This is a genomic window from Rahnella bruchi (assembly GCF_003614975.1).
Taxonomy (GTDB): Bacteria; Pseudomonadota; Gammaproteobacteria; order Enterobacterales; family Enterobacteriaceae; genus Rahnella; species Rahnella bruchi.
Genome location: NZ_QZWI01000003.1, coordinates 173,015 through 403,700, shown reverse-complemented (window position 1 = coordinate 403,700; position 230,686 = coordinate 173,015). Strand labels below are relative to the sequence as shown.

At 52.8% G+C, this 230,686-nt stretch carries 213 protein-coding genes, 9 tRNA genes, 4 pseudogenes and 1 riboswitch (2 of these 227 cut by a window edge); of the genes and pseudogenes, 128 read left to right on the top strand and 98 right to left on the bottom strand.

Going from position 1 to position 230,686, the window contains the following annotated elements:
• Together D5398_RS09085 and D5398_RS09080 are read left to right on the top strand one after the other, a co-directional pair.
• Positions 1-452, top strand: partial view of an AEC family transporter gene (locus tag D5398_RS09085; protein ID WP_120507307.1) — the end only. Its footprint begins 505 nt before the window's first position; 452 of the gene's 957 nt are visible here — the last part of the coding sequence; its start codon lies off the left edge, out of view; its stop codon occupies positions 450-452.
• Positions 453-464: 12 nt separating this feature from the next.
• Complete coding sequence (locus tag D5398_RS09080; RefSeq protein ID WP_120507306.1) at positions 465-695, top strand: zinc ribbon domain-containing protein; 231 nt, start codon at positions 465-467, stop codon at positions 693-695.
• Here the strand turns inward: D5398_RS09080 and D5398_RS09075 are convergent.
• The 3 genes from D5398_RS09075 to D5398_RS09065 all read right to left on the bottom strand — a co-directional run bounded on the left by D5398_RS09075 (position 680) and on the right by D5398_RS09065 (position 3,277).
• Positions 680-1,024, bottom strand: coding sequence for a protealysin inhibitor emfourin (locus tag D5398_RS09075; RefSeq protein ID WP_120507305.1), 345 nt, complete (start codon positions 1,022-1,024; stop codon positions 680-682). The two genes, D5398_RS09080 and D5398_RS09075, sit on opposite strands and share 16 nt — an antisense overlap.
• Positions 1,025-2,059 carry a M4 family metallopeptidase gene (locus tag D5398_RS09070; RefSeq protein ID WP_120507304.1) on the bottom strand — a complete coding sequence of 345 codons (1,035 nt, stop codon included), beginning with the start codon at positions 2,057-2,059 and terminating at the stop codon, positions 1,025-1,027.
• A gap of 135 nt (positions 2,060-2,194) precedes the next feature.
• Positions 2,195-3,277: a LacI family DNA-binding transcriptional regulator gene (locus D5398_RS09065; protein WP_120507303.1), complete on the bottom strand. Its 1,083-nt coding sequence runs from the start codon at positions 3,275-3,277 to the stop codon at positions 2,195-2,197.
• A 214-nt stretch (positions 3,278-3,491) separates the two neighbouring features.
• On the opposite strand from D5398_RS09065, the gene D5398_RS09060 reads away from it, so the two are divergent.
• On the top strand, positions 3,492-4,805 hold the full coding sequence (locus tag D5398_RS09060; protein ID WP_120507302.1) for an MFS transporter: 1,314 nt from the start codon (positions 3,492-3,494) through the stop codon (positions 4,803-4,805).
• Positions 4,802-7,165 (top strand): glycoside hydrolase family 31 protein, encoded by a 2,364-nt coding sequence (locus tag D5398_RS09055; protein ID WP_120507301.1) that lies wholly within the window; start codon positions 4,802-4,804, stop codon positions 7,163-7,165. Before D5398_RS09060 ends, D5398_RS09055 begins: the two co-directional genes overlap by 4 nt.
• A 63-nt stretch (positions 7,166-7,228) precedes the next feature.
• Here D5398_RS09055 and xseA read toward each other — a convergent pair whose 3' ends face one another.
• Complete coding sequence (xseA, locus tag D5398_RS09050; RefSeq protein ID WP_120507300.1) at positions 7,229-8,599, bottom strand: exodeoxyribonuclease VII large subunit; 1,371 nt, start codon at positions 8,597-8,599, stop codon at positions 7,229-7,231.
• Positions 8,600-8,767: 168 nt separating this feature from the next.
• On the opposite strand from xseA, the gene guaB reads away from it, so the two are divergent.
• Together guaB and guaA are read left to right on the top strand one after the other, a co-directional pair.
• Positions 8,768-10,234, top strand: coding sequence for an IMP dehydrogenase (guaB, locus tag D5398_RS09045; RefSeq protein ID WP_162940739.1), 1,467 nt, complete (start codon positions 8,768-8,770; stop codon positions 10,232-10,234).
• Positions 10,235-10,337: 103 nt separating this feature from the next.
• Entirely contained in the window at positions 10,338-11,915 is a 1,578-nt protein-coding gene (gene guaA, locus D5398_RS09040; RefSeq protein ID WP_120507298.1) for a glutamine-hydrolyzing GMP synthase, read from the top strand.
• A 156-nt stretch (positions 11,916-12,071) separates the two neighbouring features.
• Here the strand turns inward: guaA and D5398_RS09035 are convergent, their stop codons facing one another.
• A complete protein-coding gene (locus D5398_RS09035) occupies positions 12,072-12,734 on the bottom strand; it encodes a DUF3313 domain-containing protein (RefSeq protein ID WP_120507297.1) in 663 nt (220 codons plus the stop codon).
• A gap of 138 nt (positions 12,735-12,872) precedes the next feature.
• Positions 12,873-13,322 (bottom strand): GNAT family N-acetyltransferase, encoded by a 450-nt coding sequence (locus tag D5398_RS09030; RefSeq protein WP_415838456.1) that lies wholly within the window; start codon positions 13,320-13,322, stop codon positions 12,873-12,875.
• A gap of 161 nt (positions 13,323-13,483) precedes the next feature.
• Positions 13,484-13,583: riboswitch (TPP riboswitch) on the top strand.
• A 34-nt stretch (positions 13,584-13,617) separates the two neighbouring features.
• Between D5398_RS09030 and thiM the strand changes: the two genes are divergently transcribed.
• Positions 13,618-14,427 (top strand): hydroxyethylthiazole kinase, encoded by an 810-nt coding sequence (gene thiM, locus D5398_RS09025; RefSeq protein WP_120507296.1) that lies wholly within the window; start codon positions 13,618-13,620, stop codon positions 14,425-14,427.
• Positions 14,424-15,224, top strand: a complete 801-nt coding sequence (gene thiD / locus D5398_RS09020; protein ID WP_120507295.1) for a bifunctional hydroxymethylpyrimidine kinase/phosphomethylpyrimidine kinase — start codon at positions 14,424-14,426, stop codon at positions 15,222-15,224. The genes thiM and thiD overlap by 4 nt, the downstream gene beginning before the upstream one ends.
• A gap of 6 nt (positions 15,225-15,230) precedes the next feature.
• On the opposite strand, the gene D5398_RS09015 is transcribed toward thiD, so the two are convergent.
• A complete protein-coding gene (locus D5398_RS09015; RefSeq protein WP_120507294.1) occupies positions 15,231-16,079 on the bottom strand; it encodes a hypothetical protein in 849 nt (282 codons plus the stop codon).
• Between the two features lie 241 nt (positions 16,080-16,320).
• Here D5398_RS09015 and D5398_RS09010 point away from each other — a divergent pair, with 241 nt between their 5' ends.
• Together D5398_RS09010 and D5398_RS09005 are read left to right on the top strand one after the other, a co-directional pair.
• The gene (locus D5398_RS09010; protein WP_120507293.1) at positions 16,321-16,923 is read left to right on the top strand and encodes a hypothetical protein; all 603 of its coding nucleotides are present in this window, start codon (positions 16,321-16,323) and stop codon (positions 16,921-16,923) included.
• A 57-nt stretch (positions 16,924-16,980) separates the two neighbouring features.
• Positions 16,981-17,169: a hypothetical protein gene (locus D5398_RS09005; RefSeq protein ID WP_120507292.1), complete on the top strand. Its 189-nt coding sequence runs from the start codon at positions 16,981-16,983 to the stop codon at positions 17,167-17,169.
• A 51-nt stretch (positions 17,170-17,220) separates the two neighbouring features.
• Here the strand turns inward: D5398_RS09005 and D5398_RS09000 are convergent, their stop codons facing one another.
• Together D5398_RS09000 and D5398_RS08995 are read right to left on the bottom strand one after the other, a co-directional pair.
• Positions 17,221-17,907 carry a GntR family transcriptional regulator gene (locus tag D5398_RS09000; protein WP_120507291.1) on the bottom strand — a complete coding sequence of 229 codons (687 nt, stop codon included), beginning with the start codon at positions 17,905-17,907 and terminating at the stop codon, positions 17,221-17,223.
• 80 nt (positions 17,908-17,987) lie between these two features.
• Positions 17,988-18,824 (bottom strand): AraC family transcriptional regulator, encoded by an 837-nt coding sequence (locus D5398_RS08995; protein WP_120507290.1) that lies wholly within the window; start codon positions 18,822-18,824, stop codon positions 17,988-17,990.
• 272 nt (positions 18,825-19,096) lie between these two features.
• On the opposite strand from D5398_RS08995, the gene D5398_RS08990 reads away from it, so the two are divergent.
• Positions 19,097-20,506, top strand: coding sequence for an MFS transporter (locus tag D5398_RS08990; protein ID WP_120507289.1), 1,410 nt, complete (start codon positions 19,097-19,099; stop codon positions 20,504-20,506).
• Between the two features lie 26 nt (positions 20,507-20,532).
• Complete coding sequence (locus tag D5398_RS08985; RefSeq protein WP_120507288.1) at positions 20,533-22,509, top strand: glycoside hydrolase family 127 protein; 1,977 nt, start codon at positions 20,533-20,535, stop codon at positions 22,507-22,509.
• Between the two features lie 193 nt (positions 22,510-22,702).
• Here the strand turns inward: D5398_RS08985 and D5398_RS08980 are convergent, their stop codons facing one another.
• The 11 genes from D5398_RS08980 to mdtD all read right to left on the bottom strand — a co-directional run bounded on the left by D5398_RS08980 (position 22,703) and on the right by mdtD (position 36,277).
• Complete coding sequence (locus D5398_RS08980) at positions 22,703-23,992, bottom strand: MFS transporter (protein WP_120507287.1); 1,290 nt, start codon at positions 23,990-23,992, stop codon at positions 22,703-22,705.
• Between the two features lie 121 nt (positions 23,993-24,113).
• Positions 24,114-25,127 (bottom strand): Zn-dependent oxidoreductase, encoded by a 1,014-nt coding sequence (locus D5398_RS08975; RefSeq protein WP_120507286.1) that lies wholly within the window; start codon positions 25,125-25,127, stop codon positions 24,114-24,116.
• 10 nt (positions 25,128-25,137) lie between these two features.
• Positions 25,138-26,352, bottom strand: a complete 1,215-nt coding sequence (gene manD / locus D5398_RS08970) for a D-mannonate dehydratase ManD (protein ID WP_120507285.1) — start codon at positions 26,350-26,352, stop codon at positions 25,138-25,140.
• A gap of 188 nt (positions 26,353-26,540) precedes the next feature.
• Positions 26,541-27,554, bottom strand: a complete 1,014-nt coding sequence (yiaK, locus tag D5398_RS08965) for a 3-dehydro-L-gulonate 2-dehydrogenase (RefSeq protein WP_120507284.1) — start codon at positions 27,552-27,554, stop codon at positions 26,541-26,543.
• Positions 27,541-29,103 (bottom strand): MFS transporter, encoded by a 1,563-nt coding sequence (locus tag D5398_RS08960; RefSeq protein ID WP_120507283.1) that lies wholly within the window; start codon positions 29,101-29,103, stop codon positions 27,541-27,543. The genes yiaK and D5398_RS08960 overlap by 14 nt, the downstream gene beginning before the upstream one ends.
• 239 nt (positions 29,104-29,342) lie before the next feature.
• Positions 29,343-30,233, bottom strand: coding sequence for a lipid kinase YegS (gene yegS, locus D5398_RS08955; RefSeq protein WP_120507282.1), 891 nt, complete (start codon positions 30,231-30,233; stop codon positions 29,343-29,345).
• A 398-nt stretch (positions 30,234-30,631) separates the two neighbouring features.
• On the bottom strand, positions 30,632-32,017 hold the full coding sequence (trhP, locus tag D5398_RS08950) for a prephenate-dependent tRNA uridine(34) hydroxylase TrhP (RefSeq protein WP_120507281.1): 1,386 nt from the start codon (positions 32,015-32,017) through the stop codon (positions 30,632-30,634).
• Positions 32,018-32,206: 189 nt separating this feature from the next.
• Positions 32,207-32,545 carry a YegP family protein gene (locus D5398_RS08945; protein ID WP_120507450.1) on the bottom strand — a complete coding sequence of 113 codons (339 nt, stop codon included), beginning with the start codon at positions 32,543-32,545 and terminating at the stop codon, positions 32,207-32,209.
• 154 nt (positions 32,546-32,699) lie between these two features.
• Positions 32,700-33,419, bottom strand: a complete 720-nt coding sequence (gene baeR, locus D5398_RS08940; RefSeq protein ID WP_120507280.1) for an envelope stress response regulator BaeR — start codon at positions 33,417-33,419, stop codon at positions 32,700-32,702.
• Positions 33,420-34,805 carry an envelope stress sensor histidine kinase BaeS gene (baeS, locus tag D5398_RS08935; RefSeq protein WP_120507279.1) on the bottom strand — a complete coding sequence of 462 codons (1,386 nt, stop codon included), beginning with the start codon at positions 34,803-34,805 and terminating at the stop codon, positions 33,420-33,422.
• A complete protein-coding gene (gene mdtD / locus D5398_RS08930) occupies positions 34,802-36,277 on the bottom strand; it encodes a multidrug transporter subunit MdtD (RefSeq protein WP_120507278.1) in 1,476 nt (491 codons plus the stop codon). Before mdtD ends, baeS begins: the two co-directional genes overlap by 4 nt.
• A 261-nt stretch (positions 36,278-36,538) precedes the next feature.
• Here mdtD and D5398_RS08925 point away from each other — a divergent pair, with 261 nt between their 5' ends.
• Positions 36,539-37,492, top strand: coding sequence for an aldo/keto reductase (locus tag D5398_RS08925; protein ID WP_120507277.1), 954 nt, complete (start codon positions 36,539-36,541; stop codon positions 37,490-37,492).
• 76 nt (positions 37,493-37,568) lie between these two features.
• Here the strand turns inward: D5398_RS08925 and yegD are convergent, their stop codons facing one another.
• From yegD to tal, 3 genes are all read right to left on the bottom strand, one after another.
• Positions 37,569-38,921, bottom strand: coding sequence for a molecular chaperone (gene yegD, locus D5398_RS08920; protein WP_120507276.1), 1,353 nt, complete (start codon positions 38,919-38,921; stop codon positions 37,569-37,571).
• A 158-nt stretch (positions 38,922-39,079) separates the two neighbouring features.
• Positions 39,080-41,074, bottom strand: coding sequence for a transketolase (gene tkt, locus D5398_RS08915; RefSeq protein ID WP_120507275.1), 1,995 nt, complete (start codon positions 41,072-41,074; stop codon positions 39,080-39,082).
• A gap of 113 nt (positions 41,075-41,187) precedes the next feature.
• Complete coding sequence (gene tal, locus D5398_RS08910) at positions 41,188-42,138, bottom strand: transaldolase (RefSeq protein WP_120507274.1); 951 nt, start codon at positions 42,136-42,138, stop codon at positions 41,188-41,190.
• Between the two features lie 133 nt (positions 42,139-42,271).
• Here tal and D5398_RS08905 point away from each other — a divergent pair, with 133 nt between their 5' ends.
• Together D5398_RS08905 and maeB are read left to right on the top strand one after the other, a co-directional pair.
• Positions 42,272-42,460, top strand: coding sequence for a hypothetical protein (locus tag D5398_RS08905; protein ID WP_120507273.1), 189 nt, complete (start codon positions 42,272-42,274; stop codon positions 42,458-42,460).
• 83 nt (positions 42,461-42,543) lie between these two features.
• Positions 42,544-44,823 (top strand): NADP-dependent oxaloacetate-decarboxylating malate dehydrogenase, encoded by a 2,280-nt coding sequence (gene maeB / locus D5398_RS08900; protein ID WP_120507449.1) that lies wholly within the window; start codon positions 42,544-42,546, stop codon positions 44,821-44,823.
• Positions 44,824-44,882: 59 nt separating this feature from the next.
• On the opposite strand, the gene uriH is transcribed toward maeB, so the two are convergent.
• From uriH to amiA, 4 genes are all read right to left on the bottom strand, one after another.
• A complete protein-coding gene (gene uriH, locus D5398_RS08895) occupies positions 44,883-45,830 on the bottom strand; it encodes a uridine-preferring nucleoside hydrolase UriH (RefSeq protein WP_120507272.1) in 948 nt (315 codons plus the stop codon).
• Between the two features lie 54 nt (positions 45,831-45,884).
• On the bottom strand, positions 45,885-46,334 hold the full coding sequence (locus D5398_RS08890; RefSeq protein WP_120507271.1) for a YaiI/YqxD family protein: 450 nt from the start codon (positions 46,332-46,334) through the stop codon (positions 45,885-45,887).
• Positions 46,334-47,284, bottom strand: coding sequence for an oxygen-dependent coproporphyrinogen oxidase (gene hemF / locus D5398_RS08885; protein WP_120507270.1), 951 nt, complete (start codon positions 47,282-47,284; stop codon positions 46,334-46,336). Before hemF ends, D5398_RS08890 begins: the two co-directional genes overlap by 1 nt.
• Positions 47,285-47,418: 134 nt before the next feature.
• Positions 47,419-48,303 (bottom strand): N-acetylmuramoyl-L-alanine amidase AmiA, encoded by an 885-nt coding sequence (amiA, locus tag D5398_RS08880; RefSeq protein ID WP_120507269.1) that lies wholly within the window; start codon positions 48,301-48,303, stop codon positions 47,419-47,421.
• Positions 48,304-48,579: 276 nt separating this feature from the next.
• Between amiA and D5398_RS08875 the strand changes: the two genes are divergently transcribed.
• Positions 48,580-49,005, top strand: coding sequence for a GNAT family acetyltransferase (locus D5398_RS08875; protein WP_120131684.1), 426 nt, complete (start codon positions 48,580-48,582; stop codon positions 49,003-49,005).
• Positions 49,006-49,076: 71 nt separating this feature from the next.
• On the opposite strand, the gene D5398_RS08870 is transcribed toward D5398_RS08875, so the two are convergent.
• Positions 49,077-49,475, bottom strand: coding sequence for a YgiW/YdeI family stress tolerance OB fold protein (locus D5398_RS08870; RefSeq protein WP_208645930.1), 399 nt, complete (start codon positions 49,473-49,475; stop codon positions 49,077-49,079).
• Between the two features lie 203 nt (positions 49,476-49,678).
• Between D5398_RS08870 and D5398_RS08865 the strand changes: the two genes are divergently transcribed.
• The 11 genes from D5398_RS08865 (at position 49,679) to D5398_RS08815 (ending at position 60,465) form a co-directional block, all read left to right on the top strand.
• Complete coding sequence (locus D5398_RS08865; protein WP_120507267.1) at positions 49,679-50,122, top strand: DUF2919 domain-containing protein; 444 nt, start codon at positions 49,679-49,681, stop codon at positions 50,120-50,122.
• A 144-nt stretch (positions 50,123-50,266) separates the two neighbouring features.
• Positions 50,267-50,896 carry an RpoE-regulated lipoprotein gene (locus tag D5398_RS08860; RefSeq protein WP_120507266.1) on the top strand — a complete coding sequence of 210 codons (630 nt, stop codon included), beginning with the start codon at positions 50,267-50,269 and terminating at the stop codon, positions 50,894-50,896.
• A gap of 105 nt (positions 50,897-51,001) precedes the next feature.
• Positions 51,002-51,901 carry a Dyp-type peroxidase gene (locus D5398_RS08855; protein WP_120507265.1) on the top strand — a complete coding sequence of 300 codons (900 nt, stop codon included), beginning with the start codon at positions 51,002-51,004 and terminating at the stop codon, positions 51,899-51,901.
• A gap of 211 nt (positions 51,902-52,112) precedes the next feature.
• The gene (cysP, locus tag D5398_RS08850; protein WP_120507264.1) at positions 52,113-53,135 is read left to right on the top strand and encodes a thiosulfate ABC transporter substrate-binding protein CysP; all 1,023 of its coding nucleotides are present in this window, start codon (positions 52,113-52,115) and stop codon (positions 53,133-53,135) included.
• Positions 53,135-53,965, top strand: coding sequence for a sulfate/thiosulfate ABC transporter permease CysT (cysT, locus tag D5398_RS08845; protein ID WP_120131678.1), 831 nt, complete (start codon positions 53,135-53,137; stop codon positions 53,963-53,965). The genes cysP and cysT overlap by 1 nt, the downstream gene beginning before the upstream one ends.
• Positions 53,965-54,840 (top strand): sulfate/thiosulfate ABC transporter permease CysW, encoded by an 876-nt coding sequence (gene cysW / locus D5398_RS08840; RefSeq protein WP_120507263.1) that lies wholly within the window; start codon positions 53,965-53,967, stop codon positions 54,838-54,840. The genes cysT and cysW overlap by 1 nt, the downstream gene beginning before the upstream one ends.
• Positions 54,830-55,924: a sulfate/thiosulfate ABC transporter ATP-binding protein CysA gene (gene cysA, locus D5398_RS08835; RefSeq protein WP_120507262.1), complete on the top strand. Its 1,095-nt coding sequence runs from the start codon at positions 54,830-54,832 to the stop codon at positions 55,922-55,924. The genes cysW and cysA overlap by 11 nt, the downstream gene beginning before the upstream one ends.
• 301 nt (positions 55,925-56,225) lie before the next feature.
• The gene (locus D5398_RS08830; RefSeq protein WP_162940738.1) at positions 56,226-57,065 is read left to right on the top strand and encodes a prepilin peptidase; all 840 of its coding nucleotides are present in this window, start codon (positions 56,226-56,228) and stop codon (positions 57,063-57,065) included.
• Between the two features lie 237 nt (positions 57,066-57,302).
• Positions 57,303-58,187 carry a cysteine synthase CysM gene (gene cysM, locus D5398_RS08825; protein ID WP_120507260.1) on the top strand — a complete coding sequence of 295 codons (885 nt, stop codon included), beginning with the start codon at positions 57,303-57,305 and terminating at the stop codon, positions 58,185-58,187.
• Positions 58,188-58,445: 258 nt separating this feature from the next.
• Positions 58,446-59,129 carry a response regulator transcription factor gene (locus tag D5398_RS08820; RefSeq protein ID WP_120507259.1) on the top strand — a complete coding sequence of 228 codons (684 nt, stop codon included), beginning with the start codon at positions 58,446-58,448 and terminating at the stop codon, positions 59,127-59,129.
• Positions 59,110-60,465, top strand: a complete 1,356-nt coding sequence (locus D5398_RS08815) for a HAMP domain-containing sensor histidine kinase (protein WP_120507258.1) — start codon at positions 59,110-59,112, stop codon at positions 60,463-60,465. Before D5398_RS08820 ends, D5398_RS08815 begins: the two co-directional genes overlap by 20 nt.
• Positions 60,466-60,560: 95 nt before the next feature.
• Here the strand turns inward: D5398_RS08815 and crr are convergent, their stop codons facing one another.
• The 5 genes and pseudogenes from crr to cysZ all read right to left on the bottom strand — a co-directional run bounded on the left by crr (position 60,561) and on the right by cysZ (position 65,515).
• Positions 60,561-61,070, bottom strand: coding sequence for a PTS glucose transporter subunit IIA (crr, locus tag D5398_RS08810; RefSeq protein WP_095922976.1), 510 nt, complete (start codon positions 61,068-61,070; stop codon positions 60,561-60,563).
• Positions 61,049-62,846 (bottom strand): annotated as a pseudogene (gene ptsI, locus D5398_RS08805) (phosphoenolpyruvate-protein phosphotransferase PtsI). The gene crr and the pseudogene ptsI overlap by 22 nt, the downstream one beginning before the upstream one ends.
• A gap of 50 nt (positions 62,847-62,896) precedes the next feature.
• On the bottom strand, positions 62,897-63,154 hold the full coding sequence (gene ptsH, locus D5398_RS08800; RefSeq protein WP_013574433.1) for a phosphocarrier protein Hpr: 258 nt from the start codon (positions 63,152-63,154) through the stop codon (positions 62,897-62,899).
• Positions 63,155-63,554: 400 nt separating this feature from the next.
• Complete coding sequence (gene cysK / locus D5398_RS08795) at positions 63,555-64,520, bottom strand: cysteine synthase A (RefSeq protein WP_120507256.1); 966 nt, start codon at positions 64,518-64,520, stop codon at positions 63,555-63,557.
• Positions 64,521-64,729: 209 nt separating this feature from the next.
• The gene (cysZ, locus tag D5398_RS08790) at positions 64,730-65,515 is read right to left on the bottom strand and encodes a sulfate transporter CysZ (protein ID WP_120507255.1); all 786 of its coding nucleotides are present in this window, start codon (positions 65,513-65,515) and stop codon (positions 64,730-64,732) included.
• A gap of 223 nt (positions 65,516-65,738) precedes the next feature.
• Here cysZ and zipA point away from each other — a divergent pair, with 223 nt between their 5' ends.
• The 3 genes from zipA to D5398_RS08775 all read left to right on the top strand — a co-directional run bounded on the left by zipA (position 65,739) and on the right by D5398_RS08775 (position 69,076).
• Entirely contained in the window at positions 65,739-66,737 is a 999-nt protein-coding gene (zipA, locus tag D5398_RS08785; protein WP_120507254.1) for a cell division protein ZipA, read from the top strand.
• 71 nt (positions 66,738-66,808) lie between these two features.
• On the top strand, positions 66,809-68,830 hold the full coding sequence (ligA, locus tag D5398_RS08780) for an NAD-dependent DNA ligase LigA (RefSeq protein ID WP_120507253.1): 2,022 nt from the start codon (positions 66,809-66,811) through the stop codon (positions 68,828-68,830).
• A gap of 3 nt (positions 68,831-68,833) precedes the next feature.
• Complete coding sequence (locus D5398_RS08775; protein ID WP_120507252.1) at positions 68,834-69,076, top strand: DUF3820 family protein; 243 nt, start codon at positions 68,834-68,836, stop codon at positions 69,074-69,076.
• A gap of 67 nt (positions 69,077-69,143) precedes the next feature.
• On the opposite strand, the gene D5398_RS08770 is transcribed toward D5398_RS08775, so the two are convergent.
• Entirely contained in the window at positions 69,144-70,133 is a 990-nt protein-coding gene (locus D5398_RS08770; protein WP_120507251.1) for a bile acid:sodium symporter family protein, read from the bottom strand.
• Positions 70,134-70,230: 97 nt separating this feature from the next.
• On the opposite strand from D5398_RS08770, the gene D5398_RS08765 reads away from it, so the two are divergent.
• Positions 70,231-71,157, top strand: coding sequence for a LysR family transcriptional regulator (locus D5398_RS08765; RefSeq protein WP_120507250.1), 927 nt, complete (start codon positions 70,231-70,233; stop codon positions 71,155-71,157).
• Between the two features lie 33 nt (positions 71,158-71,190).
• Here the strand turns inward: D5398_RS08765 and D5398_RS08760 are convergent, their stop codons facing one another.
• Positions 71,191-71,532: a FlxA-like family protein gene (locus D5398_RS08760; RefSeq protein ID WP_120507249.1), complete on the bottom strand. Its 342-nt coding sequence runs from the start codon at positions 71,530-71,532 to the stop codon at positions 71,191-71,193.
• Positions 71,533-71,628: 96 nt separating this feature from the next.
• Positions 71,629-72,204, bottom strand: a complete 576-nt coding sequence (locus D5398_RS08755) for a nucleotidyltransferase family protein (protein WP_162940747.1) — start codon at positions 72,202-72,204, stop codon at positions 71,629-71,631.
• Between the two features lie 223 nt (positions 72,205-72,427).
• On the opposite strand from D5398_RS08755, the gene eat reads away from it, so the two are divergent.
• Genes eat through eutC form a run of 3 tightly spaced genes read left to right on the top strand, consistent with a single transcriptional unit; the run spans position 72,428 to position 76,062 of the window.
• Positions 72,428-73,837, top strand: coding sequence for an ethanolamine permease (gene eat, locus D5398_RS08750; protein WP_120507247.1), 1,410 nt, complete (start codon positions 72,428-72,430; stop codon positions 73,835-73,837).
• A gap of 21 nt (positions 73,838-73,858) precedes the next feature.
• Positions 73,859-75,241, top strand: a complete 1,383-nt coding sequence (locus D5398_RS08745; protein ID WP_120507246.1) for an ethanolamine ammonia-lyase subunit EutB — start codon at positions 73,859-73,861, stop codon at positions 75,239-75,241.
• Between the two features lie 11 nt (positions 75,242-75,252).
• Positions 75,253-76,062: an ethanolamine ammonia-lyase subunit EutC gene (eutC, locus tag D5398_RS08740; protein WP_120507245.1), complete on the top strand. Its 810-nt coding sequence runs from the start codon at positions 75,253-75,255 to the stop codon at positions 76,060-76,062.
• 65 nt (positions 76,063-76,127) lie between these two features.
• On the opposite strand, the gene D5398_RS08735 is transcribed toward eutC, so the two are convergent.
• The 5 genes from D5398_RS08735 to D5398_RS08715 form a co-directional block, all read right to left on the bottom strand.
• Positions 76,128-76,203 (bottom strand) — tRNA-Lys (locus tag D5398_RS08735).
• A gap of 7 nt (positions 76,204-76,210) precedes the next feature.
• Positions 76,211-76,286 (bottom strand) — tRNA-Val (locus tag D5398_RS08730).
• Between the two features lie 46 nt (positions 76,287-76,332).
• Positions 76,333-76,408 (bottom strand) — tRNA-Val (locus tag D5398_RS08725).
• Between the two features lie 46 nt (positions 76,409-76,454).
• A tRNA-Val gene (locus D5398_RS08720) sits at positions 76,455-76,530 on the bottom strand.
• 46 nt (positions 76,531-76,576) lie between these two features.
• Positions 76,577-76,652: transfer RNA gene (locus D5398_RS08715), tRNA-Val, on the bottom strand.
• A gap of 263 nt (positions 76,653-76,915) precedes the next feature.
• Between D5398_RS08715 and gltX the strand changes: the two genes are divergently transcribed.
• Entirely contained in the window at positions 76,916-78,334 is a 1,419-nt protein-coding gene (gene gltX, locus D5398_RS08710; RefSeq protein WP_120507244.1) for a glutamate--tRNA ligase, read from the top strand.
• Between the two features lie 102 nt (positions 78,335-78,436).
• On the opposite strand, the gene D5398_RS08705 is transcribed toward gltX, so the two are convergent.
• Positions 78,437-79,228, bottom strand: coding sequence for a formate/nitrite transporter family protein (locus D5398_RS08705; protein ID WP_120507243.1), 792 nt, complete (start codon positions 79,226-79,228; stop codon positions 78,437-78,439).
• Between the two features lie 352 nt (positions 79,229-79,580).
• On the opposite strand from D5398_RS08705, the gene D5398_RS08695 reads away from it, so the two are divergent.
• The 3 genes from D5398_RS08695 (at position 79,581) to D5398_RS08685 (ending at position 79,956) form a co-directional block, all read left to right on the top strand.
• Positions 79,581-79,656: transfer RNA gene (locus D5398_RS08695), tRNA-Ala, on the top strand.
• Positions 79,657-79,730: 74 nt separating this feature from the next.
• A tRNA-Ala gene (locus D5398_RS08690) sits at positions 79,731-79,806 on the top strand.
• 74 nt (positions 79,807-79,880) lie between these two features.
• Positions 79,881-79,956: transfer RNA gene (locus D5398_RS08685), tRNA-Ala, on the top strand.
• A 133-nt stretch (positions 79,957-80,089) separates the two neighbouring features.
• Here the strand turns inward: D5398_RS08685 and D5398_RS08680 are convergent.
• Positions 80,090-81,277, bottom strand: a complete 1,188-nt coding sequence (locus D5398_RS08680) for a NupC/NupG family nucleoside CNT transporter (protein ID WP_112290733.1) — start codon at positions 81,275-81,277, stop codon at positions 80,090-80,092.
• Between the two features lie 416 nt (positions 81,278-81,693).
• Between D5398_RS08680 and D5398_RS08670 the strand changes: the two genes are divergently transcribed.
• Entirely contained in the window at positions 81,694-82,923 is a 1,230-nt protein-coding gene (locus D5398_RS08670) for an Nramp family divalent metal transporter (RefSeq protein ID WP_120132222.1), read from the top strand.
• 74 nt (positions 82,924-82,997) lie between these two features.
• Here the strand turns inward: D5398_RS08670 and D5398_RS08665 are convergent, their stop codons facing one another.
• Entirely contained in the window at positions 82,998-83,426 is a 429-nt protein-coding gene (locus D5398_RS08665; protein ID WP_120507241.1) for a DUF2502 domain-containing protein, read from the bottom strand.
• 170 nt (positions 83,427-83,596) lie between these two features.
• A complete protein-coding gene (gene mgrA, locus D5398_RS08660) occupies positions 83,597-84,586 on the bottom strand; it encodes an L-glyceraldehyde 3-phosphate reductase (protein ID WP_120507240.1) in 990 nt (329 codons plus the stop codon).
• 328 nt (positions 84,587-84,914) lie between these two features.
• On the opposite strand from mgrA, the gene D5398_RS08655 reads away from it, so the two are divergent.
• Positions 84,915-86,573: an alpha-keto acid decarboxylase family protein gene (locus D5398_RS08655; protein ID WP_120507239.1), complete on the top strand. Its 1,659-nt coding sequence runs from the start codon at positions 84,915-84,917 to the stop codon at positions 86,571-86,573.
• Here D5398_RS08655 and D5398_RS08650 read toward each other — a convergent pair.
• Positions 86,562-87,449 carry a LysR family transcriptional regulator gene (locus tag D5398_RS08650; RefSeq protein ID WP_120507238.1) on the bottom strand — a complete coding sequence of 296 codons (888 nt, stop codon included), beginning with the start codon at positions 87,447-87,449 and terminating at the stop codon, positions 86,562-86,564. The genes D5398_RS08655 and D5398_RS08650 overlap by 12 nt on opposite strands.
• Positions 87,450-87,591: 142 nt before the next feature.
• On the opposite strand from D5398_RS08650, the gene D5398_RS08645 reads away from it, so the two are divergent.
• A complete protein-coding gene (locus tag D5398_RS08645) occupies positions 87,592-88,065 on the top strand; it encodes a multidrug/biocide efflux PACE transporter (RefSeq protein WP_120507237.1) in 474 nt (157 codons plus the stop codon).
• A gap of 104 nt (positions 88,066-88,169) precedes the next feature.
• Positions 88,170-88,868: an aspartate/glutamate racemase family protein gene (locus tag D5398_RS08640; RefSeq protein WP_120507236.1), complete on the top strand. Its 699-nt coding sequence runs from the start codon at positions 88,170-88,172 to the stop codon at positions 88,866-88,868.
• Here the strand turns inward: D5398_RS08640 and D5398_RS08635 are convergent.
• Entirely contained in the window at positions 88,865-90,127 is a 1,263-nt protein-coding gene (locus D5398_RS08635; RefSeq protein WP_120507235.1) for an ion channel protein, read from the bottom strand. The genes D5398_RS08640 and D5398_RS08635 overlap by 4 nt on opposite strands.
• Before the next feature lie 324 nt (positions 90,128-90,451).
• Here D5398_RS08635 and glk point away from each other — a divergent pair, with 324 nt between their 5' ends.
• Complete coding sequence (gene glk / locus D5398_RS08630; protein ID WP_120507234.1) at positions 90,452-91,417, top strand: glucokinase; 966 nt, start codon at positions 90,452-90,454, stop codon at positions 91,415-91,417.
• A 158-nt stretch (positions 91,418-91,575) separates the two neighbouring features.
• Here glk and D5398_RS25835 read toward each other — a convergent pair.
• The 3 genes and pseudogenes from D5398_RS25835 to D5398_RS08620 form a co-directional block, all read right to left on the bottom strand.
• A pseudogene (locus D5398_RS25835) lies at positions 91,576-91,902 on the bottom strand (LytTR family DNA-binding domain-containing protein); the annotation flags it as partial.
• Between the two features lie 86 nt (positions 91,903-91,988).
• Positions 91,989-92,346 (bottom strand): annotated as a pseudogene (locus tag D5398_RS25830) (response regulator); the annotation flags it as partial.
• Positions 92,347-92,412: 66 nt separating this feature from the next.
• Positions 92,413-94,116 carry a sensor histidine kinase gene (locus D5398_RS08620; RefSeq protein WP_120507232.1) on the bottom strand — a complete coding sequence of 568 codons (1,704 nt, stop codon included), beginning with the start codon at positions 94,114-94,116 and terminating at the stop codon, positions 92,413-92,415.
• 111 nt (positions 94,117-94,227) lie between these two features.
• On the opposite strand from D5398_RS08620, the gene D5398_RS08615 reads away from it, so the two are divergent.
• The 3 genes from D5398_RS08615 to D5398_RS08605 all read left to right on the top strand — a co-directional run bounded on the left by D5398_RS08615 (position 94,228) and on the right by D5398_RS08605 (position 96,849).
• Positions 94,228-94,764, top strand: a complete 537-nt coding sequence (locus D5398_RS08615; RefSeq protein WP_120507231.1) for a GNAT family N-acetyltransferase — start codon at positions 94,228-94,230, stop codon at positions 94,762-94,764.
• Positions 94,765-94,906: 142 nt separating this feature from the next.
• Positions 94,907-96,166 (top strand): alanine transaminase, encoded by a 1,260-nt coding sequence (gene alaC / locus D5398_RS08610; protein WP_120507230.1) that lies wholly within the window; start codon positions 94,907-94,909, stop codon positions 96,164-96,166.
• A gap of 164 nt (positions 96,167-96,330) precedes the next feature.
• Complete coding sequence (locus tag D5398_RS08605) at positions 96,331-96,849, top strand: cytochrome b (protein ID WP_120507229.1); 519 nt, start codon at positions 96,331-96,333, stop codon at positions 96,847-96,849.
• A 45-nt stretch (positions 96,850-96,894) separates the two neighbouring features.
• Here the strand turns inward: D5398_RS08605 and D5398_RS08600 are convergent, their stop codons facing one another.
• Complete coding sequence (locus tag D5398_RS08600) at positions 96,895-98,670, bottom strand: DUF4153 domain-containing protein (protein WP_244216730.1); 1,776 nt, start codon at positions 98,668-98,670, stop codon at positions 96,895-96,897.
• A 217-nt stretch (positions 98,671-98,887) separates the two neighbouring features.
• Between D5398_RS08600 and D5398_RS08595 the strand changes: the two genes are divergently transcribed.
• The gene (locus tag D5398_RS08595) at positions 98,888-99,346 is read left to right on the top strand and encodes a nuclear transport factor 2 family protein (RefSeq protein ID WP_120507448.1); all 459 of its coding nucleotides are present in this window, start codon (positions 98,888-98,890) and stop codon (positions 99,344-99,346) included.
• A gap of 74 nt (positions 99,347-99,420) precedes the next feature.
• On the opposite strand, the gene csgG is transcribed toward D5398_RS08595, so the two are convergent.
• From csgG to csgD, 4 genes are read right to left on the bottom strand one after another with little or no spacing between them, the layout of a single operon-like run.
• Positions 99,421-100,254, bottom strand: coding sequence for a curli production assembly/transport protein CsgG (csgG, locus tag D5398_RS08590; RefSeq protein ID WP_120507227.1), 834 nt, complete (start codon positions 100,252-100,254; stop codon positions 99,421-99,423).
• Between the two features lie 32 nt (positions 100,255-100,286).
• On the bottom strand, positions 100,287-100,679 hold the full coding sequence (gene csgF, locus D5398_RS08585; protein ID WP_112290770.1) for a curli production assembly/transport protein CsgF: 393 nt from the start codon (positions 100,677-100,679) through the stop codon (positions 100,287-100,289).
• 60 nt (positions 100,680-100,739) lie between these two features.
• Positions 100,740-101,159, bottom strand: a complete 420-nt coding sequence (gene csgE, locus D5398_RS08580; protein ID WP_415838455.1) for a curli production assembly/transport protein CsgE — start codon at positions 101,157-101,159, stop codon at positions 100,740-100,742.
• Complete coding sequence (csgD, locus tag D5398_RS08575; protein ID WP_120507226.1) at positions 101,140-101,790, bottom strand: biofilm master transcriptional regulator CsgD; 651 nt, start codon at positions 101,788-101,790, stop codon at positions 101,140-101,142. The genes csgE and csgD overlap by 20 nt, the downstream gene beginning before the upstream one ends.
• A 717-nt stretch (positions 101,791-102,507) precedes the next feature.
• Between csgD and D5398_RS08570 the strand changes: the two genes are divergently transcribed.
• From D5398_RS08570 to csgC, 3 genes are all read left to right on the top strand, one after another.
• Positions 102,508-103,152, top strand: coding sequence for a curlin (locus D5398_RS08570; protein WP_244216729.1), 645 nt, complete (start codon positions 102,508-102,510; stop codon positions 103,150-103,152).
• Between the two features lie 180 nt (positions 103,153-103,332).
• Positions 103,333-103,806, top strand: coding sequence for a curli major subunit CsgA (gene csgA, locus D5398_RS08565; RefSeq protein ID WP_120507225.1), 474 nt, complete (start codon positions 103,333-103,335; stop codon positions 103,804-103,806).
• Positions 103,807-103,894: 88 nt separating this feature from the next.
• Entirely contained in the window at positions 103,895-104,224 is a 330-nt protein-coding gene (gene csgC, locus D5398_RS08560; protein WP_120507224.1) for a curli assembly chaperone CsgC, read from the top strand.
• A 23-nt stretch (positions 104,225-104,247) separates the two neighbouring features.
• Here csgC and D5398_RS08555 read toward each other — a convergent pair whose 3' ends face one another.
• The 13 genes from D5398_RS08555 to hycA all read right to left on the bottom strand — a co-directional run bounded on the left by D5398_RS08555 (position 104,248) and on the right by hycA (position 118,823).
• Entirely contained in the window at positions 104,248-105,273 is a 1,026-nt protein-coding gene (locus D5398_RS08555) for a HoxN/HupN/NixA family nickel/cobalt transporter (protein ID WP_120507223.1), read from the bottom strand.
• On the bottom strand, positions 105,266-107,590 hold the full coding sequence (gene hypF, locus D5398_RS08550; protein ID WP_120507222.1) for a carbamoyltransferase HypF: 2,325 nt from the start codon (positions 107,588-107,590) through the stop codon (positions 105,266-105,268). Before hypF ends, D5398_RS08555 begins: the two co-directional genes overlap by 8 nt.
• A 115-nt stretch (positions 107,591-107,705) precedes the next feature.
• A complete protein-coding gene (fdhF, locus tag D5398_RS08545) occupies positions 107,706-109,877 on the bottom strand; it encodes a formate dehydrogenase subunit alpha (protein ID WP_120507221.1) in 2,172 nt (723 codons plus the stop codon).
• 23 nt (positions 109,878-109,900) lie between these two features.
• Positions 109,901-110,446, bottom strand: coding sequence for an electron transport protein HydN (gene hydN, locus D5398_RS08540; protein WP_120507220.1), 546 nt, complete (start codon positions 110,444-110,446; stop codon positions 109,901-109,903).
• A gap of 167 nt (positions 110,447-110,613) precedes the next feature.
• The gene (gene hycI / locus D5398_RS08535) at positions 110,614-111,096 is read right to left on the bottom strand and encodes a hydrogenase maturation peptidase HycI (RefSeq protein WP_120507219.1); all 483 of its coding nucleotides are present in this window, start codon (positions 111,094-111,096) and stop codon (positions 110,614-110,616) included.
• Positions 111,089-111,568: a formate hydrogenlyase maturation HycH family protein gene (locus D5398_RS08530; RefSeq protein WP_120507218.1), complete on the bottom strand. Its 480-nt coding sequence runs from the start codon at positions 111,566-111,568 to the stop codon at positions 111,089-111,091. The genes hycI and D5398_RS08530 overlap by 8 nt, the downstream gene beginning before the upstream one ends.
• Positions 111,568-112,365 carry an NADH-quinone oxidoreductase subunit B family protein gene (locus D5398_RS08525; RefSeq protein ID WP_120507217.1) on the bottom strand — a complete coding sequence of 266 codons (798 nt, stop codon included), beginning with the start codon at positions 112,363-112,365 and terminating at the stop codon, positions 111,568-111,570. The genes D5398_RS08530 and D5398_RS08525 overlap by 1 nt, the downstream gene beginning before the upstream one ends.
• Positions 112,365-112,919 (bottom strand): formate hydrogenlyase complex iron-sulfur subunit, encoded by a 555-nt coding sequence (locus D5398_RS08520; protein ID WP_120507216.1) that lies wholly within the window; start codon positions 112,917-112,919, stop codon positions 112,365-112,367. Before D5398_RS08520 ends, D5398_RS08525 begins: the two co-directional genes overlap by 1 nt.
• Before the next feature lie 15 nt (positions 112,920-112,934).
• Positions 112,935-114,659: a hydrogenase large subunit gene (locus tag D5398_RS08515; RefSeq protein WP_120507215.1), complete on the bottom strand. Its 1,725-nt coding sequence runs from the start codon at positions 114,657-114,659 to the stop codon at positions 112,935-112,937.
• Between the two features lie 45 nt (positions 114,660-114,704).
• On the bottom strand, positions 114,705-115,658 hold the full coding sequence (locus D5398_RS08510) for a respiratory chain complex I subunit 1 family protein (protein WP_120507214.1): 954 nt from the start codon (positions 115,656-115,658) through the stop codon (positions 114,705-114,707).
• 10 nt (positions 115,659-115,668) lie between these two features.
• Positions 115,669-117,573: a proton-conducting transporter transmembrane domain-containing protein gene (locus tag D5398_RS08505; RefSeq protein WP_120507213.1), complete on the bottom strand. Its 1,905-nt coding sequence runs from the start codon at positions 117,571-117,573 to the stop codon at positions 115,669-115,671.
• Positions 117,573-118,181, bottom strand: a complete 609-nt coding sequence (locus tag D5398_RS08500) for a 4Fe-4S dicluster domain-containing protein (RefSeq protein WP_120507445.1) — start codon at positions 118,179-118,181, stop codon at positions 117,573-117,575. Before D5398_RS08500 ends, D5398_RS08505 begins: the two co-directional genes overlap by 1 nt.
• Before the next feature lie 171 nt (positions 118,182-118,352).
• Positions 118,353-118,823 (bottom strand): formate hydrogenlyase regulator HycA, encoded by a 471-nt coding sequence (hycA, locus tag D5398_RS08495; protein WP_120507212.1) that lies wholly within the window; start codon positions 118,821-118,823, stop codon positions 118,353-118,355.
• Positions 118,824-119,141: 318 nt separating this feature from the next.
• On the opposite strand from hycA, the gene hypA reads away from it, so the two are divergent.
• From hypA to flhA, 6 genes are all read left to right on the top strand, one after another.
• Positions 119,142-119,486, top strand: coding sequence for a hydrogenase maturation nickel metallochaperone HypA (hypA, locus tag D5398_RS08490; protein WP_120507211.1), 345 nt, complete (start codon positions 119,142-119,144; stop codon positions 119,484-119,486).
• Positions 119,487-119,515: 29 nt separating this feature from the next.
• Positions 119,516-120,298: a hydrogenase nickel incorporation protein HypB gene (gene hypB, locus D5398_RS08485; RefSeq protein ID WP_120507210.1), complete on the top strand. Its 783-nt coding sequence runs from the start codon at positions 119,516-119,518 to the stop codon at positions 120,296-120,298.
• The gene (gene hypC, locus D5398_RS08480) at positions 120,289-120,567 is read left to right on the top strand and encodes a HypC/HybG/HupF family hydrogenase formation chaperone (protein WP_120507209.1); all 279 of its coding nucleotides are present in this window, start codon (positions 120,289-120,291) and stop codon (positions 120,565-120,567) included. The genes hypB and hypC overlap by 10 nt, the downstream gene beginning before the upstream one ends.
• Complete coding sequence (gene hypD / locus D5398_RS08475; protein WP_120507208.1) at positions 120,567-121,712, top strand: hydrogenase formation protein HypD; 1,146 nt, start codon at positions 120,567-120,569, stop codon at positions 121,710-121,712. Before hypC ends, hypD begins: the two co-directional genes overlap by 1 nt.
• Before the next feature lie 4 nt (positions 121,713-121,716).
• On the top strand, positions 121,717-122,739 hold the full coding sequence (gene hypE, locus D5398_RS08470; RefSeq protein WP_120507207.1) for a hydrogenase expression/formation protein HypE: 1,023 nt from the start codon (positions 121,717-121,719) through the stop codon (positions 122,737-122,739).
• Positions 122,740-122,841: 102 nt separating this feature from the next.
• Positions 122,842-124,953: a formate hydrogenlyase transcriptional activator FlhA gene (flhA, locus tag D5398_RS08465; protein ID WP_415838454.1), complete on the top strand. Its 2,112-nt coding sequence runs from the start codon at positions 122,842-122,844 to the stop codon at positions 124,951-124,953.
• A gap of 32 nt (positions 124,954-124,985) precedes the next feature.
• Here the strand turns inward: flhA and D5398_RS08460 are convergent, their stop codons facing one another.
• On the bottom strand, positions 124,986-125,375 hold the full coding sequence (locus D5398_RS08460) for a tautomerase family protein (protein ID WP_120507205.1): 390 nt from the start codon (positions 125,373-125,375) through the stop codon (positions 124,986-124,988).
• A gap of 29 nt (positions 125,376-125,404) precedes the next feature.
• On the bottom strand, positions 125,405-125,728 hold the full coding sequence (locus D5398_RS08455; protein ID WP_120507204.1) for a carboxymuconolactone decarboxylase family protein: 324 nt from the start codon (positions 125,726-125,728) through the stop codon (positions 125,405-125,407).
• A gap of 105 nt (positions 125,729-125,833) precedes the next feature.
• Here D5398_RS08455 and D5398_RS08450 point away from each other — a divergent pair, with 105 nt between their 5' ends.
• Positions 125,834-126,715 carry a LysR substrate-binding domain-containing protein gene (locus tag D5398_RS08450; RefSeq protein ID WP_120507203.1) on the top strand — a complete coding sequence of 294 codons (882 nt, stop codon included), beginning with the start codon at positions 125,834-125,836 and terminating at the stop codon, positions 126,713-126,715.
• 10 nt (positions 126,716-126,725) lie between these two features.
• Here D5398_RS08450 and D5398_RS08445 read toward each other — a convergent pair whose 3' ends face one another.
• Both D5398_RS08445 and D5398_RS08440 read right to left on the bottom strand, forming a co-directional pair.
• The gene (locus D5398_RS08445; RefSeq protein WP_120507202.1) at positions 126,726-126,926 is read right to left on the bottom strand and encodes a DNA polymerase III subunit theta; all 201 of its coding nucleotides are present in this window, start codon (positions 126,924-126,926) and stop codon (positions 126,726-126,728) included.
• Positions 126,927-126,969: 43 nt separating this feature from the next.
• The gene (locus D5398_RS08440) at positions 126,970-127,950 is read right to left on the bottom strand and encodes a WaaS/CpsH family glycosyltransferase (protein ID WP_120507201.1); all 981 of its coding nucleotides are present in this window, start codon (positions 127,948-127,950) and stop codon (positions 126,970-126,972) included.
• 150 nt (positions 127,951-128,100) lie between these two features.
• Here D5398_RS08440 and yghX point away from each other — a divergent pair, with 150 nt between their 5' ends.
• Positions 128,101-129,006 carry a YghX family hydrolase gene (gene yghX, locus D5398_RS08435; RefSeq protein WP_120507200.1) on the top strand — a complete coding sequence of 302 codons (906 nt, stop codon included), beginning with the start codon at positions 128,101-128,103 and terminating at the stop codon, positions 129,004-129,006.
• Between the two features lie 66 nt (positions 129,007-129,072).
• On the opposite strand, the gene yghU is transcribed toward yghX, so the two are convergent.
• The 8 genes from yghU to D5398_RS08395 all read right to left on the bottom strand — a co-directional run bounded on the left by yghU (position 129,073) and on the right by D5398_RS08395 (position 137,343).
• On the bottom strand, positions 129,073-129,918 hold the full coding sequence (yghU, locus tag D5398_RS08430; protein ID WP_120507199.1) for a glutathione-dependent disulfide-bond oxidoreductase: 846 nt from the start codon (positions 129,916-129,918) through the stop codon (positions 129,073-129,075).
• Between the two features lie 107 nt (positions 129,919-130,025).
• A complete protein-coding gene (locus tag D5398_RS08425) occupies positions 130,026-130,799 on the bottom strand; it encodes an SDR family NAD(P)-dependent oxidoreductase (protein WP_120507198.1) in 774 nt (257 codons plus the stop codon).
• A gap of 15 nt (positions 130,800-130,814) precedes the next feature.
• Positions 130,815-131,711 (bottom strand): dihydrodipicolinate synthase family protein, encoded by an 897-nt coding sequence (locus D5398_RS08420; protein WP_120507197.1) that lies wholly within the window; start codon positions 131,709-131,711, stop codon positions 130,815-130,817.
• A 2-nt stretch (positions 131,712-131,713) separates the two neighbouring features.
• The gene (gene ilvD / locus D5398_RS08415) at positions 131,714-133,423 is read right to left on the bottom strand and encodes a dihydroxy-acid dehydratase (protein WP_120507196.1); all 1,710 of its coding nucleotides are present in this window, start codon (positions 133,421-133,423) and stop codon (positions 131,714-131,716) included.
• Positions 133,420-134,790, bottom strand: a complete 1,371-nt coding sequence (locus D5398_RS08410; RefSeq protein ID WP_120507195.1) for an MFS transporter — start codon at positions 134,788-134,790, stop codon at positions 133,420-133,422. The genes ilvD and D5398_RS08410 overlap by 4 nt, the downstream gene beginning before the upstream one ends.
• A gap of 156 nt (positions 134,791-134,946) precedes the next feature.
• Positions 134,947-135,597, bottom strand: a complete 651-nt coding sequence (locus D5398_RS08405; protein ID WP_120507194.1) for a 2-dehydro-3-deoxy-6-phosphogalactonate aldolase — start codon at positions 135,595-135,597, stop codon at positions 134,947-134,949.
• Positions 135,594-136,493 carry a 2-dehydro-3-deoxygalactonokinase gene (locus D5398_RS08400; protein WP_120507193.1) on the bottom strand — a complete coding sequence of 300 codons (900 nt, stop codon included), beginning with the start codon at positions 136,491-136,493 and terminating at the stop codon, positions 135,594-135,596. Before D5398_RS08400 ends, D5398_RS08405 begins: the two co-directional genes overlap by 4 nt.
• A gap of 118 nt (positions 136,494-136,611) precedes the next feature.
• Positions 136,612-137,343 (bottom strand): FadR/GntR family transcriptional regulator, encoded by a 732-nt coding sequence (locus D5398_RS08395; RefSeq protein WP_120507192.1) that lies wholly within the window; start codon positions 137,341-137,343, stop codon positions 136,612-136,614.
• A 124-nt stretch (positions 137,344-137,467) separates the two neighbouring features.
• On the opposite strand from D5398_RS08395, the pseudogene D5398_RS08390 reads away from it, so the two are divergent.
• A pseudogene (locus D5398_RS08390) lies at positions 137,468-137,743 on the top strand (SDR family NAD(P)-dependent oxidoreductase); the annotation flags it as partial.
• Positions 137,744-137,756: 13 nt separating this feature from the next.
• On the opposite strand, the gene D5398_RS08385 reads toward D5398_RS08390, so the two are convergent.
• Positions 137,757-138,824 carry a LacI family DNA-binding transcriptional regulator gene (locus D5398_RS08385; protein WP_120507191.1) on the bottom strand — a complete coding sequence of 356 codons (1,068 nt, stop codon included), beginning with the start codon at positions 138,822-138,824 and terminating at the stop codon, positions 137,757-137,759.
• 283 nt (positions 138,825-139,107) lie between these two features.
• Between D5398_RS08385 and D5398_RS08380 the strand changes: the two genes are divergently transcribed.
• Genes D5398_RS08380 through D5398_RS08365 form a run of 4 tightly spaced genes read left to right on the top strand, consistent with a single transcriptional unit; the run spans position 139,108 to position 143,989 of the window.
• A complete protein-coding gene (locus tag D5398_RS08380; protein ID WP_120507190.1) occupies positions 139,108-140,283 on the top strand; it encodes a Gfo/Idh/MocA family protein in 1,176 nt (391 codons plus the stop codon).
• 2 nt (positions 140,284-140,285) lie between these two features.
• Positions 140,286-141,353: a Gfo/Idh/MocA family protein gene (locus tag D5398_RS08375; protein ID WP_120507189.1), complete on the top strand. Its 1,068-nt coding sequence runs from the start codon at positions 140,286-140,288 to the stop codon at positions 141,351-141,353.
• Positions 141,354-141,366: 13 nt separating this feature from the next.
• Positions 141,367-142,389, top strand: coding sequence for a Gfo/Idh/MocA family protein (locus D5398_RS08370; RefSeq protein WP_120507188.1), 1,023 nt, complete (start codon positions 141,367-141,369; stop codon positions 142,387-142,389).
• Positions 142,390-142,429: 40 nt separating this feature from the next.
• Positions 142,430-143,989 (top strand): MFS transporter, encoded by a 1,560-nt coding sequence (locus tag D5398_RS08365; RefSeq protein ID WP_120507187.1) that lies wholly within the window; start codon positions 142,430-142,432, stop codon positions 143,987-143,989.
• 34 nt (positions 143,990-144,023) lie between these two features.
• On the opposite strand, the gene D5398_RS08360 is transcribed toward D5398_RS08365, so the two are convergent.
• On the bottom strand, positions 144,024-144,542 hold the full coding sequence (locus D5398_RS08360) for a GNAT family N-acetyltransferase (RefSeq protein WP_120507186.1): 519 nt from the start codon (positions 144,540-144,542) through the stop codon (positions 144,024-144,026).
• 232 nt (positions 144,543-144,774) lie between these two features.
• Here D5398_RS08360 and nlpA point away from each other — a divergent pair, with 232 nt between their 5' ends.
• Positions 144,775-145,593: a lipoprotein NlpA gene (nlpA, locus tag D5398_RS08355; protein ID WP_120507185.1), complete on the top strand. Its 819-nt coding sequence runs from the start codon at positions 144,775-144,777 to the stop codon at positions 145,591-145,593.
• A 34-nt stretch (positions 145,594-145,627) separates the two neighbouring features.
• Here the strand turns inward: nlpA and D5398_RS08350 are convergent.
• Both D5398_RS08350 and D5398_RS08345 read right to left on the bottom strand, forming a co-directional pair.
• Positions 145,628-145,702: transfer RNA gene (locus tag D5398_RS08350), tRNA-Arg, on the bottom strand.
• 90 nt (positions 145,703-145,792) lie between these two features.
• Entirely contained in the window at positions 145,793-146,710 is a 918-nt protein-coding gene (locus tag D5398_RS08345; protein ID WP_120507184.1) for a formate/nitrite transporter family protein, read from the bottom strand.
• Between the two features lie 248 nt (positions 146,711-146,958).
• On the opposite strand from D5398_RS08345, the gene ccmA reads away from it, so the two are divergent.
• The 10 genes from ccmA (at position 146,959) to mlaA (ending at position 154,993) form a co-directional block, all read left to right on the top strand.
• Entirely contained in the window at positions 146,959-147,600 is a 642-nt protein-coding gene (ccmA, locus tag D5398_RS08340) for a cytochrome c biogenesis heme-transporting ATPase CcmA (RefSeq protein ID WP_120507183.1), read from the top strand.
• Positions 147,601-147,621: 21 nt separating this feature from the next.
• Complete coding sequence (ccmB, locus tag D5398_RS08335; protein ID WP_120507182.1) at positions 147,622-148,281, top strand: heme exporter protein CcmB; 660 nt, start codon at positions 147,622-147,624, stop codon at positions 148,279-148,281.
• Positions 148,282-148,494: 213 nt separating this feature from the next.
• Positions 148,495-149,232, top strand: coding sequence for a heme ABC transporter permease (locus tag D5398_RS08330; protein WP_113877006.1), 738 nt, complete (start codon positions 148,495-148,497; stop codon positions 149,230-149,232).
• Positions 149,229-149,489 (top strand): heme exporter protein CcmD, encoded by a 261-nt coding sequence (gene ccmD / locus D5398_RS08325; protein WP_120507181.1) that lies wholly within the window; start codon positions 149,229-149,231, stop codon positions 149,487-149,489. Before D5398_RS08330 ends, ccmD begins: the two co-directional genes overlap by 4 nt.
• Positions 149,486-149,980, top strand: a complete 495-nt coding sequence (ccmE, locus tag D5398_RS08320; RefSeq protein WP_120507180.1) for a cytochrome c maturation protein CcmE — start codon at positions 149,486-149,488, stop codon at positions 149,978-149,980. The genes ccmD and ccmE overlap by 4 nt, the downstream gene beginning before the upstream one ends.
• A complete protein-coding gene (locus D5398_RS08315) occupies positions 149,977-151,950 on the top strand; it encodes a heme lyase CcmF/NrfE family subunit (RefSeq protein WP_120507179.1) in 1,974 nt (657 codons plus the stop codon). The genes ccmE and D5398_RS08315 overlap by 4 nt, the downstream gene beginning before the upstream one ends.
• Complete coding sequence (locus D5398_RS08310) at positions 151,947-152,498, top strand: DsbE family thiol:disulfide interchange protein (protein WP_095922896.1); 552 nt, start codon at positions 151,947-151,949, stop codon at positions 152,496-152,498. The genes D5398_RS08315 and D5398_RS08310 overlap by 4 nt, the downstream gene beginning before the upstream one ends.
• Positions 152,495-152,980 carry a cytochrome c-type biogenesis protein gene (locus D5398_RS08305; protein WP_120507178.1) on the top strand — a complete coding sequence of 162 codons (486 nt, stop codon included), beginning with the start codon at positions 152,495-152,497 and terminating at the stop codon, positions 152,978-152,980. Before D5398_RS08310 ends, D5398_RS08305 begins: the two co-directional genes overlap by 4 nt.
• Entirely contained in the window at positions 152,977-154,191 is a 1,215-nt protein-coding gene (gene ccmI / locus D5398_RS08300; protein WP_120507177.1) for a c-type cytochrome biogenesis protein CcmI, read from the top strand. The genes D5398_RS08305 and ccmI overlap by 4 nt, the downstream gene beginning before the upstream one ends.
• Positions 154,192-154,225: 34 nt before the next feature.
• On the top strand, positions 154,226-154,993 hold the full coding sequence (mlaA, locus tag D5398_RS08295; RefSeq protein WP_120507176.1) for a phospholipid-binding lipoprotein MlaA: 768 nt from the start codon (positions 154,226-154,228) through the stop codon (positions 154,991-154,993).
• A 97-nt stretch (positions 154,994-155,090) separates the two neighbouring features.
• Here mlaA and fadL read toward each other — a convergent pair whose 3' ends face one another.
• Entirely contained in the window at positions 155,091-156,368 is a 1,278-nt protein-coding gene (fadL, locus tag D5398_RS08290) for a long-chain fatty acid transporter FadL (RefSeq protein WP_120507175.1), read from the bottom strand.
• A 417-nt stretch (positions 156,369-156,785) separates the two neighbouring features.
• Between fadL and D5398_RS08285 the strand changes: the two genes are divergently transcribed.
• The 4 genes from D5398_RS08285 to sixA all read left to right on the top strand — a co-directional run bounded on the left by D5398_RS08285 (position 156,786) and on the right by sixA (position 161,743).
• On the top strand, positions 156,786-157,118 hold the full coding sequence (locus tag D5398_RS08285) for a YfcZ/YiiS family protein (protein ID WP_120507444.1): 333 nt from the start codon (positions 156,786-156,788) through the stop codon (positions 157,116-157,118).
• 208 nt (positions 157,119-157,326) lie between these two features.
• Positions 157,327-158,640: an acetyl-CoA C-acyltransferase FadI gene (fadI, locus tag D5398_RS08280; RefSeq protein ID WP_120507174.1), complete on the top strand. Its 1,314-nt coding sequence runs from the start codon at positions 157,327-157,329 to the stop codon at positions 158,638-158,640.
• Positions 158,637-160,838 carry a fatty acid oxidation complex subunit alpha FadJ gene (fadJ, locus tag D5398_RS08275; RefSeq protein ID WP_120507173.1) on the top strand — a complete coding sequence of 734 codons (2,202 nt, stop codon included), beginning with the start codon at positions 158,637-158,639 and terminating at the stop codon, positions 160,836-160,838. The genes fadI and fadJ overlap by 4 nt, the downstream gene beginning before the upstream one ends.
• A 416-nt stretch (positions 160,839-161,254) precedes the next feature.
• The gene (gene sixA / locus D5398_RS08270) at positions 161,255-161,743 is read left to right on the top strand and encodes a phosphohistidine phosphatase SixA (protein ID WP_120507172.1); all 489 of its coding nucleotides are present in this window, start codon (positions 161,255-161,257) and stop codon (positions 161,741-161,743) included.
• Positions 161,744-161,951: 208 nt separating this feature from the next.
• On the opposite strand, the gene smrB is transcribed toward sixA, so the two are convergent.
• Positions 161,952-162,491, bottom strand: coding sequence for an endonuclease SmrB (smrB, locus tag D5398_RS08265; RefSeq protein WP_120132246.1), 540 nt, complete (start codon positions 162,489-162,491; stop codon positions 161,952-161,954).
• Between the two features lie 203 nt (positions 162,492-162,694).
• Between smrB and prmB the strand changes: the two genes are divergently transcribed.
• From prmB to D5398_RS08235, 6 genes are all read left to right on the top strand, one after another.
• Entirely contained in the window at positions 162,695-163,627 is a 933-nt protein-coding gene (gene prmB / locus D5398_RS08260) for a 50S ribosomal protein L3 N(5)-glutamine methyltransferase (protein WP_120507171.1), read from the top strand.
• A gap of 82 nt (positions 163,628-163,709) precedes the next feature.
• Positions 163,710-164,795 (top strand): chorismate synthase, encoded by a 1,086-nt coding sequence (gene aroC, locus D5398_RS08255; RefSeq protein WP_120507170.1) that lies wholly within the window; start codon positions 163,710-163,712, stop codon positions 164,793-164,795.
• A gap of 7 nt (positions 164,796-164,802) precedes the next feature.
• Entirely contained in the window at positions 164,803-165,654 is an 852-nt protein-coding gene (gene mepA, locus D5398_RS08250) for a penicillin-insensitive murein endopeptidase (protein WP_120507169.1), read from the top strand.
• Positions 165,655-165,699: 45 nt separating this feature from the next.
• Positions 165,700-166,500 carry a sulfite exporter TauE/SafE family protein gene (locus D5398_RS08245; RefSeq protein ID WP_120507168.1) on the top strand — a complete coding sequence of 267 codons (801 nt, stop codon included), beginning with the start codon at positions 165,700-165,702 and terminating at the stop codon, positions 166,498-166,500.
• A 99-nt stretch (positions 166,501-166,599) separates the two neighbouring features.
• A complete protein-coding gene (locus D5398_RS08240; protein ID WP_120507443.1) occupies positions 166,600-167,157 on the top strand; it encodes an elongation factor P hydroxylase in 558 nt (185 codons plus the stop codon).
• A 24-nt stretch (positions 167,158-167,181) separates the two neighbouring features.
• Positions 167,182-167,460 carry a YfcL family protein gene (locus D5398_RS08235; protein ID WP_120507167.1) on the top strand — a complete coding sequence of 93 codons (279 nt, stop codon included), beginning with the start codon at positions 167,182-167,184 and terminating at the stop codon, positions 167,458-167,460.
• A gap of 72 nt (positions 167,461-167,532) precedes the next feature.
• Here the strand turns inward: D5398_RS08235 and mnmC are convergent, their stop codons facing one another.
• Complete coding sequence (gene mnmC / locus D5398_RS08230; protein WP_120507166.1) at positions 167,533-169,575, bottom strand: bifunctional tRNA (5-methylaminomethyl-2-thiouridine)(34)-methyltransferase MnmC2/FAD-dependent 5-carboxymethylaminomethyl-2-thiouridine(34) oxidoreductase MnmC1; 2,043 nt, start codon at positions 169,573-169,575, stop codon at positions 167,533-167,535.
• 169 nt (positions 169,576-169,744) lie between these two features.
• Between mnmC and fabB the strand changes: the two genes are divergently transcribed.
• The 4 genes from fabB (at position 169,745) to D5398_RS08210 (ending at position 174,456) form a co-directional block, all read left to right on the top strand.
• Positions 169,745-170,965: a beta-ketoacyl-ACP synthase I gene (gene fabB / locus D5398_RS08225; protein ID WP_095922883.1), complete on the top strand. Its 1,221-nt coding sequence runs from the start codon at positions 169,745-169,747 to the stop codon at positions 170,963-170,965.
• 145 nt (positions 170,966-171,110) lie between these two features.
• Positions 171,111-171,590, top strand: a complete 480-nt coding sequence (locus tag D5398_RS08220) for a DUF2946 domain-containing protein (protein WP_120507165.1) — start codon at positions 171,111-171,113, stop codon at positions 171,588-171,590.
• Between the two features lie 85 nt (positions 171,591-171,675).
• Positions 171,676-173,154, top strand: a complete 1,479-nt coding sequence (locus tag D5398_RS08215; protein ID WP_120507442.1) for a PepSY-associated TM helix domain-containing protein — start codon at positions 171,676-171,678, stop codon at positions 173,152-173,154.
• A 174-nt stretch (positions 173,155-173,328) separates the two neighbouring features.
• Positions 173,329-174,456 carry an SLC13 family permease gene (locus D5398_RS08210; protein WP_120507164.1) on the top strand — a complete coding sequence of 376 codons (1,128 nt, stop codon included), beginning with the start codon at positions 173,329-173,331 and terminating at the stop codon, positions 174,454-174,456.
• Here the strand turns inward: D5398_RS08210 and pdxR are convergent.
• Positions 174,410-175,927 (bottom strand): MocR-like pyridoxine biosynthesis transcription factor PdxR, encoded by a 1,518-nt coding sequence (pdxR, locus tag D5398_RS08205; RefSeq protein ID WP_120507163.1) that lies wholly within the window; start codon positions 175,925-175,927, stop codon positions 174,410-174,412. The genes D5398_RS08210 and pdxR overlap by 47 nt on opposite strands.
• A gap of 100 nt (positions 175,928-176,027) precedes the next feature.
• Between pdxR and D5398_RS08200 the strand changes: the two genes are divergently transcribed.
• Positions 176,028-176,483, top strand: a complete 456-nt coding sequence (locus D5398_RS08200) for a rhodanese-like domain-containing protein (RefSeq protein ID WP_120507441.1) — start codon at positions 176,028-176,030, stop codon at positions 176,481-176,483.
• A gap of 16 nt (positions 176,484-176,499) precedes the next feature.
• Here the strand turns inward: D5398_RS08200 and flk are convergent, their stop codons facing one another.
• Entirely contained in the window at positions 176,500-177,549 is a 1,050-nt protein-coding gene (flk, locus tag D5398_RS08195) for a flagella biosynthesis regulator Flk (protein ID WP_120507162.1), read from the bottom strand.
• A 273-nt stretch (positions 177,550-177,822) separates the two neighbouring features.
• Positions 177,823-178,713 carry a DMT family transporter gene (locus D5398_RS08190; protein WP_120507161.1) on the bottom strand — a complete coding sequence of 297 codons (891 nt, stop codon included), beginning with the start codon at positions 178,711-178,713 and terminating at the stop codon, positions 177,823-177,825.
• Positions 178,714-178,841: 128 nt separating this feature from the next.
• Between D5398_RS08190 and D5398_RS08185 the strand changes: the two genes are divergently transcribed.
• The 15 genes from D5398_RS08185 (at position 178,842) to hisP (ending at position 193,402) form a co-directional block, all read left to right on the top strand.
• The gene (locus tag D5398_RS08185) at positions 178,842-179,633 is read left to right on the top strand and encodes an AraC family transcriptional regulator (RefSeq protein ID WP_120507160.1); all 792 of its coding nucleotides are present in this window, start codon (positions 178,842-178,844) and stop codon (positions 179,631-179,633) included.
• Positions 179,634-179,733: 100 nt separating this feature from the next.
• A complete protein-coding gene (pdxB, locus tag D5398_RS08180; protein ID WP_120507159.1) occupies positions 179,734-180,861 on the top strand; it encodes a 4-phosphoerythronate dehydrogenase PdxB in 1,128 nt (375 codons plus the stop codon).
• Between the two features lie 114 nt (positions 180,862-180,975).
• Positions 180,976-181,986, top strand: a complete 1,011-nt coding sequence (locus D5398_RS08175; RefSeq protein WP_120507158.1) for an aspartate-semialdehyde dehydrogenase — start codon at positions 180,976-180,978, stop codon at positions 181,984-181,986.
• Positions 181,987-181,988: 2 nt separating this feature from the next.
• Complete coding sequence (gene truA, locus D5398_RS08170) at positions 181,989-182,819, top strand: tRNA pseudouridine(38-40) synthase TruA (protein ID WP_120507157.1); 831 nt, start codon at positions 181,989-181,991, stop codon at positions 182,817-182,819.
• A 58-nt stretch (positions 182,820-182,877) separates the two neighbouring features.
• Positions 182,878-183,546, top strand: coding sequence for a DedA family protein (locus D5398_RS08165; RefSeq protein WP_120507156.1), 669 nt, complete (start codon positions 182,878-182,880; stop codon positions 183,544-183,546).
• Positions 183,547-183,809: 263 nt separating this feature from the next.
• Positions 183,810-184,724, top strand: a complete 915-nt coding sequence (accD, locus tag D5398_RS08160; RefSeq protein ID WP_120507155.1) for an acetyl-CoA carboxylase, carboxyltransferase subunit beta — start codon at positions 183,810-183,812, stop codon at positions 184,722-184,724.
• Between the two features lie 188 nt (positions 184,725-184,912).
• The gene (folC, locus tag D5398_RS08155; protein WP_120507154.1) at positions 184,913-186,199 is read left to right on the top strand and encodes a bifunctional tetrahydrofolate synthase/dihydrofolate synthase; all 1,287 of its coding nucleotides are present in this window, start codon (positions 184,913-184,915) and stop codon (positions 186,197-186,199) included.
• Positions 186,189-186,980: a cell division protein DedD gene (dedD, locus tag D5398_RS08150; protein WP_120507153.1), complete on the top strand. Its 792-nt coding sequence runs from the start codon at positions 186,189-186,191 to the stop codon at positions 186,978-186,980. The genes folC and dedD overlap by 11 nt, the downstream gene beginning before the upstream one ends.
• Positions 186,981-187,245: 265 nt before the next feature.
• Positions 187,246-187,737, top strand: a complete 492-nt coding sequence (cvpA, locus tag D5398_RS08145; RefSeq protein WP_120507152.1) for a colicin V production protein — start codon at positions 187,246-187,248, stop codon at positions 187,735-187,737.
• A gap of 30 nt (positions 187,738-187,767) precedes the next feature.
• Positions 187,768-189,285 (top strand): amidophosphoribosyltransferase, encoded by a 1,518-nt coding sequence (gene purF / locus D5398_RS08140; protein ID WP_112288115.1) that lies wholly within the window; start codon positions 187,768-187,770, stop codon positions 189,283-189,285.
• Between the two features lie 130 nt (positions 189,286-189,415).
• Complete coding sequence (locus D5398_RS08135) at positions 189,416-189,988, top strand: UbiX family flavin prenyltransferase (RefSeq protein WP_120507151.1); 573 nt, start codon at positions 189,416-189,418, stop codon at positions 189,986-189,988.
• 322 nt (positions 189,989-190,310) lie between these two features.
• Positions 190,311-191,093 carry a lysine/arginine/ornithine ABC transporter substrate-binding protein gene (locus D5398_RS08130; RefSeq protein WP_120162080.1) on the top strand — a complete coding sequence of 261 codons (783 nt, stop codon included), beginning with the start codon at positions 190,311-190,313 and terminating at the stop codon, positions 191,091-191,093.
• A gap of 106 nt (positions 191,094-191,199) precedes the next feature.
• The gene (locus D5398_RS08125) at positions 191,200-191,886 is read left to right on the top strand and encodes a histidine ABC transporter permease HisQ (RefSeq protein WP_120507150.1); all 687 of its coding nucleotides are present in this window, start codon (positions 191,200-191,202) and stop codon (positions 191,884-191,886) included.
• Complete coding sequence (locus tag D5398_RS08120; RefSeq protein ID WP_120507149.1) at positions 191,883-192,599, top strand: ABC transporter permease; 717 nt, start codon at positions 191,883-191,885, stop codon at positions 192,597-192,599. The genes D5398_RS08125 and D5398_RS08120 overlap by 4 nt, the downstream gene beginning before the upstream one ends.
• Before the next feature lie 29 nt (positions 192,600-192,628).
• The gene (gene hisP, locus D5398_RS08115; protein WP_120507148.1) at positions 192,629-193,402 is read left to right on the top strand and encodes a histidine ABC transporter ATP-binding protein HisP; all 774 of its coding nucleotides are present in this window, start codon (positions 192,629-192,631) and stop codon (positions 193,400-193,402) included.
• Between the two features lie 69 nt (positions 193,403-193,471).
• Here hisP and pepT read toward each other — a convergent pair whose 3' ends face one another.
• On the bottom strand, positions 193,472-194,704 hold the full coding sequence (gene pepT, locus D5398_RS08110; RefSeq protein ID WP_120507147.1) for a peptidase T: 1,233 nt from the start codon (positions 194,702-194,704) through the stop codon (positions 193,472-193,474).
• Positions 194,705-194,862: 158 nt separating this feature from the next.
• Between pepT and D5398_RS08105 the strand changes: the two genes are divergently transcribed.
• Complete coding sequence (locus tag D5398_RS08105) at positions 194,863-196,458, top strand: ABC transporter substrate-binding protein (protein WP_120507146.1); 1,596 nt, start codon at positions 194,863-194,865, stop codon at positions 196,456-196,458.
• A gap of 79 nt (positions 196,459-196,537) precedes the next feature.
• On the opposite strand, the gene D5398_RS08100 is transcribed toward D5398_RS08105, so the two are convergent.
• Positions 196,538-197,434 (bottom strand): TIGR01777 family oxidoreductase, encoded by an 897-nt coding sequence (locus tag D5398_RS08100; protein WP_120507145.1) that lies wholly within the window; start codon positions 197,432-197,434, stop codon positions 196,538-196,540.
• 151 nt (positions 197,435-197,585) lie between these two features.
• The gene (gene yfcG, locus D5398_RS08095) at positions 197,586-198,212 is read right to left on the bottom strand and encodes a GSH-dependent disulfide bond oxidoreductase (protein ID WP_120507144.1); all 627 of its coding nucleotides are present in this window, start codon (positions 198,210-198,212) and stop codon (positions 197,586-197,588) included.
• A 316-nt stretch (positions 198,213-198,528) separates the two neighbouring features.
• On the opposite strand from yfcG, the gene yfcD reads away from it, so the two are divergent.
• Positions 198,529-199,143 (top strand): NUDIX hydrolase YfcD, encoded by a 615-nt coding sequence (gene yfcD, locus D5398_RS08090; RefSeq protein ID WP_120507143.1) that lies wholly within the window; start codon positions 198,529-198,531, stop codon positions 199,141-199,143.
• A gap of 39 nt (positions 199,144-199,182) precedes the next feature.
• On the opposite strand, the gene D5398_RS08085 is transcribed toward yfcD, so the two are convergent.
• Positions 199,183-200,199: a LacI family DNA-binding transcriptional regulator gene (locus tag D5398_RS08085; RefSeq protein WP_120507142.1), complete on the bottom strand. Its 1,017-nt coding sequence runs from the start codon at positions 200,197-200,199 to the stop codon at positions 199,183-199,185.
• A gap of 352 nt (positions 200,200-200,551) precedes the next feature.
• Here D5398_RS08085 and D5398_RS08080 point away from each other — a divergent pair, with 352 nt between their 5' ends.
• From D5398_RS08080 to D5398_RS08060, 5 genes are all read left to right on the top strand, one after another.
• Positions 200,552-200,995, top strand: coding sequence for a PTS sugar transporter subunit IIA (locus D5398_RS08080; protein ID WP_120507141.1), 444 nt, complete (start codon positions 200,552-200,554; stop codon positions 200,993-200,995).
• A gap of 126 nt (positions 200,996-201,121) precedes the next feature.
• Positions 201,122-201,403 carry a PTS sugar transporter subunit IIB gene (locus D5398_RS08075; RefSeq protein ID WP_120507440.1) on the top strand — a complete coding sequence of 94 codons (282 nt, stop codon included), beginning with the start codon at positions 201,122-201,124 and terminating at the stop codon, positions 201,401-201,403.
• A 49-nt stretch (positions 201,404-201,452) separates the two neighbouring features.
• The gene (locus D5398_RS08070) at positions 201,453-202,829 is read left to right on the top strand and encodes a PTS ascorbate transporter subunit IIC (protein WP_112289907.1); all 1,377 of its coding nucleotides are present in this window, start codon (positions 201,453-201,455) and stop codon (positions 202,827-202,829) included.
• Positions 202,830-202,931: 102 nt separating this feature from the next.
• Positions 202,932-203,765, top strand: a complete 834-nt coding sequence (locus D5398_RS08065; RefSeq protein ID WP_120507140.1) for a transketolase — start codon at positions 202,932-202,934, stop codon at positions 203,763-203,765.
• Positions 203,758-204,711: a transketolase family protein gene (locus D5398_RS08060; protein ID WP_120507139.1), complete on the top strand. Its 954-nt coding sequence runs from the start codon at positions 203,758-203,760 to the stop codon at positions 204,709-204,711. The genes D5398_RS08065 and D5398_RS08060 overlap by 8 nt, the downstream gene beginning before the upstream one ends.
• A 79-nt stretch (positions 204,712-204,790) precedes the next feature.
• Here the strand turns inward: D5398_RS08060 and pta are convergent, their stop codons facing one another.
• The gene (gene pta / locus D5398_RS08055; RefSeq protein ID WP_208645928.1) at positions 204,791-206,935 is read right to left on the bottom strand and encodes a phosphate acetyltransferase; all 2,145 of its coding nucleotides are present in this window, start codon (positions 206,933-206,935) and stop codon (positions 204,791-204,793) included.
• 177 nt (positions 206,936-207,112) lie between these two features.
• Positions 207,113-208,315, bottom strand: a complete 1,203-nt coding sequence (gene ackA / locus D5398_RS08050; protein ID WP_120507137.1) for an acetate kinase — start codon at positions 208,313-208,315, stop codon at positions 207,113-207,115.
• A 519-nt stretch (positions 208,316-208,834) separates the two neighbouring features.
• On the opposite strand from ackA, the gene yfbV reads away from it, so the two are divergent.
• From yfbV to D5398_RS08025, 4 genes are all read left to right on the top strand, one after another.
• Positions 208,835-209,290 carry a terminus macrodomain insulation protein YfbV gene (yfbV, locus tag D5398_RS08040; RefSeq protein WP_120507136.1) on the top strand — a complete coding sequence of 152 codons (456 nt, stop codon included), beginning with the start codon at positions 208,835-208,837 and terminating at the stop codon, positions 209,288-209,290.
• Between the two features lie 195 nt (positions 209,291-209,485).
• Positions 209,486-209,980, top strand: coding sequence for a YfbU family protein (locus D5398_RS08035; RefSeq protein ID WP_013574583.1), 495 nt, complete (start codon positions 209,486-209,488; stop codon positions 209,978-209,980).
• A 27-nt stretch (positions 209,981-210,007) separates the two neighbouring features.
• Positions 210,008-210,661 (top strand): sugar phosphatase, encoded by a 654-nt coding sequence (locus tag D5398_RS08030; RefSeq protein ID WP_120507135.1) that lies wholly within the window; start codon positions 210,008-210,010, stop codon positions 210,659-210,661.
• A gap of 118 nt (positions 210,662-210,779) precedes the next feature.
• A complete protein-coding gene (locus D5398_RS08025) occupies positions 210,780-212,612 on the top strand; it encodes an SLC13 family permease (protein ID WP_120507134.1) in 1,833 nt (610 codons plus the stop codon).
• On the opposite strand, the gene yfbR is transcribed toward D5398_RS08025, so the two are convergent.
• Together yfbR and D5398_RS08015 are read right to left on the bottom strand one after the other, a co-directional pair.
• Positions 212,613-213,212: a 5'-deoxynucleotidase gene (yfbR, locus tag D5398_RS08020; RefSeq protein ID WP_120507133.1), complete on the bottom strand. Its 600-nt coding sequence runs from the start codon at positions 213,210-213,212 to the stop codon at positions 212,613-212,615.
• 110 nt (positions 213,213-213,322) lie between these two features.
• Positions 213,323-214,537, bottom strand: coding sequence for a pyridoxal phosphate-dependent aminotransferase (locus D5398_RS08015; protein ID WP_120507132.1), 1,215 nt, complete (start codon positions 214,535-214,537; stop codon positions 213,323-213,325).
• A gap of 985 nt (positions 214,538-215,522) precedes the next feature.
• On the opposite strand from D5398_RS08015, the gene lrhA reads away from it, so the two are divergent.
• From lrhA to nuoM, 13 genes are all read left to right on the top strand, one after another.
• The gene (gene lrhA, locus D5398_RS08010) at positions 215,523-216,467 is read left to right on the top strand and encodes a transcriptional regulator LrhA (RefSeq protein WP_120507131.1); all 945 of its coding nucleotides are present in this window, start codon (positions 215,523-215,525) and stop codon (positions 216,465-216,467) included.
• A gap of 713 nt (positions 216,468-217,180) precedes the next feature.
• The gene (locus D5398_RS08005) at positions 217,181-217,624 is read left to right on the top strand and encodes an NADH-quinone oxidoreductase subunit A (protein WP_015696460.1); all 444 of its coding nucleotides are present in this window, start codon (positions 217,181-217,183) and stop codon (positions 217,622-217,624) included.
• Between the two features lie 22 nt (positions 217,625-217,646).
• Entirely contained in the window at positions 217,647-218,321 is a 675-nt protein-coding gene (locus D5398_RS08000; protein ID WP_013574590.1) for a NuoB/complex I 20 kDa subunit family protein, read from the top strand.
• Positions 218,322-218,402: 81 nt separating this feature from the next.
• On the top strand, positions 218,403-220,202 hold the full coding sequence (gene nuoC / locus D5398_RS07995; protein ID WP_120507130.1) for an NADH-quinone oxidoreductase subunit C/D: 1,800 nt from the start codon (positions 218,403-218,405) through the stop codon (positions 220,200-220,202).
• Between the two features lie 2 nt (positions 220,203-220,204).
• Entirely contained in the window at positions 220,205-220,741 is a 537-nt protein-coding gene (gene nuoE / locus D5398_RS07990; protein ID WP_244216728.1) for an NADH-quinone oxidoreductase subunit NuoE, read from the top strand.
• Positions 220,738-222,099, top strand: a complete 1,362-nt coding sequence (gene nuoF / locus D5398_RS07985; protein ID WP_120507129.1) for an NADH-quinone oxidoreductase subunit NuoF — start codon at positions 220,738-220,740, stop codon at positions 222,097-222,099. The genes nuoE and nuoF overlap by 4 nt, the downstream gene beginning before the upstream one ends.
• Positions 222,100-222,240: 141 nt before the next feature.
• Complete coding sequence (gene nuoG, locus D5398_RS07980; RefSeq protein WP_120507438.1) at positions 222,241-224,967, top strand: NADH-quinone oxidoreductase subunit NuoG; 2,727 nt, start codon at positions 222,241-222,243, stop codon at positions 224,965-224,967.
• Positions 224,964-225,941 (top strand): NADH-quinone oxidoreductase subunit NuoH, encoded by a 978-nt coding sequence (gene nuoH / locus D5398_RS07975; protein WP_120507128.1) that lies wholly within the window; start codon positions 224,964-224,966, stop codon positions 225,939-225,941. Before nuoG ends, nuoH begins: the two co-directional genes overlap by 4 nt.
• 14 nt (positions 225,942-225,955) lie before the next feature.
• Positions 225,956-226,498, top strand: coding sequence for an NADH-quinone oxidoreductase subunit NuoI (nuoI, locus tag D5398_RS07970; RefSeq protein WP_120507127.1), 543 nt, complete (start codon positions 225,956-225,958; stop codon positions 226,496-226,498).
• Between the two features lie 12 nt (positions 226,499-226,510).
• Positions 226,511-227,071, top strand: coding sequence for an NADH-quinone oxidoreductase subunit J (nuoJ, locus tag D5398_RS07965; protein ID WP_120507126.1), 561 nt, complete (start codon positions 226,511-226,513; stop codon positions 227,069-227,071).
• On the top strand, positions 227,068-227,370 hold the full coding sequence (gene nuoK, locus D5398_RS07960; RefSeq protein WP_004936014.1) for an NADH-quinone oxidoreductase subunit NuoK: 303 nt from the start codon (positions 227,068-227,070) through the stop codon (positions 227,368-227,370). Before nuoJ ends, nuoK begins: the two co-directional genes overlap by 4 nt.
• Positions 227,367-229,214, top strand: coding sequence for an NADH-quinone oxidoreductase subunit L (nuoL, locus tag D5398_RS07955; RefSeq protein WP_120507125.1), 1,848 nt, complete (start codon positions 227,367-227,369; stop codon positions 229,212-229,214). Before nuoK ends, nuoL begins: the two co-directional genes overlap by 4 nt.
• Before the next feature lie 97 nt (positions 229,215-229,311).
• On the top strand, positions 229,312-230,686 hold the 5' portion of the coding sequence (nuoM, locus tag D5398_RS07950; RefSeq protein WP_120507124.1) for an NADH-quinone oxidoreductase subunit M. It continues 155 nt past the right edge of the window; 1,375 of the gene's 1,530 nt are visible here — the first part of the coding sequence; its start codon is at positions 229,312-229,314; its stop codon lies off the right edge, out of view.

Genomic DNA, 230,686 nt, shown 5'->3' with positions numbered 1-230,686 from the left:
ATGGCATTGTGACTAATCCGCTGATCATCGGTCTGGTGCTCGGACTGGCGTTTCAGTACAGCCATTTACCGATGCCGCCGACGATAGCCAGCACCGGTGATTTTATTTCAGGTATGGCGCTGCCACTGGCGATGCTGTGTGCCGGGGCGAGCCTCGACTGGAAAGCGATGTTCCGCAGTTCAAACGTGGCGGCCTGGTCTTCTGCTTCGCGTGTGGTATTTGTGCCTGCTTTGATGACCTTTGGTGCATGGCTGTTTGGCTTTCGCGACGCGGCGCTCGGCGTTATATTTCTCTTTTCCTGTACGCCGACTGCGGCGGGCAGCTACGTCATGACCCGCGCGATGGGCGGTAATGCCACGCTGGCGGCCAACATTATTGCCGTCACGACGCTGGGATCATTTTTCACGACTGCACTGGGTCTGTATTTACTGCGGACGCTGGGCGTCATTTAGAGGGGATTACCAATGGATGCGCTCTGTCCTGTCTGCGGTCAGCCGATGAACTGGGTAAGCGGTCACTTTCACTGTGACACCTGCCATACCGATTATAAGCAAACGGCGTTATGCCCGGATTGTCAGCAACCGTTACAGGCACTGAAAGCCTGCGGCGCGGTAGATTACTTCTGCCAAAACGGGCACGGGATGATTTCTAAAAAACGGGTAACGTTTACGTATTCACCTTATTCGGATGAGTGATCGTCGGGGGGAGCCTGTTTCCATAAATCGACCAGTTCTTCGGGCGTCTCGGTTTCGGGAATAATCACCACCAGACTGGCAGAATGCTCTGCTGACGCGTAGTAAATCTCGAGACGGAAATAACGCTGGTCACCCCGACCGGCGTTTTCTTTTTCCTGAGCAAAGGGCAGCGTTTTGTTGATCAGCTGGCAGATTTCCCGCCGCTTGTCATCACTCATGCCTGAAAGCTCAACCCGTCGCGGTCCGCTGAGTTTGGGGATAAAGGCGACCCCTCCCTCACGGTAGATTTCAATTACCGTATTACTTTCCAGCGAATCTAAAGGTTTCATTTACATCACTCCAACCTGCTCCCAGGCTTCACGCACCGCTTGGGCGACTGTATCGTCAAAGCGTTTGCCCGCGTTTTTGACCGTTAGCTGAGCGAAGGCAACGAAGTCAGCATCTTTCGCCAGGGATTTATCACAGACAGTGTCATACCAGACATAACCCGCACGTTCCCAGGCGTTCCCACCGAGTTTAGTCGCCGCCAGATAAAATGCGCGGTTAGGGATCCCTGAATTGATATGTACGCCGCCGTTATCGTCGCGGGTGTTCACATAACCTTTCATGTCGGCAGGCTGCGGGTCTTTGCCGAGTAACGGATCGTCATAGGCGGTGCCGGGATGGGACATCGAACGCAGGCCAGTGCCGTGAATGCCTTTTGCCAGCAGACCTTCACCAATAATCCAGTCGGCTTTGTCAGCGGTTTGTTTCAGATGAAACTGTTTCACCAGTGAGCCAAACACATCCGAGAGCGATTCATTCAGCGCACCCGACTGCCCGTTATAGTCCAGACCGGCTTCAGATTCAGTGACACCATGGGAAAGCTCGTGTCCCACGACATCAATAGCGATAGTGAAACGGTTGAAAATCTCCCCGTCGCCGTCACCAAAGACCATCTGCTGACCGTTCCAGAATGCATTCTGATAGCCTTTGTCGTAGTGAACGGTGCCGAGCAGAGCCAGCCCTTTGCCGTCGAGCGAGTTACGTTTGTATGCCTGCCAGAAGAAATCATAAGTCACGCCGAGATAATCATAGGCTTCATCAACAGACACATCGCCGTTACTGGCCTGACCTTCTTTACGGACTGACTCTCCCGGCAGTTGCGTAGTGTTTCTGGCGTCATAAATATCACGCTCAACCTGACCGGCTTTGGCGGTCACAATCTTTTGCGGCTTCGCATAAGGTTGTGCCATCAGCGTATTGACATGTACCAGCGTCTGTTTCGCGCACCGGCGCTGGGGTTCTGTTCCGTGTTCAATAATACGGTTAAGCATGTAGGGCGGGATAACACTGTTATAACGCTTCGCTGAACTGTGATTCATCGTGAATCTCCTTATCAAGGCTCACCTGGGGGTGAAAGAAAGGTGTTCTGACCATCGGATACTGAAATGCGGCTAATGATTCGCCATCACCGTCAGTATAGGCCTGCTCGGCGTCGCGTCCGAAAAAGATGAGATTTATCTGTCCGGCTGCAGGTCATACAATTTATGCGGATGCGATGTTACGGCGCGTCCGGAGGCTTTTCTGACCGAATCCCGCACCACCAGTTTGCCTTGCAACAGCTGCGTGGTATGCGGTGCATCAGGGCGAAGCATGCGGCGCTGAAGTAACGCAATCGCCTCTGCGCCCAGCTCATCACGCGGAACAAGGACAGCCGTCAGCGGAACGTCGTGGATCTCCGCCAGATTAAACCCATCGGTGCTGATGATGCTGATATCGCCGGGTACTGACAAACCGCGTTTGGACAAGGCCGACACTATGCCCGAGGCCATAAAATCACCACCGGCCAGAATTGCCGTGGGAACGGGCTGTTCCGGTGACAATGAATCCAGATATTCCAGCAGCGCCTGTTCACTTTCCTGCGCGCCAAATCCGGAAGTATTGATCAAATGTTGCTTGTCACAGAAGGTCTGATGATGGCGCGCAAACGCCTGTTTGATGCCGGTCAGTCGCAGTTCCATCGTGTGGCGGCGCAGACACTGCACGGTCACGATATGCTTATGGCCCTGCGAAAAAAGATAATCGCAGGCAAAATCGCCCATCGTCTGATGATCGGGACTCACGCTGTCATGGTGCATAAAGCGGTCATAGCAGTTAACCAGCACGCAAGGTTTCCCCATCTCAGAGGCAAGCTGGTGAATATGCGGATCGTCAATGCCAACCAGCAGCCCGGCCTCGGTTATCGGATCCGTCATTTTGGCGATAAACAGCGCCGCGTCGGCATTTTCTTCTTCCATCGCACAGTAGCGGACACGAACCTCATGATTTGCGGTGGCTGCCAGAATGCCCTGGATTGCCTTGTAGTAAAAAATATCGCTGCGCACATCAAAGGCACGGGCTGGGGCGAAAATCATGATGTTATTGAGCATCAGCCTGCCGTTGGAAAGCCCGCTGAACACCCCCTGAGCTTTCGCACACTCCAGTACGCAGTCGCGTGCCTTGCTGCTGGTATTATTTTTTCCTGCCAGAACCCGTGAAACTGTGCTGATGGACAGCCCTGTCTGGTCGGCAATCTGCTGGATATTTAACTTTCCTTTCAAACTGTGATCTCCTTCAAAATCATCCCTGCAAAATTTTTCACCTGAGAAGGTCGGGAACACATAAGCTTTTATCCGTCCTGAATTCGCCCCGCAGTTATAGCGTGAAAGCTTTTGCAAAAAATCACGTTTCGCTCACAAATCCGTCTGCCTACTCTGCAGAAGTACCTCATATAACACATCATCTGCGGCCAGGCCGACGGGTGGGAGAACGGACATGACAATTCAGATCAACACCGAAACGACCGCTGTTGCCGGACGTCGAAAAATAAAGGCCTTACGCTGGTGGATGCTGGCTCTGTTCCTGCTTGGGGTGACGGTGAATTACGTCACGCGAAATTCTCTGGGTCTGCTGGCGGCTGAACTGAAAACCAGCCTGAACATGACCACCGAACAATATTCCTACATCGTGGCGGCGTTTCAGGCGGCCTATACAATTTTCCAGCCACTGTGCGGCTGGCTGATTGACGTGATCGGGTTGAAGCTGGGATTTCTGATCTGCGCTTCAATCTGGGCCGTCGTTTGTATGCTACACGCCGGTGCGGGCAGCTGGATCCAGCTGGCGGTGCTGCGTTTCTTCATGGGCAGCGCGGAGGCGGCAGCAACTCCGGCCAATGCCAAAGCGATTTCCGACTGGTTCCCGCGTAAGGAACGTCCGGTCGCCGCAGGTTGGGCAGGCGTCGGTTTCTCGATTGGCGCCATGCTGGCTCCGCCGATTATCCTGGTTGCTCACCTGTCATTTGGCTGGCGAGGTGCCTTCCTGTTCTGCGGCGTGTTGTCGATGCTGTGGGTTCTGCTGTGGTGGAAATTTTACCATTCACCGGAAACGCACCCGAACTTAAGTGAAGACGAACTTGCGCTGATCCGTTCTGATAATGAACCCCAGCAAACCCGTCTGCCCTTTATCAAATCGCTGAAAGTTGTCTGCAAAAACAAAAAATTCTACGGTATCGCCATTCCGGCATTCCTGGCTGAACCTGCATGGGCCGTGTTCAGTTTCTGGGTGCCGCTGTACCTCGCCAACGAACGCGGGATGGATTTAAAACACATCGTGATGTTCGCCTGGTTGCCGTTCCTGGCTGCCGATTTGGGCAGTATTGCCAGCGGCTATCTCACCACGCTGTACCGCAAGGTGTTTGGCTGCACCCGCATTAACTCCATCGTCGCCAGTTCTGTTACCGGCGCATTTATGATGCTGTCTCTGGCGCTGGTTGCCGTGACACAAAGTCCGTACGCCGCCATCGCGCTGATCTCCATTGGCGGATTCGGTCATCAGGTTATTTCCTGCATGCTGAGCGCCGTAGTGGTTGAGACATTCGACAAAAATCAGGTGGCGACGGTGAATGGTATGCGCGGCTCTTCTGCATGGATCGCCAGCTTCCTGTTTTCACTTCTGATCGGCGCTGTTGCCGACAAAATGGGTTTCAACCCGCTATTTATCGCCATGGGATTCTTTGATTTGATCGGCGCAGTCTTTCTGGTTGCCCTGATCGCTGAACGCCGCAATCCGGCAAAAAGGGAGAGTGTATGAAGACGTTAAAACACTGGGAGCTTGCCGGGCAAAATGACGCAGGCGTGGATTTGCGTGTTGACGGTAAACATCTGTTTTCCATGCGTGTGCTGGAACAGGGATTAATCCGCGTATTTATTCAACGTAATGGCGAACTGGCGCTGGACCGTACCTGGAGTATTGCGCCACAAAATGATGTGCCCTGGGAAGGACGAGATCGTCTAAGCAACGAAGGCTTCTCACTGCCAGGCTACCAGCTGGAGCAATGCGAGGACTGCCTGATGCTGACCACCGGCGCACTGCGCGTTACAGTCCATCAGCCCTTGTGGCTCGAGTGGGAATATAAGAATGAGGACGGCGCGTGGCTGCCGCTGGTAAAAGACCGTAAAACCGGCGCGTATATGCTGGGTGTTAAAAATGACGCCTCTGCGCACTATCAGTTGCGCGAGGCCCAGGATGGTGTGTACGGGTTGGGCGAAAAAGCCGGTGATCTCAACCGCAGTGGTCGCCGTTTTGAAATGCGCAATCTGGATGCGATGGGCTATAACGCCGCAAGCACCGATCCGTTGTACAAACATATTCCGTTCACCCTGACGCGGCGTAATGAAGTGAGTTTTGGCGTGTTCTACGACAATCTCAGCAATGTCTGGTTAGATCTTGGCAATGAACTGGATAATTACCATCTGCCTTATCGTCGTTTCAGCGCGGAAGCGGGGGATCTGGATTATTACCTTTTCATCGGGCCAACAACTCTCGACGTTACCAAAAAGCTGGTTCGTCTGACCGGTAAAACCACTTTTGGCCCGAAATGGAGCCTCGGTTACAGCGGCTCGACCATGTATTACACCGATGCGCCGGATGCCCAGCAGCAGTTGATGAAATTCATCACTCTGTGCAAGCAACATGAAATTGCGTGCGATTCCTTCCAGCTTTCATCGGGTTACACATCGATTGGTAATAAGCGTTACGTCTTCAACTGGAACTACGACAAAGTGCCGGAGCCGGAAGTGATGTCAAAGGCGTTTCTCGATGCGGGTATCCGGCTGGCTGCCAATATCAAACCGTGCCTGTTGCAGGATCACCCGCAGTACGGGCAGGTCGCGGAGCAGGGGCTGTTTATTCGTGACAGCGAAAACAATGTGCCGGAGCGCTCTGTTTTCTGGGACGACGAAGGCTCGCATCTCGATTTCACCCATCCTTCCGCCATCCGCTGGTGGCAGAAGGGCGTGACGCAGCAGTTGCTGGAAAAAGGCATCGGATCGACGTGGAACGACAATAACGAATATGAAGTCTGGGACAGCGATGCGCGCTGCTACGGCTTCGGCAAAACCATCGCCATCAAACATATCCGTCCGGTGATGCCGCTGCTGATGATGCGCGCATCCTTTGAAGCACAGCAAAGTTTTGCGCCCGAAACCCGGCCGTATCTGATTTCACGTTCAGGGTGTGCGGGCATGCAGCGTTATGTACAAACATGGAGCGGTGATAACCGCACTAACTGGCAGACGCTACGCTACAACACCCGCATGGGCATCGGCATGAGTTTATCCGGTTTGTATAACGTCGGGCACGATGTCGGCGGATTTTCAGGCGATAAGCCGGATGCAGAACTGTTCGTCCGCTGGGTGCAAAACGGCGTGATGCATCCGCGTTTTACCATCCATTCATGGAATGATGATCACACAGTGAATGAGCCATGGATGTACCCGCAGGTGACGCCGCTTATCCGCGACGCAATCCGTCTGCGCTACCGTCTGCTGCCCTATTTCTACACCTTACTGTGGCAGGCTCATGCCGATGACGAGCCGATGCTGCGCCCGACATTCCTCGATCATGAGCACGACAAAAATACCTTCGCCGAAACCGACGATTTCCTGATGGGCCGCGATTTGCTGGTCGCAAGCGTGGTGGATGAAGGTCAGCGTGAACGTGATGTTTATCTGCCTGATAACGGCATCGGCTGGTGTGATTTCTACACCGGCGAATGGTTTGCTGGCGGTCAGACAATCACACTCAAGGCGCCTCTGGATCGTCTGCCGTTGCTGGTTCGTGCAGGTGCTGCACTGCCGCAATCCTGCCGTCTGGCGCATGTTGATGCCAGCAAAGATATGCTGCGCGAATTGCATGTGTATCCGGCGCCAGGTCAGGCTAAATCGTCAGGCATGTTGTTTGAGGATGACGGCGAAAGCCATCGCTGGGAGCAAAATCATGCACTGTGGCTGAACTGGGATATTTTGAGTGACGATCAGCGAATCAATATCACGCTGACGCAGCGCGGGGATTTCAAACCAGCCTGGAAAACCCTGAGCATCGTGCTGCCGCAAGGCGAAGCGCGTGAGGTGTGGGTGAACGGTGTGAAAAAAACAAACTATAATCTCTAAATTTTTCAATGACCTCCCCCTCGAAGGGGGAGGTAGGGAGAGGGTTTTAAACCCAACTCCGGGCTAAACCGCACGTTTTCGCGTTTTCTTATCCACCACAACCGATTTTACTTCACTTTCAATCCAGCCATCGGCCAGACGTGTTTTCAGCGTATCGCCCGGTGCTGTCTGCGTCGTTTGCTTCAATAATGCCCCTTGCGGTGTCGTCGTCACGCTGTAACCACGGGCGAGGGTCGCCAGCGGGCTGACGCTCTCAAGCTGTGTGCAGGCGGTACCAAAACGCTGACGGCTTTCGGTAAGCTGTGATGACATCGCCTGTTGCAGCCGGTATTGCAACTGCTGAACCCGCTGCTGAGCACGGTGAATACGCGGTTGTGGCTGTTGTTGCGTCAGGCGCTGCTGTAAACGGTCGGTGCGCCGCAACATCTGGCGCAGATGATTTTGCATGGCTTCATCCAGTCGACGGCGCAATTTGAACAGCGCCGTTTGCTGGCGTGCCAGCCGTAAATGCGGATGTTGCTGTTGCAGGCGATGATTCAGACGAGTGAAGCGCTGAGCCAGCTGCGCAAGATAATAATCCATCGCCATCTCGAGGCGCTGCTGCTGAGACTGGATCTGGCGCAGTAGTTCAAGCTGATTGCGGCTGATGAGTTCGGCGGCGGCGGAAGGCGTTGGCGCACGCAAATCCGCAACAAAATCGGCAATGGTGACATCGGTTTCGTGGCCGACGGCGCTGACAACAGGAATGCGGCTGGCGAAAATAGCCCGTGCCACACGTTCATCGTTAAAACTCCATAAATCTTCCAGCGAACCACCACCTCGCCCGACAATCAAAACATCCACTTCTTCGCGGGCATTGGCCAGCTGAATGGCTCGGACAATTTGTGCGGGTGCATCCACGCCCTGAACGGAGGTGGGATAGATAATGACAGGTAACGACGGATCGCGACGTTTTAAGACATTTAAGACGTCATGCAGAGCAGCACCGCTGGCGGAGGTGATCACCCCGACGCATTTAGCCGGCGAAGGTAGCGGTTGTTTAAACTGCGCATCAAACAGACCTTCGGCGGCCAGCTGCTGTTTCAGTAAATCGAATTTTTGCTGCAACAGGCCATCACCGGCTTCCTGCATGCTTTCGGCAATCAGCTGATAATCGCCACGCGGTTCATACAAAGTAATGGTCGCGCGAACCAACACCTGCTGACCGTTTTGCGGACGGAATGTCGTGCGGCGGTTGGTATTACGGAACATCGCGCATTTGACCTGAGCGCGGTCGTCTTTGAGCGTAAAATACCAGTGGCCGGAGGAGGGCTGAGAGAAGTTTGAAATCTCACCGGAGAGCCAGACCTGACCCATTTCGTTTTCCAGCAACTGTCGGACCGTCTGATTCAGGCGGCTTACGGTAAAAATCGGAGGCGAAGAAGGTAGTGACATGTGATCCAGATCAAATTCAAAAACAGAGACTTAATCGGTTGATACTACATGCCCTCAAAAGGTAATCAAGAAGTTTTTGAAATAGTTCTGGTCGGAATGCCTACTCACCTGTATACTCCCGCTGCAATATTTTATCTTTTCCGCATCCACCTTGGTGAGATATTGCCCATGCTACGTATCGCAAAAGAAGCACTAACGTTCGACGACGTTCTCCTTGTTCCAGCCCACTCCACAGTTCTGCCTAACACTGCCGACCTCGGTACTCAACTGACCGCTAAAATCCGTCTGAATATCCCTATGCTGTCCGCAGCCATGGATACCGTGACTGAAGCGAATCTGGCGATTGCTCTAGCGCAGGAAGGCGGCCTCGGATTCATCCACAAGAACATGTCTATTGAACGTCAGGCGGATGAAGTCCGTCGCGTGAAAAAGCATGAAAGCGGCGTTGTTGCTGACCCGAAAACGGTCACGCCTGCGACCACTCTGCGTCAGGTTAAAGAACTCACCGAAATTAACGGTTTTGCCGGTTACCCGGTGGTGACTGAAGGCAACGAACTGGTCGGTATCATTACCGGTCGTGACGTGCGCTTCGTGACCGACCTGGAACAGCCTGTGACTGCGGTCATGACGCCGAAAGAGCGTCTGGTTACTGTCAAAGAAGGCGAATCCCGCGAAGTCGTACTGCAAAAAATGCACGAAAAACGTGTAGAGAAAGCGCTGGTTGTTGACGCGCAATTCCATCTGCTCGGTATGATCACCGTTAAAGACTTCCAGAAAGCCGAACGTAAACCCAACGCCTGTAAAGATGAGCAGGGCAGCCTGCGCGTCGGTGCTGCAGTTGGCGCAGGTGCGGGCAACGAAGAACGTATTGATGCACTGGTTGCTGCTGGTGTTGACGTTCTGCTGATTGACTCCTCACACGGCCACTCCGAAGGCGTTCTGGAACGTATCCGCGCTACCCGCGCTAAATATCCGGATCTGCAAATCATTGGCGGTAACGTCGCGACTGGCGCAGGTGCTCTGGCACTGGCGAAAGCGGGCGTGAGCGCAGTGAAAGTCGGTATCGGTCCTGGTTCGATTTGTACCACCCGTATCGTCACCGGCGTCGGTGTTCCGCAAATCACCGCCGTTTCTGACGCGGTTGAAGCGCTGGAAGGCACCGGTATTCCGGTTATCGCTGACGGCGGTATCCGTTTCTCCGGCGACATCGCAAAAGCTATCGCTGCTGGCGCAAGCTGTGTGATGGTTGGCGGGATGCTGGCGGGTACAGAAGAATCGCCGGGCGAAATCGAGCTGTTCCAGGGCCGTTCGTACAAGTCTTACCGTGGTATGGGTTCTCTTGGCGCGATGTCCAAAGGTTCTTCTGACCGTTATTTCCAGACGGATAACGCCGCTGACAAACTGGTACCGGAAGGTATCGAAGGTCGCGTGGCGTACAAAGGCCGTCTGAAGGAGATCATCCACCAGCAAATGGGTGGCCTGCGCTCCTGTATGGGGCTGACCGGTTGTGCTACCATCGACGACCTGCGCACCAAGGCTGAATTTGTCCGCATCAGCGGTGCAGGGATCCAGGAAAGCCACGTGCATGACGTGACAATTACTAAAGAGTCACCGAACTACCGCATGGGATCCTGACCCTAAAGACAGCGAGCTAAGGCTCGCTGTCTGCTTTTAAGATTGTTAGAAAATTTAACCTGTTGTTTTAACGCTTTTATTGCTTTCTGGAAAACGCCCCCTCATGAGCGAAAATATTCACAAGCACCGTATCCTGATCCTCGATTTCGGCTCCCAGTACACCCAACTTGTTGCGCGACGCGTGCGTGAACTGGGTGTCTATTGCGAACTCTGGGCCTGGGACGTAACCGAAGCCCAAATCCGCGAATTCAATCCGAACGGGATCATCCTGTCCGGCGGCCCGGAAAGTACTACCGAGCATGACAGCCCGCGTGCCCCTGATTATGTCTTCGAAGCCGGTGTTCCGGTTCTTGGCGTTTGCTACGGCATGCAGACCATGGCAATGCAGTTAGGCGGCCATGTTGAAGGTTCACACGAGCGCGAATTTGGTTATGCGCAGGTTGAAGTTCAGACTGAAAGCGCGCTGATCCGTGACATTCAGGACGCCCTGAGCGAGAACAACAAACCGCTGCTCGACGTCTGGATGAGCCACGGCGATAAAGTCACTGCCATCCCGTCCGATTTCGTGACCGTTGCCAGCACCGAGACTTGCCCGTTTGCCATTATGGCCAACGAAGAAAAACGCTTCTACGGTGTGCAGTTCCACCCGGAAGTGACGCATACCCGTCAGGGCCTGCGTATGCTTGAGCGTTTCATCATGGACATCTGCGAGTGCGAAGCCTTGTGGACGCCAGCGAAAATTATCGAAGACGCCGTTGAACGCCTGCGTGTACAGATTGGCGACGATCACGTGATCCTCGGCCTGTCCGGTGGTGTTGACTCCTCTGTTACCGCCATGCTGCTGCACCGTGCCATTGGTGATCGCCTGACTTGCGTATTCGTGGACAACGGCCTGCTGCGTCTGAATGAAGCGGATCAGGTTCTGGAAATGTTCGGTGACCGTTTCGGTCTGAACATCGTTCATGTTGCTGCCGAGGAGCGTTTCCTGTCTGCGCTGGCGGGCGTAGATGAGCCAGAAGCTAAACGTAAAATCATTGGCCGCGTCTTCGTGGAAGTGTTCGACGAAGAAGCCTGCAAGCAGGATGAAGTGAAATGGCTGGCGCAGGGCACCATCTACCCTGACGTGATCGAGTCCGCGGCCTCTGCCACTGGCAAAGCGCACGTGATCAAATCGCACCACAACGTGGGCGGTCTGCCGAAAGAAATGAAACTGGGTCTGGTTGAGCCGCTGAAAGAGTTGTTCAAAGACGAAGTGCGTAAAATCGGTCTGGAACTCGGCCTGCCATACGATATGCTTTACCGTCACCCGTTCCCGGGACCCGGTCTGGGCGTTCGCGTGCTGGGCGAAGTGAAGAAAGAATATTGCGACCTGTTGCGCCGTGCCGATGCAATCTTCATCGAAGAACTGCATAAAGCCGACCTGTACAACAAAGTCAGCCAGGCGTTCACCGTCTTCCTGCCAGTCCGGTCCGTTGGTGTGATGGGTGATGGTCGTAAATATGACTGGGTGGTTTCCCTGCGTGCAGTAGAAACTATCGACTTCATGACCGCGCACTGGGCGCACCTGCCGTACGATTTCCTCGGCCGTTGCTCCAACCGCATCATTAACGAAGTCAACGGCATTTCCCGCGTGGTGTATGACATCTCCGGTAAGCCGCCGGCTACGATCGAGTGGGAATAAGTTTTAGCGAAAGCTAAAGTCTGAACTCATAAAAACGCCAGTGTGATCGTAAGATCCACTGGCGTTTTTTATGTCTGAAATTCTCGCAGAGTGATATTGCAGACTCAGTATAAAAAAGGCAGCCATCCGGCTGCCTCTTGCATTTGATGGGTATATTTATTCGCGCGGGAACAGCCGGGTGTCGTTAGCCATGCTGTCGACGACCACTTTCAGATCATTTGCGGTGACTTTCTGATTGTCGTTTGAAACTTGTTTACCGAAACCTTTACGTACTACTTTGATCACAGGTTTACCTGTGCTGGCGTCGATCAGCTCACCCTCAAAATAGACTTCGGTATCACGCGTACGATGGCCTGTCGCGGTTTCCGTGCCAGCAATGACCAGCGCAACCGGAATGACTTCGTAGAATTGCAGCCCTTCAGCTGAGGTATTCACACCCGTGATAGCACCTCTGAAAATCAGCGTACGCGGACCCGCGTGGTCTGTCAGCTGCATGCGATTTGCCAGAGCGGGTTTCATTATACTGTTGGCATAATCCAGAACCCCCTGAAGGGTATCTTTGCTGATTTGTGGAGTTGGCTGCGGTTCCGGATAGAACTTGATGGGTTCATATTTAATATAAGAGTAATTTGCGCGTTTATATGAAGGGTCTATCCAGCGCAGCACAGGGTTTCCTGAGGCGGTTTTCACTTCCTTAAGGCCTGAATAGTCCCCAAGGAAACCAGAGAATTTATCCGTTTGTGTGACATGGTTGGTACAACCGGCCAAAAATAATACACCGGCGACAGCAGCAACCTGCATCAGTCTTATTTTTTTCATTCGTACCCTCGAAAATTTTAAGGAAGACAAAGTATGTATAGCACTGCTGGGAAATTTAACCTCTTAACAACAAAGAAAAATTGATATGAGTCAGAATCATGAAAATATGCCAATACCTGCTAATAATTCCGTTTCCGGTCATTTTTCGGGTGAATGAAATAAGTAATACTCGCCCTTAGGGCTGTCTCCCCTGGAAAGGATAATCCAACCTTTTGATAAGTAAAATCCGACCGAATTTTTACTCTTCACTAAACATTTCAGAGAACCTCTGCGGGTAAAAGTGGCTTCGGCGGCATGAAGCAACGCTGAGCCTGCACCGCTTCCCTGAAATTGCGGATCGACAAACAGGTTATGCAGAAAATTCTCCTGCGTAAAAATAGAGGCAAATCCCAGCAGATGCCCGTCACGTTCGGCGACCAGTATCTTTTCGCCGATAACCGCACGATCAAAATCTTCGAGCTGAAAATCGTCTTCCAGCCAGGTCCAGGTATGTTTTCGGGAAGCCAGATAAAGCGTGCGTAAAAACGGACGGTCTGCCTCATCGTAAGGGCGGATATTGAGGGTCGATGGCAAAGAATAAGCCTCCATTAAGACGGTAGATGATTGCTATCCGGAGCGCGCAATCCATGACTGATACTGCCAGTGGCATTGATTAAGTTCAATTTGGTTTTGCCGGCAGGGCTGCGGACATGTGTATTCCCGGCTTACCAATTGTTGATTGATCTTCTGCCCATTGCCGCCAATAATGCTTTCTTGACTCGGGGTGCCTGCTGAAAAAGCCTGGCTGAGATTTTACCCGTATTACCTGATCTGGATTATGCCAGCGTAGGGAAGTCAGGTATCTCTCCCGATACCGCCTTCCTGAGTGCCGGTGGGGAGACTTATGAATACCCGACCTATTATCATTCCCGGCGCGTTAGTCGCCACCTCTTTGCAACAACTCCGCCTTTCTGCGCCGCTGGTTCACTGCCTGACCAACGATGTGGTGCAATCCTTTACCGCCAATGTTCTGCTTGCGCTGGGTGCGTCTCCGGCGATGGTGGTTGATCCCGCCGAAGCCGCGCAGTTCAGTGCCATCGCCGATGCGTTACTGGTGAATGTCGGCACGCTGACCCGCCCTCATGCCGATGCGATGCTGGCGGCCATTCACGCGGCTAATCAGGCCGGAAAACCTTGGGTACTGGATCCGGTGGCTGTCGGAGGCCTTAGCTGGCGCACCGAATTTTGCCTTGAACTCATCAAACTCAAACCGGCGGCGATCCGGGGTAACGCGTCCGAAATTCTTGCGCTCAGTGGACTCAGTGCATCCGGTCGTGGCGTGGACAGCGGCGATGATTCCCTCTCAGCATTACCCGCTGCACAACAACTGGCGCATAAAACCGGCGCGATTGTGGCCATCACCGGTGAAACGGATTATGTCACCGAGGGTGAACGCAGTTGGGCAGTAGCGGGCGGACATCAGATGATGACCCGCGTGGTGGGCACCGGATGCGCGCTGTCTGCTGTGGTCGCCGCCTTTGTGGCTTTACCGGGCGACCGGCTGGATAACGTTGCCGCAGCCTGCCGCGTGATGTCCTGCGCCGGAGAACGGGCCTGTGAAGTGGTGAAAGGTCCGGGCAGTTTTGCGCCAGAATTCCTCGATAACTTGTATTTAATCAACGAAGAATGGCTGAACGGGAAGGGGATGCAATGAAACGAGTAAATGCGCTGACAATTGCAGGCACCGACCCGAGCGGCGGAGCAGGGATCCAGGCAGATTTAAAAGCCTTTTCGGCGCTGGGTGCGTACGGAACCAGCGTGATCACCGCGCTGGTGGCGCAAAATACCCGTGGCGTGCAGTCGGTTTATAACATTGAGCCGGATTTTGTTTCGGCGCAGCTGGATTCCGTGCTGAGCGACGTTCGTATCGACAGCGCGAAAATCGGCATGCTGGCAAACAGTCAGATTGTAGAAGTGGTTGCGGAGCGGCTCAGACATTATCAGCCGCCTTTTGTGGTGCTCGATACTGTCATGCTGGCAAAAAGTGGCGACCCGCTGTTACTGCCGGAAGCGGTGGATGCCGTGCGTCGTTTGCTGATCCCGCAGGTATCCATTATTACGCCAAATCTTCCGGAAGCCGCAGCATTGCTGGAATGCGCAGTCGCCACCAATGAAACTGAAATGCGGGAACAGGGAGAAGCCTTGCTGGCGATGGGATGTGGCGCGGTACTGATGAAAGGCGGCCATCTGAGCGATGAGGAGAGTCCGGACTGGCTGTTTATGTCCGGCTCGCGTGAGCGTTTTACTGCGCCACGCGTGGACACCCGCCACACTCATGGCACCGGATGTACGTTATCTGCGGCGCTGGCGGCTTTGCGGCCACGGCATAACAACTGGGCTGATACCGTGCGCGAAGCCAAGGAATATTTGCAGCAGGCGCTGATGCAGGCCGATTCCCTCGAAGTCGGCCACGGCATCGGGCCTGTCCATCATTTTCACCGCTGGTGGTAAAGTCCGTTAAGCTCGGCGCTGGGATTCGCTCAGCGCCTGTTCGGCTTCATGAAATTTCGCCAGAGCCTGTTGCAAATGCTGCGCATCAAACGGATTCAGCGGATAGAATTTCTCTTCTTTACGCGGACGCAGCAAGATGCGGATTTTATTCGCTGAAACCCTTTCAAACAGATAGCTGGCGATATCCTCGTTTTCTTCGTCCTTCCACGACAGCAATAATGCGGCATGCTCTCCTGTGCGTCGGCCAATAAATTGTTCGTGCGACCACAGGCCTTCAAACTCACCGTCTTTTTGAAGTTTTTTACCGCTGAACCACGGTGATTCCGCCAGTGTCCACAGTGCCTGCGGTGAGATTTCCTGATGCAACTGACGCCACAACGGGCGGTTGTTATCCATCTGCCAGCAGGCCAGGCCCAGATAGTCATTCAGCTCGCGCCAGTCGCTTTCCAGCTTTTCCCGTAATTCAGGGTCCTGCACATGAATAAATTGTTGCAGGCCGGTCGCCTGTTCGCCCAGTTTGTTATAAGCAATGACGGTCATAATGCGGGGCCGACGACGGAAGGTCACCCACAATAAAAATTTGGGAATGCGAAAGGTAATCGCCTGGACGGTAAGCTTGTAACGGTTGCCTCGGGATAACACCAGACCATTCGAAGTACCGCGTTTATCCTGATAATTTCTCACCACCACTACGCTGTTCTGACCCATCCAGCCCATGACGTAATGTTCTTTTTCACTTTCAGCCACGTCCAGATCTTGCACGATTTGCGTGATTTTCTCGTTATCGAGTTGGGAGAGAGACAGTGATTGATCGGCGCTGTAATAGCTTTTTTTCAGGGGGGCAGCAGCTGGCATAAAAGTATCCACGGTGTTGATGTGGTTTACAGCTTACACCAAGTTGTCATACAGATTTTAGGGCTAACCCGCAAAATTTGCATGCCGTCGCAAAATGGCAGTTTGGCTGCCCGATTATTCATGCGTGTAATGACGAAATTTTACGAGGCGTATCGACAAAAATAAGGTTGGTTATTGTTATTCCTGGTCTGCTAATTATTATTTCGTTATTATTTTTTATGCGTGAGAATAAAAAGAAGATATGACGTTACATGAAAAGGTCATTGCCGAGACGGTATCAACAATGAATGCGGCTTTTGCTCAGTTAAATGTCCCGCTTATTATAAGATGTATTTGCCGTAGTGATATTATCTGGCAGCAGCGTCGCGCGAGGCGCAATCTATTGCAACCTGAGAAAGACTTGCTTAACTGGCAATGGTTATTTAAGCAATATAGGAAAAACAAACCATGGGAATCGGGTATAGAACAGATGGCTTATGTTTTTTGTCTCAATAATCCTCAGCAGGAGAGGGCCGCGTTCTTGCTGAAGTCATGTAGGCCTGTGACCGGGCCTGTTGAGTTGAACTCGCTGGAGAATTTCTATCGCAAAACAGAAGGACATCCATTAAAAAGAAACATGCTTTATTACAGCCTATGCGTGATGGTTATTTATGCCGATGTTCTTGATGCAAATAAAATACTGGAAAAGGAAAAGATAAAATTTATCATTAAAGATGTTGTCAATGATGATGTTATGAGGTTTTATATTTCATCAGCTCCGCTATTTTCAGTTCCAGGGAAAATGGAATGTGAGTCTAATTACTTTCTGTTACATGAGTACATGACAAGTAAGTTAATTAATTGAAGGGCTTAGTATTTGTGATATTTATTTTATGGTAAGCCTATTTGACAGGAGGATTAAATGGATATGGATAAGCTCAGTCACTTGTCACCACGTCAGATCGAGCTGGTGGAGCTGGTCGTCGGATTTCTAAGGTACTGTGATGAGAAACATAAAAATGATGTGGAAGATGATGAGATTAGCGGTGTGCTGAATGGGCCACCAGAAGCTTTTTACCCTCCATCTAAGCTGCAGAAAAAACAGCGCTAATCTTGAAATGTCCCCGCGTAGGATGAAAGACAGAACGCAGGGAGGATTAAATTACTCCGCATCAAACCAGTCGCTGTTTTGCTCGGCGATTGGCGTGATGGTGGAAATCATTTCCTGTAAATGAATGCGGATAGCTTTCTCTGCGGCGTCGGGGTCGCGGGCTTTAAGTCCGTCAAAGATGGCATAGTGCTGTGCAATTAGGCTTTCCGGAGGAGACACTTTACTCAGCGTTAAAAAGCGCACGCGATCCATCGTCGCTTTAATATGCTCGACCGTTTCCCACGCCAGTTTGCAATCAATGATTTGTGCAATTGTGCGGTGAAATTCATCATCGAGCAGCAGGAATTCCTGCGTCTGCTGACTTTTTGCTGCCAGCCTCTGGCGTTCCAGATTGTGTTCGAGCAGTGCCAGATCTTTATCTGTCGCCACCATTGCTGCACGGCGCACTACGGCGGTTTCGACGGCTTCACGAATGAAACGCCCGTCGGCTACCCGTTTGGAGGAAATCTTCATCACATAGGTACCGCGCTGGGGTAAAACCTGAACCAGCCCGGCTTCGGCCAGTTTGATAAAGGCTTCGCGAACCGGCTGGCGGGACACGTTAAAACGGGTGGAAATTTCTTTTTCCGACAGAAATGCTCCCGGCGCGATGGCACAGGTGACGATGTCCTGACGCAAGGTGCGATAAATCTGCTGATTAACCGGCACATTACTGAGAAATTCAAAGGAGTCTGTCATGGGAAATGTTGTCTTTATAGTCGGGAAGCCATAATAGTAACATGAGTTTTCTCAGGATTTTGAGATTGTTAGCGCAAGAATTACTGGGAGTTGATATGTTCACGACAATACAGTTTTTTGTAGGCAGCGGGCGTGATCCCCAACAGTTTGCGAAATACGCGCCGGAAATACGCCACATCATTAAAGCCGGTCAGGCGCGCCACATCTGCAACGTTTCCGGTATTGGCCAGTAAAAGCTTTTCAGCCACCGTCACCCGTTGCTTATGCAGCGCATCGGTCAGCGTCATCTGAAACGTCAGACGGAACACTCGCCCGAGATAATCTGCGTTGCAATGTAACCGTTCCGCCAGCTCCGTAGCCCCCAGTGGCAAATGAAATTGTGTTGTGATCAACTGTCGGGCTTTATATGCGAGCGCCACGCCGGGACCATCGGGTTCGACGTTTTCCGGCCAGGCGCGGCAGACTTCCTGTAAAAGTAATATTAAAAACAACTCAAGGGAATTTCCGCCGCGATCCTGTTCATATAAAAATAATCTGAACAAAGTCAGAATAGTCTCTCTGTCTTTGACTTTGCAATGCTGTGGAATATCCAGCTGTAAAGAGGGATTATTTGGCTGAGGTTTAATTATTGTAATATCTTTCACAAAATCAAAATGCAGCCAGTAAAATTTTAGGTCAGAATCGAAAGTGGTTACGCCTTTATGTTCACGACCGGGAAATAATAATAAGCTTTCACCTTCATGCAGATCAAAACGCGTATTTTCTTCCTGTAACGACAGGGTGCCACGAACCACGTAAATTAACTCATGCGAACTGAGTCTGCGGGTCGGATGTGTGCCAATTCCTCTCGAAATGAATAAGCCACCATTCTGAACTTTAACCGGATAGTTGACTTCAAAAGCAAGAGGTTCAGACATTTTTCAGGCTCCTGGTGTGCCGTTGTAGTCTGAAAGTAGCACAGGAAATGTCGACCGACACTGGCGTGCCTGGAGGTTTTGATCTGCTTCACAGAATGGAGCTGTAAGTCGGAATTGTCCCGTTTAACTACTTTATCCTCCTCTTGTTGACGTGATGTCCCTGTGCCAGATTGACAGCGTACCTTATTTATTCTTCGGGCTGATGTGAGTAATTAGTCTTATTTATCCTGTTCCTGTTGCTTATTAATAACGATATAAAAGCGAGGAAAAACATGTCAACGGATTCAATTAATACCGACGCGTCGCCGGTAACCGGTGAGGGCGAAATAGCTTCTGCCAACGCCAGACTTTCTGTGAGTGAGAAAATAGGTTACGGACTGGGTGATGCGGGGGGCACGATAATTACCTGTCTGATCACCAGTTTCCTGACATTCTTTTATACCGATGTTTTCGGTCTGACGCCGGCGATTGTCGGCACGCTGTTTATTTCCCTGCGCGTGATTGACGCGATTTCCGATCCGCTGATGGGTATTCTGGCTGACCGCACGCAAAGTCGCTGGGGGCGTTTTCGTCCATGGCAATTGTGGATTGCGTTGCCGATTGGCGCGGTGGGTTTCCTGACGTTCACTGTTCCAGGTCTGAGTGGCGACGCCAAAATCGCCTATGCCTTTTTCACCTATTTTCTGCTGTCTGTGTCTTATACGGCCATCAATGTGCCGTATTGCGCACTCATCAACACCATGACGACCGATCATCGCGAGGTCATTTCCTGCCAGTCCTGGCGCTTTGTGCTCTGTGGTGTGGCGGGATTCCTGGTTTCTGTCGGGCTGCCGTGGCTGGTACAAGTGCTGGGTAAAGGCAATGCCGCCGTCGGGTATCAGCAAGGTGTGGGCTTGCTGTGCGTTATTGCGGTAGTGATGTTTCTGTGGTGCTTCTTCACTGTACGTGAACGCCTGCCGCTGGCGCTGCTCGGACAGTTCAGCGTTAAAGAGCACATCCGCGGGATGTTGAAAAACGATCAGTTGCTGCTGGTATTGCTGATGTCTTTCCTGCTGATCAACGTGTTTAACCTGCGCGGTGGTGGCTACATGTATTTCATCACCTATGTGCTGAAAGGTGGCGCGGGTTACGCTTCGCTGTTCTTCGGTATGGTCACGCTGGCATCGATTCTTGGCGCGGTGATCGTCAACCAGCTGACCAAATTTATCGACAGCGTGCGTTTGTACATGTTCACCAATCTGGTGCTGGCGGTATTTTCTCTGCTGCTGTGGTTTGTCCCTGTGGGTGAACAGCATCAGGCGTTATGGTTGGGCATCATCTTTGTTCACTGCGTGATCCTCGGTTTCACGCTGCCGCTGCACTTCTCCCTGATGGCCTTCGCCGACGATTACGGACACTGGAAAAACGGCATCCGTTCTTCCGGGATGAACTTCGCCTTCAACCTGTTTTTCATCAAATTAGCCTGGGCGTCGAGCGCCGGGATTATCAGCCTGGTCTTCATCCTGGTTTCGTATCAGGCCGGTGCGGAACACCAGACTGCGGCGTCGCTTGGCGGGATCACCTTGCTGGAAACGCTTTTACCTGCGGCGATGCACCTGCTGCTGGCGGGCACACTGACGTTCTGTAAGCTCGATAACACATTGCTGACGCGGATGTCGCATGATCTTGCCGCGAAGGTCTGATAATGATTTTCTATTCAGGAGGTTGTATGTCGTTTTCCCCGGTTGAGTCTTTAGAGGTGCCGCTCGATAAAATCAATATTTCTGATGCGTTCTGGCTGGAATATCAGCGGCTGGTTAAAGACGTCGTTGTGCCTTATCAGTGGAAAGCCCTGAATGATGAGGTCGCAGAGGCAGAACCGAGCCATGCCATTGAGAATTTCCGTATCGCCGCCGGGCAAAGTGAGGGTGAGTTTTACGGTATGGTTTTTCAGGACAGTGATGTGGCGAAGTGGCTGGAAGCTGTCGGATATTTGCTGGCAAAAACGCCGGACCCTGCGTTAGAAGAAACGGCAGATCAGGTGATTGAACTGGTCGGTGCCGTGCAGCAACCCGATGGTTATCTGAACACGTATTTCACGGTGAAAGAACCGGATCAGCGATGGACGAATCTGGCCGAGTGTCACGAGCTTTACTGTGCCGGACATCTGATTGAAGCCGGTGTGGCTTATGCTCAGGCTACCGGGAAAACGCGTTTGCTGGAGATCGTTTGCAGGCTTGCCGATCACATCGCAGATGTTTTCGGGCCGGGCGATAAACAGCTGCACGGCTATCCCGGTCATCCGGAAATCGAACTGGCGCTGATGCGTTTATATGAAGCCACCGGTGAAACCCGTTACCTCGAACTGACCCGATACTTTGTCGGGCAGCGCGGTGCAGAGCCGCATTTTTACGATATTGAGTATGAAAAACGGGGTAAAACATCGCACTGGAATACTTACGGTCCGGCGTGGATGGTCAAAGATAAAGCCTACAGTCAGGCGCATATGCCGGTTGCGCTACAAACGACGGCCATCGGCCATGCAGTGCGCTTCGTTTATCTGTACGCCGGTGTCGCCCATCTGGCGCGGCTGAGTCAGGATCAGGAAAAACGCGAAGTTTGCCAGCGGTTGTGGGAAAACATGACGCAACGGCAGATGTATATCACCGGCTCAATCGGCTCACAAAGCAGCGGTGAAGCGTTTTCTTCAGATTACGATCTGCCAAACGACACGGCGTATACGGAAACCTGCGCCTCAATCGGGCTGATGATGTTTGCCAACCGCATGTTGCAGATGGACTCCGACAGCCGATATGCCGATGTAATGGAGCGCGCGCTCTATAACACGGTGCTGGCCGGGATGGCGCTCGATGGCAAACATTTCTTCTACGTGAATCCGCTGGAAGTACATCCGAAAAGTATTCCGTTCAATCATATTTATGACCATGTAAAACCGGTTCGTCAGCGCTGGTTTGGCTGTGCCTGCTGCCCGCCGAACATCGCGCGGCTGCTGGCTTCGCTGGGGCATTATATCTATACCCAGCGACCTGACGGCGTGGACATCAACCTGTATATCGGCAGCGATGTGCAGGCGATGATCGGCGGAAAACCGTTGCGGCTGAAGCAGTCCGGTGGTTATCCGTGGACGGAACAGGTTCTGATCAAAGTCGATACCGATGCACCGCTGGAAGCCACGCTGGCGCTGCGTTTACCCGACTGGTGCGCCAGTCCGCAGGTGACGCTCAATGGTAAACCGCTGGAATTATCCGCTTTGACGCGCAACGGCTATTTACGTCTGACACAGGACTGGCAGAAAGGTGATCGCATTGAAATGACATTTCCGATGCCGGTGACGCGTGTGAAGGGCAACGCCCTGTTGCGGCACGTGGCAGGGAAAGTGGCGATACAGCGCGGCCCGCTGGTGTATTGCCTTGAACAGGCCGACAACGGCAGTGAATTGCATAATGTGCGGTTGCCCCGGAATGCTCAATTTCGCCTGATTTCAGGCAGCGGATTGTTCGCCGGTAAAACGTTGTTGCAGACGCAAGGCGAGCGCCGGTTATCGGTTCAGGCCGGTCAGCAACCTTTGTACAGTTTTAATCCGCCGCCAGAGGAAACGACACCGCAAACCATGACCTTCGTGCCTTACTTTACCTGGGCGAACAGAGGGGAAGGGGAGATGCGTGTGTGGGTTGATCAAATCTAAACTGGAGAGGATGAATGTAAACCCGGCGTGATAGCCGGGTTTTGTGTTCAGAAACTACTGTTTCCACTTTTGGTATACGCTGCCTCTGCGGCGCGGTAATGACAATTGTGACAGCGTGAAATGCTCCGGTTTCGCTATATCGCGGGTAGCAAAGTGCCGCCCCTGATAAGAGGCGGCCTTTTCAATCAGAACATCAGTTGTGAGACAGCGTTGTGGCTGGCGTGTGTTTTGGTGGTTTAATCACGAAGAACACCAGGATTGCGCCCAGCGCGGCGACGCCGCCAGCCAGAATAAAGGCACTGTCGAAGCGACCGGTATTTTGTACGATGAAACCCGTCACGACCGGACCAATAATGCCCGACACACTGCCGACCAGATGGATAAATCCGCTGGTGCCGCCGACGCGGGATTTATGTACCACGTCCTGAATAATCGCCCAGTAAATAGCCCCGGTGGTGTACAGGAAGAAAATAGACACCGACATCAGAATAACCGCCGGCACTACGCTTGTGACCACACCGGCAAGCGCAACACAAATCGCTGCGGCTAACAGACTGACCACTAATATAATTTTACGCGACAGCAATAAACGACCGGTGATATTGAATATTTTATCGGAAATATATCCGCCCAAAGCCAGTCCGACGAAGCCGACAATCCAGGGAATAACGGTGGTCAGGCTCATTTCTTTAATATTCAGGCCGTGCGCCTGCACCAGATAAGTCGGGAACCAGCTGAGGAAGAAGAATAAAATATAGTTATAACAAAAGAAGGCAAAGGCAGTGACGAGGATAATGGGCTGACGTAAATAATATCCCAGACCATGCGCGGCCTGTGCCAGATCTTCTTCTTCACTGATGTTTTCATTCTTCATCTGGTCAACTAAACGTAATTCTTCCGGTGAAACACGTTTACTTTTCAGCGGATTATCCGCGACAGTAAAGAACCACACCGCCATCCAGATAATCCCGATGGAGGCGATCACCATAAAGGCCGGACGCCAGCCGAAGGAAATCGCCAGATACCCGACAATCGGCCCGGCGACAGCGCCGCCGAGAGGCGAACCGGCGCTGAGTAAGCCCATCGCAGTTGCCGCCTGTTTCTTCGGAAACCATCCGTTGATCATCTTATTTGCCGAGGCGCAAATCGGCCCTTCGGCCATACCGAATAATACCCGCAGAATTAACATGGAATAAAAGCCGGTCGCAATGGCAGTCATGCCGCAAAATACCGACCATAATCCGACGGCTAATCCCATCACCAGCGTCGGACCGAATTTATCCACCGCCAGACCGCCGATAAAGTTAAATATGGCGTAACCAAAGAAGAAACTGCCAAATATCATGCCGAATTGTTCGGGATTAATAGTCAGTTCTTTTTCTATCATCGGGACAGTAATCGACAGCGCAACGCGGTCGAGGTAATTGATCATGTAAACCAGAAACAGCAGGAATACGATAATCCAGCGTAAGTTCTTGAACATAGGTGCTCCACTTGTAGGTGTCGTTTTAATAGTGTTGCGTTTTTTGTAGGTAGAATATGAGGTACTGCTGACGGGAGGATATTTAAAATCCTCCCGTTATTTTTTCAAAAATAGCCAAATATCAGAATGTCAGTAAAACCTTGCAGCAGGAACGCTGATCTTTCTCAAACAATGTCATGGCTGCTTCAACTTCTCTGGCAGGCATCCAGTGTGTTACCAGTTTTTCGGGCGCGATTTTGCCTTGTTCCATCCATTCAATCACCTGCGGAAACCTGTGGCTGTTCAGGCGCGATGAAAACAGTGAAATTTCTTTGCTGGTAATACTTTGTTGCGTCACTGAACTTGGCTCACCGGAAAAGCCCATCATGCCGATTCGCGCTGCCGGGGAGGCCAGCAGAATAGCTTCCTGCAAAATGGCCGGATGGCAGGCAGCATCTACAATCAGCGTGGGGCGCACACCTTCGGCAGCCAGTTCATCAGCTACGCTGCGTTCGCTGTTGTTGATGATCCAGTCTGCACCGCTTGCCTGGGCCATCTGCAATCTCTCATCGATGCGGTCGGCGACAATCACTTTCTTTACGCCGCACACGCCTTTCAGCACCTGGATCACCGTCAGCCCCATCGGGCCTGCACCGTAGATAAGTGCAGTGTCCTGCGGAACGGGTTTCAAAAAGGCGGTGATATTGGCCGCAATAGTAAAGGGCTCGACCATGCTGGCGAGTTTGTCGGGGATTAGGGCCGGAACCACATAGGCGTTTTTCGCCGGTGCGCAGGCGTAATCACTGAAACCGCCATCGCGGTGGACGCCGATCACCTGTAATTGGGCACACACGTTCGGGCGGCCAATAGAGCAGGGATAACAATGCCCGCAGCTGACCACCGGATCGACCACGACGCGTTCGCCGATGCGTGATGCATCGACACCTTCACCGACGCTGTCGATGTGGCCGAAAAATTCATGACCAATCACCCGCGGGTATTTCGCGAAGGGATTGTGACCGTGATAGATATGCACATCGGATCCGCAGATGCCCGCGTAACTGACCCGAACTCGTACCTCGCCAGCGGCAGGTACCGGCAAAGCACGTTGCTCAATGACCAATTTTCCGGGTTTTTGTATAACGACGCTGTTCATTTTTGTTCCCTCACCAGTTCCACAAAGTACCGTCTTCCAGACGGGCTACCGGCAGATAGGCCGGTTCATACGGATATTTCGCAGCCAGCTTTTCGTCGAACTCAATACCCAGCCCCGGCTTCTCGCCCGGATGCATATAGCCGTTGTCGAACGTCCAGTTATGCGAGAAGACTTCCAGCATCTGCTCTGAATATCCCATGTATTCCTGCACGCCAAAGTTTGGTACCCACAGGTCGAAGTGCAGGGCGGCTGCCATGCAGACAGGAGAAAGATCCGAAGGCCCGTGTGAGCCGGTACGCACCTGATAGAGCGAGGCAAAATCGGCAATACGACGCATGCCGGTAATGCCCCCCGCGTGAGTGATCGTGGTGCGGATATAGTCGATCAGCTGTTCTTCGATCAGCTGTTTGCAATCCCAGATGCTGTTGAACACTTCACCGACGGCAATTGGCGTCACGGTGTGCTGGCGGATCAAACGGAAGCTTTCCTGATTCTCAGCCGGTGTCGGATCTTCCATCCAGAACAGACGATATTCTTCGATGCTTTTGCCAAAACGCGCCGCTTCAATTGGCGTCAGGCGGTGGTGCATGTCATGCAGCAGATGTTCGTCAAAACCGAATTTATTACGGACGGCTTCGAAGAGTTTTGGCGTGAAGTCGAGATATTTTTCTGTCGACCACAATTGTTCTTCCGGCCAGTTACCTTTCGTTGCCGGTTCGTAGGCCTGGCCTTTTCCTTTTGCCATACCATAGGTCGTTTTCATGCCCGGCACGCCGCATTGCGCGCGGATAGCCTTGAACCCGAGCTCTTTGTGTTTGGCATAATCGTCGAGCACTTCGTCAATGGAATGGCCGGTGGTGTGGCAGTAAACCATCACGCCGGTGCGGGATGCGCCGCCAAGTAGCTGGTAAAGTGGCATATTGGCGGCTTTAGCTTTGATGTCCCACAGCGCCATATCCACAGCAGAAATGGCCGACATAGTTACCGGTCCACGACGCCAGTAAGCGCCTTTGTAGAAGAACTGCCAGATGTCTTCGATCTGATGCGCGTCGCGGCCAATCAGCTGCGGGCAAACATGATCTTTCAGATAGGAGGCGACGGGTAATTCCCTGCCATTCAGCGTGGCATCCCCGATACCGGTCAGCCCGCTGTCAGTGGTGATTTTCAACGTAACAAAGTTGCGTCCCGGGCAAGTGACAAAGACTTCAGCATTCACGATTTTCATCGGTTACGACCTTCTGCAGTAAAAGTAGGATGCATTTTCTTTGGTTATAAATACGCCATACGCTAACTACCATACAAGTATGTAAATCGTTTTTTGCCGGAGAGGATCACACTTTATGAGGAGGTTGTTGCCGAGATTAAATCGAAAACGCCTGTACGTGACAGGCGTGGTTTAGGCGGGAGAAATATTTATTCCGCCAGCCGCATCACTTCGTCCCATACCGTTTCATCTGCCGGGATCCCAAGTTGCCGGTTCTCCTCGCGGTTGGAAGCAGCGGTTTGCCCGGGATATCGGACGTCGCGGCTATTTTCGGCAGGTTCGGACTGATTCACATGGTCCGCGACGCTGTCCGCCATGCGTTCGGTGAATTCAGCGCCGCCCAGCTGCGTCGGATCAAATACCATAAAAATCTGGCTGGCCCCGGTGCAGCTGCCTTCGCCAATTTTGTCAATCTCATTGGTCGGTGAACCGGCGGATAACAACGCAGCCATGGCGTCGAGCACAATCGCCAGTCCGGAACCTTTCCAGTAGCCGGTGGGTAAAATGCGCATGGAGGCTTCGATCGGGCCCGGTTCGTCCGTGAGATTTCCGTCTTTATCGTAGCCGCCGGGGAAGGGCAGTTTTTCGTTTTTCAGCCGCGTCACCTGTAATTTGCCGTAGGAATACTGCGACATCGCCATGTCCAGCACGATCGGACCTTTGAGCCTTGGCACCGCCATCACAAACGGATTATTGCCGACACGGGTGTTTTTTCCGCCCCAGGCGGGCATGCAGGATTCCGTATTAGTCCAGCAAATCGCCGCCATGCCTTGTTGTGCCGCGTGCCAGCCATAACTGCCGCCGCGCATCCAGTGACTGCTGTTTTTCAGCGCCACAATCCCCACACCGTATTCCTTCGCCATCTCTGTCGCTTTTTCGACGGCAAACAGAGCGTTGGTGATGCCAATTCCACGATTGCCGTTGTAGATGGCGATAGCGCCGAGAGATTTTTCCAGCTCCGGTTTAGCGTGAATATCAATCCAGCCCTTGTGAACATAATCAACAAATCGCGCCACCCGGTTCAGGCCATGTGATGCAATACCGTCACAGCTCGATTCGGTGTGGATCCGCGCACAAGTTCGCGCGTCCTCTTCATCAAGTCCCGCTTTTTGCAGGGCTCGCTGGATGGTCTGTTGCATCAGGCTGAATTCAATTCTTTGCATGGTCGGCTCCGGTTGAAAGTTCTGTGGAATTCAGAGGAAGATTATCTTCGGTCTGACTAAGAATATTGTTATCGCCCCATAATTTTTCATAAGGCCAGCCGGTAAGTTGCTCAGCGATCAAGCGCGTTTCCGGCGTGACGTCATATTTACTGCCACCGGCTTTCAGGCGTTCAATTTCATTCACCAGCAGCGCATGATTATGACGTGTGAGGCGAAATTTCATTGAGCTGTATAAGCCCACCAGCAGGAAAATAACCGAACCCGCGCCAAAGACCAGCGTGATCCCGTAAACGGCTTCGGCGGGTTGCGAACTGCTTTTTGGGGTGAATCCGTAGTGTTGCAATAATAATCCCACACCGAATAATGCAACTGCCTGAACGGCTTTGCGCACGAAAGTCATTACGCCTGCAAAAATACCCTCACGCCGTTTTCCGGTGAGCATTTCATCCACATCAGGAATAAAACTATAAATATTCCAGCAAACGTAACTGGTACCGGAACGCCCCACGCCCATTAAAACAACCGACAGATAAATAAGCGACATATTAAAAGGCAATTGCAGAAGGTGAATGGATAAAAATAACCCGACGCTGGCCAGCATAAATAATTGTGCAATACGATATGACGCGCCATTGCCTAATTTCATGCACAGGAAAATAAACAGCGCAACGCAGACGAACTGTACCAGCGTCATTAATGTCATGGCATTAGAAGCCGTCACAGCATTCTGACCGAGAACAAAAATAATATAATAAGCAAGTACAGCGCCAAGAACGTCGAGCGCGACATAGCCGCCCAGATACATCCCGACATGCTGGCGGAAAGTGCGCACTTTCATGGTTGAAACCAGCGATTTGAACAGGTGCTTCATATCGCGGCGAAAAGATAACTTAGGCGCAGCCACATCCACGGGAATTGGCCGTTCCCAGGTGTAGAAATAAAGCATCAGGATCACTACGGCAAACAGAACACCGAAAATCACGCCCATAATCAGGAACGATGACGAGGAATCTTCACCGAGATAAGCAATTATCCGGCCCGGTAACCAGGCTGCTAATATGGCGGCCCCGGTTGAGAAAAACATTCTGACGCCGGTCAGCTTTGTACGCATTTTAAAGCTGGAGGTCATTTCCGCTGCGAGCGTTTCATACGGTACAATCGCCAGCGTATAGGCGGCATAGAATAAAATATACGTAAACAGGTAGTACCAGAATCCCATACCGCTGACCCACATAATAATGTAAGTCACCATAATTAGCGGAGCGCCAAATAAGAAGAAGAAACCGCGGCGGCCATATTTTTTACCAAGCGGATTGCGGTAAAAATTATCCGTGACATAACCCATCAGCGGATCAAAAAAAGCGTCCAGCAAACGCGCGGTGGCAATAACGGCACCGGCCTCAGCGGGACTTAATCCGGCATAGGTGGTATAGAAAAACATAATCCACAGACCTAATACCGCAAAACACCCTCCGCCGAAGAAATCTCCTCCGCCGTAGGCCAGCATATTTTTCACCGATATCGGTTTTTCTTTATGATGATTAATCATACTACCCCTGCATTCCGTCACGGATTAATAAGAGTCGCCAAAAGAAATGTGTCGTTTGTGCCCGCGGAAATTCATAAATGAATTATTCAGCGACATCGGCAAAGTAAAATTAGGTAATGCGCATCTACCATACAAGTATGTGAATCAGGTTTTAGCGGAGAAGATCACAAAAATAAGGGCGGATTTGCTCTGTACTGTAAGTCAGATCACAGTACAGAGAATGAACAGCAGGGGGAGGATTAGCCCAAAAGTTCGCAGTGAGGAGGCAAACGGCACTGAATGGCAGAAGAAAGAACATCAATTCTGAATTGTTTTCCGGTCAGCGGTTCTCCGTCGAGATTGAACGTCATATCATGCGGCGCGGTGATTTCCAGCCAGGGCAGGCTGGCGGAAACAATGTTTTTGTTCTCTTCATTATTGAGCAAACTGCGCAGGAAAGAGGGCAGCAGCTCCTCTGATGTCAGCAGTCGCAGTTGCAGCAACCCGTCGTTAATCAGTGCATCCGGACAAATTTGTTGCCCGCCACCGGCCTGACGACCATTACCAATTCCGATGACCAGCGCATCGCCCTCCCAGCGAAAATCCGGGCCGGTGATTTCACAGCGGTCAGCTTTCAGTGTATCCAGACGCAAAAGTCCGTGGATAAAATAGGACACACCACCGAGTGCGGCCTTGAGTTTTTCCGGCGTTTCGGTAGTGATACGGGTGCCGAAACCGCCGGTCGCCATGTTGATGAAGAAATGCTGGTTGTTCACATTGGCCAGATCGATATCCACCGCACGGCCTTTCACCGCCAGTTGTAACGCCTGTTCCGGTTGCAGGGGAATATTGCAGGCCGTGGCGAAATCATTCGCGGTGCCCAGCGGTACGATGCCGAGCACGGGCCGCTGCTGGCCCTGGTATTGTGCCAGCGCACCAGCGACTTCATTAATGGTGCCGTCTCCACCACCGGCAATGACGGTTTCACAGCCCAGCCCGATGGCTTCTTCCACATACCGTGCGGCGTCTCCATACTCCCAGGTGACGCGCACATAGAGATTTTCGCCCTCTTTACGTAGCGCGCCGATGGCTATCCGCAGCTCTTCGTTGCCTGCGCCTTTTCCATTTAAAATCAGCATTGCTGTGGTCATGTACGCTCCTTTCATCTATATACACCAACAATAGATGATAGGGGCGGTATTTGGCTATCGGATAATTCAGCTAAAAATTGACTTTGAAGATAAATAATTGCAGTGAGATTAATTAGAAACGATGTTTATTTTTCAGAAACGTATTTTATTAAAACGATAAGACGTCATGTTATTAATGAGAGTAATCGAAGATTTAAGTCGAATCATGCGGGTTTAGTTAAATAAGGGGTTAAAGGAATTGAAAAAGAAAAGCCAGCTCAAGGGAGATTGAGCTGGCCAAGGAGGTGGTTCCTGGTATAGTCCGGTGCATTATTTTGCATTCGAAGTAAATTGCGAATGCATATTAGCCAGCCCGGTCAGAAATAGATGTGATCGAATTCTTGTTTTCGACCAAAAGCTTATTTCGAATGCGGATTACGGGTATCCGTTTCTTCCAGATTACGCAATAAAATGGCGAATTGCAGATTGAGGTCTTCCGGCAGCGCGACATACACCATGTGGCCGTTGCCCGGTGCGACGTCAGTTGGCTGGCCTTTCTTATTGCGCAGCGCTTCCAGTTTGAACTGGACGTTACCTTGCGGCGTCATCATTTCCACACTGTCGCCGACGCTGAATTTGTTCTTCACATCGATTTCGGCCCAGCCATCCATCCGGTTTCCGGTGAATTCGCCGACAAATTGCTGACGGTCGCTGACGGAGAAACCATATTCGTAGTTCTGTTGTGCGTCATGAGTATGGCGACGCAGGAAACCTTCGGTATATCCGCGATGTGCCAGACCTTCAAGTGTGGAAAGCAGCGTCGGGTCGAAAGGCTTACCGGCGACGGCATCATCAATGGCCCGGCGGTACACCTGTGCGGTACGCGCGCAGTAATAGAATGATTTAGTACGGCCTTCGATTTTCAGCGAATGCACGCCCATTTTTGTCAGAGTTTCCACATGCTGAATGGCGCGCAGATCCTTGGAATTCATAATATAAGTGCCGTGTTCATCCTCAAAAGCACTCATGTATTCGCCGGGGCGCAGGGCTTCTTCGAGCATAAACACTTTATCTGTCGGCTGACCGATGCCTAATGTCGGTTCTGCGGCATCTACCTGCTGAACCGGGATCGGTTCGTACTGATGCACGATATTGCCGATGGCGTCTTCTTTGCCTTCCTGCACTTTATATTCCCAGCGACAGGCGTTGGTACAGGTCCCCTGATTCGGGTCACGTTTGTTGATGTAGCCGGAAAGCAGACAGCGGCCGGAATACGCCATGCACAGCGCGCCGTGAACGAAAATTTCAATTTCCATATCCGGCACCTGGGCGCGGATCTCTGCAATTTCTTCCAGTGACAACTCGCGCGATAAAATCACACGAGTCAGCCCCATTTGTTTCCAGAATTTCACCGTCGCCCAATTCACGGCATTAGCCTGCACCGAAAGATGAATATCCATCTGCGGGAACGCTTCTCGTACCATCATGATAAGGCCCGGATCGGACATGATCAGGGCATCTGGCCCCATGTCGATCACCGGCTGAAGATCACGGATGAACGTTTTCAGCTTGGCATTATGCGGCGCGATATTCACCACCACGTAGAATTTCTTACCCAGAACATGGGCTTCGTTGATGCCGATCTCCAGATTCTGGTGGTTAAATTCGTTATTACGTACACGCAGGCTGTAACGTGGCTGACCGGCATAAACGGCATCAGCACCATACGCGAAAGCGTAACGCATGTTTTTCAGGGAGCCGGCAGGGGAAAGCAGTTCCGGAACAAAAGAATCGGGGGTAAACATAGTCAATCTCAGTCTGATCACAAGTCAGGGCCGTCCCGGATGCGGGGCGACGAAAGGTCAGAATTGTAACGTCTGAGTTGATCAAAAGCAGCCATTTCGTGTGGGTATTACTGCGCTATTTAGACTATTCAGGAGCCAGATCAATTTCCTTCTCCGCTCCTGAATAGCTAAAACAGAAATCATTGAGAACTATTGCGTCAGATCGCGGATATCAGTACTTGCGCCGTTTTTCACCACAGACTGAACCCCTTTCTTCGATGCGCTTTCCGTGGTGTACATTTCGCTGACGCCAATCACCTGATGGTTTTTCGCTTTCAGCACAAAGTAAAACTGGCCGTCTTTCGAGGGTTTGATTTCGTATTGTGCTTCATCGGGAGAGTTGGTCTGAACCGATGAAATCCCGTTTTCTGCTGACGCTTTACTGGCATACATTTCACTGGTGAGAATAATCTCTCCGTTCCCGGCCTTCAGGTTAAAGTGAAACTGTCCATTCTTCGCTTTTTTCAGATCATAGTGACCATTAGCCATAAAGGTAATCTCCATCAGAGGGGTTATTTTCCAGAGATAAGTGTAGTTAATGGAAACTGTTTCGCGTGGACAGGGAAGATTTAAGACATGAAATGTGAACTGGCCGACAGACTTTCAGAAACTTTACAAAACTGAAATGCCGGCCAGTGATGCGCTAGGCCAAATGACAGGGTTCCGCTTCCCAGCGGTAGCCCACGCCATAGACGGCGCGGATAAAGGCTTTTTCGCCGTCCAGAGATTCGAGTTTGCGGCGCAGGTTTTTGATATGGCTGTCGATGGTGCGGTCGGTGACGACACGGTAGTCGTCATAGAGATTATTGAGCAGTACTTCGCGGGTAAACACATAGCCTGGTTTCACTGACAGAGTTTTCAGCAGGCGGAATTCTGCCGGTGTCAGCTCCAGTTCATGCCCCTGGAACGTGGCCTGAAAGCGGGCTTCATCAATATGCAGACCGTTATCTTTGGGCGCATTCTCATCCTGACGCACGCAGCGGCGCAAAATAACCTTCACACGGGCCACAACTTCACGCGGACTGTAAGGTTTGCAGATGTAATCATCGGCACCGATTTCCAGCCCGAGCAGGCGATCAATTTCTTCGGTTTTTGCCGTCACCATCATGATCGGCACATCGGAAAACTGGCGGATATCCCGGCAGATGGACAACCCGCTGCTGCCCGGTAGCATCAGATCTAACAAAATCAGCGCCGGTGGCTGGCTTTTAACCTGCGCAATAACGTCATGTCCGTCCGGCAGCCATTGCGTGGCATAGCCCGCCGCTTCGAGATAGTCGATCAACAGCTGAGCAAGTTTAGGCTCGTCTTCCACAATAAGAATTTTTAACGGCGCCGGGCCGGACAATACAGAGTCGTTCATTCAGTTTCTCGGGCCTAATGGAACAGAAAGCGGCAGGACGATCGTAATACGAACGCCACCCGCCGGAGAGTGGCTGGCACTGATCTGCCCGCCATGCGCTTCGACGATATTCTGGCAAATAGCCAGACCTAAACCCGAACCGCCGCTGGCGCGATTGCGCGAGCCTTCGGTACGGTAAAAACGTTCAAAAATACGGCCCAGCTGTTCGTCGCTGATACCCGGTGCGCTGTCCTGGAACATCAGATACAGCGATTTGTCCCGTATTTCGCCCAGAATCTCCAGACCGCCATTCGGGTCAGTATAGCGCAGACTGTTTTCCAGCAGATTGTTGAACAGCTGTGACAGACGCTGCGGATCACCAAACACGACCGCGCTTTCCGGCAGATTGCTGGTCAGGGTTAACTGCTTGGTATGAAAACGATCGCGTGAACCGGCTTCTGCCAGTTGCACCAGATGTACGACGTCGGTGTCCACTTTCCGGTATGCCAGCGCACCGGCATCGGAAAGCGAAAGCTGATGCAAATCGTCCACCAGCTTGGTCAGAATCGAGACTTCAGATTGCAGTGATTCCAGCGAACTGACGCTCATTTTACGCACGCCATCCTGCATGGCTTCCAGCTCGCCGCGCAGAACGGCCAGCGGAGTGCGCAACTCATGTGAAATATCCGCCATAAACGCCCGGCGCATCTGCTCATTTTTCTCCAGCGTCATCGCCAGCTGGTTAAAATCCTGCGCCAGTTTGCCCAGCTCATCTTCACTGTCGACCTTGACCCGGGTGCTGAAATCCCCTGAAGCCAGAAGATGCGTACCGTTCACCAGACGCTTCACCGGCGCGAGCATTTCCCGCGACAACACCCAGGTTACGGCGGCGGCCAGCAGGGCGGTGAAGGCGACAATCATCCAGCTGGTGCGGCTTTGCTGGCGCTCAAAATTGATGTCGGCATCGCGGGTGAGGCGTTCAGCTGGGGTAGAAATCACTGACCCAATCACCACGCCATCGACGGTCATTATGCGGCGCGGTCCTTGTAAATCGGGAGGGACCGGCTGATCGTAGCCTCCGATCCGGCGGTCGTGACTGTCGAGGATCCAGAACTTCGTACGCCAGCCCTGCGGCGGCATTCTCGGGCTGCTGTTTTGCTCAAACGAACGCATTATCTGATAAATCAGCCGGTCATTGGTTTCCAGAAACTCCCAGTTACCGTGTTGTTTGTATTGATCCTGCAACGTGTCAGCCAGTAACTGGACGCGCTGCTCGTTACTCTGGCGGATGTAATCGATAAAGCCCCGCTCGAAGCTCATCCGCACGCCCCAGTTCATGGTGATCAGCACCAGTGCGCAGGTACAAAAAATGGCCATAAACAACTTGGCGGTAATACCAGGTTTCATGATTTTCTCATCGGGTCAGGGGAGCCGGCCGCAGCGCGACGACGGTCGATAATGGCATTTTTCTGCGTATCAGGCGGCACTTTCGAGAATACCCAGGCTGGCAGGGCGATCACCAGGGCCATCGACATATAGCAATACAGGAATGCGGTGTGCATGGTGGCGCTGTCCGGTGTAATGGCCTGCTGATGGGCGAACAAACCAATCAGTAAACCTGCGACACTGACGCCCAGGCTCATCGATAACTGCATGATCATCGACAGTAAACTGTTGCCACTGCTGGCAAGGCGCGGAGGCAAATCTTTCAGCGTCAGCGTATTCATTGAAGAAAAACGCAGTGAGTTCACCATGCCCTGGAAGAACAGCACAATGGGGATCATCCACACGGCGCCATAAATCGCCACCACCGGGAAGATAAGGGTGATCAGTGCCAGCAGCAACGTGGCGCTGACCAGTGCCTTCCGGTAGCCGAGCTGATTAACCAGCCGGACGACCACGCGTTTCATCCCCATACTGCCGAGCACCATCGGGATCATCATCAGTCCGGCGTGGAAAGGCGTAAAGCCCATGCCTAGTTGCAAAAACACCGGTGTCATAAACGGCAACATGCCGCTGCCGATACGCCCTAACAGGCTGCCGATCAGGCCAATCTTAAAGGTCGGAGTATGGAACAGGCGCAGGGAAAACAGGGCTGAAAGATTGCCGCGCGCGTGCATCCAGTAAATTCCCAGTGCGCCGCCACCGACCACCACCAACAGGATAATTTCCAGTACGCTCAGCCTCATACTGCGGCTGCCTTCCAGCGCCAGAGTCAGCGTCGCCATACACACGGCCAGCATCACAAACCCGCTGATATCAAAGCGCCGCGTCTGCATTTTGTAATTGGGCATAATCATTAAGGTGGCGATACACCCGGCCAGACCGACCGGCAGATTAATCAGGAAGATCCAATGCCAGCTGGCGTATTGCACCAGGAAGCCACCCAGTGCGGGACCGAGTAACGGGCCGACCTGACCGGGCAGAGTCACCATCGTCATCGCCGCCATATACTCACTGCGCGGGACGATTTTCAGCACCGTCAGCCGCCCGACAGGCACCATCATCGCACCGCCGATCCCCTGAACTATGCGCGACATGACCAGTTCACGCAGGCTTTCTGATTGCGCGCATAACAAAGAGCCAAGCGTAAACAGCACAATGGCAGAAAAGAATACCCATTTGACGCCGACTTTATCCGCCAGCCAGCCACTGGCGGGCAGCATCACAGCGACTGTCAACACATAGGCGACGACGACAGAATGCATGTGCAGCGGATTTTCGCCAAGACTACGTGCCATCGAAGGCAGCGCGGTATTCACGATCGTGGTGTCGAGAGCCTGCATAAAAAAGCCAAAAGCGACAATCCACAGTTGCCAGCGCACCGAAGGTGGCAGGGGATCAGAGGGCGGTAAGGTATCAGTGTTTTCAGATTTCATGGTTTATCGCATCAGCACAATCATTGTCGCGGCATTTCAGGACGGAGATCGACCTTCAGACCAGGCTACAGTGTAGCCAGAATGTTTCAGCAGAAAATGGAGGAAATAAGGAGAGTCTTTCCCATTTTTTGACAATTCTTCTGACAATAAAGAATAGCTTTCAGCCTGACATTTTATATCAAAATGCTATCGTTGACCTTTGATCACGAATCGTTCGCATGCAAAGTCAGTTAAATCTGACCTTAAGAAAGGGAGAGAATAATGAGCAAAAGAGAACTGGGTCGTTCAGGTATTCAGGTACCGTTGCTGACCTTTGGCGGCAATGTGTTCGGGTGGACGGTCGATCAGGCGGCTTCCTTTAACCTGCTTGATGCCTTACTGGATCATAAGCTGAATTTTATCGACACCGCAGATGTATATTCGAGTTGGGTCGAGGGCAACCAAGGGGGCGAATCTGAAACCATTATCGGCAACTGGCTGAAGAAAACCGGTAAGCGTGACCAGATTATATTGGCGACCAAGGTTGGCAAACCGATGGGCGAAGGCAAATCGGGTTTATCACCACGCTATATTAAAGAAGCGGTAGAAGCCTCGCTGAAACGCCTGAAAACGGATTATATTGATTTATATCAGTCGCATGATGATGACGCCGATACGCCACTGGCCGAAACCATGGCAGCATTCGATGCGTTGATCAAAGAAGGGAAAGTGCGTGCCGTCGGGGCATCCAACTACAGTGCGCCGCGTTTGGCCGAAGCGCTGAAAGTCAGTCAGGAAAACGGGCTGGCGCGTTATGAAACCCTGCAACCGCAGTACAATTTGTACGACCGTAAAGTCTATGAAGAAGCGCTGGAAAAGGTCGTCATGGAAAACGGTTTGGGGGTCATTAACTTCTACGGGCTGGCGGCCGGATTCCTGACCGGGAAATACCGCACCAAAGCTGATGCCGGTAAAAGTAAACGTGGTGAAAGCGTGATTGCGCGTTGCCTGAATGAACGTGGTCTGAAGGTGCTGGCGGGGCTGGATCAGGTGGCTGAGAAGCACGGCGCACAACCGGGGCAAGTAGCACTTGCCTGGCAGATTGCCCGTCCGGGCATCACTTCACCGATTGTCAGCGCGACATCTCTGCAACAGCTGACTGAACTGGCGCAGGCCGCAACACTCAAACTGGATGAGGCGGATATCAGGACATTAAACGACGCCAGCGCCTGGTAAATAGCTAATCTGAACCATAAAAAAACCGCCTTCAATTTAAATCAGGCGGTTTTTGTTTATCTGCATCTTTTAAAGATTAACGGAACAGCGTTTGCGCCCAGCGTGCCAGACCGGCGGTGACCGAGCCGAAATCATTGCCACCGACCAGCGGAATACCCGGTAACTGTGCCTGTAATGCGGCACGCAGCAACGGCGAACGCGCACTGCCACCGGTCAGGTAAATCACGTCAGGTTTAATTTCGCTGCTGGCCAGCGCCAGGCTGACCTGTTCCTGAATGCGTTCCAGCGGCTGAGAAATTGCGTCGCTCAGTTGCTGCTGGCTGATAGTTTCTGCCAGACCGGATTCAATGAAGTCCATCGCAGCCGTAACGCTTTCGCGTTCAGAAAGGGCAATTTTACTTTCTTCAGCGGCGCGCACCAGACGATAGCTCAGACGCTGCTGCTGGACTTTCAGCAGGCGTTTGATGAGATCCGGTTGCGCAGCATCGCGGATCAGATCCCGCAACATACGGCCATTCGCTACGCTGTAGAAATCCAGCTGCGCCGGAACATCGTTAGTCGCTACAGCATTCCAGTAAGGCAGTGCCGGAATTGCGATGCCTTTTTGGGTTTCGCTGCCCATACCAAACTGCGGCGTGAGCTGTTTGAACGCGGTCATGATGTCCAGATCGTTCCCGCCAACGCGGCAGCCGCTGTGACCAAGCAGGCTGTTCTGACGCTCTGCCTTATCACGCCACTGCGGGCCCATCAGCAATACTGAGCAGTCAGTGGTTCCGCCGCCGATATCCACGACCAGCACGGTTTTTTCTTCCGTCAGGGTCGCTTCGAAATCCAGACCTGCGGCGACCGGCTCAAACTGGAACGCGATATCGCGGAAACCGGCGCGTTCAGCGGCACGTTGTAAAATACCCTGCGCCTGAGCATTCGCTTCTTCACCGCCCATGCCCTGGAAGTTAATCGGGCGCCCGATAACGGTCTGTTCAATAGTTTCCTGCAAGACGGATTCAGCCTGACGCTTGATGTGATACATCATGGCGCAGACCAGATCTTCAAACAGAGCAATCTGTTGAGGTTTCAGACCGTTCACACCCAGGAAGGATTTTGGAGAGCGGACAAAGTACACCTCTTCCGGATCTTCCATATAGGTTGAAAGCGCCTGTAAACCAAAATGCACGCTGTTGGCATTAACCGGAATATCTTCTTCGCGGTTAAAACTGATGCTGCGGCGCAGCAGTGCCAGATTTTCATCACTGCCTGCCGGAACCTGTCCGTGACGGCTCAGCCATTCGCTGACCGCTTCACGTGTCGGCGCACAAAGCATGGAGGGTAAATAAGGATCGTTATTTTCTAACGCCAGAAGATGGGCGTTATTATCGCGCATCACTGCAACTGAGCAATTCGCTGTACCGTAGTCAAATCCAATAAACATCATTGTTCCCCATGCCAAAGAAGGGACGGGACTTTACCGGAGAGAGGGCCATTCATCAAGTCAGTGGCGCGGAATTAGAAGGAATTCCCTCTCCTGAGACGAAGAGGGAATAACGTACGCAGAATTATTTCATTTCTTTTACTTTATGAGTGTCTGCTTTACTTCAGTAGCGCCTGCGCTTTCGCGACGACATTATCAACCGTAAAGCCGAATTCTTTGAACAGTTGCTCCGCGGGCGCAGACTCCCCGAAGGTGGTCATGCCGACAATCGCACCGTTCAGTCCAACATATTTGTACCAGTAATCAGCGATACCGGCTTCCACCGCCACGCGTGCGGTCACAGCTTTCGGCAGAACAGATTCGCGGTAAGCCTCGTCCTGTTTGTCGAACACGTCAGTCGAAGGCAGGGAAACTACCCGCACTTTGGTGCCCGCTGCGGCAAGTTTGTCTGCGGCTTCTACTGTAATACCCACTTCAGACCCGGTGGCGATCAGAATCACTTCCGGTGTGCCTGCAGAATCTTTCAGTACATACCCACCGCGCGCCACGTTTGCCAGTTGTTCAGCAGTGCGGGGTTGCTGGGTCAGGTTCTGACGCGAGAAGATAAGCGCGACCGGCCCGTCGTTGCGCTCGATGGCATATTTCCATGCTACAGCAGATTCCACCTGATCAGCCGGACGCCACAAGCTCATGTTTGGCGTCACACGCAGACTGGCCATTTGCTCAACCGGCTGGTGCGTCGGACCATCTTCCCCCAGACCGATAGAATCGTGGGTGTACACGAAGACGTTGCGGATTTTCATCAATGCCGCCAGACGCACAGCGTTACGGGCATATTCGACGAACATCAGGAACGTCGCAGTATACGGCAGGAAACCGCCGTGAAGCGCAAGGCCATTGGAGATAGCCGTCATGCCGAATTCGCGAACGCCGTAGTGGATGTAGTTACCCGCGACGTCATCTATCAGCGATTTTGAGCCAGACCACATGGTCAGGTTGCTTGGTGCGAGATCCGCTGAACCGCCAAGGAACTCAGGCAAAATTTTGCCGAACTCTTCCAGTGTATTTTGCGAGGCTTTACGGCTGGCAATATTGGCAGGTTTGGCCTGCAATCCTTCAATGAATGCCTGTGATTTGGTTTCCCAGTCAGCTGGCAGTTCGCCATTCACGCGGCGGTCAAATTCTGCTGCCAGTTCAGGATAAGCTTTGGCATAAGCAGCAAACTTGTCATTCCAGGCTTTTTCTTTTGCTTTTCCGGCTTCTTTGGCATCCCACGCAGCATAGATATCTTGCGGGATTTCAAAGGCAGGATAGTTCCAGCCCAGCGCCTTGCGGGTCGCTGCGACTTCATCGGCACCCAGTGCAGCGCCATGCGCTTCGTGGCTACCGGCTTTATTCGGTGAACCAAAACCAATCACTGTTTTGCACATCAGCAGGGAAGGGCGGTCGGTGACTTTATGGGATTCTTCTATTGCCGCTTTGATGGCGTCCGAGTTTTGTCCGTCAATTCCGCGGATGACGTGCCAGCCGTAAGCTTCGAAACGTTTGGCGGTGTCATCGGTAAACCAGCCTTCGACGTGACCGTCAATGGAGATACCGTTGTCATCATAAAACGCGGTCAGTTTGCCGAGTTTCAGGGTACCGGCCAGCGAGCAGGCTTCGTGGGAAATCCCTTCCATCATGCAGCCATCACCTAAGAAGACGTAGGTGTGATGGTTCACGATCTCGTGATTGTCGCGGTTAAATTGTGCGCCAAGCGTGCGTTCGGCAATCGCAAAACCCACCGCATTGGCAACACCCTGACCCAGCGGGCCGGTGGTGGTTTCCACGCCAGGCGTATAGCCATATTCAGGGTGTCCCGGCGTTTTGGAATGCAACTGGCGGAAGTTTTCCAGTTCGGTCATCGGCAGGTCATAACCTGTGAGGTGAAGCAGGCTGTATTGCAGCATCGACCCATGGCCGTTGGACATCAGGAAGCGGTCCCGGTCTGCCCATTTCGGGTTAGTCGGGTTGTGATTCATATAATCGCGCCACAGGACTTCGGCGATGTCGGCCATCCCCATTGGGGCGCCGGGGTGTCCGGAATTCGCTTTCTGGACGGCGTCCATGCTCAGTGCACGGATGGCATTCGCTAGTTCTCTACGGGAAGGCATATTTTTCTCCGGATTAATAACTCTTATGAGCCAGGTGACAGAGGTGCGGGGTTACCGCCTCTCTGCAATCTGACTCAGTCAGGATTAAATGTTGAAACTCTTTTGCACCGAAACTAAAGCTCTGCTGAAAGCATATCTTCGAGTTTCTTCTGATCGACGGCGAATGAGCGGATACCTTCAGCCAGTTTATCTACGGCCATGGCGTCCTGATGGTGTTCCCAGAGGAATTCAGCCTGCGTCAGAGGTGCTGGTTTTTTGCCCCCCTTGCTGGAAGGCTGCAATTTACGTTCAACCGGCTCGTTGCTGGCTTTCAGTTCTTCCAGAAGGTTTGGAGAAATTGTCAGGCGGTCGCAGCCTGCCAGCGCGAGAATCTGTTCCACTTTACGGAAACTGGCACCCATGATGACGGTCGCGTAATCGTGGGATTTGTAATAGTCGTAGATATCACGGACAGATTTCACACCCGGATCTTTTTCCACGTCATAAGTCGCGTTCGGCTCTTTGGCTTTGTACCAGTCATAGATGCGGCCGACGAAAGGAGATATCAGATAAACACCGGCTTCTGCACAAGCGCGTGCCTGAGCAAACGAGAACAGCAGGGTCAGGTTGCAGTTAATGCCTTCTTTTTCCAGCTTCTCTGCGGCTTTAATCCCTTCCCACGTTGACGCCAGTTTGATCAAAATGCGGGATTTATCTATCCCCTGATCCTGATAAAGGCCAATCAGTTTACGGGCTTTTTCGATACATAATTCACTGTTGAATGACAGGCGGGCATCGACTTCTGTCGAGATACGGCCCGGCACGCTTTTCAGGATTTCCACCCCGATATTTACGGCCAGTTTATCTGTGGCATTCACCACCTGAGTCTCTTTGCTGCCGCCTTGTTTACGGGCATAGTCCAGCGCGTCTTTAATCAGGTTTTGGTACTGCGGCAGGTCGGCTGCTTTGAGGATCAGCGAAGGATTGGTGGTCGCATCCTGTGGCTCGAAATGACGGATAGATTCAATGTCACCGCTGTCGGCAACGACGGTAGTGATTTTTTTTAGTGCGTCTAACTGGTTCATCTCTTAGCTCCTTAGCGAGAAAAAACGATACAGCAATAAGGTCGACCGACTCTATTTCGTAGGGCTCCTACCCTGCATCATTCTGTTAACAAACTGAATGCGCTTTTTCTGATTACTGCAATGGGTCGCAACAATGGCGGCCTTTGTTGCTGCTCAAATTGGGCGTCTGGCGAGAAAAGCGCAAGGACAAACTTTAAGCTTAGTTGATTTTTACGAGACGTCTTCCATGAATGAAAAGCAAACAATGCAACGGTCATTTTTTGTTCGCCATTCCCCCTTTGTCGTGGCAGGGTTATCTATACTGGTCAGCGGGAAAACCTGATGGTGATGTTTCCCCGTATTCTGTTGTCTGTGCAAAAAACCGGTTATCTCTGCAAAAATAAGAAACAAGAAAAGGACCCTACGATGGACGAACAACTCAAGCAAAGCGCGCTCGATTTCCATGAGTTTCCGGTGCCCGGAAAAATACAAGTCTCGCCCACCAAACCCCTTGCCACACAGCGTGATCTGGCGCTGGCTTATTCTCCCGGCGTTGCTGCCCCTTGCCTGGAAATTGCTAAAGATCCACAGGCTGCTTACAAATACACTGCGCGTGGCAATCTGGTGGCGGTGATTTCCAACGGAACGGCAGTTCTCGGGCTGGGGAATATCGGCGCACTGGCCGGTAAGCCGGTTATGGAAGGGAAGGGCGTACTGTTTAAAAAATTCGCCGGTATTGATGTGTTTGATATCGAAGTTGATGAAAACGATCCGGATAAACTGATCGACGTGATTGCGGCGCTGGAGCCGACATTTGGTGGCATCAACCTTGAGGATATCAAAGCGCCGGAGTGTTTTTACATCGAGAAAAAACTGCGTGAACGCATGAAGATCCCGGTGTTTCATGACGATCAGCACGGCACCGCGATTATCTGTACCGCAGCGGTGCTGAACGGTTTACGCGTGGTCGGTAAAAATATTTCGGATGTGCGACTGGTAGTGTCCGGCGCAGGGGCTTCCGCTATTGCCTGTCTGAATCTGCTGGTCGCGCTCGGACTTAAACGCCACAACATTACGGCCTGTGATTCCCGTGGCGTGATTTATAAGGGCCGCGAAGAGAATATGGCCGAAACCAAAGCGGCCTACGCTATTGACGATAACGGGCAGCGCTCGCTGGGTGATGCCATTCCTGAGGCTGACATTTTCCTCGGCTGTTCCGGTCCCGGTGTTCTGACGCAGGATATGGTAAAAACCATGGCGAAGGATCCGCTGATCCTTGCGCTCGCCAATCCAGAACCGGAAATTTTGCCGCCGCTGGCAAAAGCGGTTCGTCCTGATGCCATCATCTGTACCGGTCGCTCGGATTATCCGAATCAGGTCAATAACGTGCTGTGTTTCCCGTTCATATTCCGTGGCGCGCTGGATGTGGGCGCAACCACCATTAATGAAGAGATGAAGCTGGCCTGTGTCCACGCTATTGCCGATCTGGCGATGGCCGAACAGAGTGACGTGGTGGCATCTGCCTACGGGGAAGAAGAGCTGTCTTTCGGCCCGGACTACATCATTCCTAAACCTTTTGATCCGCGCCTGATTGTGAAAATTGCGCCGGCCGTTGCGAAAGCGGCCATGGATTCCGGTGTGGCGACACGGCCAATTAAAGATTTTGACGCTTACGTCGAGAAGCTTGCCGAATTTGTCTACAAAACCAATCTGTTCATGAAGCCTATCTTCTCGCAGGCGAAGACCGACCCCCGTCGGGTAGTGATGGCCGAAGGTGAAGAGGAGCGGGTATTACAGGCTACGCAGGAGCTGATTTCCCTGGGACTGGCCAAACCTATTCTGGTCGGACGCCCGAGCGTTATCGCCATGCGTATCAAAAAACTCGGATTGCAGCTGGAAGCTGGCCGGGATTTCGAAGTGGTGAATAACGAATCTGATCCGCGTTTTAATGAATACTGGCGAGAATATTATGAGCTGATGAAGCGGCGCGGTGTATCGCAGGAGCAGGCCCGGCGGGCAGTGATCGGCAATCCGACGCTGATTTCCGCCATCATGCTGCTGCGCGGTGAAGCGGATGCGATGATTTGCGGTACGGTCGGCACTTATCATGAGCATTACGATATTGTGGAGAAGGTGTTTGGGTTTCGCGAAGGAGCGCACGTTGCCGGTGCCATGAATGCGTTGCTGTTGCCAAGTGGGAACACGTTTATTGCAGACACTTATGTCAATGACGACCCGACGCCGGAGCAGCTGGCAGAAATCACGCTGATGGCGGCTGAAACGGTACGTCGTTTCGGTATTGAACCGAAAGTGGCGTTGCTGTCACATTCGAGTTTTGGCACTTCAGACAGTCCGGCTGCGCTTAAAATGCGGCGAACGCTGGAGCTGGTCAATGAGCTTGATCCGCAGCTGGAAATTGACGGTGAGATGCATGGTGATGCAGCGCTGGTGGAAAGCATTCGTCAGGACATCATGCCCGACAGTCCGTTAAAAGGTTCAGCCAATATCCTGATTATGCCAAATATGGAATCGGCGCGTATCAGTTACAACCTGCTGCGCGTATCGTGCTCCGAAGGCGTAACCGTCGGGCCGGTGCTGATGGGGGTATCGAAACCGGTACATATTCTGACGCCGATAGCCTCAGTGCGCAGGATTGTGAATATGGTGGCTTTAGCCGTAGTGGAGGCGCAAACCGAGCCTCTTTAAATCTGCTTCTTTAAATCTGGAAAGGGCGCCGCAACGGGCGCCCTTTTTAAATATCCGTCTCAGTATTTCACTTCGCCGATGCGCTCCAGCGCATCAACAATCAGATCCCAGAAACGCTGATGATCGAGTTTTACCGCGACTTGAGTATGGCAATCCGCTGGCGGCGGGGCACGGAAATCGGCGACCGTCATACCCAGTGTCAGCGTACCGGTCAGCTCAATATCCACCGGCACTCTTTGAACCGTCATTACTTTCGGATCAATAACATAGGCCACGGCGCACGGATCGTGAACTGGCGGAGCATCAAAGCCCTGGCGATCTTTATAGCTCAGGCCGAAGAAATCGAGTAACTCGCCGACAAATTTGGCGGGCTGCGTGCCGACTGCAGCGATGCGCGCGGCAACTTCCGGCGTGGCAAGTGCCTGATGGGTAAGATCGAGCCCGACCATCGTCAGAGGCCATTTTTCGTTGAAGACGATATGGGCCGCTTCCGGATCTATCTTGATATTGAATTCTGCGACCGCGCTCCAGTTACCCACATGATAACCGCCGCCCATCAGCACCACTTCTTTCACGCGATCGGCAATGCGTGGCTCTTTACGTACCGCCATCGCAATATTGGTCAGCCCGCCGGTGGGCACCAGGGTGATGGTTTTTGGCGGGTGCGACATGATCAAATCAATGATCAGATCGATGGCGTGAACCGGCTCCAGTGAGATGGCAGCTTCCGGCAGCACCGGACCGTCGAGGCCGGATTCACCATGGATTTCGTCAGCGACTTCTATCTGACGTACCAGTGGACGCGTTGCTCCTGCGGCAAACGGCACACCGGTGAGATTAATCACGCGTGCGACCGCCAGCGCGTTGCGGGTGACTTTCTCCAGCGTCTGATTGCCGACCACCGTAGTGACGGCCAGCAGCTCGATTTCGGGGTTACCGTGAGCCAGTAACATCGCGATAGCATCGTCGTGCCCCGGATCGCAATCAAGGATGATCTTTTTGACCATTTCTTATTCCTTTAATTATGTAGTGGTACTTCGGTTTTGGCCGCCTGACTGGATTTAGCGTTTAGTCTGCTGTAACCATTTATCCAGTTCATTGGCAAATTGCTGGCGGTCACGCTGATTAAGCGCAGGCGGCCCACCGGTCTGCACGCCGCTGGCGCGCATGGTGTCCATAAAATCACGCATATTCAGGCGCTCTTTGATGGTTTCAGTGGTGTAACGCTCGCCGCGAGGGTTAAGCGCTACACCGCCTTTTTCAATCACTTCCGCCGCGAGAGGAATATCAGCGGTGATCACCAGATCGCCCGGTTCGGTGCGTTTTACGATTTCGTTATCCGCGACGTCAAAGCCCGCCTCAACGCGTAAAGTACGCAGGAATTTCGACGGCGGTGTGCGGATGATTTGGTTAGCCACCAGCGTCACCATCATGCCGGTGCGTTCAGCGGCGCGGAACAGCACTTCCTTGATCACATTCGGACAGGCGTCGGCATCAACCCAGATTTGCATCAGTTTGCTTCTCCGTTTTCAGATAAGCCTTTTTCAGCCAGCCAGTCGCGAACGGGCAGGAAATCGCTGTACAGCGCGGCTTCCGGGCTGCCATCTTCAGGCTGATAGCCATATTCCCAGCGCACCAGAGGCGGCATCGACATCAAAATCGATTCTGTGCGCCCGCCGGTTTGCAGACCAAACAGCGTTCCGCGATCCCACACCAGATTGAACTCCACATAACGGCCACGGCGGTAAAGCTGGAACTGGCGCTCGCGCTCGCCCCACGGCAGGCCTTTGCGTTTTTCCACAACAGGCAGATAAGCGTCGGTGAAACCGTTGCCGACGGCCTGCATAAAGCTGAAACAGGTATCGAAGTCTGGTGAGTTCAGGTCATCAAAGAACAACCCGCCAATCCCGCGTGCCTCATTGCGGTGTTTGATGAAGAAGTAATCGTCGCACCATTTTTTGTATTTCGGGTACATTTCGTCGCCAAACGGCTGGCAAAGCTGCTGCGCCGTGAGGTGCCAGTGTCGTGCATCTTCTTCAAAACCATAATATGGCGTGAGGTCGAAACCTCCGCCAAACCACCATACCGGCGCTTCGCCGGGTTTTTCAGCAATGAAGAAACGCACATTGGCGTGGCTGGTCGGCACATAGGGGCTCAGCGGATGGATAACCAGTGAGACGCCCATCGCCTGAAAACTGCGTCCGGCGAGTTCGGGACGATGTGCCGTTGCGGAGGCCGGAAGGGTGGCGCCGGAAACATGTGAGAAGTTCACGCCCGCCTGTTCGAATACTGCGCCATGGGTCATCACCCGGCTTTGGCCACCACCGCCTTCTTCGCGAACCCACTGATCTTCAGCAAAATGACCTTTGCCATCGGCAGCGGCCAGTTGCTGGCAAATGTGGTCCTGAAGCTTGAGCAGGAAGGTTTTGACTTGCTGGATGTCGGGAATGGATTGGCTCACAGGCTAACTCGCAGACGTTGACTGAAAAGACATTCAGCGCCTTGCGGGCGCTGAATGATAGAAATGTGGACGGTATTATATACCCAAAAGCCTGCGGGTCACCAAAGGCGGCTGCTTTTGGTGTCGGGAGGAGGTTACCGGGGCTTACGCTCGTTGGCGTCGAAATAACTGAAAAAGTTCACAATCCCCTGCGAGATTGCCTGCGCAATTTCACGACGGAACGCCGTGGTGCTGAGCAGCTGTTCTTCCTGATGATTAGTGATAAAGGAGGTTTCCACCAGAATCGACGGGATTGACGGTGATTTCAGAACGGCAAATGCTGCCTGCTCAGTTTGCTGGCTGTGCAGATGATGGATAGGGCGGATCCTGTCGAGCACGTGATGTCCCAGCGTCAGGCTGTTTTTTATGGTGTCGGTCTGCACCAGATCAAACAGTACCTGTTGCAGATAATTGTTGTCTTCTTTGGCGTATTTCGCCCCAGCGACCAGATCGGCGTCGTTTTCTTTTTTCGACATATAACGCGCCATGGCGCTGCTGGCTCCACGGTTGGATAGTGCAAAAACTGAAGCACCGGAAGCCGTCGGGCTGGTGTAACCATCGGCGTGAATGGAAACGAACAGGTCAGCCTGATGCTGGTGTGCCAGTTCAACACGCTGATAGAGCGGAATAAAATGGTCGGAGTCGCGGGTTAGTTTGACTTCAATATGGCTTTGCTCGCCTAAAATCTCACGCACATAGTTGGCGATTTCCAGCACCACGTGTTTTTCTTCCGAACCTTCGTGACCAACGGCGCCGGAATCAATGCCACCGTGGCCGGGGTCGATCATCACCAGTTTCTTCGCGCCCGGTGGCTTTGGGGCCGGGGCTGATTTCGTGATGTGTTCCTGCTGTGCCGCACTGGCAGAGCGCGAACCAAAAGCGGCGATCGCTAAACCGAGTCCGGAAAGCAGTAACTGGCGACGTGTTGCGGCAGCAGGAAGCGGCTGGAAATGCAGAAATTTGTTCAGGGGGTTTAACATCAGTCCGTTACCGTCAGAAAAAAGGCAGAATGCTCTATGTTATAGAGTATCTTTTTTATAGTTTCGATCTGAGAACTATTACTTTTTATGAATATTGTGTCGCGGATGAAGTCAGAGCCGAATAAATCTCCGTTGAGAAGGCGGGAATATCTTCTTCAGGCGTTGTATTTGCGGTTTGAATTCGTTTATAAAGCAGACAATCTGTGATTTTGATGTTGCGTATCAAACAGATCACGCGATAATTAATTAAACCCCTATTAACAGCGGCGAACAGTGATGGAAATTCGCGTATACCGTCAAGAAGATTTCGAAGAAGTACTGACCTTATGGGAGCGTTGCGATCTGCTGCGTCCGTGGAACGATCCTGAGCTGGATATTGAACGTAAAACTAATCACAGCCCTGAGTTTTTTCTGGTGGCAGAAGTGGGTGGCGAAGTTGTGGGCACCCTGATGGGTGGCTACGACGGTCATCGCGGCTCAGCGAATTATCTCGGAGTACATCCGGATTATCGCGGACGTGGCATCGCAAACGCGCTGGTCAACCGGCTGGAGAAAAAACTGATTGCCCGCGGTTGTCCGAAAATGAATTTAATGGTGCGTGCAGAAAATGACGCGGTTGTCAGCATGTACGAAAAGCTGGGCTATGAAATATCGGATACTTTGCTGCTCGGCAAACGTCTGATCGAAGATCAGGAATACTGATATACCCGTTGTTTTTCAGTGAATAAAAAGCCCCGGCGGAATCACTTCTGTCGGGGCTTTTTTATCATCGATCACTTGATGATTTTGACGCTCTTCACGTCCACTTCCACAGAGTTCCAGTCTTTATCGACTTTACCTTCAATGCGGATTTTATCTTTTGGCGAGACGTTCTGCCCCTGCCAGCGTTTACCGTCAATTTCCACATTCAGGGTGCCGGTATTATCGCGGAAAATGTATTTATCATGGTCGATACGCTGATCCAGGTAGCCTTCCAGCATGATCCATTGATCGTCTTTCATCGTCTGCGCATCTTTCACAGTACTCAGGGCGGTGGTACCGGTGAAGCCGCCTTGTTCTGCCGGCTGGGCTTGCGTCTCCTGAGCTGAAGGGCCATTAAAGCCGCCAGTCTGTTGGGCAAAGGCTGTCGCTGAACAAAGTGCGATGAGGGTTGCCAGAGTGATCTTCTTCATCATAATAGGTCTTCCTTAATATTACGTTTCCAGAGTACCGGCAACTATGACATCGTTTAAGATGTCTTGCCGTGCTGGAGACCATTAAAGCAGACTGTTCTTAACAGTTTCTTAAGCGCATACCCGGCATACTTCAAATTATTTTGGGCATGTCCTTAAGGATTGTTAAATTTCACCTTATTTGCAGGAACGTTGTTCTTTTTATGAACCCGGATGACTATAACGACCACGGTATGTTGCGATTGCCGCTGTGGTTCTGGACGATTTTAATTTTGCAGGCACGAACCTGGCTGTTGTTTGTGATGGCGGGTGCCTCCCGCCAGCAGGGGAGTGATTTGCTGACGTTGTTTTATCCCGATCAGCAAAGTTTCTGGTCCGGGATGTTGCTGGGGCTGCCGCCAGCGCTGGTGTTTCTGCTCAGTGGTCGTCGTCATGTCTGGCCGCGCATCTGGCAGGCCGGGTACTGGTTGCTGCTTGCCGGGATGTTTGTCACTTTTGCTTTGCAGGGATTGGGATTGTGGCAAAGTACTGACATGATTTCTGGCGTGGATATCGTGCTGGCCTTACTGGACGCTGCCGCGCTGGCCTACTGGTTGCTCAGCCGCCGTTTGCGCGCCTGTTTTGATGCCTCACACCGTCTGGCCTGAAGCTTATTCCCCCAGGGGCTGAACTTTTTTGCCGGAAAAGCACTCGAACTGGCGCTTAACAATAATGTTTTGATGATTAATTCACTGTCGGTTTGTCCGCCAGGCCGCGCCGGCCAACGGGAACGGGCAGAAAAGGAGTACGGAATGACTGTTCGCTTGCGGGTTCGCCCTCTGTTGCTGGTGCTGCCACTGATCCTGACTGGCTGTTCGTCGATGTCACACATGTCGTGGCCGAGCGTGTCCTGGTCGAGCATGAATCCGCTTAACTGGTTTGGCAGCAGTGTCACGGTCAGCGATAAAGGCGTCGGCGGCATCACGGCCAGTACGCCGCTGACTGAAGACGCCATCAAAGATGCACTGGACGGCGATTATACGCTGCGCAGCGGTATGTCGATGAGCGACGGAAAAATGCTGAGCTTCTTCCAGGCGATGGATGGCAAAGACGTGAAAATGTCCATCAGCGGTGAGCCGAAAGGCAACGTCCAGCGCGTTGATGTGGTGGATCCTAAAGTTGAAAGCCAATGGGGCGTCAAAATCGGCACGCCATTCAGCAGCCTTTACAGCAAAGCTTTTGATGTATGCGTGAAAGGCGAGGGTGATGACGCGCAGAACGTTGAGTGTAAAGCGCCGCAAAGTGCTCATGTGACGTATGTCTTCAGCGGGATCTGGCATGGACCGGAATCGCTGATGCCTTCCGATGATGCCCTGAAAGACTGGAAGGTGAGCAAAATTATCTGGCGGGCTAATCCGGTTCAGACTTCAGCCGCTCAATAAAAGCCGCTTTCCTGCTGACAAAATCCTCAATGCCTTGCCTTCGCGCAAGGCATTTTTATTGACATCCGGTATGATGTCGCCGGTCAAATTAACGAGGATGAGAAGATGACTCAGGTTCAGAGCGGCATTTTGCCCGAACATTGCCGTTTCGCGATTTACATTGAAGCGAAAGCTCAGGGTGACCTGGATGCGCTCCGGCAGGGCTGCCGTGCATTTTTGGCCGTACTGGAAGACATGCAGAAAAAATTTCCTACCGAACATCTTGGTGCGGTCGTGGCCTTTGGCAATGATGTGTGGCGTGATTTATCCGGCAATCAGGGCGCGGATGAACTGAAATCTTTCGAGCCATTGGGCAAAGGTCTGGCACCTGCAACGCAGCGCGATATGCTGCTGCATATTCAGTCCCTGCGTCATGACGTGAATTTTGCGCTGGCACAGGCGGCTCTGAAAGCGTTCGGCAGTTCGATTGTGGTTGAAGAAGAAACTCACGGTTTCCGTGCGATCGAAGAACGTGACCTGAGCGGTTTCGTTGACGGTACTGAAAACCCGAAAGCCGAAGCGCGTGCTCAGGTAGCAATTATTCCTGAAGGTAGCGTCGATGCCGGTGGCAGTTACGTGATGGTTCAGCGCTGGAAACATAATCTGGTGCAATGGGAACGCTTCTCCGTGCAACAGCAGGAAGAAGTCATTGGCCGTACGAAAGACACCGATGAAGAACTGGATTCAGAAACCCGTCCGGACACGTCTCACGTCAGCCGCGTAGATCTGAAAGAAGACGGCAAAGGCCTGAAAATTCTGCGCCAGAGCCTGCCTTATGGCACAGCCAGTGGTGAGCACGGTTTATATTTTATCAGCTATTGCGCCCGTTTGTGGAACATTGAGAAACAACTGCTGAGCATGTTTGGCGATCTTGATGGCAAACGTGATGCCATGCTGCGCTTCACCCGTCCGGTGACCGGCAGCTATTATTTCGCCCCTTCGCTGACCCGCCTTTTAGCACTATAGGTTTCTTTAGCGCGTTCATTCTCGGACGCGCTGCCTCTCTCCTTTCTGCAATTCCCCCTTCAGTTGTTAATGCCTTATAGCTTTTCATGCTTGAAAATCACCAAATGGTATATAAAACCGTTACAGCCTGAGCCTCAGTTATAAATACACTGTGTAATATTGAGCGGCATTTATCAGCGTCGCATATCGGTTCACTCACCTAAGGCTAAGCATGAAAACACTCGGATTTACTGGCAGCGTGCTGAAAGGTTCCGTGGCGGCATTGTTGCTGGCCAGCGGAGCGGCTTCGGCGACTGAACTGCTTAATAGCTCTTATGATGTGTCCCGTGAACTTTTTGCTGCACTGAATCCGCCATTCCAGAAACAATGGGCCGATCAAAACAACGGCGACAAACTGGATATCAAACAGTCACATGCCGGGTCTTCCAAGCAGGCGCTGGCGATTTTGCAAGGCCTGAAAGCGGATGTGGTGACTTACAATCAGGTGACCGATGTGCAGATTTTGCATGATCGCGGCAATCTGATCCCGGCCAACTGGCAAAGTCGTCTGCCTAACAACAGTTCGCCGTTCTATTCCACCATGGCGTTTCTGGTGCGCAAGGGCAATCCAAAGAATATTCACAGCTGGGACGATTTAGCGCGTCCGGGCGTAAGCCTGGTGTTCCCGAATCCAAAAACCTCCGGCAATGGTCGTTATACCTACCTCGGTGCCTGGGGCGCGTTCAATCTGGAAGACAATAAAAAACAGACGAAAACACGCGAGAAGATGGCAAGTTTCCTGAAAAACGTGCAGGTATTTGATACCGGCGGCCGTGGCGCGACGACCACTTTTGTGGAACGCGGACTGGGTGATGTGCTGATTAGCTTCGAATCGGAAGTAAACAACATTCGCAAACAGTACGGTGACGATCAATACGAAGTGATTGTTCCGAAGGTGGACATTCTGGCCGAATTCCCGGTGGCTTGGGTGGACAAAAACGTCGAGAAAAATGGCACAGAGAAAGCCGCAAAAGATTACCTGAATTATTTGTGGAGCCCGCAGGCGCAGAAAATCATTACCAGTTTTAACTACCGTGTGTATGACAAAACGGCAATGGCGGCAGCGAAAGGGCAGTTCCCGGATACCCAATTGTTCAAAGTTGAAGATCAGTACGGTGGCTGGCCACAAGTGATGGAAACCCATTTCAGTACCGGCGGTGAGCTGGACAAACTGTTAGAGCAAGGTCACAAGTAATGTTGTTGTCGAGCAAACGCGTATTACCCGGATTCACCCTGAGCCTTGGCAGCAGCCTGCTGTTCGTCTGTCTCGTGCTGTTGTTGCCGCTGAGCGCACTGGTGATGCAGTTGTCACAAATGACGCTGGCGCAATACTGGGATGTGATCACCAACGGTCAGGTTGTCGCGGCGTATAAAGTCACGCTGCTGGCGGCGGGCGTGGCGAGTCTTTTCAACTGCTTCTTCGGCATGCTGATGGCGTGGATCCTGACCCGTTATGAATTTCCGGGTAAAAGCCTGATCGACGGGTTGATGGATTTGCCGTTTGCTTTACCGACGGCGGTTGCGGGTCTGACGCTGGCCGGTCTGTTTTCGACCACCGGTTTTTACGGTCAGTGGTTGGCGCATTTTGATATTAAAGTCGCCTACACCTGGCTGGGTATTGCAGTGGCAATGGCCTTCACCAGTATCCCTTTTGTGGTGCGTACCGTGCAGCCGGTGCTGGAAGAATTAGGTCCGGAATACGAGGAGGCGGCAGAAACACTGGGTGCTTCGCGCTGGCAGAGTTTTCGCCGCGTGGTGTTGCCGGAAGTGATGCCTTCACTGCTGGCGGGAACGGCGTTGTCCTTCACCCGCAGCCTGGGCGAATTCGGCGCGGTCATTTTCATTGCCGGTAACATTGCCTGGAAAACTGAAGTCACCTCGCTGATGATTTTTATCCGCTTGCAGGAGTTTGATTACCCGGCAGCCAGCGCAATTGCATCGGTTATTCTCGCCGCCTCGTTGCTGCTGCTGTTTGCGATTAACACCTTACAAAGCCGTTATGGCCGTCGTCTGGGAGGCCAGTAATGTCTGATACTCCGGCTTTTGCAGGGGAAAAACGCCAGCGTATTGACTGGGTGAAATGGTCGCTTATCGGCACTGGTGTACTGATTTGTGTGCTGTTGCTGGTTATTCCGATGATCAGCATTTTTGTACTGGCCTTTTCCGACGGTATTGCGGCGGTGTGGAAGAACCTGTCTGATTCCGACATGTTGCATTCCATCTGGCTGACGGTGCTGATGGCGCTGATTACCGTGCCGGTGAACCTGATTTTTGGCACGCTGCTGGCCTGGCTGGTGGCGCGTTTCAATTTCCCGGGACGTCAGCTGTTACTGACGCTTATCGATATCCCGTTCGCGGTTTCGCCGGTTGTGGCAGGCCTTTTGTATCTGCTGTTTTATGGCACTAACGGCCCGATTGGCGGCTGGCTGGATGCGCATAATATTCAGTTCATGTTCGCCTGGCCAGGCATGGTGATGGTGACGGTATTTGTCACCTGTCCGTTTGTTATCCGTGAGCTGGTGCCGGTGATGTTGAGCCAGGGCAGCCACGAAGATGAAGCTGCGGTATTACTCGGTGCGTCCGGCTGGCAGATGTTCCGTCGCGTAACGTTACCGAATATCCGCTGGGCTTTACTGTACGGCGTGGTACTGACCAATGCCCGTGCGATTGGCGAATTCGGCGCAGTATCTGTGGTTTCCGGGTCTATCCGCGGCGAAACTTACACGCTGCCATTACAAGTTGAGTTACTGCATCAGGACTACAACACAGCTGGCGCGTTTACTGCCGCCGCACTGTTGACCCTGATGGCAATTGTCACACTGTTTCTGAAAAGCGGCCTGCAATGGCGTCTGAAACGCCATAACGACCGTCTTGAACGGGAGGAAAGTCATGAGCATTGAAATTAACGGTATCAACAAATATTTTGGCCGCACGAAAGTGCTCAATGATATCTCGCTCGATATTGCTTCCGGAGAGATGGTTGCACTGCTCGGGCCTTCCGGTTCGGGTAAAACCACGCTGCTGCGCATTATTGCCGGGCTGGAAAACCAGAGCGCCGGACATCTGAGTTTTCACGGTAAAGACGTGACACGCCTGCATGCCCGCGATCGTCAGGTCGGTTTCGTGTTCCAGCATTACGCGTTGTTCCGCCATATGACGGTATTTGACAACATCGCCTTTGGTCTGACGGTTCTGCCACGCCGCGAACGTCCGAACGCCGAAGCGATTAAACAGAAAGTCATTAAATTGCTGGAGATGGTGCAATTAGCCCATCTGGCAAATCGTTATCCGGCACAGCTTTCTGGCGGTCAGAAACAACGTGTGGCGCTGGCCCGTGCGCTGGCGGTTGAACCTCAAATTCTGTTGCTCGATGAGCCTTTCGGTGCGCTGGATGCGCAGGTGCGAAAAGAGCTGCGTCGCTGGCTGCGTCAGTTGCATGAAGAGCTAAAATTCACCAGCGTGTTTGTAACACACGATCAGGAGGAGGCGATGGAAGTCGCAGACCGCGTGGTCGTCATGAGTCAGGGCAATATTGAACAGGTTGGTGCGCCGGAAGAAATCTGGCGTGAACCGGCAACCCGTTTCGTGCTCGAATTCATGGGTGAAGTGAATAAAATCGGCGGAGAAATTCGCGGCTCTCAGTTGTATGTCGGTGCACATCACTGGCCGCTGGAGAACCCACCGCTGCATCAGGGTAAGGTAGATTTATTCCTGCGTCCGTGGGAAATGGAAATTACGGCGCACACCACACCACGCTGCCCGTTGCCGGTAAAAGTACTGGAAGTCAGCCCGCGTGGCCATTTCTGGCAGCTCATTGTACAAGCTGACGGCTGGCACGATGAACCGCTGGCAGTGGTACTTTCTGACACCCACGGAAATACCGCCCCTCAGCGCGGCGATCGCTTTTACGTCGGCGGGCTGAATGGCCGCTTGTATGCCGGTGATCAGCAGTTACAGCCTGTTGAGCTGGCAAAAACGGCCTGAATAAAGGATCCTTACATTCAAAGCAGCAGTAAGCTGCTTTGAATGTATGCCCATACTCTCTTTACTTCTCATCACACCACCTTATTTGTTTTTTCCTCCGGCTGCTTTTTAATTATCTGATTTTTATATTCATATCTCTTCCTGATAAATAAAATCTATATTTAAAATGATTGTGAACAGTTCTTGCTGTATATACTATTCGCATAGTGTTTTTTGTTGGTTTAAATGTAATGGCAATTGTTGTTTTACACGGCATATCATGGAAGGTTATGGATTATTATATTTTATATTAGGGAGTCGTATGGACGGGTTGTTCGTAAATTATTTTTTCTTAATATTTTCCTTAATTGCAGGGCTAATGGTGGGGAGTTTTCTGAATGTTGTTATTTACCGATTGCCAAAAATGCTGTTCTCGCAATTTGAAGGAAATCACACGCGCTCATTTAATCTCTGCTGGCCACCGTCGCATTGTCCTGTTTGCGAAAAGTTGTTGCTGAAACGCGATAACATTCCTGTCTTTAGCTGGCTGGTTTTAAAAGGCAAGTGCCGCCATTGCCGCACGGGTGTTCCTTCAGGTTATCTGATTTGTGAGGTGACCGTTGGTCTCTGGTTTTCCCTGATGGCCTGGTATATGCTGCCGCACATTACGGTCACTGAATTCATTTTTAGCATGGGCTTTTTCAGCGTGTTATATGCTCTGGCTATGATTGATATTAAACACATGATATTGCCAGACTCCCTGGTGTATATATTGCTATGGGGCGGTTTGCTGGCATCGGTGATGGACATTATTCCGGTATCACCTCTGAACTCTATTTTGGGCGTTATTGTTTCCTGGGTAGTAATGTTGAGTGTGCTGGAATTATATAAAAAGATCCGCGGTCAGGATGGCCTGGGCAATGGCGACGTTAAACTTTATAGTGCAGTTTCTGCCTGGCTGGGGTTGGATTTATTGCCACAATTAATTTTAATTTCTTCTGTTATCGGATGTGTTTTCTATCTGGTCGTTCGGGTGTATTACTCAGCGATACTTCGTGTTTCTGAAAATCCATTTATTACAGAAAATAAGGCCATTCCTTTTGGCCCTGCTATCGCTCTGGCTGCCTTAATTTTTTTCCATGCGAATATTGTGGTCTTTTGAGTTTCAGGTGAGGCCACGCTGCGAAACTTAGCCATAAACGATGCGTCGCTGTTGACCGAAAAAGTCAGCTCAGGGTGTTCACCGCTTTGTATCCGGACAGATAAATGGCTTTCGCACTGACTTCCCCGCGACAACTGATTGCCAATCATTCCCCCTGCTGTTAATTTTCTTCTATTGCAGATTTAAAGAGCGGTCACTGACCGCTTTTTTTCATATTCGAAATATAAGGCAAGCACTTTGAGTACGCTCGAACACTACATCGGTAATACGCCTCTGGTGAGATTACAGCGCCTGACCGCGGGGCTCGACAGCGAAATCTGGGTCAAGCTGGAAGGCAATAATCCCGCGGGCTCAGTGAAAGACCGTGCGGCACTGTTCATGATTGAGCAGGCGGAAAAGCGCGGTGAAATTCATCCCGGTGATACGCTGATTGAAGCCACCAGCGGCAATACCGGTATCGCGCTGGCGATGATAGCGGCACTGAAAGGCTATAAGCTGAAATTACTGATGCCGGAAAACATGAGCCTTGAGCGTCAGGCATCCATGCGCGCTTACGGTGCTGAATTATTGCTGGTCAGCCGTGCGCAGGGAATGGAAGGTGCGCGGGATCTGGCTCTGGAAATGGAACAGCAAGGGCTGGGGAAGGTGCTGGATCAGTTCAATAATCCGGATAATCCGCTGGCGCACTTTACCACTACCGGGCCGGAAATCTGGCAGCAAACGCACGGTCGTATTACGCATTTTGTGTCGAGCATGGGGACTACCGGTACCATCACCGGCGTCAGCCGCTTTCTGCGCAGTCAGCACGCGGGGGTGAAGATTGTCGGATTGCAGCCTTCTGAAGGCAGCAGTATTCCGGGCATACGCCGCTGGCCGAAAGAGTATTTGCCGGGCATTTTCAGACCGGAGCTGGTCGATGAAGTGATGGACATGGGACAGAACGAAGCGGAAGACACCATGCGCGCTCTGGCACGGGAAGAAGGACTCTTTTGTGGAGTGAGTTCCGGCGGTGCTGTAGCGGGCGCATTGCGTGTCGCAAGAAGCCATCCCGGCAGTGTGATTGTAGCGATTGTCTGCGATCGCGGTGACCGCTATCTTTCGACCGGCGTGTTTTCTGATTAAGAACTCATAGCGATAAACGCGGTCACATTACAAAGGCAGGCCTTAGCGCCTGCTTTTTGCTTTTTGAGCGACGCTAACAGATTGATTTTAATCTTCTATAATAGGAATAGTATTTTACACGACAACTTTGTTCCTTACACTGCGCTTTCAGCGATATGAAATTCTGTCAGAGACTGTGTAAAAAAAGAGTAAAAGCGGCTGCGTAATGCAGGGTTAGTGGTAAAAATGACCAAAATTTTAGCCAGGCGGAAATAAAGAATGAAAATTTTATTAGTCGATGACGATCTCGAATTAGGGACCATGCTCAGCGAATATCTGATTGCAGAAGGTTTTGATGCCTCTCTGGTGCTGACCGGCAAAGCGGGCGTGGAAGGGGCGATGTCCGGCGAATATACCGCGATGATCCTCGACATCATGCTGCCGGATATGAGCGGAATTGATGTCCTGCGTCAGGTGCGCAAAAACAGCCGCCTGCCGATCATCATGCTGACCGCCAAAGGTGACAACATCGACCGCGTTATCGGCCTGGAAATGGGCGCCGATGATTACATGCCAAAACCGTGTTACCCGCGTGAACTGGTTGCGCGTCTGCGTGCGGTATTGCGTCGTGTGGAAGAGCAGCAGGAATCGCACACTGATTCTTCATCAGTTAACTACGGCGACCTGACGCTCAATCCTGCCACGCGCAGCAGCGAATGGCGTGGGGTTCCTTTTGACCTGACGGCGTCTGAATTCAATCTGCTGGAACTGTTGCTGCGTTCTCCTGAACGTGTGGTTTCAAAAGATGAGCTGTCAGAAAAAGGCCTGGGCCGACCGCGTGAAGCCTATGACCGCAGTATTGATGTTCACATCAGTAATATCCGCCAGAAACTGGGGTCACTGGAAGGTGGCGATATCCTGACTATTGAAACGGTGCGCAGTATTGGCTATCGCATACGCTAAACGACTGCGCGGAAAACTGTTCTGGAAAATCCTGCTGGGATTCTGGTTCACGTTCGTGGCGATCACTCAGGGACTTTGGGTTGTTTTTGCTTTTTATAATCCGCATGAACCGCCGGAAAGCGGCATTGCCCGGCGTTTTGTGAAACTTCAAATTACCTCGGCGGTTTCAACGTTGCACAACGGTGGTATGCCGGCGCTGAACGCGATGATGGCTGACTGGCCGGATGATGACAGGAAATTTTTCTCGGTCACCCCTTCGTTGCTGCCCGCGAAAGGCAATACGATTAAGGATCTGGAACCCGGTAAAATCCCACATGAAGTCGTGCAGTTTGTACAGGGGCCGGACGGGCAGGGCTACCGGTTGAAATATGATGTCGACGGGCTGATGCATGAGTATCGTCCGAGGCGTCACAGGGACTGGCTGAATATGCCTCCGCCGCTGTTATGGCTGGGGGGACTGGGCGGATTACTGTTCAGTGCGATGCTGGCATGGAACCTGACCCGTCCTATGCTGCAAATGCGTAAAGCCTTCGGGCGCGTGGCGCAGGGCGATTTATCGGTCCGCTTGTTTACCAGCATGGGTAAGCGGCACGATGAATTGTCGGAAGTAGCACGCGATTTCGACTCAATGGCTGAACGTTTGCAGGTTCTGGTGAAGGCGCGTGAAGAGCTGCTGCATGACGTTTCGCACGAGCTGCGTTCTCCGCTGGCGCGTTTGCAACTGGCAATCGGTCTGGCGAGACAGAATCCTTCGAACGTGGAAACCTCTTTAAGCCGTATAGAACATGAGGCCGGGCGTCTCGATAAGATGATCGGAGAGTTGCTGGCACTTTCCCGAACGGAAAGCAGTGAAATCCCGGATGAAGAGTATTTCGATTTGTACGGGCTGGTGGAAGCGGTGGTTAACGACGCACGCTATGAGGCGCAGTTGCCGGGCGTGGAAATCGCGCTCTATCCGGAATCACCCGATGACCTGGATTACACCGTGAAAGGCAACGCTGAGCTGATGCGACGCGCTATTGATAACGTAGTGCGTAATGCGCTGCGTTTTTCCGCCGGCGGGCAAACGATCACTGTTTCACTGGCACAGGTTGAAGAGTATTTGCAGATTGAAGTTGCCGATCAGGGGCCGGGTGTGGAGGAAGATAAGCTCTCAAGTATTTTCGACCCGTTCGTGCGTGTTAAATCGCCGCTGTCAGGTAAAGGCTACGGCCTGGGGCTCGCGATCACCCGTAAGGTGATGCTGGCGCATGAAGGGAAAGTGGATGCCCGTAACGCGCAGCCGCATGGACTCATCATCAGCCTTCAGGTCCCGCACTGGAAATCCGCGTCATAATTCGAGTCGAAGAATCAGTAAATAACAGGCAATAAAAAACGGCGCTGATTAGGCGCCGTTTTTTTAACTTCTTGCTTTACTACTCGCTGAGCGAATTACTTCTTGATGCGGATGATTGGGGTTTCGCCCACAGTCACGCTACCAGTCAGTTTAATCAGCTCTTTGATCTCGTCCATGTTAGAGATGACAACCGGAGTCAGGGTAGACTTCGCTTTCTCTTCCAGCAGAGCCAGATCAAACTCGATAACCAAATCGCCTTTCTTAACACGTTGGCCTTCTTCAGCGATGCGTTTGAAGCCTTCGCCTTTCAGTTCAACGGTGTCGATACCGAAGTGCACGAACAACTCAATGCCGCTGTCGGATTCGATTGAGAAAGCATGGTTAGTTTCGAAGATTTTACCAATAGTGCCGTCAACCGGAGCAACCATTTTGTTGCCAGATGGTTTGATAGCAATACCGTCACCAACGATTTTCTCAGCGAAAACAACGTCTGGCACATCTTCAATGTTGACAATCTCACCAGAGATTGGCGCTACGATTTCAATAGTGCCAACGTCTTTTTTATCATCAGAAACCAATGATTTCAGTTTATCGAACAAACCCATGATCTTCTCCTAAGCATTAATTTGGGCAGCTTTACCAGCATCGCGCAATTAGCAGAGTGTTTTTTCTTCAATGAACTTGTTAACCAGGTTCATCAACTCTTGCGCCGTAGGTTGGGCCAGGGCCTGATCTGCCAGCGCTTTCACATCTTCGAAGTTTGTATTGCGAATAATTTTCTTGATGCGTGGGATAGAGATAGCACTCATGCTGAACTCATCTAACCCCATGCCCAATAGAAGAAGTGTAGCACGTTCGTCACCGGCTAGCTCGCCGCACATCCCTGTCCATTTACCGGCAGCATGAGATGCGTCAATAACTTGCTTGATTAAACCAAGTACTGACGGAGACATCGGGTTGTACAGATGAGAAATCAGTTCGTTACCGCGATCCACAGCCAAAGTATACTGGGTAAGATCGTTTGTACCAATACTGAAGAAATCGACTTCTTTTGCCAGATGATGAGCAATCACCGCAGCAGCCGGAGTTTCAACCATCACGCCGACTTCGATAGTTTCATCGAATGCCTGACCTTTTTCGCGCAACTGAACTTTCAGCAGTTCGAGCTCTGCTTTCAGTTCACGCACTTCTTCAACAGAAATGATCATCGGGAACATGATGCGCAGTTTGCCGAACGCAGAAGCACGCAGGATACCTTTCAGCTGGTCGTGAAGAATTTCTTTACGGTCCAGACAGATACGGATTGCACGCCAGCCCAGGAACGGGTTTTCTTCTTTTGGCAGATTCATGTACGGCAGGTCTTTGTCACCGCCAATGTCCATAGTACGCACGATAACTGCCTGTGAGCCCATCGCTTCAGCAACGGCTTTATATGCCTGGAATTGCTCTTCTTCGGTAGGCAGGCTGTCACGGTCCATGAACAGGAATTCTGTACGATACAGGCCGACACCTTCAGCGCCATTGCGCTCTGCACCAGCGACGTCGCGCACGGTACCGATGTTGGCACAAACTTCAACCTGATGACCATCCAGCGTGATTGCTGGCAAATCTTTCAGTTTAGTCAGTTCGTCTTTTTCAGAGATGTACTGGTTCTGAACGGCTTTCAGCTCGTCAATAACGTCTGCTGTCGGGTTGACATAGATTTTATTGTTAACAGCATCGAGGATCAGATAGTCATCATTTTTGACTTGTTTGGTCACGTCGCTGGTCCCTACAATTGCAGGTAATTCCAGTGAACGAGCCATGATTGAGGTGTGAGAAGTACGACCACCCAAATCAGTAATGAAGCCCAGAACCTTGTTCAGGTTCAGCTGAGCAGTTTCGGATGGCGTCAGATCGGTCGCAACCAGGATAACTTCGTCCTGGATGGAGCTCAGATCAACGATGGCCATGTCGAGAATGTTGCGCAGGAGACGCTTACCGATGTCACGTACGTCAGCCGCACGTTCTTTCAGGTATTCATCATCAAGCTCTTCCAGGGCTTTTGCCTGGCCTTCAATGACAGAGAAAGCAGCAGCGTCAGCAGAAGCATGCTCGTCTTTGATAAGGGCTATGATTTCCTGTTCAAGCTCTTCGTCCTCCAACAACATGATGTGGCCTTCGAAGATGGCTTCTTTCTCTTCACCGAAGGTCTCACCGGCTTTGGTCTTGATCACTTCCAGCTGAGCTGAGGCTTTTGCACGGCCAGCGAGGAAACGTTCAATTTCCTGATCAACGTGATCAGGAGAGATTTTTTTCCGGTTGATGACAATTTCATCTTCTTTCAACAGAAGTGCTTTGCCGAAAGCGATACCGGGAGATACTAAAATGCCTGAAATCATAACCCTACCTTTCTCTTGACTGGTTTAAACGATATAAGAGCGGCTGAGTGTTACTCGAGCTCTGCCATCAGTTTTACCAAGTGTTCAACGGCTTTCTGCTCGTCTTCACCTTCAGCTGAGAGGGTCACAACGGTACCTTGGGTCAGGCCCAGAGTTTGCAGTTTAAACAGGCTTTTAGCACTGGCGCTTTTGCCGTTTGAAGTCACAGTGATGTCAGAAGCGAAACCTTTAGCTTCTTTCACGAACTGTGCAGCAGGGCGGGTGTGCAGACCATTAGGAGCGGTGATTGTAACTTCTTGCTGGAACATTGTTGTTTCCCCAACTTATTAAAGTAATGTTGTGGAGCTAAAGTTTAGCTTATGCGCTTTACTTTAGCCTGTAGAGATTAGCGCCTGACTATGGTCAGGGGCAGGTTCAGATGCAACAGAAAAGAGAAAATAACGCACTCAGCGATAAAACTCTTTGCCCTAGATCTAGGCTTTCCTGTTATTTCTCCATTATGCCGTGATTTTCCCTCTTGTAACAAATCGGTAAATCGATTCAGCGGGCGGTTTCATGGAGGCTATTAATTTCGCGCATCGAAATAATTGTCCGGTTAAATACTAAACCTGGAGGGTAAAATCAATCACAGAGTGGTACAAACTTTGATGTAGCCCACAAAAAAGCACCCCGGAAGGTGCTTTTTTATACGCTTTTAGGGATGTGGCATTATTGTTGCAATTCTTTTTCCGTAAACAAATCTGCAAATAATGCGGTACTCAGATAGCGTTCGCCGGATGATGGCAGGATAACCACGATGGTTTTATCCGCAAACTCGGGTTCCAGAGATAATTTTACCGCAGCCTCAACCGCGGCACCGGAAGAAATTCCCGCCAGAATACCTTCTTCTTCCATCAGACGGCGTGCCATCTGGATGGATTCATCGTTAGTGATCAGCGTGACTCGATCCAGCAGTTCCAAATCCAGGTTACCTGGAATGAAGCCTGCGCCGATGCCCTGAATTTTGTGCGGGCCCGGTTTGACTTCTTCGCCGTTCAGCGTCTGGGTAATAACCGGCGAATCCGTAGGTTCAACGGCTACCAGCTTCACGCTGCTTTTTTTGCTTTTCAGATAACGACCAGTACCGGTGATGGTACCGCCGGTGCCCACGCCTGCAATCAGTACATCGACTGCGCCATCGGTGTCTTCCCAGATTTCCGGGCCGGTGGTTTGTTCATGGATAGCCGGGTTGGCCGGGTTGCTGAACTGCTGAAGGATAAGATAACGGGAAGGATCGCTGGCCTGAATTTCTTCGGCTTTCGCAATTGCGCCTTTCATGCCTTTCGCGCCTTCAGTCAGCACCAGATTGGCACCGAGAGCTTTAAGCAGTTTACGACGCTCAACGCTCATGGTTTCCGGCATGGTCAGCGTCAGTTTATAACCGCGCGCGGCAGCGACGTAAGCGAGTGCAATACCGGTGTTGCCGCTGGTAGGTTCAACCAGTTCGATATCTTTGGTCAGGATGCCTTTCTTTTCAGCGTCCCAGATCATGTTTGCACCGATACGGCATTTCACGCTGAAGCTCGGGTTACGTGACTCGACCTTAGCCAGAATCCGACCATTACCGATACGGTTCAGACGAACCAGTGGCGTATGGCCAATTGTTAATGAATTGTCTTCATAGATCTTGCTCATAACCCGTCCTTTAACTGTATGAAATATTCACGGTGTGAAGCTTTCAACACTATGAAATTAGTGGGAATCAGGAAAGCATACGCGAACCGCTTTCCCAGTGAAGTAAGGTTTTGGTATTTGGTATATCGATACGTTATTAAGAAATAAGTTTGAGGGAGAAAAGTCAAGCATAGCAGGCAGCCGCCCGCTGGCGGCTGTGAGGTAAAATGTTATTCCCGGATGGGATTCACGTCGGTATTGTTTTTAACGTAAACATGGCGATAGCGGTCGCACCACATGGCGGTGGCACCGCATACCGCGACCGGCAGGATCACCAGATTAAGCACCGGGATCATCGTAAACAGGCTGACCAGCGAACCAAACTGCATATTGTCGATTTTGTTGCTGCCAAGCGAGCGGCGCATATCCGCAAAACTCACCTTATGATTATCGAACGGATAGTCACAATACTGAATCACCACCATCCAGGCGCTGAAGAAAAACCACAGCACCGGCGCGATGGTCTGGCCGATCACCGGAATAAAGTACAGCGCGAATAGCAGCAGGGCGCGCGGCAGGTAATACGCCAGTTTTTGCCATTCGCGTTTCATGATGCGCGGCAGATCTTTCATGATGCCCCAGATGCCGGTATCAGGCAGCGGTTTACCGGTCAGACGGGCTTCAAGCTGTTCGGCGAGCAATCCACTGAACGGTGCGGCAATCCAGTTGGCGATGGTGCTGAAGAGATAGCTAAACACCAGCACCACGGAAAGTACGGCCACCGGCCATATCAGATAATCCAGCCAGCTGAGCCATGACGGCACCTTGCTCATCATGGCGGGGATCCATTCTCCCAGCTTGGTAAACAGCCACCAAAAGGCGCCGCCCATCAGTAATACATTCACGGCCAGCGGTAAAATCACAAAACGTCGTATCCCTGGTAAGGAAATGAGCGTCCAGCCCTGTTTGAAGTAATGCACGCCGTTTTCATGTCTGGCGCTTTGCGATGAAGTCATAAACGAAATTTTCTCTCTGAGTTGAATGACATGGGCTATCATATCGGTATGATTTTCCACTGGCTACCAGTGGATTGGCTGAAAAAACAGCAAAAAAAGGTGCAACTGCCCTATTTATTAGCAGAAAGTAGAGTCGAGACTTGCACTTATCTACGTGGGCAAATAGAGTTAATATTGTGAATGTTTGCCGTGGTGGCAATGAATTAGAACAACAGAGATAGCAATGATGCAGGATTTGCGTCTGATATTAATCGTTGTTGGCGCGATCGCCATAATAGCGTTGTTGTTACACGGTTTGTGGACCAGCCGTAAAGAACGCTCTTCGCTGTTTCGCGATCGTCCAGCTAAACGTGTGAAAAAAGAACGGGAACAATCTCCGCCTGACGATTTCGTCGATGGAGTGGGGGAAGTGCGCGTGCGTCCTGCTTATCCTCAGGATGAACCGACTTTTGGTCAGTACGATGAGCCAGAACAGACTGCACCGCCACGTCAGCCGCAGGGTCAACCTGCGCAGCCAGCGCCTGCACCTGCTGCTCGTCCTCAACAACCGGCTCAGCTGCAGCAGCATGCTGTTCAGGACGATCCGTTGCTGAGTGGTTATTCAGCCGCTGAATCAGCACCTGCACCGCGTCGCGAACCTGTTGCTGATTTTGCGTCTCAGGACTATACGCCTGAAGCCAAAGCGCACGCTCCCGTACCGCCTCAGGAAATTCATGCGGACGCGGCACCTGCTGCGAAAGCCGAACCTCAGGCTGCACCTTTTGCTCCGGCGGAAGAAGCACCGGCTGAGAAAGCGAAACTGAAAGAAACGGTTCTGGTGCTGCATGTTGCCGCGCATCAGGGTGGCGTTATCGGTGGTGAAGTGCTGTTAAACAGCGTGCTTCAGTCCGGCTTCCAGTTTGGCGCTATGAATATTTTCCATCGTCATGTTAGCCCTGCGGGCAGCGGTCCGGTGTTGTTCAGTCTGGCGAATATGGTCAAACCGGGTTCTTTTGACCCTGACAATATGTCCGACTTTTCCACGCCAGGTGTGACGTTGTTTATGATGGTGCCTTGCTTCGGTGACGCGCATCAGAACTTCAAACTGCTGTTACAGTCTGCCCAGCGTATTGCCGATGATGTCGGTGCGATGGTGCTTGACGATGAGCGTCGTATGATTACGCCGCAGAAGCTCGAAACGTACAAAGCGCGGATCCGTGAGGTCCTCGAGGCGACTGCCTGATAACGGCGTTCGTGAAATACCCTTTCCCCTAACCCCCGCTTGCCGGGGGTTTTTTATCTCCACGGTGAGTCATGGCCACTATCGAAGAACAGATCAATCACTTACGCACTCAGCTGCGCCATCACGAATACCAGTATCATGTTCTTGATGCGCCGGAAGTGCCGGATGCTGAATACGACCGTCTGATGCGTGAATTGCGCGAACTGGAAACCGCACATCCTGAGCTTATCACTGCGGATTCGCCGACGCAGCGCGTGGGTGCCGCGCCGCTTTCTGCTTTCGAGCAGGTGAAACATCGGGTGCCGATGTTGTCGCTGGACAACGTATTTGATGAAGAAAGCTATCTGGCGTTCTACAAGCGCGTGCAGGACAGGCTGAAAACCGCCGAGCCGCTGACATTCTGCTGTGAGTTGAAACTCGATGGTCTGGCGGTAAGCCTGCTGTATGAAAATGGCGAACTGGTGCAGGCGGCCACGCGTGGTGACGGCACCACCGGTGAGAATATCACGGCGAACGTGCGGACTATCCGCGCGATCCCTCTGCGTCTGCATGGCGACAATATTCCAGCCCGTCTTGAAGTGCGTGGCGAAGTGTTTATGCCGCAGCCGGGCTTTGAGGCAATGAATGACGAAGCGCGCCGCACGGGAGGCAAAGTGTTTGCCAACCCGCGCAATGCCGCTGCCGGTTCATTGCGTCAGCTTGATCCCCGCATTACCGCCAAACGTCCGCTGACGTTCTTCTGTTACGGCGTCGGGTTGCTGGAAGGTGGTGAATTACCTCGCAGCCATTATGAACGCCTGCAACAATTCAAAGCCTGGGGTTTACCGGTCACCGACCGCGTACGGGTTTGCACCGGCAGCGACGAAGTGCTGGCATTCTATCGTCAGGTCGAAGCCGACCGTCCATCACTGGGTTTTGATATCGACGGCGTGGTGGTGAAAATTGACTCGCTGGATATTCAGGAAACGCTGGGCTTTGTTGCACGTGCTCCGCGCTGGGCAACGGCCTTCAAATTCCCGGCGCAGGAACAAATCACGCTGGTGAAAGACGTCGAGTTTCAGGTCGGACGTACCGGTGCGATCACGCCGGTGGCACGTCTGGAGCCGGTGCTGGTGGCAGGCGTGATGGTCAGTAATGCCACGCTGCATAACGCCGATGAAATTGAGCGTCTTGGCCTGCGTATCGGCGATACCGTGATTGTACGCCGTGCCGGGGATGTTATCCCGCAGGTGGTCGGCGTGGTGCTCGATGAACGTCCGCAAGATGCCCGTGAAGTGGTTTTTCCGACGCTTTGTCCGGTCTGTCATTCAGATGTCGAACGTGTCGAAGGTGAAGCCGTGGCGCGTTGTACCGCAGGTCTGATTTGCGGCGCGCAGCGCAAAGAGGCGCTGAAGCATTTTGTTTCCCGTCGCGCGCTGGACGTTGACGGCATGGGTGACAAAATTATCGACCAGCTGGTCGAGAAAGAATATGTCAAAACGCCGGCGGATCTGTTTCGTCTGACCGCAGGTAAACTCACCGGTCTGGATCGCATGGGGCCGAAATCGGCACAGAACGTGGTGAATGCGCTGGAGAAAGCCAAAGAAACCACACTGGCGAGATTCCTGTATGCGCTGGGTATTCGCGAAGTCGGCGAAGCCACAGCGGCAAATCTGGCGGCGCATTACGGTTCAGTAGAAGCACTGAGAGCGGCGGATATTGAATCGCTGAAAACCGTGCAGGACGTCGGTGAAGTGGTGGCGAAGCACGTGGTTAATTTCCTGTCGGAAGAACATAACCAGCAGGTAATTGATGAGCTGTTAAGCCCGGAAATCAATATTCACTGGCCGGAAGTTCGGGTGATTGTACCGGAAGAAATCGACAGTCCGTTTGCCGGTAAAACTGTGGTATTAACCGGATCGCTCTCGATCCTTTCCCGGGATGAAGCCAAAGATCGTCTGACTGCGCTCGGCGCGAAAGTGTCCGGCAGTGTGTCGAAGAAAACCGATCTGGTGATCGCCGGTGAAGCGGCGGGTTCCAAACTGGTGAAAGCGCAGGAACTGGGAATTGAAGTGATCGACGAAGCGGAGATGATCCGCCTGTTGGGTGAATAAACAATGGAAAAAGAAGATCTGATCCAGATTGCCAATATGGTGATGCCGTTCGGTAAATATGCCGGACGTGTACTGATCGACTTGCCGGAAGAATGTTTGCTGTGGTTTGCCCGTAAGGATGAATTTCCGCAGGGAAAGCTGGGTGAACTGATGCAGCTGACGCTGGCGATTAAAAGCGAAGGGCTACAGAGTCTGATCAATCCGCTGCGCCGTAATGGTCCGGGACTGGGTGGCAGCGATGAGTAAACGTTATCCCTGAATAAAACAAAGGCGCTGATATCAGCGCCTTTTTCTTTTGGTTTTTCTGACAATCTTATTCAGTTACTGCCGCTGGTTTCAGCGCCGCTTCCTGCTGTTTTTTCTGGTAACGTTTCGCCAAAACCGCGCAGGTCATCAGCTGAACCTGATGGAAAATCATCAGTGGCAGCACCATCATGCCAATCGCGCTGACCGGGAACAGAATGTTGGCCATCGGGATGCCGTTCGCCAGACTTTTCTTCGAGCCGCAGAACACAATGGTGATTTCGTCCGGTTTGCTAAAGCCCATCCAGCGCGCCATGTATGTATTAATTACCAGAATAAAGGCCAGCAGCACCAGACTGAACACCACGATAAACAGCAGTGAACCGATGCCCACCTGATGCCAGATCCCTTGCGTGACCGCTTCGCTGAAAGCGGAATAGACCACCAACAGAATTGATGTCTGGTCGGTTTTGCCAATCATTTTGCGATGACGCTCTACAAAACCACCGATCACCGGACGTAGCAAATGTCCGGCGATAAACGGTACCAGCAGTTGCAGCACGATATGCCCGACCTGCGCCAGACCATTACCGGTTTCGCCCTGAACGTGCATCAGCAAACTGACCAGAAGCGGTGATACAAATATCCCCAGCAGACTGGACGCCGACGCGCTGCACACCGCTGCCGCCACATTGCCGCCCGCCAGTGAGGTAAATGCAATTGCTGACTGCACGGTAGCTGGCAGAATACACAGATAGACAAAGCCGCTATAAATTTGCGGGCTGACATCCACCGGATGCCACCACTGGAACAGCAGGCCGAGGATCGGGAACAGAATGAATGTGCTGAACATCACCCATAAATGCAGCCGCCAGTTATTACTGCCCTGAAAAATCGCCTCGCGGGAAAGCTTGGCACCGTGCATGAAAAACAGCAGGCCGATGGCGAAAATAGTCAGGTTATTGAAGAAAGCCACGAACATGCCGCTGGCCGGAAAGAAGGTGGCCAGCAGAACGACGGCGATGAGTGTCAGGGTGAAGCGATCGGGTAAGAAGCGCATAACAATTCTCGAATAGTTGTTTCTCAATGCGGCTATTCTCTGCCTTTGCAGTACAATTAAAAAATTGATTTATTTAATCCATTGATGCAGAAAATTCATGAATTATTCTCTCAGGCAACTTCGCGTATTTGTGGCGGTTTCACGCCATGGCAATTTCAGCCGGGCTGGTGAGGCCATTGGTCTGAGTCAGTCGGCGGTCAGCCACAGCATGAAAGAGCTGGAAGTCGAAATGGGCGTGAGGTTGCTGGACAGAACTACGCGTGAAGTCGCACTTACGGATGCGGGTTTGCGGCTGGCTAACCGCGTCGAGCCGCTGATCGATGAACTTCACGCCATGTTGCTCGATACCCGCAGTTTCGGCACGCAGCACAATGGCCGCGTGCGGATTGCCTCCAGCCAGACCATTTCCGCGCAGCTCATGCCGCAATGTATTGCCAGCGGTGCGCTGCAATATCCTGATATCCGTGTGTTACTGCGCGACCAGGCCCAGCAACTGGTGCTGAACAGCGTGAGAAATGCGGAAGTGGATTTCGGGATTGTGATCGACCCCGGTGAAAGTACCGATCTCGATTGCGAGCCGGTTTTGCACGAACCCTTTCTGTTGTTGTGTCGCGAAGACCATCCCTTTGCCTCCCGCTCCGTGGTGGAATGGCAGGCGCTAAACGGCTGTAAACTGGTCCTGCAGGATTACGCCTCCGGGAGCCGGATGCTGATCGACGGCGCGCTGAAAGCGCAAAAAGTGAAGGCGGAAATCGCGCAGGAAATTGGCCATCCGGCAACATTATTCCCGATGGTGGAAGCAGGGATTGGGATCAGTGTAATACCCGCGCTGGCGCTGCCCATGCCGCAGGGAAGCCGGCTGGTTATCAAACCGCTGGTGCCGGAAATTAACCGCGTGCTGATGCTGGTGAAACGCAAAAACCGGTCTTTATCTCCCGCCGCGCAGGCTATCTGGCAGGTCGTGAAAGAACAGGCGGAACAGCTGAGTGAAAAGCGCAGCCAGCAGGGCGTGTACGGTTCCTGACGTCTTGCCGGCTGTTTCGGGCACTAACTGCGATTACACGTAAATGTCGATGGCGTTGGTGTCCGAAGGTTTATTAACACCTGCTTCTTTTTTCGCTTCGGCAGCGGCCTGCTGTTGTTGTTGCTGCTGAAGTGCCTTCTGAGCCTGCTGCTGTTCGATTTGTGCAATCTGCTGTTGCAGCATTTCGATTTGCTGTTGCAGAAGTTCCTGTTGCTGCTGAACGTCTTCAGAGCTGCCGCCTGAGCTGCTCAGGTTTTTCACCTGCTCAGTCAGTTTGGCAATCTGTTTAGTCAGCTGAGCAATCTGGCTGGCACTGCCGGAGTCACCGGTGGACGCCGTGCTCACCGAACTGCTGGTGGCGCTGATAGTCGTCATATAAGCCTCACTTTGTGGGAATCAAAATTTTGCACGTAAGGGTGCTTAACTGGTATCGGCGGCGCGCTGTGAGGCTTTACCTGCTTTTCATATTCCTTACAGATTTAACGATTTTCTTTCGAAAAAAGCCTGCACCTGTAGCTTTGGCCAGCATTCCAGCCAGCCTTTACTGCTGACTCGCTCTGCAAAGACGCTGGCGATCGCATGGCGCGGATTGGGTGTGACAGTGAAAGTAAAAAGCGATTCCAGCCCGAGGGGCGCATTCAGTTCAATCTGTCCGGTGGCATTTATCCTTGCACCGATGGCGGTTTCCACTTCGACCCAATGACTTATCGCCTCAGCGCTGGACACATAGGGTGCGTGCCCGTGGCGCTCATGCATACGCGCCTGATTTTTGACCGACCAGGGTAAATCAGGGGATTTCTCCCGCAGAAGTTGCTCGTAGCGCTCATCCGCTTCCACGGAACAATCTTCAGGATCGAAATACACCACGTCGATATCGTTAAGCGGCGTGGCATTTTCATACCCGTGCAGACGGTCCCAGACCAGATTGCGGACGAATCCTGCGGCCAGCCAGGCGTCATTCAGCCTCAGTTCGCTGGCCTGCATCAGTGCCCGCAGGTGCAACGGTTCTTCCCTGAGCCAGGTGATGATTTGCTGTTCCCGATTGATCACGTGCAGTTCTCCTTTTTTGATGCCCGGATTGTAGCGTCATTTTGTGAAGTTTTGACAACGCACCGTTTCGGGCGCGAGTCTGGTACGGCACGCGCCAAAATGAAGCAAATCACCCGCAAAAATTGCGCCAGACCGCAGCGGCTCAGGGTTTATTAAGTGGTACAGCCTTTGCAACAGCCTGCCTGACAATATTGCATTATCACCGGGCAGGGGATCATTTATGCAAACCACAAAAGTCACACCCGTTTTAAAACGTACGCTGGGCAGTTTTAAACTTTGGGGTATTGCCGTCGGGCTGGTTATTTCCGGCGAGTATTTTGGCTGGAGCTACGGCTGGGCGCAGGCGGGCACACTCGGCTTTCTGATCACCGCACTGGTGATCGCCGCAATGTATTGCGCATTTATTTTCAGTTTCACTGAACTCACCACTTCTATTCCTCATGCGGGCGGGCCTTTCGCCTACGCCTACCGCGCGTTCGGGCCAACCGGCGGATTTGTTGCCGGATTCGCCACGCTGGTGGAGTTTGTCTTCGCGCCACCGGCGATTGCCATGGCGATCGGCGCGTATCTCAACGTCCAGTTTCCGTCGATTGAACCGAAATGGGTGGCGGTAGGCGCCTATGTGGTCTTTATGGTGCTCAATATTCTGGGCGTCAGTATTGCCGCGACGTTTGAACTGCTGGTCACATTGCTGGCGATATTCGAACTGCTGGTCTTTATGGGGGTAGTGGCACCGGGCTTTGAAATGTCGAACTTTGTTCACGGCGGTTGGGCGGGGAGCGATACCTTCAGTCCGGCGGCGTTTTCCGGCATTTTTGCGGCGATCCCGTTTGCCATCTGGTTTTTCCTGGCAATTGAAGGCGCGTCAATGGCGGCTGAAGAGGCGAAAGATCCGCAGCGTACCATTCCGAAAGCGTTTATCGGCGGCATTCTGACCCTGACGGTACTAGCGCTCGGCGTAATGCTGTTTGCCGGTGGCGTGGGCGACTGGACTAAACTCTCGAACATCAATGACCCGTTACCGCAGGCGATGAAACTGATTGTCGGCAGCAACAGCGGCTGGCTGCACATGCTGGTCTGGCTGGGGCTGTTCGGCCTTATTGCGTCATTCCACGGTATTATCATGGGCTATTCGCGCCAGATTTTTGCGCTGGCGCGTGCCGGATATTTACCCAAGCGGCTGGCGGGCGTCAACGCCCGTTTTCAGACACCGCATCTGGGCATCATCGCCGGTGGCGTGGTAGGGATCGCGGCGATTTTCTCGGATTCACTGATCGTGATCGGCGGGCAACCGTTGACGGCGAATATCGTTACTATGTCGGTGTTTGGCGCGATAGTGATGTACATCATTTCGATGGCGGCGCTGTTCAAACTGCGTCGCAGCGAACCTAATCTGATCCGGCCTTTCCGTGCGCCACTCTATCCTTTTGCTCCTGCGCTGGCGCTGGTTCTGGCGGTCGTCTGCCTGATAGCTATGATTTACTACAACACCTTACTGTTTCTGATCTTCGCCGCCATGATGTTGCTGGCTTATGCGTGGTATCGCATCACCCATCAGGCACGGACGGATGCGGCGGAAGATCCGCAATTACGCGGCCTGCGACCGGTGCCTGCAAAAAGTGGTAAATAATCCGGTGAGCTAAGGAGAGTTATGTTTCAGACGACATTACGTCACCGTAGTTATCAGTTTGCGGATTTACGTGAACTGATGGCAAAGGCGTCGCCCGCGCGGTCGGGTGACTATCTGGCGGAAGTGGCTGCTGCCAGTGCTGAAGAACGTATGGCAGCGAAAATGGCGCTGGCTGATGTGCCGCTCAAGACCTTCTTGCAGCAATTGCTGGTGCCCTATGAAGACGATGAAGTCACGCGGCTGATTGTTGATACTCATCATGTCGCGGCATTTGCCGCGATTTCCCATCTTACCGTCGGGGATTTTCGTGACTGGCTGTTGAGTGAAAAAACCGACAGTCACGTACTGGCGGCGGTCGCCCGTGGGATCACGCCGGAAATGGCGGCAGCAGTCAGCAAACTGATGCGTAATCAGGACTTGATCCTGGTGGCGAAAAAATGCCGGGTGATCACTAAATTCCGCAATACCATCGGGCTGCCGGGTCATATGAGCGTGCGTCTGCAACCGAACCATCCCACCGATAATTTACAGGGGATTGCCGCCAGTATGCTTGATGGTTTGCTGTATGGCTCCGGCGATGCGGTAATCGGCATTAATCCGGCCAGCGACAGTTTACCGCTGCTGGAAAATCTCAATTACATGCTCGATGATGTTATCTCGCGTTTTGAGATCCCCACGCAGTCCTGCGTGCTGACGCATGTCACCAACACCATCAAGCTGGTGGAGCGTGGTGCGCCGGTGGATCTGGTGTTTCAGTCGATTGCGGGAACAGAAGCGGCGAACAGCGGTTTTGGTATCAATCTGGCGCTGCTGGCGGAAGCTCAGCAGGCGGCGCACAGCCTTAAACGCGGCACGCTGGGTGACAACGTGATGTATTTCGAAACCGGGCAGGGCAGCTGTTTATCTGCCAACGCGCATTTCGGGGTGGATCAGCAAACCTGCGAGGCGCGCGCTTACGCTATCGCCCGGCATTTTTCGCCGTTGCTGATTAATACCGTGGTGGGCTTTATCGGGCCGGAATATTTGTATGACGGTAAACAAATCATCCGCGCCGGGCTGGAAGATCATTTTTGCGGCAAACTTTTGGGCCTGCCGCTGGGTTGCGACGTTTGTTACACCAACCACGCCGAAGCCGATCAGGATGATATGGACACTTTGCTGACGCTGCTGGGCACCGCCGGACTGACCTTCCTGATTGGCGTGCCGGGGGCGGATGACATCATGCTCAATTATCAGAGCACCTCTTTCCATGACGCATTGTACGTCCGCGAATTACTCGGGCTGAAACATGCACCGGAGTTTGCCGTCTGGCTGGAGAAAATGAAAATCATCGATCCGCAGGGTGCCTTGCAGGATACCCGTGCATCCCATCCGTTACTGCGTCAGTTGCCGCAACTGAGCTGAGGTCTGCGCTGATGAACAAAAAAGAAGAGCAGGGATTATCGCCGCTGGTGCATAACAATCCGTGGGAGACGCTGCGTCAGTTTACCGCCGCGCGTATCGCGCTCGGTCGCACCGGGTCGAGTTTGCCAACAGATGAGTTGTTGCGCTTCGGTTTAGCACATGCGCAGGCGCGTGATGCCGTACATCAGCCTTTTGACAGTCAGTCGCTAGAAACGGAACTTTTCGCGCTCGGGCTGGAAACCCTCACCGTCTCCAGCGCAGCACCGGACAGGGCGACTTATCTGTGCCGGCCAGATCTCGGACGCAAACTGTCCGAAAACAGCCGTAAGGCCTTGCAGGGGCTGACAGTGGAACCCGCCGATGTGGTGCTGGTGATTGCCGATGGTCTGTCATCAAAAGCCGTACACCGGCAGGCCGTGCCGCTGATTGCCGCGTTATTGCCGTATCTGCGCACGCTGGAGCTGAAATTAGGGCCGGTGGTGCTGGCGCATCAGTCGAGGGTGGCGCTGGGCGATGATATTGCACAGGCGATGAAAGCCAGAGCCGTAGCAATTCTGATTGGCGAACGGCCAGGATTGTCATCGCCCGACAGTTTAGGAATTTATATGACCTGGGGACCACACACTAAGAGGCTGGAATCAGAACGAAATTGTATTTCCAATGTGCGCCCTGAAGGGCTGAACTATCCGCAGGCGGCTTTTAAACTGGCGTGGTTACTCGAACAATCGTTCCAGAAGAAATTGTCGGGGGTAAATCTGAAGGATGAGAGCGATAACCCGGCGTTGCACAATAAAGTCGTGCCAATGTTTAAGCTGGAGTAGGGGAGAGAGAAGAATTACCGGAGTACAGATGCGAAAAAAGCGCCTAAAGGCGCTTTTCTCTGAATTGGTGGGCCGTGCTGGATTCGAACCAGCGACCAATTGATTAAAAGTCAACTGCTCTACCAACTGAGCTAACGGCCCGCAGAAGTGGTGGGCGATGACGGGCTCGAACCGCCGACCCCCTCCGTGTAAAGGAGATGCTCTACCAACTGAGCTAATCGCCCATTTCTCAATTCTTCTTACTTATCACAACGCGGCACTCTTAAGGAGTGGTGGGCGATGACGGGCTCGAACCGCCGACCCCCTCCGTGTAAAGGAGATGCTCTACCAACTGAGCTAATCGCCCATTTCTCAATTCTTCTTACTTATCACAACGCGGCACTCTTAAGGAGTGGTGGGCGATGACGGGCTCGAACCGCCGACCCCCTCCGTGTAAAGGAGATGCTCTACCAACTGAGCTAATCGCCCATTTCTCAATTCTTCTTACTTATCACAACGCGGCACTCTTAAGGAGTGGTGGGCGATGACGGGCTCGAACCGCCGACCCCCTCCGTGTAAAGGAGATGCTCTACCAACTGAGCTAATCGCCCCCGTCGTGATGGAGTCGCATTATAGGGATACTTGAAATTACGTCAACGCTTTTTAAAAACAAAAATGATCGTTCGGCTTATTTTTAGACAACATGACGCGTTTCTCGCCCACGAAGTCGATTCTTTACGCATTCATGGCCTTAAACAACGCGACTGCCTCTGTATCAGCGTTGAGGAATCAGGGCAGAGTGGTAGAATGTCAGCCACTTTTTGTTAATTGATAGCGACGTTTTCCGGCGTTGCGTTATTAAGGTTGCACCCAGATGAAAATCAAAACCCGTTTTGCCCCAAGCCCGACCGGCTATCTGCACGTCGGTGGCGCCCGTACCGCGCTTTATTCCTGGCTCTTTGCCCGCAACCTTGGCGGCGAGTTTGTGCTGCGTATCGAAGATACCGATCTCGAGCGTTCCACTCAGGAAGCAATCGACGCGATTATGGATGGCATGAACTGGCTGAATCTGGACTGGGATGAAGGCCCGTATTTCCAGACCAAACGTTTTGACCGCTACAATGCAGTTATTGATGAGATGCTGGAAAACGGCACCGCGTATAAATGCTATTGCTCTAAAGAACGTCTGGAAGCACTGCGTGAAGAACAAATGGCAAATAACGAGAAGCCTCGTTATGACGGCCGCTGCCGCGACAGCCACGAACATCATGCTGCGGATGAGCCGTGTGTGGTGCGTTTTCGTAACCCGCAGGAAGGTTCTGTTATCTTTGACGACCAGATCCGCGGTCCTATCGAATTCAGCAATGACGAACTCGATGATCTGATCATCCGCCGTACCGACGGTTCCCCGACCTATAACTTCTGTGTAGTTGTCGATGACTGGGATATGGAAATCTCTCATGTGATCCGTGGTGAAGACCACATCAACAACACTCCGCGTCAGATCAACATCCTGAAAGCCCTGGGCGCGCCGGTACCGGTTTACGCACACGTATCCATGATTCTGGGTGATGACGGTAAAAAACTGTCTAAACGTCATGGTGCGGTCGGCGTAATGCAATACCGTGATGACGGTTATCTGCCGGAAGCGCTGCTGAACTATCTGGTGCGTCTGGGCTGGTCTCATGGCGATCAGGAAATTTTCAGCCGTGACGAGATGAAAGCACTGTTCTCACTGGAGAACGTCAGCAAATCTGCCAGTGCGTTCAATACTGAAAAACTGCAATGGCTGAACCACCACTACATCAATACAATGGATCCGCAGTATGTAGCGACGCATCTGTTGTGGCATGTTGAGCAGGCGGGTATCGAAACCCGTAACGGTCCGCAGCTGTTTGAAATCGTCACACTGCTGGGCGAGCGCTGCAAAACGCTGAAAGAAATGGCGGAATCCTGCCGTTACTTCTTCGAAGATTTTGCAGAGTTTGATGCCGATGCGGCGAAGAAACACTTACGTCCGGTTGCGCGTCAGCCACTGGAACTGGTGCGCACTAAACTCGCAGCCATCACTGACTGGACAGCAGAAAACATTCACCATGCCATTCAGGGCACGGCGGATGAGCTGGAAGTCGGTATGGGTAAAGTCGGTATGCCACTGCGCGTTGCGGTAACGGGTGCAGGCCAGTCTCCGGGCGTGGACGTCACCGTTCATGCTATCGGCCAGAGCCGCGTACTGGCGCGTATCGATATGGCGTTAGCCTTTATCGCTGAGCGTGAAACACAAGCGCAATAATCGCCGTTAAACAGCGATAAAAAAGCCAGCTCGGGAAACCGGCTGGCTTTTTTACTTTCAGAAAAACGCTTTTCGTCAACGTAAGCGTGAAAAACGTCTTAATTAACGTTGTTCAGTCGCAGGCGTTTCAACAGTCGGGCGATAGGCGAGGAAGTACATCAGCCCCACGAAACCAGCGCCGCCCACGGCGTTACCGAGGAATACAGCCACGAAGTTCGGGAAATACTGAGACCAGCTCAGCGCACCAGCAAAGATAGCCGCAGGCACGATGAACATATTCGCCACTACGTGCTGGAAGCCGATTGCCACGAACGCCATGACCGGGAACCACATACCGATCACCTTGCCGCCGACTTCTTTACTGGCGAAGGCCAGCCAGATTGCCAGACACACCAGCCAGTTACAGCCGATACCGGAAATAAACGCGTGCATGAAATCAGCGTTCACTTTCGCGGTGGCGGTTGCCACGGTTTTGCTCAGGAAGGCACCTTCGGTCAGACCCAGAACGTGGCCAAAGAAATAGGCCACTGCCAGGCTGCCCAACAGGTTAGCGATGGTCACCCAGAACCAGTTACGCAAAACGGCGTAAAGGCTTATCTGACGCGCGAACCAGGCGATGGGTAAAGTCATCATGTTACCGGTCAGCAGTTCTCCCCCTGCTAACACGGTCAGAATAATACCTACCGGGAAGACAGCCGCACCCAGTAAGTTGCTAAATGATCCCCAGGATGCAGGTAACGTCCCTATTACGTGCAAATCGAGCAGGAAACCGGTGGCGATAAACGCGCCAGCCAGGAACCCCAAAATTAACAAATTCAACACGGAAGCATGGCTTTTATTAACGCCCGCCGTGACAGCGATGGATGCGATTTCTTTAGGTGAATACAAGGACATGAGATTGCTCGAAGTAGTAAGTTATGATTATTGCGCGAGCAGTCTATTCTGAGAATTATCTCAAAACAAGACGAATTTCATAGTCTGCTAACATTCCATTAATCATTCAGACATAGATGTTAAGGAAATGCGTAGCGAGATCAAAAAGCTAGGAAAAATGCGGGCTGGAGGTCAAATTGTAAAACAATGCATCCCACCAAAAATTTCCGTCAGGGCAGAGGTTTTTTCCCTGCAAAATGGGGTATTTGGCGGCTTTTTCAGCGCTTGAATTGAGAAACGGATTTAGCCGTTGACAGGGGTAGCGACGTTTCATATTATGCGCCCCGTTCACCCGTTTTTACGGGCATGAATTGGGGGTATAGCTCAGCTGGGAGAGCGCTTGCATGGCATGCAAGAGGTCAGCGGTTCGATCCCGCTTATCTCCACCAACTTCCTTTCCAGAGTAAGTTGGCTGTTTCCTTCCCAAGGGAAACAAAAAAGTAAAATGTGTACGACCTCGTGTGGGGGTATAGCTCAGCTGGGAGAGCGCTTGCATGGCATGCAAGAGGTCAGCGGTTCGATCCCGCTTATCTCCACCAACTTCCTTTCCAGAGTAAGTTGGCTGTTTCCTTCCCAAGGGAAACAAAAAAGTAAAATGTGTACGACCTCGTGTGGGGGTATAGCTCAGCTGGGAGAGCGCTTGCATGGCATGCAAGAGGTCAGCGGTTCGATCCCGCTTATCTCCACCAAATATTAAAGAAACCCGCTTTGGCGGGTTTTTTGCTTTCTGCGGTTTGTCATTTCATCTTTTCGCCTTCCCGTGTTACAGCGATAAAAAAACCCGCCGAAGCGGGTTTCTTAGTCGTTCTGTAGTTTGCTTACTTACGCCAGTACCAGACCCGCGATAGAAGCAGACAACACGCTGACCAGCGTTGAGCCGTACAGCAGTTTCAGGCCGAAGCGCGAAACCACGTTGCCCTGGTGTTCGTTCAGGCCTTTGATAGCGCCGGCAACGATACCGATAGAAGAGAAGTTTGCGAAAGACACCAGGAACACGGACAAGATGCCCACGCCGCGTGGTGACAGTTCGGTCGCGACTTTTTGCAGATCCAGCATGGCAACGAATTCATTGGAAACCAGTTTGGTTGCCATGATGCTGCCGACTTGCAAGGCTTCGTGGCTTGGTACGCCCATCATCCATGCGAATGGATAGAAGACATAACCCAGCACGCCCTGGAAGCTGATACCGAATACCACGTCGAACAACGCATTCAGGCAGGAAATCAGTGCGATGAAACCAATTAACATGGCTGCAACGATGATAGCCACTTTGAAACCGGCCAGGATATATTCACCCAACATTTCAAAGAAGCTCTGACCCTGATGTGTGTTACCGATTTGCAGGTCTTCTTCTGAATCAACTTTATAAGGGTTGATCAACGACAGTACGATGAAGGTACTGAACATGTTGAGCACCAGCGCAGCAACAACGAAGCGCGGTTCCAGCATGGTCATGTACGCACCCACAATCGACATAGACACCGTCGACATTGCTGTGGCTGCCATGGTGTACATACGTTTTTCAGACATTTTGCTCAGAATATCTTTATACGCGATAAAGTTTTCTGACTGACCCAAAATCAGGGAGCTGATGGCGTTGAAAGATTCCAGTTTTCCCATGCCATTAATTTTCGACAGAACCGTACCGATGATACGGATGACGAAAGGCAGTACGCGAATGTGCTGTAAAATACCGATCAGTGCAGAGATAAACACGATCGGACACAAGACTTTCAAGAAGAAGAACGCTAATCCTTTATCGCTCATGCCTCCAAATACGAAGCCGGTCCCTTCCGCAGCGAATCCTAATAATTTCTCAAACAAGTCTGAGAAGCCTTTCACAAAACCTAAACCTATAGAAGAATTCAGGAAGAAATAGGCTAATAAGACTTCGATGACCAAAAGCTGAACAATGAAACGTAAACGGATATTCTTCCGGTCACGGCTCACCAGTAAAGCGAGTGCAGCGACAACGGCCAACGCTAATACAAAGTGCAATATTCGGGACATGGGTGCTCCAAATTAGAGGCAGGCTATATTTCGACGGACATTTTATGTAACGCGTACATTTAAAACGTGAAGTCGATTGCAAATATAGAAATTACAGACACGAATTGCAACAAATCGTCGGCCATCACACAAAAAATCAAGATGTTAAGAAAACTAAGCACAATTGGCATTCTTATGCTAATTTTACAATGTGCCGTAATGCGTTCTAAATCTGGCCAGTTAATGTCTGTTTTTGGAAAGTGCGCTGCGATTTGCTTTCGAAAAGCTGACCAGCGAATAACCTCGCAGTTATCACCTTGCCGCTTACTGCTACTGCCTATCAGAGCCATCACTCAGATCTTTCTAAATGCACTTGATAATCATTATCAGTTGGCTATGATTGATGTAAGCGTAACAATAGTAAGGGTTAACAGAATATGCTCAACAGCCGGGCCGAATCCACAGGCCGCGCCGCCAGAAAGATGAAACTTTCACTGATGGGGCCAGCTTTCATTGCCGCCATCGGTTACATCGATCCGGGCAACTTTGCGACGAACATTCAGGCCGGTGCTTCCTATGGCTACCAGCTGTTGTGGGTGGTGGTGTGGGCCAATATCATGGCGATGCTTATCCAGCTCCTCTCAGCCAAACTCGGTATCGCCACCAGCAAAAATCTCGCCGAACATATCCGCGATCGTTTCCCGCGACCTGCCGTCTGGGCTTACTGGGTGCAGGCGGAAATCATCGCGATGGCCACCGATCTCGCTGAATTTATCGGTGCAGCGATCGGCTTCAAATTATTGCTCGGAGTTTCCCTGTTGCAGGGTGCGGTGCTCACCGGTATCGCCACTTTTATTATTCTCGGGCTGCAAAAACGCGGGCAAAAACCTCTGGAACTGGTGATTGCCGGTCTGCTGCTGTTTGTCGCAGCCGCTTATATTGTCGAATTGTTTTTCTCGCAGCCAAGCATGGTCGCGCTGGGTAAAGGGATGCTGATCCCGTCGTTACCGACCGCAGATTCTGTCTATCTGGCCGCTGGTGTGCTCGGTGCGACCATCATGCCGCACGTCATTTATCTGCACTCTTCGCTGACTCAGCGGGGCGGTAAAGCGTCAAAAGCACAGCGTTATTCTGCCACCAAGCTGGATGTCGGCATCGCCATGACTATTGCCGGTTTCGTGAATCTGGCGATGATGGCGACAGCTGCCGCAGCGTTCCATTTCAGCGGACACAGTGGGATAAGCGAACTCGACGAAGCCTATCTCACTCTGCAACCCTTGCTCGGTCACGCTGCTGCTACCACTTTCGGTCTGAGCCTGGTGGCTGCCGGTTTATCTTCGACCGTTGTCGGCACGCTGGCCGGACAGGTCGTCATGCAGGGTTTTGTGAAATTCTATATACCGCTGTGGGTGCGCCGTACCGTGACTATGATGCCGTCATTTATTGTGATTCTGATGGGATTAGATGCGACGCGCATTCTGGTGATGAGTCAGGTATTGCTGAGCTTCGGGATTGCGCTGGCGCTTTTACCACTGCTGGCCTTTACCGGCAACCGCAGCCTGATGGGCGATATGGTCAACACCAAAACGGTACAGTGGGCGGGGCGGCTGATTGTACTGATTGTCGTCAGTCTGAATCTCTATCTGCTGATCGGCATGCTCAAATAACGCAGAGTTAATGTGGATGGAAAAAAAACGGGACAGTTTGCGCTGTCCCGTTTTCGTTGGTGTTATTCCGGTATTCAGTGGCGATGATCGCCATGCCCGCCATGATGATCATCGTGCCCGCGACCGTGCCCCCGGTCATGTCCGTGATCGCGTCCGTGGTCATAATGCGGACGCCCGTGATCGCCATGATAGTAACGTGGCGGCGGTGGCATCGGACGACGCGGCGGATGACGTTGATCCCACCAGCCCTGATCGCGCCAGCGATAACCGTCCCAGTAATGTCCACGTGGGCCACGATATCCATAATGGTGACCGCGATAGCTATTCCACCAGCCAGGATCACGCCAGTCATATCCATCCCAGTAATTACCACGACGGTCGCGGTCACCGATATTGATAGAAAGACCCGGAGTATTCAGGCTGAAGCTGCTGGCCTGCACGGCAGGTGCCGCGGCGGGGAGCAGGGCGAACAACAACGTTCCCAGTAATATTGGCTTTAGCATAAGTGCCTCCTGAGCCTCTTATAACTTCTTATAAATTATGCTGACAGTTATAAGCGGAAGAGGGGCGTCATTCTATTGCTTACAATCCTGTTTTGAATGATTTACGCGCCTTAACGGATACCTTACGTTTCCTCCATAAAGGCGCGTTTTTCACTCAATCAGGTAAGCGTTTACACTAAAATACCTTCGATCGCCGCCAGCTCTTCTGCGCTGAACTGACGGTTGGCAACCATGCCCACCGCATCATCAATCTGGCTGGTTTTACTGGCACCAATCAGCACTGAGGTCACGCGGTCTCCGCGCAGAACCCAGGCCAGCGCCATCTGCGAAAGCTTCTGACCGCGCGCCTGCGCAATCTCATTGAGCTTACGCACCTTTTCCAGCTTTTCTTCGGTCAGCTGATCGGTAGTCAGGAATTTACTGTCACTGGCGGCACGTGAATCTTGCGGAATACCCGCCAGATAACGGTCCGTCAGCACACCGCCCGCCAGTGGCGAGAAGGCGATGGAGCCGACGCCGTTATCCGCAAGCGTATCCAGCAGATCCGCCTCAACCCAGCGCTCAAACATGGAATATTTCGGCTGATGGATGAGGCATGGCGTGCCGAGATCTTTCAGAATTTCGAACGCTTTTTTGGCGCGATCCGCCGGATAATTTGACAGCCCGACGTACAGCGCCTTGCCCTGGCGCACGATTAAATCCAGTGCGGCCATGGTTTCTTCCAGCGGTGTGTCCGGATCAGGGCGGTGGTGGTAGAAAATATCCACATATTCCAGCCCCATACGTTTCAGGCTCTGGTTCAGGCTGGCGACCAGATATTTTTTTGAACCCCAGTCACCATAAGGCCCGTCCCACATGGTGTAACCGGCTTTGGAAGAGATGATCAGCTCATCGCGATAAGGCAGCAAATCTTCCTGCAGGATGCGGCCAAAATGTTGTTCCGCAGAACCCGGAGGCGGGCCGTAGTTATTGGCGAGGTCGAAATGGGTGATCCCGTGGTCGAAAGCATGGCGGATCAGTTTCCGGCCATTCTCAAAATGGGCGTTATCGCCGAAGTTATGCCACAGGCCGAGTGATACAACCGGCAGTTTTAAACCGCTCTGGCCGCAGCGACGGTATTCCATATTTTCGTAACGATTTGGACTGGCTTGATACACCATGTGAGTCCTTATAATAAATTCAGGAGTGAACAGAAGGTTATAAATGTCATAGAAAAGCGGTTTTAGTGTATGCGCTTTCACAAGCATTTCCAGCTATTCAGATCACATCCGGAACAATCCTTAAGTTCATAGCAGTTGATTACCGTGACAATTCTTTCTGCGTATTACCGTAACTGCTGAATAAAACGGCCTGCGTTAATCCGGTGCAGGGCTGTAACTCTGCGTTTCCACGTCTTATTTTGAATAAAAAATATCCTCTTTTCAGGTTTGGAGTAATACTTCAGTTAGTGGGATTAACTGTTTGTCCGATTATTAACAGAGGATCGTCATGGAAAATGTATACACAGTAGGTGACTATCTCTTGGATCGCTTGTCATTTAGCGGGATCTCCGAACTGTTTGGCGTGCCGGGTGATTACAACCTGAAATTTCTCGACAGCGTTATTAATCACCAGCAAATCACCTGGATTGGCTGCACCAATGAATTAAATGCAGCCTATGGTGCTGACGGCTATGCGCGCACCAAAGGAATTGCGGCGTTGCTCACCACCTTTGGCGTCGGCGAGCTGAGCGCGCTGAATGGCATTGCCGGGAGTTATGCCGAATATGTGCCGGTGGTGCATATTGTGGGCGCGCCCGCGCTGGCGTCGCAGCGCAAGGGCGAATTACTGCATCACACGCTGGGGGATGGCGAATTTTGTCATTTTATGCGGATGTCAGGACCGGTCAGCGTAGCGCAGGCTTCCCTGACGCCGGAAAATGCGCTGGCTGAAATCGACCGTGTTATAGAAGAGGTGATGTACACCTCGCGTCCGGGTTATCTGTTACTGCCAAGCGACGTCGCCGCGCTGCCGGTCAGCACTCGCGCGCATCCGTTACCCGCCAGACAGCCGCCTTTTTCACCTTCTTCTCTTGAAGCATTTGTTGTTGCCGCTGAAAAACAGCTGCGCGGAGCAAACCGCGTTTCGTTGCTGGCTGATTTTCTGGCAGACCGTTTCAAAGTCAAAAAGGCGCTGGAACAATGGATGGAAGAAGTGCCGCTGGCGCATTCAACGTTGCTGATGGGCAAGGGTTTATTCAACGAGCAGCAGGCGAATTTCGCCGGGACTTACTCGGGTGCTGCCAGTGCGCCTTCCACCAAAGAAGCGATTGAAGGAGCCGATGTGGTGATCACGGTCGGCGTGAAATTCACCGATACGATCACCGCCGGTTTTACCCAGCAGCTTCCGTGTGGAAAATGCATCGACCTTCAGCCCTTTTTTGCCCGCGTGGGCGACCAGATTTTCCATCAGCTTCCGCTCGAAAAAACGGTCAGTGTGATGCACCGCCTCACCGCCGAACTGGGCTGTGGCTCATCGCCTTACACGGTTAAACGCAACGCCTTGCCTTTGTCGCACGACACCAGTCTCGGACAATATGCTTTCTGGCAGCAGATTCAGGATTTCCTGCAACCGGGCGACGTGCTGGTTGCCGAGCAGGGCACTGCCTGTTTTGGCGCAGCGGCGCTGAATTTGCCGCAAGATTGCCAGTTCGTCGTCCAACCTTTATGGGGGTCGATTGGCTTTACGCTGCCTGCGGCGTTTGGAGTGCAGATTGCCGTACCGGATCGCCGCGTGGTGCTGCTGATCGGCGACGGATCCGCCCAGCTGACGCTCCAGGGATTAGGTGCCGCCATCCGTTACGGGCTGCCGCCAATTATTTTTGTGATTAATAATGACGGCTACACCGTCGAACGGGCGATCCACGGCGAAACCCAGCGCTACAACGATATCGCGCAGTGGAACTGGACGCAGTTCCCGGCGGCGTTTGGCGGAAAAGAAGTGTTCAGCGCGCGGGCAGATTCGCCGCAGGCGCTGAAAGATGCGATAGAAAAGGCCACTGCCCGGCGGCAGATGGCCTGGATAGAAGTGATTTTGCCGAAAATGGATATTCCCGAGCTGCTAAATTCAGTGACTAAATCACTGGCAAAGCGTAACTCAGGGCAGTAAATCAGTTTCCGGTGACGGCGGTTCAATCAGCTGGTCGATGAACCAGCAACCCGCCGGACCGGGCTGATTGTTTTTACTCCACACCGCATCCACTGAAATCTGCTTCGGCCAGCCACGCATCGGCAGGCTGACCAGTTTGTCGTGCCCAAACTGCTTCACCAGCCAGTGCGGCAGCGTCGCCCAGCCAAAACCCTGTTCCGCCATTTCCAGCAGCATCAGATAACTGGGCGCTGACCAGATTTGCCCCTGCGCCTGGGGCATCTCCCGGCGGCTGTAAGGTTGCAGACAGAGCTGACGGAACGTGTGCAATTGCTCCGGTTGTAACTCGGTCATTTTTGCCAGCGGATGCTCGCGGCTGCAAAAAATCGACATATCGGTTTGTTCCGGCAGGCGCGCCACGCCGATATCCGGCGGATAACTCGCCTGTACTTCCACCATGCCGATATGCGCGCGACCAGACTGCAACAGGTCAATTACGTCCTGATCTTCAGCAATCTGACACTCAAATTCGATATCCGGATACCGGCGCTCAAAGCGGCGCAGCAGCGCTTCGTGATGGGTCGGCTGATAGGTATCGGAAAGCACAAACGTCAGGCGGGTTTCTACCTGCGTTGATAACCGTACCGCCAGTTCGTCGAGCCGTTCACTGGCGGCCAGAATCGCCTGAACGTGGCTCAGCACGCGCTGTCCGGCAGGCGTCAGCACCGGATGGCGGCTCTGGCGGTCAAACAATGTGACGCCTAAATCCACTTCCAGATTGGCAATTGCCGTGCTGACGGTGGACTGACTCTTGCGCAGCTTTCGCGCCGCCGCCGAAAACGATCCGGCATCGGCGGCTTCGACAAACGCTATCAGGGCTTCGGGGGAGTAGCGCATAAGGTTTCCTGTGATTTCAATCCATCTATTTTATCGATACTTCCTATCTTTTACCTATCTCATTTAATGATGATAATGACCGCCTGTGACAGCCGTCACGTAGCAGTTAACGTAACAACAATCAGGAATCAGGCAGGTTTTTATGTCTAAGCAAACACGGAATATCTCTCAGAAAACGTTCGGCGAACGCATCTTTCATGCGGTAGGTTTTGAAACTCTCGCTGTACTGATTTCAGCCCCCGCCGCAGCCTGGGCGCTGAACAAACCGGTCTGGGAAATGGGCGCACTGGCCATCATGTTATCGACGACAGCGATGGTCTGGAACATCGTTTATAACAGCCTGTTCGATAAGTTCTGGCCGGTTTCCCGCGTGGTGCGGACATTTAAAATCCGCGTGGCGCACGCGTTGGGCTTTGAAGGCGGATTCATCCTGATTGGTTTGCCAATTGCCGCGTTGTGGCTGGGTATCAGCCTGCTGGACGCATTTATGCTGGAAATCGGGTTCTTCCTGTTCTTCCTGCCGTATACCGTGGCGTATAACTGGGTTTACGACACGCTGCGTCAGCGCTGGATGAACCGTCGTCTGGCCGCAGAGGATTGCCCGGCGAAACATTAATTCGCCACGCCGCAAGCCGCCTAAAAAAGCCCGCCGACATTTTCTTTGTCCGCGGGCTTTTTGTCGGTTATGGTTTTGGCATCCGGAAAATACAGGGCGCAAAGATGAAAACGTTAGGACTGATAGGCGGCATGAGCTGGGAATCCACCGTGCCGTATTACCGAATGATCAATGAGCATGTGAAACAGCAACTGGGCGGATTGCATTCGGCCAAACTGTTTCTCTACAGCGTCGATTTCTATGAAATAGAAAAACTGCAAATGGCCGGTGACTGGCAGCAGGCGGGAGAAATGCTCGGTAACGCCGCGGATTCGCTGGCGCGTGCAGGCGCGGATGTTATCGTCGTATGTACCAACACCATGCACAAAGTGGCGGACGATATCGAACGTATCGGCGGCCTGCCGCTGTTGCACATCGCCGATGCGACGGCAGAAAAAATCAAAGGACAGGGGCTGCATAAAATCGGCCTGCTTGGCACGCGTTTCACCATGGAACAGGATTTCTATCGCGGACGTTTGCAGGAAAAGCACCAGATTGACGTGGTGACGCCGGATGAAGCTGACCGGGCGATTGTTCACCGCATCATTTACGAAGAGCTGTGTCTGGGCATGATTAAAGACGATTCCCGTGAGGAATATCGCCGGATTATAGGCAAATTAGAACAGCAGGGTGTGGAAGGCATTATTCTCGGCTGTACCGAAATTACCCTGCTGGTCGGTGCGCAAGACGCAAGTGTGCCGGTCTTTGACACCACCGCCATTCATGCGCTGGCGGCGGCGGAGTTTGCTTTAGGGCAGGATTAATCTTCTTCCAAAGTTTGACGGTTCAGCCGCTGTTTTGCTACCTGCATCAGCGGCTTACCTGCCAGCATCAGCCAGGCCGGCAGCATCACAATGCATAACAACGGCAGCAATTTGAGCCCCGGTACCACGGCAGCGGCCATAAACAGACTCAGCCAGCCATCGCGTGTCACCACCAGCACCATTCCCATCACCGCACAGGAAACCGTCACTGCCGCAGGCACGTCCGGTGCATACTGATGCAGCATCAGGCCGAGCGACACACCGACAAAGACCGCCGGGAAAATTCGCCCGCCACGGAAACCACAGGCAGCTGCGACCACTAATGCTGCAAGCTTGGTCAGTGTAATCGCCAGCAGCGGTCCCATCTCAAACAGCTGGTTGGAATGTGCCAGCTCTTTCATTTCATCGAGGCCTTTGAACAGCGTGATTTCTCCACCGATCAGTGCCAGTAAACCCAGCACAAAACCGCCAAGTCCGAGGCGCAATATAGGATCCTGAATCTTATTGAACAGCCGGTGCATATGCGGGAACAGCCACACGGCGATCATCCCCAGTGCGATAGCAATAAGCACCACGACAGAACCGCTGAAAATGTCAGCCAGGCTGGACGAATCATAAGACGGAATGCTGAGAGAAAAATCTGGCTGGAAGAACTGATCGGTCGTCAGCGCACCGGCGCCCGCGGCAAGCAAAGGCGCAAACAGGCGATCCCACAACTGCACATCTTTATTATTGCCAAGCGTTTGCGAGAAAATCAGCGCTGCGGCGACCGGCGTGCCAAACAGTGCACCAATGGTACCGGCTGCCGCCAGGATCACCCAGTCGGTTGTCGGCACTTTAGGCATCAGTCGCGTGCCTAACCAGGCGACCAGCGCAATATTAATCACCGTGATCGGATGCTCTGGTCCCAGACTGACGCCACCCGCCAGCCCGAGCATCAGCGCCAGTGCCAGGCCCGGCAATGCGTTCACCGTCACTGGCGCGCCAATCAGCGATTCAGTGGCGGGATCCGGTCCCGCGTGCCCTGGCATATACTTAATCACCGCGCCCACTCCGACACCGGTCAGCGTCAGCATAAATAACGTCCAGCTGGCGGATTCTGTATTCACCTGTAAAACGGCGGGAATGTGTTCCCACAGCAGGTTTTGCAATGCACCGGCAATCATCATGACAAAGACCAGAATCAGGCTGGAAAGCACCCCGATAATGACTGCGGGCAGGGCGAAAGCCAGCATAATTCTGGCGCGGGGATGAAACATGCAAGAATTTCCTTATTTATAGTTATCGCTTTGTTTGCCCTAATAGCTTAGATGAATCCTGGCAAAGTCTGTTTGCTGGTTGTCGACATTATTTTGTGTGACATGCCGCATAAATGTGCGCGGGTTCAAAACTGCGTTGCAGCGTATAGCAATTACCGCTATTTTGCCCACACGAAACTGTAAACTTTGCCTATGGGCGGGGTTTCGCCAGTCACTTTAATTGATGATGACAGCTTACATCAGCGTGTCTGGCAGCGTACTTTTTAGCACAGCTTTTATGACGCGGGTGCGCAGTATAACGAATTTACTTTTGCGGAGAATAACATGACCAAATACTCCCTGGTGGGCGATGTCGGGGGCACCAACTGCCGCCTGGCGCTTTGCGCTTTGGACAGCGGCGAGATTTCGCAGGCGAAGACCTTTTCAGGGCTGGAATACGACAGCCTCGAAGCCACAGTCCGTGAGTATCTCTCTGAGCAAAACCAGGAGATTGAAGATGCCTGCATCGCCATTGCCTGTCCTATCACCGGCGACTGGGTGGCAATGACTAACCACACCTGGGCATTCTCCATTGCAGAAATGAAGAAAAGTTTGGGCCTGCAACATCTGGAAGTGATCAACGATTTCACCGCCGTCTCAATGGCGATCCCGATGCTGAAAGAACAGGATTTATTGCAGTTTGGCGGGAAAAAAGCACAGGACGGAAAACCGGCAGTAATTTATGGCGCAGGTACCGGGCTGGGTGTCGCGCATCTGATCCACGCCAACAAGCAGTGGCTGAGCCTGCCGGGCGAGGGCGGTCATGTGGATTTCGCACCGAACAGCGAAGAAGAAGACATCATTCTTGAGCAGTTGCGTACAGAAATGGGACACGTTTCCGCCGAGCGTATTCTGTCCGGTCCTGGGCTGGTGAATCTTTACCGCGCCATCGTGAAATCAGATAAGCGTGTGCCGGAAAACTTTAAACCGAAAGACGTGACCGAGCTGGCGCTGTCGGATGAAAACGTCGATTGTCGCCGTGCACTTTCACTGTTTTGCGTGATCATGGGCCGTTTCGGCGGCAACCTGGCGCTGAACATGGGGACATTCGGCGGCGTATACATTGCCGGCGGCATCGTTCCGCGCTTCCTCGAATTCTTCAAAGCGTCTGGTTTTCGCGCCGCGTTTGAAGACAAAGGCCGCTTCAAAGATTATCTGATGGATATTCCGGTGTTCCTGATCACACACGATCAACCAGGCTTGTTAGGCGCAGGGGCGTACTTACGTCAGTCGATCGGTATGACCCTCTAATTCCCCTTCGTCCTTAAAGTTGCGGCGGCGTTGGCTGCGTTCGAAGAACCGAATCACTGACATCAGTCAGCTCATCGGGTTCTTCTCCCTTGCCGCCTTACTGCAACTCCAATGACTTAGCGGAAGTATCGGGCTTTTTATTTTTAAAGAGCCCTACATCAAAAACGCATTAACTGTCTGAATTCCTTCACCTTGCTGCGGCTAACCGGCACTTCGAAATCCAGATCGCTGAGACGCAAAATATAGGTGTTATTAAACCACGGCACGATTTCGCGGATTTTCGACAGATTCACGCAATATGAGCGATGGCAGCGGAAAAAATGCTCCTCCGGCAGGCGGTTGCATAATTCCGTGATGTTCATCGGCATGGTGAATTCTTCCTTGCGGGTGTACACCTGCGTCACTTTTTCCTGCGCGGCGGCGTAATAAATATCGTTTATATCAGTGACGATAATCCGCTCGTCTTTGATCAGATTAATGCTGTGACTGACCCGCTGCGCGTTGCCCGTTCCCGGCTGAAATCCTTCCTGTTTCTCTCCAGACGCTTTACCCGCCAGTTCTTTATCACGACGAAAATGCGACTCCAGCTTTTGTAGCATGGTGACAATACGCGACTCATGATAAGGCTTGAGAATGTAGTCAAACGCTTCGATTTCAAAGGCTTCGGCGGCGTGTTCTTTGTAGGCAGTGATGAACACGATATAGGGTTTATGGGCAAATTTACTGATATTTTGCGCCAGTAAAACACCGTCGAGCGACGGGATACTGATATCGAGAAAAATCGCATCCACTTCATGGGATTGCAGGTATTTGAGCACGTCCAGGCCGTCGTCAAAAATCGCTTCGACCTGAATGCTGCTGTGCGTATTAATCAGATAACTCAGCTCTTCCTGAGCCGGTACTTCATCTTCGACGATAATTGCTTTCACTGAATTATCTCCCCGGTACGATGGCCCGAAATGTGGGCGGGTAAAACGAAAAAACGTTTCTGCGGATCAGGCTGTCTGGCTCTGTACGGCCGCCGTGACTTTCGCAGGCGCGTGTGTAATCACAAATGAAATATCGGTTCCCGGCTCCAGACGCCGGATGGTCAGGCCCTGGCCGTATAACAACGAAACACGGTGATGCACATTCAGCAGTCCGATTTTATTGCCGGGCATCTCATTACGCTCAACCCGGTCAATGGTCTCCTGATTAATCCCATGGCCGGTGTCTTTGACTGAAACCTTAATTCCCCCGGCCTGATGCTTGACGGAAATCACTACCACACCTTTCCCACTGCACTTCTGGATGCCGTGTACGATGGCGTTTTCCACCAGCGGCTGGATCAGCAGACTGGGAATTTTCACCGAAATATCGTCATCAATGTCATAAATCACCGTCAGTTTGCTGCCAAACCGTGCCTGCTCGATGGCGATATAATCCTGCACCTGATGCAGCTCTTTACGCAGGTCGATCAGTTCGTCGTTCAGTTCCAGGTTGTAGCGCAGATAACGGGAGAGATTGATGATCAGCTGACGCGCCACGTCTGGCCGGGCGCGGATCGACGACGAAATTGCGTTCAGCGCGTTAAACAGAAAATGCGGGTTTATCTTGCTCTGCAATGCCCGCATTTCGGCTTTGTTGGCCATCTCGCGCAGCTGTTCGGTACGCGAGACTTCCATTTGTGTGGACATAATTTGCGACAGCCCGATGGCCATCACTTTCAGCGAATAAGTGATGCGGTGCGGGTCGCAATAATAGATTTTCAGCGAGCCGGTTACTTCGCCTTTTTCCCAAAGCGGAATAATAATCAGAGAATGGATCTGCGGCGTGCGGTCCATTTCATCATTGTTTCTGACTGTGATTTCGCCGCTTTCCAGCGAAGCTTTTGTCATCTCACTCAGGGATTCGTGGCCGATATTATATTCATCCGCGCCGACGCCGACGTACGCCAGAATATTGCGCGTATCGGTGATCGCCACGGCGTCAGCATCAATATCTTCGCGGATAATGCGGCAGATGCTGGCCAGCGAATCGGCATTAATATCTCGAAAGTAAGGAAGGGTTTTATTGGCAATATCCAGCGCCAGACGCGCCTGTCGGGCGGCGATGACCTCTTTTTCATCTTCGACGCTTTGCACCAGTAAAACAATCAGTCCGATGGAACTGGCTCCGAGGATCAGCGGCGCGGCGATATTCATAACGATGTCCAGCCCGAGCGAAAATGGCCGCGCCATCAGCAAAATCAGCACCATGGTCAGCGTTTCGCACAGCATTCCCGCAATGATCCCGACTTTCCAGTGCAGCGCTTTTTTGACGTTTTTATTGATGTAGCCGGAAAGGAAACCTGCGGTGATACTGGTGATCAGACACGGAATGGACGTCGGACCGTGAATGTCGATGAGAAAACGGTGCGTACCGGAAATCAGACCGGTGATGATACCGACCCACGGCCCGAAGAGGATCCCGCCGGACATAATGGCGATGGTCCGCACGTTAATCAGCGAGCCTTCGACGTTGATCCCGGAAAGCGTACCGAAAATCGCGAACAGAGAGAAAATCGCCGTGACAGCCGTCAGTTCCAGCGGCGTATGGGTTTCATTTTCTTTGTGCAGCAGCTTGCGGAACAGCGGAGTACGCGTGAGGAAAAACAGACAAATAAGCATCAGCGCCGCACGGTCAAAGACCGCCAGCAGCATATCGAAAATGTGAGGCATGGCAGATTAACTCTTTGCGCGCTCAAGATAAGCGTGCCAAATGGATTCAGCCATTATTATATGTAAAAGGTCAGACTTTCACCATCGGCAGACACAGGAGCGCCAACCGAGATGATTTCGTTATCAACACCGCGGCTGATTATGCAGCCCATCCAGGCTGACGACTGGGCATTTTTCTTGCGGTTATACCAGACGCCGGAGGTCATGCGTTTTATCGGCGATATCGAGCTGCCCGCTCTGGTTCATACTCGTTTTGAGCAGCGACTGGGCCACTGGGATCGCTATTGCGACTTCTGGTTATGCCTGCTTATCCGCGAAAAAGACACCGGCGCCGCCGTGGGGCTGACCGGATTTTTCCCTGACTGGCGGCCTTACAAACAAGGTGAAGTCGGATTTATTCTCGCGCCTGAGCATCAGCGTAAAGGTTATGCGGTGGAATCTCTGCGTGAAGTGCTGAACTTCGCCTTTGACCATTGCGGTTTCCATCGCTTGCAGGCCAACGTGCTCGAAGGCAACGACGGTTCGCGCCGGGTGCTGGAGAAATGCGGTTTCCAGATGGAAGGGCGGTTACGCGACAGTTACCGGATTGGCGACGAGTGGAAAAACGACTGGCTGCTGGGGCTGCTGGCGACCGATCCGCGCCCGTAGTCAAATTTGTTGTTAACAGACACAGTAAAAAATGTTGCTCAGTATCTCGACAGCCTTATTTCTCTGCGTTATGTTCGTTGAAGGCCGCAACGCGGCCAGCGTCGCTCGGACGGTCCGGGCGCTTACGTCTCCAGAGGAAATTATGGCTGATTCCAGTTCACCACGTCGTTTTTCACGTATTGATCGTCTTCCCCCTTATGTTTTCAACATCACCGCTGAACTGAAAATGGCCGCACGCCATCGTGGCGAAGACATTATTGATTTCAGTATGGGCAACCCTGACGGCCCGACACCGCCACACATCGTGGAAAAACTGGTGCAGGTTGCACAGCGCGAAGACACGCATGGTTACTCGACCTCACGCGGCATTCCGCGTCTGCGTCGCGCCATTTCCCGCTGGTATGCCGACCGCTATCAGGTGGAGATCGACCCTGAAAGCGAAGCTATCGTCACTATCGGTTCGAAAGAGGGGCTGGCGCATCTGATGCTGGCGACTCTCGATCACGGTGATACCGTTCTGGTGCCAAACCCAAGTTATCCGATCCACATTTACGGTGCCGTAATTGCCGGTGCTCAGGTGCGTTCCGTGCCACTGGCAGAAGGTGTGGATTTCTTTGCTGAGCTGGAAAAAGCCATTCGTGAAACTATTCCGCGCCCGAAAATGATGATCCTCGGCTTCCCGTCAAACCCCACGGCGCAGTGTGTCGAGCTGGATTTCTTCGAACGGGTGGTGGCGCTGGCGAAACAGTACAACGTGCTGGTTATTCATGATCTGGCTTATGCCGACATCGTTTACGACGGCTGGAAAGCGCCGTCAATCATGCAGGTGCCGGGTGCAAAAGATATCGCAGTGGAATTCTTCACACTGTCGAAAAGCTACAACATGGCGGGCTGGCGTATCGGCTTTATGGTCGGTAATCCGGAGCTGGTCAACGCGCTGGCACGTATCAAGAGTTATCACGATTACGGGACGTTCACGCCGTTGCAGGTAGCCGCGATTGCTGCGCTGGAAGGCGATCAGCAATGTGTGAAAGACATTGCCGAGCAGTATCGTCAGCGTCGTAACGTGCTGGTGCGCGGGCTGCATGAAGCCGGCTGGATGGTTGAAAACCCGAAAGCATCGATGTACGTGTGGGCCAAAATCCCGCCTGCCTATGCGCATTTAGGTTCACTGGAATTCGCCAAACGCCTCCTGGCAGATGCCAAAGTTTGTGTCTCTCCGGGCATCGGTTTTGGGGATTACGGCGACACGCATGTCCGTTTCGCGCTGATCGAAAATCAGGATCGTATCCGCCAGGCCGTGCGCGGCATCAAAGCGATGTTCCGTGCCGACGGTTTGCTGGCACCGAAAAAAGCGGCGGGAGAACCGCCGGTGGAGCAGGATCCGACTGTCAGCGCGTAAAACTCTTCAGTCAGTCAGACCGGGCTTTGGCCCGGTTTTTTTAACAGTACTTTAACTTCTTTACCTTTCGCCCCCGGCCTGTCCACAAAGTCTGCGTAATTCTTCTTTATACTTATTCGGAAATACGGTTAAACCGCTCCTTTAATCCGGTCAGGAAACGCCTTATGAAAACCCGTTATTCGCTGTCCCAGATAAGCCTGCACTGGGCAACGTTACTGATGATTATTCTGACGTATACCGCGATGCTGACCCGCGACTATTTTCCGGAGGATAATCAGCCGCTGGTGCGTTTACTGCATTTTAATTTCGGGATCTGCGTCTGGCTGCTGATGTGGGCGCGTGTCTTTCTGCGTACCCGCTACACCACACCGGTTATCACGCCGCCTTTGCCGCGCTGGCAGATTGCGGCATCCCATGCTGTGCATGGTGTCCTGTATCTGTTGTTTCTCTCGTTGCCGGTGCTGGGCATGTTGACGCTGGAATACGGCGGACGTGACTGGGTTCTGTTCGGCTGGCCGGTGCCGCAGTTCGTGACGCCGGATCCTTCCGTGCGCAGCACGGTGAAACAGGCGCATGAGTTTCTGGCGAACTGCGGTTATTACCTGATTGGCTTACATGCGCTGGCGGCGATTTTTCATCATTACTTCCGTAAAGATGACACCTTATTACGCATGATGCCTTAACGGCGGGTTCACCGGCAGAGACCCTGCCGGTGACGGGCAAAGAAATCAGTTTTCATCCTGCTGGTAATGCACCACGCGACGTTTCCCTTCGATCTGGATATCCGCCCATTTGCGCGGCGAAGGTTTAACTTCGCCGTTGCGCAGTGCCTGTATCAGCGTCTCCTTATCCTTATCTTCATACAGATAAAGTTCGCCGCTTTGTGTCCATTGTCCGGCCTGTTTAGCGTAAATCCGGCAGTTCACGGAAGGGGCATCCAGAGTATTACAGAGCAGGATCTCTTTCTGTCTGTCGCTGTTGAGATCCAGCGTATTGACGATGCACGCGCCCTGAACGCTCAGACAATCGCGCAGGGTATTACGGTATTTTTCCTGTGCCGGAAGACCCTTCCACCAGCCGTCATCCGGTTGCACCGCGCCTTTCGCCAGCGTGATCATCTTTTTTGCATCTTCGATACGGTAATTTTTAGCCAGCGCATCGGCCTCTTTATCATTGTATGAGCCCCAGCGGGAGGTCTGCGCAATCGTATTTTTTACCGTCACCAGCAGGCGAGGATCGGCTGTAAAGGCCGGATGTTGCAGCAGTTTTTCCAGCGCTTCGTTGCCACGGCGGCCCGTCCCGAAACGCAGTAATCTGAGATCAAAATCTTTCGCCTGCGTTTTACCGCTGTCGAGTCGCGCCAGCTGACTGTTCACGCTGATACGGTATGGATCGAGCAGCGGGCTGTTGACCGCGATAACCAGCAGCACCACTAACAATGACAGCGGTTTATTGAACTGATTCAGGCGCGACAGCCAGTCCGGACGTTTATCAATGACGGAAAAACTGTAGCAAAGTGAGGCTGTCAGCGTGACCACAATAATCAGCACCGCCCACAGACGCTGCGGCGTCCAGCCGTATTGCGAAATCCGCACACCCGTGGCGTACAACGCCAGCGCGGCATAGACCGGCAGCAGCAGGACTGCCGCATTGACCAGCCAGCGGACAGCCTGCGGATAGGGTTTCATCCCACTGTCCGTTTCACGTACCACGTTAACCAGCACCAGCAGGCTCAGCGCCATAATGGTGAGCAGACTGGCGGCAGACCAGGTTTGCGACAGCGCGGTCAGACCGGTGAAGGGCAGGGCGAACAGGAAAATCAGCGCCACGAAGGCGACCAGCGGCAGCAGGCCTTTGAGAATGAAACGGATAATATTTCGGGTGGTGTTCATCAGTGCCGGTTGGGTGCGGCAGGTAATGATGCTTATTCCCAGCAGCAGTCCGAAAACCAGATGCATGAACAGTGGCGTATCGAAAAACAGCTCGTGGAAATATTCAATCCCGATCACCCGGAACAGCGCCGCGCATAGTGCCAGCACGCCGACCGTCAGCAGCATCAGCAGGAAAGTGAGCATAGCGCAAAGCATGTTCTGGCTGTAACAGGCCGAAAGATGGGCGTAACGATACCGGTTCTGCGCCGGGAACGTCTGCACCTGTAACCACGGCAGCACAAAAAATACCATCGCCACCAGCGAAAAGTTAAACGGTATCCCCACCGAGTCTGCCGGTGTTCCGGTCACATTACTTTTTACCCACGCCGCCATGCCCGCCAACAGCAAGGTAATAAATAAGGTTGCGCCCCAGAATCTGCGGTCATTCAACTGCACCAGCGACAACGAAATTATCACCGGTAATGTGAATGCCATAGTCTGGCCGTAAATATTGTGGGAGAAACCCGATTGCGTTACCGCCGGGCTATCTGAGAAAAAGTAATACAGCAAAAGTCCCTGCAACAGGCAGACAATCATGATCAGCCAGCGGGAAGGGACGGGTGGAAGGGGCATGCTAAGACCAGCCCGATTGAACTGAGACATCCGTGACTCTCCGAAAGTGTAAGGGGAAGTAATGCTAAAACATCCGCCAGTGTAGTGGTTTCCGCGTCGCGGCGCTGAAAAGTCTTATCCGGGGGGGTACCGGCATTGTGTGAGCCTCACCACATAACTGGCAAAATCAGCCGCAGTCACTAGGCTTAAGTATTGGATGGAGTATTTCGAGGTGAAAATGGCAGAACACGAACTGAAAGAAAAACGCATTGAAATCGTTAAGAATTTCTACGCCAAACTGGATCAGGCAGATTCGTCTTTGCTGGATCTCTTTGCTGACGATGTGGTGCTGTTTTTTCCGAAATTTGGCACTGCGCAGGGGAAGTCATCCCTGGGAGAATTGGGTAAACGCTTTGCGCTGGAAATCGACAAGATCCAACATATTCAGGATGCTTTCCGGTTTTTCAGCGACTGTGACACCATTGTGCTGGAAGGGCAAATGCGTGGCGTGATGCAAAACGGCGACCGCTGGCCTACCTCAGAAGCTGGCAGCCATCATTTCTGTACGGTGTTTGCGTTTGATGATTTGCTGATTAAGCGGCTGAGCATTTATCTCGATCCTGACTTTAATCTTGAGGACAAAAAGCGGGTGAACAATTACCGTCAGGTAGTGAAAAGTGAAGAGAATAAAACCTGAAACTGCTCTTTAATCATCTTAAAAAGAAAGATAGCCGCCTCAACCGACGGCTATCTTTCGCCAACTACCGAACATCAGGATTCGGCAGGGACAACGCTGTTTTTGTAGCGTTGCAGTATCGGTGAATTCACCTCCGACGGATTCTGCAATTGCCACAGATTACGGTCGATACCGTCATTGACCAGATAAATAACCCCGGATTCAATAGCCGACATCAGGCACAACATCACAGGTTCATTGGTGGTATAGCCCAGCTCGCCTTCCAGCAGACGCTGATAGTCGATAAAGCGGAACACCCCTGCCTGCACTTCATACGACAAAATCGTCTTGCTGGTATTCACAGACGACAGAACTTCCCCGGTATTGACGTCGACAGCACGCAGGTTCACGGCTATCTGGTCCAACTGGTACTGCGTACTGGCACCGATACCGAAGTAACGCGCTCCGATGCCGCCCGATTTCACATTGCTTTCATAGCCGATAATCGAGCCTTCGATCAAAATATTCGCCGCCACTAAAGAAGAAAGGGGGCGCTGGTTATTGATAGCGACGCTGCCATTTTCCTGAGCTGCCCGGATAATTTTGCGTTCATTGAGCAGGTTTTGCAGTCCCTGACGTTCCAGCGGAATAAACCATTTCGAGTCTTTTAACGCCGAGACCAGCATGGCCGTGGCGCTTTGCGGCACCGCAGTCGAGAAGTTACTCGCCGGATACGGTTTGAACTGGCCGGTTTCATCCTGAATATTATAAACGGAGACGAATACACGCCCCTTTGGTGACGGGAGATGAGTCAGGTCGGTATAACTCGGTGCCCGCGGTAATAATGTAGGTCTGGCGGCTTCTTTCGGGGGCGCTGTGAGACACCCGCTCAACACAAAAACTGCGATGAGTAATAAATAGCTGCGCATGATGGTGTTCCTGTTTTTATTGATCGTCGGAATCAGTTGGTCGTGGCAGACAGGCCCTGAACCTGAATGGTGGAAATCTTGCCAGTTTTACGGTCAGTGACGTTCATCACCAGCTGGCCGTCGGTATTCTGGATATCCACAATAAAGTCCTGCGTCACCAGCCGTCCCGGTTTACCCTGATTCACGTTGCCCATCAGACTGCCCAGTAACTGCGACTGTATCGACGCGGTAAAGTTATCCAGCGCCGAGGTGCCGGTGGTGCCGAAATCGTAAGAGTCCGGATCCTTGTAGGAATTCTGCGCCTGGGCTTCATTAAGCAGGAACGCACCATTATTCGGGTTGCCGCCGAAATTCGGGTTAATGAACTGGAATACCATGTTGCCTCCCCAGGAAACCGGGGACGCCGTCAGTAATGCCAGCAGCATGACTGAACGCGAAGCAGAGACTGGAATATTCACGATGCTCTCCTTAGAAGAGGCTGTGCATTAAAATTCGTCATGGGCAAGATCCCCGGTGCCAAGTAATGCTTTGTCCAGCTGACGTCTTGATAACGCCTCCGTCACGCCGGCCAGCGCGGTATCGACGTCCTTTCCAAAATTACGACGGTTTGGAAACAGCAGGGTTTGATAAATGGTGTCCTGACCTATTTTTATGGTGATCCAACTGCCCCAGCGGGCGCTGGGTCTTTCTGAAATCGTGATGGTTTCCGGGTAGTTCAGTTCCCATTTGGCGGTGAAGCCACGATAAAAATCGTGACCTACCGACGTCACCGTATGGTCGGTAATCAGCCCGGGGTCTTTTATATCCGCAGCCTGCACGTGCAGGCAGGTGGCGCAAAGCAGCGCCAGCCAGAGCCAGAAGCTTCTGATGCAAATAGTCATGATGTCAGCGCTTGAGATTGTCATTCGCCCAGGACGCCGCCTGAGTACGGTTTTTTACCGATATTTTCCTAAATAAATTATAGAGATGTGTCTTTACGGTGTTTTCGCTGATAAACAAAAGCTGTGCGATTTCCGTGTTTGACGCACCCACACGCAACTTATTGAGGATCTCTTTTTCGCGATGGGTCAGGCCGGTGTCTTCCGTATGCATATGCCTGAAAGCGCCGGACTGATTGATCAGATAGCTGGCGAAACCTTGCGAGAAGTAGCATTCTCCGCGGATCACGCTGCGGATCCCTTCCACCAGATGTTCTTCATCCGTAGAAAGATAAAAGACAGCACTTATTCGCGGCCAGGTTTCTATTTCCCGAAAATGGTAATTGTCAGGAGTATTTAATAATAATAATTTCACACTGTCGTGATAACGGTTAATGGCGGATTGCCAGACCTCAATAGTCCGCCGGTCAGCTTCCATCATATCGAACAGAATAAGCGTCTGATGAAGATACTGATCCTCAAGAGTTTTATGAATGCTGTGTAATCGGGTACTGACACAAAGTTGCTGTTTTAATTGCTGCAATAAAGCACTGGCTTGTAATGATGGTTTAGTCACTAATAAAAGAATATTATTATTGATTGCTGCTTCATTACTCATAATGAAACCCTGCCCTGATTTTATAGCCACAGCCTGCCGCACCTGTTAATAAACAGGCCGGTAATAGACTGAGATTTTATTTTGCTAAACCTATAGCTTTATATTTGCTGTGTATATCTGAAAGTAGCAAATAAACACGGCCTGAGGCACATAATATTTCATATCGCTTTATGTGCGGTACAGACTCAATTTAGCTTTTGGTTTACCTTACGCAAGGCTTATTTATGTTTCAAAATGTAACGTAAAATGTATAAAGTTTTCTTAATGTATTGACATAAGCATGAGAGGTTCATGTTAAAAATATCTTATGTAATGACTTTACACTATCTTAACGTTCGGCCTTGTTATGACTGCGAATTTAAATAAATACCGGCCTGAATAATCGGCGCAATACAGCAACCGGGCGCATGATTCCTCTTTAATAACGCAAATAACTGCATCCTGTATAATCGATTTCACTTAGGTGAGACCGCATTTAAGCTCGTTTGTCCCTATGCAAAGCGGCCTGCGGGCGCACGAAATAGCTCAGAAGGCGGATTGTTAAGGGTTGGAAATGTGGCAGCGATCTCTTTTAATGCCTTTTTTAAACCGCAGAGATATTAGGAATAGTTGCATTTGTGTGATTATTTACGCCGAGGTTTCCTGGCACTTTAGGATTAATGCCATGGGGTCTATTAGCATCACTGACGTATTACCGGGGCATTCTGGTCAATCCGCATGAGAAGTGACGTCTCATACTTTTTAATGAAGTTGAAAATTAAAATACGACGTGCGGGTGAGTTTCTTATTTTCGCCAAACACCATAATCAATTCGTCAACAGCAATAACCCGGTGAGAAAATACACAGTCACCGGTGATATACAGGGTGACGAAATGAAAAAGACTTTGCTGACCCTGGCGTTACTTTCAGTATCCTGGGTCGTTCACGCTCAGCAGTTTGATATGGCTTACTCGGAAATGAGTTCTGGTAATCCGGATCAAGTTTTTGCTGGCGCGAGAAATTCATCGGGGAATTCATCAACGATTTACCAGAACGGTAATAGCAATCTGGCTGCGAATAATCAGACGGGTTATGGAAATTCCAGCGTAATCCGACAATCAGGCGCAGACAATACTGCGGTGGTAAATCAGCGAGGTAATGGAAATAACGCCGATATATCCCAAAGCGGCAGCGATAACTTTGCTTATATATCGCAAAGCGGCGGCGGGGATGCATCCATTACGCAACAGAATTTTGGCAATACGGCTTACATTCTGCAAAAAGGCCGGAGTGTGACGGAAATTCGCCAGAATGGTACGAACCAGAGCAGCGGTGTCGTACAAAACTCGTCAGGAATGGCGATTAGAGTGACACAGCATTAAAACACAAAATTTTACTCAAAATAGTTCGAGGTGCAGGAAGGTGGCCAACTCGGGAAGCGCCGGGAGCTTAGATAACTAAGCGACGGGTGTGAGCGAGCGCAGCCAACGCATCTGAAATTCGAAGTATGAAAAGTAAAACGTTTTTTATGACATCCGATATTAAACCAATGGGGTAGCATCATGAAACTTTGGAAAATTGTGGCAGTCTCCGCTTTAGTCGTCAGTGGCAGTGCATTTGCAACCGGTCCAAGTCATGGTGGTGGTGGCGGCGGTGGTCCTTCTACACCTCCGTCAACAGTGCCGACGTTTACTGCGACTCAGTGGAATTCTGAAATTCAGATTTACCAACAGGGTACTTCAAACCTGGCCAACGCCACTCAGACTGGCGCACAAAAATCGCTCACAGCGATTAACCAGGATGGTTACAGAAACAGCGCCGGTACCAATCAGACCGGTGATGGCAGCCTGATCAGCGTAGTGCAAAAGGGTGACTACAACGGTGCTAACGTAGCGCAGAGCGCCAACGGCAGCAAAGTGCTTGTCTCCCAGAATGGTTCAGGCAACTACGCTCAGGCTTCACAAAGTGCTAATGGCTCTCTGACCAGCATTACTCAGGTCGGTACAGCTAACCTGGCCTACGCTTCACAAAACTGATTCACTCCCTCCCCTGCGAAGGGGAGGAGCAACACAGAACAGGGCACTAGCCCTGTTTTTTTTCGACTGAACCCTGAGGATAAACGCCATGCATTTGCTCCTGATTGCCGCCGTGATGTCTAACCAGCTGTGGTTCGACACCCACAACGATGCCCAGACTTACGTCATCACCCCGATGGTTAACCTCACCAAAGCCTGCGCCTGTCAGGTGGCAGTTTCCGTTTCACAAGAAGGCGTGTCGGGCAGCAGCACCAGTCGTCAGAGCAGCAATGTGAACCTTTCCGCTAATCAGCCGCAGCCTCTTGGCCGTATGCGTTTTTCCGTCCAGCCGGGCAGTAAAACTCAAATTATGATTACAGTAACGGACGGCGGATCGCTGCGTCTGGAAAAACAGATCACCTTGCCAAATGACGCCTGACTTCTGAAGTCCCGGCGAGCAGACTATACAGCCAGATTGTCGTAGCCTTTACGGCGGTAATTGAGCGCCGAGAGGCCCCAGAACACCAGAAAAATCGCCACGGCGGCGTATCCTACGCTGCCCATATTGTCATTGAGACGCTCGACAATCGTCCAAAATCCGCCGTGCAAATCCAGTTTGTCGGCCATCAGCCCCAGAGCTTCCAGCCCGCCGATAAACAGGGCAATCACCACACTGGTGGCAGTAATGGTCATGTTGTAATAGAGCTTGCGCACCGGTTTATCAAACGCCCACCCGTAAGCCCCGACCATCACAAAATTATCCAGTGAATCGACCAGCGCCATGCCGCTGGCAAACAGCGCCGGAAACACCATAATGCTCCACGCCGACATACCGGAAGACGCACCTGCGGCTGAAATGCCCAGCAGGCCGATTTCAGTGGCGGTATCAAAACCCAGTCCGAATAAAAAACCCACCAGATACATCTGCCAGCTTTTATTCACCAGATTAAACGCGAAGCTGAAAATCCGGCTCATCACGCCGCCTTGTACCGCCTGTAGCTCTTCTTTGGCGGTAAAAGTTTCTCCCTGTTTCACTTTCTGAAAACGGCGGTAAACATCCCGCAGGATCAGCGCATTCAGCAGCGCCATCAGTAATAAGAACAGCGCGGAAACCAGCGTGCCGATTGTGCTTGCGTACTCATGCAGCCAGCCGATTTTATTGCCAAAGACCAGCGAAGTGGCGGCGATTGCCACGCAGGCCAGCACCACAATGCTGGAATGTCCGAGCGAGAAAAAGGCCCCGACGGCGACCGGTCGCTGGCCTTGTTGCATCAGCTTACGGGTCACATTATCGATGGCGGCAATATGATCGGCATCCACCGCGTGGCGCAGCCCGTAGCTGTAAGCCAGTAATGCCGCGGCAATCAGTGCCGCGTTGTGACGAAACACCGCCAGCGCCCATCCCCAGGCGATCAAATTCACGGCCACCAGTCCGGTTAACAGCCAGAATGCTCGGCGGTTCGAAGAGAAAAATTGACGGTTAATCATGGAGATCCTTATTTTTATAACCAGAAGAATTTTGAGCAGAAGTCTGTTGCAGGCGGCCGCAGGCAATGAGTGCCTGACCGAGCGCCAGACCGCCATCACCGGCGGGAATGTTTTGCGGCATTAGCACATTCAGGGGCGTTAAATAGCGGTGTAAAAGCTGGCGCAGCAGACGGTTATGCAGCACACCACCACCGGTGGCGACGGTGCGGATGCCGGTCCTGACTGCGTGATAACAGGCGAGGGCGGCAAGCCCCTGTGCGAGAGCATCATGAAAAGCGAAAGCCCGTGCGGCAGGTGGGGCCTGCCAGTCCAGCCACTGTTGCCAGAACGTTGCCAGATCCAGAAATGTTCCATTTTCGCTATGCCGCAGCGGCATTGTGACCGGATGTGAAACACCGTGCGCCTGATTTGCCAGCGCTTCCAGTCTGCAGGCGGCTTCACCTTCCCAGCTGAGCTGCGGCGGTGCGCAGCCAATTGCAGCGGCGACAGCATCGAATAAACGACCGCAGGAAGACGCCAGCGGCGAATTGATTCCGGCAGCAATGGCTTTTGACAGCGGCTCCCACGGGTGTGAAAGCAGCGACTGCGCGTGTGGACGCGTCTGCCAGTCCGGCACGAACGCCTGCCAGTGTGCCAGTAAATTGCGCCATGGCTCGCATGCAGCACGATCGCCACCGGGCAGTGCGACGGCAGGTAATCCCCCCAAATGCTCACAGTGCATATAATCGGCCAGCAGGCATTCACCGCCCCACAGGCCGTCTTTTTCGCCATAACCGAGGCCATCCAGCGCCAGACCAATCACCTTGCCACCCTCCAGCGGCCAGTGATGTTCGGCCAGACAGGCGGCGATATGCGCGTGGTGATGAAAGACATCCACTATGCGCAAAGCGTGGTGTTCGGCCTGATGGTGACTGACATAACCCGGATGCGCATCGCGCGCCACTGCCACTGGCGTACAGTCATAAAGTCGCTGAAAATGTTCAATCGCCTGCCGCTGTTGCTCTGCGATATCACTGTGCGTCAGCGAACCAAAATGCGGGCTGAGAATGGCCTGATGTCCGCGAACCAGGCAGAAGGTATTTTTAAGGTCGCCGCCCAGCGCCAGCAGCGGTGGCTGAAGGCTGAAACCCGGCGGCAACGGCAGCGCATCCGGCACATAACCGCGCGCACGACGCAACACTTCGGTACCCTGCGCGGTCAGCCGCACCAGAGAATCATCAGCACGCTGAACAATGTCGCGGTTATGCAGTAACCACAGATCGGCGATGTCACTGAGCTGCGCGAGCGCTTCAGTCACGGTCAGCGCCGGAGCACAACCAGCGGCATTGCCGGACGTCATCACCAGCGGCGTCTGACATGCCTGCATCAGCAAATGATGCAAGGGCGTGAACGGCAACATCAGGCCGGTTTCATCAAGCTCCGGCGCGATGGCTGCACACAACGGCGACATCGCGCTTTTCGTCGCCAGCACAATCGGTGCGGCGGGGGATTCAAGCAGTTCACGCAGCGCAAACTGCGGGCTGTCGTCACTGCATCGCGCCAGCCAGCCGATGTCCGGCAGCATCACAGCCAGCGGTTTGGACGGACGATGTTTTCGCTCACGCAGCCGCATTACCGCGTCCTGCCGCGTGGCATCACAGGCCAGATGAAATCCGCCGAGCCCTTTGATAGCGACGATTTTTCCCGCACGCAATGTGGCCACGGCGTGATCCAGCGCAGCCTGATCCTGCGCCAGTATTTTGCCATCCTGAAATGTCGCACTGACCTGCGGGCCGCAGTGCGGGCATGCCACCGGCTGGGCGTGAAAACGCCGGTCGGCAGGATTGTCATATTCCTGCTGGCACGCCGGACACAGCGCGAATTGCGCCATGCTGGTGGAAGGACGATCGTAGGGCATGGTGCGGATCAGCGTAAAACGCGGACCGCAATGGGTGCAGTTGGTAAAAGCGTAACCGAACCGCCGGTTGCCGGGGCGGAAAATATCCTGCAAACATTCCGGGCAGGTCGCCGCATCGGGCGCCACCTGCGTGTCCATCCGGCTTTGACGACTTGGCGTAATGGTGAAATGTTGTGGCACATCCTGCCACTCGAAAGAGTCCACGCTGATACCGTCGATGCGCGCCAGCGGCGGGCAGTTGCGTTGTAACTGGCGGATAAAAGTTTCGATATTAACCGGCGCAAGCAGCCTGATTTCAACACCGGCGCTGTCATTACAGACTTCCCCGCAAAGCTGGAGCCGGTCAGCCAGTTGCCAGATAAATGGCCGGAAACCGACGCCCTGGACCTTGCCTGAGATGCGAATGAGTAAGCCAGACATAAAAAGCCTTTTTAAACGTTAAGAAGCGGGCGGCGAAAAGAGAGGTTTTTGCTCCCTCCCCAGCGAAGGGGAGGGAGCAAAGCCAGGATCCACTCCTTTGGGGGAGGCGCTAAACTTAAACCTCAACCACCGGGATCACATCTTCGACGGCACTGCGCAGGCGCGCTTTCATGTCGCTGTAAGTTTGCTGGGCGTAGTTTTCTGCCCAGCGCTGATCGGCAATTTGCTCGACTTTCACCGCGCAGTATTTGGTTTCCGGCGTTTTAGAAATCGGATCCAGATTGTCCTGCGTCAGTTCATTACAGGCACCAATCCACCACTGATAAGTCATGTAAACCGCACCGGCGTTGATACGCTCGTTGTAGTTGGCGCGGGATATGACTTTGCCTCGGCGTGATGACACCCAGACCAGTTGCTGATCGCGGATACCCAGTGCCTGAGCATCTACCGGATTCATCTGCACGAAGCCCGGCTCATCGGCCAGCGTTTGCAGCGCCGCACAGTTACCGGTCATTGAGCGGCAGGAGTAGTGACCGACTTCACGCACAGTACACAGCACCAGCGGATAATCGCCGTCCGGCACTTCGGCGGGCGCACGCCAAGGCGCGGCAAACAGTTGGCCTTTACCGGTCGGTGTATCGAAGTGATTGTCGGCGTAAAGGAACTGCGTCCCCGGATCTTCAGGCGTGGTACAAGGCCACTGAACGTGTCCCAGTTCGCCCATTTTTTCGTAGGTCGCGCCGTAGAACAGCGGACACAGGCTGCGCATTTCATCCCAGATTTCCTGGTTATCCTGATAATGCATTGGATAACCCATTTCTGTGGCCAGCAGGCTGATGATGTCCCAGTCGCGTTTGACGTTGTATTTCGGCTCGATGGCTTTTTCGAAACGCTGGAAACCACGGTCTGCACAGGTGAACACGCCGCCGTGCTCACCCCAGGAAGTGGCCGGTAAAATGACATCCGCCTGTTCCGCAGTTTTGGTCATGAAGATATCCTGCACTACAACGAATTCCAGCGCCTCAAACCCTTTGCGCACGAGCCCTAAATCGGCTTCGGTCTGCAAAGGATCTTCGCCCATGATGTAGTAGGCTTTGACCTTGCCTTCAATCGCCAGATGCGGGATTTCAGTAATGCGCAGGCCGACTTCCGTGTCCATCTGATTGACGTCAATGCCCCAGGCATCGGCGAATTTCGCGCGGATATTCGGATCAGTGACCGACTGATAGCCGGGGAATTCATTAGGTAACACGCCCATGTCACACGCGCCCTGCACGTTATTCTGACCACGAACAGGGCCGACGCCGACGTTGGCGCGCCCCAGATTACCGGTCAGCAAAGCCAGTCCGGCCAGCCCTTTGACCACATCCACGGCCTGACCAAACTGTGTGACCCCCATGCCCCACATAATCGTGGCAGAAGGCGCGGCGGCGTAAGTGCGCATCGCCTGACGGATTTGTTGCGCAGATACGCCGGTCTGCTCCCCGATGGCCTCCGGTGAATAATCGGCGACGTTTTTACGGTATTCCTCGAAGCCTTCGGTGTATTTGGCAACATAGTCGTGGTCATACAGATTTTCTTCGATCAGCACATGGGCAAAAGCATTCACCAGCGCCATGTTGCAGCCGTTTTTAATTTGCAGATGCTGATCGGCAATACGGGCAGTTTCGATACGACGCGGATCGCAGACGATAATCTGCGCGCCTTTTTCTTTGGCTTTGATCACACGGCGGGCGACGATCGGGTGGGAGTCAGCACAGTTATAGCCGATCACCAGCAGGCATTTTGAGTTCTCGATATCGCCGATGGAATTACTCATTGCGCCGTTGCCGAGCGTGGCCTGTAAACCGGCGACGGACGGGCCGTGACACACGCGGGCGCAGCAGTCGACGTTGTTGGTGCCGATGACCGCACGGGCAAATTTCTGCATGATGTAGTTGGTTTCATTGCCAGTGCCACGGGAAGAACCTGTGGTCATGATCGAGCGCGGGCCATGTTTTTGTTTGATTTCTTTCAGACGCTGCGCGGTGTAGCGGATGGCTTCATCCCAGCTCACGGCTTCGAGTTTTCCGCCTTTCTGACGGCGGATCATCGGCTGCGTCAGACGCGGCGTCAGCAGTTTGGTGTCATTAAGAAAATCCCAGCCGTAATAGCCTTTCAGGCACAATTCGCCCTGATTGGTCACGCCGTTCGCGGCTTCCGCGCGAATGATTTTTCCCTGATCCACAACCAGATTCATTTTGCATCCGGCGCCGCAATACGGGCAGACAGTAGTAACTTTATTCATTGAATGACTTCCTCTATCCGGGTTTAAAACAGCAGGGGTGAAGTGCTGTCGAGCGCAGCGCGGCGGCGTTTTTCTGCGTTCATTTCCTGTAACTGGTTGCGGTCGATAGCGTAGAGCGCTTTCGTCGGGCAGATTTCCATGCAGGCCGGGCCTTCGCTGCGCAGATAGCAGAGGTCGCATTTATGCGCTTCGGCTTTATCGGAGGTCGCGACCATCGCCGCGCCGTTCTGGCGAAAAATCGGTTTGGTGACCACTTCCATCGCGCCATACGGGCAGGCAACGACGCAGGTTTTGCAGCCGATGCAGCGTTCCTGCATAACCTGAACATGGTCACCGGTGCGCGCAATAGCACCGTTTGGGCAGACATTGGCGCAGGGTGCGTCTTCGCACTGGCGGCACATCACGGCAGTGCTGAGATTGACGCCTTTGATCACATGCAAACGTGGCGCGAACGTCGCGGCATTGAGCAGTGAGATATCCTCTGAATCGCTGTGTGCCATCACACAGGCAATTTCACAGGTACGACAGCCGATGCATTTTTTGGGGTCGGCGATGATGAACCGGTTCATGTTTTTTTCATCCCTAAGTCATTGGTTTCATCTACTGGCTATACATAAAGCGTGCCAGTTCCTGTTTTTAATTTTTTGATATTAAATTCAGCAGCTTATTTTTATCCGCTGGTCTTCTGACGAAATTATTTACTGACGTCATGTCTGCATCGTCACCCTATCGACAGTTATGTCGAAAGACTGAACGGGGCGATCCCCAGCCCGGTTTCCAGTCGCGGTAACAGCTGATGCAGGCGGCGGACCGCCTGTTCTACGGCGTCAGTCATCGGGTAATAGAAAGCGACAACGTCGGGCTGAATGCCGACAAATGTGATTTGCGGGATGTCCTCACGCAGCTGCTGCATGAGAAAGGTCAGCGGCAGATTGTGAGTGGTCATCATGAACATATCGGCGATGTCTTCCTCGGCGATAATGCGCATTTCACCGGGTGCCAGCCCCATGTCGGTGGCGTCGGCAATCACCAGATGCTGCGGGTGCAGCTCGCGTAAAAATCCGATGTCGTTTTCAGGCGCAGCACCGCCGTCCACCACCGTCCAGCCGGTCAGCGGTTTCTCCGCGCACAGCTCCGCCAGCCGGGGGCCAGCGCCATCGTCGCCCATCATGCTGTTGCCCACGCACAACAGTGCGTAGCGGAAAGTCGAATCAGGCATCGTATCTCCTGACCATCAGGTACATGGCGGGGTCGTTTTCAATTTGCGCAAGCAGGGCGATAAGCTGTTCGCTCCAGCCTTGTTGTTGCGCCGTCATCTGCGGGCTTGCGTCACGCAGCGCCAGTGCCAGCAAATGAGTATGGCTGCTGTCGATATTGATCTCGCCAAAACGCTGAACACCGGCCAGTTTGCGGCGGGCCTCGCAGTTTTCGGGCAGGCAGTTAATCCATTGGAGATAGCCGTCGAGCGGGCATTCGAGGCGTGATTGCAGACAGTCGATCACCCCGAGGTGATGACCGATGGCCAGGCTGTAATAAATCACTTCCTGCGCTTTTTGCGAGCTGCGTTTTTGTGCGCTTTTTTCATCGACAAATTTGCTGCTCAGCGAGTAGAAAATGACTTTGTTTTTGTCAGGCGTATGACCGGTATAAGGCTGATGGCGCGCGTAGCGCTGGTCGTTAACGGAGGTCATCACAGACGTACCTCCCCGCGCAGCACCTGCTGATAAATGTGTTGCAGGTTGCCGACGATTTCGCTCAGGCGGAGGTCACTTTTCTGCGCGAGATATTCAGAAACCCGTTGCTCCACCGGCAGCAAACCGGGCGCAGCGACGAGTTCCATAAACTCATCGGCAATCTGGCGACCATAGCGATAACCGGCCATGCGACGCGCCTCGCGGTCGAGCAGCACGCGCAACGGCTGCGGCAGTTCGGGATGCAATAAAGCAGCCGGTTCTGCGGCTGTCTCGTCGTGTTGCTGGCCTTTGATTTTTTGGTCCAGCAAACCCAGCGCCATCGCGAAACCATAAATAGTTGCCGCCGGTGTCGGCGGGCAGCCGGGGATGTAAACGTCTACCGGTACGATTTTGTCTGTGCCGCCCCAGACGCAATAAAGGTCGTGGAAAATACCGCCGCTGTTACCGCACGCGCCGTAGGAAATGCAGATTTTCGGGTCCGGCGCTGAATCCCAGGCACGCAAAGCGGGCATACGCATCGCACGGGTGACCGCACCGGTAAAAAGCAAAATATCTGCGTGGCGCGGCGATGGAACGACTTTGATGCCAAAACGTTCAGCGTCAAACAGGGGTGAGATGGCGGCGAAAATCTCAATCTCACAGCCGTTACAGCCGCCGCAGTCCACACGGTAAACGTAGGCGGAACGACGGATGCTGTTAAGTAAAGTCGATTTCAGTTTGGCAATACTTTCATCCAGCGTTACGGGCACCGGCAGGCCATTTTCGTCACGCGGCGCAATCGGGTTATGGCTCATCAGCGGGCCTCCGTAGTCATATGGCGGCCAATATCAATGCGGTCGCTGGAAGAAAGACCGTGCATTTTTTTGCATGTCGGGCAGGTTTCATATTGCACGCGGCGATCGCTTATCTGCCGGTCGCTCAGCGCGGCGCTTTCCTGCAACAGGCTGAGCGCAAAGTCGATTTCCTTTTGCACGGCGTAAGGCTTGCCGCATTCCCGGCAATGGCAGACAGGGAAATCCGCGGTTTCATACAGGTCCTCTTTGCGCCAGACCGCCAGTTCGAATTCCTGCGATAATTTGATGGCCGCCGTCGGGCAGACTTCCTCGCAGCGGGCGCAGAAAATGCAGCGACCTAAAAACAGCTGCCAGCGGAGGGTTTCGCCGTCTTCTGCCGTGGTCATGGTCAGCGCGTTGGAAGGACAGGCATTGGCGCAGGCACCGCAGGCAATACACTGCTGCGCGGTGTATTGCGGTTTGCCGCGAAAGTTGGGCGCTAAATCTAGCGGCTGGAACGGATATCCCACCGTCGCCGTGCCGGTTTTGAGCACTTTTTTAATCAGTTTCAGCATGATTTGAGCGGCTCCTTAAAGCGGCGAATTTTTGCGTTCGATGCCGTAACGTTCGATCTCTTTGTAAGGCACGACGATGGACGTTTTCTTGCGCACATCGACCACCGTCATACGGTCGGTGCAGGAATAGCAGGGGTCGAGGCTGCCGATAATCAGCGGGGCATCGGAAACGGTATTGCCGCGCAGCATGTAGCGCAGCGTCGGCCAGTTGGCGTAAGTCGCCGCACGACAGCGCCAGCGGAACAGCTTCTGGTTGTCGCCGGTCATGCTCCAGTGGATGTCATCACCGCGTGGCGCTTCGGCAAAACCCAGCGCGAAACGGTGCGGAATATAGTTAAAGCCTTCTACCGCCAGCGGGCCGCCGGGCAGACTTTGCAGGCCAAACTCGATCATGTTCAGCGCGTTGAAAACTTCATGGATCCGGACTTTCAGGCGGGAATAGACGTCGTTGCCGGTTTCGCTGCACAGCTCGAACGGCAGTTTGGCGTAACCGGCGTAGGGGTGATCCTGTCGCATATCGCGACGGTGACCGCTGCCGCGCACCATCGGGCCCACGTTGCTGAAATCGCGGGCCACCTGCGGATCCAGAATGCCGACGCCCATGCTGCGCTGCTCTGTATTGGCGGTACTCAGCAAAATATCCACCAGCTCATTCAGGTCACGGCGCATGCCGCCCGCCAGCGCGATGGTGGCGATCATGTCGTCTTTTAAAATGTCGCGACGAATACCGCCGATCAGATTCATGCCGTAAGTTTTGCGCGCCCCGGTCAGGATTTCCGCCATCTTCATCGACTGTTCACGGATGCGGAAAAACTGCATGAAGCCGGAGTCAAAACCGACAAAGTGACAGGCCAGCCCGAGGTTCAGCAGATGGCTGTGCAGACGTTCCACTTCCAGCAAAATGGAGCGGATCATCTGCGCGCGTTCCGGCACTACAATGCCCATCGCATTTTCGACCGACGAGGTGTAAGCCACGCTATGAGTGAAGCCGCAAATGCCACACACGCGGTCTGACAAAAACGTCACTTCGTTATAGCCCATGCGGGTTTCGGCCAGTTTTTCCATGCCGCGATGTACGTAGAACAGACGGTAATCCGCGTCAATAATGTCTTCGCCATCAACAAACAGACGAAAGTGTCCGGGTTCGTCAGAAGTGACGTGTAGCGGGCCAATCGGCACGATTTTGCTGCCTTCTTTGGCCTCAGAAATAAACGGATAGGTTTCGTCGTCCGTGGTCGGGGCAGGGCGCTGGCGGTAATCCATCGCATCTTTGCGCAGCGGATATAAATCGTCTGGCCAGTCATCCGGCAGTACCAGACGGCGTTCGTCAGGCAAGCCGACCGGGCGCAAACCGTACATATCCCGCACTTCGCGCTCACCCCAGACGGCGGCCGGTACGCGAGGCGTCACGGAAGGGAATTCCAGCGAAATCGGATCCACTTCAGCGCGCACGGTTATCCAGCATTTCACGCCTTTTTCCATCGACAGCACGTAATACAGTGCGTAATTGCCGCACAGCGTGCGCTCATCGTTCCCGAACAGCACGGAAAGCCAGCCGCCCTGCTGGTAGTACAGCCATTCGACCACTTCCGGCAGCCAGTTCAGCCTGATGGTGACGGTCGCCTGGGTGTCGGTCTGCCATTCGCTGCCGAGGATCGCCGAAGGGAACTGTTTTTCCAGTGCAGCCAGATACTCTTTACCGACCGGATTTTGATTTAATGCGGTGTTGAACTCACTCATTGCAAAGCCTCTTCCCGCCGTGGCGGGATAAGAAAAAATGTCAGGTCAGCCTGCGACCAGCCAGGAAACCAGTGCCAGAAACGCCAGACCGAACCCCGCCCACGTAGTGCGGGAGGTTTTAAGAAAGCGCAGTCGGGCGACGCTGTTCTCGATAAGCGCGACGACAAACACGGCGATCAGCAGTTTCAGCAGGCAGAAGATCACGGCGGTCAGCAGCGCCAGCGGTGTCAGGTGTTCTGCCATGCCGAATGGGAAAAACAGGCCGAGGAACAACTGCAACACCACCAGTTGTTTCAGGCTGATGCCGATTTTCAGCACGCCTAACGCCGCGCCGGAATATTCAGTCAGCGGACCTTCCTGTAATTCCTGCTCGGCTTCGGCCATATCAAACGGCAATTTGCCCATTTCGATATACGTGGCGAACGCACAGGCCAGACCGGCCAGAATCAGGGTTAAGGAAGAAGACAGCGGCCAGTGCAGAACGCGGGCGGCAATCGCGCCGAGCGAAGTGGAACCGGCGACCAGCGCCGCCACCCACAGGCCGAGCAGCAGGATCGGCTCAACCAGTACACCGAGAACGGCTTCGCGGCTGGCGCCAATACCGGTGAAAGTACTGCCGGTGTCGAGACCGGCGATGGCAAAGACAAAACGCACCACGGCAAACAGATAGATAATGGTGATCAGGTCGCCCGCCGCGCCCATCGGTGAGGTCAGCGTCACCATCGGGAGGGCGGTGACAATCACCAGCAAACCACCGGTCAGCAGATACGGCATACTGCGAAACACCATGCCTGCCGCTGCGGGTGCGACGCTCTGACGCTGGAGTAATTTGGCGATATCACGGTATTCCTGAAATATGCCGGGTCCGCGCCGGTTGTGCATCCGCGCACGCATCACGCGGCTGAATCCGGCAAACAACGGAGCGACAGCCAGTAAAGCTGCCGCCTGGAGCAGCGCCAGCGGCCACAGCGAACCGGCAAGCAGGGAGGGAAAATTCATAGTCAGTTCCTCAGGCAAAAGCCACGACCAGTAATACGGCCAGTTCGATGAACGCCAGACGACGGCAGAAAGCCCCCAGCCAGCCACGGTGCAGGGCGCAAACCAGTGACGCCGGTGTCGCATGAATGCGCAGACGGTAAAGCGGGGCGAACATCACGCGCAGTGGCTGGGCGAAACCGGTCGCTGTCACCACCATGTCGGGGGAGTGTGCATAACCACAGGCCCATGCGTCGCCACGCGAACGGTTTGGCAGCCGTGCACCGCGCAGTACCACGGCGATAAGCCACGGCACTATCGGCATCCCCAGCAGCAGAATCGCTACCATCGGCGCAGACACCGCGGACGTCGGGGAGAACACCACGCCATGCTGGGCAGCCAGCAGAACTGGCGTGTTCAGTACGGAAGCGGCGACGGCGGAGAATTGCGGAATAATCCACGGTGAGGCCACGCCGGAAATCACGCACAGCAGCGCCAGCAATACCGTGCTGCATGTCATTGCCAGTGGTGCCGGTGTGGCATCCGCTGCGGCCTGACAGCGTGGTGTACCAAGGAAAGTGACGCCAAAAACTTTGGCAATACACATCAGCGCCAGCGCGCCGGTCAGAGCCAGACCGACCGCCAGCAGCGGCCCCATCAGACGGGCGATAAAGACGTGGCTGGCGCTCAGCTGAAACAGTGACTGATACAGCAGCCATTCGCTGGCGAAACCGTTTAACGGTGGCAGCGCGGCCATCGACATCAGCGCAATCAGCATGGCAGCCGCAGTCCACGGCATCAGACGGGCGATCCCGCCAAGTTTTTCCATATCCTTAATGCCGGTCTGCATTTCAATTTCACCGGCACCGAGGAACAGCGCCGTTTTAAACAATCCGTGATTGAACAGATGGAACAGGCCCGCCAGCAGCGCGAGAGACGCCAGCAGCGGCAGATTCAGCGCCACGCCGGTCATTGCACCCCCGACACCCAGCAGAATAATTCCGACGTTTTCCAGCGTGTGATAGGCGAGCAGGCGACGGATATCATGCTCCATCAGGGCATACAATCCGCCGATAAACGCGGTCAGGACAGCCAGAAGCAATACCATCAGGCCCCACCAGAGTGGCGGTGCGCCCAGCAGATCCAGACCGACTTTTACAATGCCGATAATGCCGATTTTCATCAGAGCAGAAGAGAACAGGGCGGCGGCATGAGCCGGTGCGCTGGAGTGCGACTGCGGCACCCAGGCGTGCAGCGGGATAATCCCGGCATACAACCCGAAACCGGCCAGCGCCAGCACGAACGCCGCCGATTTAATGCCCGGCGTGAACGTCACATGACGCAGCACCTCAAAATTCATGCTGCCGCTGGCGTGATGCAGCAGGGCGAAGGCCAGGATCAGGCACAGCGTACCGGCACGGCCGGATAAAAACTGATTCAGACCCGCACGGCGGCTTTTCACATCATCGGTCTGCACAATCATGAAATAGGCGCACAGGGCCGCCATTTCCATCATCAGGACAAGTTCTACGGCGCTGGCCGAAATCGCCGCCGCCGTCAACGCGGCCATCAGCAGATTGCACATCAGACCGGTACGGGCACGCTTGCGCGCACTGACATTCGCCAGCCATGCACAGGCATACAGGCTGCTGATGGCCGCAGTGACGGACATCGCCAGCAGAATTAACGCATTCAGAGCAGTCAGTTCTGCGTTAAAGGGCAGAACCGGCAGCACGGCCTGAACCGCCGCACCGCCTTGCATAATCTGTAATGCGGCAGCGATGACGCAAAGTGCAGCAACCATGCCGCCCGCGCCAAAAATCAGGCTGCTGACTTTCGCCACAGCGGCCACAAGCCAGCCGCCAATGCCGCTAAGTACCCAAACCAGCAGCGCCAGCGCCAGTAACGACGCCGGTTCACCGGAAAATAAAGTCGTCATTATTTAGCCTCCGTATCAGGGGCGTTCAGTGAGGTCAGTCCGGCGGGGAAAACGTTCATGGCATTGAGGCGTTTTTGCTGGCTGGAATATTCAGACAGACTGGCGGTAATCAGTGTGATGGCCTGCGTCGGGCAGGTTTTAATGCAGGCTGGACCTTCGGGGCTGAAGCGGCATAAATCGCATTTCACTGCCACGGCGCGAAGCCCCGGCACGCAGTCGAGAAACGGACTGACGGCACGCGGCGCATGGGGTGCGGGCAGTGCTTTGGAGGTATTACAGTCGCGCGGGATATCCAGCGGGGTGCTGGCAGAAAACGTAATCGCCCCGAACGGACAGGCGATGCCGCACAGTTTGCAGCTCACACACAGACTCTCGTTAAGATGAATTGCATCGTTTTCACGGGTGATGGCGTTCACCGGACAAACCTGCGCACAAGGCGCGTCTTCACACTGGTGACACATCACCGGCGCGGAATCCAGCCGGTTACGCATCACCTGCAAACGGGGCGCAGATTGCAGACCCTGCAGCTGATGCTCCCGCGAACAGCTGGCCATGCAGGTATTGCAGCCAATACAAAGTTTGGGGTCCGCGATCACATACTGATTCATGGCGGCCATATTGCGCATGAAGTCTCCTTGGTATTTCGTCAAAGGTGACGAAATCGGCACTTAAATTGACATTTCGACATTTATGTCGGCATTGAGTCCGTTAAAAAACGGGCAATACATCCGGTAAAAACGCTTATTTCCACCCGACCTGGAAATAATATTTTTGGTTTTTTATCCTGCGTGGCGGAGTAATTTTTCTAATTGCGGATGAACAGGCTGATTACTGTGCAGTGAATCAAACAGACACTGATAAATAGCGGAGATCTTATTCAGATAATGTTCAAGCACGGCATTCCTGTCATGGATGTCTACCGTGTCGTCCAGGCGGCCTTCTTCACTCAATCTGGCCTGCGCGAAGGCTCTGAAATCCGCCTCTTCCTGGCCTTGCGCCATATTCAGGCTGTAGATGATGTCCTGACTGTAAAAGTCATCTCCCTGATGAATGCTGATCTCGAAATGATTGAACAGCGCAAAGCGGATATCCTGTTCTTCTCCGCAGTTAAATTCATGATTTATCTTTTTATTTGACGTGGTGACGGCCTGGATCAGGCTATTCTGATAGGTATGCCATTGTGATTTCATCTGGCTGTTTTTGCTGGCGATATAGTCGGCTTTGGTGGTCAGTTCGCTGAGAGTGCTCATGTTCATTATCCGTTGTTAATTGATATGTCGGGTGACGACGAAAATACGGCGCATAACTCTCTGTTGGCATAAAGCGTGCCAGTTTCTGATTTATTCTGATAAATGCTTTTTAATTAATGAGTTGGGTCATTTCAAATCTGAGTTCCATTTCAGCGGAGTCAATAAATGACATGTCGATGACACCATATTTCGACAATTATGACGGGCGGTATTCGCCTATTTTTTCACGAGATGTTTTGCGCAATAAAAGCCGTGACGAAATTTCTGGCATCAATATTGCAATCTGATTTTTATTGTTCTCCTGAGGGAGGGGAAATAATGCATGAAATTACGTTATGTCAGAATGCCGTGGAAATAATGGAACAGTTCGGACGGCAAAATAATGCGCGGAAAATTACGGCGGTATGGATGGAGATCGGCGCGTTTTCCTGCGTCGAGCCGGAAGCGGTGCAGTTTTGTTTTGAGCTGGCGTGTCGCGAAACTCTGGCGCAGGGATGCCAGCTGCATCTTGACACGCCGCAAGCCGAAAGCTGGTGCCGCACCTGCCAGCAGGATATCGCGCTGCTCAGTCCAAACGTGCTGATTTGCCCGCAGTGTGGCGGACGGGATTTGCGGGTGATTGCCGGTGACGGCATGAAAATTAAACGTATTGAAATCGAATAACGGACGTTCGTTTGTCCGGGGAGAAAGCTATGTGCAGTACCTGTGGTTGTGCCAGCGGCGAACTTCGTATCGAAGGTATCAGCAGTGAACACACGCATCATTCTCACGATCATTCCCATGACCATTCACACGGGCATTCCCACGGACTGCCGTTTGCGTCGCGTCGTCTGGTGGATATCGAAATGGACGTGCTGGCGAAGAATAATCATATTGCCGCCCACAACCGCGAGCACTTTGCCGCGGCGGGCATTCTGGCGCTGAATCTGGTGTCCAGCCCCGGTTCCGGTAAAACGACCTTACTGACCAGCACCCTGACCCGGCTGGCACCGTATTTCGACTGCGCGGTCATTGAAGGCGATCAGCAGACTACCAACGATGCCGATAGGATCCGCGCCACCGGCGTTCCGGCCATTCAGGTCAATACCGGTAAAGGCTGCCATCTGGACGCGCAAATGGTTCACGATGCGCTGCATCAGTTATCACCAAACAATAACAGTCTGTTGTTTATCGAAAACGTCGGCAATCTGGTGTGTCCGGCCAGCTTTGATCTCGGCGAGCTGCATAAAGTCGCCGTGTTATCGGTGACTGAAGGTGAAGACAAACCGCTTAAATATCCGCACATGTTTGCCGCTTCGCGCCTGATGATCCTCAATAAAATCGATCTGCTGCCTTACGTCAGTTTTGACGTTGAGGCCTGTATCGCCAATGCGCGTCAGGTCAATCCGCAGATTGAAGTGATCCCACTTTCCGCCACCACGGGTGAAGGGATGGATCAATGGCTGCTCTGGCTGGAGCAGCAGCGATGTGCATAGGCATTCCGGGACAAATTGTCGCGCTGCATGAACAGCAGCGCGATCATGCCTGGGCGCAGGTATACGGATTACGCCGCGAGGTCAATATCGCGCTGGTGTGTGAAGGTGAACGCGAAGCGCTGATCGGCAGCTGGGTATTAATCCACGTCGGTTTTGCCCTCAGCCGCCTCGATGAGCAGGAAGCGCTGGACACTCTGGACGCGCTGCACGCGATGGAAGAAGTGGAAGCCGATGTCGCATTATTTTTAGGTGCGGGAGAATCAAGGTAATGCGTTTTGTTGATGAATTTCGGGATCCTAAACTGGCGAAAACATTAATCGAACGCCTGCATCAGCGGGCGACTCATCTGCCTTACAGCGCAGATAAACCGATGCAAATTATGGAAGTGTGCGGCGGTCATACCCACGCTATTTTCAAATTCGGTCTGGATAAACTGCTGCCACCGCAACTGGAATTTATCCACGGGCCGGGGTGTCCGGTGTGCGTGCTGCCGATGGGGCGAATTGATGCCTGCTGTGAAATCGCGGCACATGACGGGGTGATTTTTTGCACTTTTGGCGATGCATTGCGGGTGCCGGGCAAGCACGGTTCGTTGTTGCAGGCACGCGAACGGGGCGCGGACGTGCGGGTGGTTTATTCGCCGCTGGATGCCCTGAAACTGGCGCGTGAAAACCCGCAGTCTCAGGTGGTGTTTTTCGCGCTCGGTTTTGAAACCACGTTGCCGGTGACTGCGGTCACGCTGCAACAGGCACGTCGTGAGGGCCTGAGCAATTTCACCGTCTTCTGCCAGCACATCAGCCTGATGCCGACCTTACGCAGTCTGCTGGAACAAGATGATGTGCGCATCGATGCGTTTCTGGCTCCCGGCCACGTCAGTATGGTGACCGGGATCGCGCCGTATTATTTCATCAATAAAGAATTCGGTAAGCCGCTGGTGATCAGTGGTTTCGAACCGCTGGATATGCTGCAAAGCGTGCTGATGCTGGTGGAACAAGTTTGCGAGGCATCGTGTAAAACTGAAAACCAGTACCGGCGCGTTGTGCCGCAAGAGGGTAACCTGCTGGCACAGGAAGCCATGCGCGAGGTGTTTACGCTTTCCGGCAGCAGTGAATGGCGCGGGCTTGGGATTATCAAAGAGTCCGGCATTTCCCTGAGCCCGGCCTACGCAGCGTTCGATGCAGAACTGCGCTTCAGCCCGCAGGCGCAGCCGGTGGCGGATGACCCGCGTTCCCGCTGCGGCGAAGTGCTGACCGGACGTTGCAAGCCGCATGAATGCCCGCTGTTTGGCACCGGTTGCACGCCGCATAACGCGTTCGGCGCGCTGATGGTGTCTTCCGAAGGTGCCTGTGCAGCGTGGTATCAGTACCGGCATCAGGAAACCGTAATTCAAGAAAGAACAACAGAAGGTGCGTAGCAGGATGAGTGAGCGAAAAGAAGTCGTCACCATGGCACACGGCAGCGGCGGGCGGGCGATGCAGCAGATGATCGAACGCCTGTTTCTCAGCGCTTTTGATAACCCGTGGCTCAGCGAGCGCGAAGATGCGGCGCGTTTGTCGATTGCCGCTCTCAGCCAGCAGGGCGACCGGCTGGCGTTCACCACGGACAGCTATGTCATCGATCCGGTGTTTTTCCCCGGCGGTAACATTGGCAAGCTGGCGGTGTGCGGCACGGCGAATGATCTGGCGGTTAGCGGCGCAACGCCTGCCTATCTCTCCTGCGGATTTATTCTCGAAGAAGGGCTGCCGCTGGAAGACTTGCAGAAGATAGTGAATGCGATGGCGCAGACCGCACGCGAGGCGGGTATTGCCATTGTTACCGGCGATACTAAAGTGGTGCAGCGCGGCGCAGCCGACAAAGTCTTTATTAATACGGCGGGGATCGGGGTGATCCCTGCCGATATTCACTGGGCCGCCAGCCGGATCCAGGTTGGTGACAAAGTGATCGTCAGCGGCACGCTGGGCGATCACGGTGCCACTATCCTCAACCTTCGCGAACAGCTGGGAATGACCCTGGAGGTGGAAAGCGACTGTGCCGTGCTGGCGCCGATGATCGCGCCGCTGCGCGCACTGTCGGGTGTCCGTGCTTTGCGCGATGCCACGCGGGGCGGCGTAAATGCCATTCTTCACGAATTCAGCGCCGCCAGCGGGTTCGGGATTTGCATCGACGAAACCGCAATACCGGTTAAACCGGCGGTGCGGGGAATTTGTGAACTGCTCGGACTGGAGCCGCTCAATTTTGCCAACGAAGGCAAACTGGTGGTGGTGGTCTCGGCACAGGAAGAAAACGCGGTGCTGGAAATATTGCGCAGCCATCCGCTTGGCGCTGATGCCATCACCATCGGGGAAGTGACGGGGCAGACGCAGGTATGTCTGCGTGGCGCGCTGGGCGTTTCACGCCAGCTAATGTTGCCAAATGCGGAGCCATTACCCCGGATTTGTTGATCTCGTCAGGGGGCCCGTTGCTGCGAAAGGGGTAGAATTTTCCTTACTGCTTTCATTCAAAAAATTATGCTATCCAGAGCTGACGCTATGCAGAGTGCAACAATGAGCATTACCAAACACAAAGGATTGCTGGAACTGACGCGCACACTGCTGCTGCAACAGACCATGACATCGCTGCTGGAAACTCTGACTCAGGTGGTGCAGGGTGCCGGTATTGCTGACGCCGTGACGCTGGTTCTTTTCGACAGCCAGGCATCAGAAAACAAGAGTTTCAACAAGAGTGAACGGGTCAGTTTTTATGGTATCGATCCCCATCATCAGCCGGTCAGTTACGAAGATGAAACTCTGCTGGCGACGGGGCCGGTTCATGCCTTGCTGAGTAATCCAAAAATTCAGGTCTGGCGCAGTGATGCTTTGCATCTGCATTTCCCGCAGCTGAGCGCCCTAAACCTGTATCCGGCGTTTAGCGGATATTGTCTGGTGCCTTTGGTTGCCTCATCCGGTTTGCTGGGCGGCTGTGAGTTTACCCGCCAGAATGCTTCGCCGTTTAGCGAGGAAGACAAAAACGGTCTTCATGAGCTCTGTATGCTGGCGGCGATTGCGGTTGAACAAATCCAGCTGCGTGAAAATGCTCTGTTCCAGCAATCTCAGCTGCGCCACGAGCGTGACGATTTCCGCATTCTGGTTGATATCACTAACGCGGTTCTTTCTAAGCTGGATCTTGATGAACTGACCGGTGAAATCGCCAAAACCATTCATCATTTTTTCCACATTAATGCCATCAGCATTGTGCTGTGCGATGCACATAAAGACAGCGGACAGGCCAGCGTTTACGCCACACATTACGTACAAACTCACATTGCTGAACGTGAGCAGTCGCGCATGACACTCAGCGGTTCCCTCGAACAGCAGGTGATGAAAAGCGGCGAAATGCTGCTGACTAACGTGCGGCCTTCAGAAGAATTCGGGAGCGATGAGAGCACGCTGTTTCAGCTGCTGTGGCGTGATCAGACCAAAACTCTGTGCATTCTGCCGTTACGTTTTGGTCATAAAACACTGGGCGTGCTGAAACTGGCGCAGTGTCAGCCGGATAATTTCAACACGGCGAATTTACGGGTTTTACAGCAAATTGCCGAACGTATTGCGATTGCCGTGGATAACGCACTGGCCTATCAGGAAATCAAAAGCCTGAAGGAAAAACTGCAACATGAAAACCTGTATCTGACCGAGCAAATCAACAGCAATAACCCGGATTTCAGCGACATCGTCGGGCGCAGTCCTTCTATGTCTGCGGTGTTGAAACAGGTCGAGATCGTGGCGAAAAGCGACTGCTCGGTGCTGATCCTTGGGGAAACCGGCACCGGTAAAGAACTGATCGCCCGCGCCATCCATAACCTGGGCGATCGCCGTGATCAGCGCATGGTGAAAATGAACTGCGCGGCGATGCCGGCGGGCCTGATGGAAAGTGATCTGTTCGGTCATGAAAAAGGCTCATTCACCGGTGCCACGGCGCAAAGAATGGGGCGCTTCGAACTGGCGGATCAGGGCACGCTGTTTCTGGATGAAGTGGGGGAAATTCCGCTGGAGCTGCAACCCAAATTACTTCGCATCTTACAGGAACAGGAATTTGAACGGGTGGGCGGGAACAAACTGATCTCGGTGAATGTGCGCATGATTGCAGCCACCAACCGCGACCTGCGGCAGATGGTGGCCGACAAAGAATTTCGCAGTGACCTGTATTACCGGCTGAATGTATTCCCGATTGTTATTCCGCCGCTGCGGGAGCGTCCGGAAGATATTCCGCAGCTGGTGAAATTCCTCACCTATAAAATCGCCAAACGCATGAAGCGCACTATCGACAGTATTCCTGCGGAAACCCTGCGCCTGCTGAGCCGTATGCCCTGGCCTGGCAACGTGCGTGAACTGGAAAATGTCATTGAGCGTGCGGTGCTTCTGACCCGCGGAACGGTGCTGGATCTGCAACTTCCCGAGCTGAATTATCCGCTACCGATGGCGCATGTCGTCGCTCCATCGGTGCGGGAAAGTGCGCCAGCACCGCAACTGAGTGATGAAGACGAGCGGGAACGCATTCTGCTGGTTCTTAAAGACACCAACGGCGTGGTCGCCGGGCCCCGTGGTGCGGCTCAGCGGCTGGGGTTAAAACGCACCACGTTATTATCCCGAATGAAAAAGTTAGGAATTACCGCGCGTTGATTTTACCGGCTGTCTTCGGGCAGCCTTTCCCGTCACAGCGTAAACATTTTCCCGTGGCTGAATGACCAGTCTTCCGGCTGAGTAAAACTCACCACGACCATCACATCCGCCGGAGAAATCCCAAGTGCAGCGTGCAGATCGCCTGCCAGATGACGGAAAAATTCCTGTTTCTGGTTGCTGTTTCGCGGTTTGCCAGCGGTGATGTGAAACAGCAAAAAATCCTCTGAACGTTGATCATCTTTCCCGGACAGATACGTCGGGTTTATCACCCGCTGACGACGGCTGGCCGGTTCAAACAGCTGAAAACAGTCATCCGCCGGAACAGCGAAATGTTCCACCAGTGTGTTGTGTAAAATAGCGGATATGGCGTTCTGCCAGACATCTGCGCGGTGTTCGGGTAATGAAATTCGGGTAAAAGGCATCGTCAGTTTCTCTTGTGACTGGCTACGGGTTACTGATCATTGAGCGCGGCAAAACGGGTCAGGGCAGACGCAGCAGCAGGCCATCCGGCATAAAACGCCAGATGCGTGATCGTCTCTGAAAGTTCGGCGCGCGTGATGCCGTTTTTTACTGCCAGACTAAGATGAAAAGGCAATTGCTCGGTGCGGTTCAGGGCGATCAGCGCGGCAACAGTAATCAGGCTGCGGTCACGCGGGGACATTTCGTCTCTTTTCCATAAATCGCCAAACAGCACCTGTTCTGTCAGTTCGGCAAATTTAGGCGTCAGGCGCGACATGGTATCCAGCGTCTGTGTTTGGGATGAAGTTGTGCTCATATCAGGCTCCTTTTTGCGGGTGTGAAAAGGAGCATAAGGCGTTATGATTATCCTTAATATCGAAAATAACAGCAGTGTTGATCCATAAAAACGGGATGATTAAGCGTGGCAAAACGACCGGTGACTTTTGATGCAGAGGCGTTACGCAGTTTTGTTACCGGCATCGAGCTGGGCAGCTTTGTGCTGGCAGCAGACCGGCTGGGGCGCTCGACTTCCGCCGTCAGCGCGCAACTGAAAAAACTGGAGCAACAGGCCGGTACGGAACTGGTTCAGAAATCGGGACGGCATCTGATCCTGACAGAACGGGGCGAGGTGATGCTGAGTTATGCTCGGCGTATCCTCACCCTGAACGATGAAGCCAGCGCGGTCCTGCTCGCCAGCGCCCTGAAAGGCAGCATCAATCTGGGGATGCAGGAAGACTTCGGTGAAGCCCTGCTACCGGCACTCCTCGGTACATTCACCCGCGCGCATCCGCAGGTTCAGGTATCGGCCAGCATTACCCGCAACCAGCAATTACTCGACGGGATCCGCCATAACGAGTTTGACCTGGCGGTGTGCTGGCAGGCTGATGACGCGCCGCTTTTCCCGTCGAGCGTGTCACTCGGACGGATACCGCTGCGCTGGATTGGTCCTGAAAATTTCGACCTGAAACACTATCAGGAAACTTGTGAACCGGTGCCGTTGCTGGTTTTTGAAGCGCCGTGTCTGATGAGAAATGCCGCCACTACGGCGCTGGATAAAGCGGGTATTCCCTGGCGTATCGCGTTTACCAGCCGCAGCCTGAGCGGGATCTGGGCTGCAATGTCGGCGGGATTAGGCATTACCGTGCGCACCGATTTTGGCAGGCCGCAGACGGTCAGAATATTGAATGAGTTGCCCGAACCGGGCGAGGTAGGGATCAGCCTGCATCAGGGGCAGACGCCGCCCGGTGAGGCGGCGGTTTATCTGATCCAGGCGATCAACGATTTCTTCGCGGTGCGCTGCTGATAAGGTGCTGCTACTTTTTGGCAGGTTGCTGCCGGTAGTGCGCCAGACGTTCGCGGAAATATGCGCGCAGATGCTCCGGCTGCGCCATTTCAACTTCATCTGCATTCACCGGCAGATTATTGCGCTCACGCACTGCGACCGTCCCGGCAGCCAGCCCGGCACTCACTTTATCCATTTCTTCTTTACTCAGCCCTGCGAGATTGTTGTTCATTGTGGCTCCTTCTGCTGCCCGCTTTTGTCGGCAGGTATAAGTTTTATTCTACTGCATTTCCGGTCAATGATTTCAGCATGCCGTCAGCGCAATAAATTTCCAGCAAAGTCAGGTTAGTTTTCTGATGCTCAGATGACAGAAAATGGGCAATGCTGTTGAGGTCATCTTCTCCCCAGATAAAGATTTTGTCCGGGTGATAAAAATCATGATCTTTTATCGAGGCATTATTAGTAATCAGTTTTTTGTTGAAAGCCATGGCTTCTAGCGCGCGCAGTGTTAATCCGCTTTGACCCGGTTTATTAATTTCCAGCACGACAGAGGAGCGTTTCAGTTTCTCGATATTTTGCTGATAACTGAGTTTTTTATTGAAGCAGCAGTTCGGGTAATTCGGATCCTCAGCGTCCCCCCCCACCAGATAAAAGTCCGGCTGGCAGTGGTTTTCCCGCAATACCGGCGCCAGATCATTAATCAGATCTGCCCGGCAATCATCATAACCCCCGACATAAAAGCATGATTGTTCTGTCTGGGCATTTACCGGCTCAGCCGCTTGCGCAGCAAGGTCATTACGGGTGAACGGTAAAAACTGACTGACGTGCGACAGGCCGTACTTCCTGCAATCCTCGGGATCAAAACTATAAATAACATCAAAAACGGGTGTTGCTCTGTCGAGATAAATTTCGTCATCAGCAAGTAATTTTAACCTGCGTCTTTTCGCCGTCAGGGCAGCGACCGAATCGCGCAGCACCAGTATTTTTTTGCAACTCAGCAGTGCAAGGCAATCCAGCATCAAAAAAGCGCTGTAACCATTACAAATAACGATATCGTCTTTCGCGATGTGGCGGAATTTGATGGAGGAGTGCAGCCGATGGTGCCAGCTTTTCAGATGCTTCCAGGGCAATAAAGCACGAACAGATTTATAGTGTTTTTTGACGTGATAAATCGTATGCACATTAAATTCTTTTTTAAGTGCAGACGTCATCATCCTTTCGTATTCTGAGTTCCACTCGATGAAATGTATTTTCATTGCCCCTCCCTATTGCGCTGTAGTTTAGCATTCTCAGCCGTCAAAAGTGTCTGTGCGGGGAGGATTGATGGTCAATTTCACAATCGGTTTACAAAATCGACAAAAGCAGGCCATTATTTATGCTTCTTTTGCATGGAACGGAGCCTGAAAATGACGCGAATGACAGCTAAAGACTTTCCGCCTGAACTCCTCGAATATTTTGATTTCTACGTACACGGCAAAATGACCAAACGAGAATTTCTCGATCTCTCTGCAAAATTTGTCGCGGGCGGATTATCTCTGGCCGCGCTGACCACGCTGATGACCCCCAATTACGCCTACGCCGAACAGGTGGAATTCACCGATCCGGATATTGTGGCGCAATATATTCAGTACCCGTCGCCGCAGGGGCACGGGAGTGTGAGAGCCTATCTGGTGCGTCCGGCCAAAATGACCGGCAAAGTGCCGGGAGTCGTGGTGGTGCATGAAAATCGCGGCCTGAATCCTTATATCGAAGACGTGGCGCGGCGGGTGGCTAAAGCCGGATTTGTCGCACTGGCGCCGGACGGCCTGAGTTCAGTCGGCGGTTATCCGGGCAATGATGAAAAAGGGCGCGAGCTGCAACAAAAAGTCGATCCGGCCAAACTGATGAACGACTTTTTTGCTGCCGTTGAGTTTCTGATGCATCACGAAACGGCGACCGGTAAAGTCGGGATCACCGGTTTCTGTTATGGCGGCGGCGTGGCCAATGCGGCGGCAGTGGCCTATCCGGAACTGGCTGCGGCGGTGCCTTTCTATGGGCGTCAGCCAAAAGCTGAAGATGTGCCGCGTATCAAAGCACCGTTATTGTTGCACTACGCCGAACTGGATAAACCGATTACCGAAGGCTGGCCTGCGTATGAAGCGGCGCTGAAAGCCAACAATAAAGTCTATGAGGCGCATATTTATCCCGGCGTGAATCACGGTTTCCACAATGATTCGACCCCGCGTTATGACAAAGCAGCGGCGGATTTGGCCTGGGAAAGGACCATTGCCTGGTTCAAAAAGTATCTCGATCCGCAGACAGAAAAAGCATAAAAACGCTTAAACGCAAAAAGGGCGGGATCGCAAAATCCCGCCCTTTGTTTATTTGCTGCCAGCCTGTTACGACTTCAGCACGCCATCGAAATCAGAGGCATCGTGGCGTTCTTCCAGCTGTTCGTCGCCCCAGGTACGGTTGACGATACGGCCACGTTTTACCGCCGGACGGCTGGCGATATCAGCGGCCCAGCGCTGGAAATGCTTATAGGATTTGATGTCGAGGAACTCGGCGGATTCGTACAAGCCGCCCTGAGCCAGACTGCCGTACCAGGTGAAAATGGCGATGTCGGCAATGGTGTATTCCTCACCGGCAATAAAACGGTGCTCCGCGAGCTGGCGATCGAGCACATCAAGCTGACGTTTGGCTTCCATCGTAAAGCGGTTAATGGCGTATTCGATTTTGACCGGCGCGTAATGATAAAAATGTCCGAAACCGCCGCCCAAATAAGGGGCGGAGCCTTGCAGCCAGAACAACCAGTTGAGGGTTTCGGTGCGACCAGCGAGGTCTTTCGGCAGGAACTTACCAAATTTTTCTGCCAGATACAGCAGGATATTGCCGGATTCAAACACGCGGAGTGGTGGCGTGGCGGAGTTATCCAGCAGTGCCGGAATTTTTGAGTTCGGGTTAACGTCCACAAATCCGCTGGAGAACTGATCGCCTTCGTTGATGCGGATAATAAACGCATCATATTCCGCACCGCTGACGCCTTGTTCCAGCAATTCTTCCAGCAGGATCGTCACTTTCTGGCCGTTCGGTGTGCCAAGAGAATACAGCTGAAGCGGGTGTTTACCGACCGGCAGCGTTTTCTCATGTGTCGGGCCCGCTATCGGGCGGTTGATGTTCGAGAACTTGCTGACTTCGTCTTTATTCCAGGTCCAGACTTTCGGTGGCTGATACTGTTCTGACATGACATTCTCCGCATCTTTTTTTGAGGTTAAGACTCAAAAGTCTAGCAGGAGATAATCAACGATGACGCTGAGAATGTGCCCTGACGAGAGCAGGGCACAAAGATGTATCAATCCTGCATTAAAGCACTGCGCCCGCCATCCATTACGATGGTGGTTCCGGCAATAAAACCGGCTGCCGGACTGGCCAGATAAAGACAAAGCTCACCCACTTCTTCCGGCGTGCCGATGCGTCCGACCGGATGTTTTCTGAGCGTTTCCTGACGTGCCACCTCCCCGTCTTTATACGAATCAAACCATTCCTGGTTACCTGCTGTGTCGATAAAACCAGGAGCAATCCCCACGGTTCGCACAACCGGTCCCCATTCGATGGTCAGGCTTTGCACCAGCGATAGCAGGGCGCGTTTGGTGATGTTATACGGCGCACAGCCCGGCATGGTGGAAAACGCATGATTAGAGGTCATGACCAGAATGACGCCGTGGGATTTTTCCAGCATCGGACGGCAACATTTGGCGATATACCAGTGGGAACGCAGGTTCAGATCGAGATTGTGATGCCAGTCTTCAAGTTCACAATCAATACCTTTGAAGACGTTTTTACCGGCGTTGGACACCAGCACATCCAGCCGCCCAAAACGAGACACCACCTCGCTGATAAAGCGGGCGATAGAGTCCGTTTCGGTCATATCGACCGAATAATAAAAGAACTGTTCCGGAAACTGTTCCTGCAATTGTTGTGCGTGGGGCGCTTTTTCAAAAGACGAAAGCGCACAGCCAATCACGATATCGCCGTGCCCCAGAAAGGTGCTGGCGATGGCGTGGCCAATACCCTGGCTGGCACCGGTAACCATAACGACCCGCGGGAATTTGAGCGTGGTAGTCATACCTATTCCGCCTGATTAAAGTGAAAAATCGGTGATGAAAGTGTCGATTGCCTGATGATCTTCCGTCGTCAGCGTCCATCCCGGATGGCGGCAATAATCCGTCGCGATGATCCCGCGTTTATACAAAATGGTTTTTTCCACCTGAATGATGTACTCGCAATGCGTCATCCAGCGGCGGATCCACGGCAGCAGTTTGCCGTGCAGTTCCTGCGCTTCCTGCGACTTTCCTGCCTGACACAGACGATAAATCTGCACATAGATTTCACTGAACGAACAGCCCGGCATCACGCCTTTTCCGCCCGCCGCCAGCATTTGCAGCATATACAAACCGGCGTAACCGTTCAGCACGCTGGCCTGTGGTGCACGTTGTAAAAATTCGCGGGTGTATTCCACCGGCGGATTGCATTCAATTTTAAAAACCGCATGGGGGTATCGCGCCGCCACTTCACTGAGCTGTTCCGGCGTAATTGACAAACCGGTTTCACCCGGCGCGTACTGCACCATCACCGGAATATCCACGGCTTCCAGCACTGAAAAAATGTGGTGTGAAATCGCCGCCGCGTCTGGTTGCAGGAAAAACGGTGGCAACAGCATCAGGGCATCTGCGCCACGTTTTTGATAGTCGCGCGCCCGTTTCACCGCCACTTCAGTGCTGTGATCGGTGACTGACATGGCGCGAAAAATCCCGCTGCCGCTGAGTGTGGATAAAAACTGATCGGCGAGGCGCAGCCGTTCGCAGTCCTCAAGTTTGGGAAATTCGCTGGCGATACCAAACAGCGTCAGCCCCTGAATGCCGGTATCGGCAAGATGACTGAGTAACCGGTTAAAACTGGCATAGTCCGGTTCGCCCTGCGCAGTAAACGGCAGTGCGGCAATCGGATTGACGCCGCAAATATCAGAAGATGAATACATAATTATTCCTCGTCGCGGTCAGCTAACACCGCGCCCTGTGCAGCGGGCAGCGCCCAGCGGCGATATAAACGCAGAAATCCGCGTGGCACTTGTTTTTCGACGGGTACCCAATGCTTGCGGCGCTCGGCCAGCACTTCGGCGCTGACGTTGAGGGTCAGTTCGCGGGTGGGAATATTGATGGTGATGATGTCGCCATTTTCTACCAGCGCAAGATCTCCGCCGTCGCTGGCTTCCGGGGAAATATGGCCGACAAACAAGCCACGGTTTGAACCGGAGAAACGCCCGTCGGTGATCAGCGCGCAACTGTCAGACAATCCCATGCCTTCGAGGCATTTCATCGGCTTATACATTTCCGGCATGCCCGGTCCGCCTTTCGGCCCTTCATAACGCAACACCAGCGTGCTGCCCGGTGCGATGTCACCGGAAAGAATGGCGTCTACCGATTCCTGTTCGCTGTTAAATACCACCGCCGGACCGCTGAAAATCATCAGGTCTTCCGGCACCGCCGCCGGTTTCACCACGCAACCGAGCGGCGAAAGATTACCGTGCAGCACCGCGACACCCGCTTCGTTACGCACCGGAATGGCCAGTGTATGAATCACTTCTGGACGCCCGGTGCGGGGCTGTTGTGCCAGCCATTCTCCTTTGGTCTGACCGCTGACAGTCAGTGCATCCAGATTGATCAGCTCACTGATCTCTTTCTCGACCGCAGGCACGCCACCGGCTTCCCAGAAATCAATCATGTCGTATTCCGAGGCCGGATACAGTGCGGCGACCAGCGGAACGTGATGGCTCATTTTGTCGAATTCCAGCAGCGGCAGATGGCCGTATTCCGCTTCGTAATGAATAGCCTGTAAATGCAGGATCGCGTTGGTCGAGCCACCGGTGGCCAGCAGGTAAACCATGGCGTTACGGATGGATTCCGGTGTGATGATCTGGCGTGCATTCACGCCGCGTTTCACCAGATCCACCGCCGTCTGGCCGGTGCGGAAGGCGCATTCGCGGCGCTGCGGTGAAATGGCGGGCAGCGTGCTGCTGCCGGGTAAACTCATGCCCATCACCTCAGCAATACAGCACATGGTATTGGCAGTACCGTACATGGTGCAGGAGCCGGGGCCGGGCTCAGCAATATCTTCGATGTGGCGGAATTCTGCTTCGTCGATTTCACCGCGTTTTTTCCAGCCGATGGCTTCGGTCACGATGTTGCCGTCCCAGTCTTTGCCCTGATAACGCGCCGGATACATCGGGCCGCCGTTGACCAGAATGGCTGGAATATCCAGACGTGCTGCGGCCATCAGCATGGCGGGTACGATTTTGTCGCACGAACCGAGCATCACCATGCCGTCGAAACGGTGGGCGCGCATCATCACTTCTATGGAGCTGGCAATCACTTCGCGGGCAGCCAGAATGTAGCGCATGCCGAGATGGCCTTCGGCGATGCCGTCGCACGGCGCAATAGTGCCAAATACCATGCCGACGCCGCCCGCCTCGTCGATCCCTTTCAGCACTTCGGCGGTCAGCTCATTGAGATTGACGTGTCCGGCGGTCGCGTTGGTGTAGCTGTTGACCACCGCGATCACCGGACGGCGCAGCTGCTCGTCGGTATGGCCCATCGATTTGTACAGTGCACGTTTGAGCGCACCGTCATCTCCGCTTAATACCGGGTTAAAGTGGTCACCACAGGTACCACATCCGTTGCTGCATCCGCTCATACACTGCCTCTTTTTAATGATGATTCAACGTCGGTTTCAGCCGGTTTTTCAGGGCTGCGACGGGGATTAACCAGCCGTGCTGGTAACAAAAATATCAATGGCGCACACAGCAGCAGAAACGCGGCGAGAATATACAGGCCTGAATTGGTGCTGCCGGTATTGTCTTTCAGCCAGCCGAGAACGGTCGGGCCGAAGAATCCCGCCAGATTGCCGACCGAGTTGACGAGCGCGATACCAGCCGCCGCGGCAGTGCCGGAAAGTAATGTGCCGGGCAGGCTGATATAAGTCGGGATTAGCGCCAGCGTTCCGGACATCGCCAGGCAAATCCAGGTCATCATCCATATCGTCGAACCGCTGCAATACGCGCTGAGGCTCAGGCCGACCGCACCAACAATGGCCGGAATAGCGATATGCCAGCGGCGTTCGCAGCGTAAATCTGAATGGCGGCTGTTCCACACCATGAATATGGCGCCGAAAACGTACGGCAGGGCGGCGAGCAGGCCGATGTGAAAATCATCGGTAACGCCGGACGATTTGATGATCGACGGTAGCCAGAAATTAATGCCGTAGTAGCCGATGTTAAAGCTGAAGAAAATCAGCGCCAGCAACCAGACATAACCATTTTTAAACATCAGTTTCAGGCTTTGCGGCGGTTTACCGGCATTAGCCATCAGGCTGCGCAGTCGGTCTGTCTCCAGGTCATCGGCGACAATTACTTTTTCTTCGTCAGTCAGCCAGCGGGCAGATTTTACGTCGTTATCAAGATATTTGAGGACGACGAACGCCAGAAGGAAAGACGGAATGGCTTCCACCACAAACAGCCATTGCCAGTTGTGCAGGCCATCGACGCCTTCAAAGGTTTTGAGGATCAAACCGGAAAGCGGACTGCCCACAATGGTGGAGAGCGGGGTGACCAGAATGAACAGGCCGAGGGTGCGAGCCGAGCGCCATGACGGGAACCACAGCGTGAGATAGAACACGATGCCGGGAAAGAAACCGGCTTCGGCCACGCCAAGCAGGAAGCGCAGAACATAAAATTGCGTCGGGGTTTTTACGAAGATCATCGCGGCCGACAGCACCGCCCAGCTGATCATAATCCGCGCTATCCAGAAGCGCGGGCCGTAACGCTGCATCATCAGATTGCTTGGCAGTTCAAACAGAAAATAGCCGATGAAGAAGATACCGGCACCGAAGCCGTAAACCGTATCACTGAAATTCAGCGCATCCTGCATGTGCAGTTTGGCAAACCCGATGTTGACGCGGTCCAGATAAGCGAAGAAATAGCACAAGATCAAAAAGGGGATCAGGCGGCGCGTTATTTTGCCGTACACCGCGCTGATTTTATTTTCAGAAAGTGATGACGCCATTTTTCTGACCTCTCATTTTCCCTCCGGCGGGAGGGGGTTAGTTGAATTACAGCGAGCTGCCGATGCTTCTCAGCGGCAGACCGGCCATCAGGTTTTTCTCGATGTTTTCCAGCGAAATGTTTTTGGTTTCGGGAACGAAAAGCAGGGGCAGATTTTTCACCGGATTTGCGCCTGATCCCACGCCGCTTTGTAAGCCTGAGCGCGTTCGCGAAGAGCCGTCAGGGAAATCCCCGGCTGATACAGGCCACCGCCCAGTCCGAAACCGTTCGCACCGGCTTGCAGATAACGGCGCATCTGCGCGGAATCTGCGCTGATCCCGCCGACCGGCAGGCAGACCGCCTGCGGGGGCAAAACGGCGCGCAGCGCTTTGGTCACCTCCGGGGTAACAAGCTCAGCCGGGAACAGTTTGATGGCGCTGGCACCGGTACGCAGGGCGGAAAAGGCTTCGCCGGGTGTCGCAATGCCGGGCAGACTAAACAGACCGAGTTCGCAGGTGGCGCGGATAACGCAAAGGTCGGCGTTCGGCGAAATAATCAGCTGACCCCCTGCATCCGCTACCTGATGCACCTGATGTTCAGAGAGCACGGTACCCGCGCCCACAAATCCGTTGTCACCCACCACTTTTGCCATGATGGCAATCGACTCCAGCGGTTCCGGACTGTTGAGCGGCACTTCCAGCCAGCTGAATCCGCATTCCAGCAGGGTACGCGCCACACCTTGCGCTTCGGCGGGTGTCACGCCACGTAAAATGGCGATAAGCGGCAGCGCACCCTGCTGCCAGCGGTCTGAGAATTCCAAATAATTCATACGATTTCTCCATCAAGGCTCTGATAAATCAGACTCATACCCCTGGTGAAGCAGTCGTTGCCATCGGCGGCATAAAGAGTGATATCCAGCAGGTGGCCTGCGCGGGTATAACGTTCAGTCAGTTCCGGTGAGCCGACGATCCAGGCTTCGTTTTGCGGCAGCTCGCGCAATTCCGCGCCAATCAGTAGACCGGAGAGATAGCTGGCAATCTGGTCAGGTGCCAGCGTGTCGTTCAGGCGCAAGGTGCGCGCGGAGAACAGCGCGTTACTCAGGCAGGGCGCGTGTTGGGCGTTTTTTACACCTAGTGCAAAGGCCGTATTCTCTTCCGTTGCCTGTGGCAGATCCCGCCCGAGCAGTGAATGGCTGAGCATCACGGCGTAAATTTCGCCGGTCATAAACGTGCTGAAACAGCGGATTTTTCCGTGATGCAGTACCGCATGTTTGCTGTGAGTGCCGGGCAGGATGACGTGATGTTCCCGCTGCGGGTACAGCGCCGCCAGCCCGACCAGCTGCACTTCTTCGCCACGCATCACATCCGGCAAACCACTGGCATTGTTCCCGATGGCACCGGGCACAATCTGACACGGGCTTCCCCACGGGGTTGGCACGGCAACGACGTGTTGCGCCAGTTGCTGATAACCGACAGGCAGCGTGACATACGGCACTTCCCGCCAGCCTTGTTGTGAGCCGACCATGCCAGCCATCAGCACCGGCAATGACGTACACCGGTCGAGCCAAGGCTGGATCAGCGGTTGCAGTGCCGCAGCAAACTGCCGGTCGCGGACCTGCATCAGGCCGCAGGGGGCACTGATGCTGTCGGTGCATAGATTTTCATTCATCAAAAACGCCCGGAAATTGGAGGTTCCCCAGTCGATAGCAATCCAGTCTTTTTTCATCGCATCCTCATTCTTGAGTTACAACAAGTTCATTCTTGTAATACAAGAATGATGAAGACAAAATGACCTTAGATCTGTGAGGGAGATCAGAAGTCAGTAAATTGGGAGAAAATGAGGATCAGAAGAAGTGCTGATACTTTTCCGGGATTTCGCGCCAGATATGTTTGTGTGCAGCGCTGAGCAGGAGGTTGCGCATACACTGACGCGCCGCATCCGGTTGTTTCAGGCGGATCGCTTCCAGTAAATCACGGTGCTGCAGAACGGCTTCCTGCGTCAGTTGCAGATCGTCTTCCAGTGTTTGTTTGAAAGACAGCAGCATAGCGGCAGAAAGTGCATTACCGACCGACGCCAGGAAAGGGTTGTGGCAGGCCCTGAGTACGGCGGTGTGGAATGCCAGATCGCCACTTTCAAATTGTGCCGCACTGTTATTTTTCTGGCCGGACTGCATGGTTTCCAGCGCTCCTTCAATGGCGGCCAGATCATGGCCGCTGGCATTGAGCGCCGCCATAGCCGCGACATCCGGCTCAAAGATAAGACGCGTCAGCATCAGTTGCTCGACCAGCTCAGACTCAATCCCGACGTCTTCCAGCCACGACAGCACTTCAGCATCGAGAAAGCTCCACTGCTCGCGGGGCGTCACGGTGCTGCGGCGTTTGGCCTGGATCAGCAACATCCCTTTCGCGCCGAGAACCTGAAGTGCATTTCTCACTGAGGTGCGTGATGCATCGTACTGTTGCGCCAGCTCATTTTCTCCTGGGATCGGCATCCCGACGCCCAGCTCGCCGCGGATAATACGCAGGGCCAGATCACGGGTAATCGATTCAGAAACAGAAGAAGTGAGTTTGTTCATCAGGGTCTCAGTAGTGAGGTTCAGGGATGGGACAGGCGCGATAATCGTAACATCTTACTGAATTTCTTCCACCATCCAGTCGTGAAATGCCTGCACTTCAGGGCGTTGTAAGGATTTTGCAGAACTGACTAAAAATATGGCGATTTAGCTGGGTAGCAACGGTATCCGCGTAAACGCCGTATCACCGGCGGTAGTGCAGACGCCGATTTACGAAGGTTTTATTGCGAAAGATGAAGTAGAAGGTGTGATGAACAGCTTTAACAGTTTCCATCCGATTGGCCGCGTCGGTACGCCGCGCGATGTCGCGGAAACTGTTGCGTTTCTGCTGAGCGAAAAAGCGGCCTGGGTTACCGGAGCTATCTGGGATATCGACGGCGGCGTGATGGCCGGTCGCAACTAATCATCCTCGTCTTTTACAAACCGGCAGGCTGCGGATACAACCCTTTGCGCTTCCATTTCACATCGGCCACCGACTGGCCGGTGTGAATTTTGCCTTGCAGCAACAGGTTGAATTTAGCGCCCGCGGGCCGTGTCAGGCGATTTTGCAGGATATACACCGCTTCACTGCCAAGTTCCCGGCAGGGCAGCATGACCGAGGTGAAATCCATCGGTGACAGAGTTTTCTGCTCGTGCTCAAAATCCATGCTGATCACTGAAATATCCTGCGGTACCTGAATTCCGAGGGCGCTCAGGGCTTGCAGTGTGGCGTGCGCAATAGGTGTGCTGCCGCAGATAATGGCCGACGGCAGGGATTCCGGTTTGCGCTCCCGCAGATATTTTTCAAAACTTTCCCGCGCCTGTTCTTTCCCGTTACCGTGATTAATCAGCAGATGCGTCGCTTCGTCGAACACAATGTGATGTTCCAGACAGGCTCGTTTGAAGCCGTCCAGCCTTTGCATCATGGTTTCACGTCGTAAATCGGTGAACAGCAACACCGGACGATGTCCTTTCTGAAAAAGAAAATTTGCCGCGCTGTAACCGATGGAATAATGATCCGCTGACACGCAATCGAGCCGCATTTCTCGGTCTTTGGCATTGATCATCACCACAGGTTTATTGGCCTCTGCTGCCAGCCGGTAAAGCATGTCGTCATCGATTCCGATAATAATAATGCCGTCCACGTCAGTCTGGTGCAGCGCCTGCATGAACGTGGCGATATCCGGATCATTAACCTTCAGGGCGCATTTACGAATGTGAATATCGAAACGTGCGACTTCGGCAGTGATTTGCTGAATGGCTTCGTAATAATAGAGGTCTTCATACGGCGAGTAAGCTTCGGGCGGCGCGCATATTAACAGTGAGTTCATTAACAGTCGGCTGGAGGGAATGTCGCGTAAAATACCCATGTTTCTGGCATGGTTAAATACTTTTTCTTTTGCCTGAGGACTGACATTCGATTTGCCCGCCAGCACACGGGAAACAGTGCTCGGAGAAAGCCCGGTTAACTCCGCAATTTGCCTGATTTTTAATTTTCCCGTCATTTTGTGATCAACACCTCATTAGAGTATGGACTTATTACCACGGTTAACTGCCTGTAATTATTCAGCTATTCTCCATCATAGCAAAACCATTCTGTCGCACTGCAATTCCTGTCACAAATAGCGATTGTTGGAAAAAAAAGCGATTACTACTCTCCAGAATATAAACCTCAGAAACCAAAATAAGGTATTTAACCGGACGGAATTTTTGAATGAATTCAGTCAGGTGACGCCTTTTTTGTGGGTTTAAATCAGCTTCCGTCAGCATTTAATCAGGAGTCAGATAATGCTTAAAATAGCGATCATCGGTACTGGTAATATTTCGCATAACCATATTCAGGGATATTTGGAGTTTGCCGACCGCTGTCAGATTGTGGCTCTGGTCGATATTTATCCGGAAAAGGCGGAGGAGAAAAAACGCCATTATGGTCTGAGCGACGCCAAAGTGTACGCCAGCCATCAGGACATTCTTAATGATCCTGATATTGATGTGTTTGATGTCTGCACGCCGCCTTACGTGCACGCCGAAATTTCGATTGATGCGCTGAATGCGGGAAAACATGTCCTGTGTGAAAAGCCGATGGCGGCCTCATTGCAGGAATGTGATGCGATGATTGCTGCGGCGCAGGTCAGTGGAAAAACGCTTTCCATTGTTGCGCAAAACCGCTTTACCGATGCGTTCTGGCGCCTGAAAAAAGTGCTCGATTCCGGCGAGACCGGCAAAGTGTGCCACGCGCAGGTTGATTCCTTCTGGTGGCGCGGGCATTCCTATTACGACTTGTGGTGGCGCGGAACCTGGGAGAAAGAGGCGGGTGGCTGCACGCTCAATCACGCGGTTCACCATATCGATGCCATCCAGTGGATGCTCGGTTTTCCGACGGAAGTGGTATCGATGATCACTAACGCCTCACACGACAATGCCGAAGTGGAAGATCTCTCGGCGGCAATTTTCAAATACGATTCCGGCGCGCTGACGCAGCTGACTGCCTCAGTAGTGCATCATGGCGAAGACCAGAAGATTGTGATTCAGGGCGAAAAAGCACGGATTTCCGCCCCGTGGGATAAATTCGCCAGCATTTCAGCCCCCAACGGATTTCCGATTGAAGCGCGGGATACGGCGCGGGAAAACCGCCTCGAAGATGCCTATCAGTCCATACCTAAACTCACCTATACACTGCATACCGGTCAGATCGACAACTTCCTGACGGCACTGGAAACGGAGACTGCTCCGCTGATCGACGGCGTGCAGGGCAAACGCTCACTGGAACTGATTGCCGCCATTTATAAATCGGCCATCACCCGCAGCATTGTGACGCTGCCGCTGGCTCCGACCGATCCGTTCTATCAGACCGGCGGACTGGTTTCGCTGGCACCGCACTTTTACGAGAAATCCGCGTCGGTAGAAAATTTCGCTAATGAAGACGCGATCCCGCTGGGTAAAAACATGGAAACAGGAGCCTGAACATGAGCATCAGAGACGGGATGAATTATGCGCCGGTAGGCAAACCGCAGCCGGTGGTCAAACCGGGAGAATTCGTGATTGCCGCGGCGGCGCTGGATCACGGGCACATTTATGGCATGTGTAACGGTCTTATCGAAGCGGGAGCCAGCCTGAAATGGGTCTACGATCCGGATCAGGAAAAAGTGCAGAAGTTTGTCGCGCAGTATCCTCAGGTGAAAGTCGCCGCAACCTTGCAAATGATCCTCGACGATAAAGAAGTTCAGCTGGTCGCGGGGGCGGGAATTCCGTCGGAACGTTGTGCGCTCGGGCTGAAAGTGATGGACGCTGGCAAAGATTATTTCACCGACAAAGCACCGCTGACCACGCTGGAACAGCTGGCGGCAGCGAAAGAAAAAGTGGCTTCGACGGGACGTAAATACGCAGTGTATTACAGCGAACGGCTGCACGTGGAAAGCGCGGTCTTCGCCGGACAACTGGTACAGGAAGGGGCTATCGGTCGGGTGATTCAGACGCTTGGCACCGGACCGCATCGCGAAGGGGAAGGGCGTCCGGACTGGTTTTACCAAAGGGAACGTTTCGGCGGCATTCTGTGTGATATCGGCAGCCATCAGATTGAACAGTTCCTGTTTTACACCGGCAACAGCAATGCCCGCGTAGTGGCGGCTCAGGCCCTGAATTTCAATCACCCGCAATATCCGCATTTTGAGGATTTTGGCGACACCATGCTGGAAGGTGAAAATGGCGCGCGCGGCTATTTCCGCTGCGACTGGTTCACGCCGCAGGGGCTGAGTACCTGGGGCGACGGGCGTCTGACACTGCTCGGCACTGAAGGGTATATCGAAATTCGCAAATATGTCGATCTCACGCGCGGCGAGCAGGATGTGGTGTATCTGGTGAACCGGGAAGGAGAATTCCGTTATCCGGTATCCGGCAACGTCGGTTTCCCGTTCTTCGGTCAGCTGATCCGCGATTGTCTGAACCGCACTGAAAACGCCATGACGCAGGAACATGCGTTTAAGGCCGCCGAACTGTGCGTGCGGGCGCAAATGCTGGCAAACGGTACGCACTGACAGGAGGCTCATCATGAAAACGCTTCAGGCGGCAGTGATCGGCTGCGGATCCATTCATACCTGCCATGTGGCGGCGATTGAGCAGGATCCGGACAGTCGTTTACATGCCATCGCGGAAACCGACATCGCCAAAGGGCAGGCGCTGGCGCAACGTTATGGCTGTGATTTCTATGCGGATTATCACGAGATGTTGCGCGATCCGCTCATTGACGTGGTACATATCTGCCTGCCGCATCATTTGCATCGGGAAGCGATTCTCGCCGCGCTGGCGGCGGGAAAACATGTGTTCACGGAAAAACCGCTGGCGCTTGATACCGGCGAGGTGAGGGTGATCCGTCAGGCTGCTGAAAAAGCGCAAGGAAAACTGGGGGTGTGTTATCAGAACCGTCTGAACCCGTCGAGTCTGAAGATCAAAGCGCAGCTGGAAAGCGGACAGCTTGGGCAGATGCTAAGCATCAAAGCGGTGCTGACCTGGTCACGCGGCGGGACGTATTACACAGAAAGCCCGTGGCGCGGTCGTTTTGAAACGGAAGGCGGCAGCCTGCTGATCAATCAGGCAATTCATACACTGGATCTGATGCAATGGTTCGGCGGCGGAGTCAGGGCATTAAAAGGCGTGGTGGACAGCACCTTTCTTGGTGATGTGACGGAAAACGAGGACAGCGCGATGGCCAGCCTGCAACTCGCAAACGGCGCGCGCGGACTGTTTTATGCCACCAACTGCCACAGCACTGATTCGCCACTGCTGCTGGAAATCCACTGCGAGAATGGCCTGTTGCAGTTGCATCACAATGCGCTGTGGCTGTTACAGGGGGAAAGCCGGACTCTGCTGGTCAGCGATGAAAAACCGGCGGGGATAGCGAAAAGTTACTGGGGCGACAGCCACCGGCAGGCAGTTTTGAATTTTTACCACTGCATCCATCATCCGCAGGAAAATAATTATACCTCTGTTGAGGAGGCGGAAATTTCTCTCAATATCGTCGGGGCAATTTATCGCTCCTCACAATTAAGAACATGGATAACGCTTACCGATTAAATAATTTTAATAATAACCCTACACTGACAGGATAATAAAAATGAAACCAACTGAACGCAGAGTCGGTTACGGCACGGCCATCGGGTATGGCGTGACCGATTTATTTGGTGGCGGTGCATTTGCTGTTATCGGAACCTGGCTATTATTTTTTTATACCACGTATTGCGGATTATCGGTTTTCGAAGCCGGTTCTATTTTTGCTATCGCCCGCGTTATCGACGCCATATTAAGCCCGATTATGGGATATATCACCGATAACTTCGGCAACACCTGGCTCGGAAAAAAATTCGGTCGCCGCCGGTTCTTTCTGCTGATAAGCGCACCGCTGATGTTCCTGTACGCGCTGGTCTGGGTCACGGACATGGGCTACTGGTATTATCTCGGCACCTATCTTTCTATCGAATTGTTATCCGCTATGGTGCTGGTGCCGTGGGAAACTCTCTCGGCGGAGATGACCAACCGGTTCAGTGAACGAACCCGTCTTTCGGGCGTTCGCATGATTTGTTCCCAGCTCGGCGGCCTGCTCGCGGTGTCTATTCCCGGCGTGATTATGATGTACACCGGCAAAGATAATTCGATGACGTATACCTACACTGGCCTGATTTTTGCCTGTATTTTCTGCGTGGCAGTCTTCACCACATGGATGTGTACCTGGGAGGCGAAAGACGTACGCGAAGAGTTCGAACCCGAGCCGTTAACGGCAGGTGGCGGCAGTCTGTGGCATCATTTAAAAAGCCTGGTATTAGATCTCTTTTCCTCCTTTAAAATTCGAATGTTTCGCCAGCATATTATTATCTACATTTTTTCATTTACCGCGCTGGATGTATTTGGTGCCGTATTTACCTATTACGTGGTGTACGGATTACATCAGGATGCGTCATCGGTGTCCGGTTATTTAAGCGTGGCGGCGTTAGTTTCTGTACCTTCTACCTTCGGATTTATGATGCTGCTGGGAAAACTCAATATGTCGCCATCGGCGGCGTTACGGCTTTCTTACGGTATTATTTTCGGCGTGCTGGCATTTTTGTATTATCTCTATATCTCAGAAACGGCAGTATCATGGCTGCTGTTCTCCGCCATATTTGCGATATTCGGTTTCGCCCGCGCCGGTCTTTATTATATTCCGTGGAATATCTACAGTTTTATTCCCGACGTTGATGAAATCGTCACAAAAAAACGCCGCGAAGGGATCTTTGCCGGTGTGATGGTGCTGACCCGAAAAAGCACCGTAGCGCTGGCGATTATGCTGATTGGCACGGTATTGCAGGAAAGCGGATTTGTGAAGGGGCAGGGAGTCCAGCCGGAGAGTGCATTGCACGCGATTATTGGCCTGCTGATTTTTGCAACCGGCGCTCTGCTGGCGGTCAGTTTTTACATGACGTTTAAATTCAAACTGACCCGCGATACCCACAAAACGCTGATCAAAGAAGTCGCACGCCTGAAACTGGGTGGCGACCTGGATGATTGCACACCAGAGTGTCAGAAAGTGATCAAAGACCTGACCGGCTACGACTACAAAGAAGTCTGGGGTGGCAGTGCGACGCGTAAAAACGTGCGCGGTGAACTGCCTGCGGGTTCTGGCGGCGCATTGGGGTTGTAAGCGGCGGTAGTAAAAGCGGCAGCGCGGCTAGTGGTTATTCCGGCACCGACTGGCTGCCGTCACCCAGCGCGCGCTGCATAAATACCGTGTCCAGCCAGCGGCCATGTTTGAAACCGACGGAATGCATGGTGCCCTTCACCTGAAAACCGGCCGCGAGATGCAGGTTGATCGACGCCTTATTATCGCTGTCGCCGATATTGCCCACCAGCTGGCGAAAACCATGCATCTCAGCCCAGTCGATGGCGCGGCGAAGTAACGCTTTTCCTGCGCCCCGTTTCTGAAAACCGGGATCGATATAAATCGAATCTTCCAGCGTGTAGCGGTAAGCAAAACGCTCGCGGTAACGACCCAGATAGCAAAACCCTTTCACTTCCCCATCGTTCAGAACCACCAGCCACAACAAACCGGCTTCCTGAATCTTTTTCAAGCGCAGCGCTATCTCTTGTTCATCAGGCGGCTGAGTTTCGAACGAGGCCGTACCATGCAAAACATGCCAGGCATAAATTTTTTGCATGGCAGGAATATGTTGTTCATCTGCTTCAATAATTTCCATCTTTCCGGTCTCGTTTGTCATTATAGATTTAGCCTACTCTTTCCGAAAAGAGGCAGGGAGAGCAAACGGTTTATCACTGATATAAGTAAAAGATCTGGATGCCGGGACTTAAGCGAGGTCATCTATATATTTTTTTCTTCTTACAGATGCTTTTTTTGTTTTTTAAACCGCCGTAGTCCACCTGCTATAGTCGTTTTCTTACGCATTAGCGGTTATTTTTTAAGGAAAAAAAGTGAAACTGACCTTACCTCGTTTACGGACTGGCGCTGTGGTATTGCTGGCGGGATTACTGCTGGCGGGTTGTGACCCAAAAAGCGGTGATGCAAAACATATTAAAGTTGGCGTGATTAACGGCGCGGAGCAAGACGTCGCGGAAGTGGCTAAAAAAGTCGCGAAAGATAAATACGGTCTGGATGTCGAACTGGTCGGGTTCAGCGGTTCGTTATTGCCTAATGATGCCACCGAACACGGCGAACTGGATGCCAACGTGTTCCAGCACCGTCCATTCCTGGAGCAGGACAATAAGGCTCACGGCTATCATCTGGTGGTGGTCGGTAATACTTTCGTCTTCCCGATGGCCGGTTATTCGAAAAAAATTAAAACCGTCGATCAGCTGAAAGACGGCGCAACTGTGGCGATCCCGAACGATCCGACCAACTTAGGCCGCGCGCTGTTGCTGTTGCAAAAAGAGAAACTGATCACCCTGAAAGACGGCAAAGGTTTGCTGCCAACGGCGCTGGATATCGCCGAAAACCCACACCATCTGAATATTATGGAACTCGAAGGCGCACAGCTGCCACGCGTGCTCGACGATGCGAAAGTCGATGTGGCCATCATCAGCACCACTTATATTCAGCAAACCGGATTATCGCCGGTCCACGACAGCATATTTATCGAAGATAAAAACTCGCCATACGTGAACATTCTGGTTTCACGACCAGACAATAAAGATGCCCAAAACGTGCAGGAGTTTTTGAAATCGTATCAGTCACCGGAAGTGGCGAAAGCGGCTGAGAAAATCTTTAACGGCGGCGCGGTTCCAGGCTGGTGATAGCTTTATGGGGGACATCGAGAGGAAGTGAAAATGGTGTCCCCTACAGGAATCGAACCTGTAACTAGCCCTTAGGAGGGGCTTGTTATATCCGTTTAACTAAGGAGACACGGACGCCTGTGGAAAGCGCCCGCGTAGTATACTCGTTTTTCTCCCAATAATAAGGCGTTAGGGTTCTGTTTGGTCGTTTCGTCGCCAGTCAGGGTTTTGCAGCCTCTTTTTTTGCTGCTTTCATTTCCTCTTTCTTTGCTTCGGCTTTCTTCTGATTACTCATGTCATTACGGATCTGCGCATGGCTTATCAGCGCGAAGATAAAGGTGCCGCCGATGATGTTTCCGGCAAGCGTCGGCAGGGCGAATGGCCAGATAAATTCATACCAGGGAATGGCGCCCGAGAACACCAGATAGAGCACTTCCACCGACCCGACCACAATATGCGTCAGGTCGCCAATCGCCACCATGTAAGTCATCAGCATGATGACCCACAGTTTGGCTGTTCCGGCTGAGGGGATCATCCAGACCATCGTGGCAATCAGCCAGCCGGATACCATGCCGCCGACGAACATGCCTTCAGGGTCTTTCTCCATAATCTCCAGACTGATGGTGCGAAAGGCTTCGTCAGTGGCGGTATCAAAGAACGGTACCAGATGAAATACCAGCGCGGCCAGTCCGCCACCAATGACGTTACCGGCCAGCACGATGCCCCACAGACGCAGCAATAGCAGGACGTTTTTGCCGGTCAGTTTTTGCATGACAGGCAATACCGCGGTGACGGTGTTTTCAGTAAACAGTTGCTGGCGCGCCATGATGACGATTATGAACCCGACGGTGTAACCGATGTTTTCGATGAAGAAGCGCTCGGGGCTGTCGGGCAAGCGGGCGTGCAGAATACCTTTGGCCATCAGCGAGGCGCTGATCGAAAGCCCGGCGGCAATCGCTGACCACAGCAATGCCTGTCCGTCGCGCTCAAGTTCTTTTTCCCCCTCCATGCGGATGACTTCATGCACCGCTGCCGCTTTCGAAGGTAAATTATCTTCTCCGGTTTCGATCTCTTTGCCCTGCGAGTGTTCGTCGCTGTCGACATCTTTACTGTCGGAATGTTGTTTTTCTTCGTCCATCTTTATTCCCCAAAAGCCGTTCAAAATGGTTGTAAACAGGGTCTGAGGTAAGCATAGGCGAGGAGTGGAGATTATGATGAGATATACAAAAAAGTTACAAACCATTAACCCATGAACCTTATGGGACATTTTGCGGATTGTTTGCTGGATTTCAGGGTTTTCAACCCTGTAAACTGTGGGCCCCTGAGCTGCGTCTCGCCTGACGCCTGTGATATGATGCGCGCTTGTGAAAATTAAGAGACATCACCATGTTTGAGGCCCTTAACCTGAGCTGTGTACGCGATGAGCGAACCTTGTTTAGCGGCTTAAGTTTCACGATCGAACCGGGTGAAATGGTGCAAATCGAAGGCCGCAACGGTGCCGGTAAAACCAGTTTGTTGCGAATTCTCGCCGGATTGTCCTCCCCGGAGGCCGGTGAGGTCCGCTGGCAGGGCGTGAATACCCGCCGCCAGCGTGACGTTTTCCATCAGCAGCTTCTGTATCTCGGCCATCAGCCTGGCGTAAAGTCAGTGCTTACTGCGTATGAAAACCTTGCGTTCTATCTGTCGGTAAACGGGCAGTCCACCAACCGGACTACCGGTGCTGACGCTATTTATCAGGCGTTAGAAAATGTCGGACTGCTGGGGTATGAAGATGTCACGGTGGCGCAGATGTCCGCCGGGCAGCAGCGGCGTGTCGCGCTGGCGCGTTTATGGCTGAGCGAAGCCCCGCTGTGGATCCTCGATGAGCCGCTGACCGCCATTGATAAGCAGGGCGTGGCCACGCTGATAGAACTGTTTGAACAACACGCGCAGCAGGGCGGAATGGTATTGCTGACCACGCATCAGGATTTACAGGGCGTTAACCGCGATGTGCGCAAAATTCGTCTGACCAGCGCTGAGCTGGTGTGACGCGAAAGGAAAATAAACGGAATGTTTACTAAGGTTCTGAGCCGCGAGCTGAAAATTGCCTTTCGCAAAAGTGCCGAAATCATTAACCCGCTGTGGTTCTTCCTGATTGTGATTACGCTGTTCCCGTTGGGGATTGGCCCGGAGCCGAAACTGCTGGCGCGAATTGCACCCGGTATCGTCTGGGTCGCGGCTCTGCTTTCGTCTTTACTGGCGCTGGAAAGATTGTTCCGCGATGACTATCTCGATGGCACGCTCGAACAGCTGTTGCTATTGCCTTCGCCGCTGGCACTCACGGTTCTGGGGAAAGTATGTGCTCACTGGGTGGTGACCGGTTTGCCGTTACTTATCCTTTCCCCGCTGATTGCCTTGCTGCTTTCACTGGATTTTGAAACCTGGAAAGCCGTCGCGCTGACGATTTTGCTGGGCACGCCGACGCTGAGCTTTATCGGCGCGATTGGCGTGGCGCTGACTGTCGGGTTGCGCAAGGGCGGTGTGCTGCTCAGTCTGCTGGTGTTGCCGCTCTATATTCCGGTGCTGATTTTTGCCACCGGCGCGATCGATGCTGCTTCCATGTCGATGCCGATCGGCGGCTATCTGGCCATTCTCGGTGCGATGCTGGCGGGAAGTGCGACGTTAGCGCCTTTTGCCACAGCCGCTGCGCTGCGGGTGAGTGTCCACTGACCCGGCAGACGCGCGAAGCCCATAACACAGAATTATTTTACGTGTCGTTACAATAGAGAAGAAAAAGCGCAACCTTTGACTAACATCACACTTCTCTATAGTGAACAATAGAGACGCCGATAATAACTGCGGATGATTTCATACTGACCGCATAAGAGCCCGATGAGGCCCACGGCATCACACAGTGACATTTTATAGTGAGCAACGATAACAATGTGGAAATGGTTACATCAACTCGCCAGGCCTGAACGGCTTTACCACGTCTGTGGCCGGTTCATTCCCTGGCTCGGGATTTTGGGTATTGCCTGCCTGCTGATCGGCTGGGTGTGGGGCTTTGGTTATGCACCCCCGGATTACCAGCAAGGTAACAGTTACCGGATTATGTATATCCATGTTCCGGCGGCGATCTGGTCGATGGGCATTTACAGTTCGATGGCGATTGCGGCATTTATCGGTCTGGTGTGGCAGATGAAAATGTCCGACATGGTGGTGTCCGCGATGGCACCGGTCGGTGCTGTTTTCACCTTTATTGCGCTGGTCACCGGCTCCGCATGGGGCAAACCAATGTGGGGCACCTGGTGGGTGTGGGACGCGCGTCTGACGTCCGAGCTGGTGTTACTGTTCCTGTATCTTGGTGTGATTGCTTTGTATAACGCCTTCGACGACCGCCGTCTGGCTGGCCGTGCCGCCGGTATTCTGGTGCTGGTTGGCGTGGTGAACATTCCTATCATCCATTACTCCGTACAGTGGTGGAACACGCTGCATCAGGGCTCGACCAACATGCAGCAAACCATCGACCCGAGCATGCGTTACCCGCTGCGCTGGGCGATTTTCGGTTACCTCTTCTTCTTTATTACCCTGACGCTGATGCGTTTACGCAATCTGATTCTGGTTCAGGAACGTCTGCGCCCGTGGGTGGCCGGTCTTGTGAATAAGGAGCGCCGCGGATGAGCCCTGCATTCTCCAGCTGGCATGATTTCTTTGCGATGGGCGGCTATGCATTTTATGTCTGGCTGTCGGTCGCGGCGACGCTGATTTCCCTGATTGCGCTGGTGGCGCATACCTTTATCCAGCGCCGTCAGATCCTCGATGAAGTTCGCCGCCGTCAGGCACGCGAAAAACGTATTAGTCAGTCTCAGTCTAAAAAACAGCAAGGCGCACAGACGTCAACGCTGGAACCGGACACTTCCCCGGAGAAGTTATTGTGAATCCACGTCGTAAAAAGCGTTTGTCGCTGGCGCTGGTGGTGCTTATCGGTCTTGGCCTGAGCATTTCACTGGTGATGTACGCGCTGCGCTCGAATATTGATCTGTTTTATACACCCAGTGAAATCTTACAAGGCAAAGGCGAGAGCCATGAGATGCCGACGGTCGGCCAGCGCCTGCGTATCGGCGGCATGGTGATGCCCGGTTCGGTAAAGCGTGATCCGAAAAGCCTGCAGGTGAGTTTCAAGATTTATGACGCGCGCGGTGCTATCGCCGTTACGTACAACGGCATCCTTCCGGATCTGTTCCGTGAAGGGCAGGGCGTGGTGGCACAGGGCGTGATGGAGCCTGGAAATGTGGTGAATGCCATTCAGGTTCTGGCGAAACACGACGAAAAATATGTGCCGCCGGAAGTTGCCGACGCCATGAAAGAAAATCACAAAGGGCCGGCTTCGGCTTATGTGGGTAACGATAAAGGAAATGACCGCTCATGATGCCGGAACTGGGAACATTTGCACTCTGTCTGGCATTAGGTCTGGCGGTTTTACTGAGTATTTATCCGCAGTGGGGCGCGGCGCGTCAGGATAACCGGATGATGGCGATGGCACGTCCGCTGTCTTACGGGATGTTTGCCTGCATTGTGCTGGCTTTTGCCATTCTGGTTCATGCGTTTGTGGTGAATGATTTTACCGTTGCGTATGTTGCCAATAACTCCAACACCCATTTACCGGTGTATTACCGCGTCGCGGCTACCTGGGGCGCGCACGAAGGTTCATTGCTGCTTTGGGTATTATTACTCAGCTGCTGGACACTCGCTGTCGCGTTGTTCAGCCGCCGTATGCCACAGGATGCCGTGGCGCGCGTGCTGGCCGTCATGGGGATGATCACCGGCGGGTTCCTGCTGTTTATCCTGCTGACATCTAATCCGTTTATCCGCTCGCTGCCGAATTTCCCGGTAGACGGCAGTGACCTGAATCCGGTGTTGCAGGATATCGGGCTGATTTTCCATCCGCCATTGCTGTATATGGGTTACGTCGGTTTTTCCGTCGCGTTCGCGTTTGCGATTGCTTCCCTGATGGCCGGACGTCTCGATACCGCCTGGGCGCGCTGGTCGCGTCCGTGGACACAAGCGGCATGGGTATTCCTGACTATCGGTATTGTGCTGGGATCTGCGTGGGCCTATTACGAATTAGGCTGGGGCGGCTGGTGGTTCTGGGATCCGGTTGAAAACGCGTCCTTTATGCCATGGCTGGCCGGTACGGCGTTGATCCACTCGCTGGCCGTGACCGAAAAACGCGGGACGTTTAAAGCCTGGACTGTATTGCTGGCGATCACCGCCTTCTCGCTGTGTTTACTGGGGACCTTCCTGGTGCGCTCCGGCGTGCTGGTTTCGGTTCACTCGTTTGCTTCGGATCCGGCGCGCGGCATGTTTATTCTCGCGTATCTCGTGATCGTGATCGGCGGCTCGCTGCTGCTGTATGCCTTCAAAGGCAATTCGGTGCGTGCGCCAAGTCGTCATGAGTTACATTCCCGCGAAAGCTATCTGCTGGGTAATAATGTGCTGCTGGTTGCCGCAATGCTGGTGGTGTTGCTCGGTACGCTGTTGCCGCTTATTCATAAACAGCTCGGGCTGGGCAGTATTTCTATCGGCGAACCTTTCTTTAATACGATGTTTACCTGGCTGATGGCACCGCTGGCGCTGCTGCTGGGCATCGGTCCGCTGGTGCGCTGGCGTCGTGATGAGCCAAGCAAACTGTGGCGTCGCCTGGGCTTTGCTTTAGTGGTGACGCTGGTGTTGTCGATTCTTCTGCCGTGGTTGTTGCAGGACAAAATTGTCGGCATGACCGTGGTCGGTATGCTGATGTCGGTGTGGGTGATTGTGCTGACACTGATGGAACTGCATGAACGCGCCACCCATCGCCATTCATTCTGGCGTGGCCTGACCAAACTTTCCCGCAGCCACTGGGGCATGGTGCTTGGTCATCTGGGCGTGGCAGTTACGGTTATCGGCATCGCGTTTAGCCAGAATTACAGCGTTGAACGTGATGTGCGCATGAAGTCCGGCGATACCGTAGATATTCACGATTACCACTTTATCTTCCGCGATGTTCGCGACATCACCGGCCCGAACTACACCGGCGGCGAAGCGAATATTGATGTCACGCAGAATGGCAAAAAAGTCACCACGCTGCACGCTGAAAAACGCTTCTACAGCGTGGCGCGTAGCATGATGACCGAAGCGGCCATCGACGGCAATCTGGCGCGCGACCTGTATGCGGCGCTCGGTGAAGAGATGGACGACGGTTCGTGGGCGGTGCGTTTGTACTACAAACCATTTGTGCGCTGGATCTGGCTGGGCGGCATCTTTATGGCGGCGGGCGGTGTGCTGTGTATTCTCGATCCGCGTTACCGCATGAGCAAAAAACTCAAGAAACAAGGTCTGGCGGAGGCAGAAGAAGCATGAACCGTAAACTCCTCTTTATCCCGCTGATTTTATTTCTGGCGCTGGCTGCGGCATTTTTAGTGCAGCTGACGCGCAATGCCAACGGCGATGATCCGACGTTGCTGGAGTCTGCATTGATCGGCAAACCGGTGCCGGTGTTCAAACTGGAATCACTGGCGCAGGCCGGAAAAACCTACGATCAGTCGGTGCTGCGTGATGGTAAACCGATGCTGCTCAACGTCTGGGCGACGTGGTGTCCGACCTGCCGCGCTGAACATGATTATCTCAACACGCTGGCGGCGAAAGGCGTGCGCGTTGTGGGTCTGAACTACAAAGATGACCGCCAGAAAGCGGTGAACTGGCTGAACACGCTGGGCAATCCTTACATGCTGAGTCTTTACGATGGCGACGGCATGCTGGGGTTAGATCTCGGGGTTTACGGCGCGCCGGAAACTTTCCTGATCGACGGCCAGGGGATTATCCGTTATCGCCATGCCGGTGATTTGAATGAAAAAGTCTGGCAGAACGAAGTGTTGCCGCTGTACAAAAAGTACGGAGGCAACGCATGAAGCTGATTTCCTCATTGTCAGCGCTGCTGCTGGGCATAATGCTGAGCTTCAGTGCCTTTGCGGCCATTGATACCTATCAGTTTTCCTCTCCGGCTCAGGAGCAGGAATACCGCGATATCACCGCTCAGCTGCGTTGCCCGAAATGTCAGAACACTAATATTGCGGCGTCGGATTCGATTATCGCAGCCGATATGCGCACGAAAGTTTTTCAGCTGCTTCAGCAGGGGCAGAACAAACAGCAAATCGTGGCGTATATGGTTGCGCGGTACGGCAACTTTGTGACGTATGAACCGCCGGTTACGCCATCGACCTTTATTTTATGGCTCGGGCCGGTACTGGTGGTGATTATCGGCGCGGGCATGATTTTTATGCGCTCCCGCCGGGGCGAAGTGCGTTTGCGAAATACGACCGAAGAAATGTCAGAACAAGAGAGACAGCGCCTGGCGCAGTTACTTAAAGACAGCGACAGGAAAGGATCATGAGTATTTTTTGGCTGTGCATTGTAGTGATGCTGGTTATCGCACTGGCGCTGTTTATTGTGCCGGTTATTCGTGGCGACCGTGCGGAACACACGTCCCGCGATGCGCTGAATAAAGCGTTTTATCATCACCGCTTGAGTGAACTGGAAGAAGACGAAGCGCAGGGCGTGGTAGATGAACGTCCGGCGCATATTCAGGAATTGCAGGAAAATTTACTGACCGATATTCCTGATGGTCAGGTGCCTGCTGCTACCCAACCGATTGGCCGCTGGACGCTGGTACCCGGCGCTATTTTGCTGGTTATTATCACGCTGGGTTTATATCTTTACGCCGGTGGTCTGGGGCAGGTGAGCGCATGGAATCAGGTGATGCAGCACATGCCTGATTTACGCCATCGCATTGCAGATGATCGCGCCGCGCCGCTGACCGCCACAGATGTGCAGGATTTAGGGCTCGGATTGCGTACCGATTTACAGGCAAATCCGGATAATGTGCAGGACTGGGTGATGCTTGGCCGCGTGGGTATGGCGCTGAATAATGCCGCCACCGCGACGCAGGCTTACGCCCATGCATATCAGCTTGCACCGAACGATATGGCGGTAAAACTCGGTTATGCCGAAGTGCTGACGCGATCGTCTGATCCGCAAGATAACCTTACCGGCGGCAATCTTTTACGCAGTATGCTGGAAAAATCTCAAGGCGATCTGCGTGTGTTAAGTCTGCTGGCCTATAATGAATATGAACAGGGTCACTATCCGCAAGCCATTGGCGCGTGGGAAGTTATGCAGAAAATCCTTCCGGCAGGGGATAAGCGCCTTGAGATGGTGCGTGCAAGCATTGCGCAGGCAAAACAAAAAGCCGGACTTGATCAGGTTAAACTGGGCGTAAACGTCACGCTTTCTTCTGCTGCTCAGCAGAAACTTCCACAGGACGGCACGGTCTTTATTTCGGTGACTGATGGAACCAGTCCGGTGCCGGTTGCGGTTAAAAAGCTGCCGATGAGCCGCTTCCCGCTGGCGATTACCGTCGATGACAGCAATGCGATGATGCCGGAACGCTTGCTTTCTTCGCTGCATCAATTAAAAGTACGCGTTCGTATTTCACAAAATGGTCTGGCAACACCGGCCACAGGTGACTGGTACGGCGACAGTCCGCTGACTCATTTTGCCGGTAACGGTCAGGTCAGCATTGAGATTAATCAGCAGGTTCCTTAATCAGGAACCGACGATCAAAAACAGGGAGATATCCATGAACTTACGCCTGACTGGGCTGGCGTTTGCGACAGTTTTGCTGGTCGGTTGTGCCGGCAAGTCCGGATCATCGGACAGCGAAGCGAAAGGACGTTCTGATCCGCTGGAAGGTTTCAACCGTGCAATGTTCGACTTCAACTATAACTATATGGATCCGTACCTTGTGCGGCCTGTTGCCGTCGTATGGCGTGATTACGTGCCGCAACCGGCGCGTAACGGTACCAGTAACTTCCTCAGCAACCTTGATGAACCGGCCAGCATGGTTAACTCCTTGCTCAAAGGCGATCCGTACCGTGCAGCAATCCACTTTAACCGATTCTTCCTGAACACTATTTTAGGGATGGGCGGTCTGATTGACGTGGCCGGTATGGCGAACCCGAAACTGGCACGCGAAGAAGCGCAGGGCTTCGGCAGTACGCTTGGCCATTACGGTGTCGGTTACGGTCCGTATGTGGTTCTGCCAGGTTACGGCAGCGCAACGGTGCGTGATGAAGGTGGCGATCTGGTGGATGATTTATATCCGATGCTCAGCTATCTGACATTCTGGATGTCAGCCGGTAAATGGGTGCTGGAAGGCGTCGAAACTCGTGCAGAGCTGCTCGATTCTGACGGCCTGATCCGTAACTCCTCTGATCCGTATCTGTTTATCCGTGAAGCTTATTTCCAGCATCACGATTTCCTGGCAAAAGGCGGTCAGCTGACGCCACAGGAAAATCCGAACGCGGCATTGATTCAGGGCGACCTCAAAGATATCGATTCAGATTGATATTGACGATATCCGATGCAATAAAAAAGCGCCTTGCGGCGCTTTTTTTATGTCTGACTTCTGCGAATTCAGTGCATCAGAAGTGGTAGTCAGTTCATCAGAAGTTATAGTTAAAGTTCGCGCCGTACAGCATGGCGGTCCCTTTAGCCTGGAATTCATAGTTCGGAACGCCGTCAGCCACTTTCTCGCTGATATTCACAGTCTGGCCGTGCATGTAAGACACACCGACATCGACGGATGCATCTTTATTGAAGGCGTAAGTGGTACCGGCTGAAATCCAGAAGCGGTCCTGATCCGGGATAGAAATGGTGCGGTTGTCTGCCGGAACCGGGCTGTCATCGAAGGCAATACCGGTGCGGAATGTCCAGTTATCATCGTAGTAATACGTGGTACCCAACGCGATGCGGTAGGCATCATGGTAGCCTTCGTCTTTCTGGAACAATGTCTGGCCGTTAGAACCGGTCGCTTTCAGCTCCTGGAACTGGCTCCAGCTGGTGTAAGCCAGGCTGTAGTGGATGGCCCATTTCGGTGCCACTTTGTTATAACCGGACAGTTCCCACATTTCTGGCAGGTTCAGGGTCAGCGAACCTGGAACGGTGTGACCGCCCGTGCCGCCTAACGCCTGCGGAATGCCGTTGCGGTATTCACCGTCAAAGTCGATTTTCACTTCTGAGCGATACGTAAAGCCGTAACGGTTATTGTCATCGACTTCATACAAAATACCGGCGTTCCAGCCGTAGCCCCATTCGTTGCCTTTCAGCTTGGCCGCTTCAGTATCTTCCGGCAGCAGACCGCCGGTTTTAATGGGTACCAGTTCGCCCGCAGTACGGCGGATTTTCGCTTTCGCGTAGACAGCATCAAAGCCGACACCGAAGCTGAAATTCTGGTTCAAACGGTAAGCAACACTTAAGTTAGTGTTGACGGTCGTCAGATCCGTTTCACCGCCAATCGGGCCAGCCGGGTAATTATCGTTAAATTCTGTCGCCAGACCGTAGTTTGACGTCGCAGATGCGCCGACTGCCCACTGGTCATCAAGAGGCATAATAAAGTGGATATTCGGGACCCACTGATTCGGAGCGATGTTACTGGCGTTAGTGCTCGAACCAGTAACCGGAGATTTGCCGGTAATATCGACATCAGGATCGACATAAATCGCGCCCATAGAAAACGCCGGGCGGCTGAACATGGTCATGGTTGCCGGGTTACGGCTACCTGATGCGGCGGTGTCAGCAATGGCACCTTCGCCGGAGAAAGAACGGCCTAAACCCGCAGCAGTATATTCATTTAACTGAAAACCTGCTGCGTATACGTTGGAGGAAACAATTGCCACTGCAGCTGCCAGAGCTGATCTTTTAAACAGGTTTTTCTGGTTCATGACCAAAACCTCAATTTTATGTTTTTTATCAAACAATGTTACATCAAGTAACAATGAGCGCGGGATTGTAGGGTTCGTTAGCAGTCTGACAAATCAGACCAGTGAGCGAAGTATAGGTCTGACCTGTGGTGTAGTTGCAATGATGTTTCATTGATATTTATAAAATGATGCGAGAAATTGGATCCACTTAACAAAAAACCAACAATAAAAGTTCAATTAAGAAACGTTAAAGTGAGAACGATGACTTAGTTTTAATCGATTACTTACATATACGTGATCTGGATCACTTCAAAGGCACATATTAAGTAAGTGCTAGTGTGTTGTCAGAACGGTGGCGTAAAATGCAGGCTGGAAATAAAACTTTATTCGCAAACAGGCCAGACGGTGGACGTTGCCGTTGATGCCGGGGAGAAAATTATGTCTGACGTAACCATGTCCTCCAAATCCACTCAACCTCTGCACTCCATCAACAAATGCGGCGCAGAAGAAACCGCAGCCTGCTGCTGTGTTGATGTGGGTACCATCATGGACAACACCGATTGCACCGCTTCTTACAGCCGCGTTTTTGAAAACGAAGCACAGGCTAAAGAAACGCTGGAAGCTCTGACCGAACGCGCGCGCGGCGTTGAATCCGAACCTTGCGAAATCAAAAGCCGTATGGAAAAAGTGGATGGCGGCGTTGAGCTGAATATCGATTTCACTTTCAGCTGCCAGGCTGAGACAATGATTTTCCAGCTCGGTCTGCGTTAATTCCTGTCCGGATAATAAATACCGCTTATATGAGCGGTATTTTTTTGTCCGCTATTCTTTCCTGCCACCATTCTTCTCATTCTTATTTCAGAAAAATTTGCTGTTGCTCGCACTTCATTGCCTTTCACTTTGCCAAATGTAAATACATAGTTAAAACTGAGTTATCAGGTCTGACCTCTTAAGACCCTATTTTTTCTCAGGAGCTTGTATGAATAAAGTCATTCCACTGGTGACACGTGAAGGTGATCGCATTGCGATTGTCGACGGTTTGCGTACGCCGTTTGCCAAACAGGCCACCGCCTATCACGGCATTCCTGCCGTAGACCTCGGCAAAATCGTGGTCAGTGAATTACTGGCGAAAAGTGGGATCGACCCGAAGATCATCGATCAGCTGGTATTCGGTCAGGTGGTGCAGATGCCGGAAGCGCCAAACATTGCGCGCGAAATCGTCCTCGGTACGGGTATGAATGTCTCAACTGACGCCTACAGCGTATCGCGTGCCTGCGCCACCAGTTTTCAGGCAGTCGCCAACGTCGCGGAAAGTATTATGAGCGGCACCATCAGCGTCGGGATTGCGGGCGGAGCCGATTCCTCTTCGGTATTGCCGATTGGCGTCAGCAAACGCCTCGCCCGCGCACTGGTGGATGTCAATAAAGCGCGCACTTTGTCGCAGCGGCTGTCCATTTTCAGCAAATTAAAACTGCGCGACCTGATGCCGGTACCGCCAGCGGTGGCTGAATATTCCACCGGCCTGCGTATGGGAGATACCGCTGAACAGATGGCGAAAAGCCATAATATTTCCCGCGAACAGCAGGATGAACTCGCGCACCGTTCGCACACGCTGGCGGCTCAGGCGTGGGAGCAGGGGTATCTGAATTCTCAGGTCATGGCCGCACAAATCCCGCCCTACCGTGAAGTGCTGCAAAAAGATAACAACATCCGCCTGAATTCCGAAATCGGGCAGTATGCCAAACTGCGTCCGGCATTTGATCGCAAACATGGCACCGTGACAGCCGCCACCAGCACGCCGCTGACCGACGGCGCCGCTGCGGTTTTAATGATGAGTGAATCGCGGGCGCGTGAGCTCGGTCTGGAGCCACTCGGCTTCCTGAAAAGTTTTGCGTTTGCCGCCATCGACGTCTGGGAAGATATGCTTCTCGGGCCCGCTTACGCTACGCCGCTGGCGCTGGATCGTGCAGGACTGACGCTCGGGGATTTAGATCTTATCGATATGCACGAAGCGTTTGCGGCGCAGACGCTGGCAAATATTAAAATGTTAGCCAGTGATGAATTTGCCCGTGAAAAACTCGGGCGTAGTCAGGCAGTTGGTGAAATAGACTGGGATAAATTTAACGTTCTAGGCGGTTCGCTGGCCTACGGGCATCCTTTTGCCGCTACCGGTGCAAGAATGATTACGCAGACATTGCATGAATTACGCCGTCGTGGCGGAAAATACGGGCTGACAACCGCCTGTGCCGCCGGGGGTCTGGGCGCAGCGATGATCCTGGAGGCAGCGCAATGAGGGATAATATGGAAAACTCAAACATTCCGGAAACCACTCCGGCAGAACCGGTTTCTGCTTTCTCACTGATGTTCACAGCGGAGCACGTCGGGATTATCACCATCGACGTTCCCGGCGAAAAAGTGAATACCTTAAAGGCTGAATTTGCACAGCAAATCTGTACCATTTTGCAAAAAGCCCAGCAATATCCGAATCTGAAAGGCTTGGTGCTGATTTCCGGCAAATCCGACTCTTTTATTGCGGGTGCAGATATCAGCATGATATCGGGCTGTAAAACCGCGGCTGAAGCCAGCAGTCTGGCGCAAAAAGGTCAGACGGTGATGTCGCAGATTGCCTCGTTTTCAGTACCTGTCGTCGCAGCCATCCACGGCGCTTGTCTTGGCGGGGGACTTGAGATCGCGCTGGCGTGCCATTCGCGCGTCTGTACGCTTGATGACAAAACTCAACTTGGCTTGCCGGAAGTACAGCTTGGCCTGCTGCCGGGCTCTGGCGGGACGCAGCGTCTGCCGCGCTTAATCGGCGCACCGAAAGCGCTGGATATGATGCTAACCGGTCGCAGCATTCGCGCGAAACAGGCGCTGAGAATGGGGCTGGTAGATGACGCCGTTCCTTATTCTATTTTGCTGCAAACTGCACTTGAGCGCGTGGCAAAAGGGCGTAAGTCACGTCCGCCGTTACCGTGGCAGGCGCGGCTGGCCGGGGGACCGCTGGGTAAAAGTGTACTGTTTCATTTTGTTCGTAAACAGACGCGGACCAAAACGCACGGAAATTATCCGGCGACAGAAAAGATTATTGATGTGGTGAAAACCGGTCTCGATCAGGGCAGCGGCAACGGCTATCAGGCCGAAGCGACAGCTTTTGGTGAACTGGTCATGACGCCGGAATCCGCAGCATTGCGCGGCCTGTTTTTCGCTTCCACCGCGCTGAAAAAAGAAAAGGGTGCTGATGCGCAACCGCTGCCGGTGCGGCGCGTCGGTATTCTGGGGGGCGGGCTGATGGGCGGTGGTATCGCCAACGTGACTGCGACTAAAGCCGGTTTGCCGGTGCGCATCAAAGACATCAATCAGGAAGGCATCCGCCATGCGCTGAAATACAGCTGGGATCTGCTGGAGAAAAAGGTACGCCGCCGCAGACTGACCCGCAACGAGCAGCAACGGCAGATGATGCTGATTTCGGGCACTACGGATTACAGCGGCTTCGCGCAGATTGATATCGTGGTGGAAGCAGTCTTTGAGGATCTATCGCTAAAACAATCGATGGTGGCGGAAATCGAGAAAAACGCCGCTCCGCGCACTATCTTTGCTTCAAATACCTCTTCACTGCCCATCCATAAGATTGCAGAGCAGGCCAGCCGGCCTGAACAGGTGATCGGCCTGCACTATTTTAGTCCGGTGGATAAAATGCCGCTGGTGGAAGTTATTCCCCATGCGGGCACCAGTGCGCAGACCATTTCCACCACCGTCTCACTGGCGAAGAAACAGGGGAAAACAGCGATTGTCGTCGGCGACAGCGCCGGATTCTACGTAAACCGTATTCTTGCGCCTTATATCAATGAAGCGGCCCGCTGTCTGCTGGCCGGAGAACCCATCGATCACATCGATAAAGCGCTGGTGAATTTTGGTTTCCCGGTCGGTCCGATACAGCTACTTGACGAGGTAGGTATTGATGTCGGCACAAAAATCGGCCCGATTCTTGTGGAGGCGTTTGGCGAGCGTTTCGCCGCGCCATCAGGTTTTGATGCGGTGCTGAAAGACGATCGTAAAGGGCGTAAGAACGGCAAAGGTTTCTATCTTTACGGGCAAAAAGGCCGCGCGGCGAAGCAGAAACAGGTCGATCCCGCGATTTACCGTTTACTGAACGTGACGCCGAAAGTACAGCAGTCAGAAGAAGACATCGCGCAGCGCTGCGTAATGCTGATGCTTAATGAAGCGGTGCGTTGTCTGGATGAGCAGGTGATCCGCAGTGCGCGGGATGGCGACCTGGGTGCGGTGTTCGGCATTGGTTTCCCGCCATTCCGTGGTGGCCCGTTCCGCTACATCGATACACTCGGTGCAGCGAACGCCGTGAAAACGCTCGAACAGCTGGCGCAACGCTATGGCGAGCATTTCCTGCCATGCGAAGGGCTGGTGCGCAGGGCGGAGCAGGGCGAACGATTCTGTTCGGACGAAAGGGCAAGCGAAAAGGTCAGCAAAGTGTGACTGCGGTCACTGCTTATTTCTGAGTTTCGCGGGAATCTGGAATAGATCCTGCTTGTGGCCAACCGAAGGCCTGCGGGATCTTTTTTATGGTGAGACTGACTTTGTACAGAAACGATCCCAACCGGTTGATCTACAACCCGAGTGGTTAAATAATCGCCTGAACAGTTTACAAGCAGTAAGTGTTGGTGTAAAAAACAGCGTTTTCTTTACGTGAACTTTCAGGCAAAATGCCCGACCGCTGATACTTACCATGCAAAGCATGTGGGCACAGCCGGTTAAGTGGATGTACTGCCTTACAGCTATCTTGTAATGAGAAAGGTCATTTGAAACATGATGAAAAACAGCTGGGCAATGGGTAATACAGCACGCACGGCGTTTCTGTATGGCGCTATTTTTGTTAACAAAAGCGGTGCAATATGCAAGTTGTAATTATGCGTCACGGTGATGCAGTTCTCGAAGCTGCAAGCGACTCGGTTCGCCCGTTAAGCGAATGCGGATGTGACGAATCAGTACATATGGCGGCCTGGCTGAATGGTCGTGGCGTCAAAATTGATCGCGTTCTGGTCAGTCCGTACCTGCGTGCGCAGCAGACGCTTGAAAAAGTTCGCCAGTGTCTGTCTCTGCCTGAAAACGTAGAAATTGAGGTTCTCAAGGAACTGACGCCGGGTGGTGATCCTGCTCTGGTCGCCAGTGAACTGCAACATCTGGCCCTGACCGGCGTCAGCGCTGTGCTGGTGGTGTCCCACCTGCCGCTGGTCGGTTATCTGGTTGCAGAACTGTGTCCGGGCGTTTGCCCGCCGATGTTTGCCACCTCAGCAATGGCCAGCGTCGAGCTGAACGGTGAAACCGGACAGGGGACCTTTGACTGGCAGTTTAGTCCGTGCCAGGTCATGGCTAAGGTCTAAACCCCTTTACTCGCCATACTTCGAGCCGCAGATGCGTTGGCTGCGATAAATTACCCGAATCACTTACCTGAGTAAGCTCATCGGGATAATTTTAATTGCCGCTTTCTGCAACTCGAATTATTTAGAGTAACGCATCGGTGCTCAGCGACAGACAAAAGAAAGGCACAGCTTCTGCTGTGCCTTTCTCGTTTCTGAAGATTGGGATGGGTCAGCTGATTTTGTCGTCCAGCTCTACCAGCACCAGCAGGGCGGCGGTGCCACCGAGTTCTTTCGGTGCCTGATGGAAGGCTTCGACGTCAGGATGTTGCGCCAGCCACAGCGGGGTTTGCTGTTTGAGAATATGTTTGCCGTGACCGTGCATCACGCAGGCGCAATGCACGTGTTCGCGGCGGCAGGCGGCGATCAGCGCGCCCAGTTCCTGTTTGGCTTCTTTCTGCGTTAAACCGTGTAAATCGAGAAACAGCTCGGGCGAATAATCCCCACGGCGTAATTTTTTCAATTCAAAATGACTGACGTCTGGCCGGATATGGCGAACCGGGCCTTCTTCCTGCAACATCGGCTGGAATTCATCAGAAAAATAATAACTCGCGTCCACTTGCTCCTGAATCAGCTTTTTAGGTGACAACTCTGCCACCTTTTTCCGCCGCGGGCGGTGCGTAATGGTATCGTTTTTCAGGCGCTTGACGCCCGGTACAGCCTCACGGAATAACGCGGTTTCCTCCGGGCTGAGCAGGTGCTTTTTCTTCATCATTTCTTCGTCATTTTCGCTCAATACATACAGTGTACCTTCCGCCGCCCTGCGGTTTAAAGAAAACTCAGGGTTAAATTCTTCGAGACATCGCGCAAGTGCGTTGACTAGCTGCTGATTTGTGGCGGGCTTCGTGGCAAACTATGCGGCAAATAATGGGTTAAACGTCTGTTAAAAACCCGTGCACTGCCTGGAGAATAAAATTGGACAAAATTTTCGTCGACGAAGCCGTCAGTGAACTGCATACCATTCAGGATATGCTGCGCTGGACCGTCAGCCGCCTGAACGCGGCCAATGTCTATTACGGTCACGGCACCGATAACCCGTGGGACGAAGCAGTGCAGCTGGTTTTGCCAAGCGTGTTTTTGCCGCTGGACATTCCTGAAGATATGCACACCGCGCGTCTGACTTCCAGCGAACGCCATCGTATCGTTGAGCGCGTGATCCGCCGCGTTAACGAACGTGTTCCTGTTGCCTATCTGACTAATAAAGCCTGGTTCTGCGACATGGAGTTTTATGTCGATGAGCGCGTTCTGGTGCCACGTTCGCCAATTGGCGAGCTTATCAACAACCGCTTTGCCGGGATTTTGCAGGATAAACCTCAGCACATTCTGGATATGTGTACCGGCAGCGGCTGTATCGCTATTGCCTGTGCTTACGCGTTCCCTGAAACCGAAGTGGATGCGGTAGACATTTCTGCCGACGCGCTGGCCGTAGCCGAGCGCAATATCGACACGCATGGCATCGAAAACTGGGTGACGCCAATCCGTTCCGACCTGTTCCGCGAATTGCCTGCGTTGCAGTACGACCTGATTGTGACCAATCCACCGTATGTTGATGAAGAAGATATGTCTGACCTGCCACAGGAATATCGTCACGAACCGGTTCTGGGTCTGGCTTCCGGCAGCGATGGTCTGAAACTGACCCGTCGCATTCTGGCCTGTGCGCCGGATTACCTGACCGATAACGGCGTGCTGGTTTGCGAAGTGGGTAACAGCATGGTGCATCTGATGGACCAATATCCTGAGATCCCGTTCACCTGGCTGGAATTTGAAAACGGTGGTGACGGTGTCTTTATGCTGACTAAACAGCAGCTGGTCGATTGCGCCGAAGAATTCCGCGCATACCGCGACTGATTTACCCGTCATCGCTGACAATCATGACCGGCGCTAAGCCGGTCATTCAAAAATTACTCTACATAATGGTTAAGGAGCCGTGATGGCAGGGAACAGTATTGGGCAGTTTTTCCGCGTCACTACTTTTGGCGAATCTCACGGTGTGGCACTGGGCTGTATTATTGACGGTGTGCCGCCGGGCATTGCGCTGACCGAAGCAGACCTGCAACACGATCTCGACCGTCGTCGTCCGGGCACCTCACGCTATACCACACAGCGCCGCGAAGCCGACGAAGTGAAAATCCTCTCCGGCGTGTTCGAAGGCGTGACCACCGGGACCAGCATCGGCCTGATTATCCAGAACACCGACCAGCGTTCACAGGATTACAGCGCGATCAAAGACGTATTCCGTCCGGGCCATGCCGATTACACCTACGAGCAAAAATACGGCGTGCGCGACTATCGTGGCGGTGGCCGTTCTTCTGCCCGTGAAACCGCCATGCGTGTGGCTGCCGGTGCGGTTGCCAAAAAATATTTGCTGGAAAAATTCGGCGTTAAAGTGCGCGGTTATATGTCTCAGATGGGCGATATCACCTGCGAACTGAAAGACTGGGATCTGGTCGAAACCAACCCGTTCTTCTGCCCGGATGAGAGCAAGCTCGAAGCGCTGGATGAACTGATGCGCGCGCTGAAAAAAGAAGGCGATTCGATAGGTGCCAAAATCACCGTCGTGGCGGATCACGTGCCGGTCGGTCTTGGTGAGCCGGTGTTTGACCGTCTCGATGCTGACCTGGCGCACGCGTTGATGAGCATTAACGCGGTCAAAGGCGTGGAAATTGGTGATGGCTTTGCGGTTGTCACTAAACGCGGCAGCGAAAACCGTGACGAGATCACCCCGAACGGTTTTGAAAGTAACCATGCGGGCGGCATTCTCGGTGGCATCAGCAGCGGGCAGCCGGTTGTGGCGCATCTGGCGCTGAAACCGACTTCCAGCATCACCGTTCCGGGCCGTACCATTAACCGTGAAGGCGAGCAGGTAGAGATGATCACTAAAGGCCGTCATGATCCTTGTGTGGGGATCCGCGCAGTGCCGATTGCTGAAGCGATGATGGCGATCGTGCTGATGGATCACTTATTGCGTCAGCGCGCCCAGAACGGCGACGTCAATTCTTCCGTACCACGCTGGTAAGCCACTGATGAAAACCTTACGCACTCTCCCGGCGGTGAAAGCCGTCTGCGGCGGTCTTCTGGCGCTGGTGCTCTGCGCACCGGTTCTGGCAGCAACGCCATGGCAGAAAATCATCCAGCCCGTTCCGGGCACGCCTGAAGCCATCGGCAGCTACGCCAATGGTTGTCAGGTGGGCGCTCAGCCATTGCCGCTGAACTCACCGGATTATCAGGTGATGCGCACCGATCAGCGTCGTTATTTCGGGCAACCGGATTTGCTGGCATTTATCACCCGTCTCGGTACTCAGGCACAGCAAAAAGGTCTGGGCACCATGCTGGTGGGGGATATGGCGATGCCAGCCGGTGGTCGTTTCAGCAGCGGCCATGCCAGCCATCAGTCAGGGCTGGATGTGGATATCTGGTTGCAATTGCCACGCCAGCGCTGGAGCGAAAAGATGCTGCTCAAACCGCAGCCTATCGACCTGGTGAGTGCGAACGGTAAATCCATTGTGCCAGGCCAGTGGCAGCCGCGTATTGAAACGCTGATCAAAATGGCCGCGCAGGATAAAGAAGTGGTGCGGATCTTCGTCAATCCGGCCATCAAGCAACAGCTTTGCCTCGATGCCGGAACAGATCGAGAATGGCTGCATAAAGTGCGCCCATGGTTTGGTCATCGCGCGCACATGCACGTTCGTCTGCGTTGTCCGGTCGGTAATCTCGAGTGTGAGAATCAGGCACCGCCGCCTCCGGGTGATGGTTGTGGCGCGGAGCTGCAAAGTTGGTTCCTGCCGCCGAAGCCGGGTAGCGGAACATCTGTGAAAAAAGAGCCACCTCCGCTGCCGCCTTCTTGTCAGGCGCTGCTGGATAAACACGTTCTTTAACAGGTTTCACTCACTCTTCGCCACGCATAGCGAGCTGACAAAAAAATGGACTGGTTGATTGTTGCCCCGTGGGTTTTGGTTGTTTTATTTTTCGTTGCACTGTGTGCCGGTTTCATTGATTCCATCGCCGGTGGCGGCGGGCTGATCAGCCTCCCGGCGCTGCTCGCGGCGGGTGTCCCGCCAGCACAGGCGATTGCGACCAATAAATTGTCTTCTATTGGCGGCTCCTTTTCTGCCAGCCTGTACTTTGTGCGGCGTGGCGTGGTGGATCTTAACGATCAAAAGCTTAATATTGCCTGTACCTTTGTCGGCTCGGTGATTGGAGCGATCCTTATCCAGCATATGCGCGCAGATATGCTGCGTCAGGTATTGCCGCTGCTGATCATCTGCATCGGTTTATATTTTTTACTGACGCCGCGACTGGGCGAAAGTGATCGGGCAAGACGCTTAAATGCATTGCCGTATGCGCTGGTGGGCGGCGGTTGCGTTGGTTTCTACGACGGATTTTTTGGTCCCGGTGCCGGATCCTTCTATGCGCTGGGCTTTGTGACGTTATGCGGGTTTAATCTGGCAAAAGCCACGGCACACGCGAAAGTACTCAATTTCACCTCAAACCTGGGTGGCCTGATCTTCTTTATTCTGGGCGGCAAGGTGATTTGGGTACTGGGATTTGTCATGGCGGCCGGGCAATTTATCGGCGCGCGGCTTGGCGCACGCATGGTGCTGACCAAAGGCCAGAAGATGATCCGCCCGATGGTGGTCATTGTTTCTGTGGTGATGAGCTGCAAACTGATTTATGACAATCATGGTGCCGAAATTCATCAATGGTTAAGCCTGCATTTATAATCTCAGGAGCAACAAAATGCTTGCCTGAGGTCATGAAATCGGGTGTTTAAACAAGGGTATATTGTCGCCCTTTCTCACTTACTGAGTTTCACAGCTTTTATGTCTGATTCGACTGCAACACATAACTATCATCAATTGATCGACATTTTTGATTCCTGTTTCTTTGAGGAATTCAACGTTCGCCTTGTGAAAGGCGACGACGAACCGATCTATCTGCCTGCTGATGAACAAGAACCCTTTAACCGCATTGTGTTCGCACATGGTTATTACGCCAGCGGCATGCATGAGATTTCCCACTGGTGCGTGGCCGGTGCCGAACGCCATAAGCTGGTGGACTTCGGATACTGGTACTGCCCGGACGGTCGTGACGCACAAACGCAAAGTGAATTTGAGAAAGTTGAAGTTAAACCACAATCTTATGAATGGTTGTTCTGCGCGGCGGCGGGCTTTAGTTTCAACGTCAGCTGCGACAACCTGAGCGGCGATTGTGAGCCAGATCGCGTGGGTTTCCAGAATAAAGTGCGCGAAGAAGTACTGCGTATGCTGGAACAGGGTATTCCGGAAAGACCGGCGCGCTTTATTAAAGCGTTACAATCGTTTTACAATACGCCCCCTTTGACGCCTGCAGATTTCCCTGCATTGCAGCCGATCGAATAAGAACTGAACACGAGAGGAAAAGTAATGATCGCAGAATTTGAAACGCGGATTTTAACGCTGATCGACGATATGGTCGAAAGCGCCAGCGACGATGAATTATTTGCCAGTGGCTATCTGCGAGGCCACCTGACAGTCGCTGTGGCAGAAGCGGAAGAAAACGGTGAGCACACCGCCGAAGCGCTGAAAATTCGTGTTCAGGATGGTTTGAATAAAGCCATTCAGGCCGGTGAACTTTCACCGCGCGATCAGGCCTTAGTGCAGGGAATGTGGGAGAATCTGTATCAGGCTTCCCTGCCACAGTAAGCACTTTTCGGCAAAGAAAGCGCAGCGACGGGTTAACCGGCTGCGCTTTTTTATTGTCTGAGGAGAGGCGGATTAATGCGATTCGACCGGACGCCCTTTCAGCAATTTTCTGACCCACATGCGGTTCGGATTCAGTGCTGCCAGCGTTTCACTGTCCAGAGGGATTGGCTCACCGGCAATCTGCGCGGCCAGAATTTCTGCACCGAGCGGCGCGGAACTCAGCCCGCGTGAACCGAGCGCACCAAACAGGAACAGATTTTCGTAATGCGGTGCCGGAGCAATGGGGCGGTGGCGCTGAATATCCAGATCCAGCTTTTTATAACTCTCAAGCAGGGCGTCGTAATCAGACACAGAGCCTATCATCGGCAGGTGGTCCCGCGTTGCACAACGCACACCGTTGCGCGCTTCGCCTTCACTGACATCCACGTCATGCGGCCATTGCATCTCCGGCAGGCAATTGATCAGGCGCTGGCGGTTTTCCTGCTGATCGTCGTCACGGTAATCCGTACATTTATCTGCACGGTGATAGCTTGCGCCAATGCAATGATGCTGGTTTTGCGGACTGACCGGCGTCATATAACCGTCGTAGCACAGCACCTGTTTCAGCTTGCTCAGCTCCGGTGTGGTTGGAATATGAGAAACCTGACCGCTAACAGCGTAAACGGGCAATTTTTCAGTCTGGCTGAAATCCGTAATATCCGTGCCGTTCGCCAGTACTACCGCCTGATGACGGACTGTATGACCCTCGGCAAAGGTCAGCATCCATTGTGAATCCGCGTCAAAATCTAATGCGGTCACGCGCTGGCGATAATGCACCGTTAAACCCTGTGCTACGCCCAGACTGATCAGCGATGCGGTCAGTTCTGCCGGGCACAGCCATGCACCTAGCGGATAGGTCACGCCGCCGCTGCCGCACGGTAATCCGCACAACGCTTCCACATCTTCTTCGCTCAGTCCTTTTGCCAGCTCTTCCGGCCAGCCACCGTTCAGTATGCCGCCGATTTTGCTCTGACTTTTTTCGTCATAGCTGAGCTGTGTTACGCCGCTCCAGCCGTGATCGAAAGGGACGCCCAGCTTTTCAAACTGTTCATACTGGCGACGGGCGAAAGTGAAGGCGTGCGCAAAGAAGTGTTCCAGGGTGTCGCCACGGCCATTGAGCAGCGGATAAACCGCGCCCTGACGGTTACCGGAAGCGCCGAGCGCCGGTTTTTCATCCGCACAGTACAACGTGACCGAATAACCACGGCGCAATAACGCCAGTGACAACACGGCGCTGGCGACGCCACCCCCTGATACCGCAAATTCTGTCGCATTTTTCGCCGCCGGACGCACATACCACGGCGCGGGATGAGATACGTCAATTCCTGCTGGCCTTTCTGCTGGTATAAAGCCGGCTAACATATGTCGTTTTTCGCCAAATCCCGGCACTTTACCGATGTCGAAACCGGCATCCTGCAATCCGCGGCGCACGAAACCGGCCACCGTAAATGTCGCGAAGGTGCCTTGCGGACGGGTCATTTTTGCCATGGAACGGAATAACGCTTCGGTCCACATGTCGGGATTTTTGGAAGGCGCGAAGCCATCAAGAAACCAGGCATCGACCTGCTGATTCATACTGGTGTCACATGCCGGAAGCAGGGTAGTCACATCGCCGAACCACAGGTCAAGTGTGATGCGCCCGCCCGCCAGCAACAGGCGATGGCAGCCGGAAAAGGCCATCGGCCATTGTTCGCAAAGTTGCCCGGAATACGCGGCGAGTTCGGGCCATTGCGTATGCGCTGTCGCGAGATCCCTGGCAGACAGCGGGAATTTCTCGTAGCTGATGAAATGCAGGCGTTGCAGTGTGGCATCAGGGTTTTCGGCGTGAAACGCATCGAAGGCCTGCCATAGCGACAAAAAGTTTAAACCGGTGCCAAAACCGGTCTCTGCGATGATACACAGCGGACGAGTGTGCTCAGCAAAACGCGCCGGAAAATGGTTGCCATTGAGAAAAACATGACGTGTTTCCAGCAGGCCGCTCTGATTGGAAAAATAGACGTCATCAAAATGTCGGGAAACAGGTGTACCCTGTTCGTTCCAGCTTAATTCAGCGGGTGTGATCGGGTTATGGCTCACGTGAAACTCTCTCAGTTCAAGGCGATGCCGGAGTTTAACGCTGCGTCTGACCCTGCGCAAATTTACTACGATTTACATAAGGAATTGCTGATCGGACTTGTTCGGCGTACAACTGTACGCTAGAGTGCGTGACGAAATCCCAAATGGTGAATAGTACAAGAGGTATTAAATGAAACGTGCAGTGATTACTGGCCTGGGTATCATCTCGAGCATCGGTAACAACAAGCAGGAAGTTCTTGCATCTCTGCAGGAAGGTCGCTCTGGGATCACCTTCTCGCAAGAGCTGAAAGATGCCGGGATGCGTAGTCACGTCTGGGGTGATGTCAAATTAGACACCGCAGGCCTTATCGATCGTAAGATTGTGCGTTTCATGAGTGATGCCTCGATCTACGCTTACCTTTCCATGCAGCAGGCGATTGAAGACTCCGGTCTGACCCCTGAGATGGTTTCTAACGAACGTACCGGCCTGATTGCAGGTTCCGGCGGCGGTTCTCCACGTAACCAGGTTGCGGGTTCCGACGGTATGCGTGCCAAAGGCCTGCGCGGCGTTGGTCCATACATGGTGACCAAAGCGATGGCATCCGGTGTTTCTGCCTGCCTCGCAACGCCGTTCAAAATTCGCGGTGTTAACTATTCCATCAGTTCTGCCTGCGCCACCTCTGCACACTGCATCGGTAACGCGGTAGAAATGATCCAGCTGGGCAAACAGGACGTTGTGTTTGCAGGCGGCGGTGAAGAACTGTGCTGGGAAATGGCGTGTGAATTCGACGCGATGGGCGCACTGTCCACCAGCTACAACGAAACGCCAGACAAAGCTTCCCGTACCTACGACAAAGCGCGCGATGGTTTCGTTATCGCAGGCGGCGGCGGTATGGTTGTTGTGGAAGAGCTGGAACACGCTCTGGCACGTGGCGCACACATCTACGCAGAAATCGTTGGCTACGGCGCAACGTCTGACGGCGCAGACATGGTAGCGCCATCTGGCGAAGGCGCAGTGCGTTGCATGAAAATGGCAATGAACGGCGTTGATACCCCAATCGATTACGTTAACGTGCACGGGACTTCTACTCCGGTCGGCGACGTGAAAGAGCTGGGTGCTATCCGTGAAGTGTTCGGCGATAAAACGCCGGCGCTGTCTTCGACCAAAGCCATGACCGGTCACTCTCTGGGTGCTGCGGGCGTTCAGGAAGCCATCTACACCTTGCTGATGGCTGAACACGGCTTCATCGCGCCAAGCATCAACATCGAAAATCTCGATGAGCAGGCAGAAGGCATGGACATCATCACTAAACCGACTCAGCGCGAGCTGACGACTGTGATGTCTAACAGCTTCGGCTTCGGCGGCACCAACGCCACGCTGGTAATGCGTAAGCTGAAAAACGACAAATAATTTCCGTCGTTAGCCAGTGTCGTTAGCCAGTAAATAAAAGCCTGCTTCCGAGCGGGCTTTTTTACGTCTGTCGTTTATCCCTTCTGTTCTATTTCAACAATTCAGGTACAATTTCGCTGCTTCTTATTTTCACCTTGTTGACATAATGCTCTCACTCAGACACATCCATCATCGACATCTGCATGTTCCGGCCTGGCTCGGAATTGTGGCGATCCTGATGTTGTTTATTGCGCCGGTGATTTCTAAATCGCTGGTAGCAGAGGGTGCGCAGCATATGATGATGCCTGGCATGATGATGTCCGATATGGACATGCCGGACACAGATATAGCTGGCATGGAGTTGTCAGACCATCACGCATCATCGATGAAACATTGTCAGAAGCAAACCTGTAAATCAGCGCCGCAGGATGCCGTGAAAGCCATGCTTTCCGGTGACATGAGTGATGCCGCGTGCGGTTATTGCGTGCTGCTGGTGCATTTACCGATGCTCGATTTACAGGCCATGCCGATGCAGTGGTCGCTGGATTTTTCCAGCCGTGCCCCTCCGCGCGCTGTCATACAACGCCTGATCCCTTCACTGTTCTTCACGGATTCCCAACCCCGCGCACCCCCTGTTTTTCTGTAACAGCCTCTGAATCATTATTTTCAAGTTAACCGCGATGATTATCGCTGTTGACGGCGTGCTATTTGAAATTCAGGAAATCAGCTTTATGAATCAACCTGCAAACCTGCCAGCCAGCGCGGGTAAAAAATTACCTGCGCAGGCGGCCTTTCTGGCGCTGCTGCGCCGTGTGCATTTTTACATTGGCCTGTTCGTCGGGCCGTTCATTTTTATCGCGGCACTCACCGGCACGTTATATGTGCTGACCCCTCAGTTTGAAAGTTATCTCTATGCAGATGCGTTGTTCACTTCATCAAAAGGCGAGGCACAGCCGTTGTCGCAGCAGATTGATGCCGCGCTAAACATCGCCGGTCAGGATAAACAGATTTACGCGGTCAGACCGGCACCTTCTGCGGGGGAAACTACACGGGTGATGTTTTCTGACCCGAACCTCGGGGCATCAAAAAGCCGTGCGATTTTCATCGATCCGGTGACACTGGCAGTGAAAGGGGACATGACGGTATATGGCACCAGCGGCATTTTGCCTTTCCGCACCTGGCTGGATGATTTGCATCGTGGTCTGTTACTGGGCGATGCAGGACGTGTTTACAGCGAGCTCGCCGCGTCATGGCTTTGGGTGGCGGCGCTTGGCGGTGTGGTGCTCTGGTTTACCGGCCGCCGCAAACCTCGCCGGTTGCGTCAGGTCAGCGGGAAAGCAGAAAAACAGCAGCGCAGCCGCCGCTGGCACAGCACGCTTGGCCTGATATTGCTGGCCGGATTACTGTTTTTCTCCGCGACCGGTCTGACCTGGTCTCAATGGGCGGGTGATAATATCGGTGTGTTACGCGCCTATATGGGCTGGATGACGCCTGCGGTGAAAACCAGTCTGGACCCGCTGGCGGAGGCTGCACCGGCTGATGAACATGCAGAACATCATGCCGGGATGGCTGATATGCCTGATATGCCAGGGATGGACATGTCAGCACATTCAATGCCTGCTGTAGCGCAGGCTGCAACGGTTTCAGCTTCGACTTTTGATGCCGTTGTTCAGGCTGCGCGTGAATCGGGTATTGCGGCGCATAAAATCGAAATCCGACCGGCTTATACCCCCGGTAAAGCCTGGACGGTGACCGAAGTCGACCGCAGCTGGCCGACGCAGGTGGATGCAGTTTCAGTTGATCCAAGCTCTTTGCAGATTGTCGATCACGTACGTTTTGCTGATTTCCCGCTGCTGGCCAAACTAACGCGCTGGGGCGTGGATGCGCATATGGGGATCCTTTTCGGCGTCTGGAATCAGGCCATTCTGGTGATTTTCGGTACCGGGCTTTGCGTGATGATTGCCTGGGGATATCGCCTGTGGTGGTTGCGCAGAACGGTCAGCAGTGACAGTAATAATCCGGCTATCACACTGCTGCAAACCTGGAAATCTGTGCCGTTCAGTCTGCAATGCCCGATTTTTGTCATCACCCTTGGGCTGGCGATATCATTGCCGGTGATGGGTGCGAGTCTGATGATTTTCCTGATGATTGATGTTTTCCGCTGGCAGAAAAGCAAACGTACAGTGAAAGCCCTTTCTGCTGTCGGTTAACGTTGGCCGGAAGTGACATGAAATAACAATTTGCGGGAAGTCCCGCAACATGATGACGGGGCTCTGTATGAGCCCCGTTTTTTTTGCGTGATGCCTCGGGGAAAACACTTTTGCAGTGGCAGAGGTTTTATTCTTCGGGTAACGTCAGCGCATCGTTTTCGATGAAGAAAAACTATGTTGATAACAGCGTTTGGCACTGTATTAAAGCCGTTTTTACGTGACAGATTTTTGCATCTTTTGGTGCTGCTGGGCGTCATTCTGGCACTGTTTCAGCCTGCAAAAATACTCCAGTTTCCGCAGTTTGTTGACTGGGACACCATCGTCACGCTGCTGGGGTTACTGATGCTGACCAAAGGCGTTGAAGTCAGCGGCTATTTTGATTTTGTTGGACGCAAGATGATTAACGCCATCGATAATGAACGCAGGCTGGCGCTGTTTCTGGTGATGGCAGCGGCGGTGCTTTCCACGTTTATGACTAACGACGTGGCGCTGTTTATCGTTATTCCGCTGACGATCACGCTGAAAAAACTGACGTCACTGCCGGTGACGAGACTGATCATATTTGAAGCTCTGGCGGTGAATGCCGGTTCACTGCTCACGCCGATCGGCAACCCGCAGAACATCTTGCTGTGGAATAAGTCTGGTGTGTCGTTTTTGCATTTCATCGGGCAGATGGCACCGCTGGCGTTAATCACGCTGGTCGCGCTGCTGGTCGTCACCTGGTTTTGTTTCCCCTCGCACAGCCTGAAAAAGCTGGAAAGCAATCAGGGTTATCCGTTCCAGAAACGCTTACTGGTTTGCTGCATGACGCTATATGCGGTATTTATCGCCTGCGTGGATCTGGGGCTGGCGCTGTACGGCTTACTGGCTGTGATTTTGTGTTTCATGCTGCTGGCGCGCAACGTTTTGCTGCGTATTGACTGGCCGCTGATCCTGGTTTTCATCGTGATGTTTATCGATGTGCGCCTGATTGTGGGCTTACCGGCTTTGCAGCCCGCGTTCGCTCAGATTCACGGTTTGCCGGATTACGGGCATTACCTGCTCAGCATCGGACTTTCTCAGGTGATCAGCAACGTACCGGCCACGATTCTGATGATCAACTATCTGCCTTCCGGGCCGTTGCTGGCATATGCCGTGAATGCCGGCGGTTTCGGGCTGGCGATTGGATCACTGGCTAATCTGATCGCATTACGCATGGCGAATGATAAAAAAATCTGGCTCAGATTTCACTATTACTCCTTCCCGTTTCTGCTGTTCAGTGGCGTGGCGGGCTGGCTGTTGCTGGCGCTGTTCTCCAAATAGCGGATATCTTCAGCGACGCCAGACGGTTCACGGCAGCGGTGATTTCAGCAGGGGTTAATGCCGAGAACCCGAGCAACCAGCCATCCTGGTGCTGGCTGGAGTTGCCGGGAAATAACGGTGAAAGGCGAGGGGTTTCAATGCCAGCCTGCGCAGCGAGTGTGCTGAAATAGTGCTCCTGTCCGGCAGGAAGGTGAGCAGCAAGCTGTAATCCGCCCGCAGCCACCTGAGGGGTGAGCCACTCAATTTTTTGTCTGATTTGCTCAAGAAGGTGGTCACGGCGGCTGTGGTATAGCTGGCGGGAGAAACGCAGGTGTGAGGCAAAATGCCCGGCCTGCATAAATTCGGCGGTGACGGCCTGCATCAGCTGTGAAGAATGACCATCACTGACCGTGCGCAGTGTCACCATCGGTGCGACGAGGGCAGGCGGTAATACGGCATAGGCCAGCCGCAAAGACGGGAATAACACTTTCGAGAAGGTGCCGAGATAAATGACCTGCTGATGTTTATCCAGCCCCTGCATGGCCGGAAGTGGCCGCCCGTCGTAATGCAATTCACTGTCGTAATCGTCTTCGACTATCCAGCTGCCGTGACGCTTTGCATAGTCGAGCAGATGCAGACGGCGCGGCAAACTCAGGCTGACACCGGTCGGATAATGATGCGAAGGCGTCAGGTATATCAGGCGTGGCACGGGCAAATCAGGCGTCGGAGACATTCCCTGTTCATCGACCGTGACAGCGCAAATGTCCGCTCCCGCACTGGCAAAAGCGTTTCTGGCACCTAAGTAACCCGGTTGCTCCAGCCAGACGGTATCTTCAGGGTCGACAAGCAGCATTGCCAGCAACTGAAGCGCCTGCTGCGAACTGGTGGTGATCAGGATTTGTTCCGGGCTGCACAGCACGCCTCTGGATTGCTGCAGGTAGCTGGCAACCGCCTCGCGCAGAGGCCGATACCCCTGCGGATCGCCATATCCCAGCAATTTTTCGCCCTGAGTCCGCAGCTGTCTGGCAGTGATTTGTTTCCAGATTTTCAGCGGAAAAGCGCTCAGGTCAGGTGAACCCGCGGCGAAGGGAACCGGTGACCGAGGGTCGCGGCATCCGCCGGTGGCGACTATTTTGTGTCCCCGTGCCGACAGTCTTGAAAGCCCAGCGGAGACGGTTTTATTGTTGCGCGATACGGTGCTGTGCGGCAGCGAGGTGCTGACAAAAGTGCCTCTGCCCGTTTGCCGCTGTAAATATCCCTCGGCTTCAATCTGTGCATAAGCGGCTTCTACCGTGACGCGCGACAGCCTGAGGTCGGCTGCCAAAATCCGGGAAGAGGGCAGTCTTTCCCCGCTCGCGAGTGCACCGGTAATCATTGCCTGACGTAACGCCATACACAGCCTGTCCCGTAAACCTGCGGAGGTTCCTGACGCAGTGAATGCCGTGTTTTCGAAAAGCGTAATCAGTGCTGATGGCCGAAGTTGAGCTGGCATGATGGGTCTTATGGTTAGCAGGTAATTGGCATTAATCATAAGACCAAAAACAGCGATGATGGAACTGTTTTCAGTTACATCACTTTATGAGGAAGCGTTTATGCAACAAGAGTCTTATGTTTTAGGATTTGCCCCCCCGTCACCGGAAATCAGCGCTGCGTATCTGTTGTCGAAACTGAGCTTTTATACCGATGCGGCTGATGTTGCGGCAGACTTACAAAACGGTGTCAGCGGGATTGTGGTTATTGATACCCGTTCTGCTGAACATTATGCGCGCGGTCATGTGCCGGGCGCGGTCAGTTTTCCGCATAAACTGATGACGGCAGAAAGCACCCGGGAACTCAGTAAAGCGGCAGTGTATGTGACGTATTGCGACGGGATCGGATGCAACGGTTCAACGCAGGGTGCGTACAAACTGGCGAAACTGGGGTTCAGGGTAAAAGAGATGATTGGCGGACTGGATTTTTGGATCCGCGATCAGCACCCGCTGGCTGTGGGTGAGGAACGCGGACACTATTCAAAGGCGCTGGCACCGGAGGATTGTGGCTGCGCCTGAGGTATTGTTGCTGCGTTTAAAACAAAATCCACAGCAGGATCGCGACAATCACGAACGCAATAAATAACAACGGCTTGCCGCCAATCGCCTGCATGGAAGGCGGCAGCATGGCAATCAGCGGGTTCATGATCGGCTGAGGATCGGTGCGCGATACGGTCGTGAACGTATCATCGGTTTCATCCGCACGCGGTGAACGATCTACCCGCTGGCTGAACAGGACTCCGATCAGGTCACTGACCTGCGCCTGATTCAGCGGTGTGGATAAGGTCGCACTGAAGCGGTTGTCGGCATATTCGGTCAGCTGATGAATTTCATGCGTACTGGCCGGTTGCTTGAGCACGCTGAGCAGTGTGGTCAGCGTCGGCGCCGTGGTCTGCTGGCTGAGCGAGGCTTTCGCCTGCAAAAACTGGCTGAGCAACTGGAAATGTTTTGCCGGGATAGGTTCACCGACTTTGACGCCCACCAGCGTAAACAGTGTCTGCCAGACCTTGACCGGTGCCTCGCCGGTCGCCGCACTCAGACGGGTGACCAGCTGCTGCAAACTGTTATGTTCGGCAGGCAGTAAAGGACGGTCGGTGACCGGGGTCTGTTGCGGTTGCGGGATATTCATCTGACGGGTCTGGATCAGATCCAACACCTGTTGCAGCTGCGGATGCGTCAGCTGGCTCAGCACGGTGTGCCCAAAATTCTGGCGGATAAAATCACTGACCGCCTGACGGTTATTTCCCTGAGGCAACAGTTCGGTCAGTTGCAGCATTAGCTGGCGCGACGCGTGGCTGTCCTGTGCCTGAGTCAGTTTTCCCTGTAACAGGGCTTCCGCCTGCGGGAACTGCTGCGAGGTGATTTCCGCGCCATGCGGCAGAGAAAGTTCATGTCGCAGGCTGGCCCAGATTTCAGCAGATTTGACCGGCATCAGTGCCATCAGTTTGACGATCAGTTTTTCCAGCGTAGTACGCTGCACCGGCGTTAATGGCAGCTCAGCGCCTGTTTTTGCAGGAACGGTTTGGCCCTGTGGTTGTGTTCTGTTGTCGCCAACCGGCATACCCGGGCCGCTCAAAGGTTGCATATCACCGTCCTTCGCTGGAAATTAAAAACGTCACTTAAACTTGAGGTTAATAAACTAAGGTTAAAAGTAACAAGTACGGCGCAGAGCGCGGAAGCGCCTCATCATACCTGCAAAGTGTTTTCACCGACACCGTGAAAAGCAGGCTGGCGGTGATTCCTGAAGATATTGTTGCTTAAAACGGCGGATAAAAACGTATTGCGGAGCGCGAAAGCAAAAAGCAGGAAGAAGCGCCATCCTTTTTCGGGATGGCGCAGGGGTTTACCCGATTTCTTTTTATGCCGCAGGCGACTTGCGTGAGTACAACGGTTTGCGTAAACGCTGTGCAAGAATGACACCGGCAAGCGTGATGCCGCCGCCGATCAGGTGATAGCTGTGCAGCTGCTCATGCAGGAACAGCACGGCGATCACCGCTGTGAAAATTGGCGACAGGTTCATGAAAATAGACGCTTTATTGGCACCCAGGCGAATAACGCCCTGTATCCACAGGAAAGGAGCAATAATCGAAGCCGGGATCCCGGCGAACAGCACCAGCGGAATGTTATGCGCGTTAAGGCTGACATCACCGGCGAGCAGGAAGTTTGGCAACAGCAGTAACACGCCGAAAATGATCTGCACATACAAAGATTGCCAGTTTGGTAATGGGATCGCCCAGCGTTTGGTTAACACGCCGTATAATGCATAAGACGCGGATGCCGCGAACATCATCAGTTCCCCCTTGCCAATGCCGTGCTGCAACAGCTGCGACGGATCACCCGCACTCACCAGCCACAGTAAGCCGCCGAGTGAAATAATACTGCCCAGCGCGACGCCGACGGTAGGGACGATGCGCAGCACCACCAGACCAATCAGAACGGTCAGTAAGGGGATCAGAGAATTGAGGATCCCCATAAACAGCGCGCTGACGCTGTGGGCGGCGTAATACGCCAGACTCTGGTACAGCACCATGCCCAGCAGACCGAGGATCAGCAGTTTCCACCAGTATTGTTTTACCGCTTGCAGGTTACGCAGCAGGCCTGGCAGCACAAAAGGGGTCAGCGTTAATAAAGCCAGCAGCCAGCGGTAGAACGAAATGGCCGCCGGATCGATAGCGGAAGCCGAAGCTTTACTCACCACCGCATTCAGCGACCAGATGAGTACAGCAAAAAGAGGAAACAGCGCATTCATTGATTATTATCCCTGAGTAAATCGTCACGCTAGTGTACGGTTGTCTTATTTCTTATATATAACGATAATCAGACAATGCATCGCGCAATTCAGACAACCCTCGCGTGGCTCACAGACAAAAGGTTCTTATGCTTTCTCCCCGCTCAGCGCCTCCCCGTTTTTATCCCCCTGTTCCTGAGAAGATGCCGCTTACGCTGCTTTTTCGAGGTGAGATTGTGGAAGGGAATTCCGAATATGTACGCCACTCGCACCCGTGGAGCCAGATCATCTGTGTGAAATCAGGTGTTCTCGCCATGCTGGTGGCGGGGCAGCGTTATCTGGCGCCGCGTGAATTTGCTATCTGGGTGCCTGCCGGAGTGGAGCATTCAAGTTATAACCGTAAGACCACGCGTTTTTGCGCCATTGATATCGCGCCGGAACTCGATACAGATTTGCCCGCAGAGCCTTGTCTGCTGACGCCGACGGCCATTTTTAATGCCATAGCCGATGATTGTTTCTCACGAAATATGACAGAGCCTCAGACCGAAGCGGATCTGCGGATGTGTCGCGTTTTGCTGGATCAAATCAGTCTGGCACCGAGACAAAATACTTATCTGCCCACTTCTGAAAACAAACTGCTGGCTCCGGTTCTGAATGCGTTGGAGAAAAATCCGGCGGATAATACGTCGCTGGCGCAGTGGGCAAAGCAGGTTTACACCACTGAACGTACTCTCTCGCGGCGCTGCCAGCAGGAGCTGGGGATGAGTTTTGCACAGTGGCGTCAGCGGTTGCGTTTTCTGCATTCGATTTCCCTGCTCGAGCAGGGGAAAACGGTGCACGACGTTGCGCTCGATCTCGGGTACAGCTCGTCTTCAGCGTTTATCGCCATGTTCCAGCAAATTTCCGGTACGACGCCGCAGCGTTTTCGTAACGACAGGTAAAGCTGTGCCCTGAAAGTTGGGATCTGACCCTGTATCGTGGCAAAATCAATGCCCTCTTTATTTTCTATTCTTTCTTTAGGCCATGCTGCCGGAGACAAACGTGAAAATCCTGGTTGATGAAAATATGCCGTATGCCGTCGAGCTTTTTAGCCGACTGGGGAACGTGCAGGCCGTGCCTGGCCGCCCAATCCCGCAAGATGCCCTCAATGATGCCGATGCGCTGATGGTGCGTTCTGTGACTAAAGTGAACGAAAGTTTGCTGGCGGGAAAACCGGTGAAATTTGTGGGAACCGCGACCGCGGGCACCGATCACGTTGATGATGCATGGCTGGCCAGCGCCGGGATCGGTTTCTCTGCGGCGCCTGGCTGTAATGCTATTGCCGTTGTGGAATATGTTTTCTCGTCCTTGCTGATCCTTGCCCAGCGCGATGGTTTCCAGCTGCGCGACAAAACGGTCGGGATTATCGGCGTCGGAAATGTGGGCTCGCGCCTGAATGCCCGCCTCGAAGCGCTGGGTGTCCGCACGTTACTGTGCGATCCACCGCGTGCCGACCGTGGTGATGCGGGTGAGTTCTGGCCGCTGGAAAAGCTGGTCGCCGAAGCGGATATCCTCACTTTCCATACACCGCTGAATATGTCCGGCCCTTACGCGACGCATCATCTGGTGGATGCCCATTTGCTGGCGCGTCTTCCTGCTGACCGGATCCTGATCAACGCCTGTCGCGGCGAAGTGGTGGATAACGCCGCGCTGCTGGATGCGCTGAATGGCAGTAAAAAACTGACTGCCGTGCTCGATGTCTGGGAACCGGAACCTGATTTGTCGCTGGCCTTGCTGGATAAAGTCGCCATCGGCACCGCGCATATCGCGGGTTACAGTCTGGAAGGCAAGGCGCGCGGCACGACGCAGGTGTTTGAAGCCTTTAGCCAGTTTATCGGTCAGCCACAAAGGGTGGCGCTGGAATCCTTACTTCCTGCGCCTGAATTTGCCGAAGTGACGCTGAGTGGCGCGCTGAGCGAAGCCAAACTGCTGCGTCTTATTCACTTAGTGTATGATGTGCGCCGCGATGACCGGCCTTTGCGCCGTGTCGCCGGGAAACCGGGCGAATTCGATAAGCTGCGTAAGTTCTATGAAGAACGTCGTGAGTGGTCATCTTTACGGGTGATCTGTGACGATGCAGCAACCGCGGATGTGCTGAAAAAGCTGGGTTTCAACAGCCAGTTAGGTTGAGTTAAGCCTGCCTTAAGCTTTTTCGCCTACCGTGGTGCGATAACTATTTGAAAGCCGGGCGGTGATGTTCATCGCCCTTTGTATTTTGTACTTTTATTTCTGGAGAATACCAACATGTCTGATGGCTGGAATATTGCGCTGCTTGGCGCAACGGGCGCAGTCGGTGATGCGTTACTGGAATTATTGGCTGAACGTCAGTTCCCGGTTGGTGAGCTCTTCCCGCTGGCCAGTGAACGCAGCGCCGGTCAGACCGTCCGTTTTAACGGCAAAAGTCTGCGCGTGCAGCTGGCTTCCGAATTCGACTGGTCACAGGTTCAGCTGGCGTTCTTCGTTGCCGGTTCTGAGGCCTCCTCGCTGTACGCTGAAGAAGCGGCAAATCAGGGCTGCCTGGTTATCGACAGCAGCGGCCTGTTCTCGCTGGAACACGATATTCCTTTAGTGGTGCCGGGTGTGAATCCGGACGCGCTCTCCCATTACCGCAACCGCAACATCGTTGCCGTGGCGGACAGCCTGACCAGTCAGTTGCTGACCGCTATCAAACCGCTGACCGAACAGGCCGGTTTATCCCGTCTGCATGTCACCTCATTGCTCTCTGTTTCTGCGCTGGGCAAAGCTGCTGTTGACGATCTGGCCGGTCAGAGCGCGCGTTTGCTCAACGGTATTCCGGCTGAAGAAGGCATTTTCAGCAAGCAGCTGGCTTTCAACCTTTTACCGCTGGTCAGTGATGAAGAGGGCAGCGTGCGTCAGGAACGTCGTCTGGTTGATCAGGTTCGCAAAGTGTTGCAGGACGACGGCCTGCCGATTTCTGTCAGCTGTGTGCAGTCGCCGGTATTCTACGGCCACGCGCAGGTGGTGCATCTCGAAGGTCTGCGTCCGCTTTCTGCAGAAGAAGCACGTGCTGAACTTGAGCGTATTGATGACATCAATCTCAGCGATGAAGATGATTTCCCGACGCAGGTCAGCGACGCTTCCGGCAACGCGAATCTGAGCATCGGTTGTATCCGTAATGACTATGGCATTCCTGAGTTACTGCAATTCTGGTCAGTGGCTGACAACGTTCGTTTCGGCGGCGCGCTGATGGCGGTAGAAACCGCAGAAAAGCTGATTAACGAGTACTGGTACTGATTATGTCCGAAGAAGTTATCGCTGACGTCAGTGCGGCTCCGGTCGCCGGACGCGTGGCGCTAGGGGTTGAGTATAATGGCAGCGCGTATTTTGGCTGGCAACGCCAGAATGACGCCGCCAGTGTGCAGGAATGTCTGGAAAAAGCGCTGAGCCGCGTGGCCAACTCGCCAATTGTAGTGCTGTGCGCAGGGCGTACTGATGCCGGAGTCAGCGCTACCGGACAGGTTGTGCATTTTGATACGCCGGTTCTGCGTAAAGATGCGGCATGGACGATGGGCGTAAATACCCATTTGCCTAAAGATATCGCTGTGCGCTGGTGCGCGAACGTGGGCGAAGATTTTCACGCGCGTTTCAGCGCAACAGCCCGCCGGTATCGTTACGTTATTTACAATCACCGCTACCGCTCCGCAATTTTGCACACCGGTGTGACGCATGTGCATATGCCGCTGGACGTGGAAAAAATGCAGCTGGCCGGACAGGCGTTACTGGGCGAAAACGACTTCACGTCTTTCCGTGCGTCTCAGTGCCAGTCGCGTACACCGTGGCGTTATGTCATGCATCTCAACGTCAGTCGCCACGGTCACTACGTGGTGGTGGATATTAAAGCTAACGCCTTTGTGCATCATATGGTGCGTAATATTGTCGGCAGCCTGGTTGAGATTGGTGCAGGCAATCAGCCGGTAGGCTGGATGTCCGAGTTGCTGGCGGCGAAAGACCGTAATCTCGCAGCGGCGACCGGCAAGCCTGAAGGGTTGTATCTGGTATCTGTTGATTATCCTGAGAAATTTGCATTACCTCAGGTGAGTATGGGGCCATTGTTCCTGGAAGATTAAGGAACATTTTTAACGATTGCTAAAACAGCGTTTTGACCAGGAAGAGGTGGAGTATCTAATGGGCTTTATTCACTTTGTCATTGATTTCATTCTGCATATCGATGTGCATTTAGCAGAACTGGTTGCGCAGTATGGCATCTGGGTTTACGGAATTTTGTTCCTGATTTTATTCTGCGAAACGGGTCTGGTTGTCACACCGTTCCTGCCAGGTGATTCGCTGCTGTTTGTGGCGGGAGCGCTGGCGGCATTGCCGGGCAATGATCTGAATGTTCACGTTATGGTCGCGTTGATGGCCGTTGCGGCAATCCTCGGTGACGCCGTGAACTACACTATCGGACGGGTATTTGGTGAACGTCTGTTTAGTAATCCGGACTCTAAGATTTTCCGTCGTAGTTATTTAGATAAGACGCATAAGTTTTACGAGAAACATGGCGGCAAAACGATTATTCTTGCGCGCTTCGTGCCGATCGTCCGCACGTTTGCGCCGTTCGTGGCGGGTATGGGGCATATGTCCTACCGCCATTTCGCTGCGTATAACGTGATTGGTGCGCTGGTTTGGGTGCTGTTATTTACCTATGCTGGCTACATCTTCGGCGATCTGCCGATTGTTCAGGAAAATCTGAAATTACTGATCGTCGCGATCATCGTGGTTTCCATCCTGCCGGGTGTGATTGAAATCTGGCGGCACAAACGCGCAGCGGCGAAAGAAAAGCGTCAGCAGGATTAATTTCCGGCGTTTTTTTATGCATGCGCTTTAAAATTTAAGGCATTAAACCAGAGGGTAAGACCAGTTTTTTATCCACAGTGTCTGGCCGTTATGGTTTAATGAGCGACAATTTATGGTCTGTTCCTGCGAACAACCCTTCTGTGGCGCGGTGTGTGAGGTTTTTTATCATCCCGCGCACAGGCGAATTTGGGTAAGTTTCAGGGGACTTGTTACAGCATGAACAGCGGACTGGCTTCGGCCGGGTTCAAACAGAAAGGTTATCGATGAGCTGGATTGAACGAATTCTTAGTAAGAGCACTGACTCGCAAACCCGTAAGGCAAGCATCCCTGAGGGCGTCTGGACTAAATGCGACAGCTGCGGGCAGGTTCTTTACCGCGCCGAGCTTGAGCGCAACCTCATGGTGTGCCCTAAGTGCGACCACCATATGCGTCTTACCGCGCGTATGCGTCTGGCCACTTTCATGGACGAGGGTAGTGAGGTTGAATTAGGCAGCGAGCTTGAGCCTAAAGATGTTCTGAAGTTTAAAGATTCCAAGAAATACAAAGATCGTCTGGTGGCTGCTCAGAAAGAAACCAACGAAAAAGATGCACTGATTGTCATGAAAGGCACCCTGTACGGTATGCCAATTGTGGTGGCATCTTTTGAATTTGCTTTCATGGGCGGTTCCATGGCTTCTGTTGTTGGCGCGCGTTTCGTACGTGCGGTTGAACAGGCGATGGAAGATAACTGCCCGCTGGTGTGTTTCTCTGCCAGTGGCGGCGCTCGTATGCAGGAAGCGCTGATGTCGCTGATGCAGATGGCGAAAACCAGTGCAGCATTGGCGAAATTACAGGAACGCGGCCTGCCGTACATTTCTGTGCTGACTGACCCGACCATGGGCGGTGTTTCTGCCAGTCTGGCTATGTTGGGTGACATCAACGTCGCTGAGCCGAAAGCGCTGATCGGTTTCGCCGGTCCACGTGTTATCGAGCAAACCGTACGTGAAAAACTGCCGCCGGGCTTCCAGCGCAGTGAGTTCCTGATCGAAAAAGGTGCGATCGATATGATCGTACGTCGTCCGGATATGCGCGCCAAACTGGGCAGCGTTCTGGCGAAACTGACCGGGCAACCGGAGCCGAACGTGGTTGACGTCCATGTTCCTGTCAACGGTTCTGCCGCTGACAACCAGGACGCCTGATCTAACAGGGTAAAAGCCGGTCAGTTAGTCGGGCGGCCATTTGTTGTTGTGCCGCCCGCTGTTTTTCTGCGAAACAGGCAGCCCGTGCTTTTACTCTGTCGGTGAATTCTGACAAAGAGGGCATTGCCTGCTGTCACAGTCTGGTGATGTAGTGTCGAAGTGAACCTCAAACAGGTTGAACGGGACTCATGCAAAATCAACTTATTCCCCAAGCCACGTCGCCTTTGGCCACGTGGCTTTATTATCTCGAACATCTCCATTCTCAGGCCATAGAGCTTGGCCTTGACCGGGTCAGAGCGGTTGCCGACAAACTCGATTTACTGACCCCTGCGCCATGTGTTTTCACCGTCGCCGGAACCAACGGCAAAGGTACGACCTGTGCAACACTTGAATCTGTCCTGATGGCTGCCGGTTACCGTGTGGGTGTTTACAGTTCCCCGCATCTGGTGCGTTATACCGAGCGCGTGCGTATTCAGGGCGAAGAGTTGTCCGAATCAGCGCACTGCGAATCCTTTGCGGTACTCGAAGCCGGGCGGGGCGATATTTCACTGACCTATTTCGAATATGGCACGTTGTCGGCATTGCACCTGTTCAAACAAGCTAAGCTGGATGTCGTGATCCTCGAAGTCGGACTAGGCGGACGTCTGGATGCGACCAATATTGTTGATGCCAGCGTGTCTGTCGTCACCAGTATCGCACTCGATCATACTGACTGGCTGGGTTCTGACCGTGAAAGCATTGGCCGCGAAAAGGCCGGTATTTTCCGTGCAGCTAAACCTGCGGTGGTCGGTGAGCCGGATATGCCTCAATCCATTGCTGACGTCGCACAGGAAAAACAGTCTGATTTGTACCGACGCGATGTGAACTGGCATTTTTCTGCTGATGCAGGATACTGGCGCTGGGCGGCGCTCGACGCGGGCAAAGAAGTGAATGTTCTGGAAGCGTTGCCCTTACCGAATGTGCCGCTGGCCAATGCGGCCACCGCGCTGGCAGCACTGCATTATTCCGGTCTGAATGTTCCTGAAGCCGCGCTGCGCAGTGGTTTGCAGCGTGCCGCTTTGCCAGGGCGTTTTCAGACGGTGAGTGAATCGCCGCGTCTGATCCTTGATGTCGCCCACAACCCGCATGCCGCTGCCTATCTGGCCGGACGCCTGGCGGAGCAGCCACGTAATGGCGGCAAAGTGCGCGCCGTCGTTGGAATGTTGAAAGACAAAGATATTGCCGGTACGCTGGCTTGTCTGTCGCCTCAGGTCGATGAATGGTATTGCGCGCCGCTGGAAGGCCCGCGCGGTGCCAGCGTTGCCGAACTGACGGTACATTTACCGCAGGCACGCCCATTTGATGATGTGGAGTCTGCCTGGAAACAGGCTATGCAGGAGGCGGCTCCTCAGGATATTGTGATTGTCTGCGGTTCGTTTCATACCGTAGCTCACGTAATGGATGCTTTAGACACGGGGAAAACCAGTGGCAAGTAAGTTTCAAAATCGTCTGGTCGGGACCATCATTCTGGTGGCGCTGGGCGTCATCATTTTGCCCGGTTTACTCGACGGCAAGAAAAAGCATTACGAAGACGAATTTGCGTCGATCCCATTGGTGCCAAAACCGGGTGATGTAGAGGAACAGGATTCAGTGCCTCCGGTCACGCAATCGCTGCCTGCTCAGCCACCGGAAGGTGCCGATCAGTCCATGACGGGCGGCCAGAATACTGACAGTTCTGCCAACAACACCAACGCGGCGAATCATGGCAATGTGGCTCCGGGCAATACCACGGTGGAATCACCCCCGCCGGTAACGACGATGCCTGAGCAGAAAAAACCGGTGCAGACCGCGCCAGTTAAACCTGTGCAGCAGAAGCCAAAAACGATTGAGCCTAAACCGATGGTGGAAGCCAAACCGACGGTGAAACCTAAACCCGTCGAGCAGCCGAAGCCGGTTGAGCAACCTAAAGCCGTCGCTGAACAGCCAAAACCAACAGAGCAACCTAAAGCTGCTCCGCAAGAAAAAGCACCGGCAGGGCAGTCGTATGTTGTACAACTGGGCGCGCTGAAAAACGCGGCCAAAGCCAATGAGATTGTGGCAAATCTGCGGTTGTCCGGATTCCGTGCTTATACTGTGCCTGCCACACCGGTTCAGGGGCAGATCACCCGTTTGTACGTCGGGCCGGATGCGTCGAAGCAGAAACTTGAGGCTTCACTTCCGCAACTGCAACAGCTGAGCGGATTGGGCGGGCAGGTTCGGGCGTATTCAGCACACTAAGTTTTATTCCTCCTCTTCGCAGGGAAGGAAGTTGATAAAAACATAAAAATACCACGGAGGGCACAAGCGATTTGTGCCCTTTTTCTATAAGATCCTCTGGTTGGGTTTTTATAGGTTTATGCTGCGATTGAGGTTTTTTTAATCGCTATTATTAATTTGTCTGACCGGCAGATTTCCTCTACGCAAACGTTTTCTTTTTCTGTTAGAATTCGCCGCGAACTGGATGCCGGGGTAGACGTGACTGGATTAGACACTGGAATAGTTAATGGTCTGGATTGATTACGTCATCATTGCGATTATCGGATTTTCTGCTTTAGTCAGTTTGATCCGTGGCTTTGTTCGCGAGGCTTTATCGCTGGTAACCTGGGCTTGCGCCTTCTTTGTTGCCAGCCATTATTACCCTTATCTCGCCATCTACTTCACGCGTTTCGAAGATGAGTTAGTTCGAAACGGGATCGCAATTGCCATCTTGTTCATCGCGACGTTGATCGTAGGTGCAATTGTCAACTATGTGATCAGTTCGCTGGTGGAAAAAACCGGGTTGTCCGGCACTGACAGGGTGTTAGGTGTGTGCTTCGGCGCACTGCGCGGGGTGTTAATTGTCTCTGCGATGCTGTTCTTCCTGGATACCTTCACCAGTTTTTCACAAAGTGAAGACTGGAAACAATCCCAGTTGATCCCACAATTCAGTTATATCATCAGGTGGTTCTTTGACTACCTGCAGAGCACGTCGAGTTTCTTGCCAAAACATATTTAGTTCTGGCAGCGCTGAAGAGGAAAAGACAACATGTGCGGTATTGTCGGTATCGCCGGTTTCATGCCGGTAAACCAGTCGATTTATGACGCGTTAACGGTGTTACAACACCGTGGGCAGGATGCCGCAGGCATCGTCACCATTGATGCCAATAATAACTTCCGTTTACGGAAAGCGAATGGCCTGGTGAAGGATGTTTTCGAAGCCCGCCATATGCAACGCTTACAGGGCAACATGGGTATTGGCCATGTACGCTACCCAACGGCTGGCAGTTCCAGCGCTTCAGAAGCTCAACCTTTTTACGTCAATTCTCCGTTCGGCATCACCCTTGCCCATAACGGTAACCTGACGAATGCTCATGAATTACGAAGCAATCTGTTCGAAGGCCAGCGTCGCCATGTGAACACCACCTCCGATTCTGAGATCTTGCTGAATATCCTGGCGAGTGAACTGGACCGTTTCCAGCATTATCCGCTGGAGGCCGATAACATTTTCGCTGCGGTTGCTGCGGTGAATCTGAAAATCCGTGGTGCTTACGCCTGTGTGGCGATGATCATCGGTCACGGCATGCTGGCATTCCGTGACCCGCACGGTATCCGTCCGCTGGTTATCGGTAAGCGCACGCTGGAAGGTGGCCGCAATGAGTACATGGTGGCATCTGAAAGTGTGGCACTCGACACATTAGGTTTTGAGTTCCTGCGTGACGTAGCGCCGGGCGAAGCGGTGTATATCACCGAAAAAGGCCAGCTCTACACCCGCATGTGTGCTGAGAACCCTCAGTACAATCCTTGCCTGTTCGAGTATGTGTATTTCGCGCGTCCTGACTCCTTTATCGACAAAATTTCCGTTTACAGCGCCCGTGTTCGTATGGGTGAAAAGCTGGGCGCGAAGATTGCCCGTGAATGGGAAGATCTGGATATCGACGTGGTTATTCCTATCCCGGAAACCTCCTGCGATATCGCGCTGGAAATCGCACGTATTCTGAATAAACCGTACCGTCAGGGTTTTGTGAAAAACCGCTACGTGGGCCGTACCTTTATCATGCCGGGCCAGCAGGAACGTCGTAAATCAGTACGCCGTAAACTGAACGCTAACCGCGCTGAATTCCGTGATAAAAATGTGCTGCTGGTGGATGACTCCATCGTGCGCGGTACCACCTCTCAGCAGATCGTTGAGATGGCGCGCGAAGCGGGTGCGAGACGTGTTTATCTGGCGTCTGCTGCGCCGGAAATTCGTTTCCCGAACGTATACGGTATCGATATGCCAAGTGCCAATGAACTGATTGCGCATGGCCGCGAAGTCAGCGAAATCAATCAGATGATTGGTGCTGATGCGTTAATCTTCCAGGATCTGAGCGACCTTATCGCGGCAGTGAAAGAAGACAATACGGATATCGAGAAATTTGAATGCTCAGTTTTCGACGGTGTTTACGTCACTAAAGACGTTGACCAGAACTATCTGGAATATCTCGAAGCCCTGCGTAACGACGATGCTCAGGCGTTGCGTGGCCAGCAGGAAGCGGAAAACCTCGAGATGCACAACGAAGGCTGATTAGCCGGTTGCTGACATCCGCCTAAGCGCGCTCCTCCGGTGAACAACCGGGCGGGCGCGTTTTTTTATGTCCGGATTTATGTCAGTATTGGCAGAATCGGGTCCGGTAACATTCTCTAAGGCAGTGTTCATGAAACGACTTATCGTCGGTATTTCAGGCGCCAGCGGCGCAATTTATGGTGTGAGGCTTTTGCAGGTTTTGCAGAGTGTGCCTGATATCGAAACCCATCTGGTGATGAGCAATGCCGCCCGCCAGACGCTGACCCTGGAAACGGATCTTACGCTGCGCGACGTTCAGGCGCTGGCGGATGTGGTACATGATTCCCGTGATATTGCTGCCAGTATTTCTTCCGGCTCTTTCAAAACAGCGGGTATGGTGATTTTACCCTGCTCGGTCAAAACGCTTTCCGGCATTGTGAACAGTTATACCGATGGCCTGCTGACCCGCGCAGCGGATGTGGTGCTGAAAGAGCGCCGCCGCCTGGTATTGTGCGTGCGTGAAACGCCGTTGCATCTCGGCCATCTGCGCCTCATGACGCAGGCCGCCGAGCTTGGAGCCATCATTATGCCGCCGGTTCCGGCGTTTTATCATCGCCCGCAGACCGTGGAAGATATCATCGATCAGACGGTTAACCGCGTTATCGATCAGTTTGATATTGAGCTCCCTGAGGACTTATTTGTTCGATGGCAGGGCAGTCGCTGATCTTTCTTCTCTCATTCCGCACTCATTTCGCGCAGTTCAGTTACATTGCACCAACAATGATCACAATTTGATTCATTAAGGTGCAGTGTTCGGCTCCCCTTCAGCTATTCTTCCTTCAGACCTTTGAAAACTTTCATTATCCCGATGCTTTTTTGACCGGTTTTCGCTCTCTCACAACGTAAAAACGCTGTACCGAGAAACGGCACGAAAAGTGCATGAGAAAATCTGGCAAAAAGCCATTTGCATCGTTCAGCAAACTATAACAAGACGTTCATTCACGCACACACAACCACAACAGATGAATAATCACTGAGGCTAATGTATGAAAAAGTTGTTCAAGGTTCTTCCGCTGGTTCTGGTCTTAGCCAGTGCAGGTAGTGCATTTGCTGCCGCGCCTAAAGCAATTAATATCGGTACTGATCCGACTTACGCCCCATTTGAATCAAAAGACTCCAGCGGCAAGCTGGTTGGCTTTGATATCGACCTGGCTAACGAGATGTGTAAACGTGCAGCCATCAAATGTACCTATGTAGAAAGTGATTTTGATGCACTGATCCCATCCCTGAAAGCCAAGAAAATTGATGCGATAATTTCCTCATTATCCATCACTGAAAAACGTCAGCTGGAAATTGATTTCACAGAAAAACTCTACGCCGCTAACGCCCGTCTGATCGCACCAAAGGGCTCTAAAATTCTGCCAACTCTGGATGCGCTGAAAGGCAAAAACGTCGGTGTGTTGCAGGGCTCCACTCAGGAAGCCTATGCCAACGCCCAGTGGCAGCCAAAAGGCATCAACGTGGTGGCTTACCAGAACCAGGATCTGATTTATGCAGATCTGGCTTCCGGTCGTCTGGACGCCGCATTCCAGGATGAAGTCGCTGGCAGCGAAGGCTTCCTGAAACAGTCTGCGGGCAAAGACTATGCGTTTGCTGGCCCGTCAGTGAAAGATGATAAATTCTTCGGCGTGGGCACCGGTATGGGTCTGCGTAAGAATGAAACTGACCTGAAAGATGCGCTGAACAAGGCGTTTGACAGCATGCGTAAAGACGGTACCTACGACAAGCTGGCGAAAAAATATTTCGACTTTGACGTTTACGGCGGCTGATTCGCGCCGTGAGTTGTGCCAAAGGGAGCGGTGCGCCGCTCCCTGCGGTTCTGACGCAGGTCATCCTCAGACTTGTGGCGGGATCTTCTGAAGACAGGAAAAAACCATGCTGTATGGGTATTCCCAGGTAATTATCCAGGGCACGTTGGTGACACTGGAGCTGGCGATTTCGTCAGTTATTTTAGCGCTGGTGATAGGGCTTATCGGGGCTGGTGGGAAATTGTCGAAGAGCCGGGTGATTTCCGGTTTTTTTGGATGCTATACCACCCTTATCCGTGGCGTACCTGATCTGGTTTTGATGTTACTGATTTTTTACGGATTGCAGATTGCCCTCAACAGCATCACCGAATCCATCGGCATGACGCAGATTGATATCGATCCTATGAGTGCCGGTATCATTACGCTGGGCTTTATTTATGGTGCCTATTTCACGGAGACATTCCGTGGGGCGTTTATGGCCGTTCCCCGCGGGCAAATCGAAGCGGCAACCGCATTCGGGTTCAGCGGCTCACAAATTTTCCGTCGAATTTTATTCCCGGCCATGATGCGTTTTGCTCTGCCCGGTATTGCCAACAACTGGCAGGTTATTCTCAAAGCCACCGCGCTGGTGTCATTGCTCGGCCTGAATGATGTGGTTAAAGCCACGCAGCTTGCAGGCAAAGGCACGTATCAGCCGTTCTATTTTGCGATAGTGGCGGGTGTGGTTTATCTGATTTTCACCACGCTGTCGAACGGCGTGCTGGTGTGGCTTGATCGCCGTTATTCGCTGGGTGTGAAGAGGGCTGATCTATGATCGAAATTTTACAACAGTACGGTATGTCCTTGCTCTACAGCGACGGCTACCGTTTTACCGGTCTGGCGATCACCCTGTGGTTACTGATCAGCTCTGTGGTTATCGGCGGCCTGCTGGCGGTGCCGATGGCTGTGGGTCGTGTTTCTTCCAACAAATTCCTGCGTTATCCGATCTGGCTTTATACCTATGTTTTCCGGGGTACGCCGCTGTACGTGCAGCTGCTGGTGTTTTACTCCGGGATGTACAGTCTGGAAATCGTGCGTGGCACTGATTTTCTCAATGCCTTCTTCCGCAGCGGGCTGAACTGTACGATTTTGGCGCTGACACTCAATACCTGTGCCTACACGACTGAGATTTTTGCCGGTGCGATCCGCTCCGTTCCGCACGGTGAAATTGAAGCGGCGAATGCTTACGGATTCTCACGTTTTAAACTTTATACCTGCATTATTTTGCCTTCAGCATTACGCACGGCGCTGCCGGCTTACAGCAATGAAGTCATTCTGATGCTGCACTCCACCGCGCTGGCGTTTACCGCCACCGTACCGGACGTGCTGAAAATCGCCCGCGATATCAACTCGGCAACGTATCAGCCGTTTTATGCTTTCGGGATTGCAGCAGTGATTTATCTTTGTGTTTCTTTTGTCCTGATTGGTCTGTTCCGCAAGGCGGAAAAACGCTGGCTGGCGCATGTTAAGCCCCAGTCAAGCCACTGATAAAAATAACCATTGCGGATATAAAAATTATGCCAGAAAACAAATTAGCGGTACTCGATCTCCACAAGCGCTATGGCGACCACGAGGTGCTGAAAGGCGTTTCATTGTCGGCCAATGCGGGAGATGTGATCAGTATTATCGGTTCATCAGGTTCAGGGAAAAGTACTTTCCTTCGCTGTATTAACTTCCTTGAGAAACCAAGCGAAGGCTCAATCAGTGTCAATAATCAGGATATCCGTATGGTGCGCGATACCGACGGTCAGCTGAAAGTGTTTGATAAAAAACAGCTGCAACTGCTGCGTACCAAACTGACGATGGTCTTTCAGCATTTCAATTTGTGGAGCCACATGACGGTGCTTGAAAACGTCATGGAAGCGCCGGTGCAGGTGCTGGGACTGAGCAAAGCAGAAGCGCGTGAACGTGCGGTGAAGTATCTCGATAAAGTGGGCATCGACGCCCGCGCACAGGGTAAGTACCCGGTGAATTTGTCAGGCGGTCAGCAACAACGTGTGTCTATTGCCCGTGCGCTGGCGATGGAACCGGAAGTGCTGCTGTTTGACGAACCGACTTCTGCACTCGATCCTGAACTGGTCGGCGAAGTATTGCGTATCATGCAAAAGCTGGCGGAAGAGGGGAAAACCATGGTGGTGGTGACGCATGAAATGGAGTTTGCCCGCCATGTCTCCAGCCACGTCATTTTCCTGCATCAGGGCGTGATTGAAGAGCAGGGCGATCCGTCGGCAGTCTTCGGCAGTCCGAAAAGTGCCCGTCTGCAACAGTTCCTGTCAGGTGCATTGAAGTAACATCCGTCCGCGCCTTCCCCTCGAGTAAGGGGAAGGCTGGGATGGGATGTAGGTTTTACCTGAAGAAAATCAACCTTTCGCGGCCAGCAGGCACAGCTGAACGGTCAGTTCGTAAGACTTCACAAAGGAATTCACCGGCAGGAACTCAAATTTAGAGTGGAAGTTATGTGCGCCGGTAAAGTAGTTTGGCGTCAGTAAACCTTTGGCTGACAGCGCTGCACCGTCGGTGCCGCCGCGCATCGGGATCACTTTAGGCTCTACGCCAATCTCTTTCAGACCTGCAAAAATCAGATCAATTGCCCGGCGATCTTCACCGATGGCGCTGCTGATATTGCTGTAGGTATCGCTGATTTCCACAGACACTTTCGCCGTCGGATATTGCGCGGCGATCTCCTTCGCGACATCCTGAATTTTCTGCTTACGTGCCGCAAAACTGGCGCTGTCGAAATCGCGGATGGAAGCTTTCAGCTCTGCGCCTTGCTGCGAAGCGCTCATGCCGTTGAACCAGACATAACCTTCACGGCCTTCGGTATTTTCAGGCGTTTCTGCACGATCAAAATGACTGATGAAATCCTGAGCCATCAGCAGCGGATTCACCAGCACGCCTTTGGCTGACATCGGATGCGCCGTCACGCCGGTAAAGGTGATTTCAGCCGCCGCCGCGTTGAAGTTTTCGTACACCACTTCGCCCAGTTCGCAGCAGTCGATGGTATAAGCGAAATCGACATCGAAACGCGCGAGATCCAATGCTTTCGCGCCGCGCAGGCCGATTTCTTCATCAGGCACAAACGCCACCACGATATCGCCATATTCCTGATCAGCGGTCAGATTTTCCAGCAACGTCATCACCACGGTGACCGCCGCTTTATTATCTGCACCGAGTACGCTGGTGCCGTCGCTGAAAATAATATCTTCGCCTTTATAAGGCAGGATTTCAGGGCGTTCGGCAGGGCGCAGCCAGATATCCTTTTCAATATTCAGGCACACATCTTCGCCGGTAAACCGCAGCGTTTGCGGATGGATATCCGGACGCAGACCCACATCCACGGTATCAATATGCGTAATAAAACCGATGCGCGGGCCGCCTTTTTTAGTGCCAGGTTTCACGGCAGTAACAGTCGCGTATTCATCAATCTGAATGGTTTCCAGCCCCAGATGATGTAACTCATCGGCCAGTAAACGCGCCATATCATGCTGGCCCGGCGTGCTTGGCAGAGTGGTCACGCTGGCATCACTTTGTGATGTCACGGAGAGATAGCGGTAGAAACGTTCGGTAAGCTGTTTTGCAATTGTTGTCGACATCTTGACCTCTGAATGTGCGCAAATATTGTTCCTTGTTATAAGATTTTCATATATAACAAAGTATTACTACGTGTTACTCAGATGTTAATCTGTTTTTGCTTTATGTTCCACGATGAAGAAGATTTAAACACTCTCCGGACAGGGAAAAAGGGAAAATAATGAAACACTACATATTAAAAATAAGCACAGGTTTACTGGCGCTGGCCATTACGGGTGGCGTTTCTGCTAAAACGCTGGTGTATTGTTCTGAAGGTTCGCCCGAGCAATTCAACCCGCAACTTTACACGTCTGGCACCTCTGTGGATGCCAGCGCCGCACCGATTTATAACCGTCTGGTAGATTTCAAAATCGGTACCACGGAGCTTATCCCAAGCCTGGCAGAAAGCTGGGATGTCAGTGCGGACGGTAAAACCTATACCTTCCACCTGCGCAAGGGCGTGAAATTCCAGAGCAACAAACTGTTCAAGCCCAGCCGCGATTTCAATGCTGACGACGTTATCTTCTCGTTTATGCGTCAGAAAGACGAAAATAACCCGTACCATAAAGTTTCCGGCGGCACGTATCTGAACTTCGACAGCCTGAAAATGGGCGACCTGATCGGCAGCATTGATAAGGTGGATGACTACACTGTCCGCTTCAATCTGACCCGCCCTGAAGCACCGTTTGTGGCTGATCTGGCATGGTATTTTGCATCTATCCTTTCGGCTGAATATGCCGATCAGATGCTCAAAGCCGGAACACCGGAAAAAGTGGATCAGGATCCGGTCGGTACCGGACCGTTCGAACTGATGCAATACCAGAAAGATACGCGTCTGTTGTACAAAGCCTTCCCGGATTACTGGCAGGGCAAATCCAAAATTGACCGTCTGGTGTATTCCATCACGCCAGATGCCTCGATGCGCCTTGCTAAACTTGAGAAAAACGAGTGCCAGGTGATGCCTTTCCCGAATCCGGCTGACCTTGATCGTATGCGTGCCAACAAAGATATCAATCTGATGAGCAAGGCTGGACTGAATACCGGTTTCCTTTCGTTCAACACGCAGAAAGCGCCACTGGACAATGTGAAAGTGCGTCAGGCGCTGACCATGGCGATCAACAAACCGCAAATTATTGAAGCGGTATTCCACGGCACGGGAACTGTCGCCAAAACACTGCTGCCGACCGGTGTCTGGAGCTATAACGAGAAACTGGTGGATTACGATTATTCGCCTGAAAAAGCTAAAGCACTGCTGGTGGAAGCTGGTATGCCGAACGGTTTTGATATCGATTTATGGGCAATGCCGGTTCAGCGGCCGTATAACCCGAACGCCCGTCGTATGGCGGAGATGATCCAGGCGGACTGGGCGAAAATCGGCGTGAAAGCCCACATCGTCAGCTATGAATGGGGTGAATATCAGACCCGTATCCGTAACGGCGAGCACATGGCGGCACTGATGGGCTGGACCACAGCGAACGGCGACCCGGATAACTTCTTTGGTCCGCTTTTTACCTGTAATGCTGCGAAGGGCGGTTCAAACTCGGCAAAATGGTGCTATGCGCCGTTTGACAAGCTGATTACTGAAGCGAAAGAAACCACCGATCATGCCAAACGCGTCGCGCTTTACGAACAGGCCCAGCAGATGATGCACGATCAGGCACCGGCAGTGATGATCGCCCACTCAACCATTTTCGAACCCGTTCGCAAAGAAGTGACCGGCTATGAAGTGGATCCGTTTGGGAAACATGTTTTTTATCAGGCGGATGTGAAGGAGTAAAACGATCCGTGCAGTTAGCTCCCTCCCCTGCGAAGGGGAGGGTTGGGGTGGGGTATTAAAGGGGAAGAGTAAAAAACCTTCACGCAAGCAAATCTTCCAGCGTTTCCTTCAACTCCTGATGCTTAAATATAAACCCGGCCGCTTCCAGTCTGCGCGGCACGGCCCGCTGGCCTCCCAGCACCAGCACGGCGGACTCACCCATCAGCAGGCGTACGACGGGCGCAGGCGCGCGCATAAAGGCCGGGCGGTGGAGAACTTCACCGAGCAGGGCACTGAATTGTTCGTTACGTGCCGGATAGGGCGACACCATATTAAACGGGCCGGAGAGTGTTTCGTGTGCGAGCAGGAACAGGATGCCGTCAACCATATCGTCGATATGGATCCACGGCATGTATTGCTGACCATCGCCGATAGGGCCACCGAGACCCGCGCGGAAGGGCAGTACTATTTTTGCCAGCGCGCCGCCTTTTTCGGCCAGTACGATCCCGGTTCGCAGTAAACATACCCGCGTGTTCGGACTTTGTGCGGACATCGCCAGCGCTTCCCAGCGGGCGCACAATTGCCAGGTAAATTGCTTGTTCGGCGGCTCATCTTCCGGCACCAGCGCCTGGCCCTGATCGCCGTAATAACCCACCGCTGAACCGGAAATGAATACGGAAGGAGACGTCTGACTGGCATTGATCAGCGTCGCCAGCTTTTCAGTGAGCTGCCAGCGACTTTCACACAACAGGGCTTTGTGTTCTTTCGTCCAGCGTTTATCCGCGATGGGCTCACCGGCAAGGTTGATGACGGCGTCGAAGCCGTCGAGTGTGGTTTTGCCTTCCAGTGTTTCCCAGATCTGAACCTGTGGACCTAACAGTTTTGCCGCACGCTCAGGGGCGCGGCTCAGCGCGGTAATCTGATGAGATTGTTCAAGAAGCCTCCCGGTGAGTTTTCGACCGATGAGGCCGGTGGCGCCGGTGATTAAGATCTTCATATCGTGGTCCTTAACTGTCTGAATTCGCGGATGAACTGTTTCTAATCATAGATGAGTCATCGTCATTAACTCGCGATATGGAGCACAATTAAGTGTTTTTATTTTGCACAAGGGAAAACACCTCCGGCAAAGCCCGCAGGTGTCGGGAGAATTATGCCTGCGCTAACGCATAGGCTTTTTGCGTCGCCGGACGGATTTTCACCCGTTCAAACCAGTTCCGCACGGCCGGAAATTCAGCCAGATCAATTCGCTGACGTTCATGCGCCACCACCCACGGGTAAGTAGCAATATCGGCAATGCTGTAATTCTCGCCTGCGATATACGCATTTTTCTCCAGCTGACGGTTCAGCACCGCATATAACCGCCGGGTTTCCTGAAGGAAACGTTCGATGGCATAAGGCACAGGCTGAGGGGCGTAGTGGGTAAAATGATGATTCTGCCCCAGCATCGGTCCAAATCCCGCAACCTGCCAGGTCAGCCATTCCAGTGTAAGCGTCCGTTCACGCAATTCCGGACTAAGGAATTTGCCGGTTTTTTCTGCCAGATACTGCAAAATTGCGCCAGACTCAAAGACACTGATCGGCGCGCCGCCATCCACGGGCTGATGATCGACAATCGCAGGGATTTTATTGTTGGGAGAAATAGCGAGGAATTCAGGCCGGAATTGCTCTCCGGCGCTCATATCGATCCGATACAGCCGGTATGGCAGGCCACTCTCTTCAAGGAAAAGAGAAATTTTATGGCCGTTGGGCGTGGGTGCGTAATAGAGATCGATCATATTGCCTCCTGCGTTGTTGTAATCAGACTCCGCGACTTGCGGGGCGGGATGGGTCAATGGGGAATTGTTAATCACAAACTTTTTATCATGACTTATAGGTTATCATAATGCATATGAATGACTGTCTATGTCAGAGTTGTCTGATGGCGAACTTTGTGGGCTAACATAACTTTTACGTAGTATGAACGCACCCATAGCTATTGAAGCGACCCAGCAGACCCAGATAGAATCTCCGGACATTATCGACGTGTTGCAAAATCACAGCGCACAGACTTATTGCGCATAGACCAGCGCTTAAAAGAGAAGGTTCCAGCGGATGTCAGAACAAGAGCAAAACATCAGTACGGATGAATGGGTTGATATCGTCAACGAAGATAACGAAGTCATTGCCCAGGCCAGCCGACAACAAATGCGCGCTCAGGTCCTGCGTCACCGTGCCAGCTATATCGTGGTTCACGATGGCATGGGAAATATTTTGATTCAGCGCCGCACTGAAACTAAAGATTTCTACCCGGGCTGGCTGGATGCAACAGCCGGTGGCGTGGTGCAAAGTGGTGAAAATATTCTGGACTCTGCGCGTCGTGAAGCCGAAGAAGAGTTAGGAATTGCCGGTGTACCTTTTGCCGAGCATGGTCAGTTCTACTTCGAAGAAGAGAATAAATGTCGCGTCTGGGGTGCCCTGTTCAGTTGCGTATCCCACGGTCCGTTCGCCTTGCAGGAAGAAGAAATTGATGCTGTACGCTGGATGACGCCGGAAGAGATCACTGCACGCTGTGATGAGTTCACGCCAGATTCACTTAAAGCCCTGTCATTATGGATGACGCGCAATAACGAGAAAGAACACGGCAAGCCACTGACGCGTGAAGCGGCAGCTCCGGCGGATGAAAGTGTGAAAAAGGATGAAGATTCGTCTGCCGAAGACGATATCTGATAAGCATCTCGCGGGCGATATACTATCGCCCGTTGTTTTTTAGCAGCTGTCTCGCTTACACAATGACGATGCAATCGTCACCTCTTCCCATTCCTCGTCATTAATCCTTGCCAGTAACGCCTGTGCCGCGCGCACGCCGATTTCTTTATGCGGAATAGCAATGGTGGTCAGCGGTGGCTGACAGACTTTGCTGACGTCTGAATTGCCAAAACCGACCACAGCCAGATCGTCCGGCACTTTGATTCTTCTGCGTTGGCATTCGTACAGCGCGCCGCAGGCCAGATCGTCAGACACACAAACCAGTGCGTCGAGTTCAGGCCAGGCCAGCAGAAATTCAGGCAGTTGCTGGGCTCCGGTAGAAAAACAGGCAGGCTCGGCGGCGTTAATTACCCGGTGCGGCGACATATGCGCTTTCAGCATCGCTTTACGCCAGCCCTGCAAATGCTGCTGGAAAATCCACTGTTCCTGATTGGCGCAAAGCATGCCGATATTCTGATAACCCTTTGATACCACAGTCTGCGTCAGCTGAAACATCGCTTCGACGTAATCAATACCGATATTCATATCGATGGGCGAATCGGTCAGCGCACCGATTTCCAACACCGGAATGGTCAGATTATCCAGCCATTGCCGGACATTCGCGGAATGCTCGACGGAAAGCAAAATAGCCGCCGCCAGATTGTAGGACAGCAGCGTTTCCAGCAGCTTTTCCTCACGCTCCATGCGGTGCTGGGATTCGGCCAGCATGATCTGGTATCCCGCCGGTTGCAGCACTTTTTGTAATCCGGCAAACATCTCCGCGCAACCGGATTCCGACAGGCTGGGCACAATCATCGCAATGGTATTAGACGAGGCAGAAGCCAGCGAACTCGCGGCCTGATTGGGCAGATAACCCAGCTGACTGACAGCTTCTTCGATTTTTTCCCGCAGCTTGTCGGAAACTTGCTCCGGTGTTCGCAACGCGCGGGAAACGGTCATGCTGCCTACGCCTGCCAGCTGGGCGACATCCGCCAGCGTGACTCTTCCGGTACTGCGTCTTTTCTTGTTAATGGACATTCACGATCCTGACCTTAACTGCGCATCTTGCGCACAATGTATACCTGTTGGCATAACGAAAAAAGCGGGCCGCAGCAGGACCGGCATAACGGGAACTACGGCAGAATTCGGTAAATTATCGGCAAATTCCAGACAAAGTATACCGTTATTTGCGCGAACCGCTGGCCGGTGATACCGCAGTGCGATTATTTTTGATAGCGCTATCACAGATCTCAATGATAGAAGTTTGGTAGCGCTATCTTTGTGAGATGTATCACGGATGTTAACGCTACCGCTGAAGTAGAGTCTGGATCGTTGGTGCGGTCTGGGGGAAATTTGACCGGCCATCTTCAAAATAAAACGGAGCATCACTATGCTGAATGATTGGCTGACCTCTGAACGAATTCAGATCAGAACGGATATCACGGACTGGCGGCAGGCAGTGGAAGTGAGCGCTGAGCCACTGCTGAAAGAAGGGACAATTACCCAGGATTACCTGACGGCAATTTTTGCGCAGCGAGAAAAACTGGGGCCGTATTTTGTTCTGGCACCGGGCATAGCAATGCCGCATGCCAGACCGGAAGAGGGAGCAAAGGGACTGGGATTATCGCTGCTGACGTTACCGCAGGGGGTGAAATTTAATTCTGAGGATAACGATCCAGTTTATACCGTCGTCATGTTATCCGCGCCCGATAAGCACAGTCATATTGAGCTGATTTCTGAGCTGGCCGAATTATTTTCCAGCGATGAAGATATGCAAAAAATCCATCAGGCTAAAACTATTAGTGAAATACAGGAAGTGGTTTCCCGCTATTAATTTGAGTTATTGCAGCAACCGGGTAAATCATTTCAATCAGAGAATTATAAACAATCAGTGGCCCGGATTCGGGCAACTGATACGCTATGTTACGCTTTCAAAACAGATAATGAACAGGTGAATAAAATGAAAATTATGGCGATTTGTGGTTCCGGTTTAGGCAGCAGCTTTATGGTTGAAATGAATATTAAAAAAGTGCTGAAGAAATTGAATATTCAGGCGGATGTTCAGCACTCCGATTTGTCTTCTGCCATTCCCGGTGAAGCCGACCTGTTCGTGATGGCGAAAGACATCGCCGCCAGCGCAAGCATCCCGGATAATCAGTTAGTTGTTATCACTAACATTATCGATATTAATGAACTTGAAACCAAACTGATTGCGCATTTTGAAAAACACCCAGTGTCCTGACGGCACTGAATAACCCTACAAATAAAACAAATAGACAAACGAGGTGGATATGTTTATCCAGGAAACGCTCAAGTTTGTGGTTGATATATTAAAAGTGCCTTCCGTACTGGTGGGGCTCATCGCATTAATCGGCCTGGTGGCACAGAAGAAAAACTTTTCTGATGTGGTCAAAGGCACGGTCAAAACAATACTGGGTTTTTTAGTATTGGGCGGTGGTGCCACGGTATTAGTGGGCTCTCTTAATCCCTTAGGCGGTATGTTTGAACACGCCTTTAATATTCAGGGTATTATTCCTAATAACGAAGCCATTGTTTCCATTGCGCTGGAGAAATTCGGTGCGCCGACCGCTTTAATTATGGCGTTTGGTATGGTGGCAAACCTGATTGTAGCGCGTTTCACCCGGCTGAAATATGTCTTCCTGACCGGACATCACACGTTCTACATGGCCTGTATGATCAGCGTCATTTTGACTGTGGCGGGTTTCGAAGGCGTTGCTCTGGTCTTCACCGGTTCACTGACGCTCGGTCTTATCATGGCGTTCTTCCCGGCGCTGGCGCAGCGTTATATGCGTAAAATTACCGGCAGCGACGACGTGGCTTTCGGCCATTTCGGCACCATCGGTTACGTTTTATCCGGTTGGATCGGCAGTAAGGTCGGCAAAGGTTCACGTTCTACTGAAGAAATGAATCTGCCGAAAAACCTGAGCTTCCTGCGTGACAGCTCCATTTCTATCTCCCTCACCATGATCATTATTTATCTGATTATGGCGGTGTTTGCCGGTCAGGTCTTTGTTGAGGCGACTTACAGCGCGGGCCAGAACTACCTGGTGTACGCCATCATCATGGCCATTACCTTCGCGGCGGGGGTGTTCATCATTCTGCAAGGTGTGCGTCTGATCCTGGCTGAAATCGTTCCGGCGTTCGTCGGCTTCTCTGAAAAACTGGTGCCTAATGCCCGTCCAGCGCTGGACTGCCCGGTCGTTTATCCTTACGCACCGAACGCCGTGCTGATTGGTTTCCTGTTCAGCTTCCTCGGCGGTCTGGTCGGTCTGTTCCTGTTAGGGCAGATGCATCTGGTGCTGATCCTGCCGGGCGTGGTGCCGCACTTCTTTACGGGTGCAACGGCGGGTGTCTTCGGTAATGCGACCGGCGGACGTCGTGGCGCGATGGTCGGTGCGTTTGCTAACGGTGTGCTCATTACCTTCCTGCCGGTTCTGCTGCTGCCGGTGCTCGGTGCGCTGGGCTTTGCCAACGCGACGTTCTCCGACGCAGACTTCGGCGTTATCGGCATCCTGTTGGGTAATCTGGCGCGCTTCATGTCGAAGGAAGGCATCATGGCACTGATCGTCGGTATCTTCGCGGTACTGGTCGCCTGGAACTACCTCGGCAAAAAACCGGTGGCTGAGAAAGAAGTCACTGAGAAGTAATTCTGTATCACTACGTTTGTTAACTCCATCCGGGAAACACTGTCCTGCCTGTTAGAAATAACAGGCCAGGATAAGTGCTCACTAAAATAAGGACCCATGAAGATGAAAGATGTCCAGGAGGTTCGTGATCTGGCCCGCCATATCCGCATAGAGACGCTGAAAATGCTGACCGGTCTGGGATTCGGGCACTATGGCGGCAGTATGTCAGTAGTGGAAACGCTGGCTGTTCTGTACGGCGATGTGATGCGTATCGACCCGAAAAGTCCAGACTGGCAGGATCGCGATTATTTCGTGCTGTCCAAAGGTCATGCGGGACCGGCGCTGTATGCGACGCTGGCGCTGAAAGGCTATTTTCCGGTCAGTGAACTGCAAACGCTGAACCAGAATGGCACAAAATTGCCGAGCCATCCGGACAGGCTGCGCACGACAGGTGTCGATGCCACAACCGGATCCCTCGGGCAGGGCGTCTCCATCGCCGCAGGCATGGCGCTTTCGCACAAACTTGGCGGTCGCACCAACCGTGTATTTTGCATTCTTGGCGACGGTGAACTCAACGAAGGCCAGTGCTGGGAAGCCTTCCAGTTTATTGCGCATCACAACCTGCACAACCTGACGTTGTTCATCGACTACAACAAACAACAGCTCGACGGCACGCTGGATGAAGTGATTAAACCGTTCGATCTGGCCGGAAAATTCAGTGCGTTTGGTTTCGATGTTCAGACTATTAAAGGCGATGACATTGTAGCGATAAGCGAGGCGGTGACGCCGGTTCGTCACGCCGAACAGCGTCCGCTGGTGGTGATCCTCGACAGCATCAAAGGGCAGGGCGTGAGGTATCTCGAACAACTGGCGAACTCGCACCATCTGCGTTTAACGCCGGATGTGAAACTGGAAATCGAAAATGCGATCGCTGAGCTGGAGGCCACCCATGTTTGAAGTCTCTCTGGAATTACAAAAAGACGCGGTAGAAATGCGTAAGGTTTATGCGAATACCGTGCGGGAAAAGATTGTAGAAAACACGCCGATCATCGCGCTGGAAGCGGATCTGATGAGTTCAATGGCAATGGACGGTGTGCATAAAGATCATCCCGACCATGTAATTAACTGCGGCATTATGGAAGCCAACGTTATCGGTGTGGCTGCGGGCTTATCGCTGACCGGCCGCGTGCCGTTTGTGCATACTTTTACAGCTTTCGCCAGCCGCCGCTGTTTCGATCAGCTATTTATGTCGCTGGATTACCAGAAGAATAACGTAAAGATTATCGCCTCTGATGCGGGTGTCAGCGCCTGTCATAACGGCGGTACGCATATGTCATTTGAGGATATGGGCATTGTGCGCGGACTGGCGAATTCCGTGGTGATGGAAGTGACGGATGCGGTGATGTTCCGCAATATCCTGTTGCAGCTGATGGATTTAAAAGGTTTTTACTGGGTGCGTACCATCCGCAAACAAGCCACGCAGGTTTATCAGGAAGGTTCGACGTTCACCATCGGCAAAGCCAATGTGTTGCGCGACGGAACCGACGTGACCCTGATTGCCAACGGCATTATGGTCGCTGAAGCGCTGAAAGCGGCAGAAATGCTGGAACGAGAAGGCGTGAGTGCGGCGGTCATCGACATGTTTACCCTCAAGCCGATTGATAAAGACATCATCATTAAATACGCCGAAAAAACCGGCAAAATTGTGACCTGTGAAAACCACAGTATTCATAACGGACTGGGTTCGGCGGTCGCCGAAGTGCTGGTGGAGAATCAGCCGGTGCCGATGCGCCGCGTTGGTGTGAAAGAGCGTTATGGTCAGGTAGGGACGCAGGAGTTTTTACAGCAGGAATATGGCCTGACGGCTGAACATATTCTGGAAGCCGCAAAAACTTTACTCTGAGTCAGCTGAGACCAAAAAAAACGCCGGACATTATGCCCGGCGTTTTGCGTTCAGTGGCTTTCAGTTCATAAGTTGCGGCTTATTTAGCCGCAACCGCTGCTTCTGCCTGAGCAGACTGAATCGCAGTCAGTGCAACAGTGTAGACGATATCGTCTACCAGTGCGCCACGGGACAGGTCGTTAACCGGTTTACGCATACCCTGCAGCATCGGCCCGATAGAAACCAGATCCGCAGAACGTTGTACCGCTTTGTACGTGGTGTTACCGGTGTTCAGATCCGGGAAGATGAACACGGTCGCTTTACCCGCCACCGGCGAGTTTGGTGCTTTAGATTTTGCAACGTCAGCCATAATCGCGGCGTCGTATTGCAGCGGACCATCAATGATCAGGTCCGGACGTTTTTCCTGTGCCAGACGGGTCGCTTCACGCACTTTCTCAACGTCGCTACCTGCGCCGGAGTTACCGGTTGAGTAGGAGATCATCGCAACGCGTGGTTCGATACCGAATGCGGCTGCGGAATCGGCAGACTGAATCGCGATTTCAGACAGCTGTTCAGCGGTGGGATCCGGGTTGATCGCGCAGTCACCATAAACCAGAACCTGGTCAGGCAGCAGCATGAAGAACACGGAAGAAACCAGTGAGCTGCCCGGAGCGGTTTTGATCAACTGCAACGGTGGACGGATGGTGTTGGCGGTGGTGTGAACCGCGCCTGAAACCAGACCGTCAACGTTACCTTGTTCCAGCATCAGAGTGCCCAGAACCACGTTGTCTTCCAGCTGTTCGCGGGCAACGACTTCAGTCATGCCTTTGCTTTTACGCAACTCAACCAGACGTGCTACATATTCTTCGCGCACAACAACCGGATCAACGATTTCGATGCCTTTACCCAGAGTCACGCCCTGAGCTGCGGCAACGCGTTTGATCTCGTCAGGATTACCCAACAGAACACATTCCGCGATACCACGTTCAGCACACAGTGCTGCCGCTTTCACGGTACGTGGCTCGTCGCCTTCCGGCAGCACGATGCGTTTACCGGCTTTACGGGCCAGTTCGGTCAGCTGATAACGGAACGCTGGCGGAGACAGACGGCGTGAACGCTCGGAATGTGCGCTCAGGGAGTTGATCCAGTCAGCATTGATGTGAGATGCCACGTACTGTTGCAGTTTCTCTACGCGCTGATGGTCATCTGCCGGGACTTCCAGGTTGAAGCTTTGCAGGCTCAGGGAAGTCTGCCAGGTATTGGTTTCTACCATGAAGACTGGCAGGCCGGTCTGGAATGCACGTTCGCACAGGCTGTTGATGCGTTCGTCAATTTCGTAACCGCCGGTCAGCAGGATCGCGCCGATTTCCACGCCATTCATTGCGGCCAGACAGGCTGAAACCAGCACGTCCGGACGGTCAGCGGAAGTCACCAGCAGGGAACCCGGACGGAAATGCTCCAGCATATGAGGAATGCTGCGGGCGCAGAAGGTCACGGATTTCACACGGCGGGTTTTGACGTCGCCTTCGTTGATGATGCGTGCGTTCAGGTGCTTGGCCATGTCGATTGCGCGGGTAGCAATCAGCTCGAAGCTCCACGGAATACAACCCAGAACTGGCAGCGGACTGTTGGCGAACAGCTGAGTCGGATCGATATTTGCCACGCTGGCTTTAGTGGAATCATCAAAGATTTCAGACAGGTCAGGACGGGTACGTCCCTGATCGTCAACCGGCGCGTTCAGTTTGTTGATGATTACGCCGGTGATGTTTTTGTTTTTGCTGCCGCCGAAGCTGGAACGGGCCAGTTCGATACGTTCTTTCAGCTGCGCCGGAGAATCATTGCCCAGCGCCAGAACGAAGACGATTTCAGCGTTCAGGGTTTTAGCGATTTCATAGTTCAGCGCATTGGCGAACTGGTGTTTACGGGTAGGCACTAAACCTTCCACCAACACCACTTCTGCGTCTTTGGTATTTTCGTGGTAACGCGCGATGATTTCTTCCATCAGCACGTCCTGCTGATTGGAGCTCAGCAGCGTTTCAACGTGACTCATTTTCAGCGGTTCAGCTGCGGTCACGGTGGAGTTAGCACGAATGATCGTGGTGGTCTGATCAGGGGCATCTCCGCCAGTACGCGGTTGAGCGATTGGCTTGAAGATGCTCAGGCTGACGCCTTTTTGTTCCATGGCACGGATCACACCGAGGCTGACGCTGGTAAGACCAACGCTGGTGCCTGTTGGGATCAACATAATTGTACGGGACACGGCTAAACCTCTTTATCGGTTGCCAGGCAAGGACATTCGCAGGTTTGTGCAGAGGGGATAATGATCAGCATAAGCGCGATGATTATCCTGCGCGGTGCGTTCAAACGGGCGGCGTTTGCCTATGGGTGAAAAATTGCCCGCATTACGCGGGCAGTCTCAGAATTATGCAGTCAGACGCGCAGCGTCTTGTGCAATCACCAGCTCTTCGTTGGTCGGGATGACCAGAGCGGCGCGGGTGCCTTCTTTGTTGATGGCACCGGATTTGCCGAAGCGTGCAGCCAGGTTGCGTTCGTGGTCAACTTCAAAGCCCAGCAGGCCCAGTTTGTCCAGGGACAGTTCGCGAACCATTGCAGCGTTTTCGCCGATACCGCCGGTGAAGACGATAGCGTCCAGACGGCCTTCCATCAGTGACGTGTAGGCACCGATGTATTTCGCCAGACGGTGGCAGAACACGTCCATTGCGCGTTTTGCGTCAGCTTTGGTCGCGTAGTTGTCTTCAACATAACGGCAATCGCTGGTGACTTCAGTCAGACCCAACAGGCCAGATTCTTTGGTCAGCATTTTGTTGATTTGATCAACGCTCATGCCCAGTGAATCGTGCAGATGGAAGATGATGGCCGGATCGATGTCACCGCTGCGGGTACCCATCACCAGACCTTCCAGCGGGGTCAGCCCCATAGAAGTATCGACACATTTGCCGTTACGGATAGCACTGACAGAACCGCCGTTACCCAGGTGACAAGTGATCAGGTTCACTTCTTCCACTGGTTTGTTCAGCATTTTAGCGGCTTCCTGAGTCACGTAGAAGTGACTGGTACCGTGTGCGCCGTAACGACGGATGTGGTGATCTTTATACAGGCTGTACGGCAGAGCGTAGAGGTAAGACTCTTCCGGCATGGTCTGATGGAAAGCGGTGTCGAAAACGGCAACGTTTTTATCAGCCAGTTTAGGGAAGGATTTCAGCGCTTCGTCGATACCGATCAGGTGGGCCGGGTTATGCAGTGGCGCAAACGGGATAGATTCTTTGATACCTTCGATGACCGCGTCGGTGATAAGCATGGACTTGGTCAGCTTTTCGCCGCCATGAACGATGCGGTGGCCGATTGCAACCAGCTCTGCGGACAGCTCAGGTTTTTGGCTCAGAATGTTGTTAACGATGTATTTCAGTGCTTCGCTGTGTGCGGCACCCGCACCTAAAGCGGCTTCTTCTTTGCCACCGTCCATTTTCCATTTAATGCGCGCTTCTGGCAGATGGAAACATTCGGCTAAACCTGAAATGTGCTCTTCGCCGTTTGCTGCATCAATGATGGCAAACTTAAGGGAAGAACTACCACAGTTAAGAACCAGTACAAGCTTACTCGACATGGAAGTACCTATTTATTGTTGGTGCTGTTTAAGAAAAACAATACACGTGGTTAATAAATCGTCAATCTGACATCAAGCGTAGCGCATAATGGCGGTGACAATTATGATTAACATCATGCCGGAGAGCCAAAACCGGCATGACGATGAAAAAGCTGGAGAATCGCCGGGCTCTGTTTTTTTAAGCCCTCTGATAACTGAGAAATAATCTGTGCGTGGGCACAAAGTGTCCCGGTTAAGCGTCTTCAGGATGTTACTAATCAGTAAAATCACTAACAAAAAATACAATAACTAATTACAAAACCACTCTGAGCAAGGCACTATGCTTAATGTAGGGAGCAAACATTGCAATTTACCGTTTGTACCCCAACTTTATTATGATGTCGTTGCCTGAGAGGGTTGCGAGGCTGCGATAGAATACCGACAGTGTCAGCAAAAACAAAATATATTTTATCGTGGTAAACTCCAGTTTATGTTTTACAACTATTTTTTAAATTTTATACGTGAAGTTGAGGTGCAAATATGACGAGTAAGCCAACAGGCTCCGTAAGCTGGTTCCAGATCTTCCAGCGCGGACAGCATTACATGAAGACATGGCCGTCAGACAAGCGCCTGGCTCCGATGTTTCCGGAGAACCGCATCTCCACGGCTACCCGTTTTGCCGTGCGTATTATGCCGCCGGTGGCCGTCTTCACCCTGACGTGGCAAATTGCCCTGGGCGGGCAGCTTGGGCTGGCGGTGGCCACGGCGATTTTTGCCTGTAGTTTGCCAATGCAGGGATTGTGGTGGCTCGGTCGCCGTTCGGTGACGCCATTGCCGCCCGCTTTACTCGGCTGGTTCCATGACGTGCGCAATAAGCTTGCTGAAGCAGGGCAGGCGCTGGCACCGATTGAGGGTACCCCGACCTATCAGTCTTTAGCTGACGTGCTCAAACGCGCGTTTAAGCAACTCGATAAAACATTTTTAGACGATCTGTAATCCCGATTTCCTCACTGACCCTGTCAGCCATCATCTATAGTCTTTCATGAGTTGCATCTCACCGGAGGAAAATCCCCTCCGGTGATTATTTCAGATGAGATCCCGATTCAAATCAAAGAATGGTGTGCTTGCGATTTCGCAGAACTTTGCGCTATGCCATGCTTTGCTCATTATGCAGACATGAGGATTTTCACGATGGAAATGACTAACGCTCAACGCCTGATTTTGTCGAATCAATACAAAATGATGACCATGCTGGATCCCGATAACGCAGAACGTTATCGCCGTTTACAGACGGTAATTGAACGCGGTTTTGGTTTGCAAATGCGCGAGCTGGACAGAGATTTTGGCGAGTTGCCGGAAGAAACCTGTCGGACAGTGATTAATATTATGGAAATGCACCATGCCATGCAGGTGTCGTGGACCAATCTGAAAGACACGCAGGATTTGGATCGCCGCCGTATCGATTTCCTCGGTTTCGATGCTGCCACTGAATCCCGTTATTTAAGCTATGTTCGCTTCATGGTGAACACCGAAGGACGTTACACTGACTTCGATGCCGGCACGCATGGCTTTAACTCACAGACCAAAATGTGGGATAAATACCAACGTATGCTGGCGGTGTGGCAATCATGTCCCCGTCAGTACCATCTGAGTGCGGTAGAGATCGCGCAAATCATTAATGCTTGATGTGAAATAACCAAAGGGGAATTGCCTGTGGAGTGCAAAGGTTTCTTGTTCGACCTTGATGGGACGTTAGTGGATTCATTACCGGCAGTTGAGCGTTCATGGATTAACTGGGCGCTCAGTTGGGGAGTTGATCCTCAGGATGTTCTGGCGTTCATTCACGGCAAACAGGCGATTACTTCCTTACGTCATTTCATGGAAGGGGAGAGCGAAGAAACGATTCAGAAAGAGTTTCTTAAACTGGAACAAATTGAAGCGACGGATACCGAAGGTGTTACCGCGCTTCCCGGCGCGCATTTGCTGTTAAGCGAACTCAATCGCCAGAACATTCCCTGGGCGATTGTGACCTCCGGTTCAATGCCTGTCGCCAGCGCCCGTCATAAAGCGGCGCATCTGCCTGAGCCAGAAGTATTTATTACAGCCGAACAGGTAAAAAATGGTAAACCGCAACCGGATGCGTATTTACTGGGTGCCGAACGTTTAGGTCTGGCACCGGAAGATTGCGTGGTCGTTGAAGACGCCGCTGCGGGCGTGATGGCCGGTCTGGCTGCGGGCTGCAAAGTCATTGCTGTTAACGCACCTGACGACACACCAGGAATTGAAAACGTGGATTTCGACCTGTCGACGCTGGAAATTTTGCTGGTCAGCAGTTCTGACGACGGTGTGAAAGTCAGCCTGCGTTAAGTACAGAAAAAACACAATTTCCTTCTTTAAATTGATATAAACCTCGCCTGTGCGGGGTTTTTTTATGCCATTCTGATATCCGTCCTGCCTCTCAATCTCAACGCAAACGGAGTGTGTTTTGACCGGTGAATTACTTTGGGTAGTCACGTTACTTGTTATTGCTATGGTGTTGTTCGCACGCAATACGCTGCGAATGGATATCGTGGCCTTGCTGGTGATCATCGCTTTCGTCCTGAGCGGCACGCTGACCATCAATGAAGCGCTGGCCGGATTCAGTGATCCCAACGTTATTCTGATTGCCGCCCTGTTTGTCGTTGGACACGGTCTGGTCAGAACCGGCGTGGCCTATCAGGTGGGCGACTGGCTGATGAAAGTCGCCGGTAACAGTGAAACCCGCATGCTGGTTTTGCTGATGCTCACAGTCGCCGGTCTCGGAGCTTTCATGAGTTCCACCGGCGTGGTTGCGATTTTCATTCCTGTTGTCATCAGCGTTTCTGCCCGCATGAAAACCTCTCCCGCACGCCTGATGATGCCACTGAGTTTTGCCGGACTCATCAGCGGCATGATGACGCTGGTGGCGACACCGCCCAATATGGTGGTCAATAGTGAGCTGTTGCGTGAAGGATTCGACGGTTTTGGTTTTTTTGGCGTGACACCGGTCGGGCTGGTCGTATTGATCATGGGCGTCGGCTATATGCTGATCGCCCGTCGCTGGCTCTCATCCGATAATGCTTTGCAGGATAAACACCGCTGGAAACGGCGGACTTTCCGCGATTTGATCCGCGACTATCGTCTGACCGGTCGGGCGCGAAGGGTGACTGTGCGCCCCGGCTCTCCGCTGGTCGGGCGAACACTGGATGATTTACACCTGCGTTCACGTTATGGTGCAAATGTGGTGGGCATCGAACGCTGGCGTAAGTTTCGTCGTGTCATGGTCAGCGCGACGGGGAATACCGAACTGTTTGCCCGAGACGTTTTACTGCTCGATATGTCTGATTCCGGTATAACGTTCCGGCAGTTTTGTACCGAGGAAATGCTGGAGCCGATGGTATTGCGCGGGGAATATTTCTCAGATCAGTCACGTGACGTCGGTATGGCAGAAGTGTCATTAATCCCTGATTCTGAATTACTGGGTAAGACCCTGCGGGATGTGGCATTCCGCTCAGCCTACGGTCTGAACGTGGTGGGCATTCGCCGTCAGGGTGAGGCGCTGGAAGGCAGACTGGTTGATGAAGAATTACAGCTCGGGGATATGTTGCTGGTGATTGGCGACTGGAAACTTATCCGCCAGCTTCAGCAACAGATGCATGATTTCATCGTGCTGAATCTTCCCGCCGAAGTGGACGAAGTTGCGCCTGCGCTGAGTCAGGCTCCGCATGCGCTGTTTTGTCTGGCCCTGATGGTGGCGTTGATGCTCACTGACGACGTGCCCAATGCTATTGCTGCCATTATCGCCTGCATTCTGATGGGGAAATTTCGCTGCATCACGATGGAAGGCGCTTACAGAGCCATTCACTGGCCAAGCCTGTTGCTGATTATCGGGATGATGCCGTTTGCGCTTGCACTGCAAAAAACCGGCGGTGTGGCGCTGATTGTGAAGGGGCTAATGGAAGTCAGCGGCGGTCACGGTCCGTATATGATGCTGCTGAGTTTATTCATTCTCTGCGCGGGCATCGGGCTGTTTATTTCTAATACAGCCACTGCGGTGCTAATGGCGCCGATTGCTATTGCAGCGGCGCATCAGATGGGCGTCTCACCTTACCCGTTCACCATGATCATCGCGATTGCCGCGTCCGCTGCCTTTATGACACCTGTCTCGTCACCGGTGAACACGCTGGTGATGGTGCCGGGTAATTATAAATTCGGCGACTTTATCCGCATCGGTGTACCGTTCACATTGCTGGTGATGGTCGTCAGCGTGTTTCTGGTGCCGGTACTTTTCCCGTTCTGATCAGAGCGGGGAGTCGAGGCTGATTTCATCCAGCGACAGGCTGAAGCTCGGAATAAAGACTTCCATAAAATAGTCCATTTCCGGGCTTTGTCTGTCTGCCAGCGTCTTCTCGAGACGGGCTTTTGCCAGCTTGAATTCATTATTCCCTGCGGACAATTCTTCCAGGCATTTCAGGTAGGCGCAAAGTGCATCCGCCTGTTTGACCGTCAGCTTTTCCTCTTCAGTGTAATAATGCTCGTCAATCAGCGGGCGGAAATCTTCCTGCAATTCCTTCGGCAGCATTTCAATCAGTTTTTGCTGAGCAATTTTTTCGATCTTTTTATATTCATGAGCAATTTGCGGATTGTAATACTTGATGGGGGTTGGCATATCACCGGTCAGCACTTCACTGGCATCGTGGTACATCGCCAGCAGGGCAACCCGTTCAGCACTCAGATTGCCATTAAATTTGCGGTTCTTAATGACGGCTAACGCATGTGCCACAAAGGCAACCTGCAGGCTGTGCTCAGAGACATTCTCTGTACGGACATTGCGCATCAGCGGCCAGCGGCTGATCAGTTTGAGGCGGGAAAGATGGGCGAAAAAATGGCTCTGATTCATAGCACTCTCAATAACAACGGTGAATGAGCGTCCATTGTGAGCAGTGCGGGGCAGTGATGTAAATAGGCGAAAGAGAAAAGGGCGCAGCTGTTTATGCTGCGCCCTGAAGATTACTGGCGGTAGGTCTCGAGGAAACGGCCCAGTTTGTTTACGGCCATTTCCAGTTCGTCCACACGCGGCAGCGTGACGATGCGAACGTGATCCGGATACGGCCAGTTGAATGCCGAGCCCTGAACCAGCAGAACCTTTTGCTGCAACAACAGGTCGAGCACCATTTTCTGGTCGTCATGGATGTTAAAACGCTTGGCATCAATACGCGGGAACATATACAGCGCGCCTTTAGGTTTCACGCAGGAAACCCCCGGGATTTGATTGATCAGTTCCCATGCACGGTCACGCTGCTCAACCAGACGTCCGCCCGGCTGAATAAACTCGCTGATGCTCTGGTATCCGCCCAGCGCGGTCTGAATGGCATGTTGCATCGGCACGTTGGCACACAGACGCATCGAGGCCAGCATTTCCAGACCTTCGATATAGCCTTTCGCATGTTTCTTCGGCCCGTTAAGGACCATCCAACCCTGACGGAAACCGGCAACACGGTAAGTTTTTGACAGGCCGTTAAAAGTCACAGTCAGCAGATCCGGTGCCAGTGTAGCGATAGAGATATGCTGGGCTTCGTCATAAAGAATTTTGTCGTAAATTTCGTCAGCGAAGATGATCAGGTTGTGTTCGCGGGCGATGTCCACAATCTGCATCAGCAATTCTTTGCTGTAGACCGCACCCGTCGGGTTGTTCGGGTTGATGATCACAATGCCACGGGTGTGCGGGGTGATTTTGTCACGAATATCGGCGATATCCGGGAACCAGTCTGCACCTTCGTCACACAGGTAATGCACCGCATTACCGCCGGAAAGTGAAACGGCCGCTGTCCACAAAGGATAATCCGGTGCAGGCACCAGCATTTCGTCACCCGTGTTCAGTAATGCCTGCATAGACTGAACGATCAACTCAGAAACACCGTTGCCGATATAGATATCTTCAACCGTGATGTCCCGCATATCACGTGCCTGATAATGCTGCATGATGGCTTTACGTGCAGAAAACAGACCTTTGGAATCACAGTAGCCCTGCGCCGTAGGCAGGTTACGGATAACGTCGACCAGAATTTCATCTGGTGCTTCAAATCCGAATGGCGCCGGGTTGCCGATGTTCAGTTTGAGGACTTTGTTGCCTTCTTCTTCAAGGCGTTTTGCTTCTTTAAGCACCGGGCCGCGAATGTCGTAACAGACGTTGTCCAGTTTGTGGGATTTTTCAATCGGGGACATGTAAATGAGAGCCTTTTCAGTAAAGCCTGTTCTTCCCTGGCGACGAGCGGCCGCAGAGCAGTGCGAATGGCACAATTTACTCCCCGACAGAGGGCATGAGAAGGGCTATGCACCGTTTTGGTGAAAAACAGCAGTAAAGACAGTTCAGGTGGGTTTTTAGCAAAGTAATCGAATCACTGAATAGTGTTTAATTCTTCCGTTGTCATATTTAGCGTTTTTATATTCCGCAAAAGTACGCTTTATAATCAATAAATTCACTGTTTTTGCTGCTCCCATCTCCCGATGAGGCAATCCCTTAAGTGCGAGTTTTGAACAGAACATCATGAAAACTTACCAAAGCTCGACAAATTCTGAAAAAAAATCTGGCAGACTCGGTTTATTGATAATAATTCTTAACCAGAATTAGTTTTATTTCGTTAATGTTTAATAATTAATGCTGGATAGATGATCATGTTATAAATGATTTCATGATCCTAATTGTTTAAAGTATATAAACGTTTTAGAAGCATATATTTTAATTTGTCAGCATAAACAAAATTTGAAGAAACGAGAAAAATCTTAATCATGCTTTAACTATGTCCGTGCTAACCCATTCAGTTATTCACGTGACTCAATGAATTTGTTGAATTATATTTTAACTGGCTCGTTTCATTAATTAATTTAGCTTATGTTTTATGATGCACGGCATTACAGGGATTTTTGACACTTCAGACAGAAGGCGCACGCGGGCGGGTTATGGAATGGTTCAGCGGGGCAGACTATATTAATTAAGATGCTCTAATCATTTAGCCTTTATGTGGATTTATTGTGCGCAAAGTTAATGCCCGGATGCTTACAATGATGAAAACTTTCATGCACAAATATTTCTCAATTTAGCTTATCAAATGAGTGAGTATCCGTCATATCTGGTATTCTGCTTTTTGCGGGTACTTTGACGCACCATCAGGGTAGCTTGTTATTAGATTCTATAAAGTGAAGAAAAACTATGACAATTGCAAATCGTCCAATCCTCAATCTCGACCTTGACCTGTTGAGGACATTTGTAGCTGTTGCTGATTTAAATACGTTCGCTGCGGCTGCTGCTGCTGTGTGTCGTACTCAGTCGGCGGTAAGCCAACAGATGCAACGTCTAGAACAACTCGTTGGAAAAGAACTGTTTGCCAGACATGGACGCAATAAATTATTAACTGAACATGGTATTCAGTTATTGGGGTACGCACGCAAAATCCTTCGTTTTAATGATGAAGCCTGCACCTCTTTGATGTACAGCAATGTTCAGGGCGGGATAACGATTGGTGCGTCAGACGATACAGCTGACACCATTTTGCCTTTCCTGCTCAGCCGGGTGACGTCGATCTATCCTAAGTTATCGATTGATGTCCGCGTTAAACGCAGTCCTTTCATGTTATCGATGCTTGAAAGTGAGGAAGTGGATTTGGCCATCACCACGATGACCAATACCGACCATCCACATATCGTACTGCGTACTTCGCCAACGCTTTGGTACTGTTCAGCGGATTTTGCTTATCCTTCCGGGGACAGCGTGCCACTGGTAGTGCTTGATGAACCAAGCCCTTATCGTTTAATGGCGACTGAGTATCTTAATCAGGCGGGGATCCCATGGCGCATTGCCTATGTAGCGTCTACATTGTCGGCCATTCGTGCGGCGGTGCGGGCCGGGTTAGGCGTGACTGCGCGACCTATCGAAATGATGAGTCCGGAATTACGAGTTCTGGGTGAACAGGATGGTTTACCAAGGCTGCCTGACACGCAATATGTGCTGTACAAAAATGCGCGTTGTGAAAATGAATTGGCCATGGCGATTTTCAATGCCGTTGAGCAAGGTAATGATCCTTATTCGCTGAGTGCTTATGGTCCGCGTCCTGTAGTGGATGATGATCAGGAGTTCCTGGCAGATTCCCAAAACTAAGATTTCCCTCAGCTTTACCTTCCGCCTCCGATCCTCGAGGCGGGGGTAAAGGCTTCTACCTCTTTTGGGGTGTAATAGTTATACTTTTAGTGCTTCCGTTTACTATTTCTTGTAAAGCTCGCCTTTTTTGCCCTTATCGTTTCCCGTTCCTTGTAAAACCTCTTGTCCGCAGCATTCCGCAACCACAATTTCGCGACTAACTGGCGAAAAAATCAGCACTTTTCAAAGTTAAAAAAAAGCATCAAATTTTTCCGTAAATCGCTTGTCGTTTTTTGAAAATCAACAAAACTTGTTAAAAGTGTGTCTTTTTATCTATCAAAATTGACAGATCTCTGACACAGATCAAAAAAATAACCCTATTAAGAGAGTGGAAGCGGTGCCTATTCCTGCGACAATAGGAAAGTTCGAAAGATGTCATAACTCCCATCAGAGGCGCATGCTTTATCACAGTATTTTACTGACACGATTTAGCTTAAGTACTGGCGCATGATATGTTAATTAAATGCTAAGCATGTAAACTAATGTGGAGTTACTTTTGTCAAAGTTGACAAAAGGTTATAGAAAAGGGTAAAAAGCCCACAACAAATCACTGGCTTAATGCCTTGTTGAGCCGTGAACTGTGTGGTTTTTAATCCTTCCCTTGAATCGATGTGGTGCGCAAACTGCCGACCTTACAGAGCAGATGCCAAAGTGCCACTTTTGATGAGTAAGCAATGAGTATGTCAACAGCCACTGAAGTCATCGCTCAACACTGGGCGTTCGCCGTTTTTCTTATCGTCGCAATGGGGCTTTGTTGCCTGATGTTACTGGGTGCCGCGTTTCTTGGCGGGAGAGCCCGGGCGCGTTACAAAAACACGCCTTTTGAATCAGGTATCGCCTCTGTCGGCACAGCCAGACTGCGTTTGTCCGCAAAGTTCTATCTGGTCGCCATGTTTTTCGTCATTTTCGACGTTGAAGCCTTGTATCTCTATGCATGGTCAACATCTATTCGCGAAAGCGGCTGGACCGGATTTGTTGAAGCCACCATTTTCATTTTGGTACTGCTGGCTGGTTTGTTCTATCTGGTGCGTATTGGCGCGCTCGACTGGACACCAACACGTTCGAAAGGACCTGTTAAACCAAGCCCGGCTATTAATACCAACAGTCACCCTCAGTAAGCAGTCATAGAGAGGCATTAAGATGGACTATACGCTCACCCGCATAGACCCGGACGGTGAGAACGACCGTTACCCCCTGCAATCTCAGGAGGTCGTCGGCGATCCTCTTCAGGAACAGGTTAAACGCAGCGTCTTCATGGGAAATCTCCAGGAATCACTGCATGGCATGGTGAACTGGGGTCGTAAAAATTCCCTTTGGCCGTATAACTTCGGCCTTTCATGCTGTTACGTGGAAATGGTGACGTCATTCACTGCGGTGCATGACGTTGCGCGTTTTGGCGCAGAAGTTCTGCGTGCTTCACCACGTCAGGCTGACTTTATGGTAGTAGCTGGAACCTGCTTCACCAAAATGGCTCCGGTTATTCAGCGTTTGTATGATCAGATGCTGGAACCAAAATGGGTCATTTCGATGGGTGCCTGTGCGAATTCCGGCGGTATGTACGATATTTATTCTGTCGTTCAGGGCGTGGATAAATTCCTGCCTGTCGACGTGTACATCCCGGGATGCCCGCCGCGTCCGGAAGCCTATATGCAGGCTCTGTTACTGCTGCAGGAATCCATCGGCAAAGAACGTCGCCCATTGTCATGGGTTGTTGGCGATCAGGGTGTTTACCGCGCGAATATGCAGTCTGAAAAAGAGCGTAAACGTGCTGAGCGTATTGCCGTGACAAATCTGCGTTCGCCGGACGAGATTTAACACTGCGGTCTGAGAGTCAACCCTGAGGGGTGATGAGTCCCCCTTACGGCATAAATGACCATTTAGTGTGGTGAAAAAAATATGACAGATTTGACGACGCAAGATTCCGCCCTGCCAGCATGGCATACCCGAGATCATCTCGATGATCCGGTTATCGGCGAATTGCGTAACCGTTTTGGGCCAGAGGCCTTTACTGTTCAGGCGACCCGTACCGGAATTCCCGTGGTGTGGTTCAAGCGTGAACAGTTACTGGAAGCGATTACCTTTTTACGAAAACAGCCAAAACCTTACGTCATGCTTTTCGATTTGCATGGCTTTGATGAGCGTTTACGTACCCACCGCGACGGTTTACCGGCCGCGGATTTTTCCGTTTTCTATCACCTGATCTCGGTCGAGCGTAACCGCGACATCATGATCAAAGTGGCATTGTCAGAAAACGATCTCCATGTTCCGACCATTACCAAAGTGTTCCCGAACGCTAACTGGTATGAGCGCGAAACATGGGAAATGTTCGGTATTACCTTCGATGGCCACCCGCACCTGACGCGCATCATGATGCCGCAGACCTGGGAAGGGCACCCGTTGCGTAAAGACTATCCGGCACGCGCTACCGAGTTCGATCCTTACGAGCTGACCAAGCAGAAAGAAGAACTCGAGATGGAGTCGCTGACCTTCAAGCCTGAAGACTGGGGCATGAAGCGTGGCACCGACAATGAGGACTTCATGTTCCTCAATCTCGGTCCTAACCACCCGTCTGCGCACGGTGCATTCCGTATCATCTTGCAGCTTGATGGCGAAGAAATTGTCGACTGTGTTCCGGACGTTGGTTATCACCACCGTGGTGCTGAGAAAATGGGCGAGCGCCAGTCATGGCACAGCTACATTCCTTACACCGACCGTATCGAATACCTCGGCGGTTGTGTTAACGAAATGCCGTACGTGCTGGCCGTTGAAAAACTCGCCGGTATCGTGACGCCGGATCGCGTTAACACCATCCGTGTCATGCTGTCAGAACTGTTCCGTATCAACAGCCATCTGCTGTACATCTCTACGTTTATTCAGGACGTGGGCGCGATGACTCCGGTGTTCTTCGCCTTTACCGATCGTCAGAAAATCTACGATCTGGTTGAAGCAATCACCGGTTTCCGTATGCACCCGGCCTGGTTCCGTATTGGTGGCGTCGCTCACGACCTGCCGAAAGGCTGGGATCGTCTGCTGCGTGAGTTCCTTGACTGGATGCCAGCTCGTCTGGATTCCTATGTCAAAGCGGCGCTGAAAAACACCATTCTGATTGGCCGTTCCAAGGGCGTGGCTGCGTATAACGCAGATGAAGCTCTGGCCTGGGGCACCACTGGTGCTGGCCTGCGCGCAACGGGTATTCCGTTTGACGTGCGTAAATGGCGTCCATACTCCGGCTACGAAAACTTCGACTTTGAAATCCCAACCGGTGATGGCGTCAGTGACTGCTATTCCCGCGTGATGCTCAAAGTTGAAGAGCTACGTCAGAGCCTGCGCATTCTGGAGCAGTGCTACAAAAACATGCCGGAAGGCCCGTTCAAGGCGGATCACCCGCTGACCACGCCGCCACCGAAAGAGCGCACACTGCAGCATATCGAAACCCTGATCACGCACTTCCTGCAAGTGTCCTGGGGTCCGGTTATGCCTGCGCAAGAATCTTTCCAGATGGTTGAAGCAACCAAAGGGATCAACAGCTACTACCTGACCAGTGACGGCAGCACCATGAGCTACCGCACCCGTGTCCGTACGCCAAGCTTCCCGCATTTGCAGCAGATCCCGTCCGTAATACGTGGCAGCCTGGTATCCGACCTGATCGTGTATCTGGGCAGTATCGATTTTGTAATGTCAGATGTGGACCGCTAACGATGACAGATATCAATAAAGACTCAGAAGTTCAGTACATCAACGTCAGCGAGCCAGTTGCGCCGCCGGTGTTCGTGCTGAGCGATGCTGAACGCGAAGCGATTGAGCACGAAAAACATCACTACGAAGATGCCCGCGCGGCCTCTATCGAAGCGTTGAAAATCGTGCAAAAGGCGCGTGGCTGGGTGCCTGATGGCGCTATCTACGCGATCTCCGATGTTCTGGGCATTCCAGCCAGCGACGTTGAAGGTGTGGCGACATTCTACAGCCAGATCTTCCGTCAGCCGGTTGGCCGCCATGTGATCCGTTACTGTGACAGCGTGGTGTGTCACATCACCGGTTATCAGGGGATCCAGGCTGCTCTGGAACAACAGTTGCACATCAAGCCGGGCGAAACGACCGAAGACGGGCGTTTTACCCTGCTGCCGACCTGCTGCCTCGGTAACTGTGACAAAGGCCCGTCAATGATGATTGACGAGGACACGCACAGCCACCTGACGCCAGAAGCTGTCGGCGAGCTACTGGAGCGCTACGCATGACCTACATTCCAAGACACATCGAACGCACGCCGGAGATGCACCCGCTGACCTGGCGTATGCGTGATGACAAACAGCCTGTCTGGATTGACGAATACCGCAGCAAAAACGGATACGTCGGTGCAGAGAAAGCCCTTAAAGGCATGGCTCAGGAAGAAATCGTTAATCTGGTAAAAGACGCTGGCCTGAAAGGGCGCGGCGGCGCAGGTTTTTCCACCGGTCTGAAGTGGAGCCTGATGCCAAAAGACGAAAGCATGAACATCCGCTATCTGCTTTGTAACGCCGATGAGATGGAACCGGGTACGTATAAAGACCGCATGCTGATGGAGCAAATGCCGCACCTGCTGGTGGAAGGCATGTTGATCTCTGCATTCGCGCTGAAATCTTACCGTGGTTATATCTTCCTGCGTGGCGAATATATCGAAGCTGCGGTGAATCTGCGTCGTGCGATTGCGGAAGCCACCGAAGCGGGCCTGCTGGGCAAAAACATCCTCGGCACCGGTTTCGATTTTGAACTGATTGTTCACACCGGCGCAGGGCGTTACATCTGCGGTGAAGAAACCGCACTGATTAACTCGCTGGAAGGCCGCCGTGCTAACCCGCGTTCCAAACCACCATTTCCGGCCTCTGCCGGTGCATGGGGTAAACCGACGTGCGTTAACAACGTCGAAACCCTGTGTAACGTGCCAGCGATCCTTGAGCACGGCGTGGACTGGTACAAAGGCATGTCTGCGGGCAAAAGCGAAGATGCCGGCACCAAACTGATGGGCTTCTCAGGCCGGGTGAAAAATCCGGGCGTCTGGGAGTTGCCGTTTGGTACTACCGCACGTGAAATTCTTGAAGACTATGCCGGTGGCATGCGCGATGGCCTGAAATTCAAAGCCTGGCAGCCAGGCGGGGCAGGGACTGACTTCCTGACCGCCGATCATCTGGACCTGCCGATGGACTTTGCCAGCATTGGTAAAGCCGGCAGCCGTCTGGGAACTGCGCTGGCGATGGCCGTGGATCACGAAATCGGCATGGTTCCGCTGGTGCGTAACCTGGAAGAGTTCTTCGCCCGCGAATCTTGTGGCTGGTGTACTCCATGCCGCGATGGTCTGCCTTGGAGCGTGAAAATTCTTCGTGCGCTGGAGCGCGGTGAAGGCCAGCCGGGAGATATCGAAACTCTCGAACAGCTTTGCCGCCAGCTTGGTCCGGGCAAAACCTTCTGCGCACACGCGCCGGGTGCCGTGGAGCCATTGCAGAGTGCGATTAAATATTTCCGGGAAGAGTTTGAGGCGGGTATCGCCAAGCAACATTACAACAACGCGCGTGCGATTGGCGGTATTCAGCCAAACAATCTGCTGAAAGAGCGTTGGTAGCGAAGGCAACAGGCAGCGGACGTGAGCCCGCTGTGCGCGAATTTCCGGAACAAGGGACGCGCTGTCGAATGAAATACGCCAACCCGGCAAGAATTTTTGATTAACGCCCGCTTAGGCGGGCCACGTGGAAGCATGCTGACTATGGCTACGATTCATGTAGACGGCAAAGAATACGACGTAGACGGAGCGGACAACCTGTTACAGGCTTGCCTCTCTCTCGGCCTCGATATTCCTTATTTTTGCTGGCATCCGGCGCTGGGAAGCGTCGGCGCTTGCCGCCAATGTGCGGTTAAGCAATACCAAAACGCGGAAGACACGCGCGGTCGTCTGGTGATGTCATGTATGACACCGGCGTCTGATGGCACCTTCATTTCCATCGACGACTCAGAAGCGAAAGAATTCCGTGAAAGCGTCGTGGAATGGCTGATGACCAACCACCCGCACGACTGTCCGGTGTGTGAGGAAGGCGGTAACTGTCACCTGCAGGATATGACAGTCATGACCGGCCACAGTATGCGCCGTTACCGCTTCACCAAACGTACCCATAACAATCAGGATCTCGGCCCGTTCATCTCTCATGAAATGAACCGCTGTATTGCCTGTTATCGCTGTGTCCGTTACTACAAGGATTACGCGGACGGCACCGATCTGGGTGTTTATGGCGCACACGACAACGTCTATTTCGGTCGCCCGGAAGATGGCCCGCTGGAAAGCGAGTTCTCCGGTAACCTGGTAGAAGTGTGTCCGACCGGCGTATTCACCGATAAAACGCACTCCGAACGCTATAACCGTAAATGGGACATGCAGTTTGCGCCAAGCATCTGTCAGCAATGTTCTGTTGGCTGTAACACCAGTCCCGGTGAGCGTTACGGCGAATTGCGTCGTATCGAAAACCGTTATAACGGTACCGTAAACCATTACTTCCTCTGCGACCGTGGTCGTTTCGGTTATGGCTACGTGAACCTGAAAGATCGTCCAAAGAAACCCTTGCAGTTGCGTGGTAACGACTGGATCGAACTTAACGCTGAACAGGCGATGCAGGGCGCGGCAGACATTATCCGTCAGGCGAAGAAAACCATCGGTATCGGTTCTCCGCGTGCCAGCCTGGAAAGCAACTTTGCCCTGCGTGAACTGGTCGGAGCCGAAAACTTCTATACCGGTATCAACGCAGCAGAGCAGGGTCGTCTGCAACTGATGCTGAACGTTCTGCGTAACAGCGGTGTTCACACACCTGCGCTGCGTGAAATTGAAGACTACGATGCCGTACTGGTGCTGGGCGAAGATTTAACTCAGACCGGTGCACGTATCGCGCTGTCTGTACGTCAGGCCGTTAAAGGCAAAGCCCGTGCGATGGCGGCGGCTCAGCGCGTTGCCGACTGGCAGATCGCGGCAGTGCAGAACATTGGTCAGCACGCTAAACATCCGCTGTTCATCACCAACGTGGACAACACTAAACTCGACGATATCGCGGCTTACAATTACCGTGCACCGGTCGATGAGCAGGCGCGTTTCGGCTTTGCTATTGCCCATGCGCTGGATAATTCTGCGCCAGCGGTCAGTGATCTGGCTGAAGGCCTGAACAAAAAAATCGACGTGATTGTGCAGGCACTGACCGGCGCGCGTAAGCCGCTGATCATTACCGGTACCAATGCCGGTTCTGACGCCATCATCGAAGCGGCCGCGAATATCGCGAAAGCGCTGAAAGTGGCGGGCAGCGATGTCGGTATTACGTTCGTAGCTTCTGCGGCTAACAGCATTGGTCTTTCGATGATTGGTGGCGGCACACTCGATGAAGCACTTGAGTTGCTGACTCGTGGCGAAGCCGACAGCGCGATCGTGATGGAAAATGACCTTTACCGTCAGGCGTCTGAAGCGAAAGTTGATGCGGCATTAGCCAGTGTGCAGAACCTGTTGGTCGTTGACCATCAGCGTACGCGCATTATGGATAAAGCCAGCCTTATCCTGCCAGCGGCAAGTTTTGCAGAAAGCGACGGTACGCTGGTGAATCAGGAAGGCCGCGCACAGCGCTTCTTCCAGGTTTACGATCCTGCTTACTACGACACGACGGTTGCCATGCTGGAAAGCTGGCGCTGGATGCATTCGCTGCATTCCACCATCAATAGCCGTCATGTTGACTGGACTCAGCTGGATCATGTTATCGAAGCCTGCGTTGAGGCACTGCCACAGCTGAAAGGCATGGTAGAAGCTGCGCCAAACGCCAGCTTCCGTATCCGTGGTCAGAAACTGGCGCGTTCTCCGGCACGTTCCAGTGGCCGTACTGCCATGCGCGCGAACATCAGCGTCCATGAACCGCGTCAGCCGCAAGATAAAGACACTATGTTTGCCTTCTCAATGGAAGGGAACAACAGCCCGACAGCCAACCGCAATCAGGTGCCATTCGCCTGGGCGCCGGGCTGGAACTCACCGCAAGCCTGGAACAAATTCCAGAGCGAAGTTGGCGGCAGTCTGCGCCATGGTGATCCGGGTGTGCGTCTGATTGAAGCAGGTGAGGGGATTCTCGATTACTTCACCGGTATTCCGGCTGCCTTTACTGCGCAGAGCGATAACTGGCGTGTAGCGCCTTACTATCACCTGTTCGGCAGCGAAGAAATGACACAGCGCTCGAAGGTTATCCAGCAACGTATGCCAGAGGCCTACGTGATGGTGAACCCGGCAGACGCCGCGCAGTTAGGGGTTAACGCGGGTTCTCAGGTGGAATTCACCTGTGCCGGTCAGACGCTGAAATTGCCGGTTCGTCTGAGTGAAACATTGAGTCAGGGCCAGGTTGGCCTGCCGCTGGGCTTACCGGGTATTCCTCCGGTGCTGGTTGGCGCAACGGTTGAAAATCTGCGGGAGGCTGCACAATGAGCTGGTTTACACCTGTAGTTATCGATTCGTTGATCGCCATTCTGAAAGCTGTCGTGATCCTGCTGGTCGTTGTGACCTGCGGGGCCTTCATGAGCTTCGGCGAGCGCCGCTTGCTGGGCCTGTTCCAAAACCGTTACGGACCAAACCGTGTCGGCTGGGGCGGATCCCTGCAGCTGGTTGCTGACATGATCAAGATGTTCTTCAAGGAAGACTGGGTACCTAAATTCACCGACAAAGCCATCTTTACGCTGGCTCCGATGATTGCGTTTACGTCCCTGCTGATCTCCTTTGCGATTGTTCCGGTCAGCCCGACCTGGTTCGCCGCAGACCTGAACATCGGTATTTTGTTCTTCCTGATGATGGCCGGTCTGACTGTCTATGCCGTGTTGTTCGCTGGCTGGTCCAGTAACAACAAATACTCGCTGCTGGGAGCGATGCGTGCATCCGCTCAGACACTGAGTTACGAAGTATTCCTCGGCTTATCGCTGATGGGTGTCGTGGCGCAAGCGGGTTCTTTCAATCTGCAAGACATCGTCAACTCTCAGGCGCATGTGTGGAACATCATCCCGCAGTTCTTTGGCTTCGTGACCTTTGCGATTGCCGGTGTGGCTGTTTGTCACCGTCACCCGTTTGACCAGCCGGAAGCCGAGCAGGAACTGGCCGACGGTTACCACATTGAATATTCCGGTATGAAATTCGGTCTGTTCTTTGTGGGTGAATATATCGGTATCGTGACCGTCTCTGCGCTTATCGTCACCTTGTTCTTCGGTGGCTGGCAGGGTCCGTTCCTGTATCCGGTGATCTGGTTTGCATTGAAAACGGCGTTCTTCATGGTGATGTTCATTTTGATCCGTGCTGCTTTGCCGCGTCCCCGCTATGACCAGGTGATGTCATTTGGCTGGAAAGTTTGCCTGCCATTGACCTTGCTTAATCTGCTGGCGACCGCTGCGGTCATCTTGTACAACGCGCAATAAGGGGTGATGAAACCATGACATTGAAAGACATAGTGGTCGGGTTCGGTACCCAGGTTCGCAGCTTGTGGATGATAGGCTTGCATGCCTTCGCCAAGCGCGAAACCCAGATGTACCCTGAAGTTCCGGTCAATCCTCCTCCGCGTTACCGTGGCCGTATCGTGCTGACGCGCGATCCGGACGGAGAAGAGCGCTGCGTTGCCTGTAACCTGTGTGCGGTAGCGTGTCCGGTAGGCTGTATTTCTCTGCAAAAAGCAGAAATGAAAGATGGCCGCTGGTATCCGGAATTCTTCCGCATCAACTTCTCACGCTGCATTTTCTGCGGCCTTTGTGAAGAAGCTTGCCCGACAACAGCAATTCAGCTGACGCCGGACTTTGAAATGGGTGAATTCAAGCGCCAGGATCTGGTGTACGAAAAAGAAGATCTGTTGATTTCTGGGCCGGGTAAATATCCGGAATATAACTTCTACCGGATGTCCGGTATGGCCGTTGACGGTAAGCTGAAAGGCGAAGCTGAAAACGAAGCCAAACCGATCAACGTCAAAGGTCTGTTGCCTTAAGGAGCCGCAAGCATGGAATTTGCATTTTATATTGCAGCCCTGGTGGCCGTGTTGGCGACATTGCGTGTAATCACGCATACCAACCCGGTTCATGCATTGCTGTATCTGATCGTCTCTTTACTGGCGATTGCTGCGGTCTTCTTCTCGCTCGGCGCGTATTTCGCCGGTGCCCTGGAGATCATCGTTTACGCCGGCGCCATTATGGTGCTGTTCGTCTTCGTCGTGATGATGCTCAACCTCGGCAATGTCGAAGAACAGGAACGAGCATGGCTCAAGCCTGCCACCTGGATCGGACCTTCGGTTCTGTCAGTCATCCTGCTGGTGGTGATGATCATGTCAATTCTTGGCGTGCATGACCACGGCATTAAAGGTGACATGGTTGATGCGAAAGCCGTCGGTATCGCACTGTTCGGGCCGTACGTTCTGGCAGTTGAACTGGCGTCAATGTTGCTGCTGGCCGGTCTGGTCGTGGCATTCCACATTGGACGTGAACACAAACCGGGTGAAGTCTTCGGTGACGCACCGGTCACGACCGAAATGGCAACAAAAAGAAAAACGGAGGAGAGAGCATGATCCCTCTACAACATGGTCTTATTCTGGCCGCGATCCTCTTTGTTTTGGGGCTTACCGGGCTGCTGGTTCGTCGTAATTTGCTGTTTATGCTGATCAGTCTTGAAGTGATGATTAACGCGGCAGCGCTGGCGTTTATCGTGGCGGGAAGCTACTGGGGTCAGGCAGACGGACAGGTGATGTACATTCTGGCCATCAGCCTGGCTGCGGCGGAGGCCAGTATTGGTCTGGCGTTGCTGCTGCAACTGTATCGCCGTCGCCACACTCTCAATATTGATACTGTCAGTGAGATGCGCGGATGAACTTACTCTATTTAACAATTCTGTTCCCGCTGATTGGCTTCCTGTTACTGGCCTTTTCACGCGGTCGCTGGTCTGAAAACACATCGGCTACTATTGGCGTGGGTTCCATTGGTCTGGCAGCAGTGACCACTATTTATGTGGGCATCAATTTCCTCAGCCAGAAAGCCGCAGGGGTGGAAGTCTTTAACCAGCACCTGTGGAACTGGATGCAGGTCGGTGACTTCGGTATTCCTGTCACACTGACCCTCGACGGTTTGTCGATGACCATGCTGTCCGTGGTTACCGGCGTCGGTTTCTTCATCCACATGTTCGCTTCCTGGTACATGCGCGGTGAAGAAGGCTATTCACGTTTCTTCGCATACACCAACCTGTTTATCGCCAGCATGGTGATTCTGGTACTGGCAGACAACTTGCTGCTGATGTACCTCGGTTGGGAAGGTGTGGGTCTGTGCAGTTACCTGTTGATCGGTTTCTACTACACTCATCCGGCTAACGGTGCGGCAGCGATGAAAGCGTTCATCGTGACCCGTATCGGCGACGTGTTCCTGGCCTTCGCACTGTTTATCTTGTACCGCGAACTGGGCACGCTGAACTTCCGTGAACTGATGATCCTGGCACCGCAGAAACTGGCAGTGGGTGACACGGCCATCACCTGGGCGACCCTGATGTTACTGGGTGGCGCAGTGGGTAAATCCGCGCAGCTTCCACTTCAGACCTGGCTGGCAGACGCCATGGCCGGTCCGACGCCGGTTTCCGCGCTGATCCACGCCGCGACTATGGTCACCGCCGGTGTTTACCTGATTGCACGTACTCACGGCCTGTTCCTGATGGCGCCTGAGATCCTGCATCTGGTGGGCATTATTGGTGCGGTCACGCTGGTTCTTGCAGGTTTTGCTGCGCTGGTGCAAACCGACATCAAACGTGTTCTTGCGTATTCGACCATGAGCCAGATTGGTTACATGTTCCTGGCGCTGGGCGTTCAGGCGTGGGATGCCGCTATCTTCCACCTGATGACGCACGCATTCTTCAAAGCACTGTTGTTCCTTTCTTCCGGTTCGGTCATTTTGGCCTGCCACCACGAACAGAACATCTTCAAAATGGGTGGGTTACGTAAGTCCATTCCTCTTGTCTATATCTGCTTCCTGGTCGGTGGCGCGGCGCTGTCCGCCTTGCCAATCATCACTGCGGGCTTCTTCAGTAAAGATGAAATCCTCGCGGGTGCGCTGGCTAACGGCCACCTGAATCTGATGATTGCGGGTCTGGTCGGTGCGTTTATGACCTCGCTGTACACCTTCCGCATGATCTTCATCGTCTTCCACGGCGAAGAGAAAATCAAAGCACATGCGGGTAAAGGCATTACTCACCACCTGCCGCTGCTGGTGTTACTGGTTCTGTCCACCTTCATTGGCGCGATGATTGTCCCGCCACTGAAAGGCGTGCTGCCGGATACCACTGAGCTGGCGCATGGCAACGTGTTGACGCTGGAAATCACATCAGGCGTGATTGCAATTGCTGGCATTCTGCTGGCGGCGGCCCTGTATCTGGGTAAACGCTCGCTGGTCAACAGCATTGCGAAAAGCGCACCGGGTCGTTTCTTCACGACCTGGTGGTTCCATGCCTGGGGCTTCGACTGGCTGTACGACATGATTTTCGTGAAACCTTATCTGCTGGTGGCGAAAATCCTGCAACGTGATCCACTGAACTCCATGATGAATCTGCCTGCGCTGTTTGCCCGTCTGGGTAACCGTGGTCTGACTCTTAGCGAAAACGGTCAGATACGTTGGTACGTCGCGTCAATGGGGCTCGGTGCAGTTGTCGTTCTGGCACTGCTGCTGGTGATTTAAGCCTGCATTACGGGTGTAGTTATCAATGCCGGTCTGTTCCTGTAACGGACCGGCAAGTGAAATAGCCTTCGGGCATAAAAGAAGGGAACGACACGCCATGCTATTACCTTGGCTAATATTTATCCCCTTTATCGGCGGGCTGCTGTGCTGGCAGACTGAGCGCTTTGGGAGCAAAGTACCGCGCTGGATCGCGTTAATTGCGATGGGGCTGACGCTGGCTCTTTCCGTGCAATTGTGGTTGCAGGGAGGATATTCATTAACGACGCCTGCGGGTATTCCACAATGGCAATCCGAGTTTTCGGTGCCGTGGATCCCTCGTTTTGGCATCAGTTTCCATCTGGCGCTGGACGGATTGTCCTTGCTGATGGTAGTTCTGACCGGTCTGCTGGGTGTTCTGGCGATCCTCTGTTCGTGGCGTGAAATCCAGAAGTATCAGGGTTTCTTCCACCTGAACTTACTGTGGATCCTCGGCGGCGTTATCGGCGTGTTCCTCGCCATCGACATGTTCCTGTTCTTCTTCTTCTGGGAAATGATGCTGGTGCCGATGTACTTCCTGATTGCCTTGTGGGGACACAAAGCGTCAGACGGTAAAACACGTATCAGCGCAGCAACCAAATTCTTCATCTATACGCAGTCCAGCGGTCTGGTAATGTTGATTGCCATCCTCGGTCTGGTGTTTGTGCATTACAACGCCACCGGCGTGTGGACATTCAACTACGCTGACCTGCTGAAAACGCCAATGTCGCACGGTGTTGAATATCTGCTGATGCTCGGTTTCTTCATCGCCTTCGCGGTGAAAATGCCGGTTGTGCCATTACATGGCTGGTTGCCAGATGCACACAGTCAGGCACCGACCGCCGGTTCCGTTGACTTAGCCGGTATCTTGCTGAAAACCGCGGCCTACGGGATGTTGCGTTTCTGTCTGCCACTGTTCCCGGAAGCGTCTCACCAGTTCGCACCGATTGCGATGTGGCTGGGTGTGATTGGCATCTTCTACGGCGCGTGGATGGCGTTCTGCCAGACCGACATTAAGCGTCTGATTGCTTACACCTCGGTTTCGCACATGGGCTTCGTGCTGATTGCCATCTACACCGGCAGCCAGATGGCGTATCAGGGCGCAGTGATTCAGATGATTGCACACGGTCTGTCCGCAGCCGGTATGTTCATCATCTGTGGTCAGCTGTACGAACGTTTGCATACCCGTGATATGCGCCAGATGGGTGGATTGTGGGGCCGGATTAAATACCTGCCAGCGTTGTCACTGTTCTTCGCCGTCGCTACTTTAGGGATGCCGGGTACCGGTAACTTCGTCGGTGAAATCCAGATCCTATTCGGCAGCTTCCCGGTTGTACCGGTGATCACTGTCATCTCGACCTTCGGTCTGGTATTTGCCTCGGTGTATTCTCTGGCGATGATGCAGCGTGCTTACTATGGCAAAGCAAAATCTGAAGAACCGTTGCCGGGTATGACCG

What these genes read in the sequence shown, in the direction of transcription:
- D5398_RS09080 (WP_120507306.1), top strand. Translation starts at nt 465, where the DNA reads ATGGATGCGCTCTGTCCTGTCTGCGGTCAGCCGATGAACTGGGTAAGC.
- D5398_RS09075 (WP_120507305.1), bottom strand. Translation starts at nt 1,024, where the DNA reads ATGAAACCTTTAGATTCGCTGGAAAGTAATACGGTAATTGAAATCTAC.
- D5398_RS09070 (WP_120507304.1), bottom strand. Translation starts at nt 2,059, where the DNA reads ATGAATCACAGTTCAGCGAAGCGTTATAACAGTGTTATCCCGCCCTAC.
- D5398_RS09060 (WP_120507302.1), top strand. Translation starts at nt 3,492, where the DNA reads ATGACAATTCAGATCAACACCGAAACGACCGCTGTTGCCGGACGTCGA.
- D5398_RS09055 (WP_120507301.1), top strand. Translation starts at nt 4,802, where the DNA reads ATGAAGACGTTAAAACACTGGGAGCTTGCCGGGCAAAATGACGCAGGC.
- xseA (WP_120507300.1), bottom strand. Translation starts at nt 8,599, where the DNA reads ATGTCACTACCTTCTTCGCCTCCGATTTTTACCGTAAGCCGCCTGAAT.
- guaB (WP_162940739.1), top strand. Translation starts at nt 8,768, where the DNA reads ATGCTACGTATCGCAAAAGAAGCACTAACGTTCGACGACGTTCTCCTT.
- guaA (WP_120507298.1), top strand. Translation starts at nt 10,338, where the DNA reads ATGAGCGAAAATATTCACAAGCACCGTATCCTGATCCTCGATTTCGGC.
- D5398_RS09035 (WP_120507297.1), bottom strand. Translation starts at nt 12,734, where the DNA reads ATGAAAAAAATAAGACTGATGCAGGTTGCTGCTGTCGCCGGTGTATTA.
- D5398_RS09030 (WP_415838456.1), bottom strand. Translation starts at nt 13,322, where the DNA reads ATGGAGGCTTATTCTTTGCCATCGACCCTCAATATCCGCCCTTACGAT.
- thiM (WP_120507296.1), top strand. Translation starts at nt 13,618, where the DNA reads ATGAATACCCGACCTATTATCATTCCCGGCGCGTTAGTCGCCACCTCT.
- thiD (WP_120507295.1), top strand. Translation starts at nt 14,424, where the DNA reads ATGAAACGAGTAAATGCGCTGACAATTGCAGGCACCGACCCGAGCGGC.
- D5398_RS09015 (WP_120507294.1), bottom strand. Translation starts at nt 16,079, where the DNA reads ATGCCAGCTGCTGCCCCCCTGAAAAAAAGCTATTACAGCGCCGATCAA.
- D5398_RS09010 (WP_120507293.1), top strand. Translation starts at nt 16,321, where the DNA reads ATGACGTTACATGAAAAGGTCATTGCCGAGACGGTATCAACAATGAAT.
- D5398_RS09005 (WP_120507292.1), top strand. Translation starts at nt 16,981, where the DNA reads ATGGATATGGATAAGCTCAGTCACTTGTCACCACGTCAGATCGAGCTG.
- D5398_RS09000 (WP_120507291.1), bottom strand. Translation starts at nt 17,907, where the DNA reads ATGACAGACTCCTTTGAATTTCTCAGTAATGTGCCGGTTAATCAGCAG.
- D5398_RS08995 (WP_120507290.1), bottom strand. Translation starts at nt 18,824, where the DNA reads ATGTCTGAACCTCTTGCTTTTGAAGTCAACTATCCGGTTAAAGTTCAG.
- D5398_RS08990 (WP_120507289.1), top strand. Translation starts at nt 19,097, where the DNA reads ATGTCAACGGATTCAATTAATACCGACGCGTCGCCGGTAACCGGTGAG.
- D5398_RS08985 (WP_120507288.1), top strand. Translation starts at nt 20,533, where the DNA reads ATGTCGTTTTCCCCGGTTGAGTCTTTAGAGGTGCCGCTCGATAAAATC.
- D5398_RS08980 (WP_120507287.1), bottom strand. Translation starts at nt 23,992, where the DNA reads ATGTTCAAGAACTTACGCTGGATTATCGTATTCCTGCTGTTTCTGGTT.
- D5398_RS08975 (WP_120507286.1), bottom strand. Translation starts at nt 25,127, where the DNA reads ATGAACAGCGTCGTTATACAAAAACCCGGAAAATTGGTCATTGAGCAA.
- manD (WP_120507285.1), bottom strand. Translation starts at nt 26,352, where the DNA reads ATGAAAATCGTGAATGCTGAAGTCTTTGTCACTTGCCCGGGACGCAAC.
- yiaK (WP_120507284.1), bottom strand. Translation starts at nt 27,554, where the DNA reads ATGCAAAGAATTGAATTCAGCCTGATGCAACAGACCATCCAGCGAGCC.
- D5398_RS08960 (WP_120507283.1), bottom strand. Translation starts at nt 29,103, where the DNA reads ATGATTAATCATCATAAAGAAAAACCGATATCGGTGAAAAATATGCTG.
- yegS (WP_120507282.1), bottom strand. Translation starts at nt 30,233, where the DNA reads ATGACCACAGCAATGCTGATTTTAAATGGAAAAGGCGCAGGCAACGAA.
- trhP (WP_120507281.1), bottom strand. Translation starts at nt 32,017, where the DNA reads ATGTTTACCCCCGATTCTTTTGTTCCGGAACTGCTTTCCCCTGCCGGC.
- D5398_RS08945 (WP_120507450.1), bottom strand. Translation starts at nt 32,545, where the DNA reads ATGGCTAATGGTCACTATGATCTGAAAAAAGCGAAGAATGGACAGTTT.
- baeR (WP_120507280.1), bottom strand. Translation starts at nt 33,419, where the DNA reads ATGAACGACTCTGTATTGTCCGGCCCGGCGCCGTTAAAAATTCTTATT.
- baeS (WP_120507279.1), bottom strand. Translation starts at nt 34,805, where the DNA reads ATGAAACCTGGTATTACCGCCAAGTTGTTTATGGCCATTTTTTGTACC.
- mdtD (WP_120507278.1), bottom strand. Translation starts at nt 36,277, where the DNA reads ATGAAATCTGAAAACACTGATACCTTACCGCCCTCTGATCCCCTGCCA.
- D5398_RS08925 (WP_120507277.1), top strand. Translation starts at nt 36,539, where the DNA reads ATGAGCAAAAGAGAACTGGGTCGTTCAGGTATTCAGGTACCGTTGCTG.
- yegD (WP_120507276.1), bottom strand. Translation starts at nt 38,921, where the DNA reads ATGTTTATTGGATTTGACTACGGTACAGCGAATTGCTCAGTTGCAGTG.
- tkt (WP_120507275.1), bottom strand. Translation starts at nt 41,074, where the DNA reads ATGCCTTCCCGTAGAGAACTAGCGAATGCCATCCGTGCACTGAGCATG.
- tal (WP_120507274.1), bottom strand. Translation starts at nt 42,138, where the DNA reads ATGAACCAGTTAGACGCACTAAAAAAAATCACTACCGTCGTTGCCGAC.
- D5398_RS08905 (WP_120507273.1), top strand. Translation starts at nt 42,272, where the DNA reads ATGGCGGCCTTTGTTGCTGCTCAAATTGGGCGTCTGGCGAGAAAAGCG.
- maeB (WP_120507449.1), top strand. Translation starts at nt 42,544, where the DNA reads ATGGACGAACAACTCAAGCAAAGCGCGCTCGATTTCCATGAGTTTCCG.
- uriH (WP_120507272.1), bottom strand. Translation starts at nt 45,830, where the DNA reads ATGGTCAAAAAGATCATCCTTGATTGCGATCCGGGGCACGACGATGCT.
- D5398_RS08890 (WP_120507271.1), bottom strand. Translation starts at nt 46,334, where the DNA reads ATGCAAATCTGGGTTGATGCCGACGCCTGTCCGAATGTGATCAAGGAA.
- amiA (WP_120507269.1), bottom strand. Translation starts at nt 48,303, where the DNA reads ATGTTAAACCCCCTGAACAAATTTCTGCATTTCCAGCCGCTTCCTGCT.
- D5398_RS08875 (WP_120131684.1), top strand. Translation starts at nt 48,580, where the DNA reads ATGGAAATTCGCGTATACCGTCAAGAAGATTTCGAAGAAGTACTGACC.
- D5398_RS08870 (WP_208645930.1), bottom strand. Translation starts at nt 49,475, where the DNA reads ATGAAGAAGATCACTCTGGCAACCCTCATCGCACTTTGTTCAGCGACA.
- D5398_RS08865 (WP_120507267.1), top strand. Translation starts at nt 49,679, where the DNA reads ATGAACCCGGATGACTATAACGACCACGGTATGTTGCGATTGCCGCTG.
- D5398_RS08860 (WP_120507266.1), top strand. Translation starts at nt 50,267, where the DNA reads ATGACTGTTCGCTTGCGGGTTCGCCCTCTGTTGCTGGTGCTGCCACTG.
- D5398_RS08855 (WP_120507265.1), top strand. Translation starts at nt 51,002, where the DNA reads ATGACTCAGGTTCAGAGCGGCATTTTGCCCGAACATTGCCGTTTCGCG.
- cysP (WP_120507264.1), top strand. Translation starts at nt 52,113, where the DNA reads ATGAAAACACTCGGATTTACTGGCAGCGTGCTGAAAGGTTCCGTGGCG.
- cysT (WP_120131678.1), top strand. Translation starts at nt 53,135, where the DNA reads ATGTTGTTGTCGAGCAAACGCGTATTACCCGGATTCACCCTGAGCCTT.
- cysW (WP_120507263.1), top strand. Translation starts at nt 53,965, where the DNA reads ATGTCTGATACTCCGGCTTTTGCAGGGGAAAAACGCCAGCGTATTGAC.
- cysA (WP_120507262.1), top strand. Translation starts at nt 54,830, where the DNA reads ATGAGCATTGAAATTAACGGTATCAACAAATATTTTGGCCGCACGAAA.
- D5398_RS08830 (WP_162940738.1), top strand. Translation starts at nt 56,226, where the DNA reads ATGGACGGGTTGTTCGTAAATTATTTTTTCTTAATATTTTCCTTAATT.
- D5398_RS08820 (WP_120507259.1), top strand. Translation starts at nt 58,446, where the DNA reads ATGAAAATTTTATTAGTCGATGACGATCTCGAATTAGGGACCATGCTC.
- crr (WP_095922976.1), bottom strand. Translation starts at nt 61,070, where the DNA reads ATGGGTTTGTTCGATAAACTGAAATCATTGGTTTCTGATGATAAAAAA.
- ptsH (WP_013574433.1), bottom strand. Translation starts at nt 63,154, where the DNA reads ATGTTCCAGCAAGAAGTTACAATCACCGCTCCTAATGGTCTGCACACC.
- cysK (WP_120507256.1), bottom strand. Translation starts at nt 64,520, where the DNA reads ATGAGCAAGATCTATGAAGACAATTCATTAACAATTGGCCATACGCCA.
- cysZ (WP_120507255.1), bottom strand. Translation starts at nt 65,515, where the DNA reads ATGACTTCATCGCAAAGCGCCAGACATGAAAACGGCGTGCATTACTTC.
- zipA (WP_120507254.1), top strand. Translation starts at nt 65,739, where the DNA reads ATGATGCAGGATTTGCGTCTGATATTAATCGTTGTTGGCGCGATCGCC.
- ligA (WP_120507253.1), top strand. Translation starts at nt 66,809, where the DNA reads ATGGCCACTATCGAAGAACAGATCAATCACTTACGCACTCAGCTGCGC.
- D5398_RS08775 (WP_120507252.1), top strand. Translation starts at nt 68,834, where the DNA reads ATGGAAAAAGAAGATCTGATCCAGATTGCCAATATGGTGATGCCGTTC.
- D5398_RS08770 (WP_120507251.1), bottom strand. Translation starts at nt 70,133, where the DNA reads ATGCGCTTCTTACCCGATCGCTTCACCCTGACACTCATCGCCGTCGTT.
- D5398_RS08765 (WP_120507250.1), top strand. Translation starts at nt 70,231, where the DNA reads ATGAATTATTCTCTCAGGCAACTTCGCGTATTTGTGGCGGTTTCACGC.
- D5398_RS08760 (WP_120507249.1), bottom strand. Translation starts at nt 71,532, where the DNA reads ATGACGACTATCAGCGCCACCAGCAGTTCGGTGAGCACGGCGTCCACC.
- eat (WP_120507247.1), top strand. Translation starts at nt 72,428, where the DNA reads ATGCAAACCACAAAAGTCACACCCGTTTTAAAACGTACGCTGGGCAGT.
- D5398_RS08745 (WP_120507246.1), top strand. Translation starts at nt 73,859, where the DNA reads ATGTTTCAGACGACATTACGTCACCGTAGTTATCAGTTTGCGGATTTA.
- eutC (WP_120507245.1), top strand. Translation starts at nt 75,253, where the DNA reads ATGAACAAAAAAGAAGAGCAGGGATTATCGCCGCTGGTGCATAACAAT.
- gltX (WP_120507244.1), top strand. Translation starts at nt 76,916, where the DNA reads ATGAAAATCAAAACCCGTTTTGCCCCAAGCCCGACCGGCTATCTGCAC.
- D5398_RS08705 (WP_120507243.1), bottom strand. Translation starts at nt 79,228, where the DNA reads ATGTCCTTGTATTCACCTAAAGAAATCGCATCCATCGCTGTCACGGCG.
- D5398_RS08680 (WP_112290733.1), bottom strand. Translation starts at nt 81,277, where the DNA reads ATGTCCCGAATATTGCACTTTGTATTAGCGTTGGCCGTTGTCGCTGCA.
- D5398_RS08670 (WP_120132222.1), top strand. Translation starts at nt 81,694, where the DNA reads ATGCTCAACAGCCGGGCCGAATCCACAGGCCGCGCCGCCAGAAAGATG.
- D5398_RS08665 (WP_120507241.1), bottom strand. Translation starts at nt 83,426, where the DNA reads ATGCTAAAGCCAATATTACTGGGAACGTTGTTGTTCGCCCTGCTCCCC.
- mgrA (WP_120507240.1), bottom strand. Translation starts at nt 84,586, where the DNA reads ATGGTGTATCAAGCCAGTCCAAATCGTTACGAAAATATGGAATACCGT.
- D5398_RS08655 (WP_120507239.1), top strand. Translation starts at nt 84,915, where the DNA reads ATGGAAAATGTATACACAGTAGGTGACTATCTCTTGGATCGCTTGTCA.
- D5398_RS08650 (WP_120507238.1), bottom strand. Translation starts at nt 87,449, where the DNA reads ATGCGCTACTCCCCCGAAGCCCTGATAGCGTTTGTCGAAGCCGCCGAT.
- D5398_RS08645 (WP_120507237.1), top strand. Translation starts at nt 87,592, where the DNA reads ATGTCTAAGCAAACACGGAATATCTCTCAGAAAACGTTCGGCGAACGC.
- D5398_RS08640 (WP_120507236.1), top strand. Translation starts at nt 88,170, where the DNA reads ATGAAAACGTTAGGACTGATAGGCGGCATGAGCTGGGAATCCACCGTG.
- D5398_RS08635 (WP_120507235.1), bottom strand. Translation starts at nt 90,127, where the DNA reads ATGTTTCATCCCCGCGCCAGAATTATGCTGGCTTTCGCCCTGCCCGCA.
- glk (WP_120507234.1), top strand. Translation starts at nt 90,452, where the DNA reads ATGACCAAATACTCCCTGGTGGGCGATGTCGGGGGCACCAACTGCCGC.
- D5398_RS08620 (WP_120507232.1), bottom strand. Translation starts at nt 94,116, where the DNA reads ATGCCTCACATTTTCGATATGCTGCTGGCGGTCTTTGACCGTGCGGCG.
- D5398_RS08615 (WP_120507231.1), top strand. Translation starts at nt 94,228, where the DNA reads ATGATTTCGTTATCAACACCGCGGCTGATTATGCAGCCCATCCAGGCT.
- alaC (WP_120507230.1), top strand. Translation starts at nt 94,907, where the DNA reads ATGGCTGATTCCAGTTCACCACGTCGTTTTTCACGTATTGATCGTCTT.
- D5398_RS08605 (WP_120507229.1), top strand. Translation starts at nt 96,331, where the DNA reads ATGAAAACCCGTTATTCGCTGTCCCAGATAAGCCTGCACTGGGCAACG.
- D5398_RS08600 (WP_244216730.1), bottom strand. Translation starts at nt 98,670, where the DNA reads ATGCCCCTTCCACCCGTCCCTTCCCGCTGGCTGATCATGATTGTCTGC.
- D5398_RS08595 (WP_120507448.1), top strand. Translation starts at nt 98,888, where the DNA reads ATGGCAGAACACGAACTGAAAGAAAAACGCATTGAAATCGTTAAGAAT.
- csgG (WP_120507227.1), bottom strand. Translation starts at nt 100,254, where the DNA reads ATGCGCAGCTATTTATTACTCATCGCAGTTTTTGTGTTGAGCGGGTGT.
- csgF (WP_112290770.1), bottom strand. Translation starts at nt 100,679, where the DNA reads ATGCTGCTGGCATTACTGACGGCGTCCCCGGTTTCCTGGGGAGGCAAC.
- csgE (WP_415838455.1), bottom strand. Translation starts at nt 101,159, where the DNA reads ATGACAATCTCAAGCGCTGACATCATGACTATTTGCATCAGAAGCTTC.
- csgD (WP_120507226.1), bottom strand. Translation starts at nt 101,790, where the DNA reads ATGAGTAATGAAGCAGCAATCAATAATAATATTCTTTTATTAGTGACT.
- D5398_RS08570 (WP_244216729.1), top strand. Translation starts at nt 102,508, where the DNA reads ATGAGAAGTGACGTCTCATACTTTTTAATGAAGTTGAAAATTAAAATA.
- csgA (WP_120507225.1), top strand. Translation starts at nt 103,333, where the DNA reads ATGAAACTTTGGAAAATTGTGGCAGTCTCCGCTTTAGTCGTCAGTGGC.
- csgC (WP_120507224.1), top strand. Translation starts at nt 103,895, where the DNA reads ATGCATTTGCTCCTGATTGCCGCCGTGATGTCTAACCAGCTGTGGTTC.
- D5398_RS08555 (WP_120507223.1), bottom strand. Translation starts at nt 105,273, where the DNA reads ATGATTAACCGTCAATTTTTCTCTTCGAACCGCCGAGCATTCTGGCTG.
- hypF (WP_120507222.1), bottom strand. Translation starts at nt 107,590, where the DNA reads ATGTCTGGCTTACTCATTCGCATCTCAGGCAAGGTCCAGGGCGTCGGT.
- fdhF (WP_120507221.1), bottom strand. Translation starts at nt 109,877, where the DNA reads ATGAATAAAGTTACTACTGTCTGCCCGTATTGCGGCGCCGGATGCAAA.
- hydN (WP_120507220.1), bottom strand. Translation starts at nt 110,446, where the DNA reads ATGAACCGGTTCATCATCGCCGACCCCAAAAAATGCATCGGCTGTCGT.
- hycI (WP_120507219.1), bottom strand. Translation starts at nt 111,096, where the DNA reads ATGCCTGATTCGACTTTCCGCTACGCACTGTTGTGCGTGGGCAACAGC.
- D5398_RS08530 (WP_120507218.1), bottom strand. Translation starts at nt 111,568, where the DNA reads ATGACCTCCGTTAACGACCAGCGCTACGCGCGCCATCAGCCTTATACC.
- D5398_RS08525 (WP_120507217.1), bottom strand. Translation starts at nt 112,365, where the DNA reads ATGAGCCATAACCCGATTGCGCCGCGTGACGAAAATGGCCTGCCGGTG.
- D5398_RS08520 (WP_120507216.1), bottom strand. Translation starts at nt 112,919, where the DNA reads ATGCTGAAACTGATTAAAAAAGTGCTCAAAACCGGCACGGCGACGGTG.
- D5398_RS08515 (WP_120507215.1), bottom strand. Translation starts at nt 114,659, where the DNA reads ATGAGTGAGTTCAACACCGCATTAAATCAAAATCCGGTCGGTAAAGAG.
- D5398_RS08510 (WP_120507214.1), bottom strand. Translation starts at nt 115,658, where the DNA reads ATGAATTTTCCCTCCCTGCTTGCCGGTTCGCTGTGGCCGCTGGCGCTG.
- D5398_RS08505 (WP_120507213.1), bottom strand. Translation starts at nt 117,573, where the DNA reads ATGACGACTTTATTTTCCGGTGAACCGGCGTCGTTACTGGCGCTGGCG.
- D5398_RS08500 (WP_120507445.1), bottom strand. Translation starts at nt 118,181, where the DNA reads ATGAATCAGTATGTGATCGCGGACCCCAAACTTTGTATTGGCTGCAAT.
- hycA (WP_120507212.1), bottom strand. Translation starts at nt 118,823, where the DNA reads ATGAGCACTCTCAGCGAACTGACCACCAAAGCCGACTATATCGCCAGC.
- hypA (WP_120507211.1), top strand. Translation starts at nt 119,142, where the DNA reads ATGCATGAAATTACGTTATGTCAGAATGCCGTGGAAATAATGGAACAG.
- hypB (WP_120507210.1), top strand. Translation starts at nt 119,516, where the DNA reads ATGTGCAGTACCTGTGGTTGTGCCAGCGGCGAACTTCGTATCGAAGGT.
- hypC (WP_120507209.1), top strand. Translation starts at nt 120,289, where the DNA reads ATGTGCATAGGCATTCCGGGACAAATTGTCGCGCTGCATGAACAGCAG.
- hypD (WP_120507208.1), top strand. Translation starts at nt 120,567, where the DNA reads ATGCGTTTTGTTGATGAATTTCGGGATCCTAAACTGGCGAAAACATTA.
- hypE (WP_120507207.1), top strand. Translation starts at nt 121,717, where the DNA reads ATGAGTGAGCGAAAAGAAGTCGTCACCATGGCACACGGCAGCGGCGGG.
- flhA (WP_415838454.1), top strand. Translation starts at nt 122,842, where the DNA reads ATGAGCATTACCAAACACAAAGGATTGCTGGAACTGACGCGCACACTG.
- D5398_RS08460 (WP_120507205.1), bottom strand. Translation starts at nt 125,375, where the DNA reads ATGCCTTTTACCCGAATTTCATTACCCGAACACCGCGCAGATGTCTGG.
- D5398_RS08455 (WP_120507204.1), bottom strand. Translation starts at nt 125,728, where the DNA reads ATGAGCACAACTTCATCCCAAACACAGACGCTGGATACCATGTCGCGC.
- D5398_RS08445 (WP_120507202.1), bottom strand. Translation starts at nt 126,926, where the DNA reads ATGAACAACAATCTCGCAGGGCTGAGTAAAGAAGAAATGGATAAAGTG.
- D5398_RS08440 (WP_120507201.1), bottom strand. Translation starts at nt 127,950, where the DNA reads ATGAAAATACATTTCATCGAGTGGAACTCAGAATACGAAAGGATGATG.
- yghX (WP_120507200.1), top strand. Translation starts at nt 128,101, where the DNA reads ATGACGCGAATGACAGCTAAAGACTTTCCGCCTGAACTCCTCGAATAT.
- yghU (WP_120507199.1), bottom strand. Translation starts at nt 129,918, where the DNA reads ATGTCAGAACAGTATCAGCCACCGAAAGTCTGGACCTGGAATAAAGAC.
- D5398_RS08425 (WP_120507198.1), bottom strand. Translation starts at nt 130,799, where the DNA reads ATGACTACCACGCTCAAATTCCCGCGGGTCGTTATGGTTACCGGTGCC.
- D5398_RS08420 (WP_120507197.1), bottom strand. Translation starts at nt 131,711, where the DNA reads ATGTATTCATCTTCTGATATTTGCGGCGTCAATCCGATTGCCGCACTG.
- ilvD (WP_120507196.1), bottom strand. Translation starts at nt 133,423, where the DNA reads ATGAGCGGATGCAGCAACGGATGTGGTACCTGTGGTGACCACTTTAAC.
- D5398_RS08410 (WP_120507195.1), bottom strand. Translation starts at nt 134,790, where the DNA reads ATGGCGTCATCACTTTCTGAAAATAAAATCAGCGCGGTGTACGGCAAA.
- D5398_RS08405 (WP_120507194.1), bottom strand. Translation starts at nt 135,597, where the DNA reads ATGAATTATTTGGAATTCTCAGACCGCTGGCAGCAGGGTGCGCTGCCG.
- D5398_RS08400 (WP_120507193.1), bottom strand. Translation starts at nt 136,493, where the DNA reads ATGAAAAAAGACTGGATTGCTATCGACTGGGGAACCTCCAATTTCCGG.
- D5398_RS08395 (WP_120507192.1), bottom strand. Translation starts at nt 137,343, where the DNA reads ATGAACAAACTCACTTCTTCTGTTTCTGAATCGATTACCCGTGATCTG.
- D5398_RS08385 (WP_120507191.1), bottom strand. Translation starts at nt 138,824, where the DNA reads ATGACGGGAAAATTAAAAATCAGGCAAATTGCGGAGTTAACCGGGCTT.
- D5398_RS08380 (WP_120507190.1), top strand. Translation starts at nt 139,108, where the DNA reads ATGCTTAAAATAGCGATCATCGGTACTGGTAATATTTCGCATAACCAT.
- D5398_RS08375 (WP_120507189.1), top strand. Translation starts at nt 140,286, where the DNA reads ATGAGCATCAGAGACGGGATGAATTATGCGCCGGTAGGCAAACCGCAG.
- D5398_RS08370 (WP_120507188.1), top strand. Translation starts at nt 141,367, where the DNA reads ATGAAAACGCTTCAGGCGGCAGTGATCGGCTGCGGATCCATTCATACC.
- D5398_RS08365 (WP_120507187.1), top strand. Translation starts at nt 142,430, where the DNA reads ATGAAACCAACTGAACGCAGAGTCGGTTACGGCACGGCCATCGGGTAT.
- D5398_RS08360 (WP_120507186.1), bottom strand. Translation starts at nt 144,542, where the DNA reads ATGGAAATTATTGAAGCAGATGAACAACATATTCCTGCCATGCAAAAA.
- D5398_RS08345 (WP_120507184.1), bottom strand. Translation starts at nt 146,710, where the DNA reads ATGGACGAAGAAAAACAACATTCCGACAGTAAAGATGTCGACAGCGAC.
- ccmA (WP_120507183.1), top strand. Translation starts at nt 146,959, where the DNA reads ATGTTTGAGGCCCTTAACCTGAGCTGTGTACGCGATGAGCGAACCTTG.
- ccmB (WP_120507182.1), top strand. Translation starts at nt 147,622, where the DNA reads ATGTTTACTAAGGTTCTGAGCCGCGAGCTGAAAATTGCCTTTCGCAAA.
- D5398_RS08330 (WP_113877006.1), top strand. Translation starts at nt 148,495, where the DNA reads ATGTGGAAATGGTTACATCAACTCGCCAGGCCTGAACGGCTTTACCAC.
- ccmD (WP_120507181.1), top strand. Translation starts at nt 149,229, where the DNA reads ATGAGCCCTGCATTCTCCAGCTGGCATGATTTCTTTGCGATGGGCGGC.
- D5398_RS08315 (WP_120507179.1), top strand. Translation starts at nt 149,977, where the DNA reads ATGATGCCGGAACTGGGAACATTTGCACTCTGTCTGGCATTAGGTCTG.
- D5398_RS08310 (WP_095922896.1), top strand. Translation starts at nt 151,947, where the DNA reads ATGAACCGTAAACTCCTCTTTATCCCGCTGATTTTATTTCTGGCGCTG.
- D5398_RS08305 (WP_120507178.1), top strand. Translation starts at nt 152,495, where the DNA reads ATGAAGCTGATTTCCTCATTGTCAGCGCTGCTGCTGGGCATAATGCTG.
- ccmI (WP_120507177.1), top strand. Translation starts at nt 152,977, where the DNA reads ATGAGTATTTTTTGGCTGTGCATTGTAGTGATGCTGGTTATCGCACTG.
- mlaA (WP_120507176.1), top strand. Translation starts at nt 154,226, where the DNA reads ATGAACTTACGCCTGACTGGGCTGGCGTTTGCGACAGTTTTGCTGGTC.
- fadL (WP_120507175.1), bottom strand. Translation starts at nt 156,368, where the DNA reads ATGAACCAGAAAAACCTGTTTAAAAGATCAGCTCTGGCAGCTGCAGTG.
- D5398_RS08285 (WP_120507444.1), top strand. Translation starts at nt 156,786, where the DNA reads ATGTCTGACGTAACCATGTCCTCCAAATCCACTCAACCTCTGCACTCC.
- fadI (WP_120507174.1), top strand. Translation starts at nt 157,327, where the DNA reads ATGAATAAAGTCATTCCACTGGTGACACGTGAAGGTGATCGCATTGCG.
- fadJ (WP_120507173.1), top strand. Translation starts at nt 158,637, where the DNA reads ATGAGGGATAATATGGAAAACTCAAACATTCCGGAAACCACTCCGGCA.
- sixA (WP_120507172.1), top strand. Translation starts at nt 161,255, where the DNA reads ATGCAAGTTGTAATTATGCGTCACGGTGATGCAGTTCTCGAAGCTGCA.
- smrB (WP_120132246.1), bottom strand. Translation starts at nt 162,491, where the DNA reads ATGAAGAAAAAGCACCTGCTCAGCCCGGAGGAAACCGCGTTATTCCGT.
- aroC (WP_120507170.1), top strand. Translation starts at nt 163,710, where the DNA reads ATGGCAGGGAACAGTATTGGGCAGTTTTTCCGCGTCACTACTTTTGGC.
- mepA (WP_120507169.1), top strand. Translation starts at nt 164,803, where the DNA reads ATGAAAACCTTACGCACTCTCCCGGCGGTGAAAGCCGTCTGCGGCGGT.
- D5398_RS08245 (WP_120507168.1), top strand. Translation starts at nt 165,700, where the DNA reads ATGGACTGGTTGATTGTTGCCCCGTGGGTTTTGGTTGTTTTATTTTTC.
- D5398_RS08240 (WP_120507443.1), top strand. Translation starts at nt 166,600, where the DNA reads ATGTCTGATTCGACTGCAACACATAACTATCATCAATTGATCGACATT.
- D5398_RS08235 (WP_120507167.1), top strand. Translation starts at nt 167,182, where the DNA reads ATGATCGCAGAATTTGAAACGCGGATTTTAACGCTGATCGACGATATG.
- fabB (WP_095922883.1), top strand. Translation starts at nt 169,745, where the DNA reads ATGAAACGTGCAGTGATTACTGGCCTGGGTATCATCTCGAGCATCGGT.
- D5398_RS08220 (WP_120507165.1), top strand. Translation starts at nt 171,111, where the DNA reads ATGCTCTCACTCAGACACATCCATCATCGACATCTGCATGTTCCGGCC.
- D5398_RS08215 (WP_120507442.1), top strand. Translation starts at nt 171,676, where the DNA reads ATGAATCAACCTGCAAACCTGCCAGCCAGCGCGGGTAAAAAATTACCT.
- D5398_RS08210 (WP_120507164.1), top strand. Translation starts at nt 173,329, where the DNA reads ATGTTGATAACAGCGTTTGGCACTGTATTAAAGCCGTTTTTACGTGAC.
- pdxR (WP_120507163.1), bottom strand. Translation starts at nt 175,927, where the DNA reads ATGCCAGCTCAACTTCGGCCATCAGCACTGATTACGCTTTTCGAAAAC.
- D5398_RS08200 (WP_120507441.1), top strand. Translation starts at nt 176,028, where the DNA reads ATGCAACAAGAGTCTTATGTTTTAGGATTTGCCCCCCCGTCACCGGAA.
- flk (WP_120507162.1), bottom strand. Translation starts at nt 177,549, where the DNA reads ATGCAACCTTTGAGCGGCCCGGGTATGCCGGTTGGCGACAACAGAACA.
- D5398_RS08190 (WP_120507161.1), bottom strand. Translation starts at nt 178,713, where the DNA reads ATGAATGCGCTGTTTCCTCTTTTTGCTGTACTCATCTGGTCGCTGAAT.
- D5398_RS08185 (WP_120507160.1), top strand. Translation starts at nt 178,842, where the DNA reads ATGCTTTCTCCCCGCTCAGCGCCTCCCCGTTTTTATCCCCCTGTTCCT.
- D5398_RS08175 (WP_120507158.1), top strand. Translation starts at nt 180,976, where the DNA reads ATGTCTGATGGCTGGAATATTGCGCTGCTTGGCGCAACGGGCGCAGTC.
- truA (WP_120507157.1), top strand. Translation starts at nt 181,989, where the DNA reads ATGTCCGAAGAAGTTATCGCTGACGTCAGTGCGGCTCCGGTCGCCGGA.
- D5398_RS08165 (WP_120507156.1), top strand. Translation starts at nt 182,878, where the DNA reads ATGGGCTTTATTCACTTTGTCATTGATTTCATTCTGCATATCGATGTG.
- accD (WP_120507155.1), top strand. Translation starts at nt 183,810, where the DNA reads ATGAGCTGGATTGAACGAATTCTTAGTAAGAGCACTGACTCGCAAACC.
- folC (WP_120507154.1), top strand. Translation starts at nt 184,913, where the DNA reads ATGCAAAATCAACTTATTCCCCAAGCCACGTCGCCTTTGGCCACGTGG.
- cvpA (WP_120507152.1), top strand. Translation starts at nt 187,246, where the DNA reads ATGGTCTGGATTGATTACGTCATCATTGCGATTATCGGATTTTCTGCT.
- purF (WP_112288115.1), top strand. Translation starts at nt 187,768, where the DNA reads ATGTGCGGTATTGTCGGTATCGCCGGTTTCATGCCGGTAAACCAGTCG.
- D5398_RS08135 (WP_120507151.1), top strand. Translation starts at nt 189,416, where the DNA reads ATGAAACGACTTATCGTCGGTATTTCAGGCGCCAGCGGCGCAATTTAT.
- D5398_RS08130 (WP_120162080.1), top strand. Translation starts at nt 190,311, where the DNA reads ATGAAAAAGTTGTTCAAGGTTCTTCCGCTGGTTCTGGTCTTAGCCAGT.
- D5398_RS08125 (WP_120507150.1), top strand. Translation starts at nt 191,200, where the DNA reads ATGCTGTATGGGTATTCCCAGGTAATTATCCAGGGCACGTTGGTGACA.
- D5398_RS08120 (WP_120507149.1), top strand. Translation starts at nt 191,883, where the DNA reads ATGATCGAAATTTTACAACAGTACGGTATGTCCTTGCTCTACAGCGAC.
- hisP (WP_120507148.1), top strand. Translation starts at nt 192,629, where the DNA reads ATGCCAGAAAACAAATTAGCGGTACTCGATCTCCACAAGCGCTATGGC.
- pepT (WP_120507147.1), bottom strand. Translation starts at nt 194,704, where the DNA reads ATGTCGACAACAATTGCAAAACAGCTTACCGAACGTTTCTACCGCTAT.
- D5398_RS08105 (WP_120507146.1), top strand. Translation starts at nt 194,863, where the DNA reads ATGAAACACTACATATTAAAAATAAGCACAGGTTTACTGGCGCTGGCC.
- D5398_RS08100 (WP_120507145.1), bottom strand. Translation starts at nt 197,434, where the DNA reads ATGAAGATCTTAATCACCGGCGCCACCGGCCTCATCGGTCGAAAACTC.
- yfcG (WP_120507144.1), bottom strand. Translation starts at nt 198,212, where the DNA reads ATGATCGATCTCTATTACGCACCCACGCCCAACGGCCATAAAATTTCT.
- yfcD (WP_120507143.1), top strand. Translation starts at nt 198,529, where the DNA reads ATGTCAGAACAAGAGCAAAACATCAGTACGGATGAATGGGTTGATATC.
- D5398_RS08085 (WP_120507142.1), bottom strand. Translation starts at nt 200,199, where the DNA reads ATGTCCATTAACAAGAAAAGACGCAGTACCGGAAGAGTCACGCTGGCG.
- D5398_RS08080 (WP_120507141.1), top strand. Translation starts at nt 200,552, where the DNA reads ATGCTGAATGATTGGCTGACCTCTGAACGAATTCAGATCAGAACGGAT.
- D5398_RS08075 (WP_120507440.1), top strand. Translation starts at nt 201,122, where the DNA reads ATGAAAATTATGGCGATTTGTGGTTCCGGTTTAGGCAGCAGCTTTATG.
- D5398_RS08070 (WP_112289907.1), top strand. Translation starts at nt 201,453, where the DNA reads ATGTTTATCCAGGAAACGCTCAAGTTTGTGGTTGATATATTAAAAGTG.
- D5398_RS08065 (WP_120507140.1), top strand. Translation starts at nt 202,932, where the DNA reads ATGAAAGATGTCCAGGAGGTTCGTGATCTGGCCCGCCATATCCGCATA.
- D5398_RS08060 (WP_120507139.1), top strand. Translation starts at nt 203,758, where the DNA reads ATGTTTGAAGTCTCTCTGGAATTACAAAAAGACGCGGTAGAAATGCGT.
- pta (WP_208645928.1), bottom strand. Translation starts at nt 206,935, where the DNA reads ATGTTGATCCCAACAGGCACCAGCGTTGGTCTTACCAGCGTCAGCCTC.
- ackA (WP_120507137.1), bottom strand. Translation starts at nt 208,315, where the DNA reads ATGTCGAGTAAGCTTGTACTGGTTCTTAACTGTGGTAGTTCTTCCCTT.
- yfbV (WP_120507136.1), top strand. Translation starts at nt 208,835, where the DNA reads ATGACGAGTAAGCCAACAGGCTCCGTAAGCTGGTTCCAGATCTTCCAG.
- D5398_RS08035 (WP_013574583.1), top strand. Translation starts at nt 209,486, where the DNA reads ATGGAAATGACTAACGCTCAACGCCTGATTTTGTCGAATCAATACAAA.
- yfbR (WP_120507133.1), bottom strand. Translation starts at nt 213,212, where the DNA reads ATGAATCAGAGCCATTTTTTCGCCCATCTTTCCCGCCTCAAACTGATC.
- D5398_RS08015 (WP_120507132.1), bottom strand. Translation starts at nt 214,537, where the DNA reads ATGTCCCCGATTGAAAAATCCCACAAACTGGACAACGTCTGTTACGAC.
- lrhA (WP_120507131.1), top strand. Translation starts at nt 215,523, where the DNA reads ATGACAATTGCAAATCGTCCAATCCTCAATCTCGACCTTGACCTGTTG.
- D5398_RS08005 (WP_015696460.1), top strand. Translation starts at nt 217,181, where the DNA reads ATGAGTATGTCAACAGCCACTGAAGTCATCGCTCAACACTGGGCGTTC.
- D5398_RS08000 (WP_013574590.1), top strand. Translation starts at nt 217,647, where the DNA reads ATGGACTATACGCTCACCCGCATAGACCCGGACGGTGAGAACGACCGT.
- nuoC (WP_120507130.1), top strand. Translation starts at nt 218,403, where the DNA reads ATGACAGATTTGACGACGCAAGATTCCGCCCTGCCAGCATGGCATACC.
- nuoE (WP_244216728.1), top strand. Translation starts at nt 220,205, where the DNA reads ATGACAGATATCAATAAAGACTCAGAAGTTCAGTACATCAACGTCAGC.
- nuoF (WP_120507129.1), top strand. Translation starts at nt 220,738, where the DNA reads ATGACCTACATTCCAAGACACATCGAACGCACGCCGGAGATGCACCCG.
- nuoG (WP_120507438.1), top strand. Translation starts at nt 222,241, where the DNA reads ATGGCTACGATTCATGTAGACGGCAAAGAATACGACGTAGACGGAGCG.
- nuoH (WP_120507128.1), top strand. Translation starts at nt 224,964, where the DNA reads ATGAGCTGGTTTACACCTGTAGTTATCGATTCGTTGATCGCCATTCTG.
- nuoI (WP_120507127.1), top strand. Translation starts at nt 225,956, where the DNA reads ATGACATTGAAAGACATAGTGGTCGGGTTCGGTACCCAGGTTCGCAGC.
- nuoJ (WP_120507126.1), top strand. Translation starts at nt 226,511, where the DNA reads ATGGAATTTGCATTTTATATTGCAGCCCTGGTGGCCGTGTTGGCGACA.
- nuoK (WP_004936014.1), top strand. Translation starts at nt 227,068, where the DNA reads ATGATCCCTCTACAACATGGTCTTATTCTGGCCGCGATCCTCTTTGTT.
- nuoL (WP_120507125.1), top strand. Translation starts at nt 227,367, where the DNA reads ATGAACTTACTCTATTTAACAATTCTGTTCCCGCTGATTGGCTTCCTG.